The 197,291-nt window shown below is 73.0% G+C and carries 197 protein-coding genes, 3 tRNA genes and 1 pseudogene (1 of these 201 only partly in view); 105 read left to right on the top strand and 96 right to left on the bottom strand.

Annotated features, from left to right (window positions below; genetic code table 11):
• The 3 genes from hemB to JQT67_RS07940 all read right to left on the bottom strand — a co-directional run.
• Positions 1-507: the 5' portion of a porphobilinogen synthase gene (gene hemB / locus JQT67_RS07930; RefSeq protein WP_208064212.1), read on the bottom strand. 498 nt of this gene lie to the left of the window's left edge; 507 of the gene's 1,005 nt are visible here — the first part of the coding sequence; its start codon is at positions 505-507; its stop codon lies off the left edge, out of view.
• An 80-nt stretch (positions 508-587) separates the two neighbouring features.
• A complete protein-coding gene (locus JQT67_RS07935; protein WP_208064213.1) occupies positions 588-1,622 on the bottom strand; it encodes a serine hydrolase in 1,035 nt (344 codons plus the stop codon).
• 33 nt (positions 1,623-1,655) lie between these two features.
• A complete protein-coding gene (locus JQT67_RS07940) occupies positions 1,656-3,326 on the bottom strand; it encodes an ATP-binding cassette domain-containing protein (RefSeq protein WP_208064214.1) in 1,671 nt (556 codons plus the stop codon).
• A 212-nt stretch (positions 3,327-3,538) separates the two neighbouring features.
• Between JQT67_RS07940 and JQT67_RS07945 the strand changes: the two genes are divergently transcribed.
• Positions 3,539-3,811, top strand: a complete 273-nt coding sequence (locus JQT67_RS07945; RefSeq protein WP_208064215.1) for a peptide methionine sulfoxide reductase — start codon at positions 3,539-3,541, stop codon at positions 3,809-3,811.
• Between the two features lie 27 nt (positions 3,812-3,838).
• Here the strand turns inward: JQT67_RS07945 and JQT67_RS07950 are convergent, their stop codons facing one another.
• From JQT67_RS07950 to JQT67_RS07985, 8 genes are all read right to left on the bottom strand, one after another.
• Positions 3,839-4,315 carry an aminoacyl-tRNA deacylase gene (locus tag JQT67_RS07950; RefSeq protein WP_208064216.1) on the bottom strand — a complete coding sequence of 159 codons (477 nt, stop codon included), beginning with the start codon at positions 4,313-4,315 and terminating at the stop codon, positions 3,839-3,841.
• A 9-nt stretch (positions 4,316-4,324) separates the two neighbouring features.
• Complete coding sequence (locus JQT67_RS07955; protein WP_208064217.1) at positions 4,325-5,023, bottom strand: uroporphyrinogen-III synthase; 699 nt, start codon at positions 5,021-5,023, stop codon at positions 4,325-4,327.
• 7 nt (positions 5,024-5,030) lie between these two features.
• On the bottom strand, positions 5,031-5,978 hold the full coding sequence (gene hemC / locus JQT67_RS07960; RefSeq protein WP_208064218.1) for a hydroxymethylbilane synthase: 948 nt from the start codon (positions 5,976-5,978) through the stop codon (positions 5,031-5,033).
• Between the two features lie 112 nt (positions 5,979-6,090).
• A complete protein-coding gene (locus JQT67_RS07965) occupies positions 6,091-7,404 on the bottom strand; it encodes a ferrochelatase (protein ID WP_208064219.1) in 1,314 nt (437 codons plus the stop codon).
• The gene (hemQ, locus tag JQT67_RS07970; protein WP_021010656.1) at positions 7,401-8,108 is read right to left on the bottom strand and encodes a hydrogen peroxide-dependent heme synthase; all 708 of its coding nucleotides are present in this window, start codon (positions 8,106-8,108) and stop codon (positions 7,401-7,403) included. Before hemQ ends, JQT67_RS07965 begins: the two co-directional genes overlap by 4 nt.
• A complete protein-coding gene (hemG, locus tag JQT67_RS07975; RefSeq protein ID WP_208064220.1) occupies positions 8,105-9,670 on the bottom strand; it encodes a protoporphyrinogen oxidase in 1,566 nt (521 codons plus the stop codon). The genes hemQ and hemG overlap by 4 nt, the downstream gene beginning before the upstream one ends.
• Complete coding sequence (hemE, locus tag JQT67_RS07980; protein WP_208064221.1) at positions 9,667-10,779, bottom strand: uroporphyrinogen decarboxylase; 1,113 nt, start codon at positions 10,777-10,779, stop codon at positions 9,667-9,669. Before hemE ends, hemG begins: the two co-directional genes overlap by 4 nt.
• Before the next feature lie 85 nt (positions 10,780-10,864).
• On the bottom strand, positions 10,865-12,082 hold the full coding sequence (locus JQT67_RS07985) for a trans-acting enoyl reductase family protein (RefSeq protein ID WP_208064222.1): 1,218 nt from the start codon (positions 12,080-12,082) through the stop codon (positions 10,865-10,867).
• 101 nt (positions 12,083-12,183) lie between these two features.
• On the opposite strand from JQT67_RS07985, the gene JQT67_RS07990 reads away from it, so the two are divergent.
• The 3 genes from JQT67_RS07990 (at position 12,184) to JQT67_RS08000 (ending at position 17,151) form a co-directional block, all read left to right on the top strand.
• Positions 12,184-13,557, top strand: coding sequence for a glutamyl-tRNA reductase (locus tag JQT67_RS07990; protein WP_208064223.1), 1,374 nt, complete (start codon positions 12,184-12,186; stop codon positions 13,555-13,557).
• Positions 13,554-14,987, top strand: coding sequence for an MFS transporter (locus JQT67_RS07995; protein ID WP_307864267.1), 1,434 nt, complete (start codon positions 13,554-13,556; stop codon positions 14,985-14,987). The genes JQT67_RS07990 and JQT67_RS07995 overlap by 4 nt, the downstream gene beginning before the upstream one ends.
• A gap of 136 nt (positions 14,988-15,123) precedes the next feature.
• Positions 15,124-17,151: a glycogen debranching N-terminal domain-containing protein gene (locus tag JQT67_RS08000; protein ID WP_208064224.1), complete on the top strand. Its 2,028-nt coding sequence runs from the start codon at positions 15,124-15,126 to the stop codon at positions 17,149-17,151.
• Between the two features lie 134 nt (positions 17,152-17,285).
• Here the strand turns inward: JQT67_RS08000 and JQT67_RS08005 are convergent, their stop codons facing one another.
• From JQT67_RS08005 to JQT67_RS08015, 3 genes are all read right to left on the bottom strand, one after another.
• Positions 17,286-18,260 carry a carbohydrate ABC transporter permease gene (locus tag JQT67_RS08005; RefSeq protein ID WP_208064225.1) on the bottom strand — a complete coding sequence of 325 codons (975 nt, stop codon included), beginning with the start codon at positions 18,258-18,260 and terminating at the stop codon, positions 17,286-17,288.
• Positions 18,257-19,216, bottom strand: a complete 960-nt coding sequence (locus JQT67_RS08010; RefSeq protein ID WP_374222122.1) for a carbohydrate ABC transporter permease — start codon at positions 19,214-19,216, stop codon at positions 18,257-18,259. Before JQT67_RS08010 ends, JQT67_RS08005 begins: the two co-directional genes overlap by 4 nt.
• Before the next feature lie 665 nt (positions 19,217-19,881).
• The gene (locus JQT67_RS08015) at positions 19,882-21,243 is read right to left on the bottom strand and encodes an ABC transporter substrate-binding protein (RefSeq protein WP_021065008.1); all 1,362 of its coding nucleotides are present in this window, start codon (positions 21,241-21,243) and stop codon (positions 19,882-19,884) included.
• Between the two features lie 255 nt (positions 21,244-21,498).
• On the opposite strand from JQT67_RS08015, the gene JQT67_RS08020 reads away from it, so the two are divergent.
• Positions 21,499-22,506, top strand: coding sequence for a LacI family DNA-binding transcriptional regulator (locus JQT67_RS08020; protein ID WP_021065007.1), 1,008 nt, complete (start codon positions 21,499-21,501; stop codon positions 22,504-22,506).
• Positions 22,507-22,516: 10 nt separating this feature from the next.
• Here JQT67_RS08020 and JQT67_RS08025 read toward each other — a convergent pair whose 3' ends face one another.
• The 3 genes from JQT67_RS08025 to JQT67_RS08035 are packed head-to-tail and all read right to left on the bottom strand — an operon-like array spanning position 22,517 to position 24,666.
• Positions 22,517-23,248 carry a hypothetical protein gene (locus JQT67_RS08025; protein WP_208064226.1) on the bottom strand — a complete coding sequence of 244 codons (732 nt, stop codon included), beginning with the start codon at positions 23,246-23,248 and terminating at the stop codon, positions 22,517-22,519.
• Positions 23,245-23,916, bottom strand: coding sequence for a GPP34 family phosphoprotein (locus tag JQT67_RS08030; RefSeq protein WP_021010647.1), 672 nt, complete (start codon positions 23,914-23,916; stop codon positions 23,245-23,247). Before JQT67_RS08030 ends, JQT67_RS08025 begins: the two co-directional genes overlap by 4 nt.
• 48 nt (positions 23,917-23,964) lie before the next feature.
• Complete coding sequence (locus tag JQT67_RS08035; protein ID WP_208064227.1) at positions 23,965-24,666, bottom strand: GPP34 family phosphoprotein; 702 nt, start codon at positions 24,664-24,666, stop codon at positions 23,965-23,967.
• A 123-nt stretch (positions 24,667-24,789) separates the two neighbouring features.
• On the opposite strand from JQT67_RS08035, the gene JQT67_RS08040 reads away from it, so the two are divergent.
• From JQT67_RS08040 to JQT67_RS08050, 3 genes are read left to right on the top strand one after another with little or no spacing between them, the layout of a single operon-like run.
• Entirely contained in the window at positions 24,790-26,037 is a 1,248-nt protein-coding gene (locus JQT67_RS08040; RefSeq protein ID WP_021010645.1) for an inorganic phosphate transporter, read from the top strand.
• Positions 26,037-26,264 carry a hypothetical protein gene (locus JQT67_RS08045; RefSeq protein ID WP_021010644.1) on the top strand — a complete coding sequence of 76 codons (228 nt, stop codon included), beginning with the start codon at positions 26,037-26,039 and terminating at the stop codon, positions 26,262-26,264. Before JQT67_RS08040 ends, JQT67_RS08045 begins: the two co-directional genes overlap by 1 nt.
• 23 nt (positions 26,265-26,287) lie before the next feature.
• Positions 26,288-27,289, top strand: coding sequence for a pirin family protein (locus JQT67_RS08050; RefSeq protein WP_208064228.1), 1,002 nt, complete (start codon positions 26,288-26,290; stop codon positions 27,287-27,289).
• A gap of 12 nt (positions 27,290-27,301) precedes the next feature.
• On the opposite strand, the gene JQT67_RS08055 is transcribed toward JQT67_RS08050, so the two are convergent.
• Together JQT67_RS08055 and JQT67_RS08060 are read right to left on the bottom strand one after the other, a co-directional pair.
• Positions 27,302-27,889 (bottom strand): GNAT family N-acetyltransferase, encoded by a 588-nt coding sequence (locus JQT67_RS08055; protein ID WP_208064229.1) that lies wholly within the window; start codon positions 27,887-27,889, stop codon positions 27,302-27,304.
• A 147-nt stretch (positions 27,890-28,036) separates the two neighbouring features.
• A complete protein-coding gene (locus tag JQT67_RS08060; protein WP_208064230.1) occupies positions 28,037-28,609 on the bottom strand; it encodes an HhH-GPD-type base excision DNA repair protein in 573 nt (190 codons plus the stop codon).
• 263 nt (positions 28,610-28,872) lie between these two features.
• On the opposite strand from JQT67_RS08060, the gene JQT67_RS08065 reads away from it, so the two are divergent.
• The gene (locus JQT67_RS08065; RefSeq protein ID WP_021010640.1) at positions 28,873-29,127 is read left to right on the top strand and encodes a hypothetical protein; all 255 of its coding nucleotides are present in this window, start codon (positions 28,873-28,875) and stop codon (positions 29,125-29,127) included.
• A gap of 18 nt (positions 29,128-29,145) precedes the next feature.
• On the opposite strand, the gene JQT67_RS08070 is transcribed toward JQT67_RS08065, so the two are convergent.
• Positions 29,146-29,622, bottom strand: a complete 477-nt coding sequence (locus JQT67_RS08070) for a hypothetical protein (protein ID WP_208064231.1) — start codon at positions 29,620-29,622, stop codon at positions 29,146-29,148.
• Between the two features lie 75 nt (positions 29,623-29,697).
• Between JQT67_RS08070 and JQT67_RS08075 the strand changes: the two genes are divergently transcribed.
• The 8 genes from JQT67_RS08075 to JQT67_RS08110 all read left to right on the top strand — a co-directional run bounded on the left by JQT67_RS08075 (position 29,698) and on the right by JQT67_RS08110 (position 38,861).
• Complete coding sequence (locus tag JQT67_RS08075; RefSeq protein WP_208064232.1) at positions 29,698-31,071, top strand: glucose-6-phosphate dehydrogenase; 1,374 nt, start codon at positions 29,698-29,700, stop codon at positions 31,069-31,071.
• 133 nt (positions 31,072-31,204) lie between these two features.
• Positions 31,205-31,948, top strand: coding sequence for a DUF3159 domain-containing protein (locus JQT67_RS08080; protein WP_307864268.1), 744 nt, complete (start codon positions 31,205-31,207; stop codon positions 31,946-31,948).
• 201 nt (positions 31,949-32,149) lie between these two features.
• Entirely contained in the window at positions 32,150-32,731 is a 582-nt protein-coding gene (locus tag JQT67_RS08085; protein WP_208064233.1) for a protein-L-isoaspartate O-methyltransferase, read from the top strand.
• 58 nt (positions 32,732-32,789) lie between these two features.
• A complete protein-coding gene (locus tag JQT67_RS08090) occupies positions 32,790-33,965 on the top strand; it encodes a M24 family metallopeptidase (RefSeq protein WP_208064234.1) in 1,176 nt (391 codons plus the stop codon).
• On the top strand, positions 33,962-35,161 hold the full coding sequence (locus tag JQT67_RS08095) for a M20 family metallopeptidase (RefSeq protein ID WP_307864269.1): 1,200 nt from the start codon (positions 33,962-33,964) through the stop codon (positions 35,159-35,161). The genes JQT67_RS08090 and JQT67_RS08095 overlap by 4 nt, the downstream gene beginning before the upstream one ends.
• Positions 35,162-35,267: 106 nt before the next feature.
• Positions 35,268-36,755, top strand: a complete 1,488-nt coding sequence (locus JQT67_RS08100; RefSeq protein ID WP_208064235.1) for an MFS transporter — start codon at positions 35,268-35,270, stop codon at positions 36,753-36,755.
• A 14-nt stretch (positions 36,756-36,769) separates the two neighbouring features.
• A complete protein-coding gene (locus JQT67_RS08105) occupies positions 36,770-37,615 on the top strand; it encodes an LLM class flavin-dependent oxidoreductase (protein WP_243755842.1) in 846 nt (281 codons plus the stop codon).
• 73 nt (positions 37,616-37,688) lie between these two features.
• Positions 37,689-38,861, top strand: a complete 1,173-nt coding sequence (locus JQT67_RS08110) for a zinc-dependent alcohol dehydrogenase (RefSeq protein ID WP_208064236.1) — start codon at positions 37,689-37,691, stop codon at positions 38,859-38,861.
• Positions 38,862-39,089: 228 nt separating this feature from the next.
• Here the strand turns inward: JQT67_RS08110 and JQT67_RS08115 are convergent.
• Positions 39,090-39,173, bottom strand: a tRNA-Leu gene (locus JQT67_RS08115).
• A gap of 97 nt (positions 39,174-39,270) precedes the next feature.
• Between JQT67_RS08115 and JQT67_RS08120 the strand changes: the two genes are divergently transcribed.
• The 7 genes from JQT67_RS08120 to pknB all read left to right on the top strand — a co-directional run bounded on the left by JQT67_RS08120 (position 39,271) and on the right by pknB (position 48,297).
• Positions 39,271-39,951, top strand: a complete 681-nt coding sequence (locus tag JQT67_RS08120; RefSeq protein WP_208064358.1) for a DUF3662 and FHA domain-containing protein — start codon at positions 39,271-39,273, stop codon at positions 39,949-39,951.
• On the top strand, positions 39,948-40,481 hold the full coding sequence (locus JQT67_RS08125; protein ID WP_208064237.1) for an FHA domain-containing protein: 534 nt from the start codon (positions 39,948-39,950) through the stop codon (positions 40,479-40,481). The genes JQT67_RS08120 and JQT67_RS08125 overlap by 4 nt, the downstream gene beginning before the upstream one ends.
• Before the next feature lie 2 nt (positions 40,482-40,483).
• A complete protein-coding gene (locus JQT67_RS08130; RefSeq protein ID WP_208064238.1) occupies positions 40,484-41,725 on the top strand; it encodes a PP2C family serine/threonine-protein phosphatase in 1,242 nt (413 codons plus the stop codon).
• Positions 41,722-43,128: an FtsW/RodA/SpoVE family cell cycle protein gene (locus JQT67_RS08135; protein ID WP_021010629.1), complete on the top strand. Its 1,407-nt coding sequence runs from the start codon at positions 41,722-41,724 to the stop codon at positions 43,126-43,128. Before JQT67_RS08130 ends, JQT67_RS08135 begins: the two co-directional genes overlap by 4 nt.
• Positions 43,125-44,606, top strand: a complete 1,482-nt coding sequence (locus tag JQT67_RS08140; RefSeq protein ID WP_021010628.1) for a penicillin-binding protein 2 — start codon at positions 43,125-43,127, stop codon at positions 44,604-44,606. Before JQT67_RS08135 ends, JQT67_RS08140 begins: the two co-directional genes overlap by 4 nt.
• On the top strand, positions 44,603-46,342 hold the full coding sequence (locus tag JQT67_RS08145; RefSeq protein WP_208064239.1) for a protein kinase: 1,740 nt from the start codon (positions 44,603-44,605) through the stop codon (positions 46,340-46,342). Before JQT67_RS08140 ends, JQT67_RS08145 begins: the two co-directional genes overlap by 4 nt.
• Positions 46,343-46,437: 95 nt before the next feature.
• The gene (pknB, locus tag JQT67_RS08150) at positions 46,438-48,297 is read left to right on the top strand and encodes a Stk1 family PASTA domain-containing Ser/Thr kinase (protein ID WP_208064240.1); all 1,860 of its coding nucleotides are present in this window, start codon (positions 46,438-46,440) and stop codon (positions 48,295-48,297) included.
• An 18-nt stretch (positions 48,298-48,315) separates the two neighbouring features.
• On the opposite strand, the gene JQT67_RS08155 is transcribed toward pknB, so the two are convergent.
• From JQT67_RS08155 to JQT67_RS08165, 3 genes are read right to left on the bottom strand one after another with little or no spacing between them, the layout of a single operon-like run.
• Entirely contained in the window at positions 48,316-48,984 is a 669-nt protein-coding gene (locus JQT67_RS08155; RefSeq protein WP_208064241.1) for an aminodeoxychorismate/anthranilate synthase component II, read from the bottom strand.
• Positions 48,981-49,172, bottom strand: a complete 192-nt coding sequence (locus JQT67_RS08160) for a hypothetical protein (RefSeq protein WP_307864270.1) — start codon at positions 49,170-49,172, stop codon at positions 48,981-48,983. The genes JQT67_RS08155 and JQT67_RS08160 overlap by 4 nt, the downstream gene beginning before the upstream one ends.
• Positions 49,169-49,933 (bottom strand): class E sortase, encoded by a 765-nt coding sequence (locus tag JQT67_RS08165; RefSeq protein WP_208064242.1) that lies wholly within the window; start codon positions 49,931-49,933, stop codon positions 49,169-49,171. The genes JQT67_RS08160 and JQT67_RS08165 overlap by 4 nt, the downstream gene beginning before the upstream one ends.
• Before the next feature lie 40 nt (positions 49,934-49,973).
• Between JQT67_RS08165 and JQT67_RS08170 the strand changes: the two genes are divergently transcribed.
• Positions 49,974-50,234 (top strand): cell division protein CrgA, encoded by a 261-nt coding sequence (locus JQT67_RS08170; protein ID WP_021010622.1) that lies wholly within the window; start codon positions 49,974-49,976, stop codon positions 50,232-50,234.
• A gap of 56 nt (positions 50,235-50,290) precedes the next feature.
• Here JQT67_RS08170 and JQT67_RS08175 read toward each other — a convergent pair whose 3' ends face one another.
• Both JQT67_RS08175 and JQT67_RS08180 read right to left on the bottom strand, forming a co-directional pair.
• Positions 50,291-51,037 carry a rhomboid family intramembrane serine protease gene (locus JQT67_RS08175; protein ID WP_208064243.1) on the bottom strand — a complete coding sequence of 249 codons (747 nt, stop codon included), beginning with the start codon at positions 51,035-51,037 and terminating at the stop codon, positions 50,291-50,293.
• A gap of 126 nt (positions 51,038-51,163) precedes the next feature.
• Complete coding sequence (locus JQT67_RS08180) at positions 51,164-51,703, bottom strand: peptidylprolyl isomerase (protein ID WP_208064244.1); 540 nt, start codon at positions 51,701-51,703, stop codon at positions 51,164-51,166.
• A 141-nt stretch (positions 51,704-51,844) separates the two neighbouring features.
• Here JQT67_RS08180 and JQT67_RS08185 point away from each other — a divergent pair, with 141 nt between their 5' ends.
• Positions 51,845-52,444, top strand: coding sequence for a hypothetical protein (locus JQT67_RS08185; protein ID WP_208064245.1), 600 nt, complete (start codon positions 51,845-51,847; stop codon positions 52,442-52,444).
• A gap of 81 nt (positions 52,445-52,525) precedes the next feature.
• On the opposite strand, the gene JQT67_RS08190 is transcribed toward JQT67_RS08185, so the two are convergent.
• From JQT67_RS08190 to dnaA, 20 genes are all read right to left on the bottom strand, one after another.
• A complete protein-coding gene (locus JQT67_RS08190) occupies positions 52,526-52,711 on the bottom strand; it encodes a hypothetical protein (RefSeq protein ID WP_208064246.1) in 186 nt (61 codons plus the stop codon).
• A gap of 3 nt (positions 52,712-52,714) precedes the next feature.
• Positions 52,715-53,149, bottom strand: a complete 435-nt coding sequence (locus tag JQT67_RS08195) for an NUDIX hydrolase (protein ID WP_021010617.1) — start codon at positions 53,147-53,149, stop codon at positions 52,715-52,717.
• Positions 53,150-53,170: 21 nt separating this feature from the next.
• Positions 53,171-54,475 carry a DUF2254 domain-containing protein gene (locus tag JQT67_RS08200; RefSeq protein ID WP_021010616.1) on the bottom strand — a complete coding sequence of 435 codons (1,305 nt, stop codon included), beginning with the start codon at positions 54,473-54,475 and terminating at the stop codon, positions 53,171-53,173.
• On the bottom strand, positions 54,472-56,340 hold the full coding sequence (locus JQT67_RS08205; RefSeq protein ID WP_208064247.1) for a BCCT family transporter: 1,869 nt from the start codon (positions 56,338-56,340) through the stop codon (positions 54,472-54,474). The genes JQT67_RS08200 and JQT67_RS08205 overlap by 4 nt, the downstream gene beginning before the upstream one ends.
• 80 nt (positions 56,341-56,420) lie before the next feature.
• A complete protein-coding gene (locus tag JQT67_RS08210) occupies positions 56,421-57,812 on the bottom strand; it encodes a threonine/serine exporter ThrE family protein (RefSeq protein ID WP_243755809.1) in 1,392 nt (463 codons plus the stop codon).
• A 65-nt stretch (positions 57,813-57,877) separates the two neighbouring features.
• On the bottom strand, positions 57,878-58,672 hold the full coding sequence (locus tag JQT67_RS08215) for an SDR family oxidoreductase (RefSeq protein ID WP_208064248.1): 795 nt from the start codon (positions 58,670-58,672) through the stop codon (positions 57,878-57,880).
• A 37-nt stretch (positions 58,673-58,709) separates the two neighbouring features.
• Positions 58,710-58,785, bottom strand: a tRNA-Ala gene (locus JQT67_RS08220).
• A 32-nt stretch (positions 58,786-58,817) separates the two neighbouring features.
• Positions 58,818-58,894 (bottom strand) — tRNA-Ile (locus JQT67_RS08225).
• A gap of 62 nt (positions 58,895-58,956) precedes the next feature.
• Positions 58,957-59,364, bottom strand: coding sequence for a DUF3566 domain-containing protein (locus JQT67_RS08230; RefSeq protein ID WP_021010613.1), 408 nt, complete (start codon positions 59,362-59,364; stop codon positions 58,957-58,959).
• Entirely contained in the window at positions 59,361-62,024 is a 2,664-nt protein-coding gene (gene gyrA, locus JQT67_RS08235) for a DNA gyrase subunit A (RefSeq protein ID WP_208064249.1), read from the bottom strand. Before gyrA ends, JQT67_RS08230 begins: the two co-directional genes overlap by 4 nt.
• Before the next feature lie 12 nt (positions 62,025-62,036).
• A complete protein-coding gene (gene gyrB, locus JQT67_RS08240; RefSeq protein WP_021010611.1) occupies positions 62,037-64,076 on the bottom strand; it encodes a DNA topoisomerase (ATP-hydrolyzing) subunit B in 2,040 nt (679 codons plus the stop codon).
• 276 nt (positions 64,077-64,352) lie between these two features.
• Positions 64,353-65,783 carry a GntP family transporter gene (locus JQT67_RS08245; protein ID WP_208064250.1) on the bottom strand — a complete coding sequence of 477 codons (1,431 nt, stop codon included), beginning with the start codon at positions 65,781-65,783 and terminating at the stop codon, positions 64,353-64,355.
• Positions 65,783-66,682 carry an NAD(P)-dependent oxidoreductase gene (locus tag JQT67_RS08250; protein ID WP_208064251.1) on the bottom strand — a complete coding sequence of 300 codons (900 nt, stop codon included), beginning with the start codon at positions 66,680-66,682 and terminating at the stop codon, positions 65,783-65,785. The genes JQT67_RS08245 and JQT67_RS08250 overlap by 1 nt, the downstream gene beginning before the upstream one ends.
• A gap of 36 nt (positions 66,683-66,718) precedes the next feature.
• Positions 66,719-68,119, bottom strand: a complete 1,401-nt coding sequence (locus tag JQT67_RS08255; protein ID WP_307864271.1) for a four-carbon acid sugar kinase family protein — start codon at positions 68,117-68,119, stop codon at positions 66,719-66,721.
• 100 nt (positions 68,120-68,219) lie between these two features.
• Positions 68,220-68,918, bottom strand: a complete 699-nt coding sequence (locus JQT67_RS08260; protein WP_021010607.1) for a FadR/GntR family transcriptional regulator — start codon at positions 68,916-68,918, stop codon at positions 68,220-68,222.
• 73 nt (positions 68,919-68,991) lie between these two features.
• Positions 68,992-69,486 (bottom strand): DUF721 domain-containing protein, encoded by a 495-nt coding sequence (locus JQT67_RS08265; RefSeq protein WP_021010606.1) that lies wholly within the window; start codon positions 69,484-69,486, stop codon positions 68,992-68,994.
• On the bottom strand, positions 69,479-70,570 hold the full coding sequence (gene recF, locus JQT67_RS08270) for a DNA replication/repair protein RecF (protein ID WP_208064253.1): 1,092 nt from the start codon (positions 70,568-70,570) through the stop codon (positions 69,479-69,481). Before recF ends, JQT67_RS08265 begins: the two co-directional genes overlap by 8 nt.
• Positions 70,571-71,455, bottom strand: coding sequence for a phosphogluconate dehydrogenase (NAD(+)-dependent, decarboxylating) (gnd, locus tag JQT67_RS08275; RefSeq protein WP_208064254.1), 885 nt, complete (start codon positions 71,453-71,455; stop codon positions 70,571-70,573). It lies immediately after the preceding gene.
• Positions 71,456-71,486: 31 nt separating this feature from the next.
• Positions 71,487-72,629, bottom strand: a complete 1,143-nt coding sequence (gene dnaN, locus JQT67_RS08280; RefSeq protein ID WP_021010603.1) for a DNA polymerase III subunit beta — start codon at positions 72,627-72,629, stop codon at positions 71,487-71,489.
• Positions 72,630-73,218: 589 nt separating this feature from the next.
• A complete protein-coding gene (dnaA, locus tag JQT67_RS08285; RefSeq protein WP_021010602.1) occupies positions 73,219-74,628 on the bottom strand; it encodes a chromosomal replication initiator protein DnaA in 1,410 nt (469 codons plus the stop codon).
• Between the two features lie 336 nt (positions 74,629-74,964).
• Between dnaA and rpmH the strand changes: the two genes are divergently transcribed.
• From rpmH to JQT67_RS08325, 8 genes are all read left to right on the top strand, one after another.
• The gene (gene rpmH / locus JQT67_RS08290) at positions 74,965-75,102 is read left to right on the top strand and encodes a 50S ribosomal protein L34 (protein ID WP_021010601.1); all 138 of its coding nucleotides are present in this window, start codon (positions 74,965-74,967) and stop codon (positions 75,100-75,102) included.
• 34 nt (positions 75,103-75,136) lie between these two features.
• A complete protein-coding gene (gene rnpA, locus JQT67_RS08295) occupies positions 75,137-75,439 on the top strand; it encodes a ribonuclease P protein component (RefSeq protein WP_374222123.1) in 303 nt (100 codons plus the stop codon).
• Complete coding sequence (gene yidD / locus JQT67_RS08300) at positions 75,436-75,738, top strand: membrane protein insertion efficiency factor YidD (RefSeq protein ID WP_208064256.1); 303 nt, start codon at positions 75,436-75,438, stop codon at positions 75,736-75,738. Before rnpA ends, yidD begins: the two co-directional genes overlap by 4 nt.
• 4 nt (positions 75,739-75,742) lie before the next feature.
• Complete coding sequence (gene yidC / locus JQT67_RS08305; protein WP_208064257.1) at positions 75,743-76,705, top strand: membrane protein insertase YidC; 963 nt, start codon at positions 75,743-75,745, stop codon at positions 76,703-76,705.
• A complete protein-coding gene (locus JQT67_RS08310) occupies positions 76,705-77,187 on the top strand; it encodes a R3H domain-containing nucleic acid-binding protein (protein ID WP_021010597.1) in 483 nt (160 codons plus the stop codon). Before yidC ends, JQT67_RS08310 begins: the two co-directional genes overlap by 1 nt.
• 4 nt (positions 77,188-77,191) lie before the next feature.
• A complete protein-coding gene (gene rsmG / locus JQT67_RS08315; protein WP_208064258.1) occupies positions 77,192-77,842 on the top strand; it encodes a 16S rRNA (guanine(527)-N(7))-methyltransferase RsmG in 651 nt (216 codons plus the stop codon).
• A gap of 1,362 nt (positions 77,843-79,204) precedes the next feature.
• Positions 79,205-80,038 carry a ParA family protein gene (locus JQT67_RS08320; protein ID WP_208064361.1) on the top strand — a complete coding sequence of 278 codons (834 nt, stop codon included), beginning with the start codon at positions 79,205-79,207 and terminating at the stop codon, positions 80,036-80,038.
• Positions 80,035-81,078, top strand: a complete 1,044-nt coding sequence (locus tag JQT67_RS08325) for a ParB/RepB/Spo0J family partition protein (protein WP_208064259.1) — start codon at positions 80,035-80,037, stop codon at positions 81,076-81,078. Before JQT67_RS08320 ends, JQT67_RS08325 begins: the two co-directional genes overlap by 4 nt.
• A 56-nt stretch (positions 81,079-81,134) precedes the next feature.
• Here JQT67_RS08325 and trxA read toward each other — a convergent pair whose 3' ends face one another.
• From trxA to JQT67_RS08350, 5 genes are all read right to left on the bottom strand, one after another.
• Entirely contained in the window at positions 81,135-81,446 is a 312-nt protein-coding gene (trxA, locus tag JQT67_RS08330; protein WP_021010593.1) for a thioredoxin, read from the bottom strand.
• The gene (trxB, locus tag JQT67_RS08335) at positions 81,443-82,417 is read right to left on the bottom strand and encodes a thioredoxin-disulfide reductase (RefSeq protein ID WP_021010592.1); all 975 of its coding nucleotides are present in this window, start codon (positions 82,415-82,417) and stop codon (positions 81,443-81,445) included. Before trxB ends, trxA begins: the two co-directional genes overlap by 4 nt.
• A 45-nt stretch (positions 82,418-82,462) precedes the next feature.
• Entirely contained in the window at positions 82,463-82,852 is a 390-nt protein-coding gene (locus JQT67_RS08340; RefSeq protein WP_208064260.1) for a hypothetical protein, read from the bottom strand.
• A 109-nt stretch (positions 82,853-82,961) separates the two neighbouring features.
• Positions 82,962-84,611 carry a murein biosynthesis integral membrane protein MurJ gene (gene murJ, locus JQT67_RS08345; RefSeq protein WP_208064261.1) on the bottom strand — a complete coding sequence of 550 codons (1,650 nt, stop codon included), beginning with the start codon at positions 84,609-84,611 and terminating at the stop codon, positions 82,962-82,964.
• Positions 84,608-86,614 carry a DUF6049 family protein gene (locus tag JQT67_RS08350; RefSeq protein WP_208064262.1) on the bottom strand — a complete coding sequence of 669 codons (2,007 nt, stop codon included), beginning with the start codon at positions 86,612-86,614 and terminating at the stop codon, positions 84,608-84,610. Before JQT67_RS08350 ends, murJ begins: the two co-directional genes overlap by 4 nt.
• Before the next feature lie 77 nt (positions 86,615-86,691).
• On the opposite strand from JQT67_RS08350, the gene JQT67_RS08355 reads away from it, so the two are divergent.
• The 6 genes and pseudogenes from JQT67_RS08355 to dnaB form a co-directional block, all read left to right on the top strand.
• A complete protein-coding gene (locus JQT67_RS08355; RefSeq protein ID WP_307864280.1) occupies positions 86,692-88,152 on the top strand; it encodes a CCA tRNA nucleotidyltransferase in 1,461 nt (486 codons plus the stop codon).
• Between the two features lie 158 nt (positions 88,153-88,310).
• The gene (rpsF, locus tag JQT67_RS08360; protein ID WP_021010587.1) at positions 88,311-88,673 is read left to right on the top strand and encodes a 30S ribosomal protein S6; all 363 of its coding nucleotides are present in this window, start codon (positions 88,311-88,313) and stop codon (positions 88,671-88,673) included.
• A 2-nt stretch (positions 88,674-88,675) separates the two neighbouring features.
• Positions 88,676-89,215: a single-stranded DNA-binding protein gene (locus JQT67_RS08365; RefSeq protein ID WP_021010586.1), complete on the top strand. Its 540-nt coding sequence runs from the start codon at positions 88,676-88,678 to the stop codon at positions 89,213-89,215.
• Positions 89,216-89,271: 56 nt separating this feature from the next.
• The gene (rpsR, locus tag JQT67_RS08370) at positions 89,272-89,529 is read left to right on the top strand and encodes a 30S ribosomal protein S18 (RefSeq protein WP_021010585.1); all 258 of its coding nucleotides are present in this window, start codon (positions 89,272-89,274) and stop codon (positions 89,527-89,529) included.
• 12 nt (positions 89,530-89,541) lie between these two features.
• Positions 89,542-89,994, top strand: a complete 453-nt coding sequence (rplI, locus tag JQT67_RS08375; RefSeq protein ID WP_026372987.1) for a 50S ribosomal protein L9 — start codon at positions 89,542-89,544, stop codon at positions 89,992-89,994.
• Positions 89,995-90,397: 403 nt separating this feature from the next.
• Positions 90,398-91,738: pseudogene (dnaB, locus tag JQT67_RS08380) on the top strand (replicative DNA helicase); the annotation flags it as partial.
• Positions 91,739-91,886: 148 nt separating this feature from the next.
• Here dnaB and JQT67_RS08385 read toward each other — a convergent pair.
• Positions 91,887-92,168 carry a (Fe-S)-cluster assembly protein gene (locus JQT67_RS08385; protein ID WP_021010582.1) on the bottom strand — a complete coding sequence of 94 codons (282 nt, stop codon included), beginning with the start codon at positions 92,166-92,168 and terminating at the stop codon, positions 91,887-91,889.
• Between the two features lie 133 nt (positions 92,169-92,301).
• Between JQT67_RS08385 and JQT67_RS08390 the strand changes: the two genes are divergently transcribed.
• Positions 92,302-93,291 (top strand): NYN domain-containing protein, encoded by a 990-nt coding sequence (locus JQT67_RS08390; protein WP_021010581.1) that lies wholly within the window; start codon positions 92,302-92,304, stop codon positions 93,289-93,291.
• A 46-nt stretch (positions 93,292-93,337) separates the two neighbouring features.
• On the opposite strand, the gene JQT67_RS08395 is transcribed toward JQT67_RS08390, so the two are convergent.
• Entirely contained in the window at positions 93,338-93,832 is a 495-nt protein-coding gene (locus JQT67_RS08395; protein ID WP_208064264.1) for a hypothetical protein, read from the bottom strand.
• Between the two features lie 153 nt (positions 93,833-93,985).
• Here JQT67_RS08395 and JQT67_RS08400 point away from each other — a divergent pair, with 153 nt between their 5' ends.
• Positions 93,986-94,858, top strand: coding sequence for an Fpg/Nei family DNA glycosylase (locus tag JQT67_RS08400; protein ID WP_208064265.1), 873 nt, complete (start codon positions 93,986-93,988; stop codon positions 94,856-94,858).
• Between the two features lie 12 nt (positions 94,859-94,870).
• Here JQT67_RS08400 and JQT67_RS08405 read toward each other — a convergent pair whose 3' ends face one another.
• The 4 genes from JQT67_RS08405 to JQT67_RS08420 all read right to left on the bottom strand — a co-directional run bounded on the left by JQT67_RS08405 (position 94,871) and on the right by JQT67_RS08420 (position 98,513).
• Complete coding sequence (locus JQT67_RS08405) at positions 94,871-96,232, bottom strand: NAD(P)/FAD-dependent oxidoreductase (RefSeq protein WP_208064266.1); 1,362 nt, start codon at positions 96,230-96,232, stop codon at positions 94,871-94,873.
• Positions 96,229-96,498: a YciI family protein gene (locus JQT67_RS08410; RefSeq protein WP_208064267.1), complete on the bottom strand. Its 270-nt coding sequence runs from the start codon at positions 96,496-96,498 to the stop codon at positions 96,229-96,231. Before JQT67_RS08410 ends, JQT67_RS08405 begins: the two co-directional genes overlap by 4 nt.
• Positions 96,499-96,591: 93 nt before the next feature.
• Positions 96,592-97,167 (bottom strand): NADPH-dependent FMN reductase, encoded by a 576-nt coding sequence (locus tag JQT67_RS08415; RefSeq protein WP_021010576.1) that lies wholly within the window; start codon positions 97,165-97,167, stop codon positions 96,592-96,594.
• 125 nt (positions 97,168-97,292) lie between these two features.
• Complete coding sequence (locus JQT67_RS08420) at positions 97,293-98,513, bottom strand: amidohydrolase (RefSeq protein ID WP_208064268.1); 1,221 nt, start codon at positions 98,511-98,513, stop codon at positions 97,293-97,295.
• Between the two features lie 73 nt (positions 98,514-98,586).
• Here JQT67_RS08420 and JQT67_RS08425 point away from each other — a divergent pair, with 73 nt between their 5' ends.
• The 7 genes from JQT67_RS08425 (at position 98,587) to JQT67_RS08455 (ending at position 103,584) form a co-directional block, all read left to right on the top strand.
• Positions 98,587-99,174, top strand: coding sequence for a hypothetical protein (locus JQT67_RS08425; RefSeq protein ID WP_208064269.1), 588 nt, complete (start codon positions 98,587-98,589; stop codon positions 99,172-99,174).
• A complete protein-coding gene (locus JQT67_RS08430; protein ID WP_021010573.1) occupies positions 99,171-99,452 on the top strand; it encodes a hypothetical protein in 282 nt (93 codons plus the stop codon). Before JQT67_RS08425 ends, JQT67_RS08430 begins: the two co-directional genes overlap by 4 nt.
• Positions 99,449-100,009, top strand: coding sequence for a hypothetical protein (locus JQT67_RS08435; protein ID WP_208064270.1), 561 nt, complete (start codon positions 99,449-99,451; stop codon positions 100,007-100,009). The genes JQT67_RS08430 and JQT67_RS08435 overlap by 4 nt, the downstream gene beginning before the upstream one ends.
• A gap of 101 nt (positions 100,010-100,110) precedes the next feature.
• Positions 100,111-100,638, top strand: a complete 528-nt coding sequence (locus JQT67_RS08440; RefSeq protein ID WP_208064271.1) for a hypothetical protein — start codon at positions 100,111-100,113, stop codon at positions 100,636-100,638.
• 20 nt (positions 100,639-100,658) lie between these two features.
• On the top strand, positions 100,659-101,498 hold the full coding sequence (locus tag JQT67_RS08445; RefSeq protein ID WP_208064272.1) for a sulfurtransferase: 840 nt from the start codon (positions 100,659-100,661) through the stop codon (positions 101,496-101,498).
• Between the two features lie 53 nt (positions 101,499-101,551).
• On the top strand, positions 101,552-101,983 hold the full coding sequence (locus tag JQT67_RS08450; protein ID WP_208064273.1) for a Fur family transcriptional regulator: 432 nt from the start codon (positions 101,552-101,554) through the stop codon (positions 101,981-101,983).
• A gap of 98 nt (positions 101,984-102,081) precedes the next feature.
• On the top strand, positions 102,082-103,584 hold the full coding sequence (locus tag JQT67_RS08455; protein WP_208064274.1) for a catalase: 1,503 nt from the start codon (positions 102,082-102,084) through the stop codon (positions 103,582-103,584).
• Between the two features lie 79 nt (positions 103,585-103,663).
• Here the strand turns inward: JQT67_RS08455 and JQT67_RS08460 are convergent, their stop codons facing one another.
• Both JQT67_RS08460 and JQT67_RS08465 read right to left on the bottom strand, forming a co-directional pair.
• Positions 103,664-104,680 (bottom strand): zinc-binding dehydrogenase, encoded by a 1,017-nt coding sequence (locus tag JQT67_RS08460; RefSeq protein WP_208064275.1) that lies wholly within the window; start codon positions 104,678-104,680, stop codon positions 103,664-103,666.
• A 46-nt stretch (positions 104,681-104,726) separates the two neighbouring features.
• The gene (locus tag JQT67_RS08465; protein WP_208064276.1) at positions 104,727-105,353 is read right to left on the bottom strand and encodes a hypothetical protein; all 627 of its coding nucleotides are present in this window, start codon (positions 105,351-105,353) and stop codon (positions 104,727-104,729) included.
• Positions 105,354-105,451: 98 nt separating this feature from the next.
• Here JQT67_RS08465 and JQT67_RS08470 point away from each other — a divergent pair, with 98 nt between their 5' ends.
• From JQT67_RS08470 to JQT67_RS08485, 4 genes are read left to right on the top strand one after another with little or no spacing between them, the layout of a single operon-like run.
• Positions 105,452-106,171 carry a hypothetical protein gene (locus JQT67_RS08470; RefSeq protein ID WP_208064277.1) on the top strand — a complete coding sequence of 240 codons (720 nt, stop codon included), beginning with the start codon at positions 105,452-105,454 and terminating at the stop codon, positions 106,169-106,171.
• Positions 106,172-106,175: 4 nt separating this feature from the next.
• The gene (locus tag JQT67_RS08475) at positions 106,176-106,790 is read left to right on the top strand and encodes a hypothetical protein (RefSeq protein ID WP_021010564.1); all 615 of its coding nucleotides are present in this window, start codon (positions 106,176-106,178) and stop codon (positions 106,788-106,790) included.
• A 25-nt stretch (positions 106,791-106,815) separates the two neighbouring features.
• Positions 106,816-107,310 (top strand): hypothetical protein, encoded by a 495-nt coding sequence (locus tag JQT67_RS08480; RefSeq protein ID WP_021010563.1) that lies wholly within the window; start codon positions 106,816-106,818, stop codon positions 107,308-107,310.
• A 28-nt stretch (positions 107,311-107,338) separates the two neighbouring features.
• Entirely contained in the window at positions 107,339-107,785 is a 447-nt protein-coding gene (locus tag JQT67_RS08485; RefSeq protein ID WP_208064278.1) for a hypothetical protein, read from the top strand.
• Between the two features lie 33 nt (positions 107,786-107,818).
• On the opposite strand, the gene purB is transcribed toward JQT67_RS08485, so the two are convergent.
• Positions 107,819-109,198 (bottom strand): adenylosuccinate lyase, encoded by a 1,380-nt coding sequence (purB, locus tag JQT67_RS08490; RefSeq protein ID WP_208064279.1) that lies wholly within the window; start codon positions 109,196-109,198, stop codon positions 107,819-107,821.
• 9 nt (positions 109,199-109,207) lie between these two features.
• A complete protein-coding gene (locus tag JQT67_RS08495) occupies positions 109,208-109,720 on the bottom strand; it encodes a low molecular weight protein-tyrosine-phosphatase (RefSeq protein ID WP_021064997.1) in 513 nt (170 codons plus the stop codon).
• 126 nt (positions 109,721-109,846) lie between these two features.
• Between JQT67_RS08495 and JQT67_RS08500 the strand changes: the two genes are divergently transcribed.
• The 4 genes from JQT67_RS08500 to JQT67_RS08515 are packed head-to-tail and all read left to right on the top strand — an operon-like array spanning position 109,847 to position 114,920.
• Positions 109,847-110,098: a hypothetical protein gene (locus JQT67_RS08500; RefSeq protein WP_208064280.1), complete on the top strand. Its 252-nt coding sequence runs from the start codon at positions 109,847-109,849 to the stop codon at positions 110,096-110,098.
• Complete coding sequence (locus JQT67_RS08505; protein ID WP_208064281.1) at positions 110,095-111,570, top strand: hypothetical protein; 1,476 nt, start codon at positions 110,095-110,097, stop codon at positions 111,568-111,570. Before JQT67_RS08500 ends, JQT67_RS08505 begins: the two co-directional genes overlap by 4 nt.
• A 48-nt stretch (positions 111,571-111,618) precedes the next feature.
• Positions 111,619-112,551: a PfkB family carbohydrate kinase gene (locus tag JQT67_RS08510; RefSeq protein WP_208064282.1), complete on the top strand. Its 933-nt coding sequence runs from the start codon at positions 111,619-111,621 to the stop codon at positions 112,549-112,551.
• On the top strand, positions 112,548-114,920 hold the full coding sequence (locus tag JQT67_RS08515; RefSeq protein WP_208064283.1) for a glycoside hydrolase family 65 protein: 2,373 nt from the start codon (positions 112,548-112,550) through the stop codon (positions 114,918-114,920). Before JQT67_RS08510 ends, JQT67_RS08515 begins: the two co-directional genes overlap by 4 nt.
• Before the next feature lie 27 nt (positions 114,921-114,947).
• Here the strand turns inward: JQT67_RS08515 and JQT67_RS08520 are convergent, their stop codons facing one another.
• Positions 114,948-115,283, bottom strand: coding sequence for a hypothetical protein (locus JQT67_RS08520; protein WP_208064284.1), 336 nt, complete (start codon positions 115,281-115,283; stop codon positions 114,948-114,950).
• A gap of 3 nt (positions 115,284-115,286) precedes the next feature.
• Positions 115,287-115,691, bottom strand: coding sequence for a phage holin family protein (locus JQT67_RS08525; RefSeq protein ID WP_021010553.1), 405 nt, complete (start codon positions 115,689-115,691; stop codon positions 115,287-115,289).
• Between the two features lie 60 nt (positions 115,692-115,751).
• Between JQT67_RS08525 and JQT67_RS08530 the strand changes: the two genes are divergently transcribed.
• The 4 genes from JQT67_RS08530 to JQT67_RS08545 are packed head-to-tail and all read left to right on the top strand — an operon-like array spanning position 115,752 to position 120,221.
• On the top strand, positions 115,752-116,810 hold the full coding sequence (locus JQT67_RS08530) for a histidinol-phosphate transaminase (RefSeq protein WP_208064285.1): 1,059 nt from the start codon (positions 115,752-115,754) through the stop codon (positions 116,808-116,810).
• Positions 116,807-117,916: a thiamine pyrophosphate-dependent enzyme gene (locus JQT67_RS08535; RefSeq protein ID WP_021010551.1), complete on the top strand. Its 1,110-nt coding sequence runs from the start codon at positions 116,807-116,809 to the stop codon at positions 117,914-117,916. Before JQT67_RS08530 ends, JQT67_RS08535 begins: the two co-directional genes overlap by 4 nt.
• Entirely contained in the window at positions 117,913-118,893 is a 981-nt protein-coding gene (locus JQT67_RS08540; RefSeq protein ID WP_208064286.1) for an alpha-ketoacid dehydrogenase subunit beta, read from the top strand. The genes JQT67_RS08535 and JQT67_RS08540 overlap by 4 nt, the downstream gene beginning before the upstream one ends.
• 14 nt (positions 118,894-118,907) lie before the next feature.
• Positions 118,908-120,221 (top strand): dihydrolipoamide acetyltransferase family protein, encoded by a 1,314-nt coding sequence (locus JQT67_RS08545; protein ID WP_208064287.1) that lies wholly within the window; start codon positions 118,908-118,910, stop codon positions 120,219-120,221.
• A 24-nt stretch (positions 120,222-120,245) separates the two neighbouring features.
• Here the strand turns inward: JQT67_RS08545 and nadE are convergent, their stop codons facing one another.
• Positions 120,246-121,103, bottom strand: coding sequence for an ammonia-dependent NAD(+) synthetase (gene nadE / locus JQT67_RS08550; RefSeq protein ID WP_208064288.1), 858 nt, complete (start codon positions 121,101-121,103; stop codon positions 120,246-120,248).
• 130 nt (positions 121,104-121,233) lie between these two features.
• Here nadE and JQT67_RS08555 point away from each other — a divergent pair, with 130 nt between their 5' ends.
• The 9 genes from JQT67_RS08555 to rpsN all read left to right on the top strand — a co-directional run bounded on the left by JQT67_RS08555 (position 121,234) and on the right by rpsN (position 127,378).
• Positions 121,234-122,307 (top strand): metal ABC transporter substrate-binding protein, encoded by a 1,074-nt coding sequence (locus JQT67_RS08555; RefSeq protein WP_208064289.1) that lies wholly within the window; start codon positions 121,234-121,236, stop codon positions 122,305-122,307.
• Positions 122,304-123,113: a metal ABC transporter ATP-binding protein gene (locus JQT67_RS08560; RefSeq protein ID WP_208064290.1), complete on the top strand. Its 810-nt coding sequence runs from the start codon at positions 122,304-122,306 to the stop codon at positions 123,111-123,113. Before JQT67_RS08555 ends, JQT67_RS08560 begins: the two co-directional genes overlap by 4 nt.
• Positions 123,110-124,009, top strand: coding sequence for a metal ABC transporter permease (locus JQT67_RS08565; RefSeq protein ID WP_208064291.1), 900 nt, complete (start codon positions 123,110-123,112; stop codon positions 124,007-124,009). The genes JQT67_RS08560 and JQT67_RS08565 overlap by 4 nt, the downstream gene beginning before the upstream one ends.
• A complete protein-coding gene (locus JQT67_RS08570) occupies positions 124,006-124,827 on the top strand; it encodes a metal ABC transporter permease (protein ID WP_208064292.1) in 822 nt (273 codons plus the stop codon). The genes JQT67_RS08565 and JQT67_RS08570 overlap by 4 nt, the downstream gene beginning before the upstream one ends.
• Positions 124,824-125,237, top strand: coding sequence for a Fur family transcriptional regulator (locus JQT67_RS08575; RefSeq protein ID WP_208064293.1), 414 nt, complete (start codon positions 124,824-124,826; stop codon positions 125,235-125,237). The genes JQT67_RS08570 and JQT67_RS08575 overlap by 4 nt, the downstream gene beginning before the upstream one ends.
• Before the next feature lie 81 nt (positions 125,238-125,318).
• Entirely contained in the window at positions 125,319-126,485 is a 1,167-nt protein-coding gene (locus JQT67_RS08580; RefSeq protein WP_208064294.1) for a hypothetical protein, read from the top strand.
• A gap of 180 nt (positions 126,486-126,665) precedes the next feature.
• Positions 126,666-126,902, top strand: coding sequence for a 50S ribosomal protein L28 (gene rpmB, locus JQT67_RS08585; RefSeq protein ID WP_021010542.1), 237 nt, complete (start codon positions 126,666-126,668; stop codon positions 126,900-126,902).
• Positions 126,902-127,072, top strand: a complete 171-nt coding sequence (gene rpmG, locus JQT67_RS08590) for a 50S ribosomal protein L33 (protein WP_021010541.1) — start codon at positions 126,902-126,904, stop codon at positions 127,070-127,072. Before rpmB ends, rpmG begins: the two co-directional genes overlap by 1 nt.
• Positions 127,073-127,378: a 30S ribosomal protein S14 gene (rpsN, locus tag JQT67_RS08595; RefSeq protein ID WP_021010540.1), complete on the top strand. Its 306-nt coding sequence runs from the start codon at positions 127,073-127,075 to the stop codon at positions 127,376-127,378. It abuts the gene before it with no gap.
• A gap of 90 nt (positions 127,379-127,468) precedes the next feature.
• Here the strand turns inward: rpsN and JQT67_RS08600 are convergent, their stop codons facing one another.
• From JQT67_RS08600 to JQT67_RS08610, 3 genes are all read right to left on the bottom strand, one after another.
• Positions 127,469-129,019, bottom strand: coding sequence for an HNH endonuclease signature motif containing protein (locus JQT67_RS08600; protein ID WP_208064295.1), 1,551 nt, complete (start codon positions 129,017-129,019; stop codon positions 127,469-127,471).
• Positions 129,020-129,093: 74 nt separating this feature from the next.
• Positions 129,094-130,776: an alpha-amylase family protein gene (locus tag JQT67_RS08605; RefSeq protein ID WP_307864272.1), complete on the bottom strand. Its 1,683-nt coding sequence runs from the start codon at positions 130,774-130,776 to the stop codon at positions 129,094-129,096.
• Positions 130,773-131,753: a TIGR03885 family FMN-dependent LLM class oxidoreductase gene (locus JQT67_RS08610; RefSeq protein ID WP_208064296.1), complete on the bottom strand. Its 981-nt coding sequence runs from the start codon at positions 131,751-131,753 to the stop codon at positions 130,773-130,775. Before JQT67_RS08610 ends, JQT67_RS08605 begins: the two co-directional genes overlap by 4 nt.
• 113 nt (positions 131,754-131,866) lie before the next feature.
• Between JQT67_RS08610 and JQT67_RS08615 the strand changes: the two genes are divergently transcribed.
• The 5 genes from JQT67_RS08615 (at position 131,867) to JQT67_RS08635 (ending at position 136,643) form a co-directional block, all read left to right on the top strand.
• Entirely contained in the window at positions 131,867-132,547 is a 681-nt protein-coding gene (locus JQT67_RS08615) for a YitT family protein (RefSeq protein ID WP_208064297.1), read from the top strand.
• A 195-nt stretch (positions 132,548-132,742) separates the two neighbouring features.
• On the top strand, positions 132,743-133,027 hold the full coding sequence (locus JQT67_RS08620; protein WP_021010536.1) for an HU family DNA-binding protein: 285 nt from the start codon (positions 132,743-132,745) through the stop codon (positions 133,025-133,027).
• Between the two features lie 79 nt (positions 133,028-133,106).
• On the top strand, positions 133,107-133,862 hold the full coding sequence (locus JQT67_RS08625) for a hypothetical protein (RefSeq protein WP_307864273.1): 756 nt from the start codon (positions 133,107-133,109) through the stop codon (positions 133,860-133,862).
• 22 nt (positions 133,863-133,884) lie between these two features.
• Positions 133,885-135,870, top strand: coding sequence for a cytochrome c oxidase assembly protein (locus tag JQT67_RS08630; protein ID WP_208064298.1), 1,986 nt, complete (start codon positions 133,885-133,887; stop codon positions 135,868-135,870).
• The gene (locus JQT67_RS08635) at positions 135,867-136,643 is read left to right on the top strand and encodes a histidine phosphatase family protein (RefSeq protein WP_208064299.1); all 777 of its coding nucleotides are present in this window, start codon (positions 135,867-135,869) and stop codon (positions 136,641-136,643) included. The genes JQT67_RS08630 and JQT67_RS08635 overlap by 4 nt, the downstream gene beginning before the upstream one ends.
• A gap of 4 nt (positions 136,644-136,647) precedes the next feature.
• Here the strand turns inward: JQT67_RS08635 and JQT67_RS08640 are convergent, their stop codons facing one another.
• Positions 136,648-137,133, bottom strand: a complete 486-nt coding sequence (locus JQT67_RS08640) for a GNAT family N-acetyltransferase (protein ID WP_208064300.1) — start codon at positions 137,131-137,133, stop codon at positions 136,648-136,650.
• Positions 137,134-137,224: 91 nt separating this feature from the next.
• Between JQT67_RS08640 and JQT67_RS08645 the strand changes: the two genes are divergently transcribed.
• Complete coding sequence (locus tag JQT67_RS08645) at positions 137,225-137,794, top strand: acyl-CoA thioesterase (RefSeq protein WP_243755857.1); 570 nt, start codon at positions 137,225-137,227, stop codon at positions 137,792-137,794.
• A 7-nt stretch (positions 137,795-137,801) separates the two neighbouring features.
• Here JQT67_RS08645 and JQT67_RS08650 read toward each other — a convergent pair whose 3' ends face one another.
• Positions 137,802-139,484, bottom strand: coding sequence for a phytoene desaturase family protein (locus JQT67_RS08650; protein WP_374222121.1), 1,683 nt, complete (start codon positions 139,482-139,484; stop codon positions 137,802-137,804).
• A 1,122-nt stretch (positions 139,485-140,606) separates the two neighbouring features.
• Here JQT67_RS08650 and JQT67_RS08655 point away from each other — a divergent pair.
• Both JQT67_RS08655 and fgd read left to right on the top strand, forming a co-directional pair.
• The gene (locus JQT67_RS08655) at positions 140,607-144,176 is read left to right on the top strand and encodes a proline dehydrogenase family protein (protein WP_374222124.1); all 3,570 of its coding nucleotides are present in this window, start codon (positions 140,607-140,609) and stop codon (positions 144,174-144,176) included.
• Between the two features lie 30 nt (positions 144,177-144,206).
• The gene (gene fgd / locus JQT67_RS08660; RefSeq protein ID WP_243755812.1) at positions 144,207-145,199 is read left to right on the top strand and encodes a glucose-6-phosphate dehydrogenase (coenzyme-F420); all 993 of its coding nucleotides are present in this window, start codon (positions 144,207-144,209) and stop codon (positions 145,197-145,199) included.
• Between the two features lie 121 nt (positions 145,200-145,320).
• Here the strand turns inward: fgd and JQT67_RS08665 are convergent, their stop codons facing one another.
• Positions 145,321-146,628 carry an FtsX-like permease family protein gene (locus JQT67_RS08665; protein WP_208064303.1) on the bottom strand — a complete coding sequence of 436 codons (1,308 nt, stop codon included), beginning with the start codon at positions 146,626-146,628 and terminating at the stop codon, positions 145,321-145,323.
• Positions 146,625-147,536: an ABC transporter ATP-binding protein gene (locus JQT67_RS08670; protein ID WP_208064304.1), complete on the bottom strand. Its 912-nt coding sequence runs from the start codon at positions 147,534-147,536 to the stop codon at positions 146,625-146,627. Before JQT67_RS08670 ends, JQT67_RS08665 begins: the two co-directional genes overlap by 4 nt.
• A 118-nt stretch (positions 147,537-147,654) precedes the next feature.
• Between JQT67_RS08670 and JQT67_RS08675 the strand changes: the two genes are divergently transcribed.
• Positions 147,655-148,530 carry a CPBP family intramembrane glutamic endopeptidase gene (locus tag JQT67_RS08675; RefSeq protein ID WP_208064305.1) on the top strand — a complete coding sequence of 292 codons (876 nt, stop codon included), beginning with the start codon at positions 147,655-147,657 and terminating at the stop codon, positions 148,528-148,530.
• A 39-nt stretch (positions 148,531-148,569) separates the two neighbouring features.
• Positions 148,570-148,929 carry a VOC family protein gene (locus tag JQT67_RS08680; RefSeq protein WP_208064306.1) on the top strand — a complete coding sequence of 120 codons (360 nt, stop codon included), beginning with the start codon at positions 148,570-148,572 and terminating at the stop codon, positions 148,927-148,929.
• Between the two features lie 11 nt (positions 148,930-148,940).
• Here JQT67_RS08680 and JQT67_RS08685 read toward each other — a convergent pair whose 3' ends face one another.
• Positions 148,941-149,636: a GNAT family N-acetyltransferase gene (locus JQT67_RS08685; protein ID WP_208064307.1), complete on the bottom strand. Its 696-nt coding sequence runs from the start codon at positions 149,634-149,636 to the stop codon at positions 148,941-148,943.
• Between the two features lie 63 nt (positions 149,637-149,699).
• On the opposite strand from JQT67_RS08685, the gene JQT67_RS08690 reads away from it, so the two are divergent.
• Positions 149,700-150,647, top strand: coding sequence for a nucleoside hydrolase (locus tag JQT67_RS08690; protein ID WP_208064308.1), 948 nt, complete (start codon positions 149,700-149,702; stop codon positions 150,645-150,647).
• A 26-nt stretch (positions 150,648-150,673) separates the two neighbouring features.
• Here JQT67_RS08690 and JQT67_RS08695 read toward each other — a convergent pair whose 3' ends face one another.
• Both JQT67_RS08695 and JQT67_RS08700 read right to left on the bottom strand, forming a co-directional pair.
• Complete coding sequence (locus JQT67_RS08695) at positions 150,674-151,861, bottom strand: aminotransferase class I/II-fold pyridoxal phosphate-dependent enzyme (RefSeq protein WP_307864274.1); 1,188 nt, start codon at positions 151,859-151,861, stop codon at positions 150,674-150,676.
• Between the two features lie 27 nt (positions 151,862-151,888).
• The gene (locus JQT67_RS08700; RefSeq protein WP_208064309.1) at positions 151,889-152,386 is read right to left on the bottom strand and encodes a carbonic anhydrase; all 498 of its coding nucleotides are present in this window, start codon (positions 152,384-152,386) and stop codon (positions 151,889-151,891) included.
• 40 nt (positions 152,387-152,426) lie between these two features.
• Between JQT67_RS08700 and JQT67_RS08705 the strand changes: the two genes are divergently transcribed.
• Together JQT67_RS08705 and JQT67_RS08710 are read left to right on the top strand one after the other, a co-directional pair.
• A complete protein-coding gene (locus JQT67_RS08705; RefSeq protein WP_208064310.1) occupies positions 152,427-152,777 on the top strand; it encodes a pyrophosphatase in 351 nt (116 codons plus the stop codon).
• Positions 152,778-152,834: 57 nt separating this feature from the next.
• Positions 152,835-154,151: an FAD-dependent monooxygenase gene (locus tag JQT67_RS08710; RefSeq protein ID WP_208064311.1), complete on the top strand. Its 1,317-nt coding sequence runs from the start codon at positions 152,835-152,837 to the stop codon at positions 154,149-154,151.
• A 261-nt stretch (positions 154,152-154,412) separates the two neighbouring features.
• Here the strand turns inward: JQT67_RS08710 and JQT67_RS08715 are convergent, their stop codons facing one another.
• Together JQT67_RS08715 and JQT67_RS13640 are read right to left on the bottom strand one after the other, a co-directional pair.
• Positions 154,413-154,826, bottom strand: a complete 414-nt coding sequence (locus JQT67_RS08715; protein WP_208064312.1) for an NUDIX domain-containing protein — start codon at positions 154,824-154,826, stop codon at positions 154,413-154,415.
• Between the two features lie 22 nt (positions 154,827-154,848).
• Positions 154,849-155,232 carry a DUF2087 domain-containing protein gene (locus tag JQT67_RS13640; protein WP_307864275.1) on the bottom strand — a complete coding sequence of 128 codons (384 nt, stop codon included), beginning with the start codon at positions 155,230-155,232 and terminating at the stop codon, positions 154,849-154,851.
• Positions 155,233-155,448: 216 nt separating this feature from the next.
• Here JQT67_RS13640 and JQT67_RS08725 point away from each other — a divergent pair, with 216 nt between their 5' ends.
• From JQT67_RS08725 to JQT67_RS08750, 6 genes are all read left to right on the top strand, one after another.
• Positions 155,449-155,736, top strand: a complete 288-nt coding sequence (locus JQT67_RS08725) for a WXG100 family type VII secretion target (protein ID WP_021010926.1) — start codon at positions 155,449-155,451, stop codon at positions 155,734-155,736.
• 82 nt (positions 155,737-155,818) lie between these two features.
• Positions 155,819-156,124, top strand: a complete 306-nt coding sequence (locus JQT67_RS08730) for a hypothetical protein (protein WP_021010515.1) — start codon at positions 155,819-155,821, stop codon at positions 156,122-156,124.
• Positions 156,121-157,410, top strand: coding sequence for a hypothetical protein (locus JQT67_RS08735; RefSeq protein ID WP_021010514.1), 1,290 nt, complete (start codon positions 156,121-156,123; stop codon positions 157,408-157,410). The genes JQT67_RS08730 and JQT67_RS08735 overlap by 4 nt, the downstream gene beginning before the upstream one ends.
• Positions 157,407-157,898, top strand: a complete 492-nt coding sequence (locus tag JQT67_RS08740) for a hypothetical protein (RefSeq protein WP_208064313.1) — start codon at positions 157,407-157,409, stop codon at positions 157,896-157,898. The genes JQT67_RS08735 and JQT67_RS08740 overlap by 4 nt, the downstream gene beginning before the upstream one ends.
• Complete coding sequence (locus JQT67_RS08745; protein ID WP_208064314.1) at positions 157,895-158,500, top strand: hypothetical protein; 606 nt, start codon at positions 157,895-157,897, stop codon at positions 158,498-158,500. Before JQT67_RS08740 ends, JQT67_RS08745 begins: the two co-directional genes overlap by 4 nt.
• Positions 158,491-159,081, top strand: coding sequence for a hypothetical protein (locus tag JQT67_RS08750; RefSeq protein WP_021010511.1), 591 nt, complete (start codon positions 158,491-158,493; stop codon positions 159,079-159,081). The genes JQT67_RS08745 and JQT67_RS08750 overlap by 10 nt, the downstream gene beginning before the upstream one ends.
• 28 nt (positions 159,082-159,109) lie before the next feature.
• On the opposite strand, the gene JQT67_RS08755 is transcribed toward JQT67_RS08750, so the two are convergent.
• Entirely contained in the window at positions 159,110-159,547 is a 438-nt protein-coding gene (locus JQT67_RS08755; RefSeq protein ID WP_021010510.1) for an Lrp/AsnC family transcriptional regulator, read from the bottom strand.
• A gap of 91 nt (positions 159,548-159,638) precedes the next feature.
• Here JQT67_RS08755 and ddaH point away from each other — a divergent pair, with 91 nt between their 5' ends.
• The gene (gene ddaH / locus JQT67_RS08760; protein WP_208064315.1) at positions 159,639-160,529 is read left to right on the top strand and encodes a dimethylargininase; all 891 of its coding nucleotides are present in this window, start codon (positions 159,639-159,641) and stop codon (positions 160,527-160,529) included.
• Positions 160,530-160,558: 29 nt separating this feature from the next.
• Positions 160,559-161,806: an ornithine--oxo-acid transaminase gene (gene rocD / locus JQT67_RS08765; protein WP_208064369.1), complete on the top strand. Its 1,248-nt coding sequence runs from the start codon at positions 160,559-160,561 to the stop codon at positions 161,804-161,806.
• A gap of 87 nt (positions 161,807-161,893) precedes the next feature.
• Here the strand turns inward: rocD and JQT67_RS08770 are convergent, their stop codons facing one another.
• On the bottom strand, positions 161,894-162,409 hold the full coding sequence (locus JQT67_RS08770; protein WP_208064316.1) for a VOC family protein: 516 nt from the start codon (positions 162,407-162,409) through the stop codon (positions 161,894-161,896).
• A gap of 108 nt (positions 162,410-162,517) precedes the next feature.
• Here JQT67_RS08770 and JQT67_RS08775 point away from each other — a divergent pair, with 108 nt between their 5' ends.
• A complete protein-coding gene (locus tag JQT67_RS08775) occupies positions 162,518-163,357 on the top strand; it encodes a hypothetical protein (RefSeq protein WP_208064317.1) in 840 nt (279 codons plus the stop codon).
• Positions 163,358-163,419: 62 nt separating this feature from the next.
• Here the strand turns inward: JQT67_RS08775 and JQT67_RS08780 are convergent, their stop codons facing one another.
• Complete coding sequence (locus JQT67_RS08780; protein WP_307864276.1) at positions 163,420-164,319, bottom strand: phosphodiesterase; 900 nt, start codon at positions 164,317-164,319, stop codon at positions 163,420-163,422.
• 274 nt (positions 164,320-164,593) lie between these two features.
• Between JQT67_RS08780 and JQT67_RS08785 the strand changes: the two genes are divergently transcribed.
• The 6 genes from JQT67_RS08785 (at position 164,594) to JQT67_RS08810 (ending at position 173,430) form a co-directional block, all read left to right on the top strand.
• Positions 164,594-166,174 (top strand): stealth family protein, encoded by a 1,581-nt coding sequence (locus JQT67_RS08785; protein WP_307864282.1) that lies wholly within the window; start codon positions 164,594-164,596, stop codon positions 166,172-166,174.
• 131 nt (positions 166,175-166,305) lie between these two features.
• Entirely contained in the window at positions 166,306-167,778 is a 1,473-nt protein-coding gene (locus JQT67_RS08790) for an FGGY-family carbohydrate kinase (RefSeq protein ID WP_208064319.1), read from the top strand.
• A gap of 20 nt (positions 167,779-167,798) precedes the next feature.
• Positions 167,799-169,436, top strand: a complete 1,638-nt coding sequence (locus tag JQT67_RS08795) for a fucose isomerase (RefSeq protein ID WP_208064320.1) — start codon at positions 167,799-167,801, stop codon at positions 169,434-169,436.
• 313 nt (positions 169,437-169,749) lie between these two features.
• Complete coding sequence (locus JQT67_RS08800; RefSeq protein WP_208064321.1) at positions 169,750-171,267, top strand: sugar ABC transporter ATP-binding protein; 1,518 nt, start codon at positions 169,750-169,752, stop codon at positions 171,265-171,267.
• Complete coding sequence (locus JQT67_RS08805) at positions 171,264-172,286, top strand: ABC transporter permease (protein ID WP_035253725.1); 1,023 nt, start codon at positions 171,264-171,266, stop codon at positions 172,284-172,286. Before JQT67_RS08800 ends, JQT67_RS08805 begins: the two co-directional genes overlap by 4 nt.
• Positions 172,287-172,425: 139 nt before the next feature.
• A complete protein-coding gene (locus tag JQT67_RS08810) occupies positions 172,426-173,430 on the top strand; it encodes an ABC transporter substrate-binding protein (protein ID WP_208064322.1) in 1,005 nt (334 codons plus the stop codon).
• Positions 173,431-173,481: 51 nt separating this feature from the next.
• Here JQT67_RS08810 and JQT67_RS08815 read toward each other — a convergent pair whose 3' ends face one another.
• The 9 genes from JQT67_RS08815 to JQT67_RS08855 all read right to left on the bottom strand — a co-directional run bounded on the left by JQT67_RS08815 (position 173,482) and on the right by JQT67_RS08855 (position 181,255).
• Positions 173,482-174,429, bottom strand: coding sequence for a phosphotriesterase (locus JQT67_RS08815; RefSeq protein ID WP_208064323.1), 948 nt, complete (start codon positions 174,427-174,429; stop codon positions 173,482-173,484).
• On the bottom strand, positions 174,429-175,337 hold the full coding sequence (locus JQT67_RS08820; RefSeq protein WP_208064324.1) for a saccharopine dehydrogenase NADP-binding domain-containing protein: 909 nt from the start codon (positions 175,335-175,337) through the stop codon (positions 174,429-174,431). The genes JQT67_RS08815 and JQT67_RS08820 overlap by 1 nt, the downstream gene beginning before the upstream one ends.
• Entirely contained in the window at positions 175,334-175,987 is a 654-nt protein-coding gene (locus JQT67_RS08825; RefSeq protein ID WP_307864277.1) for a bifunctional 4-hydroxy-2-oxoglutarate aldolase/2-dehydro-3-deoxy-phosphogluconate aldolase, read from the bottom strand. Before JQT67_RS08825 ends, JQT67_RS08820 begins: the two co-directional genes overlap by 4 nt.
• Entirely contained in the window at positions 175,984-176,973 is a 990-nt protein-coding gene (locus JQT67_RS08830) for an NAD(P)-dependent oxidoreductase (RefSeq protein WP_208064325.1), read from the bottom strand. The genes JQT67_RS08825 and JQT67_RS08830 overlap by 4 nt, the downstream gene beginning before the upstream one ends.
• Positions 176,973-178,469, bottom strand: a complete 1,497-nt coding sequence (xylB, locus tag JQT67_RS08835) for a xylulokinase (protein WP_208064326.1) — start codon at positions 178,467-178,469, stop codon at positions 176,973-176,975. Before xylB ends, JQT67_RS08830 begins: the two co-directional genes overlap by 1 nt.
• Before the next feature lies 1 nt (position 178,470).
• Complete coding sequence (locus JQT67_RS08840) at positions 178,471-179,046, bottom strand: glucose-6-phosphate isomerase family protein (protein ID WP_208064327.1); 576 nt, start codon at positions 179,044-179,046, stop codon at positions 178,471-178,473.
• 72 nt (positions 179,047-179,118) lie between these two features.
• Positions 179,119-179,889: a GntR family transcriptional regulator gene (locus tag JQT67_RS08845; RefSeq protein WP_208064328.1), complete on the bottom strand. Its 771-nt coding sequence runs from the start codon at positions 179,887-179,889 to the stop codon at positions 179,119-179,121.
• Between the two features lie 38 nt (positions 179,890-179,927).
• Positions 179,928-180,332: a D-ribose pyranase gene (gene rbsD / locus JQT67_RS08850; protein WP_208064329.1), complete on the bottom strand. Its 405-nt coding sequence runs from the start codon at positions 180,330-180,332 to the stop codon at positions 179,928-179,930.
• A complete protein-coding gene (locus tag JQT67_RS08855; protein ID WP_307864278.1) occupies positions 180,332-181,255 on the bottom strand; it encodes a ribokinase in 924 nt (307 codons plus the stop codon). The genes rbsD and JQT67_RS08855 overlap by 1 nt, the downstream gene beginning before the upstream one ends.
• A 150-nt stretch (positions 181,256-181,405) precedes the next feature.
• Here JQT67_RS08855 and JQT67_RS08860 point away from each other — a divergent pair, with 150 nt between their 5' ends.
• Entirely contained in the window at positions 181,406-182,059 is a 654-nt protein-coding gene (locus JQT67_RS08860) for a transaldolase family protein (RefSeq protein ID WP_208064331.1), read from the top strand.
• 7 nt (positions 182,060-182,066) lie between these two features.
• Here JQT67_RS08860 and JQT67_RS08865 read toward each other — a convergent pair whose 3' ends face one another.
• On the bottom strand, positions 182,067-182,807 hold the full coding sequence (locus JQT67_RS08865) for an SDR family NAD(P)-dependent oxidoreductase (RefSeq protein ID WP_208064332.1): 741 nt from the start codon (positions 182,805-182,807) through the stop codon (positions 182,067-182,069).
• Positions 182,804-183,649 carry a fumarylacetoacetate hydrolase family protein gene (locus tag JQT67_RS08870; RefSeq protein ID WP_208064333.1) on the bottom strand — a complete coding sequence of 282 codons (846 nt, stop codon included), beginning with the start codon at positions 183,647-183,649 and terminating at the stop codon, positions 182,804-182,806. Before JQT67_RS08870 ends, JQT67_RS08865 begins: the two co-directional genes overlap by 4 nt.
• A 146-nt stretch (positions 183,650-183,795) precedes the next feature.
• On the opposite strand from JQT67_RS08870, the gene JQT67_RS08875 reads away from it, so the two are divergent.
• Genes JQT67_RS08875 through JQT67_RS08890 form a run of 4 tightly spaced genes read left to right on the top strand, consistent with a single transcriptional unit; the run spans position 183,796 to position 187,333 of the window.
• Complete coding sequence (locus JQT67_RS08875) at positions 183,796-185,103, top strand: L-fuconate dehydratase (RefSeq protein ID WP_208064334.1); 1,308 nt, start codon at positions 183,796-183,798, stop codon at positions 185,101-185,103.
• 4 nt (positions 185,104-185,107) lie between these two features.
• Positions 185,108-186,088 (top strand): aldo/keto reductase, encoded by a 981-nt coding sequence (locus tag JQT67_RS08880; protein ID WP_208064335.1) that lies wholly within the window; start codon positions 185,108-185,110, stop codon positions 186,086-186,088.
• On the top strand, positions 186,085-186,912 hold the full coding sequence (locus JQT67_RS08885; RefSeq protein WP_307864279.1) for an amidohydrolase family protein: 828 nt from the start codon (positions 186,085-186,087) through the stop codon (positions 186,910-186,912). The genes JQT67_RS08880 and JQT67_RS08885 overlap by 4 nt, the downstream gene beginning before the upstream one ends.
• Before the next feature lies 1 nt (position 186,913).
• Entirely contained in the window at positions 186,914-187,333 is a 420-nt protein-coding gene (locus tag JQT67_RS08890; RefSeq protein WP_208064337.1) for an RbsD/FucU domain-containing protein, read from the top strand.
• A gap of 3 nt (positions 187,334-187,336) precedes the next feature.
• Here JQT67_RS08890 and JQT67_RS08895 read toward each other — a convergent pair whose 3' ends face one another.
• The 6 genes from JQT67_RS08895 to JQT67_RS08920 are packed head-to-tail and all read right to left on the bottom strand — an operon-like array spanning position 187,337 to position 195,133.
• On the bottom strand, positions 187,337-188,038 hold the full coding sequence (locus JQT67_RS08895) for a FadR/GntR family transcriptional regulator (protein ID WP_208064338.1): 702 nt from the start codon (positions 188,036-188,038) through the stop codon (positions 187,337-187,339).
• Positions 188,039-188,075: 37 nt separating this feature from the next.
• Positions 188,076-190,076, bottom strand: coding sequence for a prolyl oligopeptidase family serine peptidase (locus tag JQT67_RS08900; RefSeq protein ID WP_208064339.1), 2,001 nt, complete (start codon positions 190,074-190,076; stop codon positions 188,076-188,078).
• A gap of 23 nt (positions 190,077-190,099) precedes the next feature.
• The gene (locus tag JQT67_RS08905; protein ID WP_208064340.1) at positions 190,100-191,521 is read right to left on the bottom strand and encodes a rhamnulokinase family protein; all 1,422 of its coding nucleotides are present in this window, start codon (positions 191,519-191,521) and stop codon (positions 190,100-190,102) included.
• Complete coding sequence (locus JQT67_RS08910) at positions 191,518-193,551, bottom strand: bifunctional aldolase/short-chain dehydrogenase (protein WP_208064341.1); 2,034 nt, start codon at positions 193,549-193,551, stop codon at positions 191,518-191,520. Before JQT67_RS08910 ends, JQT67_RS08905 begins: the two co-directional genes overlap by 4 nt.
• Before the next feature lie 33 nt (positions 193,552-193,584).
• Positions 193,585-194,745 carry an L-rhamnose isomerase gene (gene rhaI / locus JQT67_RS08915; RefSeq protein ID WP_208064342.1) on the bottom strand — a complete coding sequence of 387 codons (1,161 nt, stop codon included), beginning with the start codon at positions 194,743-194,745 and terminating at the stop codon, positions 193,585-193,587.
• 1 nt (position 194,746) lies between these two features.
• Entirely contained in the window at positions 194,747-195,133 is a 387-nt protein-coding gene (locus JQT67_RS08920; RefSeq protein ID WP_243755816.1) for an L-rhamnose mutarotase, read from the bottom strand.
• A 175-nt stretch (positions 195,134-195,308) separates the two neighbouring features.
• Here JQT67_RS08920 and JQT67_RS08925 point away from each other — a divergent pair, with 175 nt between their 5' ends.
• Entirely contained in the window at positions 195,309-196,151 is an 843-nt protein-coding gene (locus JQT67_RS08925; protein WP_208064343.1) for a DeoR/GlpR family DNA-binding transcription regulator, read from the top strand.
• Complete coding sequence (locus tag JQT67_RS08930; RefSeq protein ID WP_208064344.1) at positions 196,148-197,197, top strand: autoinducer 2 ABC transporter substrate-binding protein; 1,050 nt, start codon at positions 196,148-196,150, stop codon at positions 197,195-197,197. Before JQT67_RS08925 ends, JQT67_RS08930 begins: the two co-directional genes overlap by 4 nt.
• Positions 197,198-197,291 lie beyond the last annotated feature (94 nt).

The following is a 197,291-nucleotide window of genomic DNA, read 5'->3' on the forward strand; positions in this document are numbered from 1 at the left end:
CATCATGCCGCTGAGGCCGAGGATCTGCGAGCCGGCCTCCGCCTGGGCGATCGCCATCGCCGCGTAGCGCTCGAGCGTCGCGTCGTTGTCGACCGAGCCGTCGGCCGCGAGCACGCCGCAGTGGCCGTGGTCGGTGAACTCGTCGAGGCACAGGTCGGTCTGCACGACGGTCGCGTCGCCGAAGCGCTCGGCGAGGAACGCCGTGGCTCGGTTGAGGATGCCGTCGGGGTCGGTCGCGCCCGAGCCCACGGCATCCTTCTCCTGCGGCACGCCGAAGAGCATGATGCCGCCGACGCCCGCCTCGATCGCGCGCTCGACCTCCTGCGCGGCCGAGTCGAGCGTGTGCTGCACCTGGCCGGGCATGGAGCCGATCGGCCGGGGCTCGCTCAGCCCCTCGGCGACGAACATCGGCAGCACGAGCTGCGCGGGGTGGATGCGGGTCTCGGCCATGAGGCGGCGCATGGGAGCGCTCTGCCGCAGCCGGCGGGGGCGGATCGTGGGGGACATCCCCTCCAGGGTACTCTCGGTGCCCCGTCGCGGGCCGGGCCGCCGTTGCGCTGCGAGCGCACGAGGACCCGGCCGCCGGCTCACTCCCCGGCGGCGGCTCCGGGGGTGAGCTCGGCCTCGATTGCCTCCTCGAGCGCGCCGATGACGCGCCAGCCGCCCTCCGAGCTGTTGCCGAGCACGCTCACCGTGGTCCTGGTCGCGACGAGGTGCGTCGAGCGGAAGGAGGCGCCCGCGTCCCAGCCCTCGAGGATGAGCGCGTCGTGCGTGCCGTGCAGCCAGAAGCCGAGGCCGTAGCGCTTCTCCTCCTCCGGCACGTCGTGGCGCGGGCGGAGCATGTCGTCGACGGTCGCGCGCGAGACGATCCGGCCGTCGAGCAGCGCGAGCCAGAAGCGGTGCAGGTCGTCGGCGGTCGTGAAGACGCCGCCGTCGCCGTTGCCGAGGATCGGCAGGTGCAGGGTGTTGACGAGGTCGCCCTCGTCGTCGATGTAGCCGGGCGCCGCGTCGGCGGGCAGCGCGTTGAGCGGCAGGAAGCCCGTGCGCTCGAGCCCCGCCGGCTCGAGCACGAGCCGGCGCACCGCGTCGTGGTAGCCCTCGCCCGTGACGCGCTCGAGCACGATCGCGAGCACCATGTAGCCGCCGTTGCAGTAGGCGAAGCGCTCGCCGGGCGGGAGCTTCTGCGGGTGCCCCTCGAGCATCGGCAGGAACGCCTCGGCGGTCGTAAGCCGGTGCGCGGGCACGGTGAGCACGTAGTCGGCCGGCTCCCAGTCGGAGTCCTCGTCGAGGTAGTCGCCGATGCCGGAGGTGTGGCCGAGCAGCTGCTCGATCGTCACGCGCCCGTCGATGAGCGGGAGGTCGTCGCCCAGCAGCTCGCGCACCGGCTGGTCGAGCCGCAGCTCGCCCTGCTCGACGAGCCGCATGACCGCGAGCGCCGTGAAGCCCTTGCCGCCGCTCGCGATCGCGATGCGCGCGTCGGCGCGCATCGGCACGCCGAGCGCGCGGTGCAGGTGGCCCGCGACGAGCTCGAGGGTGCGCTCGTCGCCGACGTCGATCGTCGCGACGCCCGTGAACGAGCCCTCGGCGACCGCCTCGTCGAGCGCTGCCTGATCGATGTGCATCGCGTGCCTCCCGCTTGCGTCCAGCCGCCCAGGCTACCCGCGCGCCGTGCCGACGGCGTCGATGGGGCGGTCGAGCAGCCGCCCGTCGTCGATCGACCAGCGGCGCGTGAGGCCGAGCCGCTCGAGGAACGCCTCATCGTGGCTCACGACCACGAGCGCGCCGCGGTGGGCGGCGAGCGCCTCGACGAGCCGGTCGATCGAGTCGAGGTCGAGCGAGTTCGTCGGCTCGTCGAGCAGCAGCAGCTGCGGCGCGGGGTCGGCGAGCAGCAGCCGCGCGAGCGCGAGCCGGAACCGCTCGCCGCCCGAGAGGTCGCGCACGCGCTGGTCGGCGCGCGCGCCGCGGAACAGGAACCGGGCGAGCTGCGCCCGCACGTCCTGCAGCGAGCGCTCCGGCGCCGTCTCGCGCACCGCGTCGACGAGCGTCGCGTCCTCGTCGTCGAAGCGGATGCGCTGCGGCAGCATCGCGGTCTCGGCGATGCGGTGCTCGACCTCGGCCACGGGCGCCGGTGCGCCGTCGGCCCGACCCGGCGCGCCTCCCGCGGCAGAGCCCGCCGCGACGATCGCCTCCAGCAGCGTCGTCTTGCCCGCCCCGTTCGGCCCGGTGAGGGCGATCCGCTCAGGCCCGCGCACGAGCAGCTCGCCGTGCGCGTGACGGAGCGCGAGCACGTCGCGACCCGTCGGCACGACCGTGCCGGGCAGCTCGATGCGGATCGCGCGGTCCGCCCGCAGCTGCGCCTGCGCTTCCTCGAGCGCCGACTCCGCCCGCCGGAGCCGGTCGTCGTGCAGGTCGCGGTGCTTCGCGGCCGAGACCTGCGCCGATCGGGCCTTGAGCTTCATGACCGCGCGCGGCTCGCGCTTCTCGGCGTACGCCTTCCGCGCGATGCGGGATCGGCCGGCGAGCTGCAGCTCCGCCTCGACGCGCTCGCGACGCTCGCGCCGCAGCTGCTGCTCGGCGTCGCGCACGTCGCGCTCCGCCGCCGCCTGCTCCGCCTCGATCGCCGCGCGGTAGACCGAGTAGGGCCCGTCGAAGGTGCGCAGGCTCGAGCCGGCGACCGGCGCCGCACCGTGCAGCTCGACGATGCGATCGACGCGCTCGAGCAGGGCGACGTCGTGGCTGACGACGACGAGCGTGCCGCGCCAGGCGCCGATCGCGTCCTGCAGCCGCGCGCGAGCGCGCGCGTCGAGGCTGTTCGTCGGCTCGTCGAGCAGGGCGATGTCGGCGCGCTGCAGCCGGATGGCCGCGAGCCCGACGAGCACCGCTTCGCCGCCCGAGAGCGACGCGACGGGCCGCCGCAGCAGGTCGGCGTCGCCCGCGAGCCCGAGCGCGGCGAGCTCGCCGAGCGCATCCGCCTCGATCCCCCATCGATCGCCGACGGCGTCGAAGCGGTGCTCGGCGACGTCGCCGCGCTCGATCGCGGCGATCGCGGTGAGCACGGGGGCGATGCCGAGGGCGTCGGCGACGGTGCCGGGCCCGAGCGCGAGCTGCTGCGGCAGCCTCGCGACGGTGCCGTGCACGACGAGCTCGCCCGAGGCGGGCGAGAGCTCGCCGGCGATGAGCCGCAGGAGCGTGGACTTGCCGGAGCCGTTGCGGCCGACGAGACCCGTGCGGCCGTGGCCGAGCGTGCCGGTCGCGGCGTCGAGCGCGAGCGTGCCGTCCGGCCAGGTGAAGGAGACGCGCGAGAGCGCGATGGCGGTGCGTGCCAAGAGGAGACCTCCGAGAGCGTGGAAGCGCTGACGGATGCGTCGACGGTGCGTGTGCCGTCGGGTCAGCGCGGGATCGCGGCTCCCGTGCTGTCGGTCATGCTCTGGTCTCCTGGGGCGAAGTGCGCCGGCGCTGACACCGCCGACGATTGCGCAGGCGACGGTACCGGATCCTCCCGGCCGGGGCAACGGTCGGCCGGGCTAGCGTGGTCGGCATGACCGCCGACGAGGAGCTCGACGCGCTCGTCGCGCGCGTGCCGCTCGGCGAGAGCCGGTTCGAGATCGACGGCCGCACGTGGAGCATCACGCGCGTCGACCGCGCAGACGGCCGCTCGAGCACGATCGACGGCGAGCAGCTCGGCGGTCGCGCGCGCATGAGCGCGAACGTGTGGCGCACGAGCGGCGGCACGCAGCTCAAGCCGTGCGAGATGCCGGCCGAGCAGGTGCTCGCGGTGCTCCGGGCGCTGCCGGAGCGCAGCGAGCGCTGACCTGCCGCTGCAGGCAGGGCGGATGCGTCAGCGCGGCGGCTCGGGATCGGTCACGTCGGCGACCAGGGCGCCCAGGTGCGCGACGAGCGCGTCGCCGTCGAGCGTCGCCGCGACGCCGTGGTCGCCCGCGCCGATCGAGACGCGCCGGCCGAGGACGCGCTCGTCGGCGATCACGGGCAGGGGCCGGGTCGTGCCGAACGGCGTGATGGTGCCGCGGCGGAAGCCCGTCACCTCGAACGCGGCGTCGGCGTCGGGCATCGAGAGCCGGTTGACGCCGAGCAGCTCGCGGAGCTTCGGCCACGCGATCGCGCGGTCCCCCGGCACGAGCACGAGCAGGTGGTCGCCCTCGCCGCGCCGGACGACCATCGTCTTCACGATGTCGCCGGGCTCGACGCCGCGCGCCGCGGCGGCCTCGGCGAGGGAGCCGACGCGGCCGTGGCGGGTGATCTCGTGCTCGAGCCCGGAGGCGGCGAGCGCCTCGAGCGCGCGGTTCGGCTCGGTCATGCCCCGAGGCTACGCGCCCTCGCTCGCGCTCGCCCTCAGCGCCTCGACGAGCGCGGCGGGGCTCGGCTGCGCGGCGACGCCCGCGACCGGCAGCCCGAGCGCGCGGCAGTCCTCGGCGGTCTGCTCGCCGATGGCGATGACGCGCGCGCCGGCCGGCAGGCCGAGCCGCGCCACCTGCCGCGCGATCGAGCCCGAGGTGACGAGCGCCGCGTCGATCGGCGGCTCGCCGCGCTCGAGCGCGGGGGCGTCGACCGGCACGGTGCGGTAGGCGACGACGTCGGTGACGCGCATGCCGTGCCGCCGCAGGCCCTCGGCGACCGTCGGCCGCGCGTCGAGCGCCCTCGGCCAGAGCGCGTTGCCCTCGCGGAGCGGCCACTCCGCGACGAGCCCGGCGGCCGATTGGCGCGTCGGCACGAAGTCGACCGGCACGCCCCGCTCGCGGAGCGCCGCGGCCGTCGCCGCGCCGACGGCCGCGACGCGCACCGATCCGGGCACGCGCGGCAGCACCGGCACGGTCGAGCGGCTCGTCACGACGAGCCAGTCGAAGCCGCCGTCGGCGAGCCGTGCGAGCTCGCGCCGCAGCGCATCCTGATCCTCCGCCGGCGCCGTCCGCACGAGCGGGCGCACGACCGGCTCGAGCCCGGTCGCGGCGACGAGCCGCGCGACCTCGTCGCCCCAGTCGCCGCCGCGCGGGATGAGGACGCGCACGCCGGCCTCAGTCGGCCGAGGAGCGCGCCTCGTGCACGAGGTCGGCCGCGCCGCCCTCGAGCAGCTCGGCGACCGCGCGCTCGGCGACGTCGCGCGCCGCCTCCGCGAGCTCGCCGGGCTTCGTCGAGTCGAGCGTGTAGGCGTGGGATGCCGTGAGCTTCCGCGAGCCGTCGGTCGCGTACGCCGACGCGGTGAGGAAGAGCATCCCGTCGGCGACCTCCGCGTGCGCCGCGAGCGGTGCGGCGCAGCCGGCCTCGAGGCCCGCGAGCACGCGCCGCTCGGCGTCGGCGGCCGCGCGCGTCGACGCGTGGTCGGTCGGCGCGACGGCCTTCCGCGCCGCCTCGTCGCCCGCGCGGACCTCGACGGCGAGCGCGCCCTGCGCCGGCGCGGTCGGGAAGTCGATCACGTCGAGCACCTCGGTCGCGCGGTCCTCGAGCCCGAGCCGCTTGAGGCCCGCGAGCGCGAGCACGACCGCGTCGAGGTCGGCGTCGGGGCCCTGCGCGCGAGCGAGGCGCGTCGGCACGTTGCCTCGCAGGTCGACGACGTCGAGGTCGGGGCGGGCGAGCCGCAGCTGCGCCATGCGCCGCGGCGAGCCGGTGCCGACCTTCGCGCCCTCGGGCAGCTCGGCGAAGGTGAGCCCGTCGCGCGCGCACAGCGCGTCGCGGGCGTCCTCGCGCTTCGAGACCGCGGCGAGCTCGATGCCCTCGGCGGGTGCCGTCGGGAGATCCTTCATCGAGTGCACCGCGACGTCGACGCGGCCCTCGAGCAGCGCGTCCCGCAGCGCCGAGACGAACACGCCCGTGCCGCCGATCTGCTGCAGCGACGAGCGGTCGGTGTCGCCCTGCGTCGTGATCGGCACGAGCTCGACCTCGGCGTCGAAGCGCTCGGCGAGCGCCGCGCACTGCGCCATCGCGAGCTCGGAGCCGCGCGTGCCGACCTTGAGCGCGCCGCTCATCGCTGACCTCCGCTCGCAACGGACCCGAGGTCGGCAGCCGGACCCGAGATTTCGGGTCCGCGTGCCGAGGTGGGGTCCGTGACGCGGATCAGCCGTCCCCGCAGCGCCGCGGTCACGGCTGCAGCCCCGCGATCGCGGGCCGGAACCCGAGCCGCGGGTTCTCGCAGCAGCCGGGGCGGCATACGTCGTACCAGGGGTGGATCGACGTGACGGCGTTCCGCTCGGCGGCCGGCCGGCCCTCGAGCCGCTCCTGCACGAGGTCGACGAGCGCGCCGACGTACTGCGGGTCGACGCCGGGCGTCGGCGCGCGGCGCACCCACAGGCCCGCCTCGGTCGCTGTCTCGATCGCCTCCTCGTCGAGGTCCCACATGACCTCCATGTGGTCGCTCACGAAGCCGAGCGGCACGATCACGACGGCCTTCCGGCCCTCCAGGGCCTCGATCGCATCGTTGATGTCAGGTTCGAGCCACGGCTGCGAGGCGGGCCCCGAGCGCGACTGGTAGACGAGCTGCCACGCGACACCCGGCGCCGCCTCGCCCATCACGTACTCGGCCGCGGCGAGGTGCTGCGCCTCGTAGCCGCCGCCCGGGCCCCACTCGTGCAGGTCGGGCGCGCCCGAGCGCTCGGCGTCGGCGGTGGGGATGCTGTGGGTCGCGAAGAGCACCTCGACCTCCCCGTCGGCGAAGCCCGCCTCGCGCGCCTCGGCGAGGCTCGCGCGCACGCCGTCGACGAACGGGGCGAGGAAGCCCGGGTGGTTGAAGAACTGCCGCACCTTGTCGATCTGCATCGTCGCCTGCAGGCCCGTCGCCTCGAGCGCGTCGGCCCAGTCCTCGCGGTACTGGCGGCACGAGGAATAGGACGAGTAGGCGGACGTGGGGATCGCGAGGAGCTTCGAGGCGCCCGCGGCGGCCGCCTGCTGCAGCGCCTCGTCGAGGTAGGGCGCCCAGTTGCGGTTGCCCCAGTAGACGGGCAGGTCGAGGCCCGCCTCGGCGAGCGCGGCCTCGAGCGCGGCCTTGAGCTCGCGGTTCTGGTCGTTGATCGGGCTCACACCGCCGAAGTGGCGGTAGTGGGTCGCGACCTCCTCGAGCCGCTCGTCGGGGATGCCGCGGCCGCGCGTGACGTTGCGGAGGAACGGCAGCACGTCGTCCTGCCCCTCGGGGCCCCCGAAGCCCGACAGCAGGATGCCGTCGTAGGCGACCGGCTCCTCGACGTGCTCGGGACCGGCCTGCGCGGGCTCGGTCGCGCTCGGCACCGCGGCGCCGGGCTCGAGGTGCACGCCGGTCGCGGCGGGCGCCTTCGTCTCGCGGCGGCCCTGCTGCGCGGCCTGCTGCTGCTCGGGCTGCGCCTGCACGGCGCCGCCGCAGCAGCCACCGCCGCAGCAGCCGCTCTGCGCCTGGCTCGATCCGGCCTCTGTCGACTCGCTCATGCGAGCACCTCCTCGATCTCGTCGATCGTGATCCGTCGGCCCGTGAAGAACGGGATCTCCTCGCGCACGTGCAGGCGCGCATCCACGGCCCGCAGCTCGCGCATCATGTCGACGAGCTCGACGAGCTCGTCGGATTCGAGCGGCAGGATCCACTCGTAGTCGCCGAGCGCGAAGGCCGCGACGGTGTTCGCGACGACGCCGCGGTAGGCGGCGCCTGCGCGGCCGTGCTCGGCGAGCATGCGGGAGCGCTCGGCGGGGTCGAGCAGGTACCACTCGTAGGAGCGGTTGAACGGGTAGACCGTCACCCACTGCTTCGGCTCGATGCCGCGGAGGAACCCGGGCACGTGGGACTTGTTGAACTCCGCGTCGCGGTGCACGCCCATCGCGCTCCAGGTGATCGTCGTGCCGGCGAGCTCGCGCGAGCGGCGCACGCGGCGCACGGCCGCCTGGAGCGCCTCGGGGCTCGTGGCGGCGCCGGCCGTGCCGTGCATCCACACGAGCACGTCGGCGTCGGCGCGCATGCCCGAGACGTCGTAGATGCCGCGCGTCGTGACGCCCTCGGCCTCGAGCGCCGCGAGCTCGTCGGCGAGCGGCGCTCCGCCGGTGCTCGATCCCGCAGCGCCCGCGCCGCCGCGGCGGTGCACGCTCCAGATGGTGAACCCGTCGCCCAGCGCTCCTGCCTGGGGCGATGACTGCTCGCTCATGCCTCTCCTCGTCCGTCTGTCACTGGGGTGCCGGATGCGTCCTCCGGCTCGGTCGCGGCGGCCTCGTCGTCGAGGTCCTCGGTCCAGGGGGTGCCGGCGATCGCGAAGCGCTCGCGGCGGATGCGCAGGGCCGCCTCGCGCGCGTCGGGCACGACCTGCGCGAGGCCCGTGCCGGCGACGGCCGCGCCGACGACCTCGAGGTTCTCGTGCTCGGCCGCGGCGTCGCGGAGCGCCTGCTGGCGGCGCTTCGCGCCGACGATCGACGAGGGCTGGCCCTGCTCCCAGCGCACGCGGGCGCTCGCGAGCGGCTGCGGCAAGTCGATGCCGAGGATCGTCTTCGCGTCCTCGAGCGCGAGCGCCGCGGCCGCCGCGTCGTCGAGCCCCTCGGTCGCGGGCGCGGCGATGCCCGAGCCGTAGGAGAGGCGCACGACCTCGCGGCCCGCGGCGGCCTCGCGCAGCCACGACCACTTCGCGCTCGAGTGCGTCATCGCCTTCGCGCGCACGCCCGTCGCGTCGGCCGCGACGAGCACGCCCGTGCCGCGCGGATCGCCCGAGACCGCGCCCGCGGGGAGCACGAGCGTGACGAGCTCGACGGTCACGCCAGGCTCGTCGGCGCGCGCCGCCGGGCCGATCGCGTCGCCGAGCACGCGGCGCGCCTCGCGCTCGGGGAGCGCGACGACGAGCGACGACGCGTCGAAGCTGCCCGCATCCGTCTGCACGCGCCAGCCGGTCGCGGTCTTCGCGGCGGAGACGGCGCGCACGCCGGTGCGCAGCTCCGCGCGGTGCTCGCGCGCGCGCTCGGCGAGGGCGGCGGTGATGCGGTGGATGCCGCCGCGGATGCCCTGCACGGCAGAGCCTGGCCTGCCGACCTGCTTCGCGGCGCCGGCGCGCTCCTCGAGCACGAGCGCGACGGCGCCCGAGAGCGAGCCGGCGCGCGTGATGGCGTTGTTGAGGCCGGGTGCGACGACCGCGACGTCGAGCAGGTCGGGGTCGGCCGAGTAGACGCCGCCCGCGAGCGGCGCGACGAGCCGGTCGAGCGCCTTCTGCCCCATGCGGCGGCGCACGAGCGGGCCGAGCGCCTCGTCCTTGCCGATCTTGAGCACGGGCATGAGCCGGTCGCCGTAGGCGCGCAGCGCCCCGCCCCAGCCGAGCGCGTCGATGACGTCGCGCGCGAGCGGCACGGCGGGGATGCCGAGCAGCGTCTGCTTCGGCAGCGGCACCGCGCGGCCCGGCAGCTGCAGCCACGCGCCGGCGGGGTTCGGGTCGACGATGTCGTCGGCGAGGCCGAGCTCCGCCGCGAGCTCGGCGACCGCGCCGCCGCGGGTCGCGAACGACTCGGCGCCCGCGTCGAGCGCGAGCCCGTCGACCTCGATGCCGCTCGCGACGCCGCCGAGCCGCTCGCTCGCCTCGAGCACGAGCACGCGGTAGCCGCGGCCCGCGAGGTCGTGCGCGACCGTGAGGCCCGCGACGCCTGCGCCGAGCACGATCGCGTCGTGGGTCGGCGCGCTCCGGCCGGCGGACGCATCCGCCGCCGACGAGGGCTGAGCGAGGTCGTCGGTCACCGAGCGTGCACCGCCTGCACGATGCGCGTGAGCACCTCGGGGTCGGTCGTCGGCGGGACGCCGTGGCCGAGGTTGAACACGTGTGCGCGCGCGACCGAGCCCGCGAGCATCACGTGGTCGATCGCGGCGACGATGATCTCCCACGGCGCGCCGAGCACGGCCGGGTCGAGGTTGCCCTGCACCGTGACATCGGTGCCGATGCGCTCGAGCGCGACGTCGAGCGGCACGCGCCAGTCGACCCCGACGGCGTCGACGTCGAGGTCCATCACCGAGTAGAGCTCGCCCGCGCCGACGCCGAAGTGCACGAGCGGCACGCGGGCGCCGGTCGCGTCGGTCAGGTCGCGCACGCGGTCGAGCGCGAGGCGCGAGGCGGGGGCGACGTGCTCGCGGTACTGCTCGAGCGGCAGCGAGCCCGCCCACGAGTCGAACAGCTGCGCGGCGCTCGCGCCCTCCTCGACCTGGGCGCGGAGGAAGCGGCCGGTGACGTCGGCGGCCCAGCGGGTGAGCGCGTCCCAGGCGTCGGGGTGCGCGCGCATGAGGGTGCGGGCCTCGAGGTGGTCCTTCGAGGGGCGACCGGCGACGAGGTAGGCGGCGAGCGTGAAGGGGGCGCCGGCGAAGCCGATGAGCGGGGTCGAGCCGTCGCCGATCTCGGCGAGCCCGGCGATCGTCTGCCGCACGCCTTCGCGCACGGGCTCGAGCGCGGTCTCGAGCATCGCCGGGTCGTTCGCGACGAGCCGGGCGACGTCGTCGGGGGTGCGGATGGGCTCGGCGACGACCGGGCCGACGCCCGGCGCGATCTTCACGTCGACGCCCGCGAGCTTGAGCGGCACCATGATGTCGCTGAAGAAGATCGCCGCGTCGACCCCGTGGCGGCGGACGGGCTGGAGCGTGATCTCGCTTGCGAGCTCGGGCACGAGGCACGTGTCGAGCATGTCGCGGTCGGGGCCGTCGGTGCGCTGGCGCAGCTCGCGGTACTCGGGGAGCGAGCGGCCCGCTTGCCGCATGAACCACACCGGGGTCGTCTCGGGGCGGTCGCCGCGGTACGCGCGCACGAGCGGCGAGGCGCCGGTGCGCGTGTTGAGCGGGTGGTTCTCGGGCAGGGCGGTCACTGCTCCATTGTCCCACGCGGGCGGCTGGCCGACCTGGCGCTGGCTGTGCGCCAGCCATGAGCGTGCGCCGCCGACGCGGGCCCGACTACCCGCCGAGCGCACGCGCGTCGATCGTGAAGCCCTGCGCCTGCAAGCGCTCGACGAGCACGTCGCCCATCGCGGTCGCGGGGGTGAGCACACCGCCCGTCGGGCTGCAGCGCTCGCCGTCGACCGCGAGCGCGAGCGCCGCCTCCCCGAGCATGACGGAGGTCGCGGCGTAGCCGGGGTCGCCCTGCGCGGCGAAGGTCGCCTCGAGGCGGTCGCCGCGCTCGGTGCGGGCGGAGGTGACCATGCGGAAGCGCCCGCGCTCGCGCACCTCCTCCGACGGCCCCTCGCCCGGCGCGGGGAGCGCGGCGTCGACGAGGCGCCGGAGGCCCGGCGTCGCCATCGCGGCGGCGAGCGCCGTGACGCCGGCCGCGAGGCCCGCGGCGCGCAGCTTGCCCCCGGCGCCGCGACCGGTCGGCACGATCTCGCGGTAGCGGAAGCGATCGCCGTAGCCGCGGCCGCGCAGCGCGTGCGAGCGCAGCACGAGGCGCGTGTTGTACGAGGCCATCACGAACGGCGCCGCCCACTCCCCGGTCTCGGCGTCGCGGAAGTGCCGCGACGCATCCGCCGACGCGCGCACCGGCACGCCGCCCGTGAGCGCGGCGGGGTCGGCGAGGATCGCGCGCAGCCGCGGCTCGCCTTGCGCGCGCTCGAGCTGCGCGCGGAGCGAGTCGATCGTGCCCCCGCTGATGCCGCCCGAGAGCTCGCGCACCCGCAGCGTCGTGTCGGTGAGGCCACCCGCGCCGAGCTCGGCCGCGAGCGCGGCGAGCACGTGCACCGAGAGGTCGGAGGGCACCGAGTCGAAGCCGCTCGAGACGACGAGCCGGGCGCCGCTCGCCTCGGCGCGCTCGTGGCAGCGCTCGACGAGCTCGCGCACGAAGAGCACCTCGCCCGTGAGATCGAGGTAGTCGGTGCCGGCATCGGCGCAGGCCTCCGCGAGCGGCAGCCCGTGCCGGAGGTAGGGGCCGACGGTGCTCACGACGACGCGCGAGCGCTCCGCGAGCGAGCGGAGGCTCGCGGGGTCGCCGCTGTCGGCGAGCGCGAGCAGCCACTCCGAGCCCGCGGGGCCGAGGCCCGCCCGCACGCGCTCGAGCCGCTCGATCGAGCGGCCCGCGAGGCCGACGCGCAGGTCGGCGGGCGCGGCGGCCGCGAGGTGCTCGGCGACGAGCCGGCCGACGAAGCCGGTCGCGCCGTAGAGGATGAGGTCGAGCTCGCGCATGCGGCCAGCGTGGCCGCCGCGCCTCGCGGTGCGCTGTGCGATCGCTGACGGCGGACGGCGAGGGCTCGGAACGGGGTACACGGGCGCGGTAGGATGCTCTGGTGCTCATCTGCCTGACGGCGAGTCACAAGAACGCCGACTTCAACGCCCTCGAGGCGCTGTCGTCCGCCGACGCCTCCGCCCTCCCCAGCTCCTTCGCCGCCCACCCCGCGGTCGACGGCGCCGTCGTCGTCTCGACGTGCAATCGCTTCGAGGTCTACCTCGACGTCGACGCCGATGAGCACGAGGAGGCGGCCGGCATCGCGCAGGGCGCCGCCGCCGACGCGCTCGGCTTCCATCGCCCCGAGACGCTCGAGCCGCTCGTCGACACGCGCGCCGCCGAGCACCTCTTCTCGGTCGCGGCGGGCCTCGAGTCGGTCGTCATCGGCGAGGGCGAGATCGCCGGCCAGGTGCGCCGCGCGCTCGCCTCGGCGCAGGAGGCGGGCACGACCTCCGCGCACCTCGAGCGGCTCTTCCAGCGCGCCTCCGAGACGCAGCGCACCATCAAGAACCGCACCGGCATCGGCGAGGCCGGCCGCTCGATCGTGCGCCTCGCCCTCGACCTCGCGAGCGCTCGCGTCGACCTCGCCGGCGCTCGCGTGCTGCTCGTCGGCACCGGTCGCTTCGCGGGCGTCTCGCTCGCCGAGCTGCGCCGCCGCGGCACGAAGCACATCGAGGTGTGGAGCCCCTCGAACCGCGGCGAGGGCTTCGCGCGCAGCCACGCGATCGGCTACGTCGACCCGCGCGACGCCGCCCTCGCCGCCGCGAGCGCCGACGTCATCGTGACCTGCACGAGCTCCGACCAGCACGTCGTCGACGCCGCCCTGCTGCGCGCGGGCCGCGAGCAGCTCGCCGCGACCCACGCCTTCCCGGGCGCCGACGCCGACGTGCACGACGCATCCGTCTGCCCGGTCGGGCACGACTCGCCCGCGACGTGCCCGCTGCGCTCGGCCGGCGCGGGCGCGGCGCACGAGTGCCCCGTCGAGCACGGCCGCGCCGCGCAGCTCGTCGTCGACATGGGCATGCCGCGCAACGTGGATCCCGACGCCGCGACCGTGCCGGGCGTCGAGGTGCTCGACCTCGAGACGATCCGCATCCACGCGCCGCTCGAGCACCTCACGGCGACCGAGGATGCGCGCGACCTCGTGCGCAAGGCCGCGCGCCGGTTCGAGCGCGGCACCGCCGAGCACCAGGTGGGCTCGGCGATCGCGACGCTCCGCGAGCACGTCGAGGACGCGCTCGAGGCCGAGCTCGCGCGCATCGGCAAGCGCGGCACCGAGGCCGAGCGCAAGCTCGCCGAGCAGGCGCTGCGGCACTTCGCCGGCGTCGTGCTGCACAAGCCGACCGTGCGCGCCCGCCGGCTCGCGGCCGAGGGCCGCCACGACGACCTCCTCTCGGCGATCGACGCGCTGCTCGGCGACGACTCCGCCGCGTGAGCGGCCCTCGCCTGGAGTCGGGCGACGAGCCGACGACCGGCTCGCACGGCATCCTGCCTCCCGCCGGCGTCGAGACCGACCCGCGCGACACGGCAGGCGAGGCGCCCGAGCGTCGCCGGCGCATGGTCGACCTCGCGCCGCTCAAGGCGAGCCCCGCCTTCGCCCGGCTGTGGATCGGCACCGCGATCAGCGGCATCGGCGCGCAGATGACGATCGTCGCCGTCGGCCTGCAGATCTTCGACATGACCGGCAGCACGATGATGGTCGCGCTCGTCGGCGGCATCGCGCTCGTGCCGATGATCGTCGCGGGCCTGTGGGGCGGCATGCTCGCCGACGCCTTCGACCGCCGCGCGCTGCTCATCGCCTCGAGCCTCACCGGCTGGACCGCCGTGCTCGGTCTCGTCGCGCTCTCGGCGTGGGACGCGGCCCTCATCGCGGACGGCGAGCGCGCGCTCGTCTGGCCGTTCTACGTGCTGACGACGATCAACACGGTCGCGGCCACGATCTCGGGTGCGACGCGCTCGGCCGTCACCCCGCGCATCCTGCCCGCCCACCTCATCTCGCGCGCCGCCGCGCTCAACGGCATCTCGTTCGGCACGATGCTCACCGTCGGCCCCGCCGCGGCGGGCGTGCTCGTCGCGACCGTCGGGCTGCCGATCACGTTCGCGATCGACGCCGTGCTCTTCACCGCCGGCTTCCTCGGCATCATCGGCCTGCCGAAGCTGCCACCGCTCGGCGCGGTGTCGAAGCCTGGCCTCGAGTCGCTGCGCGAGGGCTGGCGCTTCCTCAAGCACGCGCCCAACATCCGCATGTCGTTCCTCGTCGACATCATCGCCATGACGTTCGGCCGCCCCTTCGCGCTGCTGCCGGCGGTCGGGGCGCTCGCGATCGGCGGCGGCCCCGTCACGGTCGGCGTGCTCACGGCCGCGGCCGCGATCGGCACGCTGCTCGCGAGCCTCTTCTCGGGCCCCGTCGCGCACGTGCACCGGCACGGCATCGCGATCTCCCGCGCGATCACGGTCTACGGATGCTTCGTCGCGCTCGTCGGCGCCGTCATCCTCGCGATGACGCTCGGCCTGGGCGGCGAGGTCGGCCCCGACTGGTCGCAGGTGTCGTGGCCGGCGCTCATCGTCGCCGGGGTCGGCATGGCCGGCATGGGCGCGAGCGACGAGATCAGCGCGATCTTCCGCTCGACGATGATGCTCACGGCGACGCCCGACGACATGCGCGGGCGCACGCAGGGCCTCTTCCAGGTCGTCGTCGCGGGCGGCCCGCGCCTCGGCGACCTCTACGCCGGCGCGGTCGCGAGCCTCGTCGCGCTCTGGGCGCCGCCCCTGTTCGGCGGGCTGCTCATCGTCGTGCTCATCGCGGTCGTGACGCGCTCGCAGCGCTCGTTCCTCGCCTACGACGCGCGCCGGCCCACGCCATAGGGACGGTCGGGGCGCCGCTCGGCGCGACACCCGGAGGCTGAGGCAGGGATGCGCGAAGGCTCAGGCGGCCTTGCGTCCCGACCGTTGCGGACAGCGTTACCGTGACCGCGAAGGGCATTCACGAGGTCGGGGTCCCATGCGTCACGAGCAGGCTCAGCAGGTCGACCCGCCGCGCCTGCTCCACGATCAGCTCGCATCGGTGTCCGCGCCGACGCAGGCCTGGTCGCGCCGCGACGGCTCGATGGACGAGCACCCGATCCACGGCCTCTTCCACGGCGACTGGCGCTTCGTGCGCGCCGTCGAGCTGCGCGTCGACGGCGCGCCGATCGAGCACCTCGCCACGTCGAGCGCGGGCGACTGGGCGCTCATCCGCGGGATCGCCCCGGCGCTCGACTCGGAGCCGGGCGACGCGCGCATCGCGGTCGAGCGGATGCGCGAGGTCACCCCGGGCGCGGTGCTCGAGCGGGCGACGGTCGTGAACGGCCGCGACCTGCCGATCGACGTGCGCATCGAGCTCGCGATCGACGTCGCCTTCAGCCCCATCGAGCGCGTGCGCGACGGCCGCGCCGACCCCGTCCCGGTGCACGTCGGGATCGAGGGCGTCGACGCGGTCGCGACCGACGGCATCCGCACCCTCCGCGTCCGCAGCCGCGCGGGCGAGGTCGAGGTCGTCGATGGGCGGGTCGTCGTGCGCCAGCGCGCGATCGTGCAGCCCAACGACTGGGCCGGGCTCTCGGTCGAGCTGCTGCTCGACGACGCCTCGCTCGCGGTCGAGGGCGCGATCGTCGACGCGCCGAGCCGCGGCCTCGAGCCGACCGGCCGCCCCGCGCTCGACCATTGGGGCGAGCGCGCCGTCGCCGACCTCGAGGACCTCCTGCTCGACGTCGGCAGCGGCGCCGTGCTCGCCGCCGGCGCGCCGTGGCGGCTGACGATGGTCGCCCGCGACGCGCTGAGCGCCGCGCGGCTGCTGCTGCCGCTCGGCACGACGCTCGCCGAGAGCACGCTCCGCACGCTCGCCGCGCGGCAGGGCGTGCAGCACGACGGCAGCACGGGCGAGCAGCCGGGCCGCATGCTGCACGAGCTCTCGCCGCACCGCCCCGCCGGCGCTCGCGCGGGCGCCGAGCTGCCGCCCACGTTCACCGACTCGGTCGACGCGACGCCGCTGTGGATCGTGCTGCTGCACGACGCGTGGCGCGCGGGCCTGCCGCTCGAGGCGGTGCGTGAGCTGCGCACCGCGCTGCACGCCGCGCTCGGCTGGCTGGGGCAGCAGGTGGGCGAGGGCTTCCTCACCCTGCCGGGCGGCGACGTCGCCGTCGGCGACGGGCCCGAGCTGCCGCGCGACGCCGAGGGGGCGCCGGTCGCCGGTCCCGTCGCGACCGCCCGGCTGCAGGCCCTCGCGTGCCGCGCGGCCGTCGGCGGCGCCGCGCTGCTCGAGGCGCTCGGCGATGACGGCGCGCCCTGGCTCGATTGGGCCGAGAGACTCCGCCGCCGGTTCCGTGCCGCGTTCTGGGTGGTTCGCGGCGACGATCGCCATCCCGCGATGGCGATCGACGGAACCGGCGGGCGGCTCGACTGGCTCTCGGCCGACCTCGCGCACCTCGTCGGCTCGACCCTGCTCTCGCGCGACGAGGAGCGCACCGTCGCCGAGCTGCTACTCGACGAGCGCCTCTCGTCGGGGTTCGGCCTGCGCTCGATCGCGGCCGACGCGCCCGGCTACTGGCCGCTCGCGTGGAACGGCGGCGCGATCCGACCCCACGACACGGCCGTCGCGATCGAGGGCCTGATGCGCGCAGGGCTCGACGACGCGGCTCGCCGCCTCGCCGAGCAGCTCGAGCGGGCGGCGGAGGCGTTCCACGGCTCACTCCCCGAGCGCTACGCGGGCTACGGACTCGCCGACGCGAGCGCGCCCGTGCCGCTGCCGGACGCGGGCGCGCCCCACGCCCGGAGCGCCGCGGCGGTCGTGCCCGCCTGGCAGGCGCTCGGCGCCCGGCGAACCGCGCCCGCCGCGCGCCGCGAGCGCCATCTGCGCGCTGTCGAGACGCTGACCGTCGACGTCCCGAGGGAGGCGACCGCGGGTGAGGCCCGCTTCGCCAGCACCGGCGGCGCGTCGCCGCGCCGCGCGCACGTGCGGCTCATCGACGGCGGCTGGCCGCCGTCGATCTGACGGCGGGGCCCGCACGACAGCTGCCGAGCGAGGAGATCCCAATACGCGGAGGGGCGGCCACCGGCCGCCCCTCCGCAGTTCGATCTTGAGCGTTTCGCACGCAACGCGCCGGAGCCGCATCGCGTGCTGCGCGCTCAGCCCTTGGCCGACCCCGCCAGCAAGCCTCTGACGAAGTAGCGCTGCAAGCTGAAGAACACGATGAGCGGGACGATGAGCGAGACGAACGCTCCCGCGGTGAGCCGCTCCCAGTTCTCGCCTCGAGAGCCCGCGAGCTCTGCCAATCGTTGCGTCAATGGCGCCGTGTCCGGCGTGCCGGTCGAGAACACGAGCGCGACGAGCAGGTCGTTCCAGACCCAGAGGAACTGGAAGATCGCGAACGACGCGATCGCCGGCATCGCGAGCGGCAGGATGATGCGGAAGAAGATCTGCCCGTGGCCCGCGCCGTCGACGCGCGCCGCCTCGATGACATCGGCGGGGATCGCCGAGATGAAGTTGTGCAGCAGGAAGATCGCGAGCGGCAGGCCGAAGATCGCGTGCGCGATCCACACCGGCAGGTACTGCCGCTCGCTGATGAACGGCACGGCCTCGTGCAGCGCCGTCTGGAACGGCTGCAGGAAGGTCACGAACAGCTGCAGCAGCGGGATGAGCGCCATCTGCAGCGGCACGATCTGGAGCGCGAAGACGATCACGAACAGCGTCGACGAGCCCTTGAACTTCACCCAGGCGAACGCGTAGGCCGCGAGGCACGCGAGCACGAGCGGGATGAGGGTGCCCGGGATCGCGATCGCGAGCGAGTTGACGAAGTACTCGCCGAGCTGCGGAGACGACGCCGACGACGAGAACAGCACCTCGCTGTAGTTGGCGAGCGTCAGCTGCGGGTCGGAGAAGAACGTCCACCAGCCGGTCGTCTGGATCTGGTCGGCGGGACGGAACGACGACAGCAGCAGGCCGAACGTCGGGATCGTCCAGACGACCGCGATGACGAGCGCGGCGATCGTCGCCCACGGGCTCGTCAGGCGGCGCTTCACGCGATCGGCGCGGGTCCGCACCGCCGGCGCGACCTCGTCGGGGGTGACCTCGGGGTCCGGGGTGAATGCGACGGAGCTCATCGGATCGCCTTCTGCTGGTTCAGGACGCGGATGTTGTAGATGACGATCGGCATCACCATGATGAACAGGATGAGCGCGAGCGCCGCGCCTCGGCCCGGCTCGCCCGAGCGGAACGCCTGCGTGTACATCTCGTTGGCCACGACGGAGGTGTTGAAGTTGCCCGCGGTCATGGTGCGGACGATGTCGAAGACCTTGAGCGTCGCGATCGAGATCGTCGTGACGACGACGACGAGCGACGTGCGGATGCCGGGCACCGTGACGTTCGCGAAGCGCTGCCACGGGTTCGCGCCGTCGATCTCGGCCGCCTCGAGCTGCTCGGTCGGCACGCCCTTGATCGCCGCCGAGAGCACGACCATCGCGAAGCCGGTCTGGATCCAGATCATCACGACGATGAGCGCGAGGGTGTTCCACGGGCTGTTCTGCAGGATCTGCTGCGGCTCGCCGCCGAACCAGACGAGGATCTGGTTCACGAGGCCGATCTGCTCCTGCTCCGGGCCGCGGTAGGCGTACATGAAGCGCCAGATGATGCTCGCGCCGACCATCGAGATGGCCATCGGCATGAAGACCAGCATCTTGTAGACGCGCTCGCCGCGGCTCTTGTCGATGAAGACCGCGTAGGCGAGGCCGATCGCGGTCGACAGCAGCGGCACGAGGATGACCCACACGACCGTGTTGGCGAGCGTCACGAGCGCCTCGGGCTGCGTGAACATCCAGATGAAGTTGTCGAGCCCGTTGAACGCGCCGGTCTTGTCGGTGAAGGCGAGCAGCGTCGTGCGGATCGCCGGGTAGACGAGGCCGATCGTGAGCAGCAGGGCCGAGGGCAGCAGGAAGACGAGCATCGGCTTCGAGTCGTCGTCCCGGTCGGCGAGGTAGCCGAGCAGCCCGATGATGCTGAGCGCCGCGGCAGCGGCCCACGGCCACACGCCCACCGGCTGCTCCTGGCCCGCCTCGAGCACGAGCGCGACGACCACGACCGCGACCGCGGCGAGCAGCCACGCGAGGAGCCGGGCGCTGCGGCGGATGCGGTCGGGCAGGAAGGCGATGGCGGCCGTGGCGACGAGCGCGCCGACGAGCGGCCAGCCGACGATCGTGGCCGCGAGCACGAGGGCGGGCGTGACCCAGTCGAGCGCCGGGATGCGCTCGGCCGACTGCGCGACGAGCACGATCGCGACGACGATGGCGGCGCCGACGCCGCGGAGCACGGCGCTGCGCACGGCGGGGCTCGCCGGCTGCAGCAGGCGGTCGAGCAGCCACTGGAGGACGACGATCGCGATGCCTGCGACGCCGACGGCGATCGCCGCGTTCGTGAGCGCCTGCGTCATCCACGGGACCAGGCCGTAGAGCAGGCGGGCGAGCAGCGCGAGGAGCGCGAACGCCGCGACGAGGATGATGCGGGGTCGCAGCCCCGAGCGCCAGCTCGCCGCCCGCGGCTTGTCCTCGGGCCGGTCGAGGAAGGCCAGCAGCAGCGCCACCACGGCACCGAAGGCCACGAGGCCGACGAGCACCTGCAGCAGCTTGCCGACGAGATCCATCGAGGTCATGCGCACCCCATCCGTTCGTGAGACGTGCCGATGATGCGGTGCGGGGGCCGTCTCGCGACCCCCGCACGCGCGTCATGCGACTACTGCGGCCAGCTCTGCTCGATCTGCGAGAGCACGGTCGCCGTGTCGGCGCCCGAGACCCAGTCGACCAGGCCGCTCCAGAACGTGCCAGCGCCGACCGCGCCCGGCATCAGGTCGGAGCCGTCGAACCGGAACGTCGTCTCCGGGTCCTGCAGCGTCTCGACCGCGGACTGCAGCAGCGGGCTGCTCGCGTTGGCGGGGTCGAGGCCCGAGTTCGCGGAGATGACGCCGCCGAGGGAGACGCGGCTGTTGGCCCACGTGTCGCTCGAGAGGAACGTCTGCACCGCCACGACCTCCTCGTCGTCGCTGAACGCGCCGACGAACTCGCCGCCGCCCGTGACCGCGGCCGCGTCGGCCTCGGTGCCGGGGAGCACGAAGGCCCAGACGTCGCCGTCCTCCGCGACGGTGACCGAGTTGTCATCGCTCCAGAAGCCCTCGTAGAACGAGGCCTGGTGGTGCATCGCGCACTCGCCGTCGAGCACCGGCAGGCCGGCCTCGCCGAAGTCGGTCGTCGCGATCGTCGACACGTCGCCGATGCCGCCGTTGACGTACTCGGGGTTCTTGATCAGGTCGCCGACCCGATCCACCGCCTCAGCGATCTGGGGGTCGTCGAAGGGGATCTCGTGCGCGACCCACTGGTCGTACACGTCGGGGCCGTGCAGGCGCAGGACGTAGTCCTCGATCCAGTCGGTGCCCGGCCAGCCGGTCGCCTCGCCGGAGCCGAAGCCCACGCACCACGGGGTCGTGCCCGATTCGGCGATCGTCGCGGTGAGCTCGTCGACCTCGTCGAGCGTCGTCGGCACCTCCCAGCCGTTCTCCTCCCAGAGGGCCGGCTGGTACCAGACGTAGCCCTTGACCGACGCCATGAGCGGCGCCGCGTAGAAGGTGCCGTCGACCGTGCCGTAGTTGCGCCAGTCCTCGGTCCAGAACTCCTCGGCGTTCGCGGCGACGGCCTCGGGCGCGGGCAGCAGGCTGCCGGTGCCGGCGATCGAGGCGAGCAGGCCGGGCTGCGGGAAGATGGCGAGGTCCGGCGGGTTGCCGCCCTGGACGCGGACGTTGATCTGCGCCTCGAACTCGGCGGAGCCCTCGTAGACCACGTCGATGCCGGTGCACTCCTCGAACTCGGCCCACGACTCGTTGAGGCGGTTCGCCTCCTCGTCGAGGATCGTGCCGTAGACGCTGACCTCGGCGCCGTCGAAGGTGCCGTAGTCGGCGTAGGCCTCGCAGCCCTCGGCGGCAGCGCCGGTGCTGCCGGGCGCCTCCGATGCGCCGGGCTCTGCGTCGCCGACACACCCGGTGAGGGCGAGTGCCGCGACGCCCGCGATGCCGAGCGGCACCGCGATCCTGCGTGCGTGCTTCACGTGAACTCCTTCGCTCAAACTCAGCGGATGAGCACGTGCCGCGAACGTCGCGCACGGCGGCGTGCTCGAAACCGGAACCGGTTCCACTTCGAGCGACCGTAGCGCACCCTGCCACAGGATGCACTCAGCAACGATGTTTCGATTCGGCAACGATCCGCGCGGGCGGTCGTTGGCGGATGCGCTCGGCACGGCTATGGTCGGAACCGGTTCCGATGATTGGGAGGCGGTCATCCGCCCGGGCGCGAGGAGGCGGCCGTGCCGAGGCTCGACGACGTCGCCCGTGCCGCGGGCGTCTCGAAGGCGACCGCGTCCCGCGCGCTCTCGGGCGCATCCGGTGTCGCCGCGAGCACGCGCGAGCGGGTGCAGCGCACCGCCGACGAGCTCGGGTTCCGGGTGTCCGGCGCCGCGCGTCGGCTCGCGACGGGCATGACCCGCACGATCGGCGTGCTCACCCCGTCCGTCAACCGCTGGTACTTCGGCAGCGTGCTCCATGGCATCGCGCACGCCGCCGACGCGCACGACCACGACGTGCTGCTCTACGACCTCGGCGCGTTCGGGCGGGGCGGGCACGAGAAGTTCGAGCGATTCATGACGCGCGGGGAGGTCGACGGCCTCGTGACGATCACGTGGAGCCTCGTCGGCGGAGACCTCACGCGCCTCGCCGACCTCGGCATCCCGGTCGCGACCGTCGGCGAGCCCACGCAGCACACGCGCTCGTTCGCGCTCGACGACGACGCGGCGGGTGAGCAGGCCGCCGAGCACCTCGTGCGGCTCGGCCACACCGACCTCCTGCACCTCGCCGCCGAGCCCGAGGTGCAGCCGTTCGAGGCATCCTCCTCCGATCGGCGGAAGCGGGCGTTCGAGCGCGTCTCGGCTCGGCACGGGCTGCGTATTCGACCGGTCCAGACGGTGCCGACCACGCTCGAGGGCGCGCACGCCGTCGTGCGCGAGATCATCGATCGCGCCGACCGCCCGACGGGCATCGTCGCCGGCACCGACGAGGTCGCGATGGCCGCGCTGCTCGCCGCGCACCAGCTCGGCATCCGCGTGCCCGAGGAGCTCTCGGTCATCGGCGTCGACGACGTGCCGGCCGCGGCCGCGTTCGGCCTCACGACGATCCGGCAGGACCCGGCGCAGCACGGCGAGGACGTCGTCGCGTGGATCATGGCGGCGCTCGACGACCCCGACGACGAGCCCGACCGGAGCCACACGGCCTACGCGCCCGTGCTCGTCGTGCGGTCGTCCACCGCCCCGCCGAGCTGACGCTTCGGCGCTACTCCCCCTGCACGCGGTCGTAGGCCGGCTGCCGCAGCCGGTGCGCCCACTCGTACTCGCGCGCGCCCGGCAGCAGCCGGCGGCCGGCGTCGAAGCGCAGCAGCGGGTCGAGCGGACCCGGGCGGCGCCGCAGCTCGAGCTCGCCGAAGCGCCGCCACGCGCCGCGCGGCCGGGCGACGAGCAGCTCGAGCCGCCACGGCTCGGCGGCGAGCCGATCGGCGAGCTCGTCCGGGTAGGGCGGGAGGTCCGCCGGTGCGATCGTGCGGGCGGCGAGCAGCACGGGCCCGCTCGGCGAGCGGTACGGCAGGATCGCGTGCAGGTGGGCCCGCGACGGCGAGCGGTGCGCGCGGAGGACGAAGCGCCACGGCCAGCCGTCGCCGGTCGAGGCGAGCTCGAGGTCCGCGGGCCCCTCCGGTCCGTCGAAGCGCACCGCGAGGCCGATGACGTCGGGCAGCGGCGCAGGCACACCCGCCGAGCGGGAGGCGCGGGCGAGGACGGGCAGCGGCCGCGGCTCCGCCTCGTCGATCCAGCCGATGCCGGTGCGGAGCGGGCTGCCCGCGCGGCGGAGCTCGCCGTGCAGCACGACGCCGTGCGGGTGCACAGGGTGCGGTCGTCGCACGAGCGCGAGCGTCGCGAAGGCCGCGCCGAGCGCGCGGCCGGCGACGCCGGCGATCGTCGCCGCGGCCGCCTCGGGCGCCGACCCGGGCCGCGACGTCGACGGAGCGCTCACGTCGACGACATCATGAGGCTGACCATCGCAGCCTGCACGGCCTCGATCGAGCGGTGCACCTCGCGGCTCGCCCAGGATCGCTCCGCGAGCTCGGCGCCCCGGGCGAGCAGCCGCTCGCGCGGGAGGCCCGGGAAGATCGGCGGCAGCGCCTCGGCCCCGTGCAGGATCGCGAGCGCCGCGCCGACGGTCGGGTCGTCGGCGCCCTCGAGCACCTCGATCGCGCGTGCCTGCAGCGCGTCCTCGACGTCGCGGCGCTCGCCGCGCTCCCAGCGCTCGCGCCAGCGGATGCCGAGGAAGCGGTCCTCCTCCCGCGCGAGCACGCCCGCCGCGGCGAAGTCCTCGAGCAGCTCGCGGCGCACGCGGCTCGTCGGTGCGCTGCGGCCGCCCCAGCCGGCGACGACGCTCAGCGCCTGCGACGGCGTCGCGCCGTCGATCCGGTCGACGAGCGGCTCGAGGTGCGGGTTCGTCGTGCCGCTCGCCGCGACGAGCACGCCCGGCTCGCTCCCGGGCTCGCCGTGCGCGACCACGCGCATCCGCCCGTCCACCACGAGCTGCGCGAGGGCGGCCCCTGCGATCGCGATCCCCAGCGACGAGTCCTCGATGAGGGGCGAGCCCTCGTCGTCGTCGATGGCGAGCAGCAGCACCGCCTCCGGGATCGTCAGCGCCATGGCGCCCACGGTACGCCGTCCGCCCGCGGCGCGCACCCGTCGGCGGCGTCAGCCGCTCGTCGACGACGGCACGATGACGGTCGCGATGAGCACCGCCGTCATCGCCGCCTGCACCGACGCGATCGCCTCCCGCACCTCGCGGCTCCCCCACGACGCCTCGGCGAGCGCGTCGCCGCGGCGCTTGAGCGCATCCTTCGGCAGGTCCGGGAAGACCTGCGGCAGCGCACCGGCGCCGTGCAGGATCGCGAGCGCCGCCTCGACCTCGAGGTCCTCCGCTGCCGCCTCGCCGTCGCTCGTCACGAGCGCCCGCGCGCGCTGCTGCAGCGCGTCCTCGAGCTCGCGCCGCTCGCCGCGCTCCCAGCGCGTGCGCCACGTGAGGCCGAGGAAGCGGTCCTCGTCGCGAGCGACGACGCCCGCGGCCGCGAGGTCGTCGAGCAGCTGCCGCTTGAGCTTGCCGCTGTCGCCGCCGAGGCCCGCGATCGTCGAGAGCGCGTCCTTGGACTTCTTGCCCTCGATGCGCGCGACGAGCGGCTCGAGGCGCTCGTCCGTCGAGCCGCCGGCAGCGACGAGCCGACCGGGCTTCGCGCCCTCCTCGCCCTCGCCCGCGATCCGCACGCGGCCGTCGAGCAGCAGCTGCGCGACCGCGCCGCCCGCGAGCGCCGCGCCGAGCGCCGAGTCGTCGATGAGCGCGGTGCCGCGCTCGTCGTCGAGCGCGAGCAGCAGGACCGCTTCGGGGATGGTGATCTCCATGCCGCGACGCTACGTCGCGACGCCGGTCGACGCATCCCCCGACCGAGGGGCGCCGCACGGCGGAGGCGGGCGCGCCGCGAGCTCGTCTTGGAGCGCACGGCCCCTGTGGTGGAGACTGGCACGATGCAGGAACTCGCGATCCTCGCGATCGTCGTCATCGTCGCCCTCGCGTTCGACTTCACCAACGGCTTCCACGACACCGCCAACGCCATGGCGCCGTCGGTCGCGACCGGTGCGCTCAAGCCGAAGCCCGCGGTCGCGCTCTCGGCGGTGCTCAACCTCGTCGGCGCCTTCCTCTCGATCGAGGTCGCGAAGACCGTCGGGTCGGGGATCGTCGACCTCACGGGCGTCGACGGCGAGAGCCTCATGCTCATCGTGCTGTGCGGCCTCACGGGCGCGATCGTCTGGAACGTGCTCACGTGGCTGTTCGGGCTGCCGTCGTCGTCGAGCCACGCGCTCTTCGGCGGGCTCATCGGCGCGACGATCGCGGCGCTCGGCGTCACGGGCGTGCTGTGGGGCGGCGTCGCGCAGAAGATCCTGATCCCCGCGCTGCTCGCGCCCGTCATCGCCGGCCTCGTCGCCTTCTGCGGCACGTGGCTCGTGCAGCGCGTCACCGCGAACCTGAGCGAGCGCGGCGAGAAGCGCGGCTTCCGCATGGGCCAGATCGGCGCGGCCTCGCTCATGTCGCTCGCGCACGGCACGAACGACGCGCAGAAGACGATGGGGGTCATCTTCCTCGCGCTCGTCGCGCACGGCTCCCTCGACCCCGACGCCGACATGCCCCTGTGGGTGCGCGTCGTGTGCGCCGTCGCGATCGCCGCGGGCACCTACATGGGCGGCTGGCGCGTCATCCGCACGCTCGGCAAGGGCATCGTCGACATCTCGCCGCGGCAGGGCATGTCGGCCGACTTCTCGAGCGCATCCATCATCCTCACCTCGAGCCACCTCGGCCTGCCCCTCTCGACAACCCACGTCGCCTCGGGGTCGGTCATCGGCTCGGGCCTCGCCCGCACCGACGCGAAGGTGCGCTGGTCGGTCGCCCGCCGCATGCTCATCGCGTGGCTCATCACGCTGCCGGCGTCGGGCGCGATCGGCGCGCTGTGCTTCGTCATCGCGGGGCTCTTCGGCCACCTGTGGGGCTCGATCGTCGTGACGGCGCTGCTCATCGCCGCGTGCGCCGCGATGTGGCTGCGCTCGCGCATGAGCCACGTCGGCTCGCACAACGTCACCGAGGAGTGGGAGCAGCCCAAGAAGGAGCGCAAGCGCGAGATCGACCGGGAGCTCAGCGCCGTCGCCTCGCACGTCGCGCCCGTCTCGCGGCCGCGCAAGCGGAAGAAGCGCAAGCACCGCCGCGAGGGAGGGACGGCCTGATGGGCATCGACTTCGGCGCGCTCGCGATCGCGATCGCCTCCGTGCTCGGCGTCGGGCTGCTGCTCGGCGCCGGCATCCCGCTCATCTACGGGGTGGGCATCCGCTCGCTCGAGAGCGAGCGACCCGGCTCGACCCTGCTCGGCCGATCGCTCCTCGGCCTGTGCGTGCTGCTCGCGCTCGCGGGCATCGTCGTGATCGTCTTCGGCAAGCAGCTCTTCGGCATCTGAGGCGCGCCGCGTAGCGTGGCCGCATGAGCAACGACGAGGCCCTGCTGCTCGAGAGCGCGCAGGCGTGCATCGACGAGGCGCGCGCCGCGGGGCTCGAGCTGCTGCTGCCTCGCGAGGTACCGCTCGGCGGGCCGCGCGCGATGCCGGTGCTGCGCGTGCTGCCCAACAAGCACCGCCACTTCGTCGGCGCGTGGTGCTTCGCCGATGCCTTCGGGCCCACATCGCTGCGCGGGGGTCCGGGCATGGACGTGCCACCGCATCCGCACACGGGCCTGCAGACCTGGAGCTGGCTCGTCGACGGGGCGATCGAGCACCGCGACTCGGCCGGCTTCGTCCACACCGTGCGCCCCGGCGGGCTCAACATCATGACCGCGGGTCGCGGCATCTCGCACAGCGAGTACTCGAGCGCCGACACCGACGTGCTGCACGGCGTGCAGCTGTGGACGGTGCTGCCGAGCCACGAGCGCGGGCGCGAGCCGTGGTTCGACGGGCTCGACGCCGTGCCGACGGCCTCGCTCGGCGGCGGCGTGACGGCGAGCGTCTTCGTCGGCGACTTCGCCGGCGCCTCGAGCGGCGTCGGCGCCTACTCGCCGCTGCTCGGGGTCGAGCTGCGGCTGCTCGCCGGCACCGAGGCGGTGCTCGAGCTGCGCGCGGGCTTCGAGCACGGAGTGCTCGCCCTCACCGACGGCGTGCGCGTCGACGACGTGCAGGTCGAGCGCGGCGCGATGGCCTACGCGGCACCGGGGCGCGAGGCGCTCGTCGTCTCGGCCGAGCGCGACGCGATCGCGATCCTCCTCGGCGGGGAGCCGTTCGAGGAGGAGGTCGTGATGTTCTGGAACTTCATCGGCACCGACCACGACGAGGTCGCGGCGGCGCGGGAGCAGTGGATGCGTGAGCGCGCGGCGGGCACGGACGCCCGGCCGCGCTTCGGCTCGGTCGTCGACGACGCGACCCCGCCGCTGCCGAGCCCCCGGCTCCCGTCGGTCGAGCTGCTGCCGCGCGGGCGCGCGAAGCGGCGCGGCTGAACCTGGCCCGCGTCAGGCGCTGAGCTCGAGCGCGACGACCGCGCGGTCGGGCGTGGGCCGCGCCACCTCCCGGAAGCCGGCGCGCTCGAACGTCGAGACGACGCCGCGGTAGGGCTCGTTCGCGGCCTTCCTCCGACCCGTGGCCGGATCGACCGGGTACCCCTCGACGAGGCGGGCGCCGCGCGAGCGGGCGAAGTCGATCGCTGCCCGGAGCAGGCGGTCGGTGAGCCCGCTGCCCCGGTGCTCGCGGCGCACGACGAAGCACGACACCGCCCACACCGATTCGTCGTCCCATGGCTCCTGCGTCGCCGAGACCAGCTGCTTCGTGCGCTGCAGCCGCACCTGCCGCGTCCGCGGGCCGACCCGCACCCAGCCGGCCGCCTCGCCGTCGACGTAGGCGATGAGCGCCGGCGGGAGCCCGTCCTGCAGCTCGGCGCGCAGCAGCTCGTGACGCTCCTCCGTGCTCGAGCGCTGGAAGTCGGCGTTCGTGATCGTCCACCACTGGCACTGGCACGATCGCCCGTCGCCCCCGCCGCCGAGCGCCCGCTGGGCGTCGTCGAAGCGATCGGGCGTCGCGGGGCGGATCTCGACCTGCGGCATGGGGCGACGGTAGACCCGCGCGTCGGCACCGACAAGGCCCCGACTCGCCGCGAGCGTCAGCAGGAGCGACGGGCGCCGATGAGGAGCGCGGTCGACGCGGCTCCGTCTCGATACGCCCGCTCCGCGGGCTGCTCGACGAGCGGGAGGTCAGCCCTTCGCGGCGCGCTTCGCCGCTTGCTTCGTCGCGCGCACCTCGGCGAGCGACGCCGCGTCGACGATGTCGGCGACCGAGCGCTTCGCGCCCTCCTCGCCGTAGGGGGCCGACGCATCCACCCACCCCGCGCCGTCGAAGCCGGCGCGCTTGCCGAGCAGCGCGAGGAAGATGCGCGCCTTCTGGTCGCCGAAGCCGGGCAGCCCCTGCAGCCGCCGCAGCACCTCGGGGCCGTCGGGCTCGCCCTGCCGCCAGATCGCGCCCGCGTCGCCGCCCCACTCGTCGGCGACGACGGCGGCGAGCTGCTGCACGCGCTTCGCCATCGAGCCGGGGAACCGGTGCACCGCGGGCTTCTCGGCGAACGCGGCCTGGAACGCGTCGGGGTCCATGCGCGCGATGGCGGCTGCGTCGAGCGCGCCGAGCCGGTCGCGCAGCTTCGCGGGCCCCGCGAAGGCCGTCTCCATCGGCACCTGCTGGTCGAGCAGCATGCCGACGAGCAGCGCGAAGTCGTCGTCGGAGAGGAGGCGGTCGGCGGCCTCGTCGCCGGTGATGTGCAGCTCGCGAGTCATGGCTCCAGCGTGGCACGGCCCCGGCGTGCGATGCTCGTCCCGCAACGACGAGCCGCGCCCCCGCCTGGTCACGACAGGCGGGGACGCGGTGATCGCCGGCGCTCGGTCTGCTCGGGGAGCCGATCGTGCGCCTGAGGACAGCAAAGCCCCCGCGACGCCGTTTCGCAACAGTGTTCGCATTCCTTGATCGCATCTTCAGGTTGCGTCGCCGCTGCCGAGCGGCGGCTCAGTCCGCTCGCACGCGCGCCTGGGAGGATGGGCGCATGAAGCGCAGCAACCCGTGGTCCTGGTGGGCGTTCTGGATCGGCCTCCTCGGCCTCGTGCTCATGCCCATCCCGCTCTTCGTCGGGCTCATCCTGGGCGGCGGGCTCGCGGCGATCGCGGCGATCCTCGCGGTCATCGGGCTGTTCAAGTCGCGCCACGCGGGCGGCCGCGGCATCGCACCGGCGGTCGTGGCGATCGTCTTCGTGCTGCTCACCTACGGCGGCATCTCGATCGGCGGCGGCGTCATCTGGTGACGCCCGCTCGCGGGCCGATCAGCCGACGCGCGAGCGCTCGGCTCCCACGCCCACGGCATCGGTGCGTGGGAGCAGGCTGCGCGCCGAGAGCGACAGCAGCGCGACGAGGCCGACGATGAGCAGCCCGTCGGCGGCGATGTAGAGGTAGTGCAGTCCCGAGCCGCCCTCGCTCTCCCCCGCGATGACGGCGTCGGTCGTCGCGTGCATCATCGGGCGGATCGCGAGCGCCTTCACGGCGAGCACGGCGGTGAGCACGAGCGAGAGGATGCGCTCGGCGCGCGGCGCTCGGGACGCGAAGGCCGCGGTGACGAGCAGCACCGCGAGCGCCGCCTCCGCGACGTTCATCGCCGCGAAGACGAGCCGGCCGATGCCGAGGCCGAGCGGCACGGTGATGCCCGGCGCCTGGAACTTGAGCGGCGCCTCGATGAGGGAGATGCCGACGATGAGACCGAGCCACACGGCGGGCAGCACGAGTCGGGCGGCGCGGGCGAGCATGCCTCCACGGTACGCCGCCGCCGTCCTGCGGGCGCCGTCCAGCCGCCGCTCGCGCCCGGGTGCGAGGATCGGGGCATGGCCCCGCAGCCGACCACGACCCTGCTCATCCTCGGCGCCTCCGGCGACCTCACCGCGAGGCTGCTGCTGCCCGGCGTCTCGACGCTCCTGCGGGCCGAACCCGAGCGACGGCTCCGCGTGGTCGGCGCCGACGTGCGCGAGCTCGACGCCGCGGATTGGCGCGGCCGCGTGCAGACGGCGCTCGACGCCGCCGAGGTGAGCCCCGCGGCGGCGGCCGCCGTGCTCGAGCACACCCGCTACGTCGCCGCCGACGCGACCGACGGCGACGCGCTCCGAGCGCTCATCGCGTCGCTCGAGTGCGAGCGGCTCGTCATCTACTTCGCCCTGCCGCCCCACGTGACACGGCTCGTCTGCGAGACGCTCGAGCGCATCGGCGTGCCGAGCGGCACGATCCTCGCGATCGAGAAGCCGTTCGGCGACAGCCTCGCCAGCGCGCGCGAGCTCAACGCGCTCGTGACGCGCATCGTGCCCGAGCAGCGGGTCTTCCGCATCGACCACTTCCTCGGGCTCCACACGGTGCTCAACCTCCTCGGCCTGCGGTTCGCGAACCGGCTGCTGCAGGGCTCGTGGGATCGGGGCAGCATCGAGCGCGTCGAGGTGCTCTACGACGAGACCGTCACGCTCGAGGACCGCGCGGGCTACTACGACCGCAACGGGGCGCTGCGCGACATGATCCAGTCGCACCTGCTGCAGATCATGGCGCTCATCGCGATGGAGCCCGTCGCGACCGTCGGCGAGCGCGACCTGCGCGACGCCGTCTCGACCGTGCTGCGCGCCGCGCGCGTCGTCGACCCCGTCCGCCACTCGCGCCGCGCGCGCTACACGGCCGGGAGCGTCGAGGGCCGGCCGGTGCCCGACTACACCGGCGAGCCGGGCGTCGATCCCGCGCGCGGCACCGAGACGCTCGCCGAGATCGAGGTCGAGATCGCGAACGCCCGGTGGGCCGGGGTGCCCTTCGTGCTGCGCTCGGGCAAGTCGCTCGGCGGCGTGCGCAAGCGGGCGATCGTGCACTGGCGACCGCCCGCCCACGTGCCCGACGGCTTCCGCGGCCACGACACCGCCGACCGCTTCGTCATCGACTTCAAGCCCGACGGCTTCGAGCTGCACCTGACGACGAACGGCAAGGGCGAGCCGTTCGCGCTCGAGCAGACCGTGCTGCGCGGCGAGCTCGGCGGCGGAGCGCTCCTGCCCTACGGCGAGGTGCTCGGCGCCATCCTCGACGCCGACCCGCGGCTCGCGGTGCGCGGCGACGCCGCCGAGGAGTGCTGGCGCATCGTCGAGCCCGTGCTCGAGGCGTGGCGGGCGGATGCGGTGCCGCTCGAGGAGTACGAGGCCGGCTCCCGAGGCCCCTCGCACTGGCGCTCGAGCTGAGCCCCCGGCCTGACCGGTCCGTTCTCCGCGAGCGAGCGCGCTCGCCCTGGCCGAGGCGGCGCCCGCGCCGATATCCTGGAGACATGCCCCGCTCCACCGTCTCCTCCGCGCGCCCCGCGCTCGCGGCGTGAGCGTGGACGCGCCTCGCACCGGCGCGGTGCCGACCCCGGACGAGGACGCCTCGGCGGAGCTCGTGCCGCCGCCCGCGCTCGACGATCGCTTCGACGCCGACGGCGACCCGACGCGCGAGGAGTCGCTCGCGCGCGTGCTCGGCGGCAGCCGGGCCGCGATCGAAGGCAGCGTGCCGCCCATCGCCTTCCTCGTCGCGTGGCTCGCGAGCGGCGGCGAGCTGCTCACCGCCGTCGTCTGGTCGCTCGTCGCGAGCGCCGTGGTGCTCGTGCCCGCGATCGTGCAGCGGCGGAGGCCCAAGGCCGTCGTGATCGGCATGCTCATGACCGTGATCGCGGCGATGATCGCCTACTACACGGGCGAGGCGCGCAACTTCTTCCTCATCCAGCTGCTCTCGAACGCCGCGAGCGCCCTCGCGTGGATCGTCTCGATCGTCATCGGCTGGCCGTTCCTCGGCATCATCGTCGGCGGCCTCATCGGCACGAAGGCCCGCTGGCGCCACGATCCCGTGCTGCTGCGCGCCTACCGGCGAGCGTCGTGGATCTGGGTGCTGCAGTACGTCATCCGCGTCGTGGTCTTCAGCGTGCTGTGGTGGCTCGACGAGACGACGTGGCTCGCGATCATGCGCGCGGCGCTCACCTATCCGCTCATCATCGCGTGCATCGCGATCTCGGGGTGGGTGCTCTTCGCCTCGATCCCGAAGTCGCACCCGGGCATCCGCAAGCCCCTCCCCCGCCCCGGCGGCTGATCGCCCTCCACAGCCCGGCGCCGCACCGTTGCGCGGGCGTCGGCCTCGGCGTACAGTCTCGGCAAGCAAGCGGTGCGGACAGACCAGGCGCCTTCACCGATCCTCACGAGCAGAGCGAGCGCCCAGCGCCAGTCCGCACCGCTTCTTCGCGCCGGCGGCCGCAGGTGCCGCTCGCCGCGATCGCGGAGTAGCGTGCGGGCCATGCGGCAGATCCCGGTGTCGGATGCGGTGCGCGAGCGGGTGCGCGCGGCGATGCTCGCGGCCGACCGGGCCGCGTTCCTGCCCGCGAGCGTGCGCCACCTCGCGCCCGTCGACCGCCCGGTCGGGATCGGCTGGGAGGCGACGAACTCGCAGCCCTCGACCGTCGCCCGCATGCTCGAGCTGCTCGACGCGCGCCCCGGCCAGCGGGTGCTCGACGTCGGCGCGGGCTCCGGCTGGACGACGGCGATCCTCGCCGAGATCGGCGCCGAGCCGGTCGGCGTCGAGCTCGTGCCGGCGCTCGTCGAGCTCGCGAACGCCAACCTCGCCGCGCACGGGAGCCCCGCGCGCGTGCGGCAGGCGACCCCGGGCATCCTCGGCCTGCCCGAGGAGGGGCCGTGGGACCGCATCCTCGTCTCGGCCGACTTCGGGCGCATGCCCGACGCCCTCGTCGCCCAGCTCGCGGAGGGCGGCCGCATGGTCGCGCCCGTCGCGAGCGCGATGACGGTCGTGGATGCGGTGGGCGGCGAGCCGCGAGTGCGGACCGACGGCGGGCGCTACGCGTTCGTGCCGCTCATCGGGTGAGCGGTCACTCCACCGCGGCGGAGTGAGTTCGCGACAAGGCCTCACTAGGGTGGCTGGCATGCAGCCGAGACCCGAGGAGCTCGCAGAGCGGCTCGCCCGCACCCGCGCTCGCATGCAGCGCGCGGGCCTCGACGGCCTCGTGGTCGTCGACCCCGCGAACCTGCACTACCTGACGGGCTACGACGCGTGGTCGTTCTACATGCCGCAGCTGCTCTTCGTGCCGCTCACGGGAGAGCCGCTGCTCATCATGCGGCAGATGGATGCCGACGGCGCGCACCGCACGGCGAGCACGCCGCCCGAGCGGATCCTCGGCTACCCCGAGTCGCTCGTGCACCAGCGCGGCGCGCACCCCTTCGACTGGGCCGCCGAGCAGCTGCGCGAGCACGGCTTCGCGCGGCGCGGCCGGATCGGCTTCGAGGCCGAGGCGCACTTCTTCACCGTGCGCTCGTTCCAGGCGCTCGAGCGCGCGCTGCCGGAGTGGCAGCTCGTCGATGCGCACGACCTCGTCAACTGGGTGCGGCTCGTGAAGAGCCCCTTCGAGCTCGAGCTCATGCGCGGCGCCGGCCGCATCGCCTCGGCCGCGATGCGCGCGGGCATCGAGGCGCTCGGCGACGGCGTGCGGCTCAACGACGTCGCCGCCGCGATCCAGTTCGCGCAGGCGACGGGCGTCGAGGGCGCCGAGGGCGACTACCCGGCGATCGTGCCGATGCTGCCCACGGGCGAGTCGGCCGACACCCCGCACCTCACCTTCAGCGCCCGGCGCGTGCAGCCCGGCGAGGCCGTCTCGATCGAGCTCGCCGGCGCGCACCGCCGCTACCACGCACCGCTCGCCCGCACGGTCTCGGTCGGCACGCCCGACGCGCGGCTCGCGGGCCTCGCCGACATCGCCGCCGAGGGGCTCGACGCCGTGCTCGAGGGACTGCGGCCCGGCCGCGTCGTCGCCGACGTGCACGGCATCTGGCGCGAGCACCTCGCGCGGCACGCGATCGAGAAGCCCTCGCGGCTCGGCTACTCGATCGGCATCGGCTACCCGCCCGACTGGGGCGAGCGCACGGTCTCGATCCGCGAGGACGACCTCACGGTCATCGAGCCCGGCATGTGCCTGCACGTCATCGCCGGCATGTGGATGGACGGCTACGGCTGCGAGCTGAGCGAGTCGGTCGCGATCGGCGAGGGCGGCGCCGAGCTGCTGACCGACGCCCCGCGCGAGCTCATCGTCGTGGAGGCGGCGTGACGGCCCCGATCGCCGACCGCGACCGCTCGGACGTCGAGCGGGCCATCGCCCTCGTCGACGAGGCGACGATCGTCGCCGACGCCTCGTCGCTCATCCTCGCCGCGAGCGAGAACCCCGGCGGCACCGAGCTCATCGCCGTGCGGGTGCTCGAGACGATCGCCTCCCGCCTCGGCGGCCGCGGCCGGCGCTCGACCGTCGCGCCCGGCAGGCCCAACATCGCCATCCGCTTCGGCCCCGATCCCTCCGCGGCCGTGCCCGGCGTCCTCATGCTCGGCCACTCCGACGTCGTGCCGGCGGGCGAGGGCTGGAGCGCCGACCCCTTCAGCCCGCGCGTGCGGGACGGCTGGCTCACGGGCCGCGGCGCGACCGACATGAAGGGCGGGCTCGCCGCCGCGCTGCAGGCGATGGCCGCGGTGCACCGCGTGCAGCCCGAGCTGCCGCTCGAGCTGCTCGTGACCGTCGACGAGGAGGACCTCGCGACCGGCATCCAGGCGCACCTCGCCGAGCCGCCCACGCCCTACCGCGCGTGCATCGTCGCCGAGCCGACCGATCTCGCGGTCGTCGTCGCGTGCCGCGGCGCTGCGAACCTCGAGGTCGAGGTGCGCGGCCGCGCCGCGCACGCCGGCCGGCCGGAGGACGGCGCGAACGCCATCACGACCGCCGCGCGCATCGCGGGCTGGATCGCCGACGACCACGAGCGGATGCGTCGGGGCGCGACGGGACTGCTCGGCTCGGCCACCTGGAGCGTCGGCCGCATCGAGGGCGGCCACGGCACCTCGATCGTGCCCGACCGATGCACGCTGCTCGTCGACCGGCGGCTCATGCCGGGCGAGACGGGCGCGCAGGCGCTCGGCGAGCTCGAGGCGGGGATCGCCCGCGCGCTCGGGCACGACGGCTGCGAGGCGAGCGCGTCGCTCCTGATGGAGATGCCGGGCTTCGAGACCGAGCCGACGCATCCGCTCGTCACCGCCGCCGCGGGCGCGCTCGAGGCCGAGGGCCGCGAGGCGCGCATCGAGGCGTGGACGGCCGCGTGCGAGGGCGGCTACATCGCTCGCCACCACGGCTGCCCGACGATCATCCTCGGCCCCGGCGACATCACCGGCCAGGCCCACCAGCCCGACGAGCGCGTGCGCATCGCCGACCTCTCCGCCGCCGCGCGCGCCTACGCGCGGCTCATCCTCGCCCTCGACCCCTGACCGCATCCGACCCCGACCGACCAGCACGACCCCAGAGCACGACCCCAGAGCACGACCGGGACACTGCACCAGTAGGACACCCTGCACCGACCGAAGGGACACGGCCATGACCGAGCAGACAGCACCGCGGCGGCACCCGCGCGAGCCCGCGCCGATCACGAGGGAGCTCGACCTCTCCCCCGTGCAGCGCAAGACCGTCAAGAAGTCGGTCATGGGCGCGATGGCCGGCAACGCGATCGAGTGGTTCGACTACGGCATCTACGGCTACCTCGCCGTGCACCTCTCGCAGCAGATCTTCGGCGGCTCTGACGAGGCGATCCTCTGGACGCTGTTCGGCTTCGCCGTCTCGTTCCTCATCCGGCCCATCGGCGGCGCCGTGCTCGGGCCGCTCGGCGACCGCATCGGGCGCCAGAAGGTGCTCGTCTTCACGATCCTGATGATCTCGGTCGCGACCGCGGCGATCGGCGTGCTGCCCACCTACGACATGGTCGGCTGGCTCGCGCCCATCCTGCTGTTCACGCTGCGCATCATCCAGGGCTTCTCGGCCGGCGGCGAGTACGCGGGCGCCGCGGTCTACATGGCCGAGCACGCGCCCGACGACCGGCGCGGCTTCTGGGGCTCGTTCCTCGAGTTCGGCACCCTGCTCGGCTTCTCGATGGCCGCGATCCTCGTCACGGGCCTCGAGCTCCTCGTCGGCCCCGAGGGCATGGCCGAGGGCTGGTGGCGACTGCCGTTCCTGCTGACGCTGCCGCTCGGCATCGTCGCGCTCCTCATGCGCTCGCGCCTGCACGACTCCGAGACCTTCATCGAGGCGAAGGAGCAGGACACCCGCTCGAGCGCGTGGGAGACGCTGCGCGACGTCGTCGTGAAGCAGCCGAAGCAGCTGCTGAAGATCATGGGCATCACGATCCTCATCAACACGGCGTTCTACCTCGTGCTCACCTACATGCCGACGTTCCTCACGACGTCGCTCGACATGGGCGCGACGCAAGCCGGCCTCATGCTCGTCGCGGTGCAGCTCGTCATGATGGCGGTGATCATCCCGATGGGCGCGCTCACCGACCGGATCGGGCGGCGCCCGGTGCTGCTCATCGCGGCGGTCGGCTTCACGCTCTTCTCGATCCCGGCGATCATGCTGCTGCAGACGGGCAACGTCGTGCTGCAGGTGCTCGGGCTCGCGATCTTCGGCCTCTTCCTCGTGATGCTGCTGTGCAACATCTCGGCGACCCTGCCGGCGCTCTTCCCGACGACCGTGCGCTACGCGGGCTTCGCGCTCGGCTACAACGTCGCGACGTCGCTCCTCGGCGGCCCGGCGGGCCTCATCAACGAGTGGCTCATCGGCGAGACGGGCTCGACGCTCGTGCCCGGCTTCTACATGACGGTCGCCGGCATCATCGGCCTGCTCGCGATCCTGACCTTCAACGAGACGGCCGGCCGCAGCCTGCGCGGCGACATCGTGCCGGGCGACGACGACGTGGACCGCATCGCGATCGGCGAGGACCTCATCGGCAAGGTCAACGACCCCGAGCACGAGCTCGTCGACGGCAAGCTGCCCCCGCGCTCGGGGGCGGCGGGCGAGGGAGGCACGCCCTGAGCCCGAGCACCGGCCTGTGGCGCGGCGGCGCGCTCCTCACCCCGGAGCTCGCCGCCGCGGCCGAGCGCCTCGGCTTCGACACCGCCTGGATCGGCGGCTCCCCCGCCGCCGACCTCTCGATCGCCGAGCGCCTGCTCGAGGCGACCGAGCGCATGCGCGTCGCGACGGGCATCGTCAACATCTGGACCGCGCCGGCGGCCGAGGTCGCGGCGTCGTTCCACCGGCTCGAGGCGGCGCATCCCGGCCGCTTCACGCTCGGCATCGGCATCGGCCACCCCGAGGCGATCGACGAGCGCTACCGGCGCCCCTACTCGGCGCTCGTCGCCTACCTCGACGAGCTCGACGCCGCGGGCGTGCCGAGCGATCGGCGGGTCATCTCGGCGCTCGGCCCGCGCACGCTCGCGCTCGCCGCCGAGCGCGCCGCGGGCACGCATCCGTACCTGACGACGCCCGAGCACACGCGCTTCGCGCGCGAGATCGTCGGCCCCGAGCACACGCGCTTCGCGCGCGAGATCGTCGGCCCCGAGCGCCTCGTCGCGCCCGAGCAGCGGCTCGTGCCGGGCCTCGAGCCTGGGCAGGCGCGAGCGGCGGCGCGCCGCTTCCTCGAGCGCTACCTCTCGCTCTCGAACTACCGCCGGACGCTCGAGTCGCACGGCTTCACGGCCGCCGAGCTCGACGGCGGCGCGACGGACGAGGCCGTGGATGCGCTCGCGCCGCACGGCTCGCCGGCTCGGCTCGCCGAGGCGGTGCGCGAGCACCTCGACGCGGGCGCCGACCACGTGTGCGTGCAGATCCTGCCCGCGCGGGAGGACCCGCTGCCGGCGCTCGAGGCGCTCTCGGCCGAGCTCGGCATCCGCTGACCGCCTCGGCATCTGCTGACCGTTCGCTCCGAATCCAGCCTCCGCGGGGGTGCCAGTGCATACGGTCGAGGGCATGCGAGCACTCACTTGGCAAGGCAAGCGCAAGGTCTCGGTCGAGGAGGTCCCCGACCCCGTCATCCAGGAGCCGACCGACGCGGTCATCCGCATCACGTCGACCGCGATCTGCGGCTCCGACCTCCACCTGTACGAGCTCTTCGCGCCCTTCCTCAAGAAGGGCGACATCCTCGGCCACGAGCCGATGGGCATCGTCGAGGAGGTCGGCTCGGCGGTGGCGGACCTGCAGGTCGGCGACCGCGTCGTCATCCCGTTCGTCGTCGCGTGCGGCAGCTGCTTCATGTGCCGGAAGGGCCTCACGACGCAGTGCGAGACGACCCAGAACCGCCACTCCGGCACCGGCGCATCGCTCTACGGCTACACGTCGCTCTACGGCTCGGTGCCCGGCGGCCAGGCCGAGCGGCTGCGCGTGCCCTACGCCGACTTCAACGCGACGAAGGTCGGCTCGGAGCTCGCCGACGACCGCTACCTCTTCCTGAGCGACATCCTGCCGACCGCGTGGCAGGGCGTCGCCTACGCGGGCCTCGAGCCCGGCCAGACGCTCGGCGTCATGGGGCTCGGGCCGGTCGGCCAGTTCGTCGCGCGCATCGGCAAGCACCTCGGCCACCGCGTCATCGCGGTCGAGCCGGTCGCGGAGCGCCGCGCGATGGCCGAGCGCTACGGCGTCGAGACGCTCGACATGCCGGATGCGACGGATGCGCTCAAGGACCTCACGGACGGCCGCGGGCCCGACGCGATCGTCGACGCCGTCGGCATGGAGGCGCACGGGGCACCCGGCGCCGCGACGGCGCAGCAGCTCGTCGGCGCGCTCCCCGACCTGCTCGCGAAGCCGATGATGCGGCACGCGGGGCTCGACCGGCTCTCGGCCCTCCACACGGCGTTCGACGCGGTGCGCCGCGGCGGCACCGTCTCGCTCAGCGGCGTCTACGTGGGCTCGGCCGACCCGATGCCGATGATGACGCTGTTCGACAAGCAGATCACGCTGCGGATGGGCCAGTGCAACGTGCAGTCGTGGCGCGACGAGCTCATGCCGCTCGTCGAGGACCCGGCCGACCCGCTCGGCACGGGCGACCTCACGACGCACCTCGTGCCGCTCGAGCATGCGCCGGAGTACTACGAGATCTTCCAGAAGAAGGAGGATGACTGCATCAAGGTGGTGTTGCAGCCGTAGCGCTCAATGCGGCTCTGCCGCGTTGAGCGCGGAGGCTGCAAGGTCGAGTAGGCGGCCGCCAGGCCGCCGTATCGAGACCGCTGCTCCGAGCGATGGTCTCGATACGCGCCCTGCGGGCGCTACTCGACCAACGGGGGTGGTGACGCGGCCGCCGCTCGACCGGCGGGCGTGGCGATGCGGAGGGGCGAGACGAGAAAAGGCCCCGGGGTGGAGCCCGGGGCCTTCCCGTGCGCGAGGGGGGACTTGAACCCCCACGTCCGTACGGACACTGGCACCTGAAGCCAGCGCGTCTGCCAATTCCGCCACTCGCGCGACGCCCGGGGCAGCCCGGGCAACCCCACGAGAATATCAGGTTCGGAGCGACGGCGGGTACGCTGTCGGGCGACGACGAAGGGTGGTGATGACGGCAGTGGGATTCCTCGACGCGATCGAGCGCGGTCTCGAGCGAGCCGTCAACGGCGCCTTCGCGAAGACGTTCCGCTCCGGCGTGGAGCCCGTCGAGATCGCGAGCGCGCTCAAGCGCGAGCTCGACACGAGCGCGTCCGTCGTCTCCCGCGACCGCATCCTCGTGCCGAACCGGCTCACCGTGCGCCTCGCTCCTGCCGACTTCCAGCGGCTGCGCCGCCTCGGCGAGCCGCTGCTCGACGAGCTCACCTCGACGGTGCAGAGCCACGCGCGCCAGTCGGGCTACTCCTTCCCCGGCCCCGTCGACCTCGGCTTCGAGCCCGACGAGGCGATGTCGACCGGGATGCTCGACATCCACTCGGACACCGAGGCCGGCGAGGTCGTCTGGACCGCGGTCGTCGACATCAAGGGCAAGCGCCACCAGCTGCGGAAGGGCCGCACCGTCATCGGCCGCGGCTCGGACGCCGACATCACCGTCGACGACGCGGGCGCCTCGCGCAAGCACGCCGAGATCGTCTGGGACGGCACGCGCGCCCAGGTGAGCGACCTCGGCTCGACGAACGGCACGACGCTGAACGGCCGGGCGCTGGGGACGGCGCTGCTCGAGCCCGACTCGATCATCGACATCGGCGCGACGCGCATCGTCTACCGCGTGCTCGCGCAGTCGAAGGAGCGCCGCGCATGAGCGAGCTGACCCTCATCATCATCCGGATCGGCTTCCTCGCCCTCCTGTGGCTGTTCGTCTTCATCGTGCTGTACTCGCTGCGCAGCGACCTCTTCGGGCCGAAGCTCACGCCGCTGCAGCGCGTCGCGGTGCAGAGCCAGCGCACCCGCGCGGAGGCGGCCGCGCAGGCCGCCCCGGCGGCGGGCGGCGACGCACCGACCACCGTGACCGAGCGCGCGAGCGCCGGGAGCGCATCCGGCCTCGCCCGCCGCATCGTCATCACCTCCGGCCCGCGCACCGGCACCGAGATCGAGCTGCCCGAGACGGGGCTCACGATCGGTCGCTCGAGCAGCGCCGGCCTGCAGATCAAGGACGACTACACCTCGAACTCGCACGCCAAGATCGTGCGCTGGCGCGACGAGTGGGTCGTGCAGGACCTCGACTCGACCAACGGCACGTTCGTCGAGGGCAAGCGGATCACCCAGTCGACGCCCGTGCGGGTCGGCAGCTCGGTGCGGATCGGCACGACGACGTTCGAGCTGAGGCGCTGAGCTTGAGCGCACCGCTCGCGGCCGCCATCAGCCATGTCGGCCGCATCCGCACCGAGAACCAGGACTCGGGCTACACGGGCGCCCACTTGAGCTTCGTGGCCGACGGCATGGGCGGGCACGCGGGCGGCGACGTCGCGAGCGCCATCGTCACCCGCAAGGTGCGCGAGGCCGACGTCGAGTACGAGAGCGCGGAGCAAGCGGCGCAGGCCCTCGCCGACGCGCTCCGGGCCGGCAACGAGGCGCTGCAGCAGGCGATGCTCGAGCACCCCGAGCTCTCGGGCATGGGCACGACGGCGTCGGGCATCATCCGCGTCGGCGACCGGCTCGGCGTCGCCCACATCGGCGACAGCCGCATCTACCGCTACCGCGTCGGCGCGCTCGAGCAGCTCTCGACCGACCACACCTTCGTGCAGCGGCTCGTCGACGCCGGCCGCATCACGCGCGAGGAGGCCGAGCACCACCCGCGCCGCAACGTCGTGATGCGCGTGCTCGGCAACATCGAGACCGATCCCGAGATCGACACGTGGGTCGAGGACGCGCTGCCGGGCGACCGCTACCTCGTGTGCTCGGACGGCCTGTCGTCGTACGTCGACGAGGACCGCATCCGCGCGATCCTCGAGCAGCGGCTCGACACCCCCTCGACCGTGCAGCGCCTCGTGAACGAGTCGCTCTCGCGCGGAGCGCCCGACAACGTCACGGTCGTGGTCGTCGACATCGACGAGCGACGGTCGTCGGCGGTCGAGCCGACGACCGTCGGCTCCGCCGCTGCGCCCATCAGCTACGAGGCCGTCGAGCCCGAGCGCACGTCGCTGAGCCTCTCGCAGCTGCTGCTGCACCCGCGGCAGGCGCGCATGCAGCCGGCGTTCGAGCACTTCGAGCCCGAGAGCGAGGAGTTCCTGCAGGAGCTGCTCGCCGAGCAGCGCCGCATGCGCCGCAACCGCCGCATCAGCTGGTCGATCGGCGCGGTGCTCGCGATCGCCCTCGCGGTGACGCTCAGCGCGATGTTCTACAGCTGGACCCAGGACCGCTTCTTCGTCGGCGTCAACGACGCGGGGAACGTGGCGATCTACCAGGGCATCCAGCAGCAGATCGGCCCGTTCGTGCTCGCGACCGAGATCGAGAGCACCGACATCGAGCTCGACGAGCTCACGCCCTTCAACCAGCGCAGCATCGAGCAGACCATCTCGGCCGAGTCGCTCGCCGACGCGCAGGCCATCGTCGAGAGGCTGGAGCGATCGCCATGACCGACCGCACCGCTCCCACCGCGCTCCAGACGGGCATCGTGCAGCTGCGCGACGTCACCGAGGCGATCAAGGTGCGCATCCGCAACCCCGCGAAGCTGCGCAACCTCGAGCTCTTCCTGCTCGTCATCGCCTGGGTGCTCGCGGGCGGCGCGATGGTGCTCGTGCAGCTCGGCGCGCTCCAGCGCGTCGACATGATGCCGCTGCAGCTCGCCGGGCTCCTCGGCCTGCTCACCCTCGCGCTGCACATCGCGCTCCGCGTCGTCGCCCGCGAGGCCGACGCGATCATCCTCCCGGTCGTGACGGTGCTCAACGGCCTCGGCATCGCGATGATCTACCGCATCGACATCGCCGAGGGCGCGACGGGCTGGGACGCCGCCTCGATGCGGCAGATCGCCTGGACGGGCATCGCGCTGCTCATCGCGATCGCGACGATCGTCGTCATCCGCAACCACCGGGTGCTCGCGCGCTACCGCTTCCTCGCGATGGCGGCCGCGATCATCCTGCTCGTGCTGCCGCTCGTGCCGGGCCTCGGCCGCACGATCAACGGCGCGACGGTCTGGATCGGCCTCGGCAGCGTGCTCTCGCTGCAGCCGGGCGAGCTCGCGAAGATCGCGCTCGCGATCTTCTTCGCCGGCTACCTCATGACCGCGCGCGACTCGCTCTCGGTCGTCGGGCGCAAGGTGCTCGGCATCCGCTTCCCGCGCGTGCGCGACCTCGGGCCGATCCTCATCGTGTGGGCGATGTGCCTGCTCGTGCTCGTCTTCCAGCGCGACCTCGGCACCTCGCTGCTCTACTTCGGCCTCTTCCTCGTGATGATCTACGTCGCGACCGGCCGCCGCTCGTGGATGGTCATCGGGCTCGGGCTCGTCGCGCTCGGCGGCATCGCCGCCTACTTCGCCCTCGGCTACGTGCAGCGCCGCATCGGGGCGTGGATCCACGCCTTCGACCCGAGCGTCTACGACGCGCAGGGCGGCTCGTACCAGATCGTGCAGGGCGTGTTCGGGATGGCGCACGGCGGGCTGCTCGGCACGGGCCTCGGGCTCGGCAGGCCCGACATCACGCCCTACGCCAACAGCGACTACATCATCCCCTCGCTCGGCGAGGAGCTCGGGCTCGTGGGCATCTTCGCGATCCTCGGGCTCTACCTCATCCTCGTCTCGCGCGGCATCCGCATCGGCTTCCAGGGCCCCGACGACTTCACGAAGCTGCTCGCGGTCGGGCTCGCCTTCACGATCGGCCTGCAGGTCTTCATCGTCGTCGGCGGCGTCACGCGGCTCATCCCGCTCACGGGGCTCACGACGCCGTTCCTCGCGGCAGGAGGCTCCTCGCTGCTGGCCAACTGGCTCATCGTGGCGCTGCTGCTGCGGCTGAGCGACTCCGTGCGCGGAAGGGGGATCGCATGACGAGCGCCGAGCGGGAGCAGAGCATGCGCCGGCCGATCCGCCGCGTGAGCATGCTGCTCATGGTGATGTTCGTCGCGCTGTTCGGCTCGTCGACGATGATCCAGGCGGTGCAGGCGGATGCGCTGCACACGGATGCGCGCAACACGCGCACGCTGCTCGACTCCTTCTCGGTCGAGCGCGGCTCGATCGTCGTCGACGGCGTCCCGGTCGCGCTCTCGACCCCGTCGGACGACGAGTTCGAGTGGCAGCGGCAGTACCCGCTCGGGTCGCTCTACGCATCCGTCACCGGGTACAACACGCTCGGCCAGGGCAACAGCGGCATCGAGGAGGCGATGAACGCCGAGCTCACGGGCACCGCGAACAGCCAGTTCCTCGAGCAGGTGCTCGCGACGCTCACGGGCCAGGACCCCTCCGGCGCCTCGGTCGAGCTCACGATCGACAGCGCCGCGCAGCAGGCCGCGGCCGAGGGGCTCGGCGACCGCGAGGGCGCCGTCATCGCGATCGACCCCGAGACGGGCGACGTGCTCGCGATGCACTCGAGCCCCACCTTCGACCCCAACGCCTTCGCCTCGCACGACATCGCCGGCGTCCGGGAGGTCTACGACCGGCTGCTCAACGACCCGGGCGACCCGCTCGTCAATCGCACGATCGCCGGCGACCTCTACTTCCCCGGCTCGGTCTTCAAGCTCATCACCGCGGCCGCGGCGCTCGAATCGGGCCGCTACACGCTCCAGTCCGAGTTCGAGAACCCCGTCGAGCTGCAGCTGCCGCAATCGACGGCGGTCGTGCGCAACGCGACGCGCGGGCCGTGCGGGCCCGACGAGACCGCGACGCTCGAGACGGCGATCGTGCTCTCGTGCAACATCCAGTTCGCCCTGCTCGCGCAGGAGCTCGGCGCCGACGCGCTGCGGCAGCAGGCCGAGGCCTTCGGCTTCGGCCAGGAGCTCGAGATCCCGCTGCGGGTGACCCCGAGCCAGTACCCGGCGCAGCTCGACGAGCCGAGCCTCATGCTCACGGGCTTCGGCCAGTTCGACGTGCGCGTGACGCCGCTGCAGATGGCGATGGTCTCGGCCGCGATCAACAACGACGGCACGATGCTGCGCCCGCAGATGGTCGATCGCGTGCTCGCGCCCAACCTCGACGTCGTCGACGACCCGGAGGCCGAGATCCTCGCCAACCCGATCTCGGCGGCGACGGCGACGGCGCTCCGCGGCGCGATGGAGCGCGGCGTGACCGAGGGGCTCGCGTCGAACGCGGCCGTGCCGGGCGCGACCGTGGGCGGCAAGACGGGCACCGCCGAGACGGGCGAGCGGGGCGAGCCGTTCAACCTGTGGTTCACGGGGTACGGAGAGCTGGGCGAACGGAGCGTGGCAGTCGCCGTCGTGGTCGTGCCTAGTGAGAACATCGTCGGTGATACTTCAAACGTGATCGCCGCACCTATCGGGAGAGCAGTGATCGAGGCGGTGCTGAACTCATGAGACCATCCAGCGGACTCACCTTCGGTGGGCGATACCAGCTGACCAGCCGGATCGCCATCGGCGGCATGGGCGAGGTCTGGCAGGCGACCGATCAGGTGATCGGGCGCACCGTCGCGCTCAAGATCCTCAAGGACGAGTACATGGGCGATCCCGGGTTCCTCGAGCGCTTCCGCGCCGAGGCCCGGCACGCGGCGCTCGTCAACCACGAGGGCATCGCGAACGTCTTCGACTACGGCGAGGAGGACGGCAGCGCCTTCCTCGTGATGGAGCTCGTGCCGGGCGAGCCGCTCAGCGCGATCCTCGACCGCGACCGCACGCTCTCGGCCGACAAGGTGCTCGACATCGTCGCCCAGACGTCCGCGGCCCTGCACGCCGCGCACCAGGCGGGGCTCGTGCACCGCGACGTCAAGCCCGGCAACCTGCTCATCACGCCCGAGGGGCGCGTGAAGATCACCGACTTCGGCATCGCGCGGATCGCCGACCAGGTTCCGCTCACCGCGACCGGCCAGGTGATGGGCACGGTGCAGTACCTCTCGCCCGAGCAGGCCTCGGGCCAGCAGGCCGCCCCGTCGACCGACATCTACTCGCTCGGCATCGTCGCGTACGAGGCCCTCGCGGGGCGCCGGCCGTTCACGGGCGAGTCGCAGGTCGCGATCGCGATGGCGCACATCAACGACGCGCCGCCGGACCTCCCTGGCACGATCCCTGAGCCGGTGCGCAACCTCGTGCTCTCGTGCATCGCCAAGACGCCGGCCGACCGGCCGACGTCGGCCGCGCACCTCTCGCGCGCGGCCACGATGCTGCGCCGCGGCGACATCGCCGGCGCCGCCGCCATCGTGCCGGGCATCGCGTCGACCGACTCGTTCGCGACGATCGACTCGCCGACGCAAGCGGCGACGCGCGTCATCACGACGCAGTCGTCGCCCGCGACCGCCGCGCTGCCCGTGACGAGCGCGACGACCGCGGTCGAGGAGCGGAAGCGCCGCACCAACCCGTGGATCTGGCCGGTCGTCATCCTCGCCGTGCTGCTCGTCGCCGCGGGCGTCGCGATCGCCCTCATGCTCTTCAACCAGCAGCGACCCGATCCGGCCGCGTCGACGCCCGGCTCCGAGAGCCAGTCCGCCGCGCTCGTCGACATCTCGCTCGAGCAGTTCGAGGGCATGGACGAGCAGGAGTTCCGCGACGCGGTGGAGGCGCTGAACCTCGTGCCCGCGGTCGAGACCGGCCAGCCCGCGACCGACCCCGCGCTCGTGGGCCGCATCTATGCCGTCGCCCCGACCGGCCCGGTGCCGGAGGGCTCGACGATCACCGGCACGATCCACAGCGCGGTCGCGCAGATCGACGACCCGACCGCCGCACCGCGGCTCGGCGACGGCTCCGACCCCGCTGCGCAGGAGGTCGGCGCGACCCCGTCGATCGTGTGGGACGCCGCGACGTGCCCCTCCGGCTACACGCGCGGCGACTACGTCGCGACGATCACGTGGCCCGACGGCCGGGTGCAGGACCAGGTGACGCCCGTCGAGGGCTTCGACATCCTGGCGCCCGGGCTCGGCGAGGGCACGACGACCGTGACCTACACGTTCAGCTGCGAGGTCGAGGGCGGGCAGCCGCTCACGAGCGGCTCGTCGCCCGCGCTCGAGATCACCGCGGTGGCCGAGGAGGAGCCCGAGCCGGAGCCCACGCCGACCCCGACGCCCACGCCGACCCCGACGCCGGAGCCCACGACCGAGCCGTGAGGCGCCCGGCCGGGGCCGTCGAGCGGCCCTGACGTAGAATCGACCGATCCCCCGTCCCGGGGAGCGGCGAGCCACGCACGAGGAGAGGAGCCGCGATGACCGACAGCATCATCGCGTCGCTGCGGACCCTCGGCGACCGCTACGAGATCGGCGAGCTCATCGGGCAGGGCGGCATGGCCGAGGTGCACCTCGCGCGCGACACCCGGCTCGACCGCCAGGTCGCGGTGAAGCTGCTCAAGCCCGAGCTCTCGCGGGATCCCGAGTTCCGCACGCGCTTCCGCCAGGAGGCGCAGTCCGCGGCGCGCATGTCGCACCCGACCGTCGTGCGCGTCTTCGACGCGGGCGAGGAGCCCGCGGTCGACTCGAGCGGCCAGCCGGCCGCGGTGCCGTACATCGTCATGGAGTACATCGACGGCCGGATGGTGAAGGACATCATCGCCGAGGGTCCGCTCCCCGAGTCGGAGGCCGTGCGGATCACGAAGGGCATCCTGACCGCCCTCGAGTACTCGCACCGGGCCGGCATCGTGCACCGCGACATCAAGCCCGGCAACGTCATGGTGACGCCCGGCGGCCAGATCAAGGTCATGGACTTCGGCATCGCCCGCGCCGTCTCCGAGACGAGCGCGAACGTCGCGCAGACCGGCATGATCCTCGGCACGGCCCAGTACTTCTCGCCCGAGCAGGCGAGGGGCGAGGCCGTCGACGCCCGCACCGACCTCTACTCCACCGGCGTCATCCTCTTCGAGCTCCTGACCGGCCGCGCCCCCTTCGAGGCCGACACCCCGGTCGGCGTCGCCTACCAGCACGTCGCCGAGGAGCCCCCGACGACGTCGTCGATCACGCCCGGCATCACGCCCGAGATGGACTCGATCGTCGCGAAGGCGCTCGAGAAGCCGCGCGACGACCGCTTCCAGTCGGCGACCGAGTTCAAGCAAGCGCTCGACGACGCCCTCGCGGGCGTGCTCGTGCCCTTCGAGAAGACCGAGACGGCGCCGCTCGAGATCGGCGCCGCGACGACGATGTTCGCCGCCCTCACCGCCGACGAGCCGGAGCCCGAGGCGGAGGGCGGACCGGTCGCGACGCAGCGCGACCGCCGACCGCCGGTCGCGTGGCTGTGGGGCGCGGCGGCGCTCATCGCCGTGCTCGTCGTCGTCGCCGTCGCGTGGGCGACGAACTTCCTCAACCTCCCGATCGCAGGCCTCTCGACGAACGTGCCCGAGGTCGCCGGCCTCACCGAGGACGAGGCGATCGCGGCCGTCGAGGCCGCGGACCTCGAGGCCGAGGTGCGCCGGATGATCGACGAGGCGGAGCTCGGCACGGTGCTGCGCTCGGAGCCCGGGCCCGGCGTGCGACTCTCCCCCGGCAGCCCGGTGACGATCGTCGTCTCCAACGGGCCGCCGCCGGTGCCGCTCATCAGCGTCGCGAACCTCACCGAGCAGCAGGCGCGGCAGGCGCTCGAAGCCGCGGGCTACGTCGTCGGCGAGGTCTCGCGCGCGACGTCGCCGACCGTCGCGATCGACCGCGTCATCAGCACCGAGCCGAGCGCCGGCACCGACGTCACGCGCGGCGAGACCATCGACATCCAGCTCTCGAACGGCCTCGTGACCGTGCCGGACGTCGTCGGCCAGTCGCTCTCGAGCGCGCAGTCGCAGCTCGAGAACCTCGGGCTGTCGGTGCGGCGGTCGACGACCACCGCGTGCACCGCCGCGAACGTCGTGACCGCGCAGTCGGTCGCGGCCGAGAGCGACGTCGCGCAGGGCAGCAGCGTCACCGTGACGTACTGCGTGCGCCGCGCCGCGCCGCCCGCGCCCCCGCGGCAGAGCACGCCGCCGGCCGATCCCGCCCCCGCGCCCCCTCCCGGCGACGATGACGGCGACGACGGCGGCAACGGCGGGAACGGCAACGGCAACGGCAACGGCAACGGCAACGGCGGCCGGAACGGCGGCGGCGGCTGAACCGCGGCGCGCGAGCCCTCAGCGCTGCGGCGGCGGGGCGAGCGTGACGAGCGGCGCGCGGCCCGCGGCGAGCTCGGCGGCGCCGTCGAGCCCGGCCGACTCGAGCCAGTTGCCGAGCATCCGGTAGCCGCCCTCCGTCAGCACCGACTCGGGGTGGAACTGCACGCCCCACACGGGCGCGTCGCGGTGCTCGAGCGCCATGATGACGCCGCCCGCCGTCCGGTCGCCCTCCGGGTCGGGCACGGTCCGCGCGGTCACGCGCAGCGCATCCGGCACCGTCCCGTCGACGACCGCGAGCGAGTGGTAGCGCGTCGCGGTGAGCGGGCTCGGGAGCCCCTCGAAGACGGTCGAGCCGTCGTGCTCGACGAGGCTCGTCTTGCCGTGCATGAGCTCGGGCGCGTGGGTGACGACCCCGCCGAGCGCCTCGGCGATCGCCTGGTGCCCGAGGCACACCCCGAGCAGCGGCGTGCCGGCGTCGATCGCCGCGTGCACCATGGGGATCGAGACGCCCGCCTCGGCAGGCGTGCCCGGTCCGGGCGAGAGCAGCACGGCGTCCCAATCGGTGATCGCGCCGGCGTCGACCCGGTCGTTGCGCACGACCGAGACGTCGGCGCCGAGCTCCTGCAGGTAGCCGGCGAGCGTGTAGACGAAGCTGTCGAAGTTGTCGACGACGAGGATGCGGGTCATGCGTGGGCACTCGATCCGGGGTCGGATCCGGCGAAGGTCGGATCGGGGGTGGGGAAGAAGGACTGCATCACCCACGGGTAGACGTGGAAGACGAGCAGGTAGGCGGTGACGGCGAGCAGCGCGAGCACGATCGCGAGCCGCACGGGCCACGGCCCGGGCAGCGCGCGCCAGAGCGCCGCGTACATCATGCCCTCCCGAGGGTCGCGGCGAGCTCGAGCGGCATGCCGTCGTCGGCGCTCTGCCAGCCGACCCAGGTCGCGTAGGCGATGAGCCGGCCCGCCGCCGACCACTCGGGGTTGCACGTCGTGAGCGTGAGGTAGCGGCCGTCGGCCGGCACGTGCGGCAGCTGCGGCACGGGCGCGACGACCCTGACGGCCGTCGGCGGCACGTACTCGTGGTTGCGGAACTCGTAGACGTGCCACGCGCTCGCCGTCTGCACGTAGACGCGGTCGCCGATGCGCATCTCGTCGAGGTGCGTGAACGGCCCGCCCTGGCCGTTGCGGTGCCCGGCGACCGCGAAGTTGCCGAGCCCGCCGGGCATCGCCGACTCGCGGTAGTGGGCGAGCCCCTGGTCGAGGCTGTCGAGCACCGCGCGGCTCGTGCCCTCCCCCACGACGCGCTCGAACTCGCCGAGCCGCGGGATGTGCATGATCGCGAACGACTCGCGGTCGGCGGGAGCCGCCTCGAGCGGCGGCTCGTCGGTGCGGAGGGCGGATGCGTCGGCGATCGCTCCGCGCTCGAGGTGCTCGGGCACGAGGTCGGCGGCGAAGGCGCGGGCCGCCTGCTGCTGCTGCGCGCCGAGCACCGCGTCCGAGAGCCACACCTGCCAGCCGGCGTAGCCGAGCGCGAGCACCCCCGCGGTCAGGAGCAGCTCGCCGAGCACGCTCGAGACGGTCGCTCGGCGCCGGGGGCGCGCCGAGCGACGGGCGCGAGCGTCGAGGGCTGCCACCGCTCAATCCTAGGCGGCGACTGCACTAGCATGGGGTGCCATGAGCAGCGAGAAGTCCGTCGAGAGGGCCAAGGCCGATCGGAACCGGTCGGCGAAGGAGCGCTCGCCGCACGACGAGCAGCACAATCCGGCGTGGTTCAAGCCGGTGATGTTCGGCTTCATGATCGTCGGCTTCCTCTGGGTCATCGTCTACTACGTCTCGGGCACGACGCTGCCCATCGCGCAGCTCGGCTCCTGGAACATCGTGATCGGCTTCGGCGTGATGTTCATCGGCTTCATCATGACGACGCGCTGGAAGTAGTCGAATCACACCGGTGTAGTTCTCCCCAGCTGTGGAGAGAACTGTGGAGAACGACCTCAGAGGATCGAGGCGAGCCGCAGCGCGAACAGCGCCGCGAGCACGACCGCGATCCCGCCGATGACAAGCCACGCGGCCTTGGCCGCCTGATCGCCGCGCAGCCGCTTGTGCACGGCGCCGATCCCGAAGCCGAGCGCGAGCCCGATGACGAGCCCGCCGACGTGCGCCGCCCACGAGACGTTGCTGATCACGAACGTCAGCACGAGGTTGATGGCGACGATGATGAGGATGCTCGGCTGCACCCGCCCCACCATGCGCTGCATGCCGATGACCATGCCGAAGAGCGCGTAGATGGCTCCCGACGCGCCCACGACCGCCGAGAGCGGCGTGAGCCACGAGATCGCGACCGCGGCGCCCGCCGCGCTCACGACGTAGGCGGCGAGGAAGGGCAGCCTGCCGATGCGCTGCTCGATCGAGGGGCCGATGAGCCACAGGATGAGCATGTTGAAGCCGAGGTGCAGCACGCCCGCGTGCACGAGCGCGTAGCTGACGAAGCGCCACGGCTCGATGAGCGAGTACGGCAGGAAGAACAGCAGCGACGCCGCGATGTCACCCGGCAGCAGCTGCAGCGCGCCGACGATCGCCGTGACGGCGATGATCGACATCGTCACGGGCGCCGGCTGCGCGAACCAGCGGCGCGCGCGCCGGCCGACGGCGCTGCGCGGCGCACCGCTCGCCGCTCGCACCTGCCGCTGCAGGGTGCGCTGCTCGGCGGCGAGCTCGCGCACGCACTCCGGGCAGCGCACCCCGACAGGCGACGGCTGCTGGCACTCGCCGCACACCGTGCGCCCGCATCGCTGGCACAGCACCCAGCTCGCGCGGTCGGGGTGCCGGTAGCAGCGGTCGGCGGGCGCTGGGGATGACACCTCGGCTCAGGCCTCGGCGATCTCGATCGTCTCGATCACGACGTCCTCGAGCGGGCGGTCGCGGCCGTCGGTGGCGACGGCCTGGATCGCGTCGACGACGCCGCGCGACGCCTCGTCCTCGACGAGCCCGAAGATCGTGTGCTTGCCCTGCAGCCACGGCGTCGCGACGGTCGTGATGAAGAACTGCGAGCCGTTCGTGCCGCGGCCCGCGATCTTGCCGGCGTTGGCCATCGCGAGCACGTAGGGCGCGTTGAAGTCGAGGTCGGGGTGGATCTCGTCGTCGAACTGGTAGCCGGGGCCGCCGACGCCCTGGCCGAGCGGGTCGCCGCCCTGGATCATGAAGTCGGGGATGATGCGGTGGAAGACGACGCCGTCGTAGAGCGGGTCGGTCGAGGTCTTGCCGGTGCCGGGGTGCGTCCACTCGCGCTTGCCCGTGGCGAGCTCGACGAAGTTCTGCACGGTCTTGGGGGCGTGGTCGCCGAGGAGGTTGACCTTGATCTCGCCGAGGTTCGTGCGGATGATCGCGACAGCGGTGTGATGAGCCATGCCCCGATCCTCCCACAGCGCGCTTGGCGACAGCCGCGCGCGAGCGCCTGTTTCGGCGAGAGCGAAACCCTCGGAGCGTGGGTGACGCGTCCAGGAAAACCTGCAAGGATGACGCGCAGGCTCCACGACGGAAGGACAGACATGTCGCTCGAACTGACGCGCAAGCGCGCGAAGCAGGTCAAGAAGCTCCGCAAGCAGGCCGACAAGCTCATGGCCGAGCAGCGCGCGGTGAACCACCACGCGGCTGCGCTCGCCCGCGAGGCTCGCGAGCAGGCGCGCGCCTACAGCGCCGAGACGCTGCGCCCCGCCGCCGAGCGCGTCGTGCACCGCGGCAAGGAGGCCGGCATCGACCGGCTCTCGAAGGCCGCCCGCGGCTGGAACTCGAGTGTCGTGCCCGCGCTCGCGACGGGCCTCGGCTCGGTCGCCGCACTCGCGTCCATCGGCAAGGACGAGCGCGTGCAGAGCGCGATCGACAACGTCCGCCGCTACGCGACGGTCCCCGACCTCGCCCTGTCGACGCCGGCGAAGTCGGGCCCGAACGCCTGGCAGTGGATCCTCATCGGCGTCGGCTCCGTCGCCGTCGTGAGCGCCGCCTACGCCGCGTGGCAGACGCTGCGCGCCGACGACGACCTGTGGATCCCCGACGCCGAGGACACCGCGGTCGACGCGCCCGCGCGCCCGTTCGACCAGCCGGCCGGCGGCATCGCCGACGGCCCCGAGGCCGGCGCCCCCCAGGCCTGAGCCGTCTGAGCCCCCGAGCGAAGGGCCCCCGTCCGCGGGGGCCCTTCGTCGTGCGCGGTCCGGGCCCTCGTCGAGCGCTGATCAGGACAGCGCGGCGCCGATCGCGACGAGGATGCCGCCGAGCACGAGCATGCCGCCCGCGAGCATGAACGAGCGGATGCGGCGCTCGGGCTCGCGACCCTGGCGCATGGTGCGCACGGAGTCGATGCCGCTGATGACGCACGAGACGACCATGAGGCCGATGCCGAGAACGATGAGGGGATGCATGGGTCAGCGGAGCGGCGAGCCGTGGTCGTCGATGTGCCGGATCGCCCAGTCGACCGCGTGCACGTGGCGCAGGGCCGGCACGTCGGCGAGCCGGTGCCACGCGACGTCGTCGGTCGTGCCGTCGACCTCGACCGCGAGCTCGCCGCCGGTGATCTCGGCGCGGTAGAGGATGCGCAGGGCCTGCATCTCGTCGCCGCGCGCGGTCGTGGGGAGCACCGCGGAGTCGACGCCGAGCAGGCTCGTGAGCCGCACGTCGTAGCCGGTCTCCTCGCGCACCTCGCGGACGGCGCCGTCCGCGGGATGCTCGCCGGGCTCGACACCGCCTCCCGGCAGCGTCCACCCGGCCATGTCGCCCTCGTTCCAGTGCGGCAGCAAGATCTCGCGCTCGTCGCCCTCGCCCCTCGTGATCAGGGCGTAGGCAGCCACTCGCATGCGCATCCGGTCATCCTACGGCTACGGCTACGGCTGCGGCTGCTGCTGGGCCGCGACGACGGCTTGTGCGCGCTCGCGCCAGCGGGCGATCGCCGGCCGATGCGCCGCCAGCGCGACTTGCGCCAGGTCGTCGAGCATGGCCTCGATCCGCCGCGGCACCTGCAACGACCCGCGGCCGTAGTGCAGCGGCTCCGCCAGCGCGAGGTCGATGAGCTGCTCCACGCGCTGAGGCCGATGCACGAGCCGCACGACCCCGCCGCTCCGGACGAGCGCGGGCAGATCGGCCCGCGTCACCGCTCGGCGGAGGATCCGGTGGACCTCGTCGAGCACCTGCACCGCCGTCGCCGGGTCGTTGATCCCCGGCGAGAGCGCACGGTCCGCGATGTCGATGAGCTTGCGCACGCCGAGGGCCGGATCCTGGCCCGGGATGCGATCCTGCTCGACCACGACGAGACCTCGCAGCGCGTCGAGCGCGTCCTCGCCGAGCGCTCCGAGCCCGGGCTCGTGCCAGATCCGCAGCACCGGTCGGCCCTCGGCCGCGAAGTCACCCACCGGGAGCAGCACCTCGATCACGGCATCGAGGTCGACGGCGCGAGCGACGAGCTCGCGGTGATCCACCTCCACGATCGCCCCGTGCTGCCGCGCCTCGACCGTGCGCGCCTCGAGCGAGCCCTCGGGCTGCCAGGAGTCGCGCGCCGGCAGGGCGCGCAGGCCGGTCGGCTCCGGGTAGTAGCCGTCGACGACGTCGACCGTCGCGCTGCCCAGGTGCGACACGATCGACGAGACCTGGATCGACCGGGTGATGTGGTGGATGAACGCGAGGAACATGCCAACGCTCGCGAGCACCAGCACGAAGCCGAGCGTGACGGACACCTGTGGCACGAACGCGCCGCCGTCGCCGGACTCGCCCCGCACCGAGCGCAACACCGTCAGCGCGTAGGTGAAGCTCGCGGCGAAGATGCCGAGGGTCGCTTGCGTGACCCGGTTCGAGAGGAAGTCACCCAGCACTCGAGGGCTGTACTGGCTGCTCGCCAGCTGCACCACGACCATCGTGATCGAGAAGACGAGCCCGGTCACCGAGATCATCGCACCCGCGATGGTGCCGAGCATGTCCCTCGCGCCGCTGGGGCCGCCGGGGAAGACGTAGGGGAGCTCATCGCCCACGAGCCGGTCGAGCTCGGGCACGAGGTAGCCGGCGAGCACCGACGCCACCACGATCGCCATCGGCAGCACCCAGAACGGACGCCACGCGCGCTGCCACGCGCTGCTCGACCGAGTCCTCGGCAGCGCGCTGACGTCGGCCGGTCCGACATCGGCGCCGCCGTGCATCATGCTCCGGTCGGGGCCTGCGGAGGGCCGCTCGCACCGCCGTCCGGCCGCGCCTCGGCACCCCGCCAGTGCTCGTCCGGCCGGTGCTCGTCGGCGGGCGCGAGCGTCGGGTCGACCGACTGCGTCGGCACGAGCTCGCCGACCCCCTCCCCCGGCGCCGTCTGCTCGACGGTGAGCTGGAAGTCGTCGCCGTGCTCCGTGACGCCGGCGACGACGGCTTGCTCGACCGCCGCGACGGCGTAGCGGCGCCGCACGACCATGGGATCGAGCGCGAGGTCCTTGGCGAGCGCGGCCGCGAGCCCGATCATCACCACGACGAACGGGAGCGCGGCGATGACGGTGACCTGCTGCAGGCCCGTGAGGGCGTCCTCGCCGCCGAGCAGCAGCATGATCGCCGCGACGGCGCCCGTCGCGACGCCCCAGAAGATCACCGTGCGCCGCGCCGGCTGGAGCGAGCCGCGGTGCGACAGGGTGCCCATCACGACCGAGGCGGCGTCGGCCCCCGAGATGAAGAAGATCGCCACGAGCACCATGACGACGATCGACGAGATCTGCGCGAGCGGCAGCTCGGCGAGCGCCTGGAACAGCGTCGACTCCGGCGTGCCGCTGCTGCCGAGGTCGGTGCCGCCGAGCTCGAGGTCGAGCCCCAGGCCGCCGAAGATCGCGAACCAGACGAGAGAGACGAGCGTGGGCGCGACGAGCACACCGGTGACGAACTGGCGGATGGTGCGACCGCGCGAGATGCGCGCGATGAACATGCCGACGAACGGCGTCCAGCTGACCCACCACGCCCAGTAGAAGATCGTCCAGCCCGAGAGCCAGGCCGCGACCTCGGGGCCGCCGGCGGCCTCGGTGCGGGCCGACATGACCGCGAGCTGCTCGACGTAGCCGCCGATCGTGGTCGGGAGCAGGTTGAGGATGAAGACCGTGGGCCCGACGACGAACACGAACAGCGCGAGCACCCCCGCGAGCACCATGTTGATGTTCGAGAGCCACTTGATGCCGCGCGAGATGCCCGAGACCGCCGAGACGACGAAGGCGAGCGTCAGGACCGCGATGACGGCGACGAGCAGGCCGTTCCCCACCGCGCCGAGCCCCGCGACGATCTCGATGCCCGAGCCGATCTGGAGCGCGCCGAGGCCGAGCGAGGTCGCCGATCCGAAGAGGGTCGCGAAGATCGCGAACACGTCGATCGCGCGCCCGATGGGACCCTCGACCGTGCGGCGGCCCAGCAGGCTCGTGAAGGCGGCCGAGACGGTGAGCGCCCGGCGCTTCCGGAAGACGCTGTAGGCGAGCGCGAGCCCCACGACCGAGTAGATCGCCCACGGGTGCAGCGACCAGTGGAACATCGTCGTGGCCATCGCGGTCCGCACGGCGAGCGCCTCGTCGCCGCCGCCGGTGCCGGGAGGCGGCGCGACGAGGTGGCTCACCGGCTCGGTGACGCCGAAGAAGACGAGGCCGATGCCCATCCCGGCCGAGAACATCATCGCGATCCAGGAGACGGTGCTGAACTCCGGCTCCTCGCTGTCGTCGCCGAGCGGGATCCGGCCGAACCGGCTCGCGGCGATCCAGATGACGAAGACGACGAAGCCCGAGGCCGCGAGCGCGAAGAGCCAGCCCGTGCTCCCGACGACCCAGTCGAGCCCGGCGGCGGAGGCGGTCGCGAGCGACTCGGTGCCGACGGCCCCCCAGATGACGAAGGCGAGCGCGACCGCCGCCGCGACGCCGAACACGACGCGGTCGACCGGTCGGCGCTCCGGCGATTCGGTCGCGCGCGGCGGCACGTCGAGCGCGGGGTGCAGCCGCTTCGGCCGTCGCGGCTGCCGCTGCCGTCGCCCGGAGCCGGTGCCGGCGTCGTGCTCGCCCATGCTTCCTCCAGTGCCTCCGCCGATGCGCACGGCGCGCATCCGTGACCTCGACACCGTAGACCCGGCGGCTGGAAGCGGCGTCAGCGCGGGCGCGCCCGGCCGCGCATCCGGCTCTCGACGGAGTCGCGGAGCGGCGCGCCGAGGAAGAGCCCGAGCGAGGCGCCGGAGGCGAGCGCGAGCCCGACCGCGCCCGCGCCGATGAGGGTCGCGACGCCGAGCACGAGGCTCGTCGGCGAGCCGTCGGACTCGACGAGCTCGAGCAGCCCGCGGAACACGGCGTAGCCCGGCACGAGCGGCACGATCGCGGCGGTCGTCACGGCGATGGAGGGCACGTGCAGCCGGTGCCCGATGATGATGCCGATGAGGCTCGCGACGAGCGCGCCGATGCCGCTCGCGACCGGGGCGCCGGCCCCGGCGCCCGAGCCGAGCGTGAAGCCGATCCACGCGAGGCCGCCGAGCAGCGCGCTCACGAGCGTCGTGCGCAGGCGCGCGCCGTTCATGATCGCGACGGCGATCGCGATGATGACGGCTCCCGCGAGCTGGAGCGGCAGCGGGCCGAGCGCCGGTGCGTCGCTCGTGACCACGAAGCCCATCCCGAGCGAGCTCGCGAGCGAGAGCCCGCCGAGGATGCCGAGCACGACGCCGAGGGTCGACAGCACGAGGTCGAGGATGCGTCCGCCCGCCGTGAGCGAGAAGCCGTCGATGGCGTCCTGCGCGGCACCGACGACCGAGAGCCCCGCGAGCATGAGCACGATGCCGGCCGCGATGATGATCGACGGCCGCACGTCGGCGAGCAGCGGCACGCCGAGGCGCGCGAGCGCGCTCGTCGCGGTCGCGGCCGCGGTGACGACGAGCGCGCCCGCGATCTGCGAGAAGAAGAACGGCACGCGCAGCCTCGCCATGGCGCGCTGCGCGACTGCGGCGGCGCACGCGGCGAGGAAGGCGATGACGCCGATGATCCACGAGGCGCCGAAGAGCAGCGTGACGCCGACCGAGAGCATGCCCTGCGCGAGCACGACGATCGTCGGCCGGTAGAGGAAGGGCGTCCGCCGGATCGCGTGGAAGCGGGCTCGTGCGTGCTCGAGGTCGAGCCCGGCCTCGATGTCGACGACGAGCGCCTGCAGGCGCTGCAGCTTCGCGTGGTCCGGGATCGGCGCGCGCACGACGCGGAGGAGCGTGATGGGCAGGTCGTCGTGGTTGCGGTGGTACGAGACGCCGATCGAGTTGTAGGTGACGTCGACGTGCACGGGGCGGATGCCGAGGGCGGCGGCGACGCGCGTGGTCGCGAGCGTCACGTCGTTCGCCGACGCCCCGACGGTCAGGAGCGCCTCGGCGATGCGCATCGCGAGGTCGATGACCTTGCGCGCGTGCACCTCGTCGATCGTCAGGAGCGCCTCGGTCATCGGCCGCGACGCGGGGTCGGTGCGGATCGCGCGCGCGATGCGCTGCCGCCAGTCCTGCCGTCCGTCCATCCCTCCCATCCTCGCATCCGCCAGGACGTCGGCCGGGATGCCGGCAGGGATGCCGGGCGGGCTCGTCAGCCCTCGCGCCAGTCGTCGCCCTCGAGGTGCGACCCGGCCTGCGGGCCCATCTGCAGCATGCCGCCGTCGACGACCCACGAGGCGCCGGTCACGTAGCCGGCCTCGGGCGAGGCGAGGAACGCGATGACGGCGGCGACCTCGCGGGCATCGCCGGGGCGGCCGAGCGGCACCCCGGGGCGGCGCGTGCCCCGCGGGTCCTCGTCCTCCTGCCCCGTCATGGGCGTAGCGATCTCGCCCGGGGCGACGCTGTTGGCGGTGATGCCATGCTGGCCCAGCTCGAGCGCGATCGTCTTGACGAGGCCGCCGAGCCCGTGCTTCGCGGCGTCGTACGCGCTCGACCCGACGCGCGGCTGGTGCTCGTGCACGCTCGTGACGGCGATGAGGCGCCCGCCGCGGCCGCCGGCGACCATGCGCCGCGCCGCGGCCTGGAGGCACACGAACGCGCCGTCGAGGTCGGTCGCCACGATCTCGCGCCACTCGTCGACCTGCAGGTCGAGGAAGGCCGTGCTCGAGCCGGTGCCCGAGCTGTGCACGAACACGTCGAGGCCGCCGAGCCGGGCGGCGAGGTCGTCGACGACGCCCGCGGCTCCCGCGAGGTCGGTCGTGTCGAGCCGCGCGACCTCGGCGCGGCGGCCGTGCCAGCGCACCTCCTCGGCGGTGCGCTCCGCACCCGCCTCGTCGGTGTGCCACGTGATGCCGACGTCGAGCCCTGCCTCGGCGAGGGCGACGGCCGTCGCGCGGCCGATGCCGGAGTCGGAGCCCGTGACGATCGCGGTGCGCGCGGTGTCCATGGCGAGCACGGTAACCCCGCGCGGCCCGGCGGACCAGTGGTGGAGCCTGGGAGAATCGAACTCCCGACATCCTGCTTGCAAAGCAGGCGCTCTACCAACTGAGCTAAGGCCCCGTGGCCGGCGGGCCGGCCGTGGGAGTTGTGCGTGGTGGGGCTACCTGGACTCGAACCAGGGACCTCTTCGTTATCAGCGAAGCGCTCTAACCGCCTGAGCTATAGCCCCGAGCACAATCATCGATGCTACCACGCGCGCCGGTGTGCTCGGGACCACGGCGCGCGCTCGTCCTACTGGTTGGCGAAGCCGACCTGCAGGCCGCCCGTCAGCCGCACCGAGAGGTTGTAGAGCACGGCGATGACCGCGCCGAGCACCGTGATGACGACGAAGTTCAGCACCGCGACGAGCAGCGTGAACATCATCACCTGCGGCAGCGACAGCAGCGACGTGATCGCGAACTCGGGATCGGCGAGGATGTCGCGCATCACCTCGTCGACCTTGCCGAACAGCCCGACGACCTGGAGCAGGCTCCACATCACGAAGACCACGACGACCTGGACGATGCCGAGCACGAGCCCGAGCACCGCCGAGACCTTCATGGCCGACCAGAAGTCGATGTGCACGAGGCGCAGTCTCACCTGCTTGCTCGAGCCGCTGCGCCGAGGCGTCTTGCTCTGCAGCTTCTCGGCGATGCTCATTCGTCGGTCTCCTCGGTGGGCTCGTCGTCGGTCGAATCGGCGTCGGCCGAGTCCGTGGCGTCCACGATAGCGTCCTCCGCCTCCGCGATCGCGACCTGGGCGACGCCGGTCTGCGCATCCTGCGCGGGCGACGTGGCCGGCTGGTTCGCGGCATCCTCCACGGCGTCCTCGACCTCCTCCTCGACGTTGCGCGCGATCGAGATCACGAGGTCGGTCGTCGACTTCTCGGCGAACTGCACGCCCATCGTCGTGCGGCCGGTCGCGCGCACCTCGTCGACGCTCGAGCGGATGACCTTGCCGGAGCTGCGGATGAGCAGCAGCTCGTCGCCGTCGTGCACGATCGTCGCGCCGACGAGGGCGCCGCGGTCGTGGTCGCCCGACGAGAAGGTGAGCACGCCCTGCGTGCCGCGGCCCTTCGACGGGTAGTCGGCCACCGGGGTCTTCTTGCCGAAGCCCTGCTCCGTCACGACGAAGACGTAGCCGTCGTCGCCGATGACCATCGCCGCGAGCGCCTCGTCGCCGTCCTTGAGCCGGATGCCCCGCACGCCACCCGTCGCGCGGCCCATGGGCCGCAGCGCCTCGTCGGTCGCGGCGAAGCGCGCCGCCCGGCCCTGCTTGCTGATGACGAGGATCTCGTCGTCGGAGTTCGCGAGCATCGCGGAGATGACGCGGTCGTCCTCGGCGAGGTTGATCGCGATGATGCCGCCGGAGCGGTTCGTGTCGAACAGCTCGAGCCGCGTCTTCTTCACCTGGCCCTGCTGCGTCGCGAGCACGAGGTAGTCGGCCTGGTCGTAGCGGCGCAGCTGCAGCACGGTCTGCACGCGCTCGTCGGGCTGGAAGGCGAGCAGGTTCGCGACGTGCTGGCCCTTCGCGTCGCGGCCCGCCTCGGCGATCTCGTACGCCTTCATCCGGTAGACGCGGCCGAAGTTCGTGAAGAACAGCAGCCAGTCGTGCGTCGACGTGACGCCGAAGTGCTCGACGATGTCGTCGCTGCGCAGCTGCGCGCCGCGCACGCCCTTGCCGCCGCGGTGCTGCGCGCGGTACTGGTCGATGCGCGTGCGCTTGATGTAGCCGCCGGTCGTGAGGCTCATCACGACCTGCTCCTCGGGGATGAGGTCCTCCATCGAGACGTCACCGCCGTAGCCGTGCATGATCTCGGTGCGGCGGTCGTCGCCGTGCTTCGCCACGATCTCGCGCAGCTCGTCGACGATGATCTGCCGCTGCCGCTCGGGCTTGGCGAGGATGTCCTTGTAGTCGGCGATGAGGCGGCGCAGCTCCTCCGCCTGATCCTGGATCTTCTGCCGCTCGAGCGCGGCGAGCCGGCGCAGCTGCAGCTCGAGGATCGCGTTCGCCTGCCGCTCGTCGACCCCGAGCAGCTCCATGAGGCCCGTGCGGGCGTCGTCGGGCGTCGGAGAGCGGCGGATGAGCGCGATGACCTCGTCGAGGGCGTCGAGGGCCTTGAGGTACCCCTCGAGGATGTGCATCCGCTCCTCTTCGCGCGCGAGCCGGAACTGCGTGCGGCGGACGATGACCTCGACCTGGTGGTCGGCCCAGTGCCCGATGAAGCCGTCGAGCGAGAGCGTGCGCGGCACGCCGTCGACGATCGCGAGCATGTTCGCGCCGAAGTTCTCCTGCAGCTGCGTCTGCTTGTAGAGGTTGTTGAGCACGACCTTCGCGACCGCATCGCGCTTGAGCGTGATGACGAGGCGCTGACCCGTGCGGCCCGAGGTCTGGTCCTCGATGTTGGCGATGCCCTGCAGCTTGCCGTCCTTGACGAGGTCGGCGATGCGCACCGCGAGCCGGTCGGGGTTCACCTGGTAGGGCAGCTCGGTGATGACGAGCGCCGTGCGGCCCTGGATCTCCTCGACCGTGACGACGGCGCGCATCGTGATCGAGCCGCGGCCGGTGCGGTAGGCCTCCTCGATGCCCTTCGTGCCGAGGATCTGCGCCCCGGTCGGGAAGTCGGGCCCCTTGATGCGCTCCATGAGAGCCGTGAGCAGCTCCTCCTTCGACGCATCCGGGTGCTCGAGGTGCCAGATCGCGCCGTCGGCGACCTCGCGGAGGTTGTGCGGCGGGATGTTCGTGGCCATGCCGACCGCGATGCCGACCGAGCCGTTGACGAGCAGGTTGGGGAACCGCGCGGGCAGCACCGACGGCTCCTGGGTGCGGCCGTCGTAGTTGTCCTGGAAGTCGACGGTGTCCTCGTCGATGTCGCGCACCATCTCGAGCGCGAGGTGCGACATCTTCGTCTCGGTGTACCGCGGGGCCGCCGCCTCGTCGTCGCCGGCCGAGCCGAAGTTGCCCTGCCCGAGTGCGAGCGGGTAGCGCAGGCTCCACGGCTGCACGAGGCGCACGAGGGTGTCGTAGATCGCCGTGTCGCCGTGCGGGTGGTACTGCCCCATGACGTCGCCGACGACGCGCGAGCACTTCGAGAAGGCCTTGTCGGGCCGGTAGCCGCCGTCGTACATCGCGTAGATCACGCGGCGGTGCACGGGCTTGAGGCCGTCGCGCACCTCCGGCAGCGCTCGCCCGACGATGACGCTCATCGCGTAGTCGAGGTACGAGCGCTGCATCTCGAGCTGCAGGTCGACCTGCTCGATCGCGCCGTGGTTGGGGGCGTCGCGGTCGAAGGGCTCCGCAGGGGTGGTCTCGTCAGTCATCGTCTCTCAACCTCAGATGTCCAGGAAGCGCACGTCGCGCGCGTTCTTCTGGATGAAGGATCGGCGGGCCTCGACGTCCTCGCCCATGAGGGTCGAGAAGATCGCGTCGGCCACGGCGGCGTCGTCGAGCGTCACCTGCTTGAGCGTGCGGGTCTCGGGATCCATCGTCGTCTCCCACAGCTCGCTGTAGTTCATCTCGCCGAGGCCCTTGTAGCGCTGCACGCCGTTGTCCTTCGGCATGCGCTTCCCGCTCGCCTGGCCCTCGGCGATGAGCGCGTCGCGCTCCCGGTCGCTGTACGCGTATTCGTGGTCGGCGTTCGTCCACTTGATCTTGTACAGCGGCGGGGCCGCGAGGTAGACGTAGCCCATGTCGATGAGCGGGCGCATGTAGCGGAACAGCAGCGTGAGCAGCAGGGTCGTGATGTGCTGCCCGTCGACGTCGGCATCGGCCATGAGCACGATCTTGTGGTACCTCGCCCTCGACGGGTCGAAGTCCTCGCCGAGGCCCGCGCCGAACGCGGTGATCATCGACTGGATCTCGGCGTTGCCGAGCGCCCGGTCGAGCCGCGCCTTCTCGACGTTGAGCACCTTGCCTCGCAGCGGCAGGATCGCCTGCGTGTAGGGGTTGCGCCCCTGCACCGCGGAGCCGCCGGCGGAGTTGCCCTCGACGAGGAAGATCTCCGAGATCGCCGGGTCCTTCGACTGGCAGTCCTTGAGCTTGCCGGGCATGCCGCCCGACTCGAGCAGGCCCTTGCGACGCGTCTGCTCGCGCGCCTTGCGCGCGGCGATGCGGGCGGTCGCGGCACCGATCGCCTTGCGCACGATCTCCTTCGCCATCGCCGGGTTCGACTCGAACCAGTGGCCGAGCTCCTCACCCGTGACGCGCTGCACGAACGACTTCGCCTCGGTGTTGCCGAGCTTCGTCTTCGTCTGGCCCTCGAACTGCGGCTCGCCGAGCTTGACCGAGACGATCGCCGTGAGCCCCTCGCGCACGTCGTCGCCGGAGAGGTTCTCGTCCTTCTCCTTCAGCAGGTTGGTCTGCCGGGCGTACTTGTTGACGAGCGTCGTGAGCGCCGCGCGGAAGCCCTCCTCGTGCGTGCCGCCCTCGTGCGTGTTGATCGTGTTGGCGTAGGTGTAGACGCCCTCCTGGTAGGAGGTCGTCCACTGCATCGCGATCTCGACCGAGATGCGGCGCTCGGTGTCCTCCGACTCGAAGTCGATGATCTCGGGGTGCACTGCCTCGGCCTTCTTCGACTCGTTGAGGTAGGCGACGTAGTCCTTGAGGCCCTGCTCGTAGAGGTACTCGTCGGAGCGCTGCCGCGGCTCGGCGCCCTCCTCGTCGGCGTCGGGCTCGATGAGCGCCTCGGGGCGCCGGTCCTCGATCGCGATGCGCAGCCCCTTGTTGAGGAACGCCATCTGCTGGAAGCGCTTCGCGAGCGTCTCGTAGTCGAACTCGACCGTCTCGAAGATCTCGGGGCTCGGCCAGAAGGTGAGCGTCGTGCCGGTCTCGTCGGTCGCCTCGCCGGAGACGAGCGGGCCCTCGGGCTCGCCGACGCGGAACGACTGCCGGTGCACTCGGCCCTGGCGCTTGATCTCGACCTCGAGGCGCGACGAGAGCGCGTTGACGACCGAGGAGCCGACGCCGTGCAGGCCGCCGGAGACGGCGTAGCCCCCGCCGCCGAACTTGCCGCCCGCGTGGAGCACGGTGAGCACGACCTCGACGGTCGACTTCGAGGGGTCGGACGAGTGGGGGTCGACGGGGATGCCGCGGCCGTTGTCGGTGACGCGCACGCCGCCGTCGGGCAGGATCACGACGTCGATGCTGTCGCAGTAGCCGGCGAGCGCCTCGTCGACCGCGTTGTCGACGATCTCGTAGACGAGGTGGTGCAGGCCGCGGGGCCCGGTCGAGCCGATGTACATGCCCGGGCGCTTGCGCACCGCCTCGAGTCCCTCGAGGATCTGGATCTGATCGGCGCCGTAGTCGCCCTGGGTGGGAGGCTGCGACGGCTTCGCCGTCTGGTCGTCGGGCTGCGTCTCGTGCTCGTTCGCCATGCTTCTCCCGGTGCGTCTCGCGCGACCGCCATGCGGCGGCGCAACCCTCCGATCCTACCGCGGAACGGCATCCGAGGCCCGCCAACGCGCGCCTGTGGTGGACGATCGGCCTGCGCCACGAGAGAACAGTCTCCCGAAAGCGCGTTCTGCGGCCCTGGACGCTCCGAGCGGTCTTCCCGGGCCGATCGCGGACCGGGGTCGATACCCGCCGCCGAACGCCGAGCGGCCCGGGACCTGTCGGTCCCGGGCCGCCGGAGGGCATCCGCCGTGGGTCGCTCAGCCCATCGGGATGACGATCCAGAGCGCCCACGTGATGAGGAAGCCGAGCACGCCGAGCACGGTCGTGAGCACCGTCCACGTGCGCAGGCCGTCCTTGACCGAGAGGCCGAGGTAGCGCGTGACGATCCAGAAGCCGGAGTCGTTGACGTGGCTGAGTCCGAGCGCGCCGTAGCCGATCGCGACCGCGAAGAGCGCGAGGTGGATCGGGTCGAGCCCGAGCCCCGCGACCGCCGGGATGAGGAGGCCCGAGGCGGTCGTGATCGCGACGGTCGCCGAGCCCTGCGCGGCGCGCATGATGAGCGAGATGAGGAAGCCGAGCAGCAGCACCGGCATGCCGGAGGCGGCCATGACGTCGGCGACGGCGCCGCCGATGCCCGTCTCGGTGAGGATGCGGCCGAACGCGCCGCCGGCTCCCGTGACGAGGATGATGACCGCGGCGGCCGGCAGCGCCGACTCCATGACCTCGCCGAGGTGGCTCGCCGACCAGCCGCGGCGCACGCCGAGCGCGATCATCGCGACGCCGATCGCGACCATGAGGGCGAAGATCGGCTGGCCGATCATCGAGAGGAAGCCGTGCCAGAAGCTGCCGACCTCCATCGAGGGCGCGATCGTCGTGCCGACCATGATGAGCGCGAGCGGCAGGATGATGATCGCGAGGATCGTCCAGGCGCTCGGCGCCTTCTCGCCCTCGGCGAGCGAGCTGCCGCCGCCCACGGTGTCGGCCTCGGTGCCGAAGGAGTCGAACATCGCCTTCGTCGCCGGCAGCATCGCGAACTCGCGCCGGTTCATGCGCTTCGCGACGAAGTACGAGGCGAAGGCGAGCGGCACGGAGATGACGAGCGAGAGGATCGTCACCCAGCCGATGTCGGCGCCGAGGATCGTCGCGCCGCCGACGATGCCGGGGTGCGGGGGCACCGCGACGTGCACGGCGAGCATGATGCCCGCGATCGGGAGGCCGAACTTCATCGGGCTCAGCCCCGCCGCCTTCGAGAAGGCGTAGATGATGGGGATGAGGATGATGAAGCCCGCGTCGAAGAAGACGGGGATCGCGAGGATGCCCGCGGCCGCGGTGAGGGCGACCGCGACGCGCTTCGGCCCGAGCCAGCTCGTGAACCTGCCGGCGAGCGACTCGGCGCCGCCCGAGATCTCGATGATCTTGCCGAGCATCGAGCCGAGCGCGACCAGCACGGCGACCGAGCCGAGCGTGCCGCCGACGCCGGCGATGATCGCCTGGATGACACCGAGCCGCTCGGGGGCGTCGTCGGTCGCCGGGATGGTCGTGAGCGGCAGGCCCGCGACGATGCCGACGATGATCGAGGTGAGCAGCAGGGCGTAGAACGCCTGCACCTTGAAGCGGATGATGAGCAGCAGCAGGAGCCCGATGCCGCCGAGGCCGATGGCGATCAGCACGCCGAGGGGGTACTCCATCACCGCACCTCCCCGCGCAGCGTCGGGGCGACGACGCGGATGACCGCGGAGTCGTCGAGGTGGCCGAGGCCCTGCGCCTCGCCGAGCAGGAAGAGCTGCTCGGCGGCGGCCGCGACGGGCGCGGCGAGGTGGTGGGCACGGGCCGCCGCGCCGACGATGCCGAGGTCCTTCACGAAGATGTCGAGCCGGCTGAGCACCTCGGCGCCGTCCTCGTCGTAGGCCTGCAGCGCGCGGGGCCCGCGGTTGCCGAGCATGAACGAGCTCGCGGCGCCGGCCGTGAGCGCCTCGAGGGTGCGCTCGCGGTCGAGCCCGAGCGCGTCGGCGAGGGCGAGCGCCTCGGCGGCCGCGGCGATGTGCACGCCGCACAGCAGCTGGTTGACCGTCTTGAGCGCCTGCCCGTCACCGGGCTTGTCACCGACGATCGAGAGGGTCGAGGCGAGCTGCTCGAGCACGGGCCGCGCGGTCTCGAGCGCTGTGGGCTCGGCGCCGACGACGATGAGCAGGTCGCCCTCGCCGGCGCGCACGGGGCCGCCCGAGAGCGGCGCGTCGACGAGGTGCGCGCCGGAGGCGGCGAGCCGCTCGGCGATGTCGGCGATCCCTTCGGTGCCGACCGTGCTCGTGAGGATGACGACAGCGCCGTCGGCGAGGTGCGCGGCGAGGCCCGACTCGCCGAAGAGCAGCTCGCGGAGCTGCTCGCCGGTGCGCACGGCGACGAGGACGGCGTCGGCGCCCGCGACGGCGTCGGCGGCCGACGCGGCGGGCGCGACGCCCTGCTGCTCGGCGAGGGTGAGGCGCTCGGCCGCGATGTCGAATCCGCGGACGTCGAAGCGCGCGGCGAGCCGCGTCGCCATGGGGAGTCCCATGGCGCCGAGCCCGATGACGGCGACGGTGCTGGTCATGGCTGTTCCTGTTCCTGTATCTGAGGTCGTGGACGGTCAGTCGCCGAGCGTGCGGACGACGCGCGCGAGCGAGTCGGTGTCGCCGACGTTGCCGGCGAAGACGACGAAGGGGATGCCCTCGGCGGGCCCGGACTGGGGCTGCCAGAGCGAGACGATGCCCGGCAGCATGGGGCCGACGACGCGCGCGCGGCGGATGCGCAGCGCCTCGGTCGCGACGTCGCTCGAGGTGATGCCGCCCTTCGCGATGACGAAGCGGGGCGGCGCGAGCTCGAGCACGCGCGCGACGAGCTCGACGAGCCCGGCCGAGACGCGGCGCGCGATCTCGAGGCTCTCGGCGCCGTCGCGGCCCGTGACGAGCTCGCGGCTCGTGTGGACGATGACCGTGCCCGACGCGATCGCGCGCGCCACGGCATCCGCTTGCTCCGTGAGGTGCGCCTCGCGCCGGTCGTCGATGAGGGAGCGCACGTCGAGCTCGACGGTCGCGGTGCCGGGCCGGTCGGCGCGGAGCGCCTCGAGTTGCGCGGTCGTGAGCGGCACGTGGCTGCCGACCACGACGAGCCCGCCGCGCTCGTGCTGCGCGGCGATGTCGCCGGCGGTGACGGGCGCGGCGATCTCCTGCCCGATGTGGGCGCGCACGTAGGGCGGGCCGATGCGGAGGAGCGCGTCGATGCCCTCGCGGTCGAGCGCGTGGAGCGCGAGCGCGACCTGGCGCATGTCGTGCTCGTCGACGACGTCGACGGCGACGACGGTGCCGGGCGCGAGCCCGCGCAGGAACGAGGCGACCGCATCCGTGCCGGCGCGGATGACGTCGATCGTGAGCGCCGCGACCTCGTCGCGTGCGATGCGGCCCTCGGTCTTCTCGGCGACCCAGTCGCGGAGGTCGGACGAGCGGTAGCCGAACGTGGCGTCCTGCGCGAAGGCCGTCTCGCCCACGGGCGTCGCCTCGCCGTCGACGACCCAGTAGTGGACCGAGTCGACGGTGATCCGGCCGGCGTCGGGGAAGGCGGGGATGAGCATCGTGAGCCGCGGCGCCTCACCGCGCGCGGCGATCGCGTCGCGCAGCACGTCGGTCTCGAGCGGGAAGTGACCGCGGAGCGTCGAGTCGCCGCGGCTCACGAACGAGACCCGCTTCCCGGCGCGCTCGGCCGCCGCGAGCGCGACGTCGACGACCTCGAGGTTGCGCTCGGCGGCCTGCTGCTCGTCGAGCGAACGCGAGTTGGTGAGCACGTAGACGGCGGGGGCGTCCTGCGCGAGCGCCCAGTCGAGGTCCTCGGCCTCCCAGCGCGTGAGCACCGGGAGGTCGGCGACCGATTGCGTGCCGGTCGGGTCGTCGTCGAGTACGACGAGCACGAGGTCGCGGCTGCGAGCGGCGGCGACCTCGGCCGCCGAGATGTCGAGCGGGGCCGGCAGGGATGCCAGCAAGCCGTCGAGGTGCACGAGAACTCCCTTGTCCGCGGGATCGGCGCAGGCGATGCGCGAATCTGATGTCAGATATCTTCGATCACTCGACGCGGGGCTGTCAAGCCCCGCGCACGGTTCAGTCGCGCACGAGCGCGACGAGGTCGTCGCGCGTCTGCCGCATGTGGCTCGCCATCGCATCGCGCGCCGCGACCGGCACGCCCGAGCGGATCGCGTCGAGCACCGCCCGGTGCTGGTCGATCGCGTGCGCGCGGATCTCGTCGACGGCGCTCGTCTCGCCGCGCGTCTCGGCGAGCATCGAGGTGAGCGGGCGGAGCGCCGCGACGAGGATGCGGTTGTCGGCGGCGCGCATCACGACGTCGTGGAACTCGAGGTCCGCCTCGACGAATGCGTCGACGTCGCGCTCCTCGTGGTGCTGCCGCATGCGCGCGAGCGAGTCCTCGAGCGCCGCGAGGTGCTCCTCGGAGCGGCGCTCCGCCGCGAGCTCTGCGGCGCCGGTCTCGATCATCATGCGCACCTCGAGCAGCTCGAGCGACGACTGCCGCCGCTGCCCCGCGCTCCGCGCGTGCCGCACCACGGCATCCATGCCCGTCCACTCCGCCACCGGGGCGATGAGGTGACGGCTGCCGGGCACCTGCACGATGACGCCCTGCGCCTGCAGCAGGCGCACCGCCTCGCGCATCGTGAGGCGCGAGATGCCGAACTCGACGGCGAGCTGGCCCTCGGGCGGCAGCTGCTCCCCTGCGGTCAGGCGACCCTCGATGATCGCGTCGAGCAGTCGCTCGACGGCGTCGTGCGTGCGCGATGGGCGGGGCATGGCTCCTCCTCGAGACCTGGGGTATCTGACACCCTAGCCGCGGCCGCGACCCCCGTCGGTCAGCCCTCGTCCGTCATCCCCAAGTGTCGCGCGGCCCGCGCCCCGGCACCGAGCGGCGCCCGCGGTTGAAGCTCGGCAGGTCGGGCCCGATGAAGCGCACCGACTCGAGCCCGCAGTCGGGGAAGCGGGCGAGGATGCGCGTCGTGGTCTCGGCGCGCAGGATGCGCATCTGCTGCGTCCAGGCGGTCGAGGCGCAGCGCACCGTCAGCACGCCGTCCTCGAACGAGATCGGCTCGGTGCGGTCGGCGTTCTCGGCGCCGACGAGCTCGGGCCAGTGCGCCATCACGTCGGCGCGCGCGAGCGTCGTGGTCCAGCCGCGGTCCTCGGCGAAGCCGCCGAGCACGTCCCCGAGCGCGCGCGGGTCGCGCCCCTTCCCGAACGGCACAGATGCGTCGGGGTCGCGGCGCGAACGCCGGCGGCCGTCGCGCGTGACCTTCTCCGGGTCGCCGAACTTGGCCTTGAGGCGCATCCACACGCGCTCAGGCTCGGTGGGGGCGAGCTCACGCATCGAGCACCTCCCCGCGATCGATGCGGATGCGGTGGTGGCGGAGCGCGTCGGGCACGTCCTCCTCGACCGCGGCCGTGATGAGCACTTGCTCGAAGCGGCCCGCCGCCTCGGCGAGCCGCTGCCGGCGGCCGGCGTCGAGCTCGGCGAACACGTCGTCGAGGATCATGACCGGGTCGCCGCCCGAGCCGTCGCGCAGCAGCTCGGCGGAGCCGAGCCGGAGCGCGAGCGCGAACGACCACGACTCGCCGTGGCTCGCGTAGTGGCGGGCGAGCAGGTCGTTGAGCTGCAGCTCGAGGTCGTCGCGGTGCGGGCCGACGAGGCTCACGCCGCGATCGAGCTCGTCGCGGCGCCGCTCGGCGAGGATCGCGTGGAACGCCTCCGCCGAGTCGGGCACGTTCGTCGTCAGCTCGATGCGCGCCGCGTGCTCGTCGCCCGCGACGAGCCGGTAGGCCGCGTCGACGTGCGGCGCGAGGTCGGCCACGAGCGCGCGCCGCGTGCGCATGACCTCGAGCCCGAGCTCGACGAGCCGCCCGTCCCACACCTCGAGCGTCGTGAGGTCGTCGGGTCGCAGCCGCGCCGCGCGAGCGCTCTTCAGCAGCGAGTTGCGCTGCTTGAGCACGCGGTCGAGATCGCTGTGCACGCCGGCGAGGCGCGGCGCGCGCATGACCGAGAGCTCGTCGAGGAACCGCCGCCGGCCGCCGGGATCGGCACGCACGAGCTGCAGGTCCTCGGGGCTGAAGAGCACCGCCTGGAGGTAGCGCGGCAGGTCGCGGATGCGCACCGACTGACCGTTGGCCTGCGCGCGGTTCGCCCCGCGCGCGTTGAGCTCGACGTCGAGCTGGAAGCTGCGCTCGTCGTTCGTGACCGTGCAGCGCACGATCGCGCGCTCCTGGCCCGCGCGGATGAGCGCGAAGTCGTTCGGCACCCGATGGCTCGAGCCGGTCGCGATCCACACGAGCGACTCGACCATGTTGGTCTTGCCCTGCCCGTTGCGGCCGACGAGCAGGTTCGGACCGGCGACGAGCTCGACGTCCGCGGCGCGGTAGTTGCGGAAGTCGGTGAGGGCGAGTCGGCTGACCCGCACCTAGGCCTTCTTGATCGAGTGGCCGCCGAACTGGTTGCGGAGGGCGGCGACGGCCTTCATCGCGGGGCTGTCGTCCTGGCGCGACTCGAAGCGGGCGAAGAGCGAGGCCGAGATCGCCGGCATGGGCACCGCGTTCGCGATCGCCTCCTCGACCGTCCAGCGGCCCTCGCCCGAGTCGTCGACGTAGCCCTCGATCTCGGAGAGGTCGGCGTCCTCGTCGAGCGCGCGCACCATGAGGTCGAGCAGCCACGAGCGCACGACCGTGCCGCGCTGCCACGCGCGGAAGCTGCCGGCGACGTCGTGCACGCGCTCGGCGCGCTCGAGCAGCTCGAAGCCCTCGGCGTAGGCCTGCATGAGCCCGTACTCGATGCCGTTGTGCACCATCTTCACGTAGTGGCCGGCGCCGATCGGGCCCGCGTGCACGAAGCCCTCCTCGCGCGGCCCCTCCGGGCGCAGCGCGTCGAAGACGGGCATGAGCTCCTCGACGTCGGCGCGCTCGCCGCCGACCATGAGCCCGTAGCCGTTCTCGAGCCCCCAGATGCCGCCCGAGACGCCGACGTCGACGAAGCGGATGCCGCGCTCGGCGAGCAGCGCGGCGTGCCGGTCGTCCTCCGTGAAGCGCGTGTTGCCGCCGTCGATGACGAGGTCGCCCTCGGACAGCTTCGCCGCGAGCTCGGTGATCACCGCATCCGTGATCGCGCCGGCCGGCACCATGACCCACACGACGCGGGGCGACGGGAGCGCCGCGATGAGCGCGTCGACGCTCGGGACGTCGGTGAGCTCGGGGTTGTGGTCATACCCGGTGACCTCGATGCCGGCCGCGCGGAGGCGCTCGCGCATGTTGCCGCCCATCCGCCCGAGTCCGATGAGTCCGATGTGGGTCATGGTGCTCCTCGTGTCGGGGTGGGGGTCTCGGTCAGCGCAGCAGCAGGTTGGGCTGCAGCAGGTACTTGAAGTCGCTCGCCTCGGCGTCGTCGCGCGACGTCTGGCCGCGGATGAGCATGGGGCCCGGCTTGTTCGTGTTCTCGGAGTGCGTGAACGAGACGCGCACGAACTCGGAGTGGGTGGCCTGGATGCCGTCGATGAGCAGCTGCGGCTTGATCGAGAGCACGATGTCGTCGCCCTCGAGCACCGCGTCGATGATCTCGGAGGCCTGCGCTTGCTCGGAGCCGATCGCCTCGAGCTGCACCTGGCCCTCGCTGAAGGTGTAGCGGATGGCCGCCTCGGCGTCGAGCACGAGCTGCACGCGCCGCGTGGCGTCGACGAGCTCGGCGGTGTTCACGACGGCGTGGTGGTCGACCTGCTCGGGGAAGAGGCGCCGCACGGGCGGGTAGTTGCCCTTGATGAGCAGGCTCGTGACGGTGCGATCGGCGGTCGAGAAGGCGATCTGCTGCCGCTCCCCCGCCTCGCTCATGGTGATCTCGATGCGCTCGGCGCTGCCGAAGGTGCGGCCGACCTCGACGAGCGTGCGCGCCGGCACGAGCGAGGTGAGCGCCTCGGTGACGTCGCCGGCGTCCCAGGGGATGCTGCGCACCGAGACGCGGTAGCGGTCGGTCGCGATGAGGGTCAGGGTGTGGTCGCTCGCCTCGAGCTGCACGCCGGTGATGACGGGCGTGACGTCCTCGCGCGACGCGGAGATCGCGACCTGGCCGATGGCCTCCGAGAACGCCTTGCCCTCGACGACGCCCGTGCGCCCCTCGACGGTCGGCACCGTCGGGTACTCCTCGAGCGGCATCTTCGCGAGCGAGAACTGCGCGTTGCCGCAGCGGACGAGCACCTTCGAGCCGTCGTCCTCGACCCGCACCTCGCGCTGCGGCAGCTTCGCCGCGATGTCGCTCAGCAGGCGACCCGAGACGAGCACGACACCCTCGGCCTCGACATCGGCGGCGACCGCGGTGCGCGCCGACGACTCGAAGTCGAACGAGGAGAAGATGACGCCATCGGCGGTCGACTCGATGCGCACGCCGCTCAGGATCGGCATCGTCGGCCGCTGCGGCAGCAGCTTCACGGCGAACGAGACGGCATCACTGAAGACATCGCGATTGATGACGAACTTCACCGGGCGTCCTCCTTCTTGGGCGAGCTGCGGCGCTGGGGCACGGCGGCAGCCGCCCGTGCTGGTGCACAGCGCTGTCGATTGTGGCACAGCCGCGACGCGGTCGAGCCGTGGCATCCCTCCGCCGCCGACCCGTCATGGTTGGCGACGAGCTGCATCTTCTCTCTAGGAATCTCTGTCATTCATAACCGCTGTGCAAGCTGGGGATGGAACGTGTGGTTCTCGCTCCCCGCAAGGGAACTACAACAGTGCAAGATGTTGAGCCGCTGTTGACGCCCATCCACGGGACGTGGAGAGCGAGGGATGCGCCCCTGGGCTCCGTCCACAGCTCCCGGTCCCGTTGTCCACAGGCACGCCCGGGCCGTCCACATCCGAATCACATGAAGTACGCGTTGAGACTTCCTCGTGCTATGGCGCCGTACGCGATCGCCCGCAAGCGCAGAGTTCCGGCACTCTGCGCATCTCGGGCGCGCTGAGGGCAGAGTTCCGGCACTCTGACCGTCGCGGTGCGTGCCGAGCGCAGCGTGACGGCGCGCTGCAGATGCCCCGTGCGGTCGAGACCGGCTGCGGGACGGGTGCCTCGCTGACGCGCCTACGCGCCTGCGCGCTGACGGATGCGCGAGGTGAGCTCCGTCACCTGCGTGTAGACAGAGCGACGCTCCTGCATGAGCTTCTCGATCTTCTTGTTCGCGTACATCACGGTCGTGTGGTCGCGGTTGCCGAACAGCTGCCCGATCTTCGGCAGCGACATGCTCGTCATCTCACGGCACAGGTACATGGCGATCTGCCTCGCGAGCGCGATCGTCTGCGAGCGCGACGAGCCGTGCAGGTCCTCGACCGTGAGCCGGAAGTACGCAGCCGTGTGGCTGATGATGTCGCTCGGCGACACCACCGCCTCCTCGTCGAAGCTGAACAGGTCCTTGAGCACCGTCTGCGCGAGCTCCATCGTGACCGGCAGCCGGTTGAGGCTCGCGAACGCCGTGACGCGGATGAGCGTGCCCTCGAGCTCGCGGATGTTCGACTGCACCTTGTCGGCGATGACCGAGAGCACCTCGGCGGGGATCTCGATCCGCTCCGCCTCGGCCTTCTTGCGCAGGATCGCGATGCGCGTCTCGACGTCGGGCACGGTCACGTCGGTGATGAGGCCCCACTCGAAGCGGCTCACCATGCGCTCCTCGAAGCCCTGCAGGTGCTTCGGCGCGACGTCGGAGGTGATCACGACCTGCTTGTTGTGGTCGTGCAGCGTGTTGAAGGTGTGGAAGAACGCCTCTTGCGTCGACTCCTTGCCCTTCAGGAACTGGATGTCGTCGATGAGGAGGACGTCGACCTCGCGGTAGCGCTGCTGGAACGACTGGTTGAGGTTGTTCGCGATCGAGTTGATGAAGTCGTTCGTGAACTCCTCGCTCGAGACGTACCGGACGCGGATGCCCGGGTACATGCCCTCTGCGTAGTGCCCGATCGCGTGCAGCAGGTGCGTCTTGCCAAGCCCGGAGTCGCCGTAGATGAAGAGCGGGTTGTAGGCCTTCGCCGGCGTCTCGGCCACCGCGAGCGCAGCGGCGTGCGCGAAGCGGTTCGAGCCGCCGATGACGAAGTTGTCGAAGGTGTACTTCGGGTTCAAGCGGGAGTCGACGCGCCGCGACGGGGGATCCGCGGGATCGCGCTCGTAGCTCTGCACGGGCGTCACGACCGGCTCGGCAGCGGGATCGTCGACGACGTCCGGGAGCGGCTCCTCGTCGTCGAGCTGGGGGTTCACCACGATCTTGAACGACGCGATGTCCACAGCGTTCTCCACAAGCCCCTCGACGATCGGCACGCGGAGGCGCTGCTCGAGCATGTCGCGCGTCAGGTCGTTGGGGACCTCGAGGTAGAGCACGCCGCCGAGCACGCCCTGCGGCTCGACGAGGTCCAGGAATCCGCGCAACGACGGGGGAATCCGGGGATCGCCCGCGAGGGTCGCCAGCACCGCCGACCAGAGTCGTCCGGTTCTGTCGTCCGGGGCCATCGGTATGCGGTTCCTCTGCGATGCGGGGTGGGGGTGGATGCGTCTCCACACCATTATCCACAGGTGGTGTGCATGAGGGGTCCGCTCGCTGCGGTGCTCCCCGGGCACCTGCCGCGGCGCGGATTCCAAGAGTCTGCACGCATAGCGCACGGCGTGCAAGTCCCGTCGTCTTGACCGCGGCGTGGCGCAGAGCCGAGGTGATGCTCGTTGACCGCCGACGGTCTCTCGCGTATGGTTGTCAGGTTGCCGCATCCGTCATGCGGCGCGTCGTCGAGCCTGGCAGCTCGGCCACCTCGATCTTGCGGCGCGATCGCGCCGGACCACGGGAGATTCACCATGAGCAAGCGCACGTTCCAGCCGAACAACCGCCGCCGCGCCAAGAAGCACGGCTTCCGCCTCCGCATGCGCACCCGCGCCGGCCGCGCCATCCTGGCCGCGCGTCGTCGCAAGGGCCGCACCGAGCTCTCGGCGTAGATCGCCCGAGGTGCTCGCGAAGGCGAACCGGATCGTGCGCGGCGACGACTTCCGTCGCATCGTTCGCACCGGTCGCCGTGCGAGCGGACCTGTCGCGGTGGTGCACCGCGCGAGACCCGAAGCGGCAGTCGCCCGCTTCGGGTTCATCGTGTCGAAGCAGGTGGGCAATGCCGTGGTGCGCAACCGCGTCAAGCGCCGCTTGAGCGAGATCGTGCGAGCCGAGCTCGACGCGATCGAGCCGGCCGACATCGTCATCCGTGCGCTGCCCGCGGCCGGCAAGGCCGACTTCGCTACACTGAGGGCCGGCATCGCGCCGCTGCTGGAGCGACGGTCATGAGTCAGGGCCTCAAGAGGCTGGGACTGCTTCCCCGCAACATCTGCGTCGCGATCCTCGTCGCCTACCGCGCGGTGATCTCACCGCTCTACGGCGACGTGTGCCGCTACTACCCCAGCTGCTCGGCCTACGCGCTGCAGGCCGTCCAGCAGCACGGGGTCGTGCGCGGCATCTGGTTGGGCGCGAGGCGCATCCTCCGCTGCCACCCGTGGGCGGCGGGCGGCGTCGACGACATCCCAGAGCCGCGCGAGCGGCTCGCAACGAACAGAGCGGGGTTCGTCCTCGCTCACAAGGAGCAGTGACAGCTTGGACATCTTCGCCCTGCTGATGTGGCCCATCAAGTGGGTCATCGAGGCGATCCTCGTCGGATTCCACTGGATCGTCACCGCGCTCGGCGGCGACCCGGGCTCCGGCCTGACATGGGTGCTGTCGATCGTCGGCCTCGTGCTCGTGATCCGCAGCGCGATGATCCCGCTCACGGTGCGCCAGATCGTCTCGTCTCGGAAGTCGCTCGAGATCCAGCCCGAGATCCAGCGCATCCAGAAGAAGTACCGCGGCAAGAAGGACCAGTTCTCGCGCGAGGCGATGCAGCGCGAGACGATGGAGGCCTACCGCAAGGCCGGCACGAACCCGTTCGCGTCGTGCCTCCCGCTCCTCATCCAGATGCCGATCTTCCTCGGCCTCGTGCAGGTGCTCACCGACGCCAACAACCAGAAGCCCGGCGTCGGCCTCCTGACGCAGGACCTCGCGGTGCTCTTCAGCGAGTCGACGCTCTTCGGCGTCGTGCCGCTGCACATGACGATGGCGGCCGGCTTCGAGACCGGCAGCATCCCCGTGATCGTCACCGCGATCCTGCTCACGCTCATCATGTGCGCGACGCAGTTCTACACGCAGCTGCAGATCATGACGAAGAACCAGACGCCGGCGATGAAGGAGTCGCCGATGTACAAGCAGCAGCGGATCCTGCTGTACATCATCCCGGTGTTCCTGCTCATCTCGGCGTGGCTCTTCCCGCTCGGCACGATGTTCTACTGGCTCGTCTCGAACGTCTACACGCTCGTGCAGCAGCTCATCATCATCAGCAAGCTCCCGACGCCGGGCTCGGAGGCGGCGCTCGCTCGCGAGGCGCGCATGGCGCGCAAGCGCCAGCGCATGGGCCTCCCGCCGGTTGACGCTGAGGAGGCCGAGTCGGCCGCGGAGGTCGAGCTCCGCACCCAGCGGCAGCAGCCGCGAGGCAAGAAGCCGAAGTCGAAGCGAGAGGGCAGCTGATGAGCGACGAGCAGCGGATGAGCGGCGCGGCCGAGACCATCGACGAGGGCGAGATCGCCGCCGACTACATCGAGGGACTGCTCGACATCGCAGACCTCGACGGCGACATCGAGATCGAGCAGACGGATGCCCGCACCACGATCAAGGTGGGCGAGGCAGGCGACGACCTCGGCGGGCTCGCGGAGCCGAGCGTCGTCGCGGCGCTGCAGGACCTGACGCGCCTGGCGGTGCAGCAGCAGTCCGGCGAGTTCTCGCGGCTCGTGCTCGACGTCGCGGGCTCGCGCGACGCGCGGGCGCAGGCCCTGCAGTCGGTGGTCGACGACGCGGCGACGGCCATCGCCGGCGGCGCTCCGCGCGTCGCGCTCGAGCCGATGTCCTCCTACGAGCGCAAGCTCGTGCACGATCTCGTGCGCGAGCACGGCCTCGAGAGCGAGTCCGAGGGCGAAGGCGCCCAGCGCCACATCGTCATCCTCCCCGCCTGACCCCGTGACGGAGTCCACTCCCCCGCTGCTCGAGGCCGAGCCGGCTGCCGCGGCGGCCCTGTTCGGCGACCGGCTGGAGCTCGCGCGCTCGTATGTGGCGTCGCTCGCCGCCCGCGGCGAGGAGCTCGGCCTCATCGGCCCGCGCGAGCTGCCGCAGCTCTGGAGTCGACACATCCTCAATTCTGCCTTGGTCGCTCCCCTGCTCCGTGGGCGGGTCGGGGACGTCGGCTCGGGCGCTGGGCTGCCAGGGCTCGTGCTCGCGATCGCTCGTCCCGATGTCGAGATGACCCTCATCGAGCCGATGGAGCGTCGCACGGACTGGCTGCTGTCGGAGGTTGAGCGGATAGGCCTCGAGAACGTGCGGGTCCTGCGCGCGCGGGCGGAGGACGTGCCGGGCAGCGGCGACCTGCGTCCGCTGGACCAGGTGACCGCCCGAGCCGTCTCGGCATTGCGCACGCTTGTCCCCCTGACGGCGCCGCTCGTGCGCAGCGGCGGCGAGCTGCTGCTGCTGAAGGGTGCGCGCGTCGGCGAGGAGCTGGCCGCCGCACAGAAGGTGGTCCGGAAGCATCGCTTGCACGACGTCGAGGTGCTCGAGCTCGGCGCGGACGCCGGGCTGGAGACCACCCGGGTGCTCCGCGCGGTCGTCGACCCCTGATTCGAGCCTGACCACGTCGGGCGACGCCGATCGGCGGACGGACAACCGACGGTGGCCGGGAGACGCGGTTCCCGTCTCCCCCGCTCGGATCGCGGCCGATGTCGACGCTGAGTGCGCTCAACGCCCGATCCTCGCTCATCATCGGGTCGGCCGCTCCGCGACAGGAGTGCTGGCTCGAACGCCGGTCGATGTGGTGGCCGCCTCGCTGATCCGCGAACTCGGAGCGGTCCGCCGTTGTTTCACGTGGAACATCGCACGCGTCGCGAAGACCCCAGTCCGATCCGAAGAGGCAGGGTACGGCCCTGCAGTGCACGACGGGGCTGGCAATTCGGTGGTGCCGACGTGGTCGAACCTGCCTGGTCGATTCGCTCCGTGTTCGGTGATGCACGCCCATAGGAGCGGCCCTTCGAGTCATGATCTCGCCCCGATCCGCAACGAAGGGGCGGTCATGCAGTAGCGCGCGACTGTTGCACGCCAGCGTCGGATGTTTCACGTGCAACATGGTCAGACGCGTGTGGTCGGCGCCGGCTCTCCTCGAGCCTGTTTCCGCGATCAGAGCCACGGCCGACCGGGGTGCCATGATCAAGCGTTTCACGTGAAACGAATGGCGGACACCAAGGCAAGGGTGCCGCCGAGCCCGTGCACCCGCTGCGCGTGGCGCGCACAGTCTGCGTTTCACGTGAAACGCTGCACGGTCGAGGCGGAGAACAGCCCACTCAGGGTTGGTCGGCCGAGCGGTGATGAGGCGCGAGCTGAGGACGACGCGAGACGCTCAGATGCCAGCGGCGCGGGACATGCCGCGGCCGCGACGACCAAAGCTGGCGCTCGTGGTCATTCGTCGTGCACAAGGAAGCAACCAGCGAACGGTCCGTTCGGCGACCGTTTCGCGCGATCGTGTGGTTTCACGTGGAACGCGAAGCTTGGCGCAGCGGGGAGTGCATGCGTGCCGGGCCAGAGGAAAGGTGCATGCTCACGACCGCCGACTCTGTGGAGAACTGTGGAGAACGGATTGTGAACGTTGTTCGTCTTCGCCCTCGATCGCCGCCACATCGCGTCGGATTCCGCGCTATGACTGGGATGTCGGACCATGGATGAGCGCGGCCGAGGATGAGGGAATCGACAGCGTGCGCGCTTGCAGCGATCGCGGACCTGTGGAGAACTGTGGAGAACCGCATCAGAGCTTCGCCTCACTGGAATGCGTCCTGACTTTGCGATCGGGCACGATCGGGGCCAGACTGGAGGCTTGCACCACTGCGCGCGGACCCCGCAAGCCGTGATGTTCCACGTGAAACATCGACAGGAAAGGCACGCGTGACCACGGGAAAGTTCGACACGACGCCGATCGCTCGCGAACTGGCGGCGATGGCCCGGAGGCGTCAGGCACTCTCGTCGGTCGAGCTGCCGCTCCCGGCACGCACCCGGATCTTCACGGTGGTGAACCAGAAGGGCGGCGTCGGCAAGACCACCTCGGCCGTCAACCTCGCCGCGGCACTCGCCGTCGCCGGGGCGCGCGTGCTCGTCATCGACCTCGACCCGCAGGGCAACGCATCCACGGCACTCGGGATCGACCACCACGCCGACGTCACGAGCACGTACGACGTGCTCATCGATGGGGAGCCGCTCGAGTCTGCGGTGTCGACGAGCCCGCAGAGCGACCGGCTGCGCGTCGTGCCGTCGACGATCCACCTCGCCGGCGCCGATCTCGAGCTCGCCGGCATGGAGCGACGCGAGCACCGGCTGCGCGAGGCGCTCGACGCGTACTTGAGCGCCGCGCCGCAGCCCCCGCACTACGTCTTCGTCGACTGCCCGCCGTCGCTCGGCCTGCTCACGATCAGCGCCTTCACCGCCGCGACCGAGGTGCTGCTGCCGATCCAGTGCGAGTACTACGCGCTCGAGGGCGTCTCTCAGCTGCTCGACACGATCGGGCGCATCCAAGCGCACCTCAACCCCAAGCTCGAGCTCTCGACCGTGCTGCTCACGATGTTCGATGGCCGCACGCTGCTGTCGCGGCAGGTGGTCGACGAGGTGCGCGCGCACTTCGCCGAGCAGACGCTCGACGCCGTGATCCCGCGCTCGGTGCGCGTCTCGGAGGCGCCCGGCTACGGCCAGACGGTCATCGCCTACGATCCCAACTCGCCCGGCGCGCTGTCGTATCGCGAGGCCGCGGCCGAGATCGCACGCAGAGGAGCGGCATGAGCAAGAAGGCAGGACTCGGGCGCGGCATCGGCGCCCTCATCCCCACGGGTCCGGCGCCCGCGGAGCGGGTGACCGTCGAGGAGGAGGACGCTCCCTCGACGCGACCGGCGCCCGCGGAGCGACGCACCCGTCGCGCCGCGAAGCCGGGCAGTCGGCCGGTCGACGTGTTCTTCTCGGGGGAGGAGGACGACGACGCCGAGCTGCGGGAGATCCCCGGGGCGAGCCTCGCCGCGATCGCGCCCACCGACATCCGGCCCAACGCGAACCAGCCGCGCACCGTCTTCGACGAGGACGACCTCGCCGAGCTCGAGCACTCGATCCGCGAGTTCGGCGTGCTGCAGCCGATCGTGGTGCGCCCCGTCGCCCCCGGTGAGGACGGCACCCACTACGAGCTCATCATGGGCGAGCGCCGCTGGCGCGCGAGCCAGCGGGCCGGCCTCGAGGCGATCCCTGCGGTCGTCAAGGAGACGCCGGACGACGCGATGCTGCGCGACGCGCTGCTCGAGAACCTGCACCGCGCGCAGCTCAACCCGCTCGAGGAGGCGTCCGCCTACCAGCAGCTGATGGAGGACTTCGCCATCACGCAGGAGGAGCTCTCGAAGCGGATCGGTCGCAGCCGACCGCAGATCTCGAACACCATCCGGCTGCTGAAGCTGCCCGAGTCGATCCAGAGCCGCGTCGCGAGCGGCGTGCTCTCGGCCGGCCACGCTCGCGCGATCCTGTCGCTCCCGACGCCGGAAGCGATGGACCAGCTGGCGGCGAAGATAGTCAATGAGGATCTCTCAGTTCGTGCTGCAGAAGCGGCCGCGGGACTCGTGCAGACGCGCAGTCCGCGACGCACGCCCACGAAGGGCGCGATGCAGCACGGCCTCGACGAGATCGCCGGCCGCCTCGAGGACCGCCTCGACACGCGCGTGCGGATCGCGCTCGGCCGCTCGAAGGGCCAGCTCACGATCGACTTCGCGACGGTCGCCGACCTGGGCCGCATCCTCGCCGAGCTGGGGGAGCAGGGCTTCGACGGAGCCGCCCCGACTGCCTGACGGCAACGACGACGAAGCCCCGTGGAACGCATCCACGGGGCTTCGTCGTCAGTCGATCAGAGGAACGCTGCGAGCTCCTGCTCGATCGCCGGCTTCGGCCGGGCACCGATGAGCTCCTTGACGACCTCGCCGCCCTGGAAGAGCTTCATCGCCGGGATCGACGTGATGTTGTAGCGCATGGCCAGGTCAGGCTCCTGGTCGACGTTCACCTTGACGACGTCGAGCTTGTCGGTCTCGCCGTCGATCTGCTCGAGGATCGGGCTGACCGCGCGGCACGGACCGCACCACGCGGCCCAGAAGTCGACGAGCACGGGCTTGTCGGCGTTGAGCACGTCCTGCTCGAACGATGCGGTGGTGACTTCCTTCACAGTGCGGCCTCCTCAGGGCTCGTGGCGAATGCCGGCACGGCGTGCGCGGCCAGGTAGTGCTGCGCGTCGAGCGCGGCGACGGTGCCGGACGCGGCGGCCGTGACGGCCTGTCGGTAGGTGGGGTCGGTGACGTCGCCCGCGGCGAAGACGCCCGGCACCGACGTGCGCGACGAGCGGCCTTCGACGGCGATCGTGCCCTCGTCGGTGAGCTCGAGCTTGCCGTGCACGAGGTGCGTGCGCGGGTCGGAGCCGATCGCGACGAAGACGCCGTCGATCGGCATGCTCCAGGTCTCGCCCGAGACGGTGTCGCGCAGCGTGACGCCGCTCACCTGCTCGGTGCCGTTCGACTCCGTGCCGGTGATCTCCTCGACCGTGGCGTTCGTCAGGAACTCGATCTTCTCGTCGGCGCGAGCGCGGTCGAGCATGACCTGGCTCGCGCGGAACTGCTCGGAGCGGTGCACGATCGTGACCTTGTCGGCGAACTTCGTCAGGAACGTCGCCTCCTCCATCGCCGAGTCGCCGCCGCCGACGACGATGAGCTGCTTCTGCTTGAAGAAGAAGCCGTCGCACGTCGCGCACCACGAGACGCCGTGGCCCGAGAGCCGCTCCTCGCCCGCGATGCCGAGCTTGCGGTAGGCCGAGCCCGTCGCGTAGATGACCGTGCGGGCCTCGAGCACCTCGTCGCCCACGTGCACGCGCTTCACGTCGCCGTCGAGCTCGAGCTCCGTCGCGTCCTGCATGCGCACGTCGGCGCCGAAGCGCTCGGCCTGCTGCTGCATCGCGAACATGAGCTCGGGCCCCTGCACGCCGTTCGGGAAGCCGGGGAAGTTCTCGACCTCGGTCGTCGTCATGAGGTCGCCGCCCATCTCGACGCTCGAGGCGAGCACGATCGGCTGCAGGTTCGCCCGCGCCGCGTAGATCGCGGCGGTGAACCCGGCGGGGCCGGAGCCGATGATGATGACGTCGTGCACTGCGTCTCCTGAGGTCGATGGGGGATGCGTGGGGAACAACCGATTCTAGGCGGCGGGCATTCCCGGGCGGCCGGGCTCGCCCACGACCGTCAGCAGGTCGCCTGTCGCGGCGTCGACGACGATGAGGCCGGCTGCCGGCCACTCGGGCGTGCGGCGCACGACGGGGCTCGCGACGCGGGAGCGCGCGCGGCGGTCCCACGAGTCGACGAGCCGCCCGGAGTCGGCGTCGACGATGAGCACGGCCGGATGCGCGTGCGCGAGCGACGAGGACGCATCCGACGACCACCACCCCTCGACCGCGAGCGGCGTGGACGGCGGCTCGAGCTCGTGCTGCTGCTTGCGCTCGCGGGCGAGCGATGCGCCGACGATCGCGCCGCCGGCCGCCAGCGCGCCGGCGAGGATGGGCGCGGCGAGGCGGATGAGCGATCGAGCCATGGCGTCCCCTTCCGCGCGGTGCGCTCGCACCGCAGCTCGAGGCGATGCTAGACGGCGCGCATCTGCGTCGGCACTGGATGGCCCGAGTCGGAGCCGTCCGAGCGGGCGGTCAGGCTTCGGCGCTGTCGGACTGGCCGCGGCCGCGGCGGAACCGCGCGAGCACGAGGTCGACGGTCGTGCGGAAGTCGGGGTTGCGCGTAAGGTAGAGCAGGCCGAAGTAGACGGCGCCCATGACCGCGCCCGCGATGACGCACGTGATCGCCGCGCTCGCGACCGTCGCGGTGCCGAAGCCGTCGCCGCGGTAGCCGCCGAGCGCGAAGGTCGTGGCGACGCCGGCCGCCGCCGCGACGAGCGAGTACGCGAGGTACTGGACGTGGCGGAGGCCGATGAGCTTGAAGCCGAACTGGCCGATGCGGCGCCGCACGAGCACGAGCCACACGGCGCACGAGATGAGGTTGGCGATCGAGACCGAGAGCGCCGTGCCCGCGATGACCCACTCGGCCGGCAGCGTCGACGCCCACCACAGCAGCGCGAAGGTGATGAACATGCCGACGCACGAGTAGAGGAACGCGGTCCGGGTGTCGCCGAGCGCGAAGAAGACGCGCTGCAGCACGAACTCCGCGCTGAAGGCGACGAGGCACACGAGGAAGGCCCAGATGGTGAACGCCATCGCGAGCGTCGGGTCGAAGCCGCCCTCGAGCATCCGCGAGAACGGCACGGCGATGACGGCGAGCACGAACGCCGAGATGGTCGTGAGCATGCCGACCGAGCGGAGCGCGCTCGAGACGTCCTGGCGGATGCCCGAGAGGTCGTCGCGCGAGGCGTGGTGCGACATGCGGGTGAAGAAGGCGATCGCGATCGAGACGGCGATGATCGAGTGGGGGAGCGAGAAGACGTACCAGGAGTTCTGCATCGTCGCGATGTTCGCGCCCTCGCCGAGCGAGGCGACGCGCGACTGCACGATGCCCTTGACCTGGCCGATGATGACGATGCCGAACAGCCACAGCGCCGCCTTGCCCGTCGCGCCGAGCCCGACGCCGCGCCAGCCGAAGTCGAGCCGGAACCGGAGACCCGTCTTGCGGAAGAAGAGGACGAGCACGATCGCCTGCACCGCGACGCCGCCGGTCGTGACGAGGCCGAGCATCGTGATGCGGTCGGCGTCCCAGACGTCGACGAACTTGTTCACCCGATCGGTGCCGAACAGCAGGATGAAGGCGCCGAGGCCCGCGATCGAGACGACGTTGTTGACCACCGGCGCCCACGTGTAGGGGCCGAACTGGCTGCGGGCGTTGTAGATCTCGCCGAGCAGCGTGTAGATGGCGTAGAAGAGGATCTGCGGCATGCACCAGTAGGCGAGCGCGACGGCGAGCGCCATCTGCTCGTCCGAGAAGCCGCGGCCGTCGTCGCCGGCCGAGATGGCGTAGATGTCGACGAGCAGCGGAGCCGCGATCGTGGCGACGATCGTGAGCACGAGGAAGACGGTGCCGCCGAGGGTCAGGATCTTCGAGATGTACGACTCGCCGTTGTCGGCGCCCTTCGAGGCCTTGACGATCTGCGGCACGAGCACGGCGCTCATGACGCCGCCGGCGACGAGCGCGTAGACGTTGTTGGGCAGCTGGTTCGCCATGCCGAAGGCCTCGGCGGCCTTCGACGTCGACTGGCCGATCGCGACGGCGAGCAGCACCATCTTCACGAAGCCCAGGACCCGCGAGACCATCGTGCCTGCCGCGATGATCGCGCTTGCCTTGCCTGTGCTCACCCGGTCTCCTCCGCCGCGACGCTGGATCCAGGGGCGTCGAGGTCCCCGCGCGCCTGGCCGCTGCGCCGCTTGCGCACCGACCGCCAGATGCCGAACACCAGCAGCAGCGCGATGGCGCTGCCGAGCACCCAGGCTACGGCGGTCTCGATCGTGGGCTGCGCGGTGACACGCAGCGTCTGCACCTGCCCGAGCGCGACGCCGTCGGGCGTGTGCAGCTGGGCGATGACGAGCACGGTGCCGGTGCCGACGATCTCGACGGGCACCTGCACGCGCTGCTGGCTCCCGGGCGCGAGCGTGACGGTCGTCGACGGCTGCGAGACGTTGACGAGCGCGTTGGAGGCGCGCAGCGAGAGCACGACCTCGGCCGGCACGTCGAGCCGGTTCACGATCGTGACCGGCATCGGCACGCTCTCGCCGACCGCGTGGATCTCGCTGCCGCCGACGATCTCGACGGCGGTGCGCAGGTCGGCGAGCTCGCCGCCGAGGCCCTCGATCGCCTGCCGGTCCTCCTCGGTGATCGGCAGCCCCGCGTCAGGGAGGGCGGTGAGGAGCGAGAGCCGCAGCGAGGCGAGCAGCGTCGAGGGGTCGCCGACGATCCCGGCGATGCGCGCGGCGTCGGCCTCCTGGGCCAGCGCGGCCTGCACGAGCTCGGCGCCCTCCGTGCTCGGCGCGGCGTCGGCCTCGGCGAGCCGCGCGTCGCGGGGCTCCAGCTCGAGCGCGTCGTCGACGCCGACGGTCTCGACGAAGCGCGCCGCGGCGAGGTCGTCGAGCAGCTCGACCGTCGAGCCCTGCGTCGTCGCGGGCAGCGCGGCCGCGAGCGTGCGGGGATCGCTCGGGCGCTCGCGCGTGATGGTCGCGAGCAGCGCCATGGCCTCGGCGCGAGCGTGCGCGGCCTCGAGCGGATCGACCGCCGCCGCGCTCGTGACGAGCTGCTGGAGCTCCGCGTCGGCGGCGAGCACGTCGACGCCGTCGATCGTGGCGTGGGCGGATGGCGTGCGGCCGCCGATCTCCTCGTCGAGGCTCGAAGTCGTGACGACGACGGTGCCGATCGCGGCGAGGGCCGCGAGCTCGGCGTCCCCGATCGCGACCGCGGTCGCGTCGATCACGGGCTCGCGCGCGCCGATCTCGCCGGCGGAAGCCGGCAGCGGCGGGCCGTCCTCGCGCGGGATGCCGAGCGGCTCGATCGGGTACTCGCCCGCTCGAGCCATCGCGATCGGGTCGGCGTTGGAGTAGCGGAGCGCGTACGCATCGGGGGCGTCGGCGCGGTCGAGCCAGTCGATCGCCGCTTCGGGCGCGTCGTCGCCGAGCGCGGCCACGGAGGCGCCGATCGCCGGGTCGACGCCGATCGTGGCGCCCGCGTCGAGCGCCGCGTCGAGCGCCGCCCGCGCGTCCCCGCCGTCGCCCGTGGACGCCTCGAGCTGCTCGGCGTCGAGCAGCCCGGCTGGCCCGGTGGGCGCGTCGATCGGGGCGGCGAGCGCGAGCCGCGTCGGGCTCGCCTCGCCCGGCTCGTCGAGCACGACGACGCTCGTGGCGCCCGTGACGCTCGGCGCGGTCGCCGCGAGGCCGTACGCGCCCCACGGCGCGCCCTCGAGACCCAGCGCATCCGCGTCGATCGAGACGGTGACGGAGTGCTCGTCGAGGGCGGCGACGGCCGGCAGCTCGACCGTCGCGACGACGCGGTTCGCCGCGATCGCCTCGCCGGCGAACCACCGCGAGAGCGAGTAGCGCGTCGCGATGGGCGAGGCGGTGAGCAGCACGTCGACGGTCGTCGCGGGCGCGATCGAGCGTGAGCGGTTGTCGAGCGCGACCTCGAGCGAGAGCTCTTCGCCGGTGCTGAGCAGCGGGTCGACGGGCGCGAGCTCGAGCGTCGGCGACTCGGCGCCGCCGGTCGTGGCGACTGCCCCCGGCGCGATCGCGAGCGGAGCCGCGAGGAGCGTCGTCGCGACAGCCGCGACGGCGCACGCTGACGCGCTCCGCCGCGCCAGGCGACCTGCCGACAGCATGCGCCCAAGTGTAGGCAACGCACTCATGGCTCCCGACTGCGGCACAATGGGCGTCCGTGACAGACCTGGGGGCGCTCGTGACCGACATGGCTGAGGCGACCGCGCGGCTGCACGCGCTCGTGGCGTCGAGCCCGACGAGCGATCTCGCTGCGGCCTTCGCCGCCGCCGGCCACGAGCTCGCGCTCGTGGGCGGGCCGGTGCGCGACGCCTTCCTCGACCGCCCCGTCACCGACCTCGACTTCACGACGAGCGCGAGCCCCGACGAGATCCTGCGGATCGTCGCCCCGCTCGCCGACGCGACGTGGGACGTCGGGCGCGAGTTCGGCACGATCGCGGCGCGCATCCGCGGCGCCGACGTCGAGATCACGACCTACCGCGCCGACCAGTACGACGGCGTCTCGCGGAAGCCGTCGGTGCAGTTCGGCGAGTCGCTCGAGGACGACCTCGTACGCCGCGACTTCACCGTCAACGCGATGGCGCTGCGGGTCACGCCCGCGCGCGGCGAGGCGGGCGAGGCGGATGCGGTACCCCAGCTCGTCGACGTCGGCGGCGGCCTCGAGCACCTGCTCGCGCGCGTCATCGACACCCCGCAGGCGCCCGAGCGCTCCTTCGACGACGACCCGCTGCGCATGATGCGGGCGGCGCGGTTCTCCGCGCAGCTCGGCTTCGAGGTCGCCCCGCGCGTGCGGGTCGCGATGGCGGAGCTCGCCGACCGCATCCAGGGCATCTCGGCGGAGCGCGTGCGCGACGAGCTCTCGAAGCTGCTGCTGACGAGCCGGCCGGTGCCGGGCATCCGCCTGCTCACCGACACGGGCATCCTCGACCGCGTGCTGCCGGAGGTGCCGGCGCTGCGGCTCGAGACCGACGAGCACGCGCACCACAAGGACGTCTTCGAGCACTCGCTCACGGTGCTGCAGCAGGGCATCGACCTCGAGGCGTCGCGCAACCCGGATGCGGCGCCCGACCTCGTCTCGCGGCTCGCGGGGCTGCTGCACGACATCGGCAAGCCCGCGACCCGCCGCATCGAGGGCCGCACCGTCACGTTCCACCAGCACGACCTCGTCGGGGCGCGCATGGCGAAGCAGCGCCTCAAGGCGCTGCGCTTCGACAACGACACCGTGAAGGCCGTCTCGCGCCTCGTCGAGCTCCACCTGCGCTTCTACGGCTACGGCGACCAGGCGTGGAGCGACTCGGCGGTGCGCCGCTACGTGCGCGACGCGGGGCCGCTGCTCGAGCGGCTGCACATCCTCACGCGCTCCGACGTCACCACGCGCAACCGGCGGAAGGCCGAGCGGCTCGACTTCGCCTACGACGACCTCGAGCGGCGCATCGCCGAGCTCGCGGAGCAGGAGGAGCTCGAGGCCGTGCGGCCCGACCTCGACGGCAACCGCATCCAGGAGATCCTCGGCATCCGGCCCGGTCGCGAGGTGGGGGAGGCGTACCGCATGCTGCTCGAGCAGCGCCTCGAGCACGGCCCGCTCGGCGAGGAGCGCGCCGAGCAGGTGCTGCGCGAGTGGTGGGCGGCGCGCGGCGCCTGATCCGGCGGATCCGCCATTGATGGCGGCGGGTGCCCTGCGGTACAGTTGACAGGTTGTGCGGGCTGTGCCCGTCCTCGAGCACGAGGCCCGCGCACCATGCATACCCTCCTGCTGCAGACCGCCTGCAGCCGTTCTAGTCCGAAGGAGGTGGGTGAAGCATGCAGCAGTACGAGCTGATGGTGATTCTCGACCCGGAGGTGGACGAGCGCACTGTCGCCCCGTCCCTGGAGAAGTTCCTCGGTGTCGTCCGCAACGACGGCGGCACGATCGACAAGGTCGACATCTGGGGCCGTCGTCGCCTCGCGTACGAGATCGACAAGCGCACCGAGGGCATCTACGCCGTCGTGAACTTCACGGCCGAGCCGGCGACGAGCGACGAGCTCGACCGCCAGCTGAAGCTGTCGGAGGCCGTCATGCGCACGAAGGTGCTCCGCGCCGACGTCGCCGTGGCGCGCGCCGGCAAGGAGCCGGCGAAGCGCGAGGCCAAGGCCGAGGCGCCCGCAGAGGTCGAGGCCGAGTAGCCATGGCCGGCGAGACGATCATCACGGTCGTCGGCAACCTGACTGCCGACCCGGAGCTGCGCTACACGCAGAACGGCCTCGCGGTCGCGAACTTCACGATCGCGTCGACCCCTCGCACGTTCGACCGCCAGGCGAACGAGTGGAAGGACGGCGAGGCGCTCTTCCTGCGCGCCTCGGTGTGGCGCGAGTTCGCCGAGCACGTCTCGCAGAGCCTGCAGAAGGGCTCGCGCGTCATCGCGCAGGGCCGCCTCAAGCAGCGCTCGTTCGAGACGCAGCAGGGCGAGAAGCGCACGGTCATCGAGCTCGAGGTCGACGAGATCGGCCCCTCTCTCCGCTACGCGACCGCGCAGGTGACGCGCACGACGGGCGGCGGCGCAGGCCGCAGCTCGGGCGGGCAGCAGCAGTTCGGCCAGGGCGGCGGCTTCGGTCAGCCCCAGCAGGTCGCCGACGAGCCGTGGGGCCAGCCGGCCTCCCAGCAGCAGTCGAGCGGCGACGTCTGGGGAGCGCCCGGCACCTCCTACAACGACGAGACCCCCTTCTAAGGGCTCTCGCAGCAAGCATCACCGGGACGGCAGTCCCGAGCACGAAAGAAGGACACATGGCTGGCAAGCCGCAGAACAACCGGAAGCCGCGCGGCGGCAAGGGCGGGAAGCCGCTCGCTCCCGCGAAGGCGATCAAGGTCGGCGTCATCGACTGGAAGGACGTCGCGACGCTCAAGAAGTTCATCTCGGAGCGCGGCAAGATCCGCGCCCGTCGCATCACCGGCGTCTCGGTGCAGGAGCAGCGCCTGATCGCCAAGGCGATCAAGAACGCTCGCGAGATGGCGCTCCTGCCCTACTCGGGCGCCGGACGCTGAGGGGACTGACACATGGCAAAGCTCATTCTCACGAACGAGGTCTCCGGCCTCGGCTCCGCTGGTGACGTCGTCGAGGTCAAGAACGGGTTCGCCCGCAACTACCTCGTGCCCCAGGGCCTGGCTGTCGCGTGGTCGCGCGGCGGCGAGAAGCAGGTCGACCAGATCAAGGCAGCTCGCGCCGCGCGCGAGCACGCCACGATCGAGGAGGCGCAGGACCTCCGCGCCCGCCTCGAGGCGAACGTCGTCACGCTGAAGGCGAAGGCCGGCTCCGAGGGCCGCCTCTTCGGCTCCATCCAGACGAAGGACATCGCCGAGGCGGTCGAGGCAGCCGGTCACGGCTCGATCGACAAGCGCGTCATCGAGATCCCGACGCCGATCCGCTCGGTGGGCGACCACCAGGCGACCGCGCGCCTGCGCGACGAGATCGTCGCGACGATCACGCTCAAGGTGGTCGCGGCCAAGTAGGTCGCGCACGCCGCTCGAGGGCCCGCATCCGTCATGGATGCGGGCCTTCGTCGTGCATCGAGGAAACGGATGCGGGGCCCCGGCTCTCAAGCGAACCTGAAGAAGCGCTGGAAGTCTCAACGTGTACTTCAACCCGCTTTCTCCCCACGTCCTGTGCAAAGAGAAACCGCCGGTCAGGGGCTGGTTTCGACGCTTTCCGCGATCGAAGTCCACAGATCTGTGCACAGGGGAGAGGCGTGTCGAGGCTGTCAAGTCCCGGCGTTGTCCCCATCTCTCCACACGGTTGTCCACAGCAGGATTCGCTGAGCCGACGACGCGCTCCTAGCCTGGGGCAGGCTCCGACCGATCGGTCCGTGTGGGCCGCCCGCGAGACGATCGAACCGGAAGGAGCAGCGTGACCGACCTGGCAGAGATCGGGCTCGACGAGAGCCGGTACAGCGAGCGCACCCCGCCGCACGACCTGCTCGCCGAGCAGTCCGCCATCGGCGGCATGCTCCTCTCGAAGGACGCGGTCGCCGACTGCCTCGAGACGGTGCGCGGCGGCGACTTCTACCAGCCGAAGCACGAGATCGTCTACGAGGCGATCCTCTCGCTCTACTCGCGCGGCGAGCCGACCGACGTCATCACCGTGAGCGACGAGCTGACGAAGACGGGCATGCTCTCGCGCGCCGGCGGCGTGCAGTACCTGCACTCGCTCACGTCGATGGTGCCCACCGCGGCGAACGCCGGCTTCTACGCCGAGATCGTCGCCGAGAAGGCGGTGCTGCGCCGCCTCGTCGAGGCCGGCACGCGCATCGTGCAGATGGGCTACGCCTCCGAGGGCGAGGTCACCGACCTCGTCAACCACGCGCAGGCCGAGATCTACTCGGTCATGGGCGAGGACCAGGCCGAGGACTACGTGCCGCTGAGCCTCGCGGTCGAGGCCGCGATCGAGGAGATCGAGGCGGCGAAGGGCCTCGACGGCGTCATGACGGGCGTGCCGACCGGCTTCCGCGAGCTCGACGAGCTCACGAACGGTCTGCACCCCGGTCAGATGATCGTCATCGCCGCGCGCCCCGGCATCGGCAAGTCGACGCTCGCGATGGACCTCGTGCGTGCGTGCTCGATCAAGAGCGACCTGCCGTCGGTCTTCTTCTCGCTCGAGATGGGCCGCACCGAGATCGCGATGAAGCTGCTCTCGGCCGAGTCGAGCATCCTGCTGCAGAAGCTGCGCAAGGGCGCGATCGAGGGCCGCGACTGGACGACGCTCGCGCAGGTGCGCGGCCGCATCAACGACGCGCCGCTCTACATCGACGACAGCCCCAACCTCACGCTCGTCGAGATCCGCGCGAAGTGCCGCCGCCTCAAGCAGCAGGCCGGCCTGCGGATGGTCGTCATCGACTACCTGCAGCTCATGACGAGCGGCAAGAAGGTCGAGTCGCGCCAGCAGGAGGTCTCGGAGTTCTCCCGCTCGCTCAAGCTGCTCGCGAAGGAGCTGCAGGTGCCGGTCATCGCGCTCTCGCAGCTCAACCGCGGCCCCGAGCAGCGCGGCGACAAGAAGCCGGCGATCAGCGACCTGCGAGAGTCGGGCTCGATCGAGCAGGACGCCGACATCGTCATGCTGCTGCACCGCGAGGACGCCTACGACCGCGACATCCGGCCCGGCGAGGCCGACATCATCGTCGCGAAGCACCGCGGCGGCCCGACGAAGACGATCCCGGTCGCCTTCCACGGCCACCTCGCGCGGTTCGCCGACATCGCGCCGGGCATGGGCCCGGGCGACGGGGGCGCCCCGGCGATCCCGCCGGCCGGCACGCCCTTCGGCGGCGCGCCCTACGGGGCACCGCCGCCGCCCTACGAGGGCTGAGACGACGAGGGGCCCGACCGCGTGGTCGGGCCCCTCGAGGTCGGTCTCAGGCCTGCTGGCCGACCGCGAAGTCGACGCGGCCGTCGGCCGAGGCGGATGCGTCGAGCACCTTGTCGTCGAGCGCGGTCGCGGCCGAGGGGTCGAGGAAGACGCGCACGCCGGCGGCCTCCACGACCTGGTCGTCGGCCTCGGGCGCCGCGGCGACGGTGACGCCGAGCCCGGCGCCGTCCTGCTCCTGGGCGATGCGCAGGCCCCCGGTCGCAGCGGCGTCCGCGTGCTCGACGATGCCGCCGATGACGGTCTGGGCGTTCTCGGTCAGGGTGAGCATGGCTGCTCCTTCCGTTGGCGAGCGGGCCACGATGCCGAGGATCCGGCCGGCTCGCAAGCCGGGAGCCGGTCCGGGCGTGTCATCGCGCGAGCATCCGGGAGGCCTCCGCGACGGGCCCTGCCACACTGGAGGCATGCCCACCGACTCCGAGGCGCGCGTCGCCGTCTACATCGACTTCGACAACATCCTCATCTCGCGCTACGACCAGATGCACGGCCGCGGCGCCTTCCACAGCGACAAGGTCCGCACGCTCCCGATCGACGGTCGCGAGTCGAAGGCCCGCACGCGCTTCGCCGAGGCGACCGTCGACCTCGGCGCGATCATCGACTACGCGTCGAGCTACGGCTCGATCGTGCTGAGCCGCGCCTACGCCGACTGGTCGGTGCCGGCGCACGCCGCCTACCGCGACCAGCTGCTCGCGCGCGCGGTCGACCTCGTGCAGATGTTCCCCACGACTCGGGCGCTCAAGAACGGCGCCGACATCCGCCTCTCGATCGACGTGGTGGAGGACCTCTTCCGGCTCGACGACATCACGCACGTCGTGGTGGTCGCGGGCGACAGCGACTACATCGCGCTCGCGCAGCGGGTGAAGCGGCTCGGCCGCTTCATGGTCGGGATCGGCGTCGCCGGGTCGACCTCGAAGTCGCTCGCGGCGGCGTGCGACGAGTTCGCCGACTACGACGCGCTCCCGGGCGTCGTGCCGGTCGAGCGCGCGCGCCGCGAGGAGCGCGCCGAACCCGACGCGCCCGAGCCCACGCCCGAGGAGGCGAAGCAGATCGAGGCCGAGGCGGTCGAGGTCGCCGAGTCGAAGCCCGCTCGACGCCGTCGCCGGGCGACGAGCGAGTCGGTCGCGCAGGAGCGCGACGCCGAGCCGACCGCCGAGCAGCGCGGCGACGCCGCGACGGGCCTGCTCGAGCGCGCCTTGCGCATCCTGCTGCAGAAGGGCGACGACGAGTGGCTGCACGCCAACGTCGTCAAGGAGCAGATGAAGCGCATGGACCCGGTGTTCAACGAGAAGTCGCTCGGCCACCGCTCGTTCTCGGACTTCCTGGGCGCTCGAGACGAGCTCGTCGAGGTGCGCGAGGACGGACAGGCGCGCCTGCTGCGGCTGCGTCGCGCCTGACGCCAAGCGCCCCGCCGGATCGGCGGGGCGCTTCCTGTCTCGCGCGTCAGGCGTTCGAGGCGGCCGACGGCGCCGAGGGTGCCGAGATGGGCGAGGCGGGCGACTGCGCCGAAGCGGGCGACGGCGCCGAAGCGGGCGACGGCGCGGATGCGGCGCTCGGCGCGGAGGCCGGCGACGGCGCCGACTGCTGCGCCGGGGCGGGTGCGACCGTCGCGGATGCCGCCGACGGCGCCGACTCGACGGCTGCCGGTGCGGCGGGCTGCGGCGCCTGGACTGCCGGCGCCTGGGTCGCGGACGGGGCCGACGGCGCGTCGGTCGCCGAGGGCGCCGTCGTCGCGGAGACGACCGAGGCGTGGTCGCCCGTCGTCGCGATGCCGACGGCGCCGCGCTCGAGCAGGTCGCCCTTGACCGCTGCCTGCTCGACGACCTGACCGTCGGCGCTGCGCAGCTCGACGGCGTTCGCGACGCCCGCGGCGCTCGCGGCGATCGCCCCGATGCCGAGCGTGCTGAGCGTGCTGATCGCGATCCACTTGGTGTTCATGGTGTCCTCCTGCTGATCCGTGTGCTGTGTCGAGGAGGCGGTCGAGCCGTCTCCGTCGCTGTGCCTCCACTCTCGCGAGCGCCCGTGAGGCGCGAGGGAAGGCTGGATGAGAGCCCTCTCATCGCGGCGCCGGGCGGGTGCAGACTGGGTCGCATGCCGGAGCTGCCCGAGGTCGAGGCGCTCGCGACCGACCTGGCCGAGCGCCTCGTCGGTCGCGCGATCCGCCGCGTCGACGTCACCGAGATCGCCGCGCTCAAGACCTACGACCCATCCGTCGACGCCCTCCGCGGCGCGACCGTCACCGACGTGCACCGGCGCGGCAAGCACCTCGTCGTCTCGGTCGACAGCGGCCTGCACCTCGTGGTGCACCTCGCGCGCTCCGGCTGGATCCGCTGGCGCGACGCCGCACCGCGCCCGACCGCGGGTCGCGGCCGCGGCCCGCTCGCCGCGCGCGTCCAGCTCGAGCCCGACGGCGACGGCATCGACATCACCGAGCAGGCGACGCAGAAGCGGCTCGCGCTCCACGTCGTGCGGCACCCGGAGCAGGTGCTGTCGATCGCGACGCTCGGCCCCGAGCCGCTCGATCCGTCCTTCACTGAGGAGCGCTTCGCCGGCATCCTCGCGAAGGCGGGCCGCGCGCAGATCAAGGGGGTGCTGCGCGACCAGCAGCGCATCGCCGGCATCGGCAACGCCTACTCCGACGAGATCCTGCACGCCGCGCGCATGTCGCCGTTCCATCCCGCCTCGATGCCGCCGGAGGACGTGCACCGCTTGTTCGAGGCGCTCCGCCACGTGCTCGGCGAGGCGGTCGAGCGCGCGCGGGGCGTCAAGGCCTCGTCGCTCAAGGCGGAGAAGAGGCAGGGGATGCGCGTGCACGGCAGGAAGGGCGAGGCGTGCCCCGTGTGCGGCGACACCGTGCGGCAGGTCATCTACGCCGACAGCACGTTCGAGTACTGCGCGACGTGCCAGACGGGAGGCAAGCCGCTCGCCGATCGGGTGCTCTCGCGCCTCGGCGTGCGCCGCTGAGCGGTCGCGCGCTCAGCGGAGCTCGGCGAGCACCTCGTTGAGCGCCTCGGTCGACGACGGATGCGTCCAGATGCCGTCGCGCAGGTCGCTCGCGGTCACGCCGGCGCGCATCGCGAGGGCGACGAGGTTCACGACCTCCTGCGCGTCGACGCAGTGGAGGGCGGCGCCGAGCACGAGGTCGGTCTCGGCGTCGACGACGAGCTTCACGATGCCGTGCGTCTCGCCGACCGCCTTCGGCCGCGGCATCGCCGCGATGCCGGCGACGGCCTTCGCGCCAACGCGCACCGCGATGCCGCGCTCGCGAGCCTCGCGCTCGGTGAGGCCGACGCGGGCGAGCGGCGGGGTCGTGAAGATCGTGGTCGGCACGGCGACGCGGTCGTCGCGGCGGCGGCCGCCCGCGCCTGTGAGCTGCGCCGCGACGATCCGGTGGTCGTCGAGCGAGATGGGCGTGAGCTGCTGCCCGCCGTTGACGTCGCCGACGGCCCAGACGCGCTCGGCGCTCGTGCGCAGCAGCTCGTCGACGACCACGAACCCGCGCTCGTCGACGTCGACGCCGCCCGCCGCGAGGTCGAGCTCGGCCGTCGCGGGCGAGCGGCCGGTCGCGAGCAGCACCGCGTCGGCGTGCACGGGGTCCGCGCTCGTGACGACGGTCGCGACCGTCCCGTCGTCGTCGATGCGCTCCGTCTCGGCTCGGGTGAGGATGCGCACGCCCGCGTCCGCCAAGGTCGCCTCGACCGACTCGCGCACGTCGTCGTCCTCGGCGGGCAGGATCGCCGGACCGCGGGCGATGACGGTCACTGCGCTGCCGAAGCGGGCGAACATGCTCGCGAACTCGAGCGCGACGGCACCGGCACCGACGATCGCGAGCCGAGCCGGGACTCCCTCGAGCGCCTGCAGGCTCGTCGAGTCGTGCGTGCGCGGACCGTCGTCGCCCGGGATGCCCGGGCGCCGCGGGACCGTCCCGGTGCCGATCACGACGTGCTCGGCGCGGATCTCGAGCGACTCGTCGCGGCCGGTGACGCGCACGGCGCGCTCGCCGACGAAGCGCGCCGCGCCGCGCACGAGCGTCACCGCGTCGACGGTCGCGAGCAGCTGCCGGTTCGCCTCCCGCAGCCGCTCGACGAGCCCGTCGCGCGTCGCGATCGCGCGAGCGAGGTAGGCGTCGGCGTCGTCGTGGGGCCTGCGCTGCTCGGCCTGGTGGACGAGCGCCTTCGTCGGCACGCACGCGACGTTGATGCACGTGCCGCCGACCATCGCGTCGTCGCGCTCGACGAGCACCACGCGGCGCCCCGAGCGGCCGAGCGAGCGCGCGAGGGTCTTGCCGCCCTTGCCCCAGCCGAGCACGAGCACGTCGGTCTGGAGCCGGGCGGTCACCCGATCGCCCCCGCGATGATGCTCCACGGCTGGATCGTCTCGACCGTCACACCGGGCGCCGAGTAGTAGGGGTCGGCGTCGATCGCCGCCTGCACCTCGTCGAGGTCATCGGTGTCGAACAGCACGAGCGAGCCCGACTGATCGCCGAAGGGTCCCGCGGCGACGACGAGCCCCTGCTCGTGCAGCTCGACGAGCCGCTCCCGGTGGCGCGGCCGCAGCTCGAGGCGCGCGGGGTCGTCGGTGAACGAGGCGATGACGGCGATCATGTCCCCAGCCTAGGCACGGGCGCGCCCGGATGGCGGAAGGGCGGATGCGCGACCGTGACCGGTGCGCATCCGCCCTCCGTCGAGCGGCGCGGCTCAGGCGTCGACGAGCGCGGCGCTCGAGGCGGCGACGACGCGCTCGACGAGCGCGCGGAGCGCCTCGATCGAGCGGGCGACGAACGCCGTCGGGTCGGCGAGCCGCATCGACTCGTCGAAGTCGCCCTGCTCGAACGCCATCTGCACGCCCTGCTCGTCGAGCGCGAGCCCGATGTAGGTGAGCACCGCCGCGAGCTGCGCGGCCGACGCGGCGCCGCCGGCCCAGCCGTACGAGACGATCGCGGCGGGCTTCCCGACCCACTCGTGCTTGAGGTAGTCGATCGCGTTCTTGAGCGCGGCCGGGTAGCCGGCGTTGTAGTCGGGGGTGACGAACACGACGCCGTCGAGCGCGTCGATGCGCTCGGCCCACGCGATCGTGTGCGGGTTCGAGCGCACGCCGGAGGCCGGCGGCATCGCCTCGTCGAGCAGCGGCAGGCGCAGCTCGGCGAGGTCGAGCATGACGGCGTCGGCGCCGGCGGCCTCGATGAGCTGGGCGATCTCGTCGGCGACGGGTCGGCCGACGCGCACGGGGCGCGTGCTGCCGACGATGATGCCGATCTGGGGGCGTGCGGACATGACTCTCCTCGGTGTCGGGGTGTGGGCACGGCGCACGCCTTCGGGCACCAGGTCGAGACAACTCGGTCGAGCGGATGCGCATTCCCGGCCCTCGCGGGCCGGTCACCGCATCCGCTCGATCCGGCTCAGGCGAGGAACGCGCGCGCGGCGGTCACCATCGCGGTCGTCGCGGTGTCGAGCGTCGGCTGCATCACCGGGATGAAGTTGGGGGAGTGGTTCGAGGGCACGTCGACGTCGAAGGTGCCGCGCTCGCGCGCCTGCGCGACGAGCGCGGGATCGAAGCCGCCGTAGAACCAGTAGACGTAGGGCGCGCCCCACGTCGCGGGCAGGTCGCTGAAGTCCTCCGAGCCGAGCAGCGGCTCGGCGGGCGCGTAGGCCGCGCCGAACGCCTCGTCGAACGCCGCCGCGAGCCGGGCCGACGCATCCTCGTCGTTGATGGTGAGCGGCGCGGCGTCGCCGTGCTCGATCGTCGCGGCCGGGGCGCCCGCGACCTGGCACTCGCCCCGCACGATGCGCTCGATCGAGGCGAGCACGCGGCGGCGCACGGGCTCCTCGAAGGTGCGCACGTTGATCTCGAAGCGGGCCGAGCCGGGGATGATGTTCTGCTTCGTGCCCGCGTGGAACGTGCCGACGGTGACGACCGCGCGGTCGGAGGGCGCGACCTCGCGCGCGACGATCGTCTGCAGCCGCACGACCATCGAGGCGGCGAGCACGATCGGGTCGATCGTCTTCTCGGGCTGTGAGCCGTGGCCGCCGCGGCCGTGCACCGTGACGATGAGGTGGTCGCTCGCGGCCATGACGGGCCCGCCGCTCAAGCGCACCTCGCCGGCGGCGCCGGGCATGACGTGCTGGCCGAGCGCGATGTCGATGCCGCCCGGCAGCAGCGCCCGCAGCCCCTCCTGCATGCCGCGGGCGCCGTTGATGAGCTCCTCGGCGGGCTGGAAGACGGCGACGATCGTGCCCGACCAGTCGTCCTGGTCGGCGAGCACGCGCAGCGCGCCCTGCAGCGACGCCATGTGGGTGTCGTGGCCGCACGCGTGCATGACGCCCGAGACCTGCCCCTCCCACTCGTCGGTCGCGGTCGAGCGGTAGGGCACCTGCTCGACCTCGGTCACGGGCAGGCCGTCCATGTCGGCGCGCAGCAGCACCGTCGGCCCCTCGCCGCGGCGGAGGATGCCCACGACGCCGGTCGACTCGCCGACGCCCTCGTGCACCTCGAGGCCGAGCTCGCGCAGCAGCTCGGCCATGCGCGCCGCCGTGCGGTGCTCGCGGTTCGAGAGCTCGGGGTGCGCGTGCAGCTCGCGGTAGAGGTCTTCGATGAACGGGCGGTGGCGCTCGAGGGTCATGGCGTCAGCGTAGTCGCGACCAGTCGCCGCTCCGGCGGCCGCCGGTAGGATGGGAGCAGCTGTGAGGAGAGCCGTGACCGAGACTTCCGGGCCCTCGCAGGGACTGCACCCCTGGCACCTCCCTGCGATGCGAGCCGTCCCCGCGCTCGTCGTCGGGCTGCCGCTGCCGTTCGTGCAGCTGCACTCGGCGCTCGTGGGGCTCATCGCGCTCGCGGTGCTGCTCGCCGGCACCGCCGTCGCGCTGTGGCTCGGTCGCCGGCTCGTCCCCGCCGCCGCGGGCGGCTGGCCGACCCTCGTCGCCGCGTGGTCGGCCGTCATGGCCGTCGTCGCCGCGGTGCTCGCGGTCGTGCTGCCGACCGAGACCGCGCTCGGGCTCGCCGTCGCGGCGTGGGCGCTCCCGGCGGGCGCGCTCGAGCTCTCGGGCTGGTGGCGGATGCGCGAGGAGCGCGATGCGCGCACCCTCCGGCTCGCGCGCGACTGGCGCGCCGTCGCGGTGCTCACGATCGTGCTCGGCATCGTCTTCGCGTTCACGCGCGACGCCGTCACCCTCACCGGCCTCATCGGCGCCTACGCCGTGATCGTCGGCGTCTACCTCGCGCTCGCGGCGCTCTCGGCACGACCTGCGCGCGCCACCACCGAACCCGAGCGGAGCGACGCATGAGCGACCCCCTGAACTCCGGCCCGCAGCACGACGGACCCGTCCAGCCCACCCGCAAGCAGCAGCTCAAGCCCTTCGAGTACCTCGCCTTCGCGGGCGCGGCGGGCTTGTTCATCGGCCTCATCGTCTTCATGACCGTGCGCGACGTCGTGCTCGCGCTCGTCTTCGGCGGCGTCGGCTTCATCCTCACGCTGCTGCTCACGGCGACGCTCATGCTCGCGGTGAAGCCGAAGGGCCGCTCGTCGGCCGACCTCGACAAGCGCGACGGCTTCCAGCCGTGAGCCGAGCGGCGCTGCTGAGCCTCAGCGCCGTCGTCCTGCTCGCCGGCTGCAGCCCGACGGGCGCGAGCGCGCCGGCGCCGGGCGCCGCCGCCCCGATCGACGGTCCGCACCTGCGCGCCGAGGGCGTCGCCTTCGATCCCGTCGCGCACGACGTCGACCCCGGCGCTGAGTGCGAGGGGCGCGCTGGCCGTGAGGCGCTCGCGGTGCTCGACCGCGCGGCGTGGCCGGAGCTCGGCGTGGCCGCCGGCGAGGCGGTCATGCGCTGCGGCAGCGCCGACGGCGCGGGCTGGCGGCACATCGCCGACGGCCACACGGGCGACTTCGGCGAGCTCGCCGAGCTCGTCGGCGCCGGCTGGGAGGACGTCGCGTGGTTCGCGATCGACCGCGCCCTCGAGCAGCCGACGCGCGTCGAGGAGTACCGCGACGACATCCTCAACTACGACGTGCTCGTCGAGCTCGTCGACGGCGGCGAGGCGACGCGATCGTGGATGGTGACGGTCGGCGTGGGCCTCGGCTCCGGCCAGGTCATCACCGCCTTCCCCGACGAGCAGCGCTGACCGCGCGGCCGCAGCCGCGCGAGCATCTCGCCCCTACCGCCCGCGAGAGGGCGGTGCTTCACTGACGCCATCACGATCGCGACTCGAGGAGGAGGCGCGCGATGGAGACGAAGCGACAGCCGCAGCCGGTGATCGACATCGCCGGCCTCATGCATGCCGCGCGGGCGGAGGCCCGCCGCGTGATGGAGGCGTCGAAGGGCGACCTCATCAGCGACCACGAGGCGATCCTCGACCGCCTGCAGACCGCGGAGCTCATCGACGGCGAGGAGGCGCGGACGCTGCTCGAGCTGTACCGCATCGGCTTCGAGGCCGGAGAGGGCAAGGCCGACGCGCAGCGCGCCTTCTTCGAATCGCGCAGCATCTTCGACCGCATGGCTGCGAGCGGCACCGCGAGCCCCGTCGCGCTCGTCGTCGCCTCGGCCGCGGTCGGGTCCTTCGAGGTCGCGCCCGGCGACGACGGCTCGACGACCGTGACGATCGCCCGCCAGAGCTACGGCTCGAGCCTCGCGGGCATCGGTGCGGGCATCGGCGCGCTCATCGGCGGTCCCGCGGGCGGTGCCCTCGGCGGCGCGATCGGCGGCCTCATCGGCGGCATCGTCGACGAGAAGCAGGACAAGAAGAAGCCCTGACCGCCTGCCACGATGGGGGCATGCGCGATCTCGTCGACGTCGACTGGCTGGCCGAGCACCTGGGAGCGCCCGGGCTCGTCGTGCTCGACGCGAGCATGGCGCCGCCCGGCACCGACGAGCCGCTGCCGACCGAGGGCATCCCGGGCGCCGTGCGCTTCGACATCGACGGCCGATTCTCGCGGCAGGACGACGCGGATGGCCTCGGTCCCGTCGGCGTGCACGACGCGCTCGCGCCCGACGACCTCGAGCGGGAGCTGCGCTGGATCGGCCTCCGCGCCGGCGATCGCGTCGTCGCGTACGACGCGGCCGGCATGTTCTCGAGCGCCCGCGCGTGGTGGGTGCTCCGCGCCGCGGGCATCGACGCGGCCGTGCTCGACGGAGGGCTCCCCGCCTGGGTCGAGGCAGGGCATCCGCTCGCCCCCGTCTCCGGCACGACCGGGCGCGCCGGCGACGTGTCGGTGCGGTGGGATGCGTCGGCCTTCGTCGACGCCGACGTCACGGCCGCGGCGCTCGCGACGGGCGACGCGGCGGTGCTCGACGCGCGGTCGCCCGCGCGCTACTCGGGCGCCGAGCCGGATCCGCGACCGGAGGTGCGCGCGGGCCACATGCCGGGCGCTCGCTCACTGCACTACGCCGCGCTCGCGCCCGGCGGCCGGCTGCTGCCGGAAGCCGAGCTCGCCGAGCGGCTCCGCGCGGCTGCGGGGGAGCAGCGGATCATCGCGAGCTGCGGCTCGGGCGTGACCGCCGCCGTCGTGGCGCTCGCCGCGACCCTCGTCGGCCGCGACGCGACGGTCTACGACGGCTCGTGGGCCGAGTGGGGCCGAGCCGACTCGGGCCGCCCGATCGAGGCCGGCGACTGACCGCGGGCGAGTCGCTCTTTTGAATCGTTCACGATAACTGCTACGGTGGAGGCGTGGACGGGACGGATGTCGAGCTGCTGCGCGAGCGCGGCCTGCGGGTGACGCAGGGCCGGCTCGCGGTGCTCGACGTGCTCGCGCGGATGCCCCACTCCGACGCTGAGGCGGTGCACCGCGCGCTCGCCGAGGCCGGCCACGGCACCTCGGTGCAATCGGTGCACAACGTGCTCGGCGACCTCACGGGCGCCGGCGTGCTGCGCCGCTTCGAGCCCGAGCGATCGCCCGCGCGCTACGAGCGCCGGATCGACGACAACCACCACCACGCCGTCTGCTCGAGCTGCGGCAAGGTCGAGGACGTCGACTGCGTCGTCGGGGAGGCGCCGTGCCTCCACGCCGACGCGCCGCCCGGATTCGCGGTGCAGGCGGCCGACGTGACGTTCGTCGGCCTGTGCGCCGAGTGCTCGGGCGCCGACGGCGCCGCCGCCTGACGGCACGCGCTCTCGGGCGACGGGGCCCATCCACCACCGCTCGCGCGGCCCGCCCGCGCGCCCAAGACCACCAGCAGGACGAGAAGGACGGAACACGGATGACGAATCCCACCACGAACAGCGTCGGCACCCCGATCGGCAGCGACGCGCACTCGCAGAGCGTCGGCCCGAACGGCGTGATCGCGCTCACCGACCACTACCTGGTCGAGAAGCTCGCCCACTTCAACCGCGAGCGCGTGCCGGAGCGCGTGGTGCACGCCAAGGGCGGCGGCGCCTACGGCACGTTCGTCACGACCCACGACGTGTCGCAGTACACGCGCGCGGCGCTCTTCCAGCCGGGCGTCGAGACCGAGATGCTCGCGCGCTTCTCGACCGTCGCCGGCGAGCAGGGCAGCCCCGACACGTGGCGCGACCCGCGCGGCTTCGCGCTGAAGTTCTACACGAGCGAGGGCAACTACGACCTCGTCGGCAACAACACGCCCGTCTTCTTCATCCGCGACGGCATCAAGTTCCCCGACTTCATCCGCTCGCAGAAGCGCCTGCCCGGCTCGCACCTGCGCGACAACGACATGCAGTGGGACTTCTGGACGCTGAGCCCCGAGTCGGCGCACCAGGTGACGTGGCTCATGGGCGACCGCGGCCTGCCGAAGACCTGGCGCCACATGGACGGCTTCGGCTCCCACACCTACCAGTGGATCAACGCCGCGGGCGAGCGCTTCTGGGTGAAGTACCACTTCAAGACGAACCAGGGCAACGAATTCCTCTCGCAGGCCGAGGCCGACCAGCTCGCGGGCAGCGACGCCGACCACCACATCCGCGACCTCTACGGCGCGATCGAGGACGGCGACTTCCCGTCGTGGACCCTCTCGGTGCAGGTCATGCCCTACGAGGACGCCGCGACCTACCGCTTCAACCCGTTCGACCTGACGAAGGTGTGGCCGCACGCCGACTACCCGCTCATCGAGGTCGGCCAGATGACGCTCAACCGCAACCCCGAGAACTACTTCGCCGAGATCGAGCAGGCGGCGTTCAGCCCCGCGCACTTCGTGCCGGGCATCGCGGCGAGCCCCGACAAGATGCTGCAGGCGCGCATCTTCAGCTACGCCGACGCGCAGCGCTACCGCATCGGCGTCAACCACGCCGAGCTGCCGGTCAACCGCGCCCGCACCGAGGTGCACTCCTACGACAAGGAGGGCTCGATGCGCCACGGCTTCGGCTCGCCCGCCGCGCCGGTCTACGCGCCCAACTCGTTCGGCGGCCCCGCGGCCGACCCCGCCGCGGCCGGCGACGACCGCGGCTGGGAGATGGACGGCGAGCTCGTGCGCTCGGCCATCACGCTCCACCCGGAGGACGACGACTTCGACCAGGCGGGCACGCTCTACCGCGAGGTGCTCGACGAGCCCGCGCGCGAGCGCCTCGTCGCGAACATCGTCGGCCACGTCGGCAAGACGCGCGTGCCCGAGATCCGCGAGCGTGCCCTGCAGTACTGGAAGAACGTCGACGCCGACCTCGGCGCGCGCGTCGAGGCGGGCCTCACGCCCATCGCGGAGCCCCGCACGTCGCTCGCCTCCGAGCCGGTGCGCACCCCCGCGGTCTTCTAGCCCGCAGCACCCGAGAGGCTCGCGCCGGTTCCGACCGGCGCGGGCCTCGCGCGTCTCTGCTCCGCCGGCAGGTGCCGGGTCAGGGGCGCACCAGCGCCTTGACGGCCCGGCGCTCGTCCATCGCGCGGTAGCCCTCGGCCGCGTCGACGAGCGGGAGCTCGATGTCGAAGACGGCGGATGCATCGAGCTCGCCCGCGAGGACGGCGGGCACGAGCTCCGGCAGGTACCGGATCACCGGGGCCATGCCGCCGCGCAGCCCGATGTTGCTGCGGAAGGCGACGCGCCACGGCACCGTGGCACCGTGCGGCACGCCCACGTAGCCGACGGTCGCGCCGGGCCGGGCGGCCTCGAACGCGGTCGTCATCGACTCCTCCGTGCCCACGCACTCGAGCACCGCATCCGCCCCCACGCCGTCCGTGAGCTCGAGCACGGCAGCGACCGCCGCGTCGCCGCGCTCGCCGACGAGGTCGGTCGCGCCGAACGCGGTCGCGAGCCGCTGCCGCTCGGGATTGCGCGAGAGGGCGATGATGCGCTCGGCGCCGAGGCGCTGCGCGGAGAGCACGCCGCACAGGCCGACCGCGCCGTCGCCGACGACGACAGCCGTCGAGCCGGGCGTCACGCCGGCCGAGATCGCCGCGTGGTAGCCGGTCGGCAGCACGTCGCTGAGCGCGAGCACCGCCGCGTAGCGATCGGGTGCGGGCGCCTCGTCGAGCACGAAGCACGTCGCGTCGGCGTTGGTCACGAGCGTGCGCTCGGCCTGGCCGCTCGCGGTCATCGCGAGCTCGACGCAGCCCTGCGTCTGCCCGGCGCGGCAGTGCGCGCAGCGGCCGCAGCAGTGGTTGAAGGGCACGACCACGAAGTCGCCCTCGCGCACGCGCTCGACGCCCGCGCCGACCGCCTCGACGACGCCGATCGCCTCGTGGCCCATCGTGCGCGGCTCCGGCACGTCGTTGACGCCCCGGTACGACCACAGGTCGGAGCCGCACACGCAGCCCGCGACGACGCGGACGACCGCGTCGGTCGGGCGCTCGACGACCGGATCGGGCCACTCCTCGACGCGGATGTCGCCAGGGGCATGCAGGATCGTCGCTCGCATGCACCCAGCGTGCCACGCTCGGCTGGGCCCGCCCCCGGGCGGCGGCTCAGAGCGGGCCGCGCGCGAGGATCGCGCCATCGCGCTCGTCGACGACGAGCTCGACCGCATCGCCGACGACGGACGCGCTCACGCCGACGGGGAGGGCGAGCGCCCGCACGACGGCGGGCCGCGCCATCCGCACGCGCCACACGGGCACGTCGACCACGTCGTCGGCCGACCACGGCTCGCTCCGCTCGACGCCCGCGAGGTCGACGAACCAGCCGGAGTCGCGCGCGTCGCGCCCGGGGGCGCGCGAGAGCACGAGCTCGCGATGCGACTCCCAGCCCCGCACCGCCTCGACCTCCTGGTCGAACCGCACGTCCTGCGGCAGGACCCCCGCGGCGTTCAGCACGCGCACGATGCCCTCGGTCGTCTCGAGCGCGATCGTGAGGTCGTCCGTGCGGTCCTCGCGCGCATCCGCCTCGAAGTCCGGTGAGCGGAGCACGAAGCCGTCGGCGCGCGCCTCCATGACGATGGGCGACCACGAGGACCAGGCGACGAGCCCGTCGGCCCACTGCTCGCCGAGCTCCGCGAAGCGCTGCAGCAGCGCGTCGACCGCCGGCTGCAGGTCGGTGCGCGCCGTGGCGGAGAGGGTGCGGCCGTGCGCGGTGATGGTCGTCGTCGCTCGAGTCACCCCTCGACGCTAGCCGCAGGAGCGGGGAGTTCTGCCCATCGCCTGCGAGGGCGCGAGGGGATTGACTTGCGCTGCGACGCGATGAGAGGTGGCGCACCATGGCCATGACGCTTCCCGGCGAGCTCGTCTGGGTGCTCGACATGCTCGACTACGAGTGGCCGCCGCTCGACGAGGACGAGCTGCGCCGCGCCGCGAGCATCACCCGCACGTTCCGCGAGGACCTCATCGCGTCGATGGAGGCTGCGAGCTCGCGCATCAACGACGACGTGCCTGCCGCGTTCAAGGCGGGCGCCGCGCGGAGCTACACGACGGCGTGGAACGACACGCGCGAGCAGCACATGCAGCAGCTCGTCGACCTGCTCGAGCCCGCCGCGACCGGCATCGACGTCATGGCCGACGCCGTGGTGGCGCTCAAGGTCAAGGTGATCGCCGAGCTCGTGATCACCGCGGCGCAGATCGCGGCGGCGATCGCCACCGCGGCGCTCACCCTCGGCTTGAGCGCCGCGGCCAACGCGGCGATCATCGCCGCCCGGAAGGCCGCGCTCAAGATCGCCACGAACGTCGCGATCGAGGCGCTCCTGGGGCAGATCCTCTCGATGGTGATCGAGCCGCTCACCGAGGGCGCCGTCGCCCTCGTCGGCGCGATCGCCGACGCGCCGCTCGTCGAGGGCGCGATGGGCGAGGCGAAGGAGTTCCAGGCCGACTTCGCGGCGCTCGAGCAGGCGGCCGGCGACATCGAGTCGACCGGCGCCGAGCAGGAGCAGCTCGGCGCCCAGTACGTGCAGCAGATCGCCTCGCTGCAGATCATCCAGGGGTAGGCCGATGTCGATGTTGAGGAAGCTCGGCCGGGACGTCATCGAGGCGCTCGAGAAGGCCGGCAAGGAGTTCGCCGACTCGATGGGCGACCGATCGCGGCTGCAGGCGAAGCGGCTGCGCGAGATCGTGGAGGAGACGCGCCGCCGCGACGAGATCCTCGCGAGCCGGCAGCGCCGGCCCGACCGGCCGCGGCGGCACGATGCGCCGGACCCGGCGACGCCGAGCGCCGACGGGCTCGACGTGCCGGAGGTGCATCGCGGCCGCCCCGCCGAGTTCGGCGACGGCGACAGCGTCGACTACCGCAACAACTTCGCCGACGACCCCGACAACGCCGACGCGGCTGCGAGCTCGGTCATCCACCACGCCGTCGAGCAGCAGGTGCGGCGCCGGTACCCCGGCATCGACATCACGCCGGGCCAGATGCACTCGAGCGAGAACCTCCGCGGCATCCCGCGCGACGTCAACGGCCCGCTCCATCTCAGCGGCATCCGACGCATGTGGAACCAGTTCTACAACCACTACGACCGCATCGGTCGAGCGCCGACGAGTCAGGAGCTGCTCGACTACGCTACGTTGATCGACGACGCGTTCGGCGACCTGTTCGACCCGCCGATCCGGTGATCGTGCCCGCACCGAGGAGGTAGGCATGTACCAGCGCTTCGAGGCAGAGGTCGCCGGCGGCCTGGGGCCGGGCGTCGACCACGACCCGAGCCGCGAGCCGCGGCTCGTCGGCCCGCTCCACTACGAGTTCGACGGCTGGCTCGGCGACGACATCGTCACGACCTCCGGCTACTGGATCGTGAGCGCGCCGCTCGCCGATGCGCTGCGCGCGTCGACGCTCTCGGGGTTCGAGCTCGCCGAGGTCGTCGTGACGACCGAGCAGCAGTTCGGCGCGCTGCCCCTGCCGCGACCGTTCCCCGAGCGGTGGGAGCGGCTCGTGCCGACGGGCTCGCGCGCCGCGGGCGACGACGTCGTGCTCGAGGACCGCGTCGACCTGCTCGTGAGCGACGCCGCGCTCGCGCTGCTGCAGGAGTTCGAGATCGGCGAGGCGTTCACGACGCCCGCCGACGAGCCGCCGTTCGAGGGCGACGTCATGCAGCGGTTCCTCGCGCAGCAGCGCGCCAAGGGCAATCCGGTCTGACGACCGCGACGATACGGAGGGGATGCTCGTGAGCACGACGATCCAGGGTGAGCTCGGCCGCTACGCGGAGCTGATCGGGGCGCGCAAGGACGACCCCCGCGTGCTCGAGCTGCTGCAGCGCTCACCGCACTTCCGCGAGCAGCAGCCGTTCGTCGACCCGTCGAGCGGCGCGGAGTGGATCGTGGTCGAGAGCGTCGCCGACGGCATGCGGCTGCAGTTCCGCGACGGCGTGCTCGCGAAGGCCTCCGCGGAGGTGGCCGGGAGCGCGCACCTCGACGCGGCCGCGCACCCCGACGAGCTCATCGACGGACTCGACCTGCGCACGGCGACCGCCGACGACGTCGTCGCGCGCTTCGGGGCGCCGACGAAGCGCGGGCGCACGTCGCTGCAGTACGCGCTCGAGGGGGCGACGCTCACGGTCGCGTTCCTCGACGAGCGCGTGCGCGCGGTGACCGTCAGCGACGGCAGGCGCTGAGCGAGGCCCCGGCGGGCGCTCGGCCCTGACGTCTCACGGCAGCCGGTCGACGAGCTCGCTCGCGAGCCCCGTGTAGGTGTGCGGGGTGAGGCGGCGCAGCCGCTCCTTCGCGCCCTCCGAGATGTCGAGGCCGTCGACGAACGCGACGAGCTCGGCCTGCCCGACCCGCTGGCCGCGCGTGAGCTCCTTGAGCTGGGCGTAGGGGTCGTCGATGCTCGAGCGGCCCGCGAGCACCTCGGCGCGGATGACCGTCTGGATCGCCTCGGCGAGCACCTCCCAGTTGCCCTCGAGCGCGGCGTCGAGCGCGGCGTCGGAGACGGCGATCTCGCCGAGGCCGCGGCGGAGGTTGTCGAGCGCGAGCAGCGAGTGGCCGAGCGCGACGCCGATGTTGCGCTGCGTCGACGAGTCGGTGAGGTCGCGCTGCAGCCGGCTCGTCACGAGGGTGGCCGAGAGCGACTCGAGCAGCGCCGAGGCGATCTCGAGGTTGGCCTCGGCGTTCTCGAACCGGATGGGGTTGATCTTGTGCGGCATCGTCGAGGAGCCCGTCGCGCCCGCGACGGGGATCTGCGTGAACGCGCCGAGCATGATGTACGTCCACACGTCGGTCGCGAGGTTGTGCAGGATGCGGCCGGCGTGCGAGATGGCGCCGAAGAGCTCGGCCTGCCAGTCGTGCGACTCGATCTGGGTCGTGAGCGGGTTCCACGTGAGGCCGAGCGAGGCGACGAAGGCGGATGCGGTGGCGGGCCAGTCGGCGTCGGGCTCGGCGACGACGTGGGCTGAGAACGTGCCGGTCGCGCCCGCGAACTTGCCGAGCACCTCGACGCCCTCGATGCGCTTCGCCTGCCGCTCGAGCCGCCACGCGACGACCGCGAGCTCCTTGCCGAGCGTCGTCGGCGTCGCGGGCTGGCCGTGCGTGAGCGAGAGCATCGGCCGGTCGCGCTGCTCGAGGGCGAGCTCGCGCAGCCGGTCGATGACCGCGCGGAGCGCCGGCAGCCAGACGTCGTGCACGGCCGCGCGCACCGTGAGGGCGTAGGAAAGGTTGTTGATGTCCTCGCTCGTGCACGCGATGTGCACCGCTTCCGAGAGCCGCTCGAGCCCGAGCTGCGCGAGCCGGTCGCGCACGAGGTACTCGACCGCCTTGACGTCGTGGCGCGTGACGGCCTCCTTCTCGGCGAGCCAGTCGATCTCCGCCTGCCCGAACCCGGCCGCCCACTGCCGCAGCGCATCCGCATCGCTCGCCTCGACCGGGCTCGCACCGAAGAGCCCGTGCTCGGCGACCCACAGGAGCCACTCGACCTCGACGTGCACGCGCGCGCGGTTGAGGCCGGCCTCCGAGAGGTGCTCGGAGAGTCCCGCGACCTGCCGCTGGTAGCGGCCGTCGAGCGGCGAGAGGGGCTGGGCGGGCATCGTCATGGGGCTCCTTCAGGCGCGGAGGGCTGGCTGGATCTGGCGGAAGAGCCGGCCGACCGCGGTCTCGATCTGGCGGAGGACGGTGCCGAAGAAGGCGTCCTCCGAGTAGTAGGGGTCTGGCACGTCGGGCACGGTCGCGTCGGGGTCGAACGAGAGCAGCAGCCGGATCTTCGAGCGCTGCTCCTCGTCGCGCGCGAGCGAGCGCAGCGCGCGCTCCTGCCCGCGGTCGAAGGCGATCACGAGGTCGAAGGCGTCGAGCCAGTCGGCGCTGAACTCCTTCGCGCGGTGGGCGCCGGCGTCGTAGCCGGCCTCGACGAGCGTGCGGAGCGTGCGCGCGTCGGCGGTCTCGCCCACGTGGTAGTCGCTGATGCCGGCGCTCGCGACGAGCAGCCGGTCGGCGACGCCGTGCCGCTTCGCGAGCTGCTCGAAGACCGTCGCCGCCATCGGCGAGCGGCAGATGTTGCCGGTGCAGACGAAGCAGACGCGGAAGCGCGTCGCATCGGCGAGCTCCCGTTCGATCGTCACCGACCCATTCTGGCGGATGCGGTGCTCGAGCCGCGCGGGCCGCTCGTTCTCCACAAGCGCGCCCGCGCGCCGCCCCAGCAGGCCGACGGCGGTGCCATCGTGCCGCCCACGGCGGAGGGAGCGGTGATGACGGTGGTGACGGCTGCGGCGCTGCGCGCTCGCGCGGTCGACGAGGCACGGGCGGCGCAGCACGCGGTGCGGCGGGCGCGGTCGCGGATGCGCGACGCGGCCGACGTCGTCGTGCTGCGCGGGCAGGCCGACTGGCTCGGGCCCGCGCGCGAGGCGTTCGACGAGCGCTGCCGGCGGCTGCGCGAGCGGCTCGGGGCCGAGGAGCACGAGCTCGCGATGCTCGAGCTGTCGATCGAGGGAGCGCTGTGACCGCGCCCAAGGCCTCGGCTCCCGTCGCGTGGGACAGCACGGTGACGGGCGTCGCGAGCGCGCGGCTCCGCGAGGCCGAGTGGCGCGTGCGGGGTGCCGCCCTCGCCCTGCGCTCGGCGCCCGACCTGCGGGTCGCGGCGGCCCCCGGCGTGAGCGTCGCGGCGCTGCGCTCGTGCGCGGCAGAGCTCGAGCTCCGGCGTGCCGCCGCCGAGGCCCTCGTCGCCGACCTCGAGCGGCTCCACGACGACACCGTGCTCGCCGGCCGAGCCTACGAGCTCGCGTCGGATGCGGTGCTCCGGGCGGTCGAGGAGCTCGCGGGCGGCGCCGCCTACGCGGCCGGCGTCGGTGCCCGGGCGCTCGTCGGCGCGGCCTTCGGCGCGGCGCTCGGCACGGTCGGGCTGTGGGGACCGGCGCTCGCGGCCGGGGTGGGCGGCGCGCTGCTCATCGGCCTCGTGGCGGTGCCGCTCGCCGCGCGGCTCGCGGCACTGCATCCCGCACAGGCCGCCGCGGTGACCGCGCTCGCCGAGCGCGCGGGCCGCGCGGTCGAGCCCTTCCTCGCCCAGGCATCGGCGTTCTGGGATCGCTCGAGCGAGCAGCTGCTCGCGAACCCGGCCTTCGTGACGGCGCTCGCGCTCGCGGTCGAGTCGAGCGACGAGGCGCTCGCCGGCTTCCTCGGGGTGCCGGTCGGCACGGCGCGCGCGATCGAGTCGACCGTCGGGCAGGACGAGCTGCTCGCGGGCCTCGTCGGCGGCGCGGTCATCGCGACCCGCGTCGGCGGCGGCCTGCGGCCGGTGCGGGTCGCCGCGCTCACGCCGGCGACGCCGCACCGCGCGCCCGTCTCGACGCCCGCCGCGGCGATGCGAGTCATCCGGGATCAGCCCGGGCAGGTGTCGATCCACGAGCACCGCATGCCCGACGGCTCGCGCCGGTTCCAGGTCTTCGTCGACGGCACGCAGGACGTCGGGCTCGACGACCTCGCGAACGTCGAGAACGCCGCGTCGACGCCCGGCGCACTGCTCGGCTCGGATCGCGCGGTCGTCGAGGCGATGGAGGCGGCCGGCATCGGGCCCGACGACCCGGTCGACGTCTTCGGCTACTCGCAGGGCGCCGGCGCGGTCGCGAACGTCGCGGCGAGCGGGCGCTTCAACGTCGAGACGGCGCTGCTCGTCGCCGGGCCGGTCGCGACCGCCGAGCTCCCGCCCGGCGTCGCGGTGCTGAGCGTCGCGCACGAGGGCGACCTCGTCGCGGCGAGCGACGGCATCGCCGACGGCGCGGGTCCGACGACGATCCTGCTCGAGAGCGCCGGCGGCCACGGCTCCGGTGCGCTCGCCCGGCACTCGCGCGCCGAGTACCTCACGACCCTCAAGACGACCGACGACTTCGTCGTCGCGCACTGGCAGCAGCACCTCGCCGAGGCGACCGCGGGCGGTCGGGGCGTCGCCGCGCACGACGTGTCGCTCGAGCGGCGGTGAGGCTCGCGTGTCCAGCCGACGTCGGGGCGCGCTCACTATGGTCGTCGCGTGGACGAGCAGCGATCGCCCGAGAGCCCCCAGCAGCCGAGCGTCGTGGTGGTCGGCCACGCGGCTCGCGACCTCGTCCTGCGCGCCGGATCCCTGCCCGAGGCCGGCGGCAGCGCCGACGTCGACGAGCGCATCGAGCGCCTCGGCGGCAAGGGCGCCAACATCGCCGTCGGAGTGCGGCAGCTGCACCCGAGCGCCGCCGTCGCGCTCGTGGCGGCGCTCGGCGACGACGCCCCCGGCGAGTCCGGGCGGCGGGAAGCGGTCGCCGCCGGCATCGACGTCTCGCTCGTCGCGCGCCGCGGCGGCACCGCGCTGCTCGTCGACCTCGTCTCCGGCGAGGGGGAGCGGCGCCTGCTCGAGCACGTCACGCCGGAGTCGCAGGTCACGACCGCCGACGTCGACGCCGCCGAGGCGGCGCTCGCCGACGCCGACATCGTGGTGCTCCAGCTGCAGCAGCCCGCGGACGCGCTCGTGCGCGCGGCGCGCATCGCCTTCGAGGGCGGCGCGCGCATCGTGCTCGACGGCGCGATCGAGGGCGACGAGCGCGACGAGCTGCTCTCCGTCGCCGAGGTCGTGCGCGCCGACGCGGAGGAGGCGTCGATCCTCGCGGGCGTCGAGGTCGCGACGCGCGACGACGCGCGCCGCGCCGCCGAGGGGCTGCTCGGCCGCGGCGCCCGCGTCGTCGCGCTCTCGGTGCCCGACGAGGGCGACCTCGTCTGCTGGCACGGCGGCGAGCGCTTCCTGCCGCACGTCGAGCAGCGGGTCGTCGACCCGACGGGCGGCGGCGACGCATTCGTCGCCGGCATCGTGACCGGCATGCTCCTCGGGGCCGAGCCGGGTCGGATCGGCGAGATCGCCTCCCAGGCGGCGGGCTCGACGGTGCAGCGCCTCGGCGGCCACCCCGAGCTCTCGCCGCCGGTGGAGGAGGCGTGACGGGACCGCTCGGCTTCGACGTCGACCCCTGGAGCCTCGGCCTGACGGGCGTCGACGTCGACCGGCTCGCGCACCGCGAGTCGCTCTTCGCCCTCTCGAACGGCCACATCGGCTGGCGCGGCAACCTCGACGAGGGCGACCCGCGCGGCGAGCCCGGCAGCTACCTCAACGGGCTGTTCGAGGAGCGGCCGATGCCCTACGCCGAGGAGGGCTACGGCTACCCCGAGGTCGGGCAGAGCGTCATCAACGCGCCGAACGGACAGATCGTGCGGCTGCTCGTCGACGACGAGCCGTTCGACGTGCGCGATGGCACGCTCGCGCGGCACGAGCAGCGCCTCGACCTGCGCGCAGGGGTGCTGCGTCGCGACGTCGAGTGGATCTCGCCGGCCGGTCGGGCGGTGCGGTTCACGACCGAGCGGCTCGTCTCCTTCACGCACCGCTCGATCGCGGCGGTGCGCTGCGTCGTCGAGCCGGTCGACGAGGCGGTGCGCGTCACGCTCCAGTCGGACCTGCTCGCCAACGAGGGGCTCGAGGACGTGCACCACGACCCGCGGGTGCAGGACGCCCTCGAGCGACCGCTCGAGCCGGTCGCGCACCACGCGCGCGGGGGCGCCGCGACGCTGCTGCACCGCACGCGCCGCAGCCGGCTCGGGGTCGCGGTCGCGATGCACCACGTCGTCGAGCGCGCCGGCGCCGCCGCGCCCTCGGTCTCGACCGACGCATCCGACGACCTCGCCCGCACGACGATCGTCGCCGAGCTCGAACCCGGCGAGCGGCTCGAGGTCGTGAAGCTCGTCGGCCACGAGTGGTCGGCCGAGCTCGCGCCCGCGACCTTGCGCGCTCGCGCGGAGGCGGCCGTCGACGACGCGCTGCGCGACGGCTGGACGGGCCTCGCCGAGGGGCAGCGCACTCGGCTCGACGAGCACTGGGCGTGCGTCGACGTCGAGGTCGAGGGGAGCCCGCGCCTGCAGCAGGCGGTGCGGTTCGCGCTCTTCCACGTCTTCCAGTCGGCCGTACGGCTCGAGCTGCGCTCCGTGCCCGGCAAGGGCCTCACGGGGAAGGGCTACGAGGGCCACACCTTCTGGGACTTCGAGGCGTTCGTGCTGCCGGTGCTGACGTCGACCCTGCCGGAGGCGGCGGCGCAGGCCCTGCGGTGGCGGCACGCGACGCTCGACCGAGCGAGGGAGCGCGCGAGGCACGTGCGGCTCGGCGGCGCGACGTTCGCGTGGCGCACGATCGACGGGCGCGAGAGCTCGGGCTACTGGCCGGCGAGCACCGCCGCGTTCCACGTCAACGCCGACATCGCCGCGGCGGTGCTGCACTACGTGCGCTCGACGCGCGACATCGCCTTCGAGCGCGAGGCGGGGCTCGAGATCCTCGTCGAGACGGCGCGGCTGTGGCGCTCGCTCGGCCGCCTCGACCCCGACGGCGGCTTCCACCTCGACGGCGTGACGGGGCCCGACGAGTACTCCGCCCTCGTCGACGACAACGTCTACACGAACGTCATGGCGCGCCGGAACCTCGAGGGCGCCGCGGCGGTCGCGCGCCGGCATGCGGACGTCGCGGCGCGGCTCGGCGTGCACGACGACGAGATCGAGGCGTGGGAGGCGGCGGCCGCGGCGATGGTCGTCCCCTTCGACGAGCGCCGGGGCGTGCACCCGCAGTCCGCGCGGTGGACGGAGCAGGCTCGCTGGGACTTCGAGGGCACGCGCGAGGACGAGTACCCGCTCCAGGAGCACTTCCCCTACGTCGAGCTCTACCGCAAGCAGGTCGTGAAGCAGGCCGACCTCGTGCTCGCGCTGCTGTTCGGCCACGACGCCTTCACGCTCGACGAGAAGGCGCGCGACTTCGCCTACTACGAGCCGCTCACGGTGCGCGACTCATCGCTCTCGGCCGTGCCGCAAGCCGTGCTCGCGGCCGAGCTCGGCCACCTCGAGCTCGCGGCCGACTACCTCGCCGAGGCGGCGACGATCGACCTCGACGACCTGCAGGGCGATGCGGATGCGGGCGTGCACCTCGCGTCGCTCGCGGGCGTGTGGATCGCGATCACGGCCGGCTTCGGCGGCATGCGCGAGGGCGAGGACGGCCTCTCGTTCGCGCCGCGGCTGCCGCCCGGGACGACGCGGATCGCGTTCGGCATCCGGGTGCACGGGTGCGTGCTGCGCGTCGAGATCGAGCCGGAGCGGTCGACCTACCGGCTCGAGGCGGGCGAGCCGCTCTCGATCCGCCACTTCGGCGACGAGCTCGAGCTCACCGCGGGCGAGGCGGTCAGCGCGCCGACGCCGCCGCTCGAGGTGCGCGGCGAGCGGCCGACGCAGCCGCGGCACCGCGCGCCGCGGCCCTTCCGCGAGGCGCTCGGCGACGCGTGAGCCGGTCGTCGCCGGTCTCCGACGACCTCAGTCGAGTGCGGCGGCGAGCCCCGGAGCCTCGACGACGAGGACGACGGCCCCGTCCCGCGAGGCCGAGCGGTGCCGCTCGCCGGCGATCCAGAGCGCCGCGGAACCCGGCGGGACCCGCGCTGACTCGCCGTCCTCGCCGGAGGCGACGACGTCGCCCGAGACGACGGCGAGCAGCTGGTCGGTCGCCGCAGGGTGCTCGCCGATGACCCCGCCCGGTGCGATCTCGGCGCACACGACGTGCCCCTCGGACGTGAGCCGACGGAGCGAGAAGCCCACGCTGCCGAACCGGTCGACCGTGCGATCCGGCAGCTCGTCGAGGCGGAGGATCTGCACCGCTCAGCGCTCCCTCGGCCGCTCCTTGCCCACGACGGGCCGCATGACGATCGTGATGAGCCACGTGAGGAACGCGATGCACACCGCCGCGAGCATCCCCCACCAGAACGACTCGACCCGGATGCCGAAGCCCACGGCCTCGGAGATCCAGTGGACGATCATGAGCAGGAAGGCGTTCACGAACAGCGCGACGATCCCGAGCGTCAGGATGTAGAGCGGGAACGCGACGATCCGGATGAGGTTGCCGATCGTCGCGTTGATGACCGCGAAGACGAGGGCGACGCCGAGCGTCGTGAGCGCCACGTGCCACCACTCGTCGCCGAAGGGCACGATCTCGATGCCCGGCACGAAGAGCGTGACGAGCCAGATGGCGACGGCGGTGAACACGACGCGCAGCAGGAATCGCATGCGGCCGATTCTTCCACCCATATCCCAGCGGGGCGTCGACGCTCGCAATAGCCTGAGGCGGTGACCGTGCGACTTCGACCCGAGATTGCTGCCGTCCCCCCGTACCAGCAGGGGCGACCGGCCCCCGAGGGCGGGTTCAAGCTCTCGAGCAACGAGAACCCCTTCCCGCCGCTGCCGGCGGTCGTCGAGGCAGTGCAGCGCGAGGCCGAGCGGGTCAACCGGTACCCGCGCCCCGGCTCGCCGCAGCTGCAGCAGCAGCTCGCGGAGGAGCTCGGCGTCGACGTCGAGCGCATCCTCATCGGCGACGGCTCCGCGTCGCTCCTGCAGCAGCTCATCCACGCGGTCGCCGGTCCCGGCGACGAGGTCGTCTACGCCTGGCGCTCGTTCGACGCGTACCCGCTCTTCGTGCGCACGGGCGGCGCGACGCCCGTCGAGGTGCCGCTCGACGGCGACCACCGGCACGACCTCGACGCGATGGCCGGCGCGATCACCGAGCGCACCCGCGCCGTGATCGTCTGCAGCCCCAACAACCCCACCGGCACGATCGTCACCCCGGAGGAGCTCGACCGCTTCCTCGAGCGCGTGCCCGACGACGTGCTCGTCATGCTCGACGAGGCCTACATCGAGTTCGTGCGCGAGCCCATCCCCGACGGCATCGCGCTGCAGCGCGAGCGCGAGAACGTCGTCGTGCTCCGCACCTTCTCGAAGGCCTACGGCCTCGCGGGCCTCCGCGTCGGCTATGCGATCGGCGACCCCGCGGTGCTCCGCGGCGCCGACCTCACGGGCGTGCCGCTCTCGCAGACGGCGCTCGGCGCCGCCGCGGCGCTCGCTGCGCTCGCGCACCGCGACGAGACCTTCGGCCGCATCCAGCAGGTCGTCGAGCACCGCGATGCCCTGTGGCAGCGGCTCGTCGACGAGGGCGTGCCCGTGCCGCAGCCGCACGGCAACTTCGTCTGGGTGCCCTCGCAGCCGGGGCAGGAGGACGCCATCCACGACATCCTCTTCGACCACCTCCTCGTCGCGAAGGTCTTCCCCGAGGGCACGCGCATCTCGATCGGCGAGCCCGAGGCCGACGACAGCGTCGTCGCGGCGGCGAAGGCCATCCAGGCGCTCCAGTGACCGACGCCCAGCCCATCCGCCTGCTCGACGAGGCGGGCGAGGCGGTCGTCACCGCCGAGAACGAGCCGTGGCGGGCGATCGCCGACGAGCTCTCGACCGACGACCGGCTCGCGATGCACGGCGAGATGCTGCGCACGCGCCGCTTCGACGTCGAGGCCGGCCACCTCCAGCGCCAGGGCAAGCTCGGGCTGTGGGTGCCCTCGCTCGGCCAGGAGGGCGCGCAGGTCGGCGCGGCGTGGGCCGCCCGGCCGCAGGACACGCTCTTCCCGAGCTACCGCGAGCACCTCATCGCGTTGCACCGCGGCGTCGACATGCTGCAGATCATCGACATCTTCCGCGGCGCCGCGCACGGCGGCTGGAGCCCGACCGAGGTGCCCGGCATGCGCATCTACTCGCTCGTGATCGCGACGCACGCGCTCCACGCGACCGGCTACGCGATGGGCATCGGCCTCGACGGTGCGAGCGGCACGGGCGACGCGAGCGCCGACGAGGCCGTCATGGCGTTCTACGGCGACGGCGCCGCGAGCCAGGGCGACGCGAGCGAGGGGCTCGTCTTCGCCGCGAGCTACGACGCGCCGATCGTCTTCTTCGTGCAGAACAACAAGTGGGCGATCTCGGTGCCCTCGACGCGGCAGAGCCGCTTCCCGCTGCACGAGCGCGCCCGCGGCTTCGGGCTCGCCGCCGCGTGGGTCGACGGCAACGACCCGCTGGCCTCCTTCGCGGTGTCGAGGCGGATGCTCGACGACGCCCGGCAGGGACGCCCCGGCTACATCGAGGCCGACACCTACCGCATGGGCGCCCACACGACGAGCGACGACCCCACGCGCTACCGCTCGCGCGACGAGGAGGAGGCGTGGGCGCGACGCGACCCGATCGCGCGCCTCGCCGCCCACCTGCGCTCGCTCGGCGTCGACGACGCCGCGCTCGCCGAGCAGGAGCAGCGCGCCGCCGACGAGGCGGCCGACATGCGTCGCCGCGCGCTCGAGGCGACCGCGGCCGCGAGCGACGACATCTTCGACCACGTCTACGCCGAGCCGCACCCGCTCGTCGCCGAGCAGAAGGCGGCGCTCGCGGCGTTCGAGGCCTCGTTCGGGAGCGACGCATGATCGCCGGCCAGTCGATGCCCATCGCGAAGGCGCTCAACTCTGCGCTTCGCGAGGCGATGCGCGCCGACGAGAAGGTGCTGCTCATGGGCGAGGACATCGGCCCGCTCGGCGGCGTCTTCCGCATCACCGAGGGCCTGCACGCCGAGTTCGGCGACCGACGCGTGCTCGACACCCCGCTCGCCGAGTCGGGCATCATCGGCACCGCGATCGGCCTCGCGATGCGCGGCTACCGCCCGGTGATCGAGATCCAGTTCGACGGGTTCGTCTACCCCGGCTTCGACCAGATCGTCTCGCAGCTCGCGAAGATGCGCGCCCGCCACCGCGGCGCCGTCTCGATGCCGGTCGTCATCCGCATCCCGTACGGCGGCCACATCGGCGCCGTCGAACACCACCAGGAGAGCCCGGAGGCGTACTTCGCCCACACCGCGGGCCTGCGGGTCGTGAGCCCCTCGACCGCGAACGACGCGCACTGGATGCTGCGGCAGGCGATCGAGAGCGACGATCCCGTCATCTTCCTCGAGCCCAAGGCGAAGTACTGGACGAAGGGTGAGGTGCTCGACGCACCGACCGCGGCGCTCCACGACGCCGTCGTCGCGCGGGAGGGCACCGACGTGACGCTCATCGGCCACGGCGCGATGGTGCACGTGCTGCTGCAGGCGGCCGAGATCGCCGCGGGCGAGGGCACGAGCTGCGAGGTCGTCGACGTGCGCTCCCTCTCGCCGATCGACTGGGCGCCGCTCGTCGCCTCGGCGCAGCGCACCGGCCGCGTCGTCGTCGCGCAGGAGGCGCCCGGCCACGCATCCGTCGGCTCCGAGATCGCCGCGACGATCGCCGAGCGCGCGTTCTACTCGCTCGAGGCGCCCGTGCAGCGCCTGTCGGGCTTCGACACCCCGTTCCCGCCCGCGCAGCTCGAGGACGTCTACCTGCCCGACGCCGATCGCGTGCTCGCGGCCGTCGACCGCGCGCTGGCCCACTGACGGAAGGACCTCCCATGCAGGAGTTCAGGCTGCCCGACCCGGGCGAGGGGCTCACCGAGGCCGAGATCGTCTCGTGGCGCGTGCGCCCGGGCGACTCGGTCGCCGTCAACGACGTGCTGCTCGAGGTCGAGACGGCGAAGTCGCTCGTCGAGCTGCCCAGCCCCTTCGAGGGCACGGTCGAGGCGCTGCTCGTCGAGGAGGGCCAGACCGTCGAGGTCGGCACCCCCATCATCCGCGTCTCGGGCGGCGACCCCGACGAGGTCGAGTCGGGCAAGCCGACGGAGGAGACGGTCGAGGCGGATGCGTCCGGCGGGGCCGTGCTCGTCGGCTACGGGGTGCGGGGCGGTGCCGAGACGCGCCGTCGGAAGCCCCGCACGGTGCAGCACCCGCCCGCGCCCGAGCCCCCGACGCCGGCCGCGCCCGAGCCGCCCGTGCCCGCCGAGCCACACGACGCATCCGGCCCGGTGCTCGCGAAGCCGCCCGTCCGGAAGCTCGCGAAGGACCTCGGGGTCGACCTGCGGCAGGTGACGGCGACCGGCCCGATCGGCGACGTCACGCGCGACGACGTGCAGCGTGCCGCGCAGGCACCGGCGGCGGCGCCGCAGCCGGCCGCATCCGCGCGCGTCGCGTGGAGCGGCGGGCGCGAGGAGCGCATCCCGGTCAAGGGCGTGCGCCGCGCGACCGCGCTGGCGATGGCCCAGTCGGCGTTCACGGCGCCGCACGTGTCGGTGTTCACCGAGGTCGACGCGACGCGCACCATGGAGCTCGTCAAGCGGCTCAAGGCGTCCGACGCCTTCGCGGGCGTCAAGGTCTCGCCACTGCTCATCATGGCGAAGGCGATCCTGTGGGCGATCGAGCGCTCGCCGGAGGTGAACTCGACGTTCTCCCCCGAGGAGCTCGTCGTGCACCGCTACGTCAACCTCGGCATCGCCGCGGCGACGCCGCGGGGGCTGCTCGTGCCCAACATCAAGGATGCGCAGGAGCTCTCGCTCGTCGATCTCGCGCGCGCGATCGAGCAGCTCACGCTCACGGCGCGCGAGGGCCGCACGCCGCCGGCCGACATGCAGCACGGCACCTTCACCATCACAAACATCGGCGTCTTCGGCATGGACACCGGCACGCCGATCCTCAACCCGGGCGAGAGCGGCATCATCGCGCTCGGCGCGATCCGGCAGAAGCCGTGGGTCGTCGACGGCGAGGTGCGGCCGCGCTGGGTCACGACGGTCGGCGGCTCGTTCGACCACCGGGCGGTCGACGGCGACACGATCAGCCGCTTCGTGGCCGACGTCGCGTCGATCCTCGAGGAGCCGGCGCTGCTGGTGGAGTAGTCGCCCGACCCTCAGCTCCACCGCTCAGTCGAACAGCGGCCCCGCCTGCGGCCGCCACCACTCGTCGTCGGGCGTCACGGGCATGCGGCGCTTGTGCTCCGTGCGCGTGTAGCGGTCGACGATGTGCTCCGCGACGTCGGGCTCGACGTCGCGCCCCTCGAGGAACGCGTCGATCTGCTCGTAGGCGAGGCCGAGCTCCGCCTCGTCGGTCTGGCCCGGGCGCTCGTCGAGCAGGTCGGCCGTCGGCGCCTTCTGCCACAGGCGCTCGGCGGCGCCGAGCTCGCGCAGCAGCTGCTTCCCCTGCCGCTTCGTGAGCCCCGCGAGCGGCAGCACGTCGGCGCCGCCGTCGCCGTATTTCGTGTAGAAGCCCGTGACGCCCTCGGCGGCGTGGTCGGTGCCGATCACGAGCAGGCCGAGCTGGCCGCCGATCGCGTACTGCGCGATCATCCGCGCCCGCGCCTTGACGTTGCCCTTGTGGTAGTCGTCGACCGCGCCGACGCCCGCCTCGATCGACGCCTCGAGCGCGTCGACGCCCGGCTTGACGTCGACCGTCACCTTGCGGTCGGCGCGGATGAAGTCGAGCGCGAGCTGCGCGTCGTCCTCGTCGTGCTGCACGCCGTAGGGGAGGCGCACGCCGACGAAGCTCGCCTCGCCGCCGGCATTCCGCACGCGCTCGACGGCGAGCTGCGCGAGGCGACCGGCGAGCGTCGAGTCCTGGCCGCCGGAGATGCCGAGCACGAAGCCCTTCGCGCCCGTCGCGGCGAGGTAGTCGACGAGGAACTGCACGCGCCGCTCGATCTCCTCGGCGGGATCGATCTCGGGGCGGGACCCGAGGGCGGCGATGATCTTGAACTGGGCTGTGCCGGTGGGGATGCGCTCCATGGCGAGAGCCTACGCTCGCGATGTTTCCGGAGTGCTACGTCCGCTGGGAGTCCGCCGAGATTGACAATCGTTCTCACTAAGGCGTAGCGTCGACCCGTGCGGCACGGCGTCGCACTTGGACAGGACTCCCATGCGACCCACGCAGACCACCGCCCTCCTCAGCACCGTCGGAGCGGCGGCGCTCGTGCTGACCGGATGCGCCGGCTCCGCCATCGGGGCGGGCTCTGCCGAGGACCGGCTCGAGATCGTCGCGACCACGACGCAGCTCGCCGACATCGCCCGCGAGGTCGTGGGCGACGAGGCGCAGGTGACGAGCCTGCTGCGCCCGGGTGCCTCGGCGCACAGCTTCGACCCGGGCCCCGCGGCGCTCGCGGCGGTCGCCTCCGCCGACCTGCTCGTCGTCAACGGCGCGGGGCTCGAGGGCTGGCTCGACAGCACGGTCGAGGCCTCGGGCTTCGCCGGCACGCTCGTCGACACCTCGGAGGGCATCGACCTCATCGTCGCGGGTCACGACCCGCACGAGGGCCACGACCACGGCGACGAGTCGCATGGCGACGGTCACGAGCACGACGACGAGGCGCACGCCGACCACGACCACGCGCACGAGCCCGACGACCACGCCGGCCACGACCACGGCGAGTTCGACCCCCACGTCTGGACCGACCCGGCCAACGCGATCGCCCAGGCGGAGGCCATCCGCGACGCGGTCACCGCCGCCGACCCCGACGCCGACATCGACGCATCCGCCGCCGCGTACCTCGACCGGCTCGCCGAGCTCGAGTCGTGGATGCGCGCCTCGATCGAGCAGGTGCCGGTCGAGGAGCGGCTCGTCGTGACGACGCACGACACGTTCGGCTACCTCGAGCGCGCGTTCGACGTGCAGGTCGTCGGCACGGTGCTCCCGAGCCTCGACGACAGCGCCGACGCGAGCGCCGCGCACATCGACGGCCTCGTCGCCGAGATCCGCGCCACCGGCACGCCCGTCGTCTTCAGCGAGAACGCGATCGACCCGCAGCTCGCGGCCACGATCGCGCGCGAGGCGGAAGTCGAGCTGCGGCAGGGCGAGGATGCGCTCGCGGCCGACGCGCTCGGGCCCGAGGGCAGCCCGACGGGCACCTACATCGGCTCGCAGCTGCACAACACGACCGCGATCGTGACCGCGTGGGGCGCCGAGCCGCTGCCGGTGCCAGGATCGCTCTCATGAGCGCACCCGTCGTCGAGATCGCCGACGCCTCCTTCGGCTACGGGGGAGCGCCGGTGCTCTCGGGCGTCTCGTTCGAGGTGCGGGCGGGCGAGGCGGTCGCGCTCATCGGGCCGAACGGCGCCGGCAAGTCGACGCTGCTCGCTGGCTTGCTCGGCCTCGCGCAGCACGAGGCCCGCGTCTTCCGCGTGCCGAGCGCGCGCGGCGAGATCGGCACCCTCCCGCAGTCGAGCGAGATCGACCCGGCGTTCCCCGTCACGCTCGAGCAGGTCGTCGCGATGGGCCGCACGCCGCGCCTCGGCCTCAAGTGGCCGGGCAGAGCCGACAAGCGCATCGTCGCCGACGCCATCGAGGCGGTCGGGCTCGCCGAGCACCGCGGCGCGCGGTTCGGCGACCTCTCCGGCGGGCAGCGCCAGCGCGGGCTCCTCGCTCGCGCGCTCGCGGGCGAGCCGCGGCTGCTGCTGCTCGACGAGCCGTTCAACGGGCTCGACCACGGCTCGCGCGACGCGCTGCTCGAGACCGTGCGGCGCCTCAAGGGGCAGGGCGTCGCCCTGCTCATCACGACCCACGACCTCGACCTCGCGCGCGCGGTGTGCGATCGCACGCTGCTCGTGAACGGGCGGCAGATCGCGTTCGACGAGACCGGATGCGTCCTCACGCTCGAGCGCGTCGAGGCCGCGTTCGCGAGCCACGTCATCGAGATCGACGGCCACACGCTCACGACGACCGAGCACCACGAGGCCGCGCACCACCACCATCACCACCACGTGCTGCAGGACGACGACGCCGCGGCCGCCCCGCCCCGATGACGCCGATCGCGGCGCTCCTCGACCCGTTCACGCCGTTCTCCGCGCCGTTCATGGGGCGGCCGCTGCTGCTGCTGCTCGCGCTCGCGATCGCAGCCGGCACCGTCGGCGTGCTCGTGAACCTCCGCCGGCTCGAGTTCTCGACCGACGGGCTCACGCACGCGGTGTTCCCCGGCCTCGTGATCGGCGCGGCGATCGGCGGCGCCGCCGGGCTCATGCCCGGCGCGATCGGCGCGGCCGTCGTCGCGGCGGTCGTGCTCGCGCTCATCTCCCGCCGCGGGCAGCCGCGCGACACGGCCGTCGCGATCGTGCTCACCTCCTTCTTCTCGCTCGGCGTCGTGCTCGTCTCGGCTTCCGGGGGCAGGTCGGGCAGCCTCTCCGACTTCTTCTTCGGCCGGCTGCTCACGATCACCTGGGCCGACCTCGGGGTGTCGCTCGCGCTCATCGGCATCGCGGTGCTGCTCGTCGTGCTGACCGCGCGGCCGCAGCTCTACGCCGCGTTCGACCCTGCGGGCGCCCGGCGCGCCGGGCTCCCGGTGCTCGCGCTCGAGGTCGTCGGCACGGTCGCGATCGCGCTCGTCGTCGTCGCCGCATCCGCCTCGGTCGGCACGCTGCTCGCGCTCGCGGTCGTGATCGTGCCCACCGCGGCGGCGCGCGCGCTCACCCGCTCGCTCGCGGCAGCCGCCGTCGTCGCGATCGGCTTCGGCGCCGTCACGGGCTGGCTCGGCCTCTGGGCGGTCGTGCAGCTCGCGGTGCTCGGCGTCGATGCCGCGCCCGGCGCCACGGTCGCGCTCACGATGATCCTCGGCTACCTCGTGGCGCTCGCGATCGGCGCCGCACGGGGTGCATCGTCGAAGCGGCCAGCGCCCGAACCGAGCAGGGCGGGGGTGGCCTCGTGACGCTCGACTTCTTCTCCCGCGCGCTGCTCGAGGTGACGCTCGCCGGCGCGCTCGCCGGCCTCGTCGGCGTGCTCGTCGTGCTGCGCGAGCGCGCCTTCTTCACGATGTCGCTCACCCACGCGACCTTCCCCGGCGCCGTCGCCGCGGCGATGCTCGGCGTCTCGATCCCGCTCGGCGCCGCCGTCGCGGCGGTCGCGCTCGTCGCGATCGCGGTCGGCATCGGCCGCATCCGCTCCCAGGGGCCGGCCGTCGCCTCGGGCATCATGCTCACCGCCGGCTTCGCGCTCGGCGCGCTCCTGCAGTCGCTCAGCCCGCTCGCGATCGACGTCGAATCGTTCCTGATCGGCCAGGTGCTCGCGGTCTCGGGCGCCGACATCGCGCTCACCGCGACGCTGCTCGCGCTCGCGATCGTCGTGTGGGCCCTCGCGGGCCCGCACCTCGTCTTCTCGAGCGCCGACGAGGGCGGCTACCGGCGCGCGGGTCTGCGCCCCTGGATCCCCGAGGCGCTCGCGCTCGCGCTCATCGCCGCGACGGTCGTCGCGATCATGCCGGTCGTCGGCGCGATCCTCGGCGTCGCGCTCATCGTCGCGCCCGCCGCGGCCGCGCGGCTCGTCGTGCGCGACTGGCGCGCGATGCTCGTCGTCGCGCCGCTCATCGCGATCGCCTCCGGCGTGCTCGGGCTCCTCGCCTCGCGCTGGCTCGAGCTCGCCGCTGGCGGCGCGATCGCCCTCGTAGCCGCCGCTTTCTACGGCCTCGCCTGGATCCGGGCCGAGGCCGCCCGCCGCCCGCGTGGCACGATCGAGACGAGGACACCATGACCGCCCCCGCTCCCCGCCGCAGCACGAAGCAGCGCGAGGCCGTCCGCGAGGCGCTCGAGGCGAGCGACGAGTTCGTCTCCGCCCAAGCGCTGCACCAGGCGATGCGCGCGGAGGGCTCGACCGTCGGGCTCGCGACCGTCTACCGGGCGCTCGCGGCGCTCGCGGGGGACGGCGAGGCGGATGCGCTGCAGTCGGCGGGCGAGCTGCTCTACCGCGCGTGCACCAAGACGCATCACCATCACCTCATCTGCCGCTCGTGCGGCCGCACCGTCGAGCTCGAGGCGGCGGCCGTCGAGCGATGGGCGGGGCAAGTGGCTGCCGCGCACGGCTTCATCGAGCCCGATCACGTCGTCGACATCTTCGGCCTGTGCGCAGAGTGCGCGGCCGCGCGGAGCGGCTCCGCGCGCTGATCCTCCCGAGGGTGAGGACTGCCCATCGCGCTCGGGCGCTTCCGATGTGAGACTGTCTCGACGAGACCGAGGGGAGCCCCAGTGACCGCTCAGCGCAGTGCCGCTCAGCCCAGCGCCTTCGGTGCGCGCCGGCCCAGCAGCGAGCAGCAGCCCACGCTCCTGCAGCAGATCCAGCAGCGCGAGCAGCAGCACGCGCAGTCGCAGGAGCCGCCGGCCGGCCGCCGCCCGGCCGAGCCCGGCCCCTACGACCAGCCGCTCGCGCAAGGATCCATGCCCTACGGCTCGAGCGTCGGCGGTCGCGCGACTGCCGGCGGGGTCGAGAATCCCTACAGCGAGCAGCCGAGCTCCCCGTCGCCGTGGCCCGAGCGGCCGGCGGCTGCCCTCCCGGCGCGCCGCATCTTCGGCATCCAGCCCGTGCTCTTCGTCGGCATCTGCCTGCTCGCGATCGTCACGCTCGTGACGGTCGTGCTCATCTTCGTCGGCGACTTCGAGAGCCAGGCGTCGCGCGTCGTCTGGACGGTCGTCGTCTTCCTCGCCTTCACGGGCCTGCTCGCGCTCGACCTCGTGCTCGCGCGGCGCTCCGCGACCCCGCTCATCATCGGCGTCGCGGCGAACATCTACCTGCTCGCGGTGCTCATGATCTCGATCTGGATGCGCGGCACGGGAGACGAACCGTGGGATGACGACTGGCTCTTCGGCGAGCTGTTCGGCATCACGCTGCTGACGATCCTCGTCGTGCGCGCGGCCGCCGCGGGAGCGTGGGGGCTCATCTCGCTCGGCGAGCGCGGCCGCGCCGAGATGGCGCGCATCATCGGGCTCGTCGCCGCGGCGCTCCTCGGGCTCGTGGGCATCCTGCTCACGCTGCACTTCGCGATCGAGGCCTTCGGCTTCGAGGTGACCGAGTGGTACTGGCGCGCGACCGTCGCGGCGATCGTCGTGACGGCGCTCGCGGCGTCCGTGACCGTGCTGCTGTTCTGGAACCGCCGCAACATCGACTGGCAGGAGGCCGAGGCGCGTGGCGAGCACGTGCGGCGCCCCGCGGCGCAGTCGGTCGGCGGCGCTGCGAACCCGACGGCGATGCACCCGGGAGCTGCCGCACCGCCGATGCCGCAGGCTCCGCGGCAGCCGGCTCCCCAGCCCGCCCCGCAGCCGGGCGCGGGCGGCCTGCTGCCCTGGCCGACGTACGCCGACGGCACGCCGTTCCCGATGGGCCCGGACGGGCAGCCGGTCTTCCCGCCGCAGCGCTGACGCCCGGATCCCAGGCGGGTATTGCCGCGAGCGCGCCGCATCGCGTACGATTGACCCTTGGCGCGGTTCCGGCCGCGCAGCGCACGCCTCCTCCAAACCCCTCAAAGGCTCGGCTTCGGCGTGTGCAGGCAAGTGATCTTGGGCAGGCCCTCGGGCCTGCGGTACCCAATTGGAGGCACCATGGCAGCCGTATGCCAGGTGACCGGAGCCACTCCCGGCTTCGGGCACAACATCTCGCACTCGCACCGGCGCACGAAGCGTCGCTTCGACCCGAACGTGCAGCGCAAGACCTACTTCGTCCCGTCGCTCAAGCGCAACGTGACGCTCAACGTCTCGGCCAAGGGCATGAAGGTCATCGACGCCCGTGGCATCGAGGCCGTCGTCCGTGACATGCAGGCTCGGGGGGTGAAGCTCTGATGGCGAAGAAGGCGCAGGACGTCCGTCCGATCATCAAGCTCCGCTCGACTGCGGGCACCGGCTACACGTATGTGACGAAGAAGAACCGTCGCAACAACCCTGACCGACTTGTGCTGAAGAAGTACGACCCCATCGTGCGTCAGCACGTCGAGTTCCGAGAGGAGCGATAAATGGCCAAGAAGAGCATGATCGCCAAGAACGAGCAGCGGAAGGCCATCGTCGCCCGCTACGCCGAGAAGCGCGCAGCCCTCAAGAAGGCGCTCGTCGACCCGAAGAGCACCGACGAGGAGCGCGAGGCCGCCCGCATCGGCCTGCAGAAGCTGCCCCGCAACGCCTCGCCGGTCCGCGTCCGCAAGCGCGACGCGATCGACGGCCGCCCCCGCGGCCACGTCGGCGACTACGGCATCTCGCGCGTCCGCTTCCGCGACATGGCGCACCGTGGCGAGCTGCCCGGCGTGACCAAGTCGAGCTGGTAAGCACCGACTCACCCACGAAGGCCCCGACCCCCGCGGTCGGGGCCTTCGTCGTCCCCGGATGCGGTGGCACCGGCCCGGAGGCGCGCGGGATCAGGCGGTCGCGTCCTCGAGCTCGCAGGTGCAGTCCTTGAGGTGTGCCCATGGCGGGTCGCTCGCGCTGCACTGCGCGGGTTGGTGGCTCGAGAGGTCCCAGATGTCGACGCCGCGGTCGACGAACGCGGGTCCGGCGGGTTCGGGTTCGTCGAGGTAGATCTTGCCCGTGGGGCTGGTCCATTCGAGGACGCCGTGGTCGAGCTGGCGGACGGTCCAGGCGGTGGCGTGCTTCATGAGGTGGTGGCGGCGGCACAGGTGGGCGAGGTTCGAGAGGGTCGTGGGCCCGCCGTCGGCGTGGGCGATGGTGTGGTCGGCGTCGGCTCTCGAGACGCGGTTGGTGCAGCCGGGCCAGCGGCAGCGGCCGTCGCGGCGCTGGAGCCAGCGGCGCATGGCCCGGTTGGGCTTGTACGTGTCGACCGCGACCGGGACGCCGGTGACGGGGTGGAGGAACAGCCGCTCCCAGGTGATCGTCTCGGAGGCCAGGGCTCGCACCGTGGCCGCGTCGACGAGCGCCCCGCCCTCGAGGGCACCGGAGAAGCGCAGCTGCGGCTCGTCCTCGTCGGTCTGCTTCAGCAGCTCGGTCGCGGGGATCGTGACCGTCACGGTCGCCGAGATCGGGTTGATGCGGTGGAGGTCCTCCGGCGTCTGGCCGGTGAGGAGCGTCTCCATGAGCGCGTCGAAGCGGTACTGGTCGAAGGTGCGCGGATCGTCCTTCGGCTTGGCGCGGGCGGCGTCGGTCGCCCGGTTGAACGCGCCGTGGATGGTCACCGACGGGCCCGAGAGCGACAGCGTCGAGATCCCGCCATCGCCGTCGTCGACCCAGCCGCGGCGTTGCTCGACCGCCCGGTCGTGGCGGCGCTGCAGCGGCTCGGCCATCGCCCGATCCACGATCCGCCGCGCGCGCGAGCGCAGCTGCGACGGGGTCACCCGCTCGGCGATCTCCACCAGCTCCGCCTCGACCCTCGCGCGATCCTCGGGGTCGACCGCCGGGTCGGTGCGCAGCGCCTCCGTCGCCTGCTCGATCGTCCGCAGATGGGTGCCGGTGATGCGGCCGGCCTTGTGCGAGGCGTGCGCGGCGGGGAGGTCGGTGACGGTCGTCCACGCGCCGACAAGCCTGCGCTCCATCGCGCGGTCGGAGAGCCGCAGCTCGGCCGCGAGGACCGAGGCGCTCTCCTTGACCGCCATGCCGCTGTCGCCGCCCGCGTCACGCAGTCGCTGCAGCTCCGCCGCGAGCACTTCGCGCTCCTCCGCCTCGAGCCGCGCGCGGCGCTGCTCGATGGCCCGCATCCGGCCGGCGACCGCATCGAGGGCGCGCACGTGCTCCGAGCGGGCATCGATCGTGCCCGGCAGCGGCGGCACCTCCATCCGGCCCGCGATCACCTCCTCGACCTCGGCGTCGCTCAAGCGCGCGAGCCGCTCCGCCCACTCGCGGTCGTAGGCGGCGAGCTCCTCCTCGAGCTCATCGGCGGTGCGGCCGCGCGGGTCGATCGCGCCCGCACGGATCGACGCGATGTACTCCTCCGCATCGAGCCCCGACCACTCATCCATGCGGGTATTCCACCACGGGCCACTGACACGCGAGCGGCCGCCGGAGGAGGCTGTGGAGAACCCGTTTGACCCGGTCAGACCCGGGTGATCACCGCATCCGCCGGTGCCACCGTGAGCCACCGCCAGCCATAGGGCTCGAGCTCCAGCTCGAGCGTCCCGTCGATCGTGATCGACTGCCCGTCGAAGCGATCGGTGAGCGTCACGGGCCCGTCCTCCGATGACACCGAGAGCCGCACCGCCTCGCGGCCGTCGCCCAGGTTGTGGAGCGCGAGCATCGTCCACTCGTCGCCACGCGCGACGTGCCCGAGCACCGCGCGCTGCCGCACGCCGATGACCTCGAGGGTCGACCACGCGAGCTGCGGCGTGTCTCGGTACATCGTCGTGAGCCTCCGGATGTGATGCCAGAGCGAGGCCGGATCGCGTCGCTGGTCGGCGACGTTCACCCGATCCGGCCCGAAGTCGCCCTCGACGATCGGGCGCGTCAGGCTCGATGCCGGCGCGCTCGAGAAGCCGCCGCCCGGCCCCGGTTCCCACTGCATCGGCGTGCGCACCGCGTAGCGTCCCGGCACCGCGAGCTCCTCGCCCATGCCGATCTCCTCGCCGTAGAACAGCACGGGGCAGCCGGGGAGCGAGAACATGAGCGCGTAGACCATCCGCACGGCGCGCTCGTCGCCGAGCATCGTCGGCAGCCGCCGCCGGATCCCGCGACCGTAGACGCGCATCCCCTCGTCCGGCGCGAACGCCTCGAAGACCTCCTCGAGCTCGTCGGGCGCGAGCTTGTCGAGCGTGAGCTCGTCGTGGTTGCGCACGAAGTTCGCCCACTGGCTCGCGTCCGGCAGCTCGGGCCGCTCGCGCAGCGCCTGCGCGAGCGGCGTCGCGTCGCGCCGCGCGAGCGAGAGGTAGAGCCGCTGCATCGAGACGAAGTCGAACTGCAGCTGCAGGCCGGCCGACTGCCCGTCGGCGTGGAACCACTCGAGCTGCTCCTCGTGCGTGAGGTTCACCTCGCCGAGCAGCGCGACCTCGCCGTTGCGCCGCGACGCGAAGCGCTGCAGCCGCCGCAAGTGCTCGGCGCCGTCGTAGTCGGTGCCGGCGGGCTGCGTGCCGTGCTGGTCGGCGTCGCTGAAGAGGAACGGCACCGCGTCGACGCGGAAGCCCGAGACCCCGAGCTCGAGCCAGAGCCCGAGGTTGCGCTCGATCTGCTCCCTGACGGCCGGATGCGCGATGTTGAGGTCGGGCTGATGGGCGCGGAAGTGGTGCAGGTAGTACTGGCCCGTGCGCTCGTCGAGCGTCCAGGTCGAGTCCTCCTCGCCCGGGAAGACGGGCGGGTCGGGGTTCGCGGGCGGCTCGTCGCGCCACACGTACCAGTCGCGGTGCGGCGAGTCGCGCGACGAGCGCGACGAGCGGAACCACGGGTGCTCGGCCGAGGTGTGGTTCATGACGAAGTCGATGATCACGCGCATGCCCTGCGACCGCGCGACGCGGATCGCCTCGACGAGGTCGCCGAGGGTGCCGAGCCGCGGGTCGACGGCGAAGAAGTCGGTGATGTCGTAGCCGTCGTCGCGATCGGCGGTCGGGAAGAAGGGCATGAGCCACAGGCACGTCACCCCGAGGTCGGCGAGGTCGTGGATGCGCGACACGAGTCCCTGCAGGTCGCCAGCGCCGTCGCCGTCGGAGTCCTGGAAGACCTGCACGTCGAGGCAGTAGATGACGGTGTTGCGCCACCAGTGGTCGGCGTAGTCGATCGGGTGCGGACTCACGCGCCGGCCCGTCCCGACCCGGCTCCGAGGGCCGGCAGCACCCGCTCGCCGAACGCGTCGATGAAGGCCGCCTGCTCCTTGCCGACGTGGTGCAGGTAGACGCGGTCGAAGCCGACATCGAGGATCTCGGCGATCCGCGCCTCGTGCACCGACAGGTCGCTCGAGACCGTCACGGCCTGCCGGATCTCGTCGTCCGTCGCGCCCGCGGCGGCGCGCTCGAGCTCCTCCGCCGTCGCGAGGTCCCACGACTCGGGCGCGCCGATCGTGCCGGTCGCCCACTGGTCGCGCGCGATCGCCATCGCGTCGGCCTCGTCGGGCGCCCACGACAGGTGCAGCTGCGCCGCCGCCTCTCCGCGACCGCCCGCGTCGCGGTAGCGCGCGAGGATGTCGCGCAGGGTCGCCGCGTCGGAGGCGACCGTGATGAGCCCATCCGCCCACCGCGCGTGCGATGCCGCCGAGTCGGCGGTCACTGCCGCGCCGAAGAGCGGCGGCGGCTCCGCGGGCAGCGACCACACGCGCGCCCGGTCGACGACGATCTCGCCCGAGTGCGAGACCTCCTCGCCCGCGAGCAGCCGCCGCATGACGTCGACCGACTCGTCGAGCCGCCGCACGCGCGTCGCCTTGTCGGGCCAGGGATCGCCCGTGATGTGCTCGTTCATGTTCTGGCCCGAGCCGAGCGCCGCCCAGCAGCGCCCGGGGAACATCTCCTCGAGCGTCGCGATCGCCTGCGCGACGATCGCGGGGTGCATGCGCTGGCCCGGCGCGGTCACGAGCCCGAGCGAGAACGACGTCGATGCGAGCGCGGCCCCGAGCCACGCCCACGAGAAGCCGCTCTCTGCCTGGCGCGTGCTCCAGGGCGTGTGGTGGTCGGAGCACATCGCCGCCTGGAAGCCGGCCTGCTCGGCATGGCGCACGTGATCGAGCAGCGCGGAGGGCGCGATCTGCTCGTGCGAGGCGTGGAACCCGATGAGCGTCATGGCCCCCACGGAACCGCGCCGACCGCATCCGGTCAATCGGCGTTCGTCCAGGTGGGCGTGGGAACGGGGCGACGGATGCGTCGAAGGGCGCCCCGATGGAGTGGAATGGGCCGGTGACCCTCCGACGACTCCTGCTGCCGATCGACGCGCTCGGACCGGCCGACACGACCGCCCGGATCGTGCAGCTCATGGCGGGGCTCGCGCTCTACGGCCTCTCGCTCGCGATGCTCGTGCGCGCCGACCTCGGCGTCGGGCCCTGGGACGTCTTCGCGCTCGGCATCGCGAACCACCTGCCGATGACCTACGGCACCGCGACGGTCGTCGTCTCGTGCCTCGTGCTGCTCATCTGGATCCCGCTGCGGCAGCGACCGGGGATCGGCACGCTGCTCAACGGCTTCCTGGTCGGCCCGGCCGCCGACGTCGGGCTGTGGCTCATCCCCGAGACGAGCGAGCTGTGGGAGCAGATCCTGCTGCTCGCGGGCTCGATCGTGCTGCTCGCCTTCGCGACCGGCGTCTACATCGCGCCCGCGCTCGGGCCCGGGCCGCGCGACGGCCTCATGACGGGGCTCGTGCGCATCACGGGCTGGCGCATCTGGATCATCCGCACGTTCATCGAGGGCACGGCGCTGCTCGTCGGCTGGCTGCTCGGCGGCCCGGTCGGCATCGGCACGGTCATCTTCGCGTTCGGCGTCGGGCCGCTCATCGGGCTCTTCCTGCCCTTCTTCGAGCGCCGCCGGGCCGCGAAGGCGAGCCGCCTGCGGGCCGCGCGCCTGGCCGCATCGACGGGAGAGTGACGGCCCGACGCATCCGATTTGTCCCCCGAACGCGTTCGCAGTCTGCGAAAAACCCCGGAAACCGCGGCGTGTCGGGGTGTTCCTGCGCCGGATCGGCGGCCTCGGGTCTACGTTCGGGGTTGGTCGGAGCCCCTGGGGGCCCCGGCGGATGCCCGCCTCCAGGCGGGCCCGACATGCCACATCCAGGAGGACACCATGGCTGAGACCATCAACAAGACCACCCTCGCTTCGAAGATCGCCGCGACGACCGACCTCTCGCAGGCCAAGGTCAGCGCCGTCCTCGACGCGCTCTTCGACGAGGTCTCGGCGGCCGTCAAGGCTGGCGACAAGGTCTCGATCCCCGGCTTCTTCAGCGCCGAGCGCACCGAGACGGCCGCCCGCACGGGCCGCAACCCGCAGACGGGCGAGGAGATCCAGATCGCCGCGGGCCACCGCGTCAAGCTGACCGCCGGCTCGAAGCTCAAGGCTGCCGTCAAGTAGCTCGCACCGCACACAGCACCGGGAGGGGCGTCGCCGAGAGGCGGCGCCCCTCCCGCGTCCCAGCCGTACAGTGGTGCCCGTGAGCGCATCCGATGGGGGTCGTCGCGGCGCACCGCTCGACGCGGGCGACGATCGGGGCGACGCCCCCGCGGCTCGCGCCGAGGCCGCCGAGCTGCTCGCCGCCAGGCTCGACCGCCCGATGGGATTCCTCGGCGTCGTGTTCCTGTTCGTCGTGCTCGGCCAGCTGCTCGTGACGGAGCCCGGCTGGACCCGCATCCTCGCGATCGCCGGCTGGGTGCTGTGGGGGATCTTCGTCGCCGAGTTCCTGCTGCGGGCGTACGTCGGCGGCTTCGGCGCCGCGTTCTGGCGCCGCAACTGGTGGCAGCTCATCTTCCTCGCGATCCCCTTCCTGCGGTTCGTCCGCGCGCTGCAGGCCGTCCGGCTCCTCCGGCTGACGCGCGTCGCGCGGGTCGGCGGGATCCTCTCCGCCGGCGTCCGCGGCTCCCGCTCCGCGGGCCGGCTGCTCTCGAGCCGGATCGGCTGGCTGGTCGCGGTCACGCTCGTCGTCATCCTCGCCGCCAGCCAGCTGCTCTACGCGATGGAGTCGCACTCCGACTTCACGACGGCCCTGTACGAAGCCGCGATGGCCACGATCACCGGCGCGGGGATCACCGCGGACGACCCGTTCGCGAAGGTCGTGCAGCTCGTGCTCGCCGTCTACTCGGTCGGCGTGTTCGCGGCCGTGGCGGGCTCGCTCGGCGCCTTCTTCCTCCGCCGGCAGGAGGAGCCGGTCGCGCCGCGCGGCGACGGCGGTCCGGACGAGGCCCGCCCATAGCGTCGGTCACTACCCTGGACGGGTGCAGCGCCTCCGTCTCCTCGCCCCGGCGCTCGCGATCCTCGCGGGCCTCGCCGCGCTCTGGGCGGCGCTCGAGTTCGGCGGCGGCGCCGACCCGCTCGCGATCGAGGATCCCGGCCCGCTCGTGCGCTACGGCCTCCCCGTCGTCACGATGGTGCGCAACCTCGCGATCGCCGCGTCGTTCGGCGGCCTCGTGCTCGCGTGCTTCGCGCTCGTGCCCGGCAGCCGCGATTGGAACCGCTCGCTCGACCTCGCCGCCCTCTCGGCGGGCGTCGCGACGGTGCTGCAGGCGTTCGTCGGATTCTGGACCTTCCGCCAGCTCGTCTCGAACCCCGTCACCGCCGACGACGAGTTCGGCAACCTCCTGCAGCTGTTCTTCGTCGAGATCGAGACCGGCCGGCTGCAGCTCGGCACGATGCTCTCGCTCGCGGTGCTCACCGTCGTGCTGCTCGTCGTGCGCGGCTCGACCGCCGTCGCGTTCGCCGTCGTCGGCTGGGCCGTGCCGCTCTGGCTCATCGCCTCGGGCGGCCACGCGGGCGGCACCGCCAACCACGCGCTCGCCGTCTCCTCGCTCCTGCTGCACCTCATCTTCGTCTCGATCTGGCTCGGCGGGCTCATCCACCTCGCGGTGCTCGTGCGAGGCCGCGACGACGAGAGCCATGACGACGCATCCGCACCCCGGAACAGCGCCTACGGCGACGTGCTCCTGCGCTACTCGAGCCTCGCGCTCGTCAGCTTCGGCATCGTCGCCTTCACCGGCATCGTCTCGTCGTGGGTGCGCATGGAGGGCGACTGGTTCAGCGAGTACGGCATCCTCTCGATCGCGAAGGCCGTGCTGCTCGTCGTGCTCGGCGCCTTCGGCGCGTGGCAGCGGATGCGCATCCTCACGCCCGCGCGCGAGTCGCGCTCCCGCGTGACCGGCAGGGCGGTCGCGCTCATCCTCAGCCTCGAGCTGATCGTGATGGGCGTCACGGCCGGCGTCGCCGCGGGCCTCGCGCGCACGGCGACGCCCGTGCCCGAGGTGCCGCCGGGCGCCGAGGCGAGCCCCGCCGAGATCCTCACGCAGCAGCCGCTGCCGCCCGAGTTCTCGCCGATCCGGCTGCTCACCGAGTGGCGCATCGACCCGCTCTGGACGGTCATCTGCGCGCTCCTCGCGTTCTTCTACGTCGCGGGCGTCGTGCGGCTCGCGCGCCGCGGCGACCGCTGGTCGGGCGGTCGCACGTTCGCGTGGCTCGCGGGCATCGCGCTCCTGTGGTGGTGCACGAACGGTGCGCTCAACGCCTACCAGGAGTACCAGTTCTCGCTGCACATGCTCGTGCACATGCTCATCGGCATGGCCGTGCCGGTGCTGCTCGTGCCCGGCGCGCCCATCACGCTCGCGATGCGCGCGATCGCCAAGCGCCGGGACGGCTCGATGGGTGGCCGCGAGTGGATCCTCGCGATCGTGCACTCGCGCTACCTGCAGGTGATCGGGCACCCGATCGTCGCCGCGGTCATCTTCGTCGCGAGCCTGTGGATCTTCTACTTCACGCCCATCTTCGAGTGGTCGATGCGCGACCACCTCGGGCACGTGTGGATGGTGCTGCACTTCCTCGGCGCCGGCTACCTCTTCGTGCAGGCCATCATCGGCGTCGACCCGGGCCCCGCGCGGCCGCCCTACCCGCTGCGTCTCACGCTGCTGCTCGGCACGATGGTCTTCCACGCGTTCTTCGGGCTCTCGATCATGATGGGCGACGCGCTCATGCTCGCCGACTGGTTCGGCGCGATGGGCAACGGCATCGACGCGCTCGAGGATCAGCGGGTCGGCGGCGGCATCGCCTGGTCGGTCGGCGAGGTGCCGACCGTCATCATGGCGATCATCACGACGATCAAGTGGTCGCGCAGCGACCGCAAGGAGCAGAAGCGCAGCGACCGCGCGGCGGCGCGCGACGGCGATGCCGAGCTCGGCGCCTACAACGCGATGCTCGAGAGGATGGGGAAGCGATGAACGACCAGGCGACCGAGACCGGCACCGCGGAGCGGCCGGAGCAGCGCCTCCCGGAGGAGCTCGCGGCGCTCGCGCGCGGGCGTGAGCTGCGCATCACGATCGTGCGGCACGCCGAGACCGAGCACAACACGAACCACCTCATGCAGGGCTGGTCCGACTCGCCGATCACGGCGCTCGGCACGCGCCAGATCGAGGCGGTAGCGCGCCACCTCGCGAGCGAGCGCTTCGACCTCTGCTTCTCCTCCGACCTGCAGCGCACCCGCACGACGGCCGAGGGCATCCACGCGGCCCTCGACCCGGCGCCCGAGCTCGAGCTCACCGAGCTGCTGCGCGAGTGGAACTTCGGCGGCCACGAGGAGCGCAAGGCCTCGGACGTCTGGCGCGAGGTCATCGTCGAGCACGGCTTCGAGGTCGACCGCGAGCTGAGCGCCCTCGGCGCGATCGCCGACCAGGTCGGCTGGCGCGGGCTCTTCGACACGATCGCGCAGCTCGACGCGAGCGGCCAGGCCGAGCAGGCCGCCGCGATCGTCCTGCGCGCCGACAGCGCCCTCGAGCACGTCATCCGCGCCGCGGCCGACGTGCCGGGCGACGGCGCCGTGCACGTGCTCGTCGTCTCGCACGGCGGCTTCATCACCTCGCTCCTGCGGCAGCTCGTGCCCGAGCTGACGCCCGACGTCATCCTGCCGAACTGCTCGATGACGACGGTGTCGCTGCCCGCGGGCACGACCGTGTGGCAGCTCGACCGGCTCGGCGAGGTCGCGCCGGTCGAGTAGCGGGTCAGTCGCGCGACGGCAGGTGCACCGCGATCTCGTAGCGCGCCCGCGGGTCCTCGTCGTCCGCGTGCTCGCCCGAGAGGCCGAGCTTCGCGTAGAAGTGCTTCGCGACGTCGAGCGACTGCCACTCGAGCACGCGGATCCGCGTCTGCTGCTCCGCCCAGTCGCGCACCGCCTCGAACAGGGCCGTCCCCGCGCCGTGACCGCGCGCATCCGGAGACACCCACAGGTCGTGCATGCGCGCGATCGACCAGTCGCGGTGCGGAGCGGGGCCGTAGTCCTGCGCGGCCGCGTAGCCGACGACGCGGCCGTCGAGCTCGGCGACGACGATGTGGTGCGCGGGGTTCTCGACGAGCGCGACGAGGCGCTCGCGGTAGCGGTCGACCTTCTCGTCCTCCTCGTCGACCGAGCGGTGCGCGGCGAGCATCGGCAGCAGGGCCTCGGCGTCGGCCGTCGTCGCCCGCCGGATCGTGATCGCGCCCTCGCTCATGGCGCCAGCGTAGCCGTGCCCGCTCGATGGAGGTTCTCACAGGCGGCGACGGATGCGCGGCACGGGTCGGGCAGGATGGCTCCTCGTGAACATGTGGTTGCAGTGGCTGCTCGCGATGGACCTCAAGAGCCGGGGGAAGCCCGAGCTCGGCATCGGCGATGTCGCGAAGACGACGTTCCGGGTGCTGCCGACCGACATCGACCTGCTCGGCCACATGAACAACGGCCGCTACCCCTCCTACATGGACCTCGCGCGCGTCGACATGACGAACCGCACGGGCATGTCGGCAGCCCTCGGGAAGGCCGGCATCTACGCCGTCGTCGGCCAGTCGTCGATGGTCTACCGCCGCTCGCTCGACCTCTGGCAGCGCTTCGACATCGAGACGGCCGTGCTCGGCGGCGACGAGCGCGCGATCTACCTCGTGCAGCGCTTCGTCGTCGACGGCGAGGTCTATGCGCGCGGCATCGTGCAGGGCCGCTTCATCGAGAAGGGCGTCGGCACCGCGAAGATCGCCCGGGTCGTCGAGGTGCTCGAGGCCGCCGGCATCGCCGTCGAGCTGCCCGCGCTGCCCGAGGAGGTCGCCGAGTGGGCGCGCCTCAACGCGCTGCCGCCGTCGCGCGCGAGCCACCCCTCCGACTGGGCGGGCCGCGTCCCGCGCTGACGAGCGGCTACGGCCGCAGCAGCTCGAGCGCCGCGTGCGCCGCGTTGTGGCCGCCGATGCCCGAGACGGCGCCGCCGCGGCGCGCGCCCGAGCCGGCCATGAGGATCCGCGCGTGGGGCGTCGCGACGCCCCACGCCTCGGCGACCGACGTCGGCTCGTGGTCGAGCCACGGCCACGACAGCTGCCCGTGGAAGATGTGGCCGCCGGGCATCGCGAGCGACGCCTCGATGTCGCGCGTCGTCCGGGTCTCGATCGCGGGCCCGCCCCGCCCCTCGACGAGCAGCGGCTCGATCGGCTCGGCGAGCACCGAGTCGAGCGACGCGAGCACCGCGCGCTCGAGCTCGTCGCGCATCCGCTCGTTGTCGTCCTCCGTCAGCAGCCGGTCGGGCGCGTGCAGCCCGAAGACGGTGAGGGTGTGGGCGCCGGATGCGCGCAGGTCGTCACCGAGGATCGTCGGGTCGGTGAGCGAGTGGCAGTAGATCTCGCACGGGAGCGGCTCGGGGATCGAGCCGCCCGCGGCGGCCGCGTAGGCGCGCTCGAGCTGCGAGTAGGTCTCGTTGATGTGGAACGTGCCGCCGAACGCCGCCTCCGGGGCGATGTCCTCGCGCAGCCGTGGCAGCCGCGAGAGCAGCATGTTGACCTTCACCTGCGCGCCCTCGGGTCGCGGCACCGACGGTCCAGCGGGTTCGAGCAGCCCCGCGAGCACGTGCGGCGCGACGGCGGAGAGCACGAGGTCGAACTCGGCGGTGAGCTCGGTGCCGATCGGCACGCCGGGCGAGTCGGTCGGCAGCCCGCCGACCTGCTCGCTCCACGTCACCTCGCCGTCGGGCGTCACGCGCGTGACGGTCACGCCCGTGAGGATCTTCGCGCCCGCTTGGCGGGCCGCGAGCTCGAGCTCGCCCGAGACCTGCCCCATGCCGCCGATCGGCACGTCCCAGTCGCCCGTGCCGCCGCCGATCACGTGGTACAGCAGGCAGCGGTTCTGCTCGAGGCCGGGGTCGGTGAGCGAGGCGAAGGTGCCGATGAGCGCGTCGGTCGCGATGACGCCGCGCGCGACGTCGCTGCGCACGGCGCGCTCGATCGCGTCGGCGATGGGCGCGTCGACGATCTCGGACCACGCGGATGCGTCGCCGGCGGCCGCGCGCGCCGCCTCCTTCGTGGGGAGCGGCTGGGTCATCGTCGGGAAGAGGGCGGCCGCGAGGCGCGTGGTGCGGTCGTAGAACGCGGCGAACCCGTCGGCGTCGTCGGCCGCGCCGATCGCCGCGAACGACGCGCGGGTCGCGGCCTCGTCGCCCGCGTCGACGAGCAGCCCGCGATCGCCGCCCGGCACGGGCGTGTAGGAGGAGTAGCGGCGGCGGGCGAGCCGCACGTCGAGGCCGAGGTCGTCGATGATCTGCCGCGGCATGAGGCTCACGAGGTAGCTGTAGCGCGAGAGGCGCGCGTCGAGCCCCTCGAACGCCTGCGCCGAGATGGCGGCGCCGCCGACGTGCGGCAGCCGCTCGAGCACCGTGACGTCGACGCCCGCTCGCGCGAGGTAGGCGGCGGCGGTGAGCCCGTTGTGGCCCCCGCCGATGATGGCGACACGCGACATGCTCGTCCTCCTCGACTCGAGCGGGCCGTCGAGGGTTCGGCGCCGGTCCGCGAGCGCTCGCGCGCGACCCGGCCCGGGTCGCCCCAGGCCCACCCCCATACGATATGCGGCATGACCCAGCAGTCCAGGGACGACGACTTCGACGCCCTCATCGCGGAGGGCATCGAGCTCGCCGACGCCGAGCAGCCGGGGGCCGAGCCGGTCGAGGTCGTCGCCGAGCAGGACGCCGAGGTCGACCCGGACGAGCCGCTCGCGCCGCTCGGCGGGCGCTTCGGACTGAGCGGCCCGGCGTTCGAGGTCGACGACGCGACGTTCGCCGCCGCGGCGGGCGCCGCCGCGCAGGCGCCGGAGCGCGATCGCGACCGCGCTCGCGACCGCGCTGCCGATGCCCCGACGTCCGGCTGGTCGCTCGCGCAGGAGCGCGAGGAGGAGCCGACCGCGCAGATGGACCTCGCCGAGCTGCAGGCCGAGCTCGACGCCGCCTCGCAGGTGCCGGTGCCGGGCGATGCCCGGGCGGTCGAGCCGGCGGATGCGTCGGCGGACGACGCCGACGTCGCCTCGGCAGCCGCCGTGGGCGAGTCGCTCGAGCCGGTCGACGCCGAGCAGCCGGCCGACGACCCCTTCGCCGCGCGGACGCCGTCGCGGCGCGAGCTGCGCGAGCAGGCGGCCCAGGCGGAGGCCGCAGAGGACGCCGAGCCCGAGATCCTCGACGAGCAGCACGGCGACGTGCACGAGCCGCTGCAGCCGCTCGGCGACGCGGTGGCGCCCGAGGATCCGGCGCCCGTGCTGCCCGATCCGGCGACCGCGAACCCGGTGATCGCCAACCCCGTGCTCCCCGAGCAGGACCAGCCGCGCATCCGCGGTCTCGCCGCCGCCGTCTCGGCACGTGCGGCCGCGAAGGCGGAGGCCGAGCGACGCGCCCGCGAGGGCTCGAGCGATGGGCCGCCCGCCGCAGCGCCGCCGGTCGCCGAGGCGCCCAAGGCCCCCACGGCGCAGGACGCGCCGGCGGCGCCCGTCGAGCGCATCGCTGCGGCCGCCGCCGCGGCGACCCCCACGGCGGTCGCTCCCGGGGCTGCCGCGCCGATCGCCGCCGCGGTGACGGCGCCGGTCGCGCCGACCGAGTCGAAGGCGCCCGCCGCTGCCCCGCCCGCCCCGCCCGAGCAGCCCGCCGAGGCCGCGCCCGCGTCGCCGGCGATCGTCCGCGACCCTGAGCCGACCGCGATCGCCAACCCCGCGGCACCCGAGCGCCGCGCCGCACCGGCCCCGGTCGAGCTCACGGAGGCGAAGAGCGACGACCCCTTCGCGCTCGCCGCGATCGAGCGCGTGCGCGGCTGGCTCGACCGGCCCGCGAGCGACAAGCAGGACAAGTCGGCCGAGCGGCTCGCGGGACTGCTGCAGGACCCCGCGGGCCTCGACTTCGCGATCGGCTTCGTCGACAAGGTCATCCGCCCAGAGGATCCGAAGGTCGGCGCGCGCAACTTCGAGGCGCTCAGCCGCGAGATCCCCGGCTTCCTCGACTGGTACCTCAAGCTCGGCATCACCGCGGGCGGCGGCTTCGGCATCGTCGTGCCGAAGCTCGTCATCCCAGTCGTGAAGCGCGCGATGCGCGACATGGTCTCGCACCTCGTGATCGACGCATCCCCCTCGAAGCTCGCGAAGCCGCTCGCGAAGCTGCGCGAGGACGGCACGCGCGTCAACGTCAACCTGCTCGGCGAGGCGGTGCTCGGCGAGGAGGAGGCGGCGAGCCGGCTCGAGGGCACGATGGAGCTGCTGCGCCGCGACGACGTCGACTACGTCTCGATCAAGGTCTCGGCGATCGCGCCGCAGCTGCAGCCGTGGGCCTTCGACGAGACGGTCGAGCTCGTGGTCGAGCGACTGCTGCCGCTCTACCGCCTCGCCGCGGAGTCGACCCCGCCGAAGTTCATCAACCTCGACATGGAGGAGTACCGCGACCTCGACCTGACGCTCGCGGTCTTCGAGCGCCTCCTCTCGCGCCCCGAGCTGCGCGGCGTCGACGCCGGCGTCGTGCTGCAGGCCTACCGGCCCGACGCGCTCTGCGCCTACCGGCGGCTCGCCGCGTTCGCGAAGGAGCGCCGCGCGAGCGGCGGCGCCGGCATCAAGGTGCGGCTCGTGAAGGGCGCGAACCTCGCGATGGAGCGCGTCGACGCCGCCATCCACGGCTGGCCGCTCGCGGTCGTCGGCTCGAAGGCCGCGAGCGACGCCAACTTCAAGCGCGTGCTGCGCGAGGCGCTCCTGCCCGACAACGCGTTCGCCGTGCGCCTCGGCGTCGCGAGCCACAACCTCTTCGACCTCGCCTACGCCGCCGAGCTCGCGCGCCACCACGGCACCCACCAGCGCGTCGACGCCGAGATGCTGCTCGGCATGGCCGCCGAGCACCGCGACGCCGTGCGCGAGGTCTTCCCGAACCTCGTGCTCTACACGCCCGTCGTGCGGCCCGACCAGTTCGACGCCGCCGTCGCCTACCTCATCCGCCGACTCGAGGAGAACGCGGCGGGCGAGAACTTCATGTCGAGCATGTTCGACCTCGCCGACCCTGCCGTCTTCCAGCAGGAGCGCGACCGCTTCCTCGCGTCGATCGAGCTGCTGCGCGCCGACGACGCGGCGGGCGAGCCGCGCCCCAACCGCACCCAGGACCGCCGGGGCGACCTCGCGGTCTCGGTGACGCATCCGGAGGGCTTCGCCAACGAGCCCGACACCGACCCGTCGCTGCCGGCCAACCGCGACTGGGCCAGGCAGCTCGTGCAGCGCGCCGGCGAGACCCAGCTGGGCCTCCGCACGCTCGAGATGAACCGCATCGACGACTGGCCGACGCTCGAGCGGCGCATCGACCGGGCGGCGCAAGCGGCGAGCGGATGGGCCGGGCTCGGTGCCGCGCGGAGGGCCGAGATCCTGCGCGACGCGGGCACGGCGCTCGGCGTCTACCGCGGCCGCCTCATCGAGATCATGATGGCCGAGACCGGCAAGACGATCGGCGAGGCCGACCCCGAGGTGTCGGAGGCGATCGACTTCGCCCGCTACTACGCCGAGCAGGCGATCGAGCTCGAGCGCGTCGAGGGCGCGATCCCGCGGCCGGTCGCGCTCACGGTCGTCACCCCGCCGTGGAACTTCCCGGTCGCGATCGCGTGCGGCGGGGTGACCGCGGCGCTCGCGACGGGCTCGGCGGTCATCCTCAAGCCCGCGCCGCAAGCGCGGCGCTCGGCGGCCGTGCTCGCCGAGGCGCTCTGGGAGGCGGGCGTGCCGCGCGACGTGCTGCTGCTGTGCGACGTCGAGGAGGGCGAGCTCTCCGAGCGCCTCGTCGCCCACCCCGCGGTCGGCCGCGTCATCCTCACCGGCTCGACCGAGACCGCGGAGCGCTTCACGACCTGGCGCGCCGACCTGCCGCTGCTCGCCGAGACGAGCGGCAAGAACGCGATCGTCGTCACACCCTCGGCCGACTTCGACCTCGCCGTCGCCGACATCGTGCGCAGCGCCTTCCTGCACGCGGGCCAGAAGTGCTCGGCCGCGTCGGTCGCGATCCTCGTCGACACCGTCGGCGACAGCGAGCGCTTCCGGCGCCAGCTCGTCGACGCCGCGACGACGCTCCGAGTCGGCTCGCCGCTCGACGCCCGCACCCACGTCGGCCCGCTCATCGAGCCGGCGAGCGGCGACCTGCTGCGCGCGCTCACGACCCTCGAGGACGGGGAGGAGTGGCTGCTCGAGCCGAGGCGGCTGGATGCGTCGGGTCGGCTCTGGTCGCCCGGGATCCGCGATGCGGTGCTCCCCGGCACGTTCTCGCACGTCACCGAGCTCTTCGGCCCGCACCTCTCGCTCATCGAGGTCGACTCGCTCGAGGAGGCGATCGAGGTGCAGAATGCCACCGGCTTCGGCCTCACCGCCGGCATCCACTCGCTCGACCCCGAGGAGGTCGCGCACTGGCTCGACGAGGTCGAGGCGGGCAACCTCTACGTCAACCGGGGCATCACCGGCGCGATCGTGCGGCGGCAGCCCTTCGGCGGCTGGAAGCGCTCGCAGGTCGGCCCCGGCGCGAAGGCCGGCGGCCCGAACTACCTCGCGACGCTCGTCGACTGGGAGCCCGTGCACACCGAGCCGAAGGCGTCGGTGCAGCTCAAGGGGCTCGACAAGCGCGTCGCCGAGGTCATCGAGGCCGCGACGCCCGCGCTCGACTTCGTCGAGTTCGACGCCGTCCGCGCCGGTGCCAAGAGCGACCAGGCGCGCTGGAAGGCGCACTTCGGCGTCTCGCAGGACGTCTCGGGCCTCGGCGTCGAGCGCAACGTGCTGCGCTACCGGCCGGCCGAGGTGCTCATCCGCGTCGCCGAGGACGGCCGCGTCGTCGACCTCGTGCGGCTGCTCGCCGCCGCCGCGCGCGCTCGCTCGGCCGTGCGCATCTCGTCGGCGGTCGAGGTGCCGGCGGGCGTCGTGAAGCTCGCGCGGCGGCCGCTGCCGGCGCTGCGCCTGCGCGAGGTCGTCGAGGAGACCGACGCCGAGTTCCACGCGCGGCTGCGCTCGCGCGAGGCGCTCGCCCCGGTGGAGCGCGACGACGTGCTCGGCCTCGATCGTCCCTCGGAGCCCGTGCGACGCATCCGCCTCGTGGGGACCGACCCGGGGGTGCGGGAGGCGCTCGCGGGCGACGTCTCGGTCGCCGTCTACGACGGGCCGGTCACGCGCGAGGGTCGCGTCGAGCTGCTGCCGTTCCTGCGCGAGCAAGCGGTGTCGATCACGGCGCACCGCTTCGGCACGCCCGACCGGGCGATGCTCGAGCTGCCGGTCTGAGACCGCCCCGGGGCTGGTTGACTGACTCCCATGCGGTACGGATACAAGGCCAGCGCCGAGCAGTTCTCGCCCGCCGAGCTGCTCGACCTCGTCGCGCTCGCCGAGCGGGTCGGGCTCGACAGCGCGTTCATCAGCGACCACCTGCAGCCGTGGCGGCACGAGGGCGGCCACGCCCCGAACGCCGTCGCGTGGCTCGGCATGGCGCTCGAGCGCACCGAGCGCATCGTGCTCGGCACCTCGGTGCTCACGCCGACGCTGCGCTACCACCCGGCGGTCGTCGCGCAGCAGTTCGCGACGCTCGGGCAGGTGCACCCGAGGCGGCTCATCCTCGGCGTCGGCACCGGCGAGGCGCTCAACGAGCAGGCGATCGGCGTCGAGTACCCCGAGCTCAAGGAGCGGTTCGCGCGGCTGCGCGAGGCGGTCCGGGTGCTGAAGCGGCTCTGGACCGACGAGCGCGTCGACTTCGAGGGCGACTACTACTCGCTCAACGGCGCGACGATCTACGACCGGCCGGCGGAGCGCATCCCCATCTACGTCGCCGGCGGCGGCCCCGCCACCACGCGCTACGCCGCTCGCTTCGCCGACGGCCACATCTGCACGTCCGGGAAGGGCGACGAGTACTACCGCGACACGATCGTCGCCTCGCTCGAGGAGGGCCTCGCGCAGGCCGAGCGCGACTCGGCGGAGGTCGACCGGATGATCGAGATCAAGGTCTCGTACGACCGCGACCCCGACGCGGCGCTCGAGCACACGCGCTTCTGGGCGGCGCTCTCGCTCACGCAGGAGCAGAAGCACGACGTGCACGACCCGCTCGAGATGCAGCGGCTCGCCGACGAGCTGCCGATCGAGCAGGTCGCGAAGCGCTGGATCGTCGGGTCGGATGCGTCCCGGGTCGCGGACGAGATCGCCCACTACGCGGAGCTCGGCTTCACCCACCTGGTCTTCCACGGGCCGGGGCACGACCAGCGGCGCTTCCTCGAGCAGTTCGCCGAGGACGTGCTGCCGCTCCTGCCCGCCCGCTGAGCGATCTTCAACCGGATAGCCGGAGGGGCGCGACGGATATCGTCTCGCCCGACCGGCTATCCGGTTGAGTCCTGCTCGCTTGGGCGGCGGGCGCAGCCGCTCAGGCGGCGGGCGCAGCCGCTCAGGCGGCGGTGCTCGCGGTCGCGACGCGCTTCACGAGCGGGAGCGCCGCGGCCGTCGCGCCGAGCGTCACCGCGACCGCCCCGATCGCGAGCAGCGCCCACGTGACGACCGAGCCCGGGTGCGACCACCAGAACGCGAAGGCGGGCATGATGAGGAGCAGCGCGACCCCGGCCGCGCCGCCGACGCCGACGATGAGCGGCAGCGTGACCTGGCGCACGAGCGCGGCGCGCATGACGGGCAGCTCGACGCCCATGCGGTGCATCGCCTGGTGCTCGCGGCGCTGGTCGAGCACCTTCGCCGACTGGGCGATGCCCGCGAGCACGGCGCCGAGCACCGCGGCGATCGCGATCGTGAGCGACGCGCCGGTCGCGATGTCGACCGCGAACGAGTCTCCGGGCGCGGCGAGCGCGGGCGCGAGCGAGCCGAAGCCGCCCGCCATCACGGCGATCGACATCGCGCCCACGATGTTGAACGCGCCGCGGGGGTCGTCGATCACGCGCCGCGCGGCGAGCAGCGTCGCGGGTCGCCGGGCCGCCCTCGCCACGATCCGCGCGACGAGCTGGATGAGCAGCGGCCCGATGAGCGAGTAGGCGAGCACGAGGACCGCGATGAGCGCGACCGTCACCGACTGGCCCGCGGGGATGAGCTCGAGCCCGACGACGGCAGCGTAGGCGACGGCCGCCGCGGCGAAGCCCGCCGCCCGCCAGAGCGAGAGCCGCTTCCGGCCCACGCGCTGCGCGACGCCGAGCGGCGTGACGTGCACGCGCCGCAGCGAGGCGAGCGCCGCGCCGAGCGCCGTCAGCACGACCGCCGCGGCGGCAGCGAGCCACACCCACGCGGGCGGCAGCAGCTCGGCGACCGTGAACGGCAGCCCCTGGAACTCGATGCGGGCGATGCCGGGCGTCACGGCGAGCGCGAGCATCGCGCCGACGACGACCCCGACGAGCGCTTGCGCGACCGCGTCGAGCACCGCCATCGTCGAGACCTGGCCGCGCGTGGCCCCCGCGAGCCGCAGCGCCGCGAGCCGGTCGTCGCGGCGAGCGAGCGCGAGCCGCACGGCGGCCTGCGCGAGCGTCCAGACGGCCGGCAGCAGCAGCGCCGCCGCCACGAGCGCGAGCGTGACGATGAGCTCGCCGTCGAACGGGTCGACCCGGCCCTCGTCGAGCCGCACCTGGAAGGCGTTCACGCCGCCGAGCACCGCGAGCAGGGCAGCGGTCGCGAACGCGAAGGCGATCGCGCTCAGCACGTCGGTCGCGCGGGGACCGGTGGCGCGGGCGAGCCGCACCCACAGGAGGAGGGCGGTCATCGCGAGGCCTCGATCCACGACTGCTGCACGGCGTCGCGCAGCGGGTTCGGCACGTGCGCCTCGGAGCGCGCGGCGCCGTAGGACGGGTGCTGGGGCAGCGGCATGGGGGCGGATGCGGTGCCCGGCAGCGCGTACGACGGTGCGGTGCCGACCGGTGCGGCACCCGACGGTGCCGCGTGCGCGGTCGCCGGGACGGCATCCGCCCGCTCGTCCGAGCGGCGCTCGTCGCTCACGATGCGGCCGTCCTGCAGGCGCACGACGCGCGAGCACATCGCGGCGATCTCGGGGTCGTGCGTGACGACGACGAGCGAGGCGCCGTGGCCGAGCGTCGCGCCGATGAGCAGGCTCATGACCGCGTCGCCCGTCGAGCGGTCGAGCGCGCCGGTCGGCTCGTCGGCGAAGACGATGCCGGGGGAGCCGACGAGCGCGCGGGCGATCGCGACGCGCTGCGCCTGGCCGCCCGAGAGCTCGCCGGGCCGCCGGCCGAGCATCTCGCCGAGGCCGAGCCGGTGCAGGAGCGTGCCGGCCGCCGCCTCGGCGCCCGTGCGAGCCGTGCCGCCGAGCATGAGCGGCAGCGCGACGTTCTCGATCGCGGGCAGCTCGGGCAGCAGCTGGCCCGACTGGAAGACGAAGCCGAAGTCGCTGCGGCGCAGCTTCGTGCGCTCCCCGTCGCGCATCGACGCGAGATCGCGGCCGCGCCAGGCGACGCGGCCAGAGGCGGGGGCGACGATGCCGGCGAGCACGTGCAGGAGGGTCGACTTGCCCGAGCCCGAGGGGCCCATGATCGCGACCGCCTCCGGTCCGTCGGCGCCGATCGTGAGCGAGACATCGGCGAGCGCCGGCGCCGCCGCGTTGCCCTGACCGTAGGTGTGGGTGAGCCCGATGGCTTCGAGTCGGTTCGTGTGCATGGATCCATCGGAGCACCCGGCACCCGGGCCGGGCGAGCGCGTCCGCCGCCTTTGCATCGACCGGGGGACGAGGATCATCCAAGCGGATGAGCCGGGTCGCCTTCCGTAGGCTGATGCGGTGACGACCGATCGAGCGACGCCCGCCGCGAGCCGCGCCCGACCGACGGTCGCCGCCGAGGGCACGACGACGCATCCGCTCGCCATCATCCCCGCCGCGCTCGTCACGAGCGCCGCTGTGCTGCTCTTCTGGGCGCTGACCGATTGGGGCTACCTGCCGCTCGTGCTCGGCGTCGCGGGCGGCATCCTGACCGACCGGGCGGGGCTGTCGCGCAAGCTCGGGCAGGACCTCGCGATCATCGCGATCGCGCTCACGTGGATCAGCTTCATCTCGCTGCACGCCGACCTGTCGGACGCCGGGATCCTGCGCTTCACGATCGCGCTCGGCGGCGCGGTGCTCATCCCGTACTCGATCTCGCGCTGGCTCTACCGCGACCACGCGGTGCGCTTCCCGTGGGCCGGCGGCCGCTGGACGCGCCGCATGTGGACGTACATCGTCGTCGTCGTGCTCGCGGCCTACCTCATCCTGCCCTTCTACTTCCTCACCTCGGGCGTCTACCGCAACTGGCCCGCGGTCGAGGAGTGGGACATGATCGCGCGGCTCTTCATGGGCGTGAACGCCGTGGGGCTGTGGGACGAGCTCTTCTTCATCTGCACCGTCTACACGCTCCTCATGCGCCACTTCCGGCCGTGGCTCGCGAACATCCTGCAGGCGGGCATCTTCGTCTCGTTCCTGTGGGAGCTCGGCTACCAGTCGTGGGGGCCGCTCCTGACGATCCCGTTCGCGCTCGTGCAGGGCGCGATCTTCTCGTGGACGAAGAACCTCCTCTACGTCGTCACGGTGCACTTGCTGTTCGACGCGGTCGTCTTCCTCGTGATCGTGCACGCGCACCACCCCGAGGCGCTGCCGATCTTCCCCCTCGTCCACGGGTTCTAGGCCTGGTGCGCGTGGGCAGCGGCGCGTAGCCTCGCGCGCATGGCCATCGCAAGCTTCCCCACCCTCGTGATCGACTGCCCGGATGCGCTCGCACTCGCGCGCTTCTACGGCGCGATGCTCGACTGGCCCATCGTCGACGAGAGTGACGACTGGGTCGAGATCAAGGCCGACTACGGCCAGATGATCTGCTTCCAGCAGGTCGAGCAGTACGCGGCGCCGGACTGGCCGGGGCAGGAGCACCCGCAGCAGATGCACCTCGACGTCTCGGTCGCCGACCTCGACGAGGCGCAAGCGGCGGTCGAGGAGCTCGGGGCGACGGTGCACGAGCACCAGCCGGGGGAGACCTTCCGGGTCATGCTCGACCCGGCCGGGCACCCGTTCTGCCTCTGCGTCGAGTAGTCGCGCAGGGGTCAGGCGGGCAGCGCGACCGCCGCCTGGGTGCCGGCGCGCGCGAAGCCGAGCCGCTCGGCGAGCCGCAGCGATGCGGTGTGCCCGACTCGGCATCGCCACTGCGGCACGAGTCCCGCGTCGAGCGCCGCGAGCACCGCCCCCGTCGCCGCCGAGGCCGCGAAGCCGCGACCGCGCTCCGCGCTCGCGGCGACGACGCCGATGTGCGCGAGCCGCGATCGCCATGGCTCGAAGCCGGCGATCGCGACCGGCCGGCCGTCGAGGCGCACCGACCAGCGCAGCTCCATCGGCTCGACGCCCGACTCGTCCCACTCGTCCTCCGCCACGGACTCGCGCACGAGCCGCACGTCGCGATCGTCCGCCGCGTCGACGGGATGCGCCGGGTCCGGCGGGCGCGCCTCGGCGATGAGCAGGTGCGCCGAGCCGAGCGGCCGCGAGCCCGGGAGCGCCGCGGCGAGCGCCGTCGCATCGAGGAGCGCTGCGCGATCCAGAGCCGCGAGCGCCGCGAGCGCCGCCGACGGCGCGGCCACGACCATCGCGTCCCCGAGCTCGACGACGATCACCGCGTCGAGGTCGTCGCGGCGGACGAGGGTGCGCGGCTCGACGTCGAAGGCGCCGGGCGCGGTGCCGAGCGCCTCCGCCCACGCGGCCGCCAGCGACGTGCGGTGCAGGTGCGACGCATCCGACATCTGTGTCATCAGCTCCAGTCTCGCTCGCGCCAGACGGCCGCGGGGGAGGCTCGCCCGCCCTAGGCTCGAGCGGTGACCACCGTGCTCCTCGACGTCGACACGGGCATCGACGACGCCCTCGCCATCCTCACCGCCGCGCTCTCGAACGAGATCGACCTCGTCGGCTGCTCCGTCGTCTGGGGGAACGTCGACGTCGAGCAGGGCGCCCGCAACACCTCCGAGGTGCTGCGGCTCGCGGGGCATGGCGACGTGCCGGTCGCGGTCGGCGCCGCCGGTCCGCGGAACGGCTCGCGCGCGGTCTTCTCGCCGCAGGTGCACGGCGAGGACGGCCTCGGCGGATGCGCCGACACGGCACACGTGCCGGACCTCGCGAGCGAGAGCGCGGTCGAGCTCATCCTGCGGCTCAGCCACGAGCACGCCGGGAGCCTCGAGATCGTCGCCGTCGGGCCGCTCACGAACCTCGCGGCCGCGCTCGACGCCGATCCCGAGCTGCCCGAGCGCATCCGCCAGGTGACGATCATGGGCGGCGCGGCGCTCGCGCCCGGCAACGTCTCGGAGACCGCCGAGGCCAACATCTGGCACGACCCGGAGGCTGCGCAGGTCGTCTTCGACGCGCCGTGGGAGCTGACGATGGTCGGCCTCGACGTGACCATGACGTCGCTCATCACCGACGCGCACCGCGAGCGGCTCCGCGCGGGTGGCGAGGTCGGGCGCTTCTGCGACCGGATCCTCGACTTCTACCTCGACTACTACGAGGGCTACACGGGCGAGCGCGCTTCGGGCAACCACGACGCGCTCGCGCTCGCGGTCGCGACCGGGCTCGTGCGGACGACGCTCTCTCCGATCGTCGACGTGCACGTCGACTGCTCGGACGGGCCCGCGCGCGGCCGCACCGTCGCCGAGCTCGAGGGCGCGTGGGGCGAGTGGCCCGAGCGCGAGGGCGCGCGCCACCGCGTCGTGATGGAGGTCGAGCCGGGCTTCGAGGACCGCATGGTCGAGCTGCTCGCCGCCGCGCCGTAGGCGCCGCTCCCTCCGGCGGGGGCCGCTCAGGCGATGGCGCCCATGCGGCGGACCGCCTCCTCGATGACGTCGGGGCGCGTGCCGAGGTTGAAGCGCACGTGGTTCGCGCCGCCGGTGCCGAACGCCTCGCCGGCGCTGAGCCCGACGCGCGCCTGCTCGAGGAACGCCTTCGCCGGCCCGCTCGAGAGCCCGATGTAGCCCGGGTCGGGGCGCGCCGCGGGGTCTGCGACGCGCGACTCGCGGCAGTCGAGCCACGCGAGGAACGTCGCCTCGCCCGGCTGCCAGCGGATCGACGGCGCGTGCTCGGCGAGCAGCCGCCCGAGCAGCGCGCGGTTCTCGCGCAAGCCGTCGAGCACCGCGTCGAGCCACGCGCCGCTCTCGGCGAACGCGGCGACGTGGGCGATCGACGCGAGGTGCGAGGGCCCGTGGCTCACGACCTCGGCGATGGAGGCGAGATCGTCGGCCGTCTCGGCGCCGCCGACGATGAGCGCGGTGCGGAGGCCCGCGAGGTTGAACGCCTTCGAGGCGCTCGAGAGCGAGAAGCCGCGCGGGTCGACGGTCCAGTACGGCGTGAAGGTCGCGTCGAAGAGCAGCGGCGCGTGGATCTCGTCGGAGACGACGCGCACGCCGTGCCGATCGGCGATCGCGGCGACGCGTTCGAGCTCGACGCGGGAGTGCACCGTGCCGGTCGGGTTCTGCGGGTTGCACAGCAGCAGCACCGCGCGGCTCCGCCCGTCGGGCGCGGTGCCGCCGACCCGCTCGCACACGGCCTCGAGCGCGTCGAGGTCGAGCCGCAGGTCGTCGCCGAGCGGCGCCTCGACGACCTGCCGCTCGGCGTGCACCGAGTAGGCGTGGAAGGGCGGGTAGACGGGGCTGTTGACGATCACGGTGCCACCGGGCGGCGTGAGCTGCCGGATGAGCTCGAACGCGCCCATCATGACGTCGCTCACGAGCGCGGTGCGCTCGACGACCACCTCGGCGCCCCAGCGCTCCGCCGCGAAGCCCGCGAACGCATCCGCGTACCCCGTGCCGTGCAGGTAGCCGGTGTCGCCCCGCAGCATCGCGTCGTGCACGGCGCGCGTGATGGGCTCGGCCGGCACGACGTCCATCTCGGCGACCCACATGGGCAGCACGTCGGGCTCGAAGAAGCGCCACTTGATGCTCGTGCGCTCGCGCAGCCGGTCGAGGGGCACCTGCTCGAAGGGGTTCACCACGACCCCATCCTGATGGATGCGCCCGAGTCAGGCGACCTGCTCGAGCAGGCCCGTGTCGACGTCGTAGAGGAAGCCGCCGACCTCGGCGCGCTCGCCGATGAGCGGGTGCGAGCGCACGCGGTGCACGTCCTCGATGACCGAGAGCCGCTGCTGCTCGATCGCGCCGAGGTCGAGCCACGACGCGTCGACGCCCGCGGCCTCGGAGATGTCCATGAGCAGCTCGCGCTCCGACTTCGACGCCATCGCGCAGCGCGTGTGCTGCACGAGCATGATGCGCTTCACGCCGAGGAGGTTCACGCCGAGCACGAGCGCGACGAGCGTGCGCTCGGTCGCGCGGCCGCCCGGGTTGCGCAGGATCTTCGCGTCGCCCGGGACGAGCCCGATCATGCCGAGCGGGTCGATGCGCGAGTCCATGCACGTGACCATCGCGACACCCGCCTTGGCGACGCCGTCGAAGCCCTGCAGGGCGAAGGTCTCGGCGAAGGCGCGGTTGTGCTCGAGCAGGTCATCGAAGGACGAAGGCATGCGTCTGAATCTACGCCCTCCGCGTGCCACCATTGCGCGCATGGAGATCCGCGCGCTCGCCCAGCAGATCGACGCGATCTCGCGCCGCTACGCCGAGGTCTACGGCTTCGAGCGCAACGCCGACTGGCTCGTGCTCAAGCTGCAGGAGGAGGTCGGCGAGCTCGTGCAGGCGTGGCTCGCAAAGACCGGCCGGCAGCGCGACAAGGGCCACAGCCCCGAGGAGATCGACCGCCGCTTCGCGCTCGAGCTCGCGGATGCGGTGGGCATGCTGCTCGCGCTCGCGGAGGCCACGGGGGTCGACATCGAGCGGGCGATCGACGACAAGTGGCTCGTCTGGGATCGGCGCGTCTCGCAGCGCGCCGGCGAGGCGGACGCGCCCGAGCGGGACTGAGCCCTGCTCCCGTCGGCCATGGTGCCGCCGGTGAGGTCGCCCCGATAGCCTGCCGCCATGACGCAGACCGCCATCATCGTCGGTGCCGGACTCGGCGGCCTCGCGGCCGCGCGCGCCCTCGAGACCGCCGGCTGGCACGTGCGGGTGCTCGAGGCCGCGCCCGAGGTGCGGGCCATGGGCGCGGGCATCAGCATCACGAGCAACGGCCTCGAGGCGCTCGACGAGCTCGGGGTGGGGGACGCGGTGCGCGAGCGCGCGGTCAAGGCTCGGCCCGAGGGCGTCTTCACCGATCAGGGCTCGCGCCTGCAGCAGGGCTTCGCCCACGAGTCGAGCGCCGTGCACGCGATCCACCGGGGGACGCTGCTCGAGATCCTGCGCGGCGATCGCGAGGTCGAGACCGGCATGCGCGTCGTCGGCGCCGCCGATGCGTCGAGCGGCCGCCCGAGCGTCACGATCGAGCACGGCGCCGCCGACCCCGACTCGCGGGACGCGCGCTCGGAGCGGCAGGCGCGCGCCGACCGCTCGCTCGGCATCAAGGTCGGCCGCCGGCTGCAGCGCGCGCTCGAGCCTGGCGACGAGCCGATCGACCGCCGCGCCGAGCGTCGCGCGACGAAGCAGCAGGTGCGATCCGCCGCCGAGGGCCGCTTCGAGACGCTCGAGGCCGACCTGATCATCGGTGCCGACGGCATCGACTCCGCCGTGCGGAAGGCGCTCTGGCCGAAGGCCGCGACCGACTACTCGGGCGCGACCTGCTGGTACGGCGTGCTGCAGGCGGAGTCCGACTCGCCCGCCGGCGCCCGCCAGTACCTCGGGCGCGGCGCCGAGTTCGGCATGGTGCCGATCGACGGCGGCCGCGTCTACTGGTGGGGCATGGCGCACGCCCGGATGGGCGGGCACGCGCCCGACGAGCTCGAGGCGGCGCGAGAGCGCTTCGACGCCTGGGCGCCGGAGGTGCGCGACCACATCGCCGCGACCCCGCAGGCGTCGATCACCCGCCGCGACCTGCACTGGCTCGCGACGCCGCTGAAGACCTTCCACCGCCCGGGCGTCGTGCTGCTCGGCGACGCGGCGCACGCGATGCTCCCGACCCTCGGGCAGGGCGGCAACCTGACGTTCGAGGATGCCGCGACGCTCGGCATCCTGCTCGCCGACCACCCGCTCGAGCAGGCCCTCCGCGCCTACGACAGCGAGCGCATCCGCCGCACCGACCGCTTCAAGCAGCTCTCGCACCGCCTCGCGCACACGACGACCGAGACGCGCAGCCCGGTGCTCGTCGCGGCCCGCAACGGCGCCTACAACCTCATGCCCGCGATGCTCGCCGAGATCGCCGGCGACTGGATGCTGCACTGGCGCAGCCCGCGCGCGAAGCGCTGACACGAGCCGCGCGGGGAGACACGCCCGAGGGCGACATGGGTAGTTCTCCCCATAGTCCTCTCCCAGGTACCGGCGCTACCGTGTGGCGTAGCCCGGCTGGGGCCCCGCAAGGGGAATCGGGCTACGAGACAGGGATCCGGCGCATCGCGCCGGAGTGCAAGGGCCTCAGGGACGGGGCGTTGCACGACTCGGCGAGAGCCGGTCGTCCACATCACAGAGCGGGGCTCGACTGGGGTCGGGCCCCCTCTCTCGTCTCCGGCCCTATCGCCGAGCAGCCCTTTCCGCGAGCAGCATCGGGAAGACGAGCTCGCGGTTGAGCGGCGCCTCCGCCTCGTCGTCGATGCCGAGCGCCGGGTCGATCCAGCGCACCGCCTCGATCTCGGCGCGCGCGTGCGGCTCGATCGCGTCGCGGGTGCGGAACACGCTCGCCCGCAGCGCGAACCCCGCTTCGTTCGCGGCGCGCGTCTCGAACTCGCCCAGCGGCTCGATGCGGTCGAGGCCGATCTCGACGCCGAGCTCCTCGAGCACCTCGCGCACGCCGCACTCGGCGGCGGTCTCCCCGCCCTCGGGCTTGCCGCCCGGCAGCATCCACGCGCTCGTGCCGCGCTTCCGCACCGTCAACACGGCGCCGTCGGCGCGCTCGAAGCAGATCGCCGAGACCGTGATGATGCCCATGCGTCCAGGCTAGGCGGCTCGGCTACGGGCGGCGGTAGGCGCTGCCGTCCGCCTCGCGCTCGAGCAGGCCCGCGTCGACGAGGTATCGGCGCAGCGTCGCGGGGTCGTCGATGATCGCCGCGAGCCGCTCGGTCACCGCCGCCTCCGAGGCGCTGCCCCCGGCGGGCAGCGCGTGCTCGGCCGCCCACCGCAGCAGCGCCGCGCGATCGGCGGGACGCTTCGGCCACGCGGCGATCCGGCCGTCGCGCACGAACCGGTCGATGCCGCTCGCGGCCGGTCGGTGGCCGAGCAGCGGCGTGAACGGGTCGGCGGGCAGGACGGCGCCGTCGACGACAGTCACGAGGCCGGCGCGCTCGAGCGCCTCGACGGCTCGCCGCTCTCGCGCGGTGAGCGCGGAAGCCTGCACGGGGGAACGGTCGGCGACGCCGAGGACGATGCGCGCCTATGCGAGCCGCCGGCCCTCGTCGGCGAGCGCCGCGGCGATCGGCCTCCACGCATCCGTCATGCACCCATGCTGGCAGGGGACTTCTCCCCATCGCATCTCCAGCGTCGCGCTCCTACGGTGGAGGCGTCGGCTCCGATCGGGGTCGGCGCACCAGGACTTCGAGGGAGTGATCATCGCATGAGCGATTTCGGCGCATCGTATGCAGAGATGGAGTCCGTGGCGGGCAAGCTCGACACGGGCAAGGAGGACATCTCGGGTGTCCTGAAGGACCTGAAGAGCCAGGTCGACACCCTGCTGGGTGAGGACTTCAAGACGCAGCACGCGTCGGGCAAGTTCGGTGAGGGCTACGAGGAGCTCACCTCGGGTCTCGAGAAGGCGATCGAGGGCATCTCCGAGATGGGCGAGGCGCTGCGGGGCATGATGCAGGCGATCCAGTCGCTCGACGAGCAGCTCGCCGGCAGCTGATCGTGCCGCGGTAGCCGGCGGGCGCGCTGCCGCGCCCGCCGGCTCTTCGCATCCCATCCCAACTCGACTCGGAAGGATCACCGTGGACGTCATGCTCGACCTCGAGCGACTCAAGCAGGCTCGCACGAGCCTCGGCAGCGCTGTCGAGAGCTTCAAGGGCGCGAGCTCGTTCAACAACGACCTCGAGCGCGCCGTCGCCGAGCCGGACGACCGGAGCTCACTCCGTCGCAAGGTGAGCGACTTCGAGTCCGACTGGAACGGTCGCCGCGGCGACCTCACCGAGATGCTCGAGGAGATCCACAAGGGCATCGACACCATCATCACCGAGTGGGATCGGTGGGACACCGAGACCGCCGCAGAGCTCGAGCCGACGGGAACCGTCCGATGACCTACCGCTCACCGACGGCCGGCTACGCGCTGCGCCCGCTCGCGGGCAACCCCGACAAGATCGAGACCGACGCCGCGAGCTTCATCCGCCTCGCCGACGACCTCGACGCGCTCTCGAGCGAGCTGCAGGCGATCGGCACCTCCGACGTGCACAGGTCGAAGGGCACGGATGCGCTCGCGGAGCTCGCGCTCAAGGCCAAGCCCGAGGTCGACAAGGCTGAGCAGCGCTACCGCTCCACCGCCGAGGTGCTGCAGGCGTACGCCCCGCAGCTGCGCAAGGCGAAGGACTGGATCGACGATCACCAGGAGTCGATCGAGCAGGCCGAGCGGGATTGGGAGGCCGCCGTCGAGGCGGCGGAGGACGCGCGCCGTGAGCAGCGCAGCCTCACGCGGGTGATGCCCTGGGAGGACGACCCGACCGACGCCGAGCTCACCGCCGCCCAGGGCGCGGTGTCGAGCGCCGAGGGTGCCGAGTCGACGGCCAAGGGGATCCGCGACGAGCGCTGGGAGTCGTTCGAGACCGTCTTCTCCACCTGGTCGGACGCCTACGACGACGCCGTCGCCGGCGTCGACGGCGCGATCGAGGCGGCGGGCAACAACGACGGCTTCTGGGAGGGGCTCGCCGACTTCCTCGACATCCTCGGCTGGGTCGTGACCGGGCTCGCGATCATCGCGCTGTTCGTCTCGGGGCCGATCGGCCTCGCGCTCATGGCGCTCGTGGTCGTCGGATCGCTCGTGCTGCTCGCGGGCAAGATCGCGCAGTACGCGACGGGCCGCACGACCTGGCAGGACGTCGCGCTCGCCGGCTTCGCGCTCGTCACGCTCGGCGCGGGCGGCGCGATCGCCCGGGTCGCGAGCAAGGGCGCGCCGACGCTCAGCGGCGCGATCGGCGCCACTCGCGCCGCGGCGCGACCGGCGATCCGCTCGGGCATGCGCGGCCCGACCCTCAACCCGTTCACGTGGCACCGGCCGCTCTCGAACCGCGTGAGCGCGTGGGGGCAGGCGCGCGCCGCGACGCCGCGGCCCGGCGTGCTCGTCAACGGCTTCGACTCGATCCGCTTCGGGGGCACCGAGACGGGGCGCACGCTGCAGTTCCTCAACACCGCTCGCAGCAACCTCCGCCAGTACCCTGGCGTCGTGAACGGCATCGACGACATGATCGCGCGAGCGACGCCGAGCGTCGCCTCGCAGGTCGGGCAGTTCTCGCTCTGGAGCGTCGGCACCGGGCTGGACCTCGGCGACAAGTTCGGCCTCGTGCCGAAGTCGGACCCGCTCGTGCGCCTGTGAGCATCGCGATCGATCCCGCGCGAGCCCGGTCCCACTGGGAGCGCGCGTACCGCATCGCGACGATCGCCGCCGCCGTGCAGTTCGGGTGGGTGTTCTTCATGGGGCTCCTCGCCGGCGGGCAGTTCCTCGCCGACGAGTGGCCGCGGTGGGACCCGCTCGCCGAGTGGCCGGTGCTCGCCGTGCCCGCGTGGCTCACGATCGCGATCGGCGCAGTCGCGGCAGCGGCGGCCATCGCGATGGCCGTGCGGCGCGAGGTGACGGATGAGGTGGGCGTGGCCTTCCAGGACCTCGCGACGGGCGTGCTCCTGCTCGGCCTCCTCCCGGTCGGGCTCGCTCGCGCGTACGCGGGAGTGGGTGTGCCGGACGGCGCGCTCGGATGGCACTGGATCGCGTCGCTCGTCTTCGTGGTGACGCTCCTCGCGCTCGTGGTCCGCGTCGTCCGCGCCTCGCGCGCGAGCCGCGCGCGTCGCGCCGGGCGGTCGTCGTGAGCGCGGCGTCGCTCCGCGAGGAGCTGACGCGCGAGTCGCCGCGAGGCTTCCGCATCGCGTTCCCGCCGGGCTGGCGGCACTACCCGGTCGACGATCGCGGCCGCGCCGCGCTCCTGCGCGACATCGCTGAGCGCGCGAAGCTCGTCGGCCGACCCGATGTCGACGCGGCACTGCGCCGCAAAGCGCGAGAGCAGTTCGACGGGCTGCGCCAGAGCCGGGGCGTCGCGATGTACGTGCCCGGTGCCGAGGCGACAGCCGCGAGCGGCATGCCGATGTCGGTCGTCGCCTCTCGCTGGCTCGCCCCGGCGGGCACGCCGCTCGAGGCGGACGTGCGCGCGCGGGCGGGGGCCGAGGTCGTGCGCATCGACATGCCGCACGGCACCGTCCTCCGGTGGGTCGTGGACCGCGACGGCGCATCCACTCGGGAGGGCGTGCTGACGCGCACGGTCTCGTACGTCCATCCGGAGCCGGGCGACGACGCGCGGCGCGGCATCCTGCTCACGGCCGGCATCCTGCACCTCGGCACCGACGAGACCGATCGCATGGCCGATGCGCTCGTCGAGCTCGCCGACGCGATCGTGGAGACGTTCCGGTGGAGCTGAGCGACCCGGTCGCGCACTTCGACGCCGACCCGGATGTGTGGGTGCCGGTGCCGCTCGGATTCCCGAGCGAGCGCTGGCCGACGCCGCAGGCGTGGGCGGCGCGAGCGGCGGCCGATCTCGCGCCGTTCTGGCGACTCGACGACCTGCAGCGCGCCGACCTCGAGCACATGGCGCTCGTCATCGCGTCGAGCCCGACTCCGCTGCCCGGGCCGGTCGCGAGGTTCTGGCACCTGCCGCTCGAGCCGGGAGTCTCGCGCGTCGTGCACGCCTACGCCGAGCCGTTCGAGCCCGATTGGCGCGAGCGCATCGAGGAGTGGGCGACCGACGGCTACGAGGGGGCGCTCTTCCAGCGGGCCGAGCCGCGCGCATCCGAGGTGTTCGGCACGCTCGTGTGCACGAGCGCGCTGTGGCCCATCCCCGGCGAGCCCGGCGCCGCGGCCGCGGTCCTGCGCGTGATCGGCGCGCTCGACGACATGATCGTCGTGATCGAGGTGCTCGACGCCGACCTCTCCGTCGCCGCGCGGCTGCTCGAGCCCGCGGTCGGGCTCGCCGAGTCGCTGCGGCTCGGACCTGCCGCATGACCGCGGCGGTCGCGGCGCTCGCGGCAGCTCAGCCCGCCGTGCGCGTGATGAGCTTCGAGAGCACGATCGCCGAGCGCGTGTGGTCGACGGTCGCGGCCGCCCGCACCTTCTCGAGCGCGTCCTCGAGCGCGATGACGTCGCGCGCCCGCATGATGACGATCGCGTCGGCCTCGCCCGTCACGGTGCCGGCCTCGACGATCTCTGGCACTCCGGCGAGGATGCGCTTGAGGTCGGTGGGGGAGACGGTGCCGCGACAGAACAGCTCGACGTACGCCTCCGTGGCGAGGCCCTCGACCGCGGGATCGACCTGCACGGTGAAGCCGCGGATCACTCCGTCGGCGACGAGCCGGTCGATCCGCCGCTTCACGGCAGAGGCGGAGAGGCCGACCTCGGCACCGATGTCCGCGTAGCCGGCTCGCGCATTGAGTCGCAAGCGGTCGATGATGCCGTGGTCGATCCGATCCATACGCACGAATCTACAGTGCCGACCGCCTGACTTGCACGAAACTCGCGTGTAGACCGGCGCATTTGCGTCGAACCGTTGCGACCCTGGATGCATGCAGCAGACGACCGACGCGCGCACCGAGACCGCGAACCCCCGAACCGCGAGCACGCAGACCGCGACCGCGCCGCTCGGCCCCGACGCCCGAGCGGCCGTGCACAAGACCGTGCTCATGTGCCGCCCCGACCACTTCACCGTGAGCTACCGCATCAACCCGTGGATGAACCCCGAGCTCCCGACGAGCACGCCGCTCGCGGTCGAGCAGTGGCAGTCGCTCCACGACGCCTACCGCTCGCTCGGCTACGACGTCGAGCTCATCGAGCCCATCCCCGGCCTCAACGACATGGTCTACGCCGCGAACGGCGGCTTCACGCTCGATGGGCACGCCTACGGCGCGAAGTTCACCTACGAGGAGCGCGTGCCCGAGGGCCCCGCCTACATGTCGTGGTTCGAGGCGAACGGCTTCGAGGTGCACGAGCCGCGCGCGATCAATGAGGGCGAGGGCGACTTCCTGCTCTCGAACGGCGCGATCCTCGCCGGCCACGGCTTCCGCACGACCCTCGAGTCGCACGACGAGCTGCGCAGCATCTTCGATCGCGAGGTCGTGAGCCTGCGCCTCGTCGACCCGTCGTTCTACCACCTCGACACCGCCGTCGCGATCCTCGACGAGTCGAACATCGCCTACCTCCCGAAGGCGTTCGACGACGCGAGCCGCGCGGAGCTCGAGCGCCGCTATCCCGACGCGATCCTCGTCGACGACCAGGACGCATCCGTGCTCGGCCTCAACTCCTTCGGCGACGGCCGCACGATGCTCATCGCCGAGCGCGCGACGGGCTTCGAGCGGCAGCTGCGCGAGCGCGGCTTCGAGACGGTGGGGCTCGACCTGAGCGAGCTGCTGCTGGGCGGCGGCGGCATCAAGTGCTGCACTCTGGAGCTGCGACGATGACGACGGAGGCGACCATGACCGGCACGACGATGCACCAGGCGACGGATGCGGTGGGCACGGACGCGGTGAGCACGGCCACGCGCGACGCGATCGCGCAGGTCGAGGCGCACGCCGCCCACAACTACCACCCGCTGCCGGTCGTCGTGACGGACGCGGAGGGCGCGTGGGTCACCGACGTCGACGGCCGCCGCTACCTCGACTGCCTCGCCGCCTACTCGGCGGTGAACTTCGGGCACGGAAACCCCCGGCTGCTCGCGGTCGCGCACGCGCAGCTCGACCGCGTGACGCTCACGAGCCGCGCCTTCCACTCCGCCGCGCTCGGCCCGTTCGTCGAGGCGCTCGCGGCGCTCGCCGGCAAGGACATGGTGCTGCCGATGAACACGGGCGCCGAGGCGGTCGAGTCGGCGATCAAGGTCGCGCGCCGCTGGGCCTACGAGGTCAAGGGCGTGCCGGCGGGCGAGGCCGAGATCATCGTCATGGAGGGCAACTTCCACGGCCGCACGACGACGATCGTCTCGTTCTCGGACGACCCGGATGCGACGACGGGCTACGCGCCGTTCACGCCCGGCTTCGTGCGCGTACCCTTCGGCGACGCCGCCGCGCTCGAGGCCGCGATCACGCCGCGCACCGCCGCGGTGCTGCTCGAGCCCATCCAGGGCGAGGCGGGCATCAAGATGCCGCCGGCCGGCTACCTGCAGCGCGTGCGCGAGGTCACCTCGCGCGAGCGGGTGCTGCTCATCGCCGACGAGATCCAGTCGGGGCTCGGCCGCACGGGCGCGACGTTCCAGTGCGACAACGAGGGCGTCGTGCCCGACGTCTACCTGCTCGGCAAGGCGCTCGGCGGCGGGGTCGTGCCGGTCTCGGCGGTCGTCGCCGACGCCGACGTGCTCGGCGTGCTGACGCCCGGCTCGCACGGCTCGACGTTCGGCGGCAACCCCCTCGCGGCGGCGGTCGGGCTCGAAGTGGTGCGGATGCTCTCCGAGGGACACATGCAGGCTCGCGCCCGCGAGCTCGGCGAGCGCCTGCACGCGGGGCTCGCCGAGCTCGTCGGCCACGGGGTCACCGAGGTGCGCGGCGCGGGGCTGTGGGCCGGGATCGACATCGATCCCGCGGTCGGCACCGCGCGCGACGTGTGCGTGCGGCTGCTCGAGCGCGGCGTGCTCGCGAAGGACACGCACGGGCAGACCGTGCGCCTCGCGCCGCCGATCGTCATCGAGGAGGCCGACCTCGACCTGCTGCTCGACGCGTTCCGCGAGGCCGTCGGCGCATCGCGCTGACGACCGAGCGGGTCGAGGAGCCGGCCATTCCGGCCGGCGTCTCGAGACCAAGAGGCCGTCAGCGTCCCGCGCTGACGACCGAGCGGCTCACGGCTCCGGCGTCGCGCCCATCGGGTCGGCCGCCTCGCTCGAGCCATCCGCCTCGGCCGGCGAGATGCGCTCGCCCGCGCCGTCGGCGGCCTCGTCGAACGCCGACGTGCCGTCCGAGAGCGTCTCGGCGATGATGCCGAAGTAGTTGCCGTCGGGATCGCGGAGGTACGCGACGCGGCCGACGCCGCGCATGTCCTCCGCCGGCACGGCCTCGCTCCCGCCGAGCTCGACCGCGCGCGCGACCGCCGCATCCGCGTCGTCGACGCCGATCACGACGTTGCAGCCGTTGACCGGGGCGTCGGCGGCGGGCGCCGGGCCTTCGCGGAGCGCGAGGCCGCCGTTGATGCCCATGCCCGGCGCATCCATCTGGATCGAGCCGTCGCCGGTCTCGATCGTCCAGTACGGCACGTCGCCGAACTGCTCGAAGCGCCACTCGAAGAGGCCGCTGTAGAAGTCGATGAGCCGCTGCGGCTCGGAGGCGTAGATCTCGAAGTGCACGACGAGGCTGCTCATGCCGCGACGCTACGCGGTCGCTGCCGCCCGCACCAGGGTCGGCGCCGCCCAGCGCTCGCGACGCCGGGTCTGCCCGCATGCATAGGCGAAGGGGAGTATGGTCGCGGGGTGGCTGAAAGCATCCTCCTCGGGCACGCACCCAGGCCGACCGACGGCGCCCAGCTCGCGAAGCGCATCCGCACGGTCGTGATCGCCGCGGAGCCCGCCGGCATCGCCTGCACGTCGATCATCGACGCCGAGCTCGACGGCGCCGACATCGCCAGGCTCCACCTCGACCTCACGGGCTTCATCCTCGCCGGCGAGGTCGATCGCGATCGCGCGCGGCTCGAGCCGCAAGGCGCCTCCGTCGCGTGGGAGTCGGCCGTGCTGCGCGACCTGCGCGTGCACGCCGCCCCCATGCACGTCTCGGGCGCCGACGTGACGCTCGACGCGCAGCTGACCGACGTGCCGTTCACCTGGATCGAGACCGATCACGGGGAGCTCGCGGTCGACCTCGCGCGCCCGACCGCCGATCGGCCGCTGCACGGGCACGCGATGGTGTCGGTGCCCAAGGCGCAGATCGGCAAGGCGGTGCTGGGCCTCGCCGAGTCGGCGCTGCTCGACCACGGCGTCTCGGTCTCGAAGCTCGAGCTCGATGTCGAGTCGACGGGACCGCGCGACCTGCGCATCGCCGTCGACGCGAAGGTGCGCAAGGGACTGCTCGGCGCCTCGGTGCGCGGCACCGCGAGTGCGTCGATCGACGACCGCATGGGCGTGACGCTCTCCGACATCAAGGTCGACAGCGGCAATCCGCTCGTCTCGGCGATGCTCGGCGCCATGCGCGGCAAGATCGAGCGCTACGAGGGCCGCCGCATCGACCTCGCCGCCGAGCTGCCGACGGGCATCAGCCTCGCCGACGTGCAGGTGCGCGTGACCGACGCGGTCACGATCGAGGCGCGGCTGGTCTAGCCCGGCTTCGACACGCTGGCGCCCGCGGCGCGCAGCGGCTCAACCGGCGGGGTGCAGCGGGGTCAGCCAGCGGGGACGAGCGCGTCCGGCGCGAGGCGCAGTCCCGACGCCTCGAGGCGGCGGCGCGACTCGTCGGCGTCGATCCAGTCGAGGTGCGGGAACGCGCCGAGCGGCACCACCGAGTGCAGCACCGTCGTCGGGTAGACGTGCACGAGGTTGAACGCCCGGGCCCCGTCGCGTCCGCGCGTGCCGCCGACCGGCACGTTGAGGTCCTGCGTGTAGCACGTGGCGGAGGCGACCGACACGGGGATGCCGCCGAACGTCGCGGTCGACGAGTAGTGCAGGTGGCCCGCGAGGATCGAGCGCACGTCGGTGCCGACGAGCGCCTCCTCGAGGTTGCGCTGATCGCGCAGCTCGACGCTCGCCGCGAGCTCGAGCACGCTCGGCACCGGCGGGTGGTGCAGGGCGAGGATCGTGCCGTCGGGCGCCGGCTCCGCGAGCACGCCGCGGAGCCACTCGAGCTGCTCGTCGCCGACCTCGCCGTGGTGGTGGCCCGGCACGGTCGAGTCGAGCGTCACGATCCGGAGCCCGCCGACGTGCGTCACCGCGTCGATCGGGGCGTCGGAGGGGGCCTCGCCCAGCAGCTCGGTGCGGAACGCGCGCCGGTCGTCGTGGTTGCCCATCACCCACACGACCTGGGCGCCGAGATCCTCCGCGACCGGGTCGACGATCCGGCAGAGGCGACGGTACGCATCCGCCTCACCGCGATCGGCGAGGTCGCCGGTGAAGACGATCGCCTCGGGCCGCGCGCCGGAGGCCTCGAACTCGTCGAACAGGCGGCGGAGGTGGTCCTCGCTCGCGACGCGGTCGTAGAGGCGGCCGCCGCCCGCGAGCAGGTGGGTGTCGGAGATGTGGAGGAGGAAGTGGTCCGGCCGGGGGTGCTCGGCGGATCGGGTGGTCACGATTCGTCCTGTTCCAAGGTGTCGGCTCTTCATCGAACTTGCTCGGAGGCTAGTCCAGCGCACGCGCCCGAACGCGACGTGAACGCGGCGTGTACGAGGGAGAACACGCCGCTCCGGCACCGGATTCCGGGGAAGTACCATGGGATGTACCCCGAGGAGAGGAACGGCGCGCCCAGTGGCAGACGAGCACGAGCGGAAGGTCGACGACCCGGACAGCGTCTTCACGCCCGCCCGACCGGTCTCGCGCATCCGCGTCTCGGAGGCTCCCGAGCTCGTGGTGCTGCCGTCCGGCGGCCGCTTCAGCCGCTTCGATCGGGCCGACGTCGTGCTGCAGAAGGGCCGCTACGCGCTGCTGAGCGGCCACATGACGCCGCACGAGTCGATGGTGGAGGACCTCCTCGCGCTGCGCGACGCGCTCGACGCCGCCGACATCCCGTGCCTGCTCGTGCGCGACGACGACGGGCGGCCGATCGTCGCGGTCGACAAGGCGCTGCGCAAGGAGCTCGCGGCCGCGCTCGCCGAGGCGTTCGCCGACGAGCCCTTCTACGCCGAGGCGATCGCGCCCGAGAAGGCGCTCGGCCGCGGCGCGGTGCTGCTCGCCGACGGCCGTCTCGCGGGGCACCGGAAGGCCGGCGCGATGCGCGTCTACCGGCCGCGCGTCGCCCCCGCCGGCCGGCTCCGCTACGGCCGCGAGACGGCGGTGCAGCTCGAGCTGTGGCGCTTCGGCGACGAGACGCTCAAGGCGCCGCTGCCCAACGCGCTCATGCGCGCGACGATGCCGCGGAGCGAGGCGGTCGTCGACACGGTGCTGCGGTACGGCCGCGAGTGGCAGACGATCCGCGACATGTGGGAGCCGCTCGCGAGCGACGTCTCGTTCGACATCGACATGGTCTTCTCGTGGGTCGACGGCTCGAGCGACGAGTTCCAGCGCGAGCGCGCGAAGCGCATGCAGGCCTACGTCGTGGGCGAGGGCGACGACTCGGAGGCGCGCTTCCGCCAGATCGACGAGCTCAAGTACGCGCTGCGCTCGGTGCACATGCACGCGCCGTGGGTGCGCCGCATCTTCATCGCGACCGACTCGCCCGCGCCCGAGTGGCTCGCCGATCACCCGAAGGTGACGATCGTGCGCGCCGGGGAGATGTTCGCCGACCCCTCGGTGCTCCCGACGCACAACTCGCACGCCGTCGAGGCGCAGCTGCACCACATCGAGGGCCTCAGCGAGCACTTCCTCTACTCGAACGACGACATGTTCTTCGGGCGGCCGCTCAAGCCGGATGTGTTCTTCTCCCCGGGCGGGATCACGAAGTTCGTCGAGGCCACCACGCGCATCGGCATGGGCGAGACGCACGCGAAGCGCTCAGGGCACGACAACGCCGCGCGCACGAACCGCCGCCTGCTGCGCGAGCGGTTCGGTGCCATCACGACGCGGCACCTCGAGCACTGCGCGGCGCCGCTGCGGCGGAGCGTCATGGCCGAGCTCGAGGCCGAGTTCCCCGAGGACTTCCGCCGCACGGCCGCGTCGCGCTTCCGCTCGGCGACCGACATCTCGGTCACGAACTCGCTCTACCACTACTACGCGCTCATGACCGGGCGAGCGGTGCAGCAGCACGACGCCAACGTGCAGTACATCGAGACGACGCTCAAGAAGGCGCTGCCGGCGATGGCGCGGCTGCTGAAGAAGCGCGACCAGGACATGTTCTGCCTCAACGACGGCTCGTTCCCCGAGATCTCGGTCGAGGAGCGCACGGCTGCGGTGCGCGGGTTCCTCGAGGCGTACTTCCCGATCCCCGCACCCTGGGAGCGGCAGTCCGCGGCCGCGGCCGCCTCGGTGCCGGCGACGTCCGCCTCGGGCTGAGCCGGGCGGCGGCATGACGCAGGCATCCGATGTTCGCGGGCTGTCGCGAGGAGGGGAATGCGACTCCTGCGCGTCGAGTCGCGCGAACATCGGATCTCTGTCACGCTAGTCGCTGGATCGAAGGAGTTCCCATGCGGCAAGCGGTCATCGGCGTCGATGTCGGCACCTCGAGCACGAAGGGCGTGCTCGTGGGCCTCGACGGCGAGGTGCTCGCGAGCGCGGCGCGCGAGCACGCGGTCGATCGGCCGGCACCGGGCCACGTCGAGATGGACGCCGAGCGCTGGTGGCTCGAGCTCATCGAGCTCGTCCGGGAGCTGCTCGAGCGCGGCAGCGCTGAGGTCGTCGCGGTCGGCGTGAGCGGCATGGGCCCCTGCGTCGTGCTGCTCGACGCAGACGGGGCACCGGTACGGCCCGCGATCCTCTACGGCGTCGACACGCGAGCCGGCGAGCAGATCGCGCGGCTGCGCGCCGAGCTCGGGGAGGGGCCGATCGTCGAGCTCGGCGGCACGCCGCTCACCTCGCAGGCCGCGGGGCCGAAGATCGCCTGGGTGCGCGAGCACGAGCCGGAGGCGTACGCGCGAGCGCGATCCTTCGCGATGCCGGCGTCGTTCCTCGCCCACCGCCTGACGGGCGAGCTGCTGCTCGACCACCACTCCGCGAGCCAGTCCTGGCCGCTCTACGACCTCGACGGCGCGCGCTGGCACGAGCCGTGGTGGGACGCGATCGCGCCGGGCATCGAGCGGCCTCGGCTCGCGCTGCCGAGCGACGCCGCGGGCACCGTCACTGCCGAGGCCGCGCGCCTCACCGGGCTCCCGGCGGGCATCCCCGTCGCGCTCGGCACGATCGACGCGTGGACGGAGGCGGTGAGCGCCGGCGCGACGGGCAGCGGCGACCTCATGCTCATGTACGGCACGACGATGTTCCTCATCACGACGACGGACGAGCGGCCGGCCGCACCGGGCATGTGGACGACGCGCGGCGTGGAGGCCGGCTCGTACTCGCTCGCCGGCGGCATGGCGACATCGGGCGCGATCACGACGTGGCTTCGCGACCTGCTCCCCGGGAGCGACTACGCGACGCTCACCCGGCTCGCGGAGGAGAGCGGGCCGGGCGCGGGCGGGCTGCTGATGCTGCCGTACTTCGCGGGCGAGCGGACGCCCATCCAGGATCCGGATGCGCGCGGCGTGCTCGTGGGCATGGCCCTCGACACCACCGCGGGCGACCTCTATCGCGCGGCGCTCGAGGCGACCGCCTTCGGTGTGCGCCACAACATCGAGGTGATGCGCGATGCCGGCACCCGCATCGACCGCGTCGTCGCGGTCGGTGGCGGCACGACGGGCGGGCTCTGGACGCGCATCGTCTCGGACGTGATCGGGCTGCCGCAGGCCGTGCCGAGCGTGACGGTGGGCGCGAGCTTCGGCGCCGCCTTCCTCGCGGCCGGGCTCGTCGGCGATCCCGACATCGCCGCATGGAACCCGCCCGCGCTGGTCGTCGAGCCCGACCCTGCGCGACGCGCGCTCTACGACGAGCGCTATCGGCACTACCGCGACCTCTACCCGGCCACCCGCGAAGTCGCCCACGCGCTCGCGGCCGGCAGCCGCTGACCACCTACAGGAGGAGCACCATGACGACCGCCTATGCCATCCCCGAGCGACGCGCGTGGCCTGAGGCCGCGCCCAGGACCGTCTACGCCGTCGCGTCTGGCGACCTCCGGCTCGCCGCGAACACGACGTGCTGGCCGGCGCAGCAGGCCTTCGAGGCCCAGGTGCGCGCGGCCCTCGAGTCGCACGGGTGGGCGATGCAGCGCGCGCACGACGTGGACCCCGAGACGGGGCACGGCTTCATCGACTCCCAGGCCCGGGGCATCGAGGTCTTCCGCTCGGTGCCGAAGGAGGCGCCGGTCGTCGTCGTCGACGCTGTCTGGCAGTACAGCCACCACGTGCTCGCGGGCCTCCGCGCGCACCGAGGGCCGATCCTGATCGTGGCCAACTGGGCGGGAGAGTTCCCCGGCCTCGTCGGCCTGCTCAACCTCACGGCGAGCCTGACCAAGGCCGGCATCGCGCACTCGATCCTTTGGAGCGAGGACTTCACCGACGAATGGGCGCTCGGCAAGCTCCGCGAGTGGCTCGACACCGGTTCGATCGAGCACGACACGTCGCACGTGCGCCCCCTCGGGGCGCTGCCCGACGGCCCGGAGGCCGAGCTCGGCACGGCGCTCGCGGAGCAGCTGCGCGACGACCACGCGGTCATCGGCATCTTCGACGAGGGCTGCATGGGCATGTACAACGCGATCATCGACGACGAGATGCTCAACGCGACGGGCATCTACAAGGAGCGGCTCTCGCAGAGCGCGCTGCTCGCCGAGATGGATCGCGTGCCCGCCGGGGAGGCCGAGGCGGCGCTCGGTTGGCTGGAGGACGCGGGGCTGCGGTTCCACTGGGGCACGGACGACGCGACGGAGCTGACCCGCGCGCAGGTGCTGAGCCAAATGCGCATGTACATCGCGGCACTGCGCATCGGCGACGACTACGGCGTCGATGCCATCGGCATCCAGTACCAGCAGGGCCTCAAGGACCAGTGCGCCGCCTCCGACCTGGCCGAGGGCCTGCTCAACAACGTCGAGCGCCCGCCGGTGCGCTCGCGCGACGGCGCTCGCGAGCTGTGGCCGGGGGCGCCGCTGCCGCACTTCAACGAGGTCGACGAAGGGGTCGCGGTCGATGCGCTCGTGACGAACCGGGTGTGGACCGCGATGGGCTTCGACCCCGCGACGACGCTCCACGACATCCGCTGGGGCGAGGAGTACGACGGCGACTTCGTCTGGGTGTTCGAGATCTCGGGCTCGGTGCCCGCGAGCCACAACGGCGGCTACGACAAGTCCTACTCGATGCGCCAGGTGCCGATGTTCTTCCCGAAGGGCGGCGGCACGCTCGCGGGGGTCTCGAAGCCTGGGGAGATCGTCTGGTCGCGGGTGTTCGTGATGGACGGCGCGCTGCATGCCGACGTCGGCCGCGCGCACGTCGTGGAGCTGCCGGAGGAGGAGACGCGCCGCCGGCTGGAGTCGACGGACCCGCAGTGGCCGATCATGCACGCCGTCCTGCACGGCGTGAGCCGCGACCAGCTCATGGCGCGGCACAAGTCGAACCACGTGCAGGTGGCCTACGCCCCCGATGCCGAAGCCGCCGACCGCGCGCTCACCGCGAAGGCGGCCATGCTCTCGGGCATGGGCATCCAAGTGCACCTCTGCGGCGACGTCGCGCTGTGAGCCGTGGGCGGTCGGATGTCTGACGGAGCCTCATCCCGACGCATCCGACCGGCCGATGCGGCGCGGAGCGCGGCCCGCGCGCGGCGCTGCCCGCGCCGACGGTCCGCCAACGGCGCGGCCGAGCGCGACCTGGCGCGGCCCGCGCGCACCGGCCAAATGGTTATCCGCTCGTGACCTTCCGGGGTCGCGCATGGCGCGCGCGGTAGGTACATTCAGATACAACTTGCGACGGCGGTTCCGATGTGGGCATCATAGGTCGGATCTTTCCGACGCGAGTCGGCGACGACTATTCCTCCAACGAAGCAGGTTCGACGTGACAGCAGCCCTCCTCGAGGTCGAGGGGATCAGCAAGAGCTTCCCGGGCGTCCGGGCGCTCCACGAGGTGCAGTTCAGCCTGCACGCCGGTGAGGTGCTCGTGCTCGTCGGCGAGAACGGAGCGGGCAAGTCGACGCTCATGAAGATCCTCTCGGGGATCTACCAGCGCGACACAGGGTCGATCCGCGTCGACGGGCAGGAGGTCGAGATCACGACGCCGGCCCGCGCGCAAGAGCTCGGGATCAGCATCATCCACCAGGAGATGAACCTCATGCCCGACCTCACGGTCGCGCAGAACATCTACATCGGGCGCGAGCCGCGCAAGGGTCCCTTCCTCGACGAGCGCGGTCTGAACCGGAAGGCGCAGCAGCTCCTCGACGAGCTCGGGATCAAGCTCGATGCGAAGGCGCTCGTCGGCGACCTCACCGTCGCGAAGCAGCAGATGGTCGAGATCGCGAAGGCGCTCTCGTTCAACGCGCGCGTGCTCATCATGGACGAGCCCACGTCCGCGCTCACCGACACCGAGGTCGAGACGCTCATCGGGCTCATCGAGAGCCTGCGGGCCAAGGGCACCGGCATCATCTACATCTCGCACCGCATGGAGGAGCTCAAGCGCCTCGCCGACCGCGTGACCGTGCTCCGCGACGGCGAGTACATCGGCACGCTCGAGCGCGACGAGATCCACGTTCCCACGATCATCGAGATGATGGTCGGCCGCGCCATCGACGAGGGCGCTCGACCGCGCGCGAGCGAGCACGCCCGCGACGACGTCGTGCTGCGCGTGAGCGGGCTCTCGACCCGGGATCTGCTGCGCGACGTCAGCTTCGAGCTCCACCGCGGCGAGATCCTCGGCTTCGCCGGGCTCATGGGCGCTGGCCGCACTGAGAGCGCCCGCGCGATCATCGGCGCCGACCCTCGCACGGCCGGCTCGATCGAGGTGCACGGCAAACCGGTGACGATCCGCCAGCCGGCGGACGCCGTCAAGGCGGGCATCGGCTACCTCTCCGAGGACCGGAAGCGCCTGGGGCTCATGCTCGAGCAGAGCGTGACCTTCAACACCTCGCTCGCCTCGATCGACCGATTCACCGGGCCGCTCGGCTTCGTGCAGCAGGCGAAGGCCCGGCGGGTGGCGCAGCAGTACGTCGAGGACCTGCGCACGAAGACGCCCTCGACCGAGCAGCTCGTCAAGCTGCTCTCCGGGGGCAACCAGCAGAAGGTCGTCATCGCGAAGTGGCTGGCGCGCGACAGCGACATCCTGATCTTCGACGAGCCGACGCGAGGCATCGACGTCGGCGCGAAGGAGGAGATCTACCGGCTGCTGCAGCGACTGGCGGACGAGGGCAAGTCGATCATCGTCATCTCGAGCGAGCTGCCCGAGGTGCTGCGACTCGCGCACCGCATCGTTGTGATGGCGAACGGCCGGGTGACCGGCACGCTCGCCAACGAGGACGCGACCCAGCAGAAGATCATGGACTACGCGACGAACCTGGTCGCGGACGAACAGGGAGCAGCATGAGCGACACCATTCAGCAGACCCCTGCGCCGGCACCCTCCGACGAGGCCGTCGCGAGGGAGCGCGGCAAGCGCGCCGACATCTGGCGCAAGGGCCTGCAGCAGGGCCTCGCCTTCGGCACGCTCATCGTGCTGCTGGTCTTCTTCTCGATCGCGAGCAGCAACTTCTTCACGTGGTCGAACATCTCGGGCATCCTGCTCGCGACCGCCGTCATCGGCATCCTCGCCCTCGGCACGACGTTCGTGATCACGACGGGCGGCATCGACCTGTCGATCGGCACCGGCATGACGCTCGCCTCCGTGATGACCGGCATCTTCGCGGTCAACCTCGGGATGCCCCTCGTGGTCGGTGTGCTCGCGGGCATCGCGACGGGCGCGCTCATGGGGCTCATCAACGGCGTCAACGTCGCCTTCCTGCGGCTGCCGCCGTTCATCGCGACGCTCGCGATGATGATGGTGGCGCAGGGCCTCGCGCTCGTCATCTCCGGCGTCCGCCCGATCTACTTCTCGAGCGTCCCGGGGTTCAAGGGCATCGCGACCGGCACCCTCGTCCCAGGCCTCCCGAACGCGGTGCTCATCATGTTCGCGCTCGCGGCGATCGCCTACGTCATGCTCGCGAAGACGTCGTTCGGCCGCTACACGGTGGCGATCGGCTCCAACGAGGAGGCGACGCGCCTCTCCGGCGTGAACACGCGCCGCTGGCTCGTCACCGTCTACACCGTCGCGGGCGTCTTCACCGGCATCGCCGGTGTCGTCATGGCGGCTCGCCTCGACTCGGCGCAGCCGCAGCTCGGCGTCGGCTACGAGCTGCAGGCGATCGCCGCGGTCATCATCGGCGGCACCTCGCTGCTCGGCGGCCGGGGCTCCATCGTCGGCACCCTCATCGGCGCCCTCATCATGAGCGTGCTCATCAACGGCCTGCGGATCATGTCGATCCAGACCGAGTGGCAGAACGTCGTCGTCGGCGTCGTGATCGCCATCGCGGTGTTCGCCGACACCCTGCGCAACCGCAAGGGCGTCTGAGAAGCCTGCGCACGACGGCCCCGTGCCGACCGTCGCGCGCTGCCGGAGCGCTCCGGCACCTCCTCGCCCGCGAGGGAGACAGCGGCACAGCACCAAGGAGAGAGTCGGGCCACCGGCTCCGAGAGACAACGGAGTTTCCATGAAGTTCAGCAAGAGGACGGCGCTCTTCGCCGGCACCGCGGCGGTCGCGCTCGCGCTCGTCGGCTGCTCCAGCGGCGGCTCGGCGCCGACCGCCTCGGAGGGCGGCACGGGGGCGGAGGGCAACGGCGAGGGCCTGCAGATCGCGCTCGTGTCGAAGGGCTTCCAGCACCAGTTCTGGCAGGCCGTGCGCACGGGCGCGGAGGAGGCCGCTGCGGAGCACGGCGTCGAGGTGACCTTCGAGGGTCCCGCCGCCGAGACCGAGATCGACGCGCAGCTGCAGATGCTGCAGGCGGCGATCGACCGCGGCCCCGACGCGATCGGCTACGCCGCGCTCGACCCGCAGGCGTGCATCCCGCTCTACGAGACGGCCGAGTCCGCCGGCATCCCGATCGTGGAGTTCGACGCGCCCTGCGACAGCGAGTACAGCCAGAACCTCGCGGCGACCGACTCCATCGCGGCGGGTGCGCTCGCCGCCAAGCACATGGCCGAGCTCATCGGTGGCGAGGGCCAGATCGGCATCGTCGGCCACAGCCAGATCAACTCGACCGGTGTCGAGCGCCGGGACGGCTTCGTGCAGTACATCGAGGAGAACCACCCCGACATCGAGATCGTCGACATCCAGTACGGCGACGGCGACCACCTCCGCTCGGCCGACATCGCCAAGGCGATGATCGCCGCGCACCCTGACCTCGTCGGCCTCTACGGCACGAACGAGGGCTCGGCGATCGGCATCGTGAACGCGGTGAGCGAGCTCGGCCTCCCGAACGGCGAGATCACGGTCATCGGGTTCGACTCCGGCGCCGCGCAGATCGAGGCGATCCGCAGCGGTGCGATGGCGGGCGCGATCACGCAGGACCCGATCGGCATCGGCCGCACGGTGGTCGAGAACGCCATCGCCGCGATCAACGGCGAGGAGCTCGACGACTTCACCGACACCGGCTCGTACTGGTACGACGCTGACAACATCGACGACCCGGAGATCGCCGCGGTCCTCTACGAGTGACCCGCTGATCCAGCGGCGGCGCCCCCGGTCCTCGCGGATCGGGGGCGCTCGCTACGCCGGGAGCGCGAGCAGCGCGCGCGGATGGTCGACGAGCATGCGCTCGACGACCTCGTCGCCGACCCGCTCGCGCAGGCGCGGCACGTAGCGGTCGCCGAGGTACGCGAGCCCCGGCATGCCGCCGTAGGCGATGTAGCGCGAGGCGCGCGCGACGTCGCCTCCGAGCGCGATGCGATCGTGCCCGCTATCGACGACCGCGGCGGTGAGCTCGAGCAGCTCGTGGTCGCTGTGCTCCCGCCACCGGGCCATGCCGTCGTAGCCGAGCGTCGCGCCGCGCTCGATGAGCGAGGCGTGGAAGCCGGGGTCGAGCAGCCGGTCCGCGTGCGCGAGCAGCACGCGCGCGGCCCCGACGCCCGCGCGCTCGAGCAGGTCGAGCACCTCGTGGGCGGCGGTGCCGTGCTCGAGGTGCACGACGAGGGCCGCACCGGTCGCGGCGTGCGCGATGGCGGCCGCCTCGAGCGTCGCTCGCTCGAACGCGGAGATCGACCAGTAGCCGATGCCGGTCTTGACGACGCCCGCCCGCACCGGCGCGCCGTCGTGCCGCGCTGCGCGGGCGCCCACCTCGTCGCGCACCGGCATCCCGTCGCGCAGGTCCGCGATGAACCGCTCGGCGCGCGCTCCGACGTCGAGCTCGCGGAGCGGGTGTCCCGCCGGGTAGTGCGCCTCGCGGTGGAGCCCCGTGCTCGCGACCACCGCGAGCCCCGTCGCGGCGCTGATGGCGGCGGCATCCTCCGGTCGCCTGCCGAGCCCGATCGGGGTCGCGTCGAGCATCGCCGCGAAGCCGCTGCCGCGCAGGGCGCTCGCCTCCGCCTCCGACCGCTCCGGGTCGTCGAGCTCGTCGCCGGGCAGGAGGGGCGAGACCTGGAAGAGGTGCTCGTGCGCATCGACCGGCCCGAGCGACGCGGCATCGATGTCGCCGAGCACGGTGCGGACGCGCGCCATCAGCGGAACGGGGTCGCGGCGTCCGCGAGGCGCTCGACGAGCGCCGGCGTCATCTCGAGCCCGAAGACCTCGGCGATGACCTGCGTCCAGCCGTGGATGAAGTAGCGCCAGCCGTCGACGACCTCGAGACCGCGCTCGGCCGCTTGCGCCTCGGCTTGACGGAGGAACTCGAGCGAGCCGCGGTAGTTGAACTCCCACGCGACGGCGCGCTCGGGGAACGGCGTGCCGTCCGGCAGCGGGGAGCCGGGCCGATCCTTCCCGAGGCCGGATGCGTTGACGACGAGGCTGCCGGCCGGCGCGTCGGCGAGCACGGCGCGCGTCGCCTCGGGGCTCGCCTCCACGAGGTGGAGCAGCTCGAGCGGCGTGCCGCGCCGCGCGTGGACCTCGGCGAGGTGGTCGAGCCGAGCACGGCTCGTGTCGGTGACGACGATGCGGCGCGGCGCGTCCTCTCGCTCGGCGAGGCGCCAGGTGAGCGCGAGACCGGCGCCGCCGGCCCCGAGCACGACGGCGTCCCGCACGCCGCCGAACGCTTGCGACCCCACGATCTCGTCGAGCGCGAGCCCCGCGGTGAGCGGATCCTTCGCGTGGCCGAGCAGCCGCTCGCCCCGCTTGGCGATGCTCGAGACCTCGCCGCAGGCCCGCGCGAACTCGTCGAGCTCGTCGAAGAGGTCGCTTGCCGCGGCGTAGAGCGCCATCTTGTGCGTGGTCACGAGCGCACCGCGGTGGTCGGGATCGTCGCGGATGGCCTCGACGAGCGCCCGGTACTGCGCGTCGGTCGCGTCGAGCGGCAGGTCGTGCCCCTCGAGCCGGCGCGTGGGGAGCTCGAGGATCTCGGCCCAGACGGGGAAGATGCGCATGATCGACGACGCGCCCGTGGAGACGCCGATGAACCCCATCCGACCGCTCATGCCGACCTCGCCGCCCGCAGCGCGTCGGCGTACCGCGCCGCGCGCGTCTCGATCGCGTCCCAGTCGCCAGCCTCGAGCGCCGCGCGGGGCAGCAGGTCACCCCCCGCGCCGACCGCGATGGCGCCGGCGGCGAGGAAGTCGGCGAGGTTCTCGGCCGTGACGCCGCCCGTCGGCATGAGCACGGCGTCGGCGAAGGGCTCGCGGAGCGCCTTGACGAGCGCCGGCCCGCCGAGGGACGCGGGGAAGACTTTCACGACGTCGACGCCGAGCGCCATCGCCTGCATGACCTCGCTCGGCGTCATCGCGCCGGTCATGGTGGTGAGCCCGGTCGCGAGCATCGCGCGCGCGAGCTCGGGGAGCGTGCCGGGCGAGACCAGGAAGGCGGCGCCCGCGGTCGCCGAGGCCTCGGCCTGGGCCGCGGTCGTCACCGTGCCGGCCCCGACGACCGCGCCGGGATGGCGGTGCCGCAGCTCGGCGATCGCCTCGAGCGCACCGGGGGTCGAGAACGTCACCTCGATGCCGGTGATGCCGCCGCGCACGAGCGCGTCGCCGGCTGCGACGGCGGCCTCGGCGCTCGGGGCGCGGACGACGGCGAGCACGCCGGCCTCCCTCACGCGCTGCAGCGTGCCCGCTGCGAGTCGGTCGGTCACTGCGGCTCCTTCCCGCGGCCCTCTGCCGCGCTGTCGATGCGGTTGACGGGGTGGGGCGCCGGGCGCCCCTCGAGCACGGCGAGCGCGTTCGCGACGGCCATCGCCCCCATCGCGTCGACCGCCTCGACCGTCTGCGCGCCGAGGTGCGGCGTCACCGTCACCCGATCGGCGAGGTCGTCGGCGAGGAGCGGCGAGGCGCTCGCCGCCGTGTCGCCCGAGAGCGTGTCGGCCGCGAACGCCGCGACTCGGCCGTCGCGGATCGCCGCCGCGAGCGCTGCCTCGTCGACGAGGTCGGCTCGAGCGGTGTTGACGAGCACGATCGGCCGCTCGAGCCGGTCGAGCCACGAGGCGTCGACGAGCGCCTGCCCACCCGGCGCGTGGAGGGAGACGAGGTCGCAGCGGTCGGCCATGGCGGCGAAGTCGAGCGGCTCGGCTCCGGCCGAGCGCACCTGCGCCGCGTCGAGCATGGGATCCGCGGCGAGGATGCGCGGGCCGAAGCCCCGCAGGCGGGCGGCGACGCCGCGGCCGATGCGGCCGAGCCCCACGATGCCGACCGCGAGGGCGCCGAGCTGGCGGCCGCGCAGCGCGCTCCAGTCGCCCGCGCGCACGCGCCGGTCGCCCGCGGCGATCGAGCGCAGCGCCGCGAGCATGAGCGCGACGGCGTGGTCGGCGACGGCGTCGGCATTCGCGCCCGGCGTGTTGGCGACCACGATGCCGCGCGCGGTCGCGGCCTCGACGTCGACCGCGTCGACGCCGACGCCGTATCGGGCGATGACGCGCAGCCGCGGCGCCGCGTCGAGGTGCGCCGCGGTCACGGGCCCCGTGCCGGCGACCCAGGCGTCCGCCTCGGCGAGCGCGGCGCGGAGCTCCCCGAGCGGGTGGTCGCTCGCGCCCCGCGAGACGCGGTGCCCGGCGGCCTCGAGCTCGGCGACGAGGTCGCGGTCGCCCGCGCCGAACGAGCGGCTCGTGGCGAGGATGGAGGCCATCAGCTCGCGCCGCCCGCGAACCACGGCGCGAGCGCGGCGTAGGCCTCGTCGAACCGCGCGAGCCGCTGCCGGTAGGCGTCGTGGCGCGCGGGATCCGGCGAGAACTCCGCCGTCACCTCCGAGAGGCCGCGGGCGGCGTCGAAGGAGTCGACGAGGCCGAGCCCGACGGCGCCCACCACGGCCGCCCCGAGGCTGTTCGCCTCCTCGACGACCGAGCGGCGGCGCACGGGCACGCCCCACGCATCCGCCATGATCTGCAGCCACGCGTCGCTCGCCGCGCCGCCGCCGACGGCGTCGACGCGGTCGATCGCGGCGCCGGACTCCCGGAACGCGTCGATGCAGAGCGCGAGGTTGAAGGCGACGCCCTCGAGCACGGCGCGCACGAGGTGCGGTCGGGCGTGGTGGCGGCCGATGCCGACGAACGCGCCGCGCGCGGCGGGCTCCCAGCGAGGTGCGCGCTCGCCGAGGAGGTAGGGCAGGAAGTAGAGGCCTCCGGTGTCCGCGTCGTCGGTGTCCGCCTCCGCGACGAGCGCCGCGAGCGACCGGCCGTCCGGGTCCGGGGCGAGCACCTCGTGGATCCAGCTCACGGACGCTCCCGCCGCCTGCATGGTGGCGGTCGGGACGTAGCGGCCCGGCACGACGTGGTCGAACGTGAACGTGCGCATGCTCGCGTCGAGCACCGGCGCCTCGCTCGTGAACGAGATCCACGACGACGTGCCGAGGCACGCGTACGCGCCGTCCTCGGGCGCGACGATGCCGGCGCCGACGGCGGCGATCGGCCCGTCGCCGCCGCCCATGACGACGCGCGTGCCCTCGAGCAGCCCGGTGGCGGCGGCGGCCTCGGCGGTCAGCGCTCCGACGACCTCCGTCGACGGCACGATCTCGGGGAAGATCGCGGGGTCGAGCCGAGCGGCCTCGAGCACCGCTCGCGACCACGTGCCGGTGCGCTGGTCGAACGCGTTCGTGGCGGATGCGTCGCTCGGCTCGGTCGCGAGCCGGCCGGTGAGGCGGTGCACGACGAAGTCCTTCGCGACGCAGAACCAGCGCGTGCGCGCGAAGACTTCGGGCTCGTGGTCGCGCACCCACATGACCTTCGCGATCGAGTAGGTCGCGTTGAGCCGATGGCCGAGCAGCTCGTAGGCCTCGCGCTCGCCGAGGCGCTCGACGAGCTGATCCGCCTGCCGCTGCGCGCGCGTGTCGGCCCAGATGATCGCGTCGCGGACGGGCTCGAAGCTCGCGTCGAGCAGGACCGCGCCCATCATCTGCCCGCTGATCACGATGCCGCGCACGTCGGCAGGAGCGGTGCCCGTCTGCGCGAGCAGCGCGCGCGTCGCCTCCACCACCGCGCGGTGCCAGTCGCGCGGGTCCTGCTCCGCGACGCCGCCGTCGGCGAAGCGGGCTGGGTACGAGACGGTGACGGCAGCTCGGAGGCGCCCGTCGTCGTCGTGCAGCGAGGCCTTGTCGCCCGTCGTGCCGAGGTCGTGCGCGATGAGCATGTCAGGCGGTGTACGGGCGGCGCTCGACGCGGCCGTCGGTGCGGTAGACGCGGTGCCCCATGCCGTGCTCGAGCACCCAGCCGTAGTCGTGGCCGGCGCCGCCCGGGTAGACCGCGAGGAAGCTGTACGGCTCGTCGCCGACGTTGACGGAGCGATGCGCCCAGCCCGGCGGGATGTAGCCGATCGTGCCCGGCGTCATGTCGAGCCACTCGGTGCGCTCGCCGTCGAACATGAGCAGCCCGCCGGTGCCGTGGAGGGCGAGGTAGATCTCACCCTGGTGGTCGGGGTGCTGGTGGCCCTTCGTCATCCAGCACTCGCCGCCGGTCGAGCCGGGCTCGATCGTCGTGATCGATTGCGGCAGCTCGCGCTCGACCTCCGGCACGGGCGACGACTGCACGCGGTAGACGACCGGGTCGCCGTCTGCGACGGCGGCGCGCCAGGCGTCGCTGTCGGCGAAGAGCCCCTCCAGGTCGCTCATGCGCCGCTCGAGCGTCGGACCCTCGGGGCTCAGCGTCGCGGCGTCGGCGTCGAATCGGATCGCGAAGGGAGCGATGGGGGGCGTGGCGAAGTCGGGCACGGCATCTCCTCGGTCGGGGGCGCGTCGTCGCGCGCTCCGACCCTACCTGTAATTACAGGTTGACGCCAGGAGTCAGCGAGTGCGGAACGCCGGTCCGTGGGCGTCGTCGGACGAGAGGCGGAACTCGAAGCGGGTCCGGTCGCCGCGGTGCAGGGCCTCGAAGTGCTCGATCGGCTGGTCGGCGTCGTCGAGCACCGTGCTGCGCAGCAGCAGGACGGGCTTGCCGGGGCCGATGCCGAGCAGCTGGCCCTCGCGAGCATCCGTCACGCTCGCTTCGACCGAGCGCACGCCTCGAGCGGCGTGCACGCCGTGCGCCCGCAGGTGGGCGTAGAGCGAGCCCTCCTCGAGCTCGGCGTCGAAGGCGAGCGCACCGATGTGCTCGGGCATCCACGTCGTCGAGAGCGACCAGCGCTCGTCGTCGACGAAGCGCAGCCGCTCGAGCACGACGACCGTGGTGCCGATGTCGCACCCGAGCGCCGCCGCGACGCGCTCGCCCGCCGGCTCGCGCTCGAGCCGCAGCACCTCGGAGCGCACCGTGCCGCCGCGCGCGGCGACCTCCTCGTGGAGTCCCGCGAGCCCGCTCGCGAGCGTCTCGGCCGTCTTCTGCGGCGCGACGAACGTGCCCTTGCCCTTCACCCTCGTGATGATGCCGTCGTGCTCGAGCTGGCCGAGCGCTTGCCGCACGACCGTGCGGGAGACGCCGTACTGCTCGCACATGCGCAGCTCTCCCGGCAGCAGGTCGCCGGGGCTGAGGCGCTCGTCGGTGATCGTCGCGAGGATCTGGCGCCGCAGCTGGTCGTACATCGGGTCGGCGGAGAGCCGGTCGATGCGGATCGACGGCATCGACGACGCTGCCCTCCCGCGTCGCGCCGGCTCGCCCATCAGTAGTCGACGCCGGCGATGAGCGCGACGTTGGCGTACGGCGTGTACTCGCCGCTGCGCACGAAGGCGCGCGCGCCGTGCGAGCGGCGCTTGTACTCCTCGTGCGGGATGAGCTCGACCTCGATGCCGAGCGGCTCGAGCCGCTCGCGCACCGCGGCGAGCATGTGCGGGCTCGCCTCGGCGACCTCGGCGGGCATGACCGCGCCCTCGACGACGATCTCCGCGAGCACGGTGTCGAGCACGTCGAGGAAGGGCGGCTCGCCCTTGCGGTACGCGAGGTCGACCCGCTCCGACCCCGGCGGGATCGGCAGCCCGGCATCGGTGATGAAGAGCTCGTCGTAGTGGCCCGTCTCGGAGATGATCCGGCCCAGCTGCGGGTGGATGGTGGTGGCGCTGCGGCGCATCAGGCGTCCTCTCGGATCCGCGAGGCGAGCAGTGCGTCGACCTCGGCTGCCGTCGGCAGGCTCGGGGAAGCGCCCCGCTTCGTGACGGCGAGCGCTCCGGCGGCGCCGGCTCGCTCGATCGCCGCGTCGCGCGACAGGCCCGCGGCGAGGCCTGCGGCGAGGAAGCCGGCGAACGCGTCGCCCGCCGCCGTCGTGTCGACGACCTCGACCGGGATGGCGGAGTGCTTGGTGATGCCGTCGGCGGTGACGAGCACGCTGCCGGCTCCGGCCATGGTGATGAGGGCGGCGCGCACGCCGCGCTCGACGAACCAGCGGCCCGCCGCGACGGCGGCGTCGCGCGAGTCGACCTCGATGCCGGTCAGGAGGCTCGCCTCCGTCTCGTTGGGCGTCACGATGTCGACGAGCGGCCAGATCTCGTCGTCGAGCTCGTGGGCGGGCGCCGGGTCGAGCACGACCGCGATGCCGGCCTCGTGCGCGCGGCGGATGGCGTGCATCGTGAGCCGGAACGGGATCTCGAGCTGCGTGAGCATGACGCGCGATCGAGGGCCGAGCTCGTCGAACGCGCGATCGATCTGGTCCTCGTCGAGGTGGGCGTTCGCGAGCGGCACCATGACGATGTCGTTCTCGCCGCTCGCATCGACCCGGATGTGGGCCACGCCCGTCTGCCCCGGCACCGTGCGGACGTGGCTGACGTCGACGCCCGCGTCGCGGAGCCCGTGGTAGACGAGGTCGCGGAAGAGGTCGTCGCCGACGCAGCCGACCATGCGCGCCGGAGCACCTGCCCGACCGGCCGCGACCGCCTGGTTCGCCCCCTTGCCACCCAGCACGAGCGTGAAGGCATCGCCGAGGAAGGTCTCGCCCCGCTTCGGGAGCCTGCTCGAGAAGGTCGTCACGTCGGCGGTGATCGATCCCACGATCAGCACGCCGGGTTCGTCCGCGACGCGTCCCAGCCGTTCGGCCACGGGTCCTCCGTTCCCGCGCGATCCTCGTTGACGTCCGCGCGCACCTGTCATTACATTAGCCGCGTCCCCAGCGATCCCGCGGGGCGACCGCATGCCCTGAGGAGCCGCGCCGTGATCGCACCCCGCCTGTACGTCGACTCCGCCGACCTGGCAGCGGTCTCCGCGCTCCTCGCCGATTCCCTCGTCCACGGCGTGACGACGAACCCGACGATCCTCGAGCGCGCCGGTCGCACGGCCGCCGAGATCCCGGAGCTCTACGCCCGATGGGTCGAGGAGGGCGCGCGCGAGGTCTTCTTCCAGGCGTGGGGACCGGATGCGAGCGCGCTCGAGGAGCGCGCTCGCGGCATCCTCGCACTCGGCGACCGCGCGGTCGTGAAGGTGCCGGCGACGCGCTCGGGCTTCGGCGTCGCGGCCCGGCTCGCCCGCGAGGGCGCGCCGGTGCTCCTCACCGCCGTGTTCACGCCCGCGCAGGCGCTCGCGGCCGCCTCGAGCGGCATCCGCTACCTCGCCGCCTACCTCGGGCGCATGCGCGACGCCGGCTTCGACGCGACGTCGGACATCGCCCGCATGCAGGCGGCGTGCGGCAGCTCGGGCACCGAGGTGCTCGCCGCGAGCCTGCGGAGCCCGGAGGACGTCGTCGCGCTCGCCGAGGCCGGCGTGCCGGCCTTCACGGCAGCGCCGGCGGTGCTCGAGGCGATGCTGGCGCACCCGGCGACCGTCGATGCGGCGGACGCCTTCGAGGCCTCCCCGTCGCTGCGCGCCTGACGCGCCGCTACTCCTTGCGCAGGCGCAGCTCCTGCATGCCGCCGTCGACCGCGAGCCCCACGCCCGTCGTGGAGCCCGCGCGCGGGCTCGCGAGGTAGGCAACCGCGTGCGCGATCTCCTCGGGCGCGACGAGCCGCCCGTGGGGCTGCCGAGCCTCGAGCTGCGCGCGCTCGAGCGCCGGGTCCGGCGCCGCGTCGAGCAGCCGCCCCACCCAGGGCGTGTCTGCGGTGCCGGGATTGACGGCGTTGACGCGGATGCCCTCCCGCAGGTGATCGGCGGCCATGGCGCGCGTGAGCGCGAGCACGGCGCCCTTCGAAGCCGAGTAGAGCGCGCGCTGGGGCAGTCCGGCCGTCGCGGCGATGGAGGCGGTGTTGACGACCGCCGCAGCGCTCGAGCGTCGGAGCCACGGCAGGGCGGCTCGCGTCACGCGCATGATCCCCACGACGTTGATGTCCCACACCCGGTGCCACTCGGCCTCGTCGTTGTCGTCGATCGCGCCCGCCGCGCCGATGCCGGCGTTGTTGACGAGCACGTCGATGCCGCCGAGCTCGCTCGCGACGCGCTCGATCGCTGCGCGCACCGACGCGTCGTCGCTCACGTCGCACTCCACGCCGAAGTGGGCGTCGCCGGGGCGCAGGTCGAGCACCGCGACGCGCGCGCCGCGCGACGAGAGCTCCGAGGCCACCGCCGCCCCGATCCCGCTGCCGCCGCCCGTGACGACCGCGACCAGTCCGTCGAACTCGTTCATGCCGCTCCCTCCGCGACGATCCGGTGGCGCTGCGCGCCGATCCCGTCGATCTCGATCTCCACGACGTCGCCGTCGGCGAGGTAGGGGAACCGGCCCGAGAGCGCGACGCCCTCGGGAGTGCCCGTCAGCACCAGGTCACCCGGGTCGAGCCGCATGTAGCGGCTGAGATCCTGCACGATCGCCGGCACGTCGAAGATGAGGTCGGCGGTCGAGGAGTCCTGGCGAGGCTCGCCGTTCACGCTGCTCCGCAGCCGGAGCGCACCGAGGTCGACCTCGTCGGCCGTCACGAGCACCGGGCCGAGCGGCGTCGAGCCGGGTGCGCACTTGCCCTTCGACCACTGCCCGCCCGACACCTCGAGCTGCCACGCGCGCTCCGAGAGGTCGTCGGCGATCGTGACGCCCGCGACGCACGCGAGCGCCTCCTCGCGGGAGCCGAGGTTCCACGCCGGGCGGCCGATCACGATCGCGAGCTCGACCTCCCAATCGAGCTTCGCGGCGTGGGCCGGCAGCGGCACGTCGTCGTCGGGACCCGCGACGGTGTTGGGGTGCTTGAGGAAGACGACGGGCTGCTCGGGCGGGGCGCTGCCCGACTCGGCGGCGTGCGCGGCGTAGTTCATGCCGATGCAGACGACCGCTCCCGGCCGCGCGATCGGCGCGCCGATCCGGAGGCCCTCGCGCTCGAGCTCCGGGAGGGCGCCCAGGGCGTCGCGCGCCGCCTCGAGCCCGCGCTCGAGGAAGGCCCCGTCGATGTCGTGCGTCACGCTTCGCAGGTCGAGCGCGCGCTCGCCGTCGATGACCACGGGGATCTCCTCGCCCACCGGTCCGAGCCGAGCCAATCGCATCCGTCGTCTCCTTCGCCTCATCGCTGCCGGACACCGAACATCCGAACTCTGAGCCCGACTATACGGCCAGAGCGGAAACAAGCGCGAGGCTTGCCGTCGAAACATCCGATCTATACTGTGCCAGTGTCCAGCAAAGAGGAGCACCCATGAGCACGATCGTCAGCGTCGACGTCGCCGATGTCCGGTTCCCGACCTCCCAGAGCCTCGACGGCTCGGATGCGATGAACCCCGATCCCGACTACTCCGCGGCCTACCTCGTGGTGCGCACCGACGCGGCCGATGGGCTCGAGGGGCACGGCTTCGTCTTCACGATCGGGCGCGGCAACGACGTGCAGCTCGCCGCGATCGACGCGGTCGCCGAGCACGTGCGCGGGCGCGAGCTCGAGCCGCTGCTCGACGACATGGGCGCGACCTCCGCGTGGCTCATCGGCGACTCGCAGCTCCGTTGGCTCGGGCCCGAGAAGGGCGTCATGCACATGGCGATCGGCGCCGTGCTCAACGCCCTGTGGGACCTCAAGGCCAAGCGAGCCGGCCTCCCGCTGTGGCAGCTGCTCGCGCGCATGTCGCCCGAGCAGCTCGTGGACCTCGTCGACTTCCGGTACCTGAGCGACGCGCTCACGCGAGAGGAGGCGCTCGAGATCCTGCGCGCCGCCGAGCCGGGCCGCGCCGCGCGCGAGGCCGAGCTGCTCGCGACGGGGTACCCCGCTTACACGACGACGCCCGGCTGGCTCGGCTACTCGGACGAGAAGCTCGCGCGCCTGTGCCGCGAGGCGATCGCCGACGGCTTCACCCAGATCAAGCTCAAGGTCGGAGCCGACCTCGAGGACGACATCCGCCGCTTCCGCATCGCGCGCGAGGTGTGCGGTCATGACTACCCGATCGCGATCGACGCGAACCAGCGCTGGGACGTGCAGTCGGCGATCGAGTGGGTGCAGGCACTCGCGCCGTTCCGGCCGCACTGGGTCGAGGAGCCGACGAGCCCCGACGACGTGCTCGGCCACGCGGCGATCGCGCGCGGCATCGCGCCCGTCCCGGTCGCGACCGGCGAGCACGTGCAGAACCGCATCGTCTTCAAGCAGCTCATGCAGGCGGATGCGCTGCGGTACGTGCAGATCGACGCGACGCGCGTCGGGGGCGTGAACGAGAACATCGCGATCCTGCTGCTCGCGGCGAAGTTCGGCCTGCCGGTGTGCCCGCACGCGGGCGGCGTCGGGCTGTGCGAAGCCGTGCAGCACCTGTCGATGTTCGACTTCGTCGCGGTCTCCGGCACGCGCGAGGGCAGGGTGATCGAGTTCGTCGACCACCTGCACGAGCACTTCGTCACGCCGACCGCCATCGTGGACGGCTCGTACGCCGCGCCGACGGCTCCGGGCGCCGGCACCGAGATGCTGCCGGCGTCGGTGCGGGACTACACCTGGACCGGGGCCCACCGCGCGGTGCGTGCGGCAGGCTAGTCGCATGTCGATCCTGGCCGAGCACCCCCTCGCCTTCGGCGCCGCCACCGTCGGCAACCTCTACCGCGAGCTGAGCGACGAGCAGGCGCTCGCGACCCTCGAGGCGGTGTGGGACGCCGGCATCCGCCACTTCGACACCGCTCCGCACTACGGCATCGGCCTGTCGGAGCGGCGGCTCGGCGCGTTCCTGCGCTCGAAGCCGCGCGATGAGTTCGTGCTCTCGACCAAGGTCGGCCGCGTGCTCGAGCCGCTCGGCGAGGTCGACGGCGACGACATGGCGCACGACTTCGCGGTGCCGCGCACCCACGAGCGCCGCTACGACGCCACCGCCGCGGGTGTGCGCCGCAGCCTCGACGAGTCGCTCGAGCGCCTCGGCCTCGATCGCGTCGACATCGTCTACCTGCACGACCCCGACGCGTTCCCGGAGGGGGAGCGCGCGGCGCTCGAGACGGGCCTGCCCTCGGTCGCGGCGCTCCGCGACGAGGGGCTCGCGACCGCGGTGGGCATCGGGTCGAAGTCGCTCTCCGCGCTCGAGGCTGCCGCCGACAGCGGGGTCGTCGACGTGCTGATGGTGTCGAGTCGCATCACCCTGCTCGACGCCTCCGCCGCCGAGCGCGTGCTGCCGGCGTGCGAGCGGCGCGGCGTCGAGGCGATCGCGGTGTCGATCTTCAACTCGGGCTTGCTCGCGAAGCCGCGGCCGGCATCCGACGCCCGCTACGACTACGGCAGCGCCGACGCTGCGCTCGTCGAGCGAGCGCACCGCATCGCCGATGCGTGCGAGGCGCACGGCGTCGACCTGCCGACCGCGGCGATCGCCTTCCCCCTGCAGCTGCCCGCCGTCGCGGCGCGCGCCGTGAGCGCGAGCTCCGCCGCGCAGGTCGAGCAGACGGCGGCGCGCGCGTCGACCGCGGTGCCGGATGCGCTCTGGCGCGAGCTCGCGGATGCCGGGCTCGTGCACCTCCCGCATTGGGCGGAGCGGGCGTGAGGATCGACGCCCACCTGCACGTGTGGCAGGACCCGGCCGCGCTCGAGTGGCTCACCGCCGAGCTCGCGCCGATCCACCGCGGCTTCGCGCCCGCCGAGGCGCGCGCGGCGATCGCTGCCGCGGGCTTCGACCGCGCGGTGCTCGTGCAGGCCGCCGACACTGACGCCGACACCGAGCAGCTGCTCGCGCTCGCAGAGGCCCACGACTGGGTCGCCGGCGTCGTCGGATGGGTGCCGCTCGACGACCCGGCGCGCGCGGAGCAGCGGCTCGACGCGCTCGCCGGCCGCCCGCTCGTCGGCGTGCGCGCCCTCATCCACGACCAGCCCGACGACGGGCTGCTCGACCGGCCCGTCGTGCGCGAGACCCTCCGGCTGCTCGCCGAGCGCGCCCTGCCCCTCGACGTGCCGGACGCGTGGCCCGCGCATCTGGCGGCCGCGACCCGCGCGGCTGCCGAGGTCGACGGCCTCATCGTCGTGCTCGACCACCTCGGGAAGCCGCCCTCGAGTCCCGACGAGCTGCCGCGCTGGCGAGCGGCGCTCTCCGGGCTCGCGGCCGTGCCGACGGCCCTCGCCAAGGTCTCGGGGCTCCACCGCGCCGGCCGCGCGCTGCCCGACGACGCCTTCGACGAGGTCTGGGACGCGGCGCTCGAAGCCTTCGGCCCCGAGCGGCTCATGCTCGGCAGCGACTGGCCCATGCCGCTGCTCAGCGACGGCCTCGAGCCGCTCACCGCACAGCTTGAGCGGGCGATCGGCGCGCTCTCGCCCGCCGAGTGCCGCGACCTCGAAGCGGGCACCGCCGCCCGCGCCTACCGACTGGAGGTCTGACGTGCTCACCGGCATCGACCCGCTGCTCACCGGCGACCTGCTCCGCCTGCTCGATCACATGGGGCATGGCGACACCGTGCTCGTCGCCGATGCGCACTATCCGGCGCACGCGGTCGGCGCGCCGGTGGTCGACGTCCACGCGCCAGCGCCCGCGGTCCTCCGCGCCATCCGCTCCGTCGTGCCGTTCGACGGCTACGAGGGCCCGTCGATCTCGCTCATGGCGCCCGAGCCGGGCGAGGGCGAGGAGGTCGGGGCCGAGCTGCGCGCCGCGGCGCGCGCGCCCCGGGAGCGCATCGACGCGATCGACCGCTTCGCGTTCTACGGGCGCGCGGCGAGCGCGTTCGTCGTCGTGCGCACCGCGGAGACGCGGAAGTACGGCAACGCGCTCTTGCGGAAGGGCGTCGTCGGCTTCGGCGACTGAGGCTCAGCCCTCCGCGAGCGCTTCGGCCTCGCGCTCGGCGGCGCGCTGCAGCCAGTGGTCGACGCCGGCGATGTGCACGACCATGGCCGCCCGGGCGAGCTCCGCGTCGCCCGCCGCGAGGGCGTCGAGGATGCGTTCGTGCTCGTGCAGCGTGCGCGGCACCGCGCCCTCCTGCGTGAGCGCGCGCCACACGCGGGCTCGGGCGGTCTGGCTCGAGATCGTCTCGAGCAGGCTGACGAGGTAGTCGTTGCCGGTCGCGCTCGCGATCATGCGGTGGAACTCGACGTCGTGCGAGACGAGCTCGTCGCTCGGCGTCTCGGGGTCCACCTGCGTCAGGTGCTCGCGCATCGCGGCGATGTGCTCGGGCGTCGCGCGCCGGGCGGCGAGCGCGGCGGAGGCCGGCTCGACGATGCGCCGCACCTCGAAGACCTCGAGCACGGCGTGCGACTCGTGGAAGTCGAGCACGAACGACATCGCCTCGAGCAGCAGGCTCGGCTGCAGGCTCGTGACGTAGGTGCCGTCGCCGCGGCGGACGTCGAGGATCCGCATCGCCTCGAGCGCCTTGACCGCCTCGCGCATCGACGAGCGCGAGAGGCCGAGGCGCTCCGAGAGCTCCTGCTCGGGAGGCAGCCGATCGCCGGGGCGCAGCTCGCCCTGCTGGATCATCTGCTTGATCTTGCTGATCGCGTCGTCGGTCACCGCCACGACGACAGCCTACGAAAGATCCGACGTCTATGGGCGGTCAGCGCAGCGCGGCCGGCACCGGCTCCGCGCCGAGCACGTGCTGGTCGCAGAAGCCGAGCACCGCCTCGTTCCACGTGCGCGCGTTCGAGGGCCGCAGCACCCAGTGGTTCTCGTCGGTGAACTGCAGGAAGCGGTGCGGCATCGACTCGGGGGAGCCCGGCCAGCCCGACACGAGGTCCCACCAGAGCCGCAGCGCCTCGCTCACCGGCACGCGGTAGTCGCGGTTGCCGTGCGTGACGAGCATCGGGGTCGTGATGGCGGATGCGTGGTGGTGCGGCGAGTAGGCGCGGTACCAGTCGGGCAGCTCGTCGGCGTGGCCGTGCACGCGCACCTTCTGCGCCGCCGCATCCGTCGTCGCGTGCTGCTGGTCGAGCGCCCAGAGTCCGGCGTGCGTGACGATCGCCTTGAACCGCTCGGTGTGCCCGGCGATCCAGTTCGTCATGTAGCCGCCGAACGAGCCGCCGAGCACCGCGGTGCGCTCACCGTCGAGCTCGGGCCGCTCGAGCACGGCGTCGAGCAGCGTCTCGCACTCGCGCCACACGACGTCGGCGAGCCGCGGCCAGCCGCGGTTGAGCCCCGCGTGGCCGTAGCCGGTCGACATCGCTGGGTCGGGCAGCAGCACGGCGTAGCCGCGCGCGACCGCGAGCCACGGGTTCCAGCGCCAGCTCCACGCGTTGTAGGAGCCGTGCGGGCCGCCGTGGATCCAGAGCATGACGGGCGCGGGCTCGGCGGCGCTCGCGGTGCGCGGCGTGCAGAGCCAGCCGCCCACCGTGACGCCGTCGACGTCGGCCTCGACCCACTCGAGCGAGCCGGGCAGTTCGCCGATGCCGCCGGGCGCCGGGATCGGCGTCGACCGGCCGTCCTCGAGCGCGATGCGCACGGGCGCGGCCGGGGTCGCCATGTCGGTGCGGAGGGCGAACACCGCGTCCGCGACGGGCGCGATCGCCCCGTGGGGCGCGTCGTCGACGAGCATCCGCACGGCGCCGGTCGCCGCGTCGACGACGAGCACGGCACCGCGCGAGTGCAGGTCGCCCGCGACGATCAGTGTCGACGCATCCGCCCACGCGTAGTCGGTGATCGTGACGTCGCCGACCTCGACCGCGACCGGCTCGCCGCCGCCCAGCGGGTGCAGCTCGAGGAAGTCGTAGGTCGTGTCGGTCGGCGTCGAGGTCGTCAGCCGCGTGACCGCGACCCGCGCGCCGTCAGGCGAGACGGCCGGGCTGCTCCACTGCTCGCCGGCCGTCGCGGGCAGCAGCACGCGCCGCTCGAGCGAGGCGGTGTCGATGGCCGCGATCGACGAGCGGGTCTCGCCGCCCGTGACGCGCTCGGTCCAGGTGGTGACGACGGCCGAGCCGTCGGGCACGAGGTCGGCGGATGCGTTCACGAGCGCGACCGTGTCGGCGTCGGGCGCGAGGTCGCGCAGCTCGCCGCTCGGCGAGACGAGCACGAGCCGGGGGCTCACGTCGCCCACCTCGTGGTCCCAGTAGCGGATGGGCATGCCGGTGTGCCAGATGCCGGTGCGCTTCGCGTCCTTGCGCGCCTTGCGCCGCTCGCCGTCGTCGTCGAGCGAGCCGCCCGCGAGCACCTCGGTCATCGCGAGCAGCGAGCCGTCGTCGGCGACCGCGACGAGGCTCAGCCCGCCGGGAGCCGACGCGACGACGCTCGCCTCGCCGCGTTCGGGCAGCCGCCAGATCGCCGGCACGTCCTCGTCGGCGCCGCCCGTCGGATCGGGCCGCGCCGAGGAGAACAGGAGCGAGCCGTCGGGCGCGAAGCGCGGCGCGCTCTCGCCCTTCTCCGACCACGTGAGCCGGCGCGCCTCGCGCTCGCCCGCCGGGTCGAGCTCCCACAGCGACGAGACCATCCGCGAGCCGTGCTCGTCGGCCTGCTGGATCGCGGCGACGAGCCGCTCGCCGCCCGCCGAGGCCGCGAGCCCCGCGAGGCGCGGGAGCCGCAGCAGCCCATCGATGTCGGTGAAGTCGTCGAAGCGCGCGGAGTCCATCCCTCGACGCTACCGGCCGCGGCTCAGCGCACCCGCGGGCGGTACTCGACGAGCTCGTGCGTCGCGCGCACGAGCGCCCGCAGCTCCTCGAGCGACGCGGGCGCGGCGCCGAGCGCGCGCGCCTGCACGAGCACGTTGCCGATCGCGGAGGCCTCGACGGGGCCGGCGACGACCGGGAGCCCCGTGCGGTCGGCCGTCAGCTGGCACAGCAGCGCGTTCCGCGCCCCGCCGCCGACGACGTGCACGCGCTCGATCGACTGTCCGCTGATCGCGGCCGCGTCGCGGAGCGCCCGCGCGTAGCCCTCGGCGAGCGACTCGAGGATGCAGCGCACGACCTCCGCCCTGCCCTGCGGCGGGCGCTGCCCGCGCTCCTCGAACCACGAGCGGATGCGCGAGGGCATGTCCCCGGGCGGGTAGAAGGCGTCGTCGGTCGGGTCGAAGACCGGCACCGCCCAGTCGACGGCGGCGGCGGCCGCGAGCAGCTCGGGCAGCCCGAGCCGCTCGCCCGCCGCCTGCCACGTGCGCATCGACTCGCTCAGGATCCACAGCCCCATGACGTTCTTGAGGAACCGCGTGCGGCCGTCGACGCCGCCCTCGTTCGTGAACGACGCGTCGAGCGCCGCGGGCGTCGCGATCGGCGCCTCGGTCTCGATGCCGACGAGCGACCACGTGCCGCTCGAGACGTAGGCGCCGCCCGGCTCCATCGGCACGGCGACGACGGCGGATGCGGTGTCGTGCGAACCGACGGCGAAGACGTCGGGCGCGCCCTCGATCCCGTAGTGCGAGCGCGTCGCGGCGTCGATCGGGCCGATGCGCGTGCCGGGGTCGACGACCTCCGCGAGGAGCGAGGCCGGGATGCCGAGCATCGCCATGAGCTCGGTGTCCCACTCCTCGTCGAGCCGCATGAGCCCGGTGGTCGAGACGTTCGTGCGCTCGGCGACCATGCGGCCCGTCATCCAGTAGCCGAAGAGGTCGGGGAGCATGAGCAGCCGGTCGGCGACCTCGAGGAGGCCGCGCTCGCGGTCGACCATGAGCTGGTTGATCGTCGTGAACGGCATGCGCTGCAGCCCGCAGCGCTCGTAGAGCTGCGGCTGCGCGATGACGCGGTCGACGAGCTCGAGCCCGCGCGCCGTGCGGTCGTCGCGGTACGAGAACGGGATGCCGAGCAGGCTGCCGCGCCGCAGGAGGGCGTAGTCGACCGCCCACGAGTCGACCGCGACCGACGCGAGCGACGCATCCCCGGGCATCCTCGACGCCGTCGCGACGCCGCGCATCGCCTCGTCGTAGAGCGAGGGCACGCTCCAGTGCAGCCCATCGGCGATGCGCACCGGCCGGTTCTCGAAGCGCGCGACCTCCTCGAGCCGCAGCGTCGCGGGGCCGACCTCCGCCCGCACGACCCGACCGCTCGTCGCGCCGAGGTCGACCGCCGCGACCGTCGCCGTCATCGCAGGAACGCCGCCGCCACGCCCGAGTCGACCGGCACGTGCAGGCCGGTCGTGTGGGTCAGCTCGTCGCCCGTGAGCACCGCGACGGCGTTCGCGACGTGCTCGGGGAGCACCTCGCGGCCGAGCAGCGTGCGGCCGGCGTAGTACTTGCCGAGCTCCTCCTCCTTCACCCCGTAGACCTTCGCGCGCGAGGCGCCCCAGCCGGAGGCGAAGATGCCCGAGCCGCGCACGACGCCGTCGGGGTTGATGCCGTTGACGCGCACGCCGTGCTGGCCGAGCTCGGCCGCGAGCAGCCGCACCTGGTGCGCCTGGTCGGCCTTCGTCGCCGAGTAGGCGATGTTGTTCGGGCCGGCGAAGACGGCGTTCTTGGAGGAGATGTAGACGATGTCGCCGCCGAGGCCCTGGTCGATGAGCGCCTTCGCCGCGGCGCGCGAGACGAGGAACGAGCCCTTCGCCATCACGTCGTGCTGCAGGTCCCAATCGGCCTCGGTCGTCTCGAGCAGCGACTTCGAGAGCGAGAGCCCCGCGTTGTTGACGACGAGGTCGAGCCCGCCGAACGCGAGCAGCGCCGCGTCGACCGCCGCCTGCACCTCGTCGGCCCGCGTGACGTCGCACTGCACGCCGATCGCGACGTCGGTCGAGCCGAGCTCGGCCGCGGCGGACTGCGCCTTCTCGAGGTCGAGGTCGGCGATCACGACGCACGCGCCCTCGGCCGCGAGGCGCGTCGCGATCGCCTTGCCGATGCCGCTCGCGGCGCCGGTGACGAGCGCGATGCGGCCGGCGTGCGAGCGCGGCTTCGGCATGCGCTGCAGCTTCGCCTCCTCGAGCGACCAGTACTCGATGCGGAACTTCTCGGCGTCCGAGATGGGCTGGTAGCGCGAGAGCGCCTCGGCGCCGCGCATGACGTTGATGGCGTTCGTGTAGAACTCGCCCGCGACGCGCGCGGTCTGCTTGTCCTTGCCGAACGAGAACATGCCGACGCCCGGCACGAGCACGATCGCCGGGTCGGCGCCGCGCATCGCGGGCGACTCGGGCGTCGCGTGCGCCTCGTAGTACGCGGCGTAGTCGGCGCGGTACGCCTCGTGCAGCTCGCCGAGCCGCTCGATCGCGCGCTCGAGCGGCGCGTCGGCGGGAAGGTCGAGCACGAGCGGCTTGACCTTCGTGCGCAGGAAGTGGTCGGGGCACGAGGTGCCGAGCGCCGCGAGCCGCGGGTGCTCCGCGCGGGCGAGGAAGTCGGTGACGACATCCGCGTCGCTGAAGTGGCCGACCATCGGCCGGTCGGCCGAGGCGATCGCGCGGATGTGCGGGGCGAGCGCCGCCGCGCGCGCTCGCCGCTCGGCCTCCGGCAGGGCGCCGTAGCCCTCGAGCTCGGCGCCGAACGGGTCTGGCCGGCCGTGCTCCTCGATGTACTCGGCTGCGGTGCGGATGATCCAGAGCGAGTTCTGCTCCGACTCCTCGCTCGAGCGCCCCCACGCCGTGATGCCGTGCCCGCCGAGGATGCAGCCGACCGCATCCGGATTCGCGCGCTGGATGTCGCGGATGTCGAGCCCGAGCTGGAAGCCGGGGCGGCGCCACGGCACCCACACGACCTTGTCGCCGAAGATGCGGCGCGTGAGCTCCTCGCCGTCGACGGCCGTCGCGATCGCGATGCCCGAGTCCGGGTGCAGGTGGTCGACGTGCGGCAGGTCGACGAGCGCGTGCATCGACGTGTCGATCGACGGCGCGGCGCCGCCGCGGCCGTGGAGGCAGTAGTCGAACGCGGCGACCATCTCGTCCTCGCGCTCGACGCCGGGGTAGACGTCGACGAGGCCGCGCACGCGGTCGAGCCGCAGCACCGCGAGCCCCGCCTCGGTGAGCGTGCCGAGGTCGCCGCCCGAGCCCTTGACCCACAGCAGCTCGACGGGCTCGCCCGTCGCGGGGTCGACGTCGGTGCCCTTCGCGGACGTGTTGCCGCCGGCGTAGTTCGTGTTGCGCGGATCGCTGCCGAGCCGGTTGCTGCGCGCGAGCAGGTCGCTGACTGCCTGGTTCATGTCGTCTCCGTGGGTCTTTCGAGGGGAGGGCGCTCAGGCGCCCCAGCCGGCCTGGGTGCCGCCGACGCGCTCGGCGGCGATGCGCTCGAGGTAGCCGGAGGCGAGGAAGGCGCGCATCGGATCCGCCGGGAGGCCCTTCGCCTCGCGGTAGTCGGCGAGCAGCGGGCGCACGTCGGTCGCGAACGCGTCCATGAGGATGTCGTTCGCGAGCAGCACGTCGCACTCGCGGCGCGCGACGGCGAGCGCCTCCGTGTCGAGCGAGAGCGCCTTCGCGACGGCCTCCTGCACGTTGAGGACGCTGCGGATCTGGCCGGGCACCTTCTCTTCGATGTTGTGGCACTGGTCGAGCACGAGCTGCACGTCGGGGTCGCCGTAGCCACCGCCCGCGATGAGCTCGACGATGATGCGGAAGAGCTGGAAGGGGTCGGCGGCGCCGACGATGAGGTCGTCGTCGCCGTAGAAGCGCGAGTTGAAGTCGAAGGCGCCGAGCTTCCCGAGCCGCAGGAGCTGCGCGACGATGAACTCGATGTTCGTGCCCGGCGCGTGGTGGCCGGTGTCGAGCACGACCTTCGCGCGCTCGCCGAGCGCGAGGCAGTGCACGTAGCTCGTCCCCCAGTCGGGGATGTCGGTGTGGTAGAACGCCGGCTCGAAGAACTTGTACTCGAGCACCATGCGCTGGTCGTCGGCGAGCCGCGCGTAGATCTCGGCGAGCGACTCGGCGAGCCGGTCCTGGCGCTCGCGGATCGAGTCCTGGCCGGGGTAGTTCGTGCCGTCGGCGAGCCACACCTTGAGGTCGCGCGAGCCCGTCTCGTGCATGACGTCGATGCACTCGAAGTGGTGGTCGATCGCCTTCCGGCGCACGCGCGCATCCGGGTGCGTGAGCGAGCCGAACTTGAAGTCGTCGTCCTGGAAGGTGTTGGAGTTGACCGTGCCGAGCGCGACGCCGAGCTCCTCCGCGCGGGCGCGCAGCGCCTGCCAGTCGTCCACCTTGTCCCACGGGTAGTGCAGCGCGACGGTCGGCGCGAGCCCCGTGTGCTTGTGCACCTCGGCGGCATCGGCGAGCTTCTCGAACGGGTCGCGCGGCGTGCCGGGCGTCGAGAAGACGCGGAAGCGCGTGCCCGAGTTGCCGTAGGCCCAGCTGGGCACTTCGATGCGCAGCAGGTCGAGCTGCTCGGTGGTGGGGGTGACGGCCATGTCAGCTCCTCGGTTCGGGGCGGGATTCGGATCGGCTCGCCTCGAGCTGCGCGTCAAGGTCGAAGGCGAGCGGGATGAGCTCGAAGGACTCGTCGGCGGGCCGCTCGAGCCCCTCGAAGAAGGGCTGCATCTCGGCCTGCCAGCGCGCGTTCACCTCGCGCGCGGCCATCCCGGCGAGGGATGCGTCGAGGTCGCGGGTGCGGAAGGTGCCGATGCACGTGCCGTCGTCGGCGACGAAGATGCGGTAGTCGAGCCAGCCGGTCGCGCGGAGCGCCTCGAGCATCTCGGGCCAGACCGCGGCGTGGCGCTCGCGGTACGCGTCGACGAGCTCGGGCCGCACGCGCAGGCGGAAGCACACGGGCAGGGGCTGCGTCGCCGTGCTCGCCATGGTCGCTCCTGTCCTCCTCGACGGTCGCGACCGATCGCCGAGGACGGTCGCGCCCCGCCAGCATGCCCCGTCCGAGTTTCGAACGCAAGCGCAAAGGTTGCGATTCGGTATCGGTGACTTGCGAAGTGACTTTCGGATGCGTACTGTCGCCACCATCACCGACAAGGGAGACGCCGTGATCAGTCGTGAGGCGCGCATCCTCGACACCCTCGGAGCCCAGGGCTCCGTGCAGGTCGCCGAGCTCGCCCGCGACCTCGACGTCTCCGAGGTGACGATCCGCAAGGACCTCGACGCCCTCGAGCGTCGGCAGCTGCTGCGGCGCACGCGCGGCGGCGCCGTGCTGCCGGAGCGCGGCGACGAGGGCGCCTTCCGCGACCGCCTGCAGCGCGAGTCGGCGGCGAAGCGCGCGATCGCGATCGAGGCGGCGAAGCTCGTCGCCGACGGCGACGTCATCGCGCTCGACACCTCGAGCACCGCGCACTACCTCGCGCTCGAGCTGCTGCACCGGCAGGGCCTCGTGGTCATCACGCAGTCGCTGCCGACCGCGACCGTGCTCATGGAGCGCTCCGACGCGCGCGTCATCATGCCCGGCGGCACCCTGCGCCGCGAGAGCTCGGGCCTCGTCGGCCCCATCACCGACGCGCTCGTCGGCCGCGGCCGCGTGCACAAGGCGTTCGTCGGGGTCGTCGGGCTCTCGCCCGAGCGGGGCCTGCTCGAGCTCGCGACCGACGAGGCCGTCTCGAAGCAAGCGCTCGTCGCCTCGACCGACGAAGTGCACGGGCTGTTCGACTCGAGCAAGGTCGGCGGCTTCGCGCTGCACCCGTTCGCGCGCGCCGACCAGGTGACGAGCCTCATCACGGATGCCGACGCATCCGACGACTTCGTCGAGGAGTGGCGCGCCGTCGGCGTGCCCGTGGCCCGAGTGCCGCTCCTCGACGCGCAGACGACCGGCACGGCGCCGGTCTCGGCACGGGCGGAGACCGCCTCCCGTCGCCCCACCCTGAAGGAGCATCGATGAAGATCTCACGCAAGATCGCGGGTGCACTGGCGCTCTCGGCGGCCGCTGCCGTCGTGCTGGCCGGCTGCACGTCGCGCAACACCGACACCGGATCGTCGGCCGCGCCCGGCGCGACCGACGGCGCGAGCGCCGAGGACCTGACCATCGCGTTCGTGCCCAAGCTGCAGGGCATCCCCTACTTCGAGGCGATGAACACGGGCGGCCAGCAGGCGGCCGAGGAGCTCGGCTTCGAGTGGCTCTACCAGGGCCCGACGACCGCCGACGCCGCCGCGCAGGCCGACATCGTGCGCTCGTTCATCCAGCAGGGCGTCGACGTGCTGTTCGTCGCCCCGAACGACCCGAACTCGATGGCGCCGCTGCTCCAGGAGGCGCAGGCCGCGGGCATCCACGTCGCGACGACCGACACCGACGCGCCCGACTCGGTGCGCGAGGTCTTCGTGAGCCAGGCGTCGGTCGAGGGCATCGGCCAGCAGCTCACCGACTCGCTCCTCGAGGCGATGGGCGGCTCGGGCAAGTACGCGATCGTCTCGTGCGGCGAGACCGCGGCGAACCTCAACGCGTGGATCGAGGTGCAGGAGGCGTACACGGCTTCGGAGTACCCCGACGCCGAGATCGTCGACATCGTCTACGCCGGCGAGGACCAGGCCATGGCGACGCAGATGGCGACCGACCTCATGAACAGCCACCCCGACCTGACGGGCCTCGTGGGCGAGTGCACCTCGAGCGCCCCGGGCGTCGCGCAGGCCGTGCAGGACGCCGACCGCATCGGCGAGGTCTTCACCGTCGGCCTCGGCACGCCGCAGTCGATGCTCCCGTACCTCGAGTCGGGCGCCTCGAGCGCGTCGATCCTGTGGGACGTCGAGGGCCTCGGCTACCTGACCGGCTGGGCAGGCGTGCAGCTCGCGAGCGACGGCGACCTCGGCGACACGTCGAGCCTGTCGAACGAGGCGCTCTCGGAGGTCGAGTACGACGAGAGCACGGGCGTGCTCCTGCTCGGCCCGCCGACCGTCTTCACCGCCGAGAACGCGGGCGACTACGACTACTGATCGCCCGATCGACTGACGCCGGGGCGCGGCGCGCGCCGCGCCCCGGCACCCCCTCCGGCCTCCGGGCCGGCCCGCAGGCAGCCCGCCGGCCTCC

This window comes from Agrococcus sp. TF02-05 (assembly GCF_017565345.1).
Taxonomy (GTDB): domain Bacteria; phylum Actinomycetota; class Actinomycetes; order Actinomycetales; family Microbacteriaceae; genus Agrococcus; species Agrococcus pavilionensis.

Bases quoted from the DNA above. Each gene is read 5' to 3' on its own strand.
- JQT67_RS07935 (WP_208064213.1), bottom strand. From the start codon at position 1,622: ATGCACATCGATCAGGCAGCGCTCGACGAGGCGGTCGCCGAGGGCTCG.
- JQT67_RS07945 (WP_208064215.1), top strand. From the start codon at position 3,539: ATGACCGCCGACGAGGAGCTCGACGCGCTCGTCGCGCGCGTGCCGCTC.
- JQT67_RS07950 (WP_208064216.1), bottom strand. From the start codon at position 4,315: ATGACCGAGCCGAACCGCGCGCTCGAGGCGCTCGCCGCCTCCGGGCTC.
- hemC (WP_208064218.1), bottom strand. From the start codon at position 5,978: ATGAGCGGCGCGCTCAAGGTCGGCACGCGCGGCTCCGAGCTCGCGATG.
- JQT67_RS07965 (WP_208064219.1), bottom strand. From the start codon at position 7,404: ATGAGCGAGTCGACAGAGGCCGGATCGAGCCAGGCGCAGAGCGGCTGC.
- hemQ (WP_021010656.1), bottom strand. From the start codon at position 8,108: ATGAGCGAGCAGTCATCGCCCCAGGCAGGAGCGCTGGGCGACGGGTTC.
- JQT67_RS07985 (WP_208064222.1), bottom strand. From the start codon at position 12,082: ATGCGCGAGCTCGACCTCATCCTCTACGGCGCGACCGGCTTCGTCGGC.
- JQT67_RS08000 (WP_208064224.1), top strand. From the start codon at position 15,124: ATGCGTCACGAGCAGGCTCAGCAGGTCGACCCGCCGCGCCTGCTCCAC.
- JQT67_RS08005 (WP_208064225.1), bottom strand. From the start codon at position 18,260: ATGAGCTCCGTCGCATTCACCCCGGACCCCGAGGTCACCCCCGACGAG.
- JQT67_RS08030 (WP_021010647.1), bottom strand. From the start codon at position 23,916: ATGGCGCTGACGATCCCGGAGGCGGTGCTGCTGCTCGCCATCGACGAC.
- JQT67_RS08035 (WP_208064227.1), bottom strand. From the start codon at position 24,666: ATGGAGATCACCATCCCCGAAGCGGTCCTGCTGCTCGCGCTCGACGAC.
- JQT67_RS08040 (WP_021010645.1), top strand. From the start codon at position 24,790: ATGCAGGAACTCGCGATCCTCGCGATCGTCGTCATCGTCGCCCTCGCG.
- JQT67_RS08045 (WP_021010644.1), top strand. From the start codon at position 26,037: ATGGGCATCGACTTCGGCGCGCTCGCGATCGCGATCGCCTCCGTGCTC.
- JQT67_RS08050 (WP_208064228.1), top strand. From the start codon at position 26,288: ATGAGCAACGACGAGGCCCTGCTGCTCGAGAGCGCGCAGGCGTGCATC.
- JQT67_RS08055 (WP_208064229.1), bottom strand. From the start codon at position 27,889: ATGCCGCAGGTCGAGATCCGCCCCGCGACGCCCGATCGCTTCGACGAC.
- JQT67_RS08060 (WP_208064230.1), bottom strand. From the start codon at position 28,609: ATGACTCGCGAGCTGCACATCACCGGCGACGAGGCCGCCGACCGCCTC.
- JQT67_RS08065 (WP_021010640.1), top strand. From the start codon at position 28,873: ATGAAGCGCAGCAACCCGTGGTCCTGGTGGGCGTTCTGGATCGGCCTC.
- JQT67_RS08070 (WP_208064231.1), bottom strand. From the start codon at position 29,622: ATGCTCGCCCGCGCCGCCCGACTCGTGCTGCCCGCCGTGTGGCTCGGT.
- JQT67_RS08075 (WP_208064232.1), top strand. From the start codon at position 29,698: ATGGCCCCGCAGCCGACCACGACCCTGCTCATCCTCGGCGCCTCCGGC.
- JQT67_RS08085 (WP_208064233.1), top strand. From the start codon at position 32,150: ATGCGGCAGATCCCGGTGTCGGATGCGGTGCGCGAGCGGGTGCGCGCG.
- JQT67_RS08090 (WP_208064234.1), top strand. From the start codon at position 32,790: ATGCAGCCGAGACCCGAGGAGCTCGCAGAGCGGCTCGCCCGCACCCGC.
- JQT67_RS08100 (WP_208064235.1), top strand. From the start codon at position 35,268: ATGACCGAGCAGACAGCACCGCGGCGGCACCCGCGCGAGCCCGCGCCG.
- JQT67_RS08110 (WP_208064236.1), top strand. From the start codon at position 37,689: ATGCGAGCACTCACTTGGCAAGGCAAGCGCAAGGTCTCGGTCGAGGAG.
- JQT67_RS08125 (WP_208064237.1), top strand. From the start codon at position 39,948: ATGAGCGAGCTGACCCTCATCATCATCCGGATCGGCTTCCTCGCCCTC.
- JQT67_RS08135 (WP_021010629.1), top strand. From the start codon at position 41,722: ATGACCGACCGCACCGCTCCCACCGCGCTCCAGACGGGCATCGTGCAG.
- JQT67_RS08140 (WP_021010628.1), top strand. From the start codon at position 43,125: ATGACGAGCGCCGAGCGGGAGCAGAGCATGCGCCGGCCGATCCGCCGC.
- JQT67_RS08145 (WP_208064239.1), top strand. From the start codon at position 44,603: ATGAGACCATCCAGCGGACTCACCTTCGGTGGGCGATACCAGCTGACC.
- pknB (WP_208064240.1), top strand. From the start codon at position 46,438: ATGACCGACAGCATCATCGCGTCGCTGCGGACCCTCGGCGACCGCTAC.
- JQT67_RS08155 (WP_208064241.1), bottom strand. From the start codon at position 48,984: ATGACCCGCATCCTCGTCGTCGACAACTTCGACAGCTTCGTCTACACG.
- JQT67_RS08160 (WP_307864270.1), bottom strand. From the start codon at position 49,172: ATGATGTACGCGGCGCTCTGGCGCGCGCTGCCCGGGCCGTGGCCCGTG.
- JQT67_RS08170 (WP_021010622.1), top strand. From the start codon at position 49,974: ATGAGCAGCGAGAAGTCCGTCGAGAGGGCCAAGGCCGATCGGAACCGG.
- JQT67_RS08180 (WP_208064244.1), bottom strand. From the start codon at position 51,703: ATGGCTCATCACACCGCTGTCGCGATCATCCGCACGAACCTCGGCGAG.
- JQT67_RS08185 (WP_208064245.1), top strand. From the start codon at position 51,845: ATGTCGCTCGAACTGACGCGCAAGCGCGCGAAGCAGGTCAAGAAGCTC.
- JQT67_RS08190 (WP_208064246.1), bottom strand. From the start codon at position 52,711: ATGCATCCCCTCATCGTTCTCGGCATCGGCCTCATGGTCGTCTCGTGC.
- JQT67_RS08195 (WP_021010617.1), bottom strand. From the start codon at position 53,149: ATGCGCATGCGAGTGGCTGCCTACGCCCTGATCACGAGGGGCGAGGGC.
- JQT67_RS08200 (WP_021010616.1), bottom strand. From the start codon at position 54,475: ATGATGCACGGCGGCGCCGATGTCGGACCGGCCGACGTCAGCGCGCTG.
- JQT67_RS08205 (WP_208064247.1), bottom strand. From the start codon at position 56,340: ATGGGCGAGCACGACGCCGGCACCGGCTCCGGGCGACGGCAGCGGCAG.
- JQT67_RS08210 (WP_243755809.1), bottom strand. From the start codon at position 57,812: ATGGACGGACGGCAGGACTGGCGGCAGCGCATCGCGCGCGCGATCCGC.
- JQT67_RS08215 (WP_208064248.1), bottom strand. From the start codon at position 58,672: ATGGACACCGCGCGCACCGCGATCGTCACGGGCTCCGACTCCGGCATC.
- JQT67_RS08230 (WP_021010613.1), bottom strand. From the start codon at position 59,364: ATGAGCATCGCCGAGAAGCTGCAGAGCAAGACGCCTCGGCGCAGCGGC.
- gyrA (WP_208064249.1), bottom strand. From the start codon at position 62,024: ATGACTGACGAGACCACCCCTGCGGAGCCCTTCGACCGCGACGCCCCC.
- gyrB (WP_021010611.1), bottom strand. From the start codon at position 64,076: ATGGCGAACGAGCACGAGACGCAGCCCGACGACCAGACGGCGAAGCCG.
- JQT67_RS08245 (WP_208064250.1), bottom strand. From the start codon at position 65,783: ATGGAGTACCCCCTCGGCGTGCTGATCGCCATCGGCCTCGGCGGCATC.
- JQT67_RS08250 (WP_208064251.1), bottom strand. From the start codon at position 66,682: ATGACCAGCACCGTCGCCGTCATCGGGCTCGGCGCCATGGGACTCCCC.
- JQT67_RS08260 (WP_021010607.1), bottom strand. From the start codon at position 68,918: ATGCCCCGCCCATCGCGCACGCACGACGCCGTCGAGCGACTGCTCGAC.
- JQT67_RS08265 (WP_021010606.1), bottom strand. From the start codon at position 69,486: ATGCGTGAGCTCGCCCCCACCGAGCCTGAGCGCGTGTGGATGCGCCTC.
- gnd (WP_208064254.1), bottom strand. From the start codon at position 71,455: ATGACCCACATCGGACTCATCGGACTCGGGCGGATGGGCGGCAACATG.
- dnaA (WP_021010602.1), bottom strand. From the start codon at position 74,628: ATGGCCCCGGACGACAGAACCGGACGACTCTGGTCGGCGGTGCTGGCG.
- rpmH (WP_021010601.1), top strand. From the start codon at position 74,965: ATGAGCAAGCGCACGTTCCAGCCGAACAACCGCCGCCGCGCCAAGAAG.
- yidD (WP_208064256.1), top strand. From the start codon at position 75,436: ATGAGTCAGGGCCTCAAGAGGCTGGGACTGCTTCCCCGCAACATCTGC.
- JQT67_RS08310 (WP_021010597.1), top strand. From the start codon at position 76,705: ATGAGCGACGAGCAGCGGATGAGCGGCGCGGCCGAGACCATCGACGAG.
- JQT67_RS08320 (WP_208064361.1), top strand. From the start codon at position 79,205: ATGGCCCGGAGGCGTCAGGCACTCTCGTCGGTCGAGCTGCCGCTCCCG.
- JQT67_RS08325 (WP_208064259.1), top strand. From the start codon at position 80,035: ATGAGCAAGAAGGCAGGACTCGGGCGCGGCATCGGCGCCCTCATCCCC.
- JQT67_RS08340 (WP_208064260.1), bottom strand. From the start codon at position 82,852: ATGGCTCGATCGCTCATCCGCCTCGCCGCGCCCATCCTCGCCGGCGCG.
- JQT67_RS08350 (WP_208064262.1), bottom strand. From the start codon at position 86,614: ATGCTGTCGGCAGGTCGCCTGGCGCGGCGGAGCGCGTCAGCGTGCGCC.
- rpsF (WP_021010587.1), top strand. From the start codon at position 88,311: ATGCAGCAGTACGAGCTGATGGTGATTCTCGACCCGGAGGTGGACGAG.
- JQT67_RS08365 (WP_021010586.1), top strand. From the start codon at position 88,676: ATGGCCGGCGAGACGATCATCACGGTCGTCGGCAACCTGACTGCCGAC.
- rpsR (WP_021010585.1), top strand. From the start codon at position 89,272: ATGGCTGGCAAGCCGCAGAACAACCGGAAGCCGCGCGGCGGCAAGGGC.
- rplI (WP_026372987.1), top strand. From the start codon at position 89,542: ATGGCAAAGCTCATTCTCACGAACGAGGTCTCCGGCCTCGGCTCCGCT.
- JQT67_RS08385 (WP_021010582.1), bottom strand. From the start codon at position 92,168: ATGCTCACCCTGACCGAGAACGCCCAGACCGTCATCGGCGGCATCGTC.
- JQT67_RS08390 (WP_021010581.1), top strand. From the start codon at position 92,302: ATGCCCACCGACTCCGAGGCGCGCGTCGCCGTCTACATCGACTTCGAC.
- JQT67_RS08395 (WP_208064264.1), bottom strand. From the start codon at position 93,832: ATGAACACCAAGTGGATCGCGATCAGCACGCTCAGCACGCTCGGCATC.
- JQT67_RS08400 (WP_208064265.1), top strand. From the start codon at position 93,986: ATGCCGGAGCTGCCCGAGGTCGAGGCGCTCGCGACCGACCTGGCCGAG.
- JQT67_RS08410 (WP_208064267.1), bottom strand. From the start codon at position 96,498: ATGATCGCCGTCATCGCCTCGTTCACCGACGACCCCGCGCGCCTCGAG.
- JQT67_RS08415 (WP_021010576.1), bottom strand. From the start codon at position 97,167: ATGTCCGCACGCCCCCAGATCGGCATCATCGTCGGCAGCACGCGCCCC.
- JQT67_RS08420 (WP_208064268.1), bottom strand. From the start codon at position 98,513: ATGACCCTCGAGCGCCACCGCCCGTTCATCGAAGACCTCTACCGCGAG.
- JQT67_RS08430 (WP_021010573.1), top strand. From the start codon at position 99,171: ATGAGCGACCCCCTGAACTCCGGCCCGCAGCACGACGGACCCGTCCAG.
- JQT67_RS08440 (WP_208064271.1), top strand. From the start codon at position 100,111: ATGGAGACGAAGCGACAGCCGCAGCCGGTGATCGACATCGCCGGCCTC.
- JQT67_RS08445 (WP_208064272.1), top strand. From the start codon at position 100,659: ATGCGCGATCTCGTCGACGTCGACTGGCTGGCCGAGCACCTGGGAGCG.
- JQT67_RS08455 (WP_208064274.1), top strand. From the start codon at position 102,082: ATGACGAATCCCACCACGAACAGCGTCGGCACCCCGATCGGCAGCGAC.
- JQT67_RS08460 (WP_208064275.1), bottom strand. From the start codon at position 104,680: ATGCGAGCGACGATCCTGCATGCCCCTGGCGACATCCGCGTCGAGGAG.
- JQT67_RS08470 (WP_208064277.1), top strand. From the start codon at position 105,452: ATGGCCATGACGCTTCCCGGCGAGCTCGTCTGGGTGCTCGACATGCTC.
- JQT67_RS08475 (WP_021010564.1), top strand. From the start codon at position 106,176: ATGTCGATGTTGAGGAAGCTCGGCCGGGACGTCATCGAGGCGCTCGAG.
- JQT67_RS08480 (WP_021010563.1), top strand. From the start codon at position 106,816: ATGTACCAGCGCTTCGAGGCAGAGGTCGCCGGCGGCCTGGGGCCGGGC.
- purB (WP_208064279.1), bottom strand. From the start codon at position 109,198: ATGACGATGCCCGCCCAGCCCCTCTCGCCGCTCGACGGCCGCTACCAG.
- JQT67_RS08500 (WP_208064280.1), top strand. From the start codon at position 109,847: ATGACGGTGGTGACGGCTGCGGCGCTGCGCGCTCGCGCGGTCGACGAG.
- JQT67_RS08525 (WP_021010553.1), bottom strand. From the start codon at position 115,691: ATGCGATTCCTGCTGCGCGTCGTGTTCACCGCCGTCGCCATCTGGCTC.
- JQT67_RS08540 (WP_208064286.1), top strand. From the start codon at position 117,913: ATGATCGCCGGCCAGTCGATGCCCATCGCGAAGGCGCTCAACTCTGCG.
- JQT67_RS08545 (WP_208064287.1), top strand. From the start codon at position 118,908: ATGCAGGAGTTCAGGCTGCCCGACCCGGGCGAGGGGCTCACCGAGGCC.
- nadE (WP_208064288.1), bottom strand. From the start codon at position 121,103: ATGGAGCGCATCCCCACCGGCACAGCCCAGTTCAAGATCATCGCCGCC.
- JQT67_RS08555 (WP_208064289.1), top strand. From the start codon at position 121,234: ATGCGACCCACGCAGACCACCGCCCTCCTCAGCACCGTCGGAGCGGCG.
- JQT67_RS08560 (WP_208064290.1), top strand. From the start codon at position 122,304: ATGAGCGCACCCGTCGTCGAGATCGCCGACGCCTCCTTCGGCTACGGG.
- JQT67_RS08565 (WP_208064291.1), top strand. From the start codon at position 123,110: ATGACGCCGATCGCGGCGCTCCTCGACCCGTTCACGCCGTTCTCCGCG.
- JQT67_RS08575 (WP_208064293.1), top strand. From the start codon at position 124,824: ATGACCGCCCCCGCTCCCCGCCGCAGCACGAAGCAGCGCGAGGCCGTC.
- rpmB (WP_021010542.1), top strand. From the start codon at position 126,666: ATGGCAGCCGTATGCCAGGTGACCGGAGCCACTCCCGGCTTCGGGCAC.
- rpmG (WP_021010541.1), top strand. From the start codon at position 126,902: ATGGCGAAGAAGGCGCAGGACGTCCGTCCGATCATCAAGCTCCGCTCG.
- rpsN (WP_021010540.1), top strand. From the start codon at position 127,073: ATGGCCAAGAAGAGCATGATCGCCAAGAACGAGCAGCGGAAGGCCATC.
- JQT67_RS08600 (WP_208064295.1), bottom strand. From the start codon at position 129,019: ATGGATGAGTGGTCGGGGCTCGATGCGGAGGAGTACATCGCGTCGATC.
- JQT67_RS08610 (WP_208064296.1), bottom strand. From the start codon at position 131,753: ATGACGCTCATCGGGTTCCACGCCTCGCACGAGCAGATCGCGCCCTCC.
- JQT67_RS08620 (WP_021010536.1), top strand. From the start codon at position 132,743: ATGGCTGAGACCATCAACAAGACCACCCTCGCTTCGAAGATCGCCGCG.
- JQT67_RS08635 (WP_208064299.1), top strand. From the start codon at position 135,867: ATGAACGACCAGGCGACCGAGACCGGCACCGCGGAGCGGCCGGAGCAG.
- JQT67_RS08640 (WP_208064300.1), bottom strand. From the start codon at position 137,133: ATGAGCGAGGGCGCGATCACGATCCGGCGGGCGACGACGGCCGACGCC.
- JQT67_RS08645 (WP_243755857.1), top strand. From the start codon at position 137,225: ATGTGGTTGCAGTGGCTGCTCGCGATGGACCTCAAGAGCCGGGGGAAG.
- JQT67_RS08650 (WP_374222121.1), bottom strand. From the start codon at position 139,484: ATGGGGGTGGGCCTGGGGCGACCCGGGCCGGGTCGCGCGCGAGCGCTC.
- fgd (WP_243755812.1), top strand. From the start codon at position 144,207: ATGCGGTACGGATACAAGGCCAGCGCCGAGCAGTTCTCGCCCGCCGAG.
- JQT67_RS08665 (WP_208064303.1), bottom strand. From the start codon at position 146,628: ATGACCGCCCTCCTCCTGTGGGTGCGGCTCGCCCGCGCCACCGGTCCC.
- JQT67_RS08670 (WP_208064304.1), bottom strand. From the start codon at position 147,536: ATGCACACGAACCGACTCGAAGCCATCGGGCTCACCCACACCTACGGT.
- JQT67_RS08680 (WP_208064306.1), top strand. From the start codon at position 148,570: ATGGCCATCGCAAGCTTCCCCACCCTCGTGATCGACTGCCCGGATGCG.
- JQT67_RS08685 (WP_208064307.1), bottom strand. From the start codon at position 149,636: ATGACACAGATGTCGGATGCGTCGCACCTGCACCGCACGTCGCTGGCG.
- JQT67_RS08700 (WP_208064309.1), bottom strand. From the start codon at position 152,386: ATGCCTTCGTCCTTCGATGACCTGCTCGAGCACAACCGCGCCTTCGCC.
- JQT67_RS08705 (WP_208064310.1), top strand. From the start codon at position 152,427: ATGGAGATCCGCGCGCTCGCCCAGCAGATCGACGCGATCTCGCGCCGC.
- JQT67_RS08710 (WP_208064311.1), top strand. From the start codon at position 152,835: ATGACGCAGACCGCCATCATCGTCGGTGCCGGACTCGGCGGCCTCGCG.
- JQT67_RS08715 (WP_208064312.1), bottom strand. From the start codon at position 154,826: ATGGGCATCATCACGGTCTCGGCGATCTGCTTCGAGCGCGCCGACGGC.
- JQT67_RS08725 (WP_021010926.1), top strand. From the start codon at position 155,449: ATGAGCGATTTCGGCGCATCGTATGCAGAGATGGAGTCCGTGGCGGGC.
- JQT67_RS08735 (WP_021010514.1), top strand. From the start codon at position 156,121: ATGACCTACCGCTCACCGACGGCCGGCTACGCGCTGCGCCCGCTCGCG.
- JQT67_RS08755 (WP_021010510.1), bottom strand. From the start codon at position 159,547: ATGGATCGGATCGACCACGGCATCATCGACCGCTTGCGACTCAATGCG.
- ddaH (WP_208064315.1), top strand. From the start codon at position 159,639: ATGCAGCAGACGACCGACGCGCGCACCGAGACCGCGAACCCCCGAACC.
- rocD (WP_208064369.1), top strand. From the start codon at position 160,559: ATGCACCAGGCGACGGATGCGGTGGGCACGGACGCGGTGAGCACGGCC.
- JQT67_RS08770 (WP_208064316.1), bottom strand. From the start codon at position 162,409: ATGAGCAGCCTCGTCGTGCACTTCGAGATCTACGCCTCCGAGCCGCAG.
- JQT67_RS08790 (WP_208064319.1), top strand. From the start codon at position 166,306: ATGCGGCAAGCGGTCATCGGCGTCGATGTCGGCACCTCGAGCACGAAG.
- JQT67_RS08795 (WP_208064320.1), top strand. From the start codon at position 167,799: ATGACGACCGCCTATGCCATCCCCGAGCGACGCGCGTGGCCTGAGGCC.
- JQT67_RS08805 (WP_035253725.1), top strand. From the start codon at position 171,264: ATGAGCGACACCATTCAGCAGACCCCTGCGCCGGCACCCTCCGACGAG.
- JQT67_RS08810 (WP_208064322.1), top strand. From the start codon at position 172,426: ATGAAGTTCAGCAAGAGGACGGCGCTCTTCGCCGGCACCGCGGCGGTC.
- JQT67_RS08815 (WP_208064323.1), bottom strand. From the start codon at position 174,429: ATGGCGCGCGTCCGCACCGTGCTCGGCGACATCGATGCCGCGTCGCTC.
- JQT67_RS08820 (WP_208064324.1), bottom strand. From the start codon at position 175,337: ATGAGCGGTCGGATGGGGTTCATCGGCGTCTCCACGGGCGCGTCGTCG.
- JQT67_RS08830 (WP_208064325.1), bottom strand. From the start codon at position 176,973: ATGGCCTCCATCCTCGCCACGAGCCGCTCGTTCGGCGCGGGCGACCGC.
- xylB (WP_208064326.1), bottom strand. From the start codon at position 178,469: ATGCTCATCGCGCACGACCTCGGCACGACGGGCGACAAGGCCTCGCTG.
- JQT67_RS08845 (WP_208064328.1), bottom strand. From the start codon at position 179,889: ATGCCGTCGATCCGCATCGACCGGCTCTCCGCCGACCCGATGTACGAC.
- rbsD (WP_208064329.1), bottom strand. From the start codon at position 180,332: ATGCGCCGCAGCGCCACCACCATCCACCCGCAGCTGGGCCGGATCATC.
- JQT67_RS08865 (WP_208064332.1), bottom strand. From the start codon at position 182,807: ATGAACGAGTTCGACGGACTGGTCGCGGTCGTCACGGGCGGCGGCAGC.
- JQT67_RS08870 (WP_208064333.1), bottom strand. From the start codon at position 183,649: ATGCGATTGGCTCGGCTCGGACCGGTGGGCGAGGAGATCCCCGTGGTC.
- JQT67_RS08875 (WP_208064334.1), top strand. From the start codon at position 183,796: ATGAGCACGATCGTCAGCGTCGACGTCGCCGATGTCCGGTTCCCGACC.
- JQT67_RS08880 (WP_208064335.1), top strand. From the start codon at position 185,108: ATGTCGATCCTGGCCGAGCACCCCCTCGCCTTCGGCGCCGCCACCGTC.
- JQT67_RS08900 (WP_208064339.1), bottom strand. From the start codon at position 190,076: ATGGACTCCGCGCGCTTCGACGACTTCACCGACATCGATGGGCTGCTG.
- JQT67_RS08905 (WP_208064340.1), bottom strand. From the start codon at position 191,521: ATGACGGCGACGGTCGCGGCGGTCGACCTCGGCGCGACGAGCGGTCGG.
- JQT67_RS08910 (WP_208064341.1), bottom strand. From the start codon at position 193,551: ATGAACCAGGCAGTCAGCGACCTGCTCGCGCGCAGCAACCGGCTCGGC.
- rhaI (WP_208064342.1), bottom strand. From the start codon at position 194,745: ATGGCCGTCACCCCCACCACCGAGCAGCTCGACCTGCTGCGCATCGAA.
- JQT67_RS08920 (WP_243755816.1), bottom strand. From the start codon at position 195,133: ATGGCGAGCACGGCGACGCAGCCCCTGCCCGTGTGCTTCCGCCTGCGC.
- JQT67_RS08930 (WP_208064344.1), top strand. From the start codon at position 196,148: ATGAAGATCTCACGCAAGATCGCGGGTGCACTGGCGCTCTCGGCGGCC.